The organism is Agromyces sp. CCNWLW203, from assembly GCF_036576125.1.
Classification (GTDB): Bacteria; Actinomycetota; Actinomycetes; order Actinomycetales; family Microbacteriaceae; genus Agromyces.
Genome location: NZ_JAZHYX010000008.1, coordinates 1 through 224,934 on the forward strand (window position 1 = coordinate 1; position 224,934 = coordinate 224,934).

A 224,934-nucleotide genomic window follows, 5' to 3' on the forward strand; every position below is an offset into this window, starting at 1 on the left:
CGGCGGCCGTCGGTGTCGCGGCCGTCGCGGCGTCGCACGTCATTCGTGCCGGGCAGACGTCGAGAGATAACCTTATTCCGCCGATCGCGCCCGATTCCGAACGGGTCGGCCCGCGGGCCAAGCTTCGAGAAGCGCCTTCCAACACAAGGAGAACCAGCATGGGCGAGTACGCCGCCATCATCGAGATCCCCAAGGGGAGCCGCAACAAGTACGAGGTCGACCACGAGACCGGCCGGGTCTTCCTCGACCGCGTGCTCTACACGACGTTCGTCTACCCGACCGACTACGGATTCTTCGAGAGCACCCTGGGCGACGACGGCGACCCGCTGGACGTGCTCGTGCTGCTCGACTTCCCGCTCTTCCCGGGCGTGGGCGTGAAGGTGCGCCCCGTGGGCGTCTTCCACATGACCGACGACGGCGGCGGCGACGCCAAGGTCATCGCGGTGCCGGCCGGCGACCCCCGCTGGAACCACATCCAGGACGTCGAGGACATCCCCGAGTTCACGCGCAAGGAGATCGAGCACTTCTTCGAGCACTACAAGGACCTCGAGCCCGGCAAATGGGTCAAGACCGAGGGCTGGGCGAACGCGGCCGAGGCCGAGTCGCTGATCCAGAAGGCGATCGAGGCGTTCCCCGGCCACTGAGCCGGGCATGAACGAAGCGGATGTCGCGAGCTCGCGACATCCGTACGCCGAAGGGGCGGGCCGAGTGGCCCGCCCCTTCGGTGCGTCTGGTGCCGATCAGCCTGCGGGGCGCGCCGCGGCCGAGGGGCTGCCCCAGATCGGCCACTCGCGCACGGGCTTGCCGTAGTCGGGGGCCTCGAGGATGCGTCCGCCGCCGAGGTAGATCGCGACGTGGTAGTAGTTGCCGGACGAACCCCAGAAGAGCAGGTCGCCGCGCTGCACGCTGCCGAGGGAGACGGCCTTCCCGCGCCCCGCGAGCGTGTGGTACTGGTTCGTCGCCGAGTGCGTGCCGATGCCGATGCCCGCCGCGGCGTAGGCCGCTCGGGTGAGGCCCGAGCAGTCCCAGACGTCGGGGCCGGCGCCGCCGAGCCCGTATCGCTCGCCGAGCTGCTGGCTCGCGAACCAGATCGCCGTCTCCACGGCGCTCGCGTTCGGTGGCGCCGGGTCGGGGTTCGGGGCGGGTGTGCCGCCGCCGCTGTTCCCGCCGCCGCCACCTCCGCCGCCGGCCGGCGGTGCCGGTGCCGGTGCGGCCGGCCGGCTCGCTTCGAGCGCGGCCTGGGCGGCCTCGCGTGCCTGCCCTTCGACCCGCTCGCGCTCGAGCTCGGCCGTCGTGTCCTTGAGCGTCGCGAGCTGCGCGTAGAGCTCGGCCGAGCGCTGCTCCTGCACGGTCACGGCCGCCATCGCGGACTCCGCGGCGGCGTGCGCCTCGTTGGCCTTCGCCTCGGCGAGCGCCGCGAGTCGGGTGCGTTCGGCTGCGGCCTCCGCGGCCTGCCCGCGCAGCGCGTCGGCCGTGTTGCGATCGGCGACCGCCTGCTCGTAGACGGCCTGCGACTGCTCGCCGAGCTTGGACGCCATGCCGAGCTGCTTCAGCAGTCCGTCGGTGTCCTCACCGCCGAAGACGAGTTCAGAGGTCAGGTCGTTGCCCGCGGTCTTGGCGAGGTGGGCGGCGAGCAGGCCGGCACGCATCTTCGAGATCTCCGCCACGGCATCGGCCTCATCGGCCTGCTGGGCGAGCGCGGTCTCCCGTTCGGCCGCTCGATCGCGCTGGTCGACGGCGATGCGATACGACTCGGCCGCCATCTGCGACGCCTGCACCGCAGCATCCGCCACCTGCTGCAGGCCCGCGAGCAGCTCGCCGACGCGCGCGATCTCGGCCTGCTTCGTGGCCTCGTTGCCCTTGGCCTGCTCGATCTCGCTCCACGATGGATAGTCGGGCTCGGCCATGGCCGGTGCGCCGCCCGCGACGACCGACGCGGTGACGGCGCCGACGGCGACCGCCGAGAAGACGGTCGCGGGCTTCACGCGCGACACGGGCCTGGTGCGATTCTCAGCCAAAGTAGATCCCCCGATCGGCCATGAACGGCTGCGGGTCGATGCGGCTGCCGCCGCTGTAGACCTCGAAATGCAGGTGACATCCGTCGGAGGCGCCGGTGGTGCCGCTCGATGCGATGTTCTGTCCGGCGTCGACCCACGCGCCTGCGCCGACGAAGCGGCCGCCGTCGCGGATGTGCGCGTAGCCGGTCGAGATTCCGCCGCCGTGGTCGATCTTGATGAAGTTGCCGTACGTGCCCGAATAGCCCGAGAAGGTCACCATGCCGCTGTTCGCCGCGTAGATGGGCGAAGAGCAACCGGTGCCGAGATCGACGGCGTAGTGGAAGGAGCCGGAGCACCCGCCGCCCGAGCAGATCGGCGATCGCGGGCCGAAGTCGCCAGTAATGCGGCCGTGGGCGGGCTTTGCCCATCCCGAGGTCGCCACGCCCCCCGGTGAACCGGAGCGCGCGGCCTCTTCGCGCCGCTTCCGTTCCTCTTCCTGGCGGATCCGCTCACCCTCCTGATAGGCGGCGGCCGTCTTCGCTTCGGTGTCCTTCAGGAACGCGAGCTGGGCGTCGAGCTCGATCTTCTTCGCCTGCGACTCGGCGAGCGCGGCCTCTGCTGCCGCCTGCGCCTCCTGCGCCGCGACGAGGGCTGCCTCTGCGGCGATGCGCAGCTTCTCGCGTTCGGCCTGCGCGACCTCGGCCTGGCCGCTCAGCGCCACGGCCGTGTTCTTCTTCTCCTGCGCACGGTCGTAGATGCTCGAGGTGCGCTCGACCATCTTCTCCATGTTGCCGAGCTTGGAGAGCAGGGCATCGGTCGCCCGCGCGTCACCGGCGTCGAGGAAGAGGTTCACGCCGACGTCGCTGCCGCCGGACCGGTAGAGCTGCGCCGCGACTTGCCCGGCATTCGTCTCGGCGGTCTGCGCCTCGGCTGCCGACGCATCGGCCTGCGCCTGGATCTGGTCGGCCCTGATGACGGCCTCGTCGTACTTCTGCTGGGCGACGAAGAGTTCGTCGGTGCGCTTCTCGGCCTCGGCCCGGGTGAACTCGACGTTCGCCTCGAGTTCCACGATGAGCGCCGTGACCTGCTCGACCGCCGCGGCACCGGCTGCGGTGTTGGCCTTCGCGGCCTGCAGTTCGTCCCAGGTCGGGTACGTCGCGGCGAACGCGGTCTGCGGCGGAGCGACGATCGGCACCACGAGCGCCGCGGCGAGGATCGCGACGACGGCGATCAGACGCCGCATCGTTCGCGGTCGGCCGACGCCCCGGGCTCCCCCGGCAGCCGGGCTCGTTCGAGCGTGGCCTTCGGGCGTTCGGTCTGTGGTGCGGTACATCTTTCCCCGTCCACGCGGGCTCGGGTCCCCGCGCTCCTCAACTCTCGGTTCGGGCACTGGCAGCCCCACGATATGCGGGAGGCCGGCGCATTCCGGGCATTTGGAGCGCATGTCTACGGATGCCGCGTGGCGGGCGCCGAGGCATCCGCGACCCTCGTTTTGCCATCTGCGCCGAGTGCACGTATGCTTGGCTGTCGGCGGGCGTGACCCAGGTAACGCCCTCCGGCCCCATCGTTTAGTGGCCTAGGACACCGCCCTTTCACGGCGGCAGCACGGGTTCGAATCCCGTTGGGGTCACTGCACGACCAGCACGTACAATTGAATAGCTCGGTGCCGAAAGGCATCACGAGGCCCTGTAGCGCAGTTGGTTAGCGTGCCGCCCTGTCACGGCGGAGGTCGCGGGTTCAAGTCCCGTCAGGGTCGCTCAGGCGACAAGCCCTTTCCCTTACGAGAGAAGGGGCTTTCTCCTTATTCGGGGTGATGCGTCACTTCGAGGCTCTGTAGCTCAGTTGGTAGAGCGCACGACTGAAAATCGTGAGGTCACGGGATCGACGCCCGTCGGAGCCACCATCACAACAACAGGAAAGCCCCCGGTTCGCCGAGGGCTTTCCTGTTTCCCTTGGATCTCGGCGTCAGTCTGCCGAGCCGCCTCGCCGGCGGCCACGGGCCAGCATCATGAGCACCAGGCCGCCGAGCACGATCGCACCGGCAGCGATCGGCAGGATGCCGGCGTCCCAGCCTGTTCGGGCGATGCCGGTGCTCACGGGCGGAGCCGCGACCGGCGGAGCCGCGACGGCCAGCACACCGCCGAAGTAGTGCGACCAGTCGTCGTCGTCGACCGTCACCCCCTCGACGGTCTCGCCGTCGACGTCGGTCGTCTCGGGGCCGGTGGCCACGACCGTGCCGAGGTTCGCGTACTGGCCCGCGGTCGCGGTGCCCGTGGCGATGCAGGTGAAGCTCGCACCCGGCGCGAGAGGCCCGGCGATGACATTGGCGCCGGAAGCGTCGCAGTCGATGCCGGCCGCAGCCACCTGGTCGTCGGTCACCGTGACGTTCGTCAACGGCACGTTGCCGGTGTTCGTGACGACGTAGGCCCACTCCACCGCACCACCCACAGTGACGTTCGGGCCGGGCGCCTCATCGGCGTCCTCACCGTTGGTGGCCTTCTCGATGTCGACCGAGGACTGCACACCGAAGTAGTGCGACGGATCCGCATCGGTCACCGTCGCCCCCGTGACGGCATCGCCGTCGACGTCGGTGGTCTCCGGACCGGTGCCGCTGACGGTGCCGAGGTTCGCGTACTGCCCCTCGACCGCGGTGCCGGTGGCGACGCATGTGAAGCTCGCGCCCGGCGCAAGGGGCCCGGCGATGACGTTGCCGCCGGTGGTGGCGCAGTCGATGTCGGCCGCAGCGACCACGTCGTCGGTCACGGTCACGTCGGTCAACGGTGCGTCGCCGGTGTTCGTCACCACGTACGTCCAGCGCACCTCACCGCCTGCAGCCACGCTCGGCCCGGGCGCCTCATCGGCGTCCTGACCGTTGGTGGCCTTCTCGATGTCGACGGCCGGTTGGATGCCGAGGTAGTGCGACAGATCCACATCGGTCACCGTCGCCCCCGCGACGGGGTTGCCGTCGACGTCGGTCGTCGCCGGACCAATGCCGGTGACGGTGCCGGTGTTCTCGTACTGCCCCGCGGTTGCGGTGCCGGTCGCGACACAGGTGAACGAGTCATCCGGTGCCAACGGGCCCGCGATGACATTGCCGCCGGTGCCGTCGCAGTCGATGTCGGCGGCGGCCACGAGGTCGTCGGTGACGGTCACGTTCGCCAGCGGTGCGTTGCCCGTGTTCGTCACGACATAGGTCCAGCGCACCGCGCCTCCGACCGTGACGTTCGGGCCGGTCGGCTCATCGGCGTCCTGACCGTTGGTCGCCTTCTCGATGTCGATCGTCGGCGTCACCCCGAAGTAGTGCGACGGATCGTCATCGGAGACCTCGACCTGCGTCGGGTCGAGGCCGGTGACCGTGCCGAGGTTCTCGTACTGCCCCGCGGTCGCCGTGCCGGTCGCCACACAGGTGAACGAGGCATCCGGAGCCAACGGCCCGGCGACGACGTTGCCGCCGGTGCCGTCGCAGTCGATGTCGGCCGCCGCGACCAGGTCGTCGGTGACCGTCACGTTCGTGAGGTCCACGCCGCCGGTATTCGTGACCACGTAGGTCCAGCGCACCGCGCCGCCGACCGTGACGTTCGGGCCGGCCGAGATGTCGGCGTCCTGACCGTTGGTCGCCTTCTCGATGTCGACCGCGGGTGCCGGCATGACGGCGAGGTCGACCGTGAAGGTGGTGAACGAGTCGGGGATGATCTCGCCGGCGAGCCCGGCCACGTCGTCACCCGCGGGGCCGTTGCCGCCGACCAGGTTGTCACCGTCGTAGGTGTATTCCATGGTGACCGGCGTGCTCGTCAAGCCGGTCACGGCCGGATCGGCGGACGCGGTGTTGTTGTTGTCGGCGCTTTCGTTCGATGCCGGAGCGCTGCCCGAGCCGACCGTCCGCACCACGTAGTCCGCCAGCGGGCCCCCCGCGGCGAACATCGCCGCGGGGAGGTGCACGGTGTACGTGCCCGCGGGCAGCGGGGCTGCCGACCAGCGGCCGGCCGCATCGGTGACGACGGTCGCGACGACATCGCCGTCCGCATCCTTCACCTGCACCGTCACACCGGGTACACCGTGCTCGGTGGCATCCAGCTTGCCGTTGCCATTGAGGTCGGCCCACACCAGATCTCCCAGGGTGAATCCGGGCATCAGCACATACGGCTCGGTGGAGAGGAGCGGCTGGTCGGGGAAGGTGGCGGAGAAGATCATGGCCTTGTTCACGTACACGTTGTCGAGGGCGTTGCTGGTCGACACCATGGGAATCACCGAGCGCACGCGCGACGCCTGCGGGAGGGGCGCGGTGGACACGAACCGCACCGCGGTCACGTCGTCGAAGTCGGCGATCTCGGCCGCCGTCTGCCAGAGTCCACCGGGCGCCACCGGGTCGGCATTGGTGGCGTGCCGCGCATCGTGGTTCAGCGTCGACGGATCCGCCGTCGAGTAGTACCAGGTTCCCGCCACGTCATTGCCGACTCCGGTGCCTCCACGCACATAGATGGGTGCCTCGAGCGGGCCGTTCAGCTGCACCAGTCCGGTGTAGTCGGACTCGTATTGCGTTCGTGCCGATCCGGATGCCGCGTCGCCGTCGCCATTCCAGGGAAGCACGTCGATGATGTCCGGTGCCTGGAACGCGATCTCCGTCGAGGTGTTCCCCCAGTCGACCGTCCAGGTGTACGTCTCGCCCGAGGCCACGAACGGCTTGTCGACGCTCTTGGTGATACCGAGCTGCCCTGATCCGACGATGGTGATGGTCGCCTGCGCCGTCGGCTGATTCTCGGCGTTGTCGGCCATGGCCTGCACCGTGTTGACGTAGGGCTCGCCGGGCTGTGCCAGCGTGTCCACGGTCGTGCAGATCTTCAGCAGGCCGACGTTGTGCTGCGGTGCCGTCGTGATGGGCACGTCACCGACGGTGAAGGTCGCTTTCCGCGTCTGCGAGTCGTAGTTCACCGTCACCCCGGCGGGCAACAGGTTCTGCGTGCACGCCAGATCGAAATTCAGCCCGACGGGCACGGTGTCGACCACTCGCAGATTGCGCAGAGTCGCGCCCATGGTTGTGCGGCTGATCAAGGTGTTCAGATCCCACACCACCGAGGCACCCGGAAGGTACGTCGCCTGCGGCACCGTCTTCTCCACGCCGAGCAGCATGCCCGCGAAGATCATCTCGCGCGCCACCGTGCCCCAGTCGGCACCGGTCGCACCCGTCGGCCAGCCGCCGACGTTCGTCAGGCGAACACCCGAGGGGATCGCCTCTCCCGCGTTCGGGCCGCCGTTGTAGAAGGTGCGGGTCTGCAGGTTGAAGACCAGGTGAGCCGCGAACGGTCCGGTCTCCACGTGAGCAGGGTCGGTCGGGCGGACCCGCACCATGTTGACGCTGTCCTTCCAGTCCGCGCCGAAGTCGGCCGCCGGATCGGTCGACCACGGGCCCGCGTCGTCACGACAGTCCGCAGCCGCGGTTCTGATCGACGACGAGTCGATGGGGTAGAGCCCGTTCACGCGCGGACCGGTCTGCGTGTTCACTTGATTGGGACCGACCGCGTACTCGATCACGTAATCCGCGGGGTTGACGTTGACGCCCGACGGGTAGGTTCCCATCGTCGGAGTGGTCGCAATCTGGAACACCGAAACGTCGAACACGTCGCACATCCGCAGATCGTCGACCTTCACCCGGTTGTTGTTCGCGCTCAGCGAGACGAACGACAGCACGGTGTCGCCGCCGAAGCTCGCCTGCCCACCGACATCGTGCCCGTTCTCGACGAACTGCTTGTTGCCGGCGAGCGAGCCGCACTGGCCGGCGGCCGGCCGCACGCTGCGAACGTCGACGTTGTTCCCGGTCGCTGTCGTGCCGTTCCAACCGGGCTCGTAGCCGGGCTGTGCGCCATTCAGTCCGGTGGGGTTGTTGGGCTGCCCGGCGACCGTCCAGTCCTGCGAACCGACCGCCTCGTTGCGAAGGTCGATCGTGACATTGCTCGTGCACGGGTCGCCCGGCATCTCGGCGAGCGGAATGAAGATCCGTGCGATGAAGTCCATCCGCCGGCCCTCGAAGCCTCGCCGATTCGGCGTCGCCGAAATCGTCCAGCCGTCGGCCGGCTGAACCTGGTTCGTCGGGCAGACCACGCTGGCGACGTTGGCGTCGGGCTGCAGGTCACGGCAACTCAGAAGCATCGCGCCGGGGTGGCTGACGAGTCGGTCCTTGAACGTGACGGGAAGGTCCAGCCAAGGAGCCACGTTCTCAGGGCCGGCGAGGTCGGTGACTCTGAACATGTAGTCCATGAAGTAGCCGTCGGTCGGCACGCCTGCGACCGTCTCCGTGCTGAACACGAGGTTGCCACCGAAGTACTTGAGCAGGTCCCACTGCGCTGGCGCCGCCGTGGACTGGCGAACGGCGAGGTTGTTGCCGGTGCCGTCCCAGCCCGGCTCGTGGCCGTCGCCGTAGTTCAGCTCACCGCCGTTGAGGTGCCAGGTATCGGTGTCCTGCGCCCGGTTGTCGAAGTCGAAGCTCCCGGCAGGGGTCGGCTGGCCCGGCTGCCAGGTCGGGTCGATCGCCCGGTTCATGTCGTCCAGGGGGATGAACACGTCCATCACCATGTTCCCCACGCCGCTGTCGGCAGCGGCAGCGGTGTTCGGCTTGATGCTGAGGTTCCATCCATCAGCGCCCTGCACCTCCGTCACCGGGGGGCACGTGAGCGTCCACGCCGACGTTCCGCCTACCGGGTCCCACGGGGCGAACGTCGGGCGGCACGCGTCGATCCGCGCATTCGGGAATTCCGGCATCACGTCGGTGAACGACGCCGGCCACACCAGGTCGCTGCCGCCGGCTCCGGCCAGCAGATCGGTGACGGTGAACTGGTACCGCATGATGTAGCCCGAGACCTGCGCTCCGCCGATGGCGCGGGTGATGAAGGACGGGCCCGTGCTGAACGTGCCATTGCCGGTGTACACCGTCTTCTTCAGGTCCCACTGCGCCGTTCCGGTGACCTCGACCACCGGCCCCTGCACCAGGTTCGAAGCAGCTGCTTGCCCGCCGGCCGCGTACGCACGCGCCGAGATGCTCGCGTGCGACGGAATGGGTGTGTCGCCTGCGAACTGGTACGAGACCTGCAACGCCCCGACGTTGGACGACATCGTGCCGAAGTTGCAGCGCACGGTGATCGACCCGTCGGGGTTGAGTGTGCGCGACGAGGGGGGATTGGCTCCGTTCGAAGCGTCGAGGCATCCGGCGGGCATGCCGTCGACGCCCGGGCCCACCAACTTCAGCTTCGCGCCGTCTGGCGAGGCGATGGTGAACTCGATGATCACATTCGGCACCGATGCCCCGCTGGGCAGGCCGGTCAGCGACACCGCGTACTGCTGCATGACGGTGTTCTCGGTGCGCACGATGCAGTTGCTCGTGCCGGTGTCCTTGCCGGCCTCGTCGGTGGCATCGAACGGCGGGGTCCCGGTCAGCGCGAACGTGTCGCAGGCCTCGGCCAAGGGCAGCTTCTGCAGAACGAGATTCGCGATCGGCTGCAGGCCGGCATCCAGGCCGGTCACCTGGGTGGCACCCGCGATCGTGAACGGCGCGGAAACGCCCCGCTCGGGTTGGCCGGCCGCCGGCTGGCCGGCGCGGACGAAGTCGTTCGCCCCCGTCGCCGTCGCGGGGAAGACGAACGCTCCTGGCGCAGTGACCCGCGCGGTGTAGTCGCCGTCCGCGACGGCCGCGAAGGAATACGCGCCGGCCGCGCTCGTGGTCGTCGTGGCCACCACTGCCCCGCCAGGCGAGGTGACGAGCTCCACCGTGACCCCGGACTGGACCGGCTCGCCGGCATCCTTCACCCCGTCACGATTCGTGTCAGCCCAGGCCACGCCGGCCACCAGGCTTCCCGGGCCGGCGAACGCCGCCTGTGGCGCGAGCACGAGCACCGCGATCAGGCTGATCACCGTCGCGAACACGACGATGAGTGCCGAACGCGAAGAAAGCCATGACGTGTTCTGTTCCGCAGCGAATCGTGACATCGGTTCCCCTTCGACCTGGATGTCCTCGCCGCCCCCGCGACGAGTCTGACGAGGCATGCCCGCAGGCACCCACGTGCTCGTGCGCGCGGCGACGTTTCGTCCCCCGATCCATCCCGTTCGCTCCGGTCGGGTGTCGCACGAAATGTCGTCGCGCGCGATCTTCCGACTGTATGGCGTCCCCCGATTCGGCCTCTCACGCGATCTGGGTGAACTGCCGCGCCCGTCCATCGTCACGTTGACGTCCCTTCGGGCGACGAGCATGATCGACGCATGGGGAGGAAACCGACGCCCCGGCGCCCTCCGCGGCGACCGGAGTCGAGTCTGGCCGAGCGATGGACGACGGTCGACGGCATCGACCTGTTCTACCGCGAGTCACCGGTGCCACCGGATGCCCCGGCGATGATGCACCTGCACGGCTTCGGCCTCTCGGGTCGGTACCTGCTGCCGACCGCCGAGCGTCTCGCCGATCAGTTCCACACCCTGGTGCCCGACCTGCCCGGCTTCGGCCGCAGCGGCAAGGCGGGCGACGCGCTCGACGTGCCCGACCTCGCGCACGCGGCGGCGCGCTTCCTCGACGACCGCGGCATCGAGAAGGTCACCCTCGTCGGCAATTCGATGGGATGCCCCGTCATCCTCGAGTTCGCGCATCACTATCCCGAGCGACTCGAGCGCACGGTGCTCGTCTCACCAGCGGGCGGGCTCTACAACCAGCCGCTTCGCCGAGCGGTCGGCCAGCTCACCCGCGACGGCCGACGTGAGCCCGCGCGCATGATGAAGGTCGCCGTGCCCGACTACTTCCGGTTCGGGGTGCCCAGCACCTTCAAGATGTTCCGGGCGCTCACGCAGTACCCCACGCTCGAACGCCTGCTCGAACTCCATGTTCCGACGCTCGTCGTGATCGGCGAGCGCGATCCGCTGATGCCGGGTGCCAGCCGGGTGCAGGAGGTCGCTGCGGCGACCGACAACCATGTGCTGCTCGTCAAGATCGAGGGCGCGGCGCACGCCATCAACTTCAGCCACTCGGGCGAGCTCGCCCACCTGATCCGGCTGTTCATGGCCGACAAGCCGATCGTCGACGACCCCGGCTCGCCCGGCCACGCGCGCCTGTACGAGATCCACCGCGGCACGCATCATCCGCCACCGAAGCATCCGTAGCCGACCGGATGCCTCAGTGCCCGACCGGATGCCTCAGTCGCCGACCGGATCCAGCCGGAGCGTGGTCGCGACGACCTGCGGCCCGACGACGGTGCCGACGATCTGCGCTCCGTAGCGGTCGTACTTCGCGTGGTACGCCGCGTCGACGGCCTCGTGCACGTCGGCTGACGGCTCGCTGAAGGTGACGTCACGTTCGACCCCGCCGGCACGGATTCGACCGGAGCCGCTCAGCTGAGCCCGGCGGAACCACGGGTTTCCGGGGCCGTAGGCCGAGCGCACGAACACCTCGTCGCCGACCCGCACGACCCAGATGGTCACGTACGGCCGGAGCGATCCGTCGGCACGATGCGACGCGATCTGCAGTTCGTCGGCGTCGCCGACGCGCTCGATCTCTTCAGTCGTCCAGTTGCTCATTCCGTCCCCTCCGTAGCGCGACTTCGGTCATTCCGACATTCTGTCGCGGTTCGAGGGTGCCGGCGCCTCCGTTCACGCAGAGCGATCGCGGCTCCACTCGAGCAGCCGGTCGACGGGCCACGTCGTGACGATGCGCTCGGCGGGCACGCCGTTCGCCTCGGCGCGCGCTGCCCCGAGCTCGAGGAACGTCAGGTGCCCCGGGGCATGGGAGTCGCTGTCGATCGAGAACAGGCAGCCGGCCTCGAGGGCGATCGCGATGAGCTCGTCGGGCGGGTCCTGCCGCTCGGGCCGCGAGTTGATCTCGACGGCGACCCCGTGCTCGGCGCAGGCCTCGAAGACCGCGTGGGCGTCGAACGTCGACTGGGGCCGAGTGCCGCGCGAGCCTTCGACGAGCCGGCCGGTGCAGTGCCCGAGCACGTTCGTGTGCGGGTCGGCGATGGCGCGCAGCATCCGCTTCGTCATCTCGGGCGCCTCGGTGCGGAGCTTCGAGTGCACGCTCGCGACCACGACGTCGAGGCGGCCCAGCATCTCGGGCGTCTGGTCGAGAGCCCCGTCGAGCAGGATGTCGACCTCGATGCCGCGAAGCAGGCGGATGCCGCCGACCTCGGCCTGCACGTCGGTGATCGCCTGCTGCTGGGCGGTGAGCCGCTCGATGCTGAGGCCGTTGGCGATGCGGAGGCTCGGCGAGTGGTCGGTGACCGCGAGGTACTCGAGCCCGAGCGACTCGGCCGCGCGGGCCATGGTCTTGAGGCTCGTGGTGCCGTCGGACCAGTCGGTGTGGCTGTGCAGGTCGCCGCGGAGCCGGGCCCGGAGGCCCGTGTGCTCGCCCTCGGGTGAGAGCCCGGCGCGCGCTCGGAGATCCGCGAGGTAGTCGGGCACTGCGCCGCCCGCGGCCTGCGCGATGACGGTGAACGTCGTGTCGCCGATGCCCTTCGTGCGCTGCAGGCGGCCATCGGCGACGCGGGCCGCGATGTCGTCGGCACCGAGCGGCCGGATCACCCCGGCTGCGCGCCGGAACGCCTTCGACTTGAACGCCGACGCGCGATCGCGTTCGAGCAGGAACGCGATCTCCTCGAGCGCCGTCACCGGGTCCATCGCCCCATTGTGGCGCGTCGGGGGCGCCCCTGCCAGCGTCCGTGCGCCGGCACCGGGCGGTCAGCCGGGCCGTCACACGAGTGGGGCCCGCTTGACAAGGGCCGTTCCGAGTCGGTATATCTATACCCCCTAGGGGTATTTAGAAGGAGAGTCACATGTCAGCATCAACTCCGCCGACGAGACGTCGGTGGTTCGGCCTCGCACTCATCGCGGCGGCCCAGTTCGTCGTCATCATGGACACGTCGATCATCGGCGTCGCCCTGCCCGACATCCAGGCCGAACTCGGCTTCACGCCCGAGTCGCTGTCGTGGGTGTTCAACGCCTACGTCATCGCCTTCGGCGGCCTGCTGCTGCTCGGCGGCCGCCTCTCCGATGTGTTCGGCGCCCGCCGAGTGTTCATCGCCGGCTGGCTCACGCTCATCGTCGGCAGCGTGCTCGCCGGGGCCGCGAGCAACGTCGGCCTCGAGATCGCCGGCCGCGCCGTCCAGGGCGCGGGCGCCGCGCTCATCGCCCCGGCCGCGCTCACGCTGCTCATGACGCTGTTCGGCGGCACCGCCGACCTGCCGCGCGCCTTCGCGGTGTACGGCGCAGCAGCACCGATCGGCGGCACCGCAGGGGTCTTCCTCGGCGGCGTGCTCACGGAGTACGCGAGTTGGCCGTGGGTCTTCTACGTGACCGTGCCGATCGCCGTCGCCGTCATCGCCCTGACGCCGTTCGCCCTCCCCCGGGTCGCCGGCGGACGCGGACGTGTCGACCTCGGCGGCGCACTGACCGCGACCGCCGGGCTCGCGGCGATCGTCTACGGCGTCGTGCGTGCCCCAGAGGCCGGCTGGGCCTCGGCCGAGACGATCATCGCCCTCGGCGCCGGCGCGCTGCTGCTCATCGCGTTCTTCGCGATCCAGGCCCGCAGCCGCACGCCACTGCTGCGCCTCGGCATCTTCCGCGCCCCGCAGCTCGGCGCAGCGAACCTCGCCCAGCTCCTGCTCGGCGCCGCGTGGGTCTCGATGTGGTTCTTCCTGAACCTCTACCTGCAGCAGGTGCTCGGGGCCGGCGCGTTCGCCTCGGGTGCGGCGCTCCTGCCAATGACCGCGCTCATCGTCGTCGGGATGGTCGCGGTGGCTCCGCGACTGCAGGCCCGGTTCGGGGCGAAGCCGCTCATCGTCGGTGGGTTCGCCCTGCTCGCGATCGGCCTCGGCTGGCTCGCGCTCGTTCGCCCCGACGGCAGTTACGCGGTCGACGTGCTGCCCGCGTCGCTCGTCGCAGCCCTCGGCATGGCGCTCGCGTTCGTGCCGTCGCTCGGCACGGCGATCGGCGCGGCCCGCCCTGAGGAGACGGGCGTCGCCTCGGGACTCGTGAACACGAGCTACCAGATCGGCTCGGCGGTCGGCCTCGCCGCCCTGACGGCCGTCGGCGCGGCCGTCACCGCCGGTGCAGTGGCCGGTGGGGCAACGACCGGCGGGGCAGCGGATGCCGCGGCGCTCACGGCCGGCTACTCATCGGCGTTCCTCGGCGCCGCCGTGCTGGCCGTGGTCGGGCTCGTGGCATCCGCCCTGTTCCTGCGCCCGACGCCCCGCCCGGCGAGCGCGCCGGCGCCGGAGATGGTCGACGCGTGAACCGCGTGCTCGTGGGGGCCGGCATCGGCTCCCATGGGCACGGCGCCGTCGGCCGAGCTCGTCAGTACGTGGGATACATCTCCATCGACGTCTCGAAGACGCTCACCATCATCACGACGAACCAGACGATCACGCCGATCGTGAGCACGACGGTCAGCGCGATCGCCGCGGCCATCGGCAGGTACCCGCGGCCCGATTGACGGCGCACCACGACCGAGCGGCCGATGACGTAGACGAGCGACGAGAGGAACGCCCACGCCCAGTGGAACCGGCGCTCGTAGCCGAGCTTCGCGAGCGCGGCCCTGTCGAGGGCGGCGAACCAGACCGAGAGACCGTAGACGGCCCAGCCGCCGAAGGTCGCGGCGAGGTACCACGGGTCGGTGTACGGGCCGAGCGCGGAGAACATCGCACTCGTCGACGGCGACATCGTCTGCTCCAGGTACGACTCGAAGTCCCAGAAGAAGAGCGGCAGCACGGCGAGCACGGGCAGTGCCACGATCAGCCAGATCCAGATCGTGTCGACGGGGGTTCCCTCGGGCACGCGAGCCGTCGTCGCTGCGCCGCCGTACGGCGCCGGTACATAGGCGGGCGCATACGCCGGGGTGTACGCGGGTTCGGACGCAGGGGTCACAGGCGCGACGTACGCCGGTGCGGTGACCTGGGGCGCCACGACCGGCGGCACGACGGGAGCCGCGACCGGCGCCACCGGAGCCGCGGGCGCGACGTGCTCGGTCCACTGCACCCCGTTCCACCAGCGCTGCGCCGCGGCGTCGCTCGGGTCGGGGTACCAGCCGGCGGGTGTCGCACGACCATCGCTCATCGATTCCTCCTGGGGGTTCTCCGACAGACTACGGGCACGCCGCCGGCACGGTCACGAGCGAATCGAGCGGATGCCGCTACAGCTCGACGACCGTCATGCCCGAGCCCGCCCCGCCTGCGGTGCCCATCGCCGCGAGGGCAGCAGGCACCTCGTCGAGGGTGATGCGCCGGCCGACGAGCTCGATGGGGCGGAAGTCGCCCGAGGCGACGGCGCCGAGCATCGAGGGGTACTCGTGCGCGGCCATGCCGTGGCTGCCGAGGATCTCGAGTTCGCCCGCGATGACGGCGTCCATCGGCATCGCGGCGAGCGCGGAATCGCCGACCATGAGCCCGATCTGCACGTGACGGCCCCGCTTCTTCAGGCTCCGCACCGAGGCGAAGGAGGTCTCGGTCGATCCGAAGGCGTCGACCGAGACGTCCACTCCCCCGCCCGAGGCATCGAGGATCCGCTCGGCGGCCCCCTCCCCGCCCTGCACGGGCACGGCGCCGAGCCCCTCCGCCGCGGCGAGCGCGGCGTCCGAGACATCCACCCCGTAGACCTTCACGCCCGCCGCCACGGCGATCATGATCGCCGAGAGGCCGACCCCGCCGCATCCGTGCACCGCGATCTGCTCGCCGGGGGCGAGCCGCGAACGCGAGACGATGGCCCGGTACGCGGTCGCGAAACGGCAGCCGAGCGACGCGGCCTCGACGAAGCCGAGCGACTCGGGCAGGCGGATGAGGTTCAGCTCGGCCTCGTCGATCGCGACGAACTCGGCGAACGAGCCCCAGTGCGTGAACCCGGGCTGCGACTGGTGGTCGCAGACCTGCTCGTTGCCGGTGAGGCACTCGTGGCAGCGCCCGCACGCGCAGATGAAGGGGGCGGTGACCCGATCGCCGACCGCCCAGCCCGACTCGGGGTCGAGCTCGGAGCCGAGCACGGCGATCTCGCCGGCGAACTCGTGGCCCGGCACGTGCGGCAGTGAGACGGTGTCGTCGTGGCCCATCCAGGCGTGCCAGTCGCTGCGGCAGACACCGGTCGCGCGAACGCGGATGACGGCGCCGCGAGGCGGACACGCGGGCTCCGGCACGTCGACGAGTTCGGGGTTCTCACCGAAGGCGTTGAAGAGCACGGCGCGCACAGGCGTCCTTTCCGTTTCGGGTCGCCCTGCAGCGGGCACAGGGCTGGCGTCGGCGGCGCTCACGGCTTCGTCGCCGGATCGCGCGCGCGACATCCGCGAGCCTACCGGCCTGCGGGAGGGTGCTGGTACGGCCTTCGGAGGAGTTCGCGCGATCGGGAGGACGAGATGTACGTCGACGGTCTTCCCGATCTCGCGATCTCCTCCCGCCCAGTGTGGGAAGAATTGTGTAACAATGTGCCATGCGATTCGTGACCGCCGTGCTGCTCGCAGCCGTCTGCTTCGGCACGACGGGCACCGCGCAAGCGCTCGGGCCCGAGGCGAGCGCCGCCTCGGTCGGTGCGGCGCGAATCCTGATCGGCGGTGGCGCCCTCGGGCTCATCGCCCTGATCCCGATCTTCGCCGGTCGCCGGCGCGGTGCGGTCGGGACACCGCCCGTTCCGGCGGCCGGCGTCGGCACGCGGCATCCGCTGCCCTCATGGCTCGTCGTCGCGATCGGCGCGGCCGGAGTGCTCGCCTACCAGCCCGCGTTCTTCGCGGGCACGGCCGCGAACGGCGTCGCGGTCGGCACGGTCGTGGCACTCGGCTCGGCGCCGGTCATCACCGGCGGCCTCGACTGGGCACTGCGCCGCCGCTACCCCGGGCATCGCTGGGCCGTCGCGACCGCCATCGCAACGCTCGGCGTCGGCATCCTGGCGACGGCGACCGGTGGAGGCGGTGCCGCCGATGGAACCGTCGGAGCCGATCCGCTCGGCCTGATCGCCTCACTCGGCGCGGGTGCCTCGTACGCCGTCTACACGCTCGCCGCGAAGGCCCTGCTCGACCGCGGCTGGAGCGGATCGTCGAGCATGGGCGCGCTCTTCGGCACGGCAGCCGTCTTCAGCGTGCCGGTGCTGGCGACGACGGATGCCTCGTGGCTCGCGACCGGGCCCGGCCTCGCGATGGCCCTCTGGCTCGGCCTCGTCACGACGACCGTCGCCTACCTGCTCTTCGGATACGGGCTCGGCGGACTCACGCCCGCGACCGTCTCGACGCTGACCCTCGCCGAGCCGCTGACCGCCGGAATCCTCGGGGTCGCACTCCTCGGCGAGGCCCTCTCCGCCGGTGCGCTGATCGGGCTCCTCGTGCTCGCGGCCGGCATCGTCGTGCTCGCGACGGCGGGTGCCGGCCGGCGCCACCGGGTGGCCGGCGGCTGATCGCGCGTGTCGGCGGGCGGGCATAGCGTCACCCCATGGACGTCATCCTCATCCCGGGTTTCTGGCGAAGATCGCCGACGTGAGCTACCTCGACCTGCCCACGGGGCACTGGCCTCAGTTCACGAAGCCAGCCGCGCTCGGCCGGGCGATCGTCGAGGCACTCGAAGGCTGAGCTTCGGCCCCTCCGTCTCGGGCGTCGCGGTCCTACTGGTCCGCGCGCCGGGGCCGGCGGCACCGCTGCGCGGTGCCTCCCCCATCGGTTCTGCGTACCAGTGGTCGGCGCCTCGGTTGCAGGTGCACGAGAGCGCCACCGTCTCGTCGATCGTCACCGCACGGAAGAACTCGCGGTGGGGAGTCGGGGTCTCGCGTCGTCGGCCCATGGCTCGTGCTCCAATCTGCGCACGTCGCGGTGCGCTTAATGGAGAGACGGCAAGCCCGCCGGTTCATGACGCAGGTCGCGAGAATTCGTTCGCGAACTGCGTCGGTTCGGCGGTTCGTCAGAGGTCGGCGGGGCTGACGCTGAAGGTGTCGCAGGCCTGGGCGCCCTGCTCGTAGCCGATCGTGAACCAGTCGATCCGCTGCTCGCTCGTACCGTGCGTGAACGTGTGCGGGTTCACCTGGCCCTGCGTCGCCTGCTGGATGTGGTCGTCGCCGACCGACGCGGCGGCGTTCAGCGCGTCATTGCGCTGCGCCGCCGTGATCGGCTGCAGGAATGGCACGCCGCTGTCGTCGGGCACCGTCGAGGCGTTCGCCACCCAGGCGCCGGCGAAGCAGTCGGCCTGCAGCTCGACGCGCACGGCATTCGACGCCGGGCCGGTCTGCCCGTCTTGCGAGCGCTCGAGCACGCCCGCGAGGTTCTGCACGTGATGACCCCACTCGTGCGCGATGACGTACATCTCGGCGAGCGTGCCGCCGTTGGCGCCGAACCGGTTGCGCAGCTCGTCGTAGAAGGTCACGTCGATGTAGATCGTCTGGTCGGGCGGGCAGTAGAACGGCCCGGTCGCCGACGAGGCACTGCCGCACCCGGTCGTCGTCGCCTGGTCGAAGAGGATGAAGTCCTGCGGGGCGTTGTAGTTCACCCCGATGGCGGGTGCCTCCTCGACCCAGTACGTCTCGAGTGACGCCGAGGCGCCCTTCATGCGGCACTCGACGTTCTCGTTGGCGTCCTGCCCGGTGAGGCACTGGTCGAGCGAGGAGTCGCTCGCTTCGGGCTGGGCGCCGCCACCGACGATGCCCGAGAGATCGACACCGAGGAACTGCGAGATCAGGAAGATCGCGAGCACGCCGAGGCCTCCGCCGACGGCAATGCCGGTGTTGCGGCCGCGCTTGGAGGCCTTGCCCTTGCTGATGTCGGCGTCGGGATTGAACGTCATGATCAGACGCTACCGGCTGTCGGGGCGGTCGGCGCGGTCGCGGTGCCGGTCGTCTTCGTCGTCTTCATCGTCATCGGCCTCCTCGTCGTCATCGTCATCATCGTCGTCATCGTCGTCATCGTCGTCGTCATCGTCATCGTCGTCAGCATCATCGTCGTCATCGTCTGCGTCGTCGCGGTCATCGTCATCGGCTTCGTCGTCGTCGTCGACCTCCTCGTCGTCGTCTTCACCCTCATCGTCGTCGTGCTGCTCGTACACCACGGCGTCCCCGCCGTATCCGTCGCCGCCCGCGAAACGGTCGGTCGCGGTGATGAGCGCGTCGAGGATGCCCGGTTCGTCGAAGGCGTGCCCGGCGTCGTCGATGATCGTGAGCTCGGCCTCGGGCCACGCGCGGTGCAGGTCCCACGCGGTCATCGCGGGCGTGCACATGTCGTAGCGGCCCTGGATGATCACGGCCGGGATGTCACGGAGGCGCGAGGCATCCCGAATCAACTGCCCTTCGTCCCACCAGCCGCCGTGCCGGAAGTAGTGGTTCTCGATGCGCGCGAAGGCCGTGGCGTACTCGGGAGCCGTGTAGCGCGCGACGTTCGCGGCCTGCGGCAGCAGCGTGATCGTCGACGACTCCCACCGCGCCCACGCGACCGCGGCCGGCTCGTGCACCTCGGGGCTCGGGTCGGCGAGCAGCCGCGCGTAGGCCTCGATGAGGTGCGTGCGCTCGAGCACTGGGATCGGGGCGACGAAGTCCTCCCAGAGGTCGGGGAAGACCGCAGAGGCCCCGCCCTCGTAGAACCAGTCGAGTTCCTGCCGGCGCAGCGTGAAGATGCCGCGCAGCACGAGTTCGGTGACGCGCTCGGGATGGGTCTCTGCGTACGCGAGCGCGAGCGCGCTGCCCCACGAACCGCCGAAGACCTGCCAGGTGTCGATGCTGAGATGCCAGCGGAGCCGCTCCATGTCGGCGATCAGGTGCCACGTCGTGTTGGCGGCGAGGCTCGCCTCGGGCTCGCTCGCGTGCGGGATCGAGAGCCCGCAGCCGCGCTGGTCGAAGAGCACGATGCGGTACCGCTCGGGGTCGAAGAGGCGGCGGTGGTCGGGCGTCGTACCCGCACCCGGTCCCCCGTGCAGGAACACGACCGGCTTCCCCTGCCGATTGCCCGACACCTCCCAATAGATGTGCTGGCCGTCCCCCACGTCGAGCATGCCGGTCTCCAGCGGCTCGATCTCCGGATACATCTCTCTCATGGCGACACGGTACCGACCAGCGGATGCCGCGACCGGGTGCCGCGCCGGAACCCCATGGCGGCTCGCACCATGCCGACCAGCGGATGCCGCGACCGGGTGCCGCGCCGGAACCCCATGGCGGCTCGCGGTGAGCGGCCGTCGACCCGCCCGGCAGCCCGAGTACCTCTGACGGTTAGGCTCGAACCATGGCCACGAAGCAGCCGACCACCGTCACGCTCACGGGCGCGGGCGGTCAGATCGGGTACGCACTCCTGTTCCGCATCGCCTCGGGCGCCATGCTCGGCCCCGACACTCCGGTGCGGCTGAACCTGCTCGAGATCCCGCAGGGGGTTCGTGCCGCCGAGGGCGCCGCCCTCGAACTGCAGGACTCCGCCTTCCCGCTGCTCTCGCACGTCGAGGTCTACGACGACGCGCATGCGGCCTTCGCCGGTGCGAACGTCGCACTCCTCGTCGGTGCCCGCCCGCGCGCCGCGGGCATGGAGCGCGGCGACCTGCTCTCGGCGAACGGGGGCATCTTCGGCCCGCAGGGTGCCGCGATCAACGCCGGCGCCGCCGACGACATCCGCGTCGTGGTGGTCGGCAACCCCGCGAACACGAACGCGCTCATCGCGTCGGCCCACGCACCGGATGTCCCGGCCGATCGCTTCACCGCGCTCACGCGACTCGACCACAACCGGGCTCTCGGGCAGCTCGCGGCCACCGTCGACACGCCCGTCGGCGACATCCGCGGTGTGACCATCTGGGGCAATCACTCGGCGACGCAGTTCCCCGACGTGGCGCACGCCACGGCGGCCGGCGACTCCGTGCCCGCGCTCCTCGCCCATCGCCTCGGCGGCCCCGAGGGTGCTCGGCGGTGGCTCGTCGACGAGTTCATCCCGCGTGTGGCCAAGCGCGGCGCCGAGATCATCGAGGTGCGCGGCTCGTCGTCGGTCGGCTCGGCGGCGAGCGCGACGATCGATCACGTGCACGACTGGGTGCTCGGTGCCCGCGACGGCTGGACGAGCGCCGCCGTCGTCTCCGACGGCTCCTACGGCGTGCCCGAGGGGCTCGTCTCCTCGTTCCCGGTCGATTCCGTCGACGGCACTTGGCGCATCCGTCAGGGCCTCGAGGTCGACGATTTCGCGCGACGTCGCATCGAGGCATCCGTCGCCGAACTCGTCGAGGAGCGCGACGCGGTGCGCTCACTCGGACTGCTCTGACGGCGCTCGGCGCCGACGTAGGCTGAAGGAATGGCCGAGCAGACCCCCGCACGCAATGCCCGTCGCACCCAGCTGATCGTCGGCCTCATCGTGGGCATTCTCGTCGGCGTGGGCGTGAGCCTCTGGACGGGGTTCTGGTTGTGGCTGGCGGCCGGGGTCGTGGTCGGCATCGTCACGGGTCTGCTGATGAAGCCGCCCGCGGAGAAGAACTGACCAGCACTCAGGCGTGCCCCCCGGCTGACGCCGCCGTCGACGTGACATAGCGCTCGATGCCGTCGATCACGCGCGCGAGGCCGAAGGTGAACGCGCCGAGCGGATCGGCCGGGGCTTCGTAGGCCTCACCGGCCGCCTGGCCGACCCGACCCGAGATCGGGTAGCGCGACGGATCCATGATCTGCTCGAGCAGCGGGGCGTTCCGCTCCCACCATTCGACGTCGGACTCCGCACTCGATCGGTGCAGGCGCTCGGCGTCGAGGTAGGCCCGCGCCGGCCCGCCGACGAATCCGAGCAGCAGGGTGATGACGCGGTCCATGTCGACGTCGGAGAGCCCGAGTCCGTCGATCGCGCCGAGGCACCACTCCCAGCGGTCGGAGACGTGAGGGCCGAGCGGCGGGCGGCTCGTGTCGATCGAGAGCAACCACGGGTGCCGCAGGTACTCCTCCCACTGGAGGCGGGCGATCTCGGTGAGGCGATCGCGCAGGCTTCCGTCGAGCGCGGGAAGCACGACCTCACCGGCCACGTGGTCGACCATGAGGTCGATGAGCTCGGCTTTGCCGGGAACGTAGGTGTAGACCGACATCGGCTTCAGTCCGAGGCGATCGGCGATGCGTCGCATGGAGAGGGCGTCGATGCCCTCTTCGTCGGCGATCTGAATCGCCGCCTCGACGACCTCGTCGACGCTGGAACGCTGCTTCGGGCCCCGGGATCCGAGCGGCTCGCCGAGCCGCTCTCGCCAGAGCAGGCGGAGCGTTCGGTCGGGCTCGCCGCGCCCGGTGGATTCGGTCGACATGGCGCTAGCCTACATTCTTCGTATGGTGTACGGTTTGCAGGGAATAAATCCGTACAGCGTACGTTGAAGGATGCGATGATGCACATGAACCCACCCACGATCCCCGATTCCACCGCCCTCCGAGCGACCGGCCTCCGAAAGCGCTACGGCGGCGAGCACGCCCTCGACGGGTTCGACCTCGAGGTCGGCCGCGGGCACGTGCACGGCCTCCTCGGACCGAACGGCGCCGGCAAGACCACTGCCGTGCGCTGCCTCACAACGCTGACCGATCTCGACGAGGGCAGCGCAGAGATCGACGGCATCGACGTGCGACGCCACCCCTCCCGGGTGCGCGAGCGCATCGGGCTCGTCGGCCAGTTCCACGCCGTCGACGAGGCGTTGACGGCGCACCAGAACCTCGTGCTGTTCGCCCGGCTCAGCGGGGTGTCGAAGGCCCGCGCGAAGCGCCGCGCCGACGAACTGCTCGACTCCTTCGAACTGACGGATGCCGCGTCGCGTGCGGTCTCTGGATTCTCCGGCGGCATGCGGCGGCGCCTCGACATCGCGGCGAGCCTCGTGCTGACCCCGGCGATCCTCTTCCTCGACGAACCGACCACCGGGCTCGACCCTCGTGGGCGCGCCACCGTCTGGCAGGCCGTCCGCGAGATCGCGGCAGGCGGCACGACCGTGCTGTTGACCACGCAGTACCTCGACGAGGCCGACCAGCTCGCCGATCGCGTCTCGGTGATGGACCACGGGAAGGTCGTCGCCGAGGGAACGCCCGAGGAGCTGAAACGCCGGCTCGGCGGCGACCGGGTGGCAGTGGTGATCGCCGAGGCCGCACGGCTCGATGAGGCTGCAGAACTCATCGGGCGGTCGGTCGGCGCACCGGCGGCCGTCGACCCGGACACTCGCACCGTCACCGTCGAGGTGGTCGATGGGCAGAAGGCGCTCGCACCGGTCGTGCGTGCGCTCGACGCCGCCGCCCTCACCGTCGACGACCTCGCCCTTCGCCGGCCGACGCTCGACGAGGTGTTCCTGCACCTCACCGGGCCGGGCGCGACGACCACCGTGCCCGCCGCGGTGCCGGCCGCCACCGCACGCACCCACGACACCGAGGAGGCACGATGACCGCCACCACCCCGTCCATCGCCATCGGCGACGGATCCGCCGTTCGCGACCGCCGGTCGAACGCCGCCCGCGAGGGCTGGTTGATCGCCGGCCGCGACATGCTGCATTGGATCCGAGAGCCGTGGGGCATCGTCTTCGGGCTCGCCTTCAACATCATGCTGATCCTGATGTTCGGATTCCTCTTCGGCGGCGCGATCGAACTGCCCGGCGGCGGCGACTACATCGCGTTCCTGTTGCCGGGAATGTTCGCCCTCACGATGCTCTTCGGACTCGAGTCGACCATGACCGCGATGGCGGAAGACGCGAAGCGCGGCATCACCGACCGATTCCGATCACTGCCGATCACGAGCGCCTCGGTGGCGCTCGGCCGCGCGATCGCCGATCTGACGTCGTCGGCTCTGAGCCTTGCAGTGCTCATGCTCGGTGGTCTCCTCATCGGCTGGCGTCCGACCACGGGGCCCGCCGAGATCGCCCTCGGCATCGTGCTGCTGCTCTGGCTCCGCTTCGCACTGCTGTGGCTCGGCATCTTCCTCGGGCTGCGGTTCAGGAGCGCCGGTGCGACGACCGCGGTGCAGGTGCTGGTGTGGCCGATCGGATTCCTCTCGACCGTCTTCGTCTCGGCCGAGACGATGCCCGGCTGGCTCGGTACGATCGCCGAGTGGAACCCGGTCTCGGCGACCGCCACCGCGACCCGCGAGCTGTTCGGCAACCCGACCGGCACGACGAGCGGATGGCTCGCCGAGAACGCCGTGCTCGCGGCATCCGTCTGGCCGCTCGTGATCACCGCCGTGTTCCTTCCGCTCGCCGCGGTCGCCTACCGACGACTCAGGCGCTGACGGCGCGAAGGCCGGGCTCCCGTGGGAGCCCGGCCTTCACCGCGAATCGGCGCTACTTCTTCTTCGACTTCTCGGGCGCGGGCAGCGTGCCGGCGGCGCGCTGTGCGGCGTAGTACTCGCGCGCCTCGTCCTGCCGCTCCTGCTCGGCGCCCGACGCGATCTTCGCGCGCAGGTGCTCGGGGCCGTACCCGAATGCGTCCACCAGGTCTTGCGCATGCGGACGCAGACGCTCGAGGAGCCGGTCGATGTAGGCGGTGACGGCCTGTGCGCGCTTCGGCGAGAGCCGGCCGTTGATGAGGTACCAGGCGAGGTGCTTCTCGACGAGGCCCAGACCGAAGAGGTCGCGCACCCACGTGAGCACCTGCTTCGTGCCCGGGTCGGTCGTCTTCGCGAGCGCGCGGGTGAACGCCTCCCACTGCAGCAGCTCGCCGTGCGCCCGCGCCGCCTCGATGAGCTCGTTCTGGTTGCGGTTGAACGCCGCGGCCGCGTCGGCCTTCGGGAGCTTGCGTGCATCGCGGAGGCGGCCGGCGATCTCGGAAATCATGGCCTCGACCCGGTCGGTCAGAAGCTCGCGCTGCGTCTGCTCGTCGCGGAGCTCGGAGACCGAGCGCGCCGTCGAACCGAAGTCGGCGATGGTCTGCGCGAGGCTGCGGAGGCCAGTGCCGTGATAGGCGCGATCGGCGGTCTGCGCGACGACGTAACGCGCCATCGCACCGGCATCCGCCTTCGCGAACTGCTTCGAGAAGTCCGTGAGCAGGCGCTTGGCGACGAGCTGCAGGAGCACGTTGTTGTCGCCTTCGAACGTCACGTAGACGTCGAGGTCCTGACGGAGCCCCACCATGCGGTTCTCGGCGAGGAAGCCGGAGCCGCCGGCGGCCTCGCGGGCCTCCTGCAGCGTCTCGAGTGCGTGCCACGTCGACAGCGGCTTCAGCGCTGCGGCGATGGTCTCGAGGTCCTGGCGGTCGTCGTCGGTGTCGGCGGCGCCCGAGAACACGGCGTCGAACTTCACGAGGAACTCGTCGTGCGCGAAGATCTGCGCGTAGGTCGTCGCGAGCTTCGGCAGCAGGCGGCGCTGGTGACGCTGGTAGTCGAGCAGCACCTCTTCGTCGGTGTCGCTCGCCGCATTGAACTGGCGACGCTGGTTGCCGTAGGTGATCGCGATCGTCAGCGCCATGGCCGCGGCCGTCGTCGCCGCGCCGTCGAGCGAGACCCGACCCTGCACGAGCGTGCCGAGCATCGTGAAGAAGCGGCGACCGGGGCTCGCGATGGGGCTCGAGTACGTGCCGTCTTCGGCGACCGAGCCGTAGCGGTTCAGCAGGTTCTCGCGCGGCACGCGCACGTTCGTGAAGTGCAGGCGCCCGTTGTCGATGCCGTTGAGGCCGCCCTTGAGCCCGTCGTCCTCACCGCCGATGCCCTTGAGGAAGCCGCCCTTCGTGTTGCGGATCGGCACGTAGAAGGCGTGCACGCCGTGGTTGACGCCCTTCGTGATGAGCTGCGCGAAGACCACGGCGGCGGTGCCGTGCACGGCGGCGTTGCCGAGGTAGTCCTTCCACGCGCCGCGGAACGGCGTGTTGATCACGAACTGCTGGTTCGCCTCGTCGTACGTCGCGGTCGTGCCGATGGCCGCGACATCCGAGCCGTGACCGGTCTCGGTCATCGCGAACGCGCCGGGCACCTTCAGCGACATGATGTCGGGCAGGAACGTCTCGTGGTGGAACTCGGTGCCGAGGTGCAGCACGGCAGCGCCGAAGAGACCCCACTGCACGCCCGCCTTGATCTGCAGGCTGGGGTCGGCGATCACGAGTTCTTCGAACTGGGCGATGTTGCCGCCGTGGTCGTCGAACCCGCCGAGCGACGTCGGGAAGGCGCGGTGCACGGCCTTCTGGTCGACGAGGATCTTCAACTGCCCGAGCACGCGCTCGCGGTGCTCGGCCATCGGCTGGCCCTCGATGCGCTGCAGGTCGGGGTGCGCGGCTCGCTCACGGGCGTCGAGTCGCAGGTCGGCCCAGGTGCCGAGCAGCTGCCGGCCGAGGGTCGCCACATCGATCGAGGGCTGGGCGGGCGATGCGGGCTGCGGGGCGGATGCCGCGGTGCGCGCGGACTTCGGCGGAGCCGTGTCGGCCGGGCGCTCGGGGGCGGTCCGCTCGGGGGCGGTCTTCTGCTGCTTCGAAGCGGTGCGGGGTGCCGTGTCAACCATCGTCGGTGTCTCGTCCTTCGTGTGCGATCTGGGCTTGCCTCCACGGTAGGTCGAGGGTGGTCGACGGGGAAACCCTGCGTCCGTGCCCTACAAACGGGCGCTGCGGCGTGTCGAGCACCACTGTGAAGACCCTACAAACCCCGCCGTCGGCATCCATGGGATACCGACAATGGCCTCAGCTGCGGAAGGACCTCAGTTGCGGAAGAAGGCGTTCGCCCGACCCGACCAGAGGATCGCCAGCACGATCACGGAGATAACCACGCTGAAGTACTCGCCGATCGCTCCCGCCGGGTAGGCGATCGCGAGGAAGATCGAGCTCGCGATCGAGAGCACCTGCAGGATCGTGATGAACAGGCGGGCGCCGGAGCTGCCGCGCAGCAGGGCACCCGCCACTGCGATGACCACGACGCCGATGAGAATCGAGATGATGGCCGAGGCGATGAGCTGACTCGCGCCGCCGAACTGCTCGACGGTCGCCGCGACGCTCGTCTGGAAGAGCAGGATCGTGCCGCCGATGACGTCGAGCGCGCCCGAGATCCACGTGAGCACCGCGATGAACGTGACGCCGCCAGGGCGGCCGACCGGGTTCACTCAGGCCTCCGGCTGCCGGCTGCCGAAGAACACGCTCGACTTGTGCCCCCAGAGCAGGAACAGCACGACGAGCGAGACGGCGATGCCGAGCCACTCGCCCACGGCTCCGCCGAGGTAGGCGAACGCGAGGAACAGGGAGCCGATGATCGAGAACACCTCGACGACCGTGATGATCATGCGCGACACCCAGCTGCCGGTGAGGAGCCCCGCGGCCACCGCCACGACGATGAGGCCGAGCACGATCGAGCCGATCGCGGCGGCGTAGAGCGGGCCGGTGCCGCCGAGCCCGTCGACGACGGATTCGACGCCCGCCTGGAAGAGCAGGATGGTGCCCGACACGATGTCGAGCGCTCCCGCGATCCACGCGAGGATCGCGACGATGGTGACGCCCATCGGCCGAGCTGCCTGATCGGTCATGCCGAACCCCCTTTGCCCCGTGCACCGTCGACGCGGCGCCCCTGCGCTGATGCTAGTGCCGTCGGGGCACGCGTGTCTCGATTTCGACCGGGTCGGGCACAGAATCGCTCGATCGCCCGGCCATCCGGAACGCTCGGCGGTAGCGCGCCGGCACGGCCGCATCCCTCGATGCGGCCGTGCCGGCGGGTGCACCTCGGCGTGCGCGACGGCGTGGGCGCCGGCTACGCGCTCCGCTGATAGACGCGGAACGCGCGCGTCGCCGCCCAGGCGAGCACCGAGGTGAACACAGCGAGCAGACCGAGGTGGCCCCACACGCTCGCCCAGTCGGGGCTCGCGTCGAGCGCCTCACGGCCGGCCACGACGGCCCACTCGAACGGGTTGAACCGCGCGACGCCGGCGACCCAGTCGGCCGACAGGCTCGTGTCCATGAGGGCCGAGCTCAGGAACATGAGCGGAATCGTGATGAGCTGCGAAATGCCGATCAGCACGTTCTGGTTGCGCGCGAGCAGGGCCGCTGCGTTCGACAGTGCCGAGAACGACGCCGTCAGCAGCATCGCCGCGAGCAGCAGGATCAGGATGCCGCCGAGTCCACCGTCGAACCGTGCGCCTCCGAGCCAGGCGACACCGAGCACGATGAGCGACTGCACGAACGTCAGCAGCGCCTGGTAGACGAGCGTCGCCGTCATCATCGCGCCGCGACTCGTCGGCGAGGTGAGAAAGCGGTCCATGACGCCGCGGTCCATGTCCTGGATGTAGCTCGTGCCCGCCCAGGCGCTGCCGAACAGCGCCATCATCGTGACGATTCCCGGAGTGAGGAACTCGAGGTAGTTGTCGCCCCCGGTGAAGCCCGGGATCTCGACGACCGAGGTGAAGAGCTGGCCGAACAGCAGCAGCCAGATGAGCGGCTGCACGACGTTCATGACGATGAACGCCGGAATGCGCACCACCGCGCGCAACTGCCGGAGCGTCAGGTAGGCGGTGTGCCGGAAGAAGCTCGGCCGCATGTACTCGGTCCGCGTCGCGACGGGGACCTGGTTCGTGAGCGTGGTCATGATGCGACCTCCTCGAGATCGGCGCGGACATCGGCGGAGGAACCGGCGTGCACGGCGGCGAAGGAATGCCCGGTGTGGGCCAGGTAGACATCGTCGAGGCTCGGCCGCGACACCGTCGCCGATGCCACGGTGACGCCCTCGGCGTCGAGCGCCGTCAACACGAGCGGCAGCGCGGCGCCGCCGTCGTCGACGCGGGCGCGCACGGCACGCCCCTCGGCTGCGACCTCGCGGAAGCCGCCGAGACGGCTCAGCATTTCGAGCACCCGCGAGACGACGGATGCCTCGTGCAGCTCGATCACCACGGCATCGCCGCGCAGCTCGCTCTTCAACTGCTCAGGCGTGCCCTCGGTCACGACGCGGCCCGCATCGACGATCGCCAGCCGGCTCGCGAGCCGATCGGCCTCCTCGAGGTAGTGGGTGGTCAGCAGCACGGTCATGCGCTCTTCGCGAGACATCCGCTCGATCTCGGCCCACATCTCGGCTCGCGCCTCGGGGTCGAGCCCGGTCGTCGGCTCGTCGAGGAACAGCACCTGCGGGCGATGCATGAGGCCGATCGCGACGTCGAGCTTGCGTGCCATGCCGCCGGAGTAGGTCTTCACCTGGCGCCGGGCCGCGCCGGTGAGCGCGAACCGCTCGAGCAACTCGCCCGCTCGGCTTCGCGCGGCACGGGTCGACATGCCGTGCAGCTGGCCGGCAAGCACGAGATTCTCGACCCCCGTGTCCATGGGGTCGGAGACCTGCTTCTGTGCCACGAATCCGATCGCGCTTCGTGCGCGGCCGGGGTGGCGCGTCACGTCGATGCCGGCGACGGTCGCGATGCCGGAGTCGGCGCGAGAGAGGGTCGAGAGGATCTTGACGGTGGTCGACTTGCCGGCGCCGTTCGGCCCCAGCAGGCCGAAGACCGTGCCCTCCTCGGCCTGGAACGTGAGCCCGTCGAGGGCTCGGAGCGCGGGCTTGCCGCGCCCCTGCGAATAGGTCTTGACGAGATCGGCGGCCACGAGGGCCATCCCGTCGGGTGATGCAGCCATGAGGCTCTCCTTCGGTGGGGAGCCGTTCGGTCGTGAGGGCGCGCCGATAGAATGACGGTACGCACTGGGATGGATTCGATTCACGTTGAACGACTCGGTTGCGAGATGGCTCGGGTGTTGCCGCATCCGGGCCATCGATCTGTGTTCTGTTCTTGCTGCTGGTCAGTGCTGCTGCTGGTCTGCGGCTCCTTCCGCCAGGTAGTGCGCGAGCTTCGCCTCGAGCTCCTCGGCGCTCGCGCCGGACTCGATCAGCTCGTGCATGGCCCGCCACGCGTCGAGCCCGCCGAGCTCGCCCGCCTCGAGGCGCTCGAGCATGCCCGCGACGAACTCGCGCTCGGCACGGGTCATGGCGACGCGGTAGTGGAACTCGACGAGGAACAGCTCGGGCAGGCCGAGCTCGTCGGACTGCTCGGCGAGCTGCGCCCGCGAGGCGAGCTCGGCATCGAGCCGCTCGAGGCGCTCGCGCAGGAGCGCGATGGTCTCGTCGGGCGCGAGGAGCGCGATGAGCGAGAGGCCCGACTCGAAGGCCGGGTACTCCTTGACCGGCACCGCGATCAGCTCCCGCATCCAGTCGTGCGCCTCGGCTCGGCCTGCGTCGGTGATGGCGTACACGATGCGCTCGGGTCGATTGCCCTCGCGCTCGACGCGCGCCTCTTCGATGTGGCCGTGCTTCTCGAGCGACTTGATGATCGCGTAGAGCGAGCCGAAGTTCAGCTTGATGCTGTCTTCTTTACCGCGCTCGCGCAGGGTCGTGGTGATCTCGTAGGGGTACATCGGGCGCTCCCACAGGCTCGCCAGCACTGCGAGCGCGAGCGGGTTGGTCACCGGTCGACGCGACATACTCACCTCCAAATACTTTGTTCAGAGTATATCGCGAGTGAGGGTTCGTCAAGGGCTGCGGATGCCGCGGCACCACGCCTCCTCGTCGCGGAAGCGAGGAACGCCGGGGGGGTGCCGACAACCCGCGGGCACGTGGGCGCGGCGCGCGCGGGCACTCGGGCACGCGCCTCGTCGCAGAGGCGTGGGCCGGCTCGCCAGACCCGGGCGGGCGCCGGCTCAGGCCGAGGCCACGACCGAGAGCAGCGCCTCGCCGTAGGCCTCGCGCTTCTTGGCGCCGATGCCCGTGATGCCGTCGAGGTCGGCGAGGCTCGCGGGCTTCGCGACCGCGACGGCGCGCAGGGTCGCGTCGCCGAAGACGATGTACGCCGGCACGCCCTGCTCTTTCGCCTCGCCCGCGCGCCAGGCGCGGAGCTGCTCGAAGAGCTCGACCTGCGCCGGTTCGAGGTCGGCGGCTGCCGTCGCGGCCTTGGGGCCGCGCGAGCGCGTCGCCCGCTCGGGTTCGGTGCGGAGCTTCACGACCCGCTTGCCCGAGAGCACGTCGGCCGCGGCATCCGTCACCGTCAGGGTGCCGTACTCGCCGTGCGTCGCGAGCAGGCCCTGGGCGAGCAGTTGCCGCACGACCCCGCGCCACTGCTGGTCGCTGAGGTCTTGGCCGATGCTCCAGGTGGCGAGCGCGTCGTGTCCGTACTGGCGCACGCGCGGCGTCTCTTTGCCGCGCAGGATGTCGACGAGGTGACCAGCGCCGAACTTCTGCCGGCGCTCGCGCTGCAGGCGCACGATCGTCGACATGAGCTTCTGCGCGGGCACGGTGCCGTCCCACGAAGCGGGCGGCTCGAGGCAGGTGTCGCAGTTGCCGCACGGCTCGCTCGGCTGACCGAAGTAGCCGAGCAGGTTCTGGCGGCGACACTGCACGGTCTCGCAGAGGGCGAGCATCGCGTCGAGGTGCTGCGCGAGACGACGACGGTGGGCGAGGTCGCCCGGGCTCTCATCGATCATGCGGCGCTGCTGCACGACGTCTTGCAGTCCGTAGGCGAGCCACGCGGTGGCGGGGGCGCCGTCGCGGCCGGCACGACCCGTCTCCTGGTAGTAGCCCTCGACCGACTTCGGCAGGTCGACGTGGGCGACGAATCGCACGTCGGGCTTGTCGATGCCCATGCCGAACGCGATCGTCGCGACGACGACGACGCCCTCTTCGCGAAGGAAGCGCTCCTGCGTGCGACGCCGCACCGCAGCGTCGAGTCCGGCGTGGTACGGCATCGCGTTGACGCCGTGCTCGGCGAGGTAGGCGGCGATCTTCTCGGTGCTCGCCCGCGAGAGCGCGTAGACGATGCCTGCGACGGGGTTGCCGGCGGCGTCGCGCCCCTCGCTGCGGATGAACTCGAGCAGCTGCTTGCGCACCTCGAGCTTGGACTCGATGCGGTACTGGATGTTCGGCCGGTCGAAGCTCGAGACGAAGTGCTCGGCGCCCCCGAGGCTCAGCCGCTCGGTGATCTCGCGGTGGGTCGCCTCGGTCGCCGTCGCGGTGAGGGCGATGCGGGGCACGTCGGGCCAGCGGTCGGCGAGCTCGGAGAGGGCCAGGTAGTCGGGCCGGAAGTCGTGCCCCCACTGCGCGACACAGTGGGCCTCGTCGATCGCGAAGAGGGCGATCGACCCCTGCTCGAGGAAGCGCTTGGTCGCCTCGTTCCCGAGCCGCTCGGGAGCGACGTAGAGCAGGTCGAGCTCACCGGCGAGGTAGGCCCGCTCGACTTCGGCCCGCTCGTGCGACTGCTGGCTCGAGTTGAGGTAGGCGGCGCGCACGCCGTTGCGTACGAGCGCGTCGACCTGGTCGTGCATGAGCGCGATGAGCGGCGAGACCACGATGCCCGTACCCTCGCGGAGGAGCGACGGGATCTGGTAGCAGAGGCTCTTGCCGCCGCCGGTCGGCATGAGCACGACGGCGTCACCGCCGCCCGCGACCTGGGCGATGATCTCGGCCTGTTCGCCGCGGAAGCTGTCGTAGCCGAAGACGGTGTGGAGGGCCTCGGCGGCCGAGGCGAACCGTGCTGGCGCAGCAGCGCGATGACCCGCCGCGACGGTCGCCGCCGAGCGGCCCGTCACCGAGCCGGGCGCACCCGGCGAGCGCTGCTGGGCCGTCGTTCGCGAGCCGCCGAACGGGGCGTCGTCGACCGGCGGCACCCACTCGTCGTCGGGCGGCGGGGCGAGCTCGTCGGGGTCCCACGGGACCTCGTCGGTCCAGGCGGGTTCCGCGTTCCAGCTCATCCGTCGAGTCTAACGAGCGCCGCCGACGGCACCTGCCGCGGAGCCCGCAGGCGCCGTTGCGGGCTCGCGCCCCGACTGTCGAGGAGGAGTGGGCTCAGCTCAGTAACCGAGGCGCGAGCGAAGCACCGTGAGCGCGTGCGACGTCTCGACCGCGAGGTCGGGCGCGAGCGCCGAGACCGACTGCGCGAGCACGTCGGCGACGAGGATCGAGGTCAGCACCTCGGCGGTCAAGCCGGTCGGCGTGTGCGGTGCGGTGAGTGTGACCGCCACCCTCGGTGCGAGCCGCTCGCGGAGTTCGTCGGTGACGAGCACGGTGTGCGCGCCGACCTCGCGCGCCCGCCCCACGATCGCCTCGATCTCGGAGTTGACCCGCCCCGGCGCGAAGAGCACCACGACATCGCCACTCCGAAGCGGCAGCAGTGCATCTGCCAGCCGGAACCCGTCGGCGTCGAGGTGGCGGGCCGACCGGCCGGCTCGGCCGAGCCGAAGGCAGAGGTGAGCCGCCGCGACGGCCGAGGCGCCGACACCATAGGCGTACACCTGACCGGCTCGGGCGATGAGCGAGGCGGCGGCGGTGACGTCGTCGACCGAGAGCGCCTGCCGAGCGAGTTCGACCTGGTCGCGCGCCTCGTCCCAGACGCTCGCGGCGATGCGCCCGGTGTCCTCACCGGCATGGTCGAGCCGCTGCCGCACTCTTTCCTCGGGCGAGACCGACTCGGTGAACGGCGCGGCCACCTGGCGCTTGAGGTCGGCGAGTCCCGCGTACTCGAGCTTCTGCAGGGTGCGGATGACGGTGGCATTGCTCGTGCCCGTCTCGGCACCGAGCTCGGCGGCCGTGGCGAACAGCAGCCGCTCGGCCGGGCTGCCGGCGAGGAGCCCGCCGACGGCCTGCTCGGCTCTGGACAGCCCGCTCCACGCGCCGCGCACCCGCGTGCGCAGCTCGATCACACCGGGATTGCGCGTATCGGTTGTTACAGATTGCAGGTCGTGTGTATCATTCATTCCACGAGCATCCTATCTCGTAACGATCATTCCAACGAAGACGCCGGTGATCCACATGCTAACCGGCGCAGAGAGAACGTCGCCGGACATGAGCACCACCATCCGCACGATCGAGATCAGCGGCGCCCCGTTCGAGCGCGGCGTGCAGTACGGCGAGGCCGCCGCCGACCTGATCTCGTCGGCCATCGAGTACTACGAGGCGGCCTTCGGCCAGCAGGCCGGACTCACCTGGGCCGAGGTGCGCGACCAGGCCGCGAGCTGGCTCCCCGCCTGCCGCGATGCGGCACCCGACATCGTGCGCGAACTCGAGGGCGTCGCCGCCGGCAGCGGGCGCGACCTGCTCGATCTGATGGCACTGAACCTCCGCGGCGAGATCATCTACGACCAGGGCTCGAACCGGCCCCGGCAGCAGGTCGACCCCGAGGAGGAGCGTGACTCGAGCGACGGCTGCACGAGCTTCTCGCTCACCGGCACGGCGGCCGGCGACGGTCACACCTATGCCGGCCAGAACTGGGACTGGCGCGCCGGCACCCAACACACCGTCGTCGTCGTACGGATCGTGCAGGACCCGTTGCCGACGCTCATCATGCAGCTCGAAGCCGGCCAGATCGGCCGCCACGGCGTGAACTCCGCCGGTATCGCGCTGAACGCCAATGGACTCGGCGGCCGCTTCGGCGCTTCGGTCGGCCTCCCCCAGACCTTCATCCGGCGCATGACGCTGAACCAGAGCGAACTGCCCGACGCGATCAACACGCTCGTGCGCACGAACGCCCACATCTCGAGCAACGCGCTGCTCACCGACCGCTCGGGCTTCTCGATCGACCTCGAGATCACGCCCGACGGCATCGACTGGCTCTACCCCGACGATGGCCAGCTCGTGCACGGCAATCACTACCAGGCATCCGTGCCCCCGCAGCTCGCCGGCCACTACCGCCCGGTCTCGGCCGACTCGCTCTTCCGCGTGCCGCAGGCACGATCGGGCCTCGCGCGCGTGCGCAACACCGACGGCCGCGACGAGACCCTCGCCGGCATCCGCGCGGCGATGAGCGACCACCTCGGCTACCCCGAATCCGTCTGCACCCACCCCGACGAACGACGTCCGGCGGTGCGGCAGTGGTCGACGCTCCTCTCCAGTTGCGTGGACCTCACGACCGGCGACTACTTCGTCACGAACGGAACGCCGTGCGACCACCCCTATGAGATCCTGCCCTGGAACGCCTTCGACGGACCGGGCTCCCGCTTCACCACCCCCACCCTGCCAATGGAGGCACACCGATGAACATCAGCCACCGACCCAGACGAACCGCCTGGTTCGCGATCGCCGCGGGCGCGGCCATCGCCCTCACCGGATGCACCGCCGACGGCGGTGACGCGCCGACCGCCCCGGTCGCCGACATCCCGTTCGGGGCGACGACCCCCGCGGCATCCGGGCCCGTCGACTCGGTCACCTGGATGCTCCCGGCCGAGCCCGCGACCTTCGACTTCGACATCGACAGCGGCGCCGCCGAGAACACCGTGTTCGCGAACGTCTGCGAGCGACTGATGGCCGTGCAGCCCGACCTGACCACGGTGCCGCACCTCGCCGAAAGCGCCGAGTGGGTCGACGACACGCACGTCGTGTTCACGATCCGCCCCGATGCGACGTTCCACGACGGCAGCCCCGTCACCGCCGACGACGTGCTGTGGAGCATGCAGCGCCACGCGGCAGAGGGCGCCGACGAGTCCGACGAGTACGCGAACGTCACCGCGATGGAGAAGACCGGAGCGAACGAGATCACCGTCACGCTCGCGCAGCGCGACGCCATCTTCATCCAGGCCATGGCCGGCAACGGCGGCATGGTGCTGAACCCGCGCGTCGTCGAGGCGCAGGGTGAGAGCTTCGGCGCCCCGGGAACGCCCGACGCCTGCTCCGGGCCCTACACGCTCGGCGAGTGGAAGCCCGGCACGAGCCTCACGATCGAGAAGGCCGAGAACTACTGGGACGACTCGCGCGAGGTGCTCGCCTCCGAGGTCGTGTTCCGCTGGGCCGACCAGTCGGCCGTCGTGAACGCGCTGACGGCGGGCGAGGCCGACGGCTCGTACCTCGACTCCCCCGCCTCGGCGATCCCCCTGCAGTCCGTCGACTCCGTCGCGCTCGCTCAGGGACCGTCGACCAACGCGTGGGTGCTGCTCGCGACCGAGCGCGGCGCGCTCGCCGATGAGCGCATCCGCCAGGCCCTCTCGCTCGCCCTCGACCGCGCCGGCATTGCCAAGGCCGCGTTCGGCGACCTCGCCGAGCCGTCGAAGACGCCGATCGGCTCCGGCGCCTGGGGCTACGAGCACGACGCGTTCGAGGCGGCCTACGAGGCGCTCGAGGGCGCACCCGCGAGCCCGAGCGCGAGCGACCTCGAGGCGGCGAAGAAGCTCGTCGCCGAGGCCGGCGCACCCGACGAGCCCATCGTGATCGCGAGCGACGGCGGTTCCGTGCGCAACGTCGTCTCGAATGCGCTCGTCGCCGCGGCCAAGAGCATCGGCCTCGAGGCCGAGATCGCCACGATCCCGTCGGCCCAATACGGCGACTTCTACTCGGATGCCGATCTGCGCGGCCAGGCCGACCTGTTCTCCGACGAGTACTACATCTCGAAGAACGACCCCGTCGGCTTCTACAAGAACGGTGCATCCACCGCTTCGGTGAACTTCGTCGGCTTCGACGACCCCGAGTACGACGAGCTCGTCACCCAGGCCTTCGCGGCGACGGATGACGCGGAGCGCGCCGAGCTCGCGATCGAGCTGCAGCGCCGCTGGGTCGAGGCGACGCCGTGGGTGCCCGTCACGCAGAGCCCGTCGACGGTCGCCTACTCGTCGACCCTCACGGGTCTGCCGTCATCGGCCGCGTACCTCTACTACCCCTGGGCCGCCGACCTCGGCTCCGCGCAGGGCTGAACATGACGACGGCGCTCAGGCGGCTCGCGGGCATGGCCGTGACGTTGGTGGTGGCATCCTTCATCATCTTCGCGGCCATGTACGCGGCGCCCGGCGACCCGGTGACCTTCCTCATCGGCAATCCGGAGAACCTCACGCCCGAGCGCATCGCCGCCGTGCGGGCCGAGTACCACCTCGACGAACCCCTGTTCGTGCAGTACTGGCTCTGGCTGAGCGGCGCCGTCACGGGTGATCTCGGCACCTCGTTCCAGTACCACCAGCCCGTCGCGGCGATCATGTCGAGCCGGCTGCCCGCCACCCTGTCGCTCGTCGCCTACGCCGCCGTGCTGTTCACCGTCGCCGGTGTCGGCCTCGGCGTGTGGGCGGCGGTGCGACGGGGCCGGGTCGCCGACTCGGCGGTCGTCGGGGTGACGACCCTCGCGGCGTCCGTGCCCTCGTTCGTGGTGGGCATCGTGCTCGTCTCGTTCTTCTCGGTGCAGCTCGGCTGGTTCCCGGTGACGGGCGCCGGTGAGGGCTTCGCCGATCGGATGCATCACCTCACGCTGCCCGCGATCGCCCTCTCGGTCGGGGCGCTCGCGATCGTCAGCCGGGTGACCCGGCAGACGATGGTCGAGCAGTTCGACTCGGAGCACGTCGAGGCGGCGCGGAGCACGGGCCTCGCCGAGCGCCTCGTGGTGCTTCGCCACGTGCTGCGCAACGCGTGGGGGCCGATCATCACGATGATCGCCCTCGTCATCGCGAGCATGCTCGCGGGCACGGTCGTCGTCGAGAGCGTCTTCGGCATCAGCGGCATCGGCTCGCTGCTCGTCGACGCGATCAACACGCACGACTTCCCGATCGTGCAGGCGGTGCTGCTCTACATGGTCGTCGCCTACATGATCGTGACGACGCTCGTCGACCTCCTCCTGCCACTGCTCGACCCACGCATCGGAAGCCGGGTGAAGACCTCATGACCACGACCACGGCAGACGCCCTGCTGACCCGCACCGGCCTCGCCGGGCGACGGCGCGACCCGTTGTTCTGGATCTCGACCGGGTTCCTCGGCCTCGTGGTGCTCGTGGCCGCGTTCGCCCCGTTCATCGCGCCCTACGACCCCGAGGCCATCGACTTCGCGGCGATCTGGGCGCCGCCGAGCCTGGCGCATCCGCTCGGCACCGACCAACTCGGCCGCGACCTCCTGTCGCGACTGCTGCTCGGCACGCGTGAGAGCCTCATCGGCCCGTTCCTGCTGCTCGTCGGCGCCACGGTGCTCGGCGTCGCGATCGGCATCGTCGCCGCGTGGAACGGCGGCTGGATCGACGTGCTGCTCGCACGTATCACCGACGTCATGTTCGCCTTTCCCGGCCTGCTCTTCGTCGTGCTCGTCATCGCCGTCTTCGGCGAAGGACCGGCGACGGCGGTCGTGGCGCTCGCCCTGGCCTACGCCCCGGTGATCGCGAAGTTCACGCGGAGCATCGCGCTCTCCGAGCTCGCCCGGCCCTACGTCGACGCGTATCGCGTGCAAGGCGTCGGCGGCGGGGTGATCGCGGCACGGTACGTGGTGCCGAACATGGCTCCGGCCCTCCTCGGCTACCTCGTCGTGCTCTTCGGCGAAGGCCTCATGGGCCTCGCCACGCTCAGCTACCTCGGCTTCGGCGCCCAGCCGCCGAGCTCGGAATGGGGTCTGATGGTGCAGGAAGGACAGGACGGCATCGTGCTCGGCCACTTCGGCCCGACGCTCGTGCCCGGTCTCGCCATCTCGGCCGTGGTCGTCGCCGTCAACATCGTTGGCGTACGACTCTCGGAGCGGATGGGGGCTCGCGCATGACCGCGCCACTGCTCGACATCGTCGATCTCTCGCTCCACTACGGCGACACTCGAATCCTCGACCGGGTGAACCTGCGAGTCAGCGCCGGTGAGACCGTCGGCCTGGTCGGCGAGTCGGGCTCCGGCAAGTCAAGCACGGTTCGAGCGGCGTTGCGCCTGCTGCCGCCGAACGCACGGCTCGAGGGCACGGTGCGCATCGGTGGGCGCGAGGTGCTCGCAGCCGATGCCCGTGAGTTGCGCGGCATCCGCTCGACCGAGGTCGGATTCATCCAGCAGGACCCGCGGGGTGCTCTGAACCCGGTGCGACGCATCGGCGACTCGCTGACGGAACGGCTCGTGCTCGTGCACGGCGTCGGCCGGGCCGAGGCGAAGCGCCGGGGGCTCGAGCTGCTCGAGGCGGTCGGCATCTCGCGCCCCGAACTCCGGTTCCGCCAGTACCCGCACGAGCTGTCGGGCGGCATGCTGCAACGAGTGGTGATCGCGGCCGCGCTGACCACGGAGCCCAAGCTGCTGCTCGCCGACGAGGCGACGAGCGCGCTCGACGTCACGACGCAGGCAGAGGTGCTCGCGATCCTTCGCGACCTGCAACGCGAACGCGGTCTCGGGGTGCTCTTCATCACCCACGACCTGCACCTCGCGGCCGCCTACTGCGACCGTGTCTCGGTGATGCTCCGCGGCGAGATCGTGGAGGAGCTCGACGGCGCCGACCTGTTCACCGGGGCGACTGAGCCGTACACGAAGTCGCTGCTCGAAGCGGTGCCGACGATCAGGGAGGCTCGCGCATGAGCGACGTCAGGTCACCACTCGTCGTGGCACACGGGCTGCGGCGCACGTTCCAGCCCGGCGGGCGCCGCGATCCCGTCGTCGCGGTCGACGACGTGTCGTTCGAGATCGAGGCGGGCGGGTCGCTCGGTCTCGTCGGCGAGTCCGGGTCGGGCAAGTCGACGATCGCCCGCATCCTCGCGGGCCTCGAGCGGGCGGATGCCGGGAGCCTCACGCTGGGCGGCGCGGATCGACTCGTTCGCAGCCGCGGGCGGCAGGCACGTCTCGAGCGCGCACGTCAGGTGCAGATGGTCTTCCAGGACCCGTACGGGTCGCTCGACCGTCGTCTCACGGTGGAGCAGACGCTCATGCACGCGATGCGACTGCACGGCATGGCGACGCGTGCCGAGGCACCGGCACGCGTCGCCGAGCTGCTCGACCGGGTGCGGCTGGCCGCGAAGCACGGCACGCTGAAGCCGCACCAGTTGAGCGGCGGCCAGCGCCAGCGTGTCGCCATCGCGCGGGCGATCGCCGTGGCGCCTTCGGTGCTCGTGCTCGACGAGGCGGTCTCGGCGCTCGATGTGTCGGTACAGGCCCAGATCCTCGAGCTGCTCGGCGAGATCAGACGCGACTCGGGCATCGCGCTGCTCTTCGTCAGCCACGACCTCGCGGTCGTCGACGAGGTGACGGATCGAACCCTCGTGCTGTTCCATGGAGGCGTCGTGGAGGAGGGCACCACCCACGATGTGCTGCGGGCCCCTCAGCACGCGTACACCCGGCTGCTCGTCTCGTCGGTCGCCGGACCGGGGTGGGATCCGCACGAGGTGATCGGCCGGCGTTCGGCATTCGAACGCAGTCGCGAGACATTCCGACCTGACGAGGCGCGAGGCTGAGGCCTGGCGCCACGTACGAAACGGGGGCGAGCGGATGTCGCATCCGCTCGCCCCCGTCGTCGCGCCGGTCAGCCGACCGTCAGCACGAACGAGCTCGTGGTGCCGGTGCTCGGCACCCCGATGTCGAATCGCGTCGCGCCCGATGCCCCTGCCGGGATCGTGATGACGACCGTGGCCGTGCCGATCTCGTCGACCGTCGGGGTGAAAGCACGGTTGACGGCACCGGTGCCGAGTTCCACTCCGCCGTGCGAGATCGCGACGGTGCCGGCCGCCGGCTCGGTCGTGCTGAAGTCGAGCGACGACAGCTTCACCGTGACCTGGTCGCCGGCGTCGTAGCCGTCGGCGTCGGGTGCCGAGAGCGAGACACCCACCGCGCGCTGGGCGAAGTCGGCGATCGCCGTGCCGTGGGCGGTGAACCAGTCGACCATCGACTCGAGGTCGACCTTGCCGCTGTCGGCCTTCGCCGTGCCCGAATTCAGCGTCGTGAAGTTGTCGCCTCCGGTGGAGAGGAACGAGTTCACGCCGACCGAGTAGGTCGCCGCCGGATCGATCGGCACGCCGTTCAGCAGGATCTCGGTGATGTGCGAGCCCTTCGGCGCGGCCGGGTCGTAGGTGTACTCGAGCCCGGCGTTCACCCCGAGCTTCAGGAACGGGCGTGATGCACCGGCCGGCTGCCACTGCTCCTCGAGCACCGACTTCACCTGGGCGCCCGTGAGGTTCATCGTCACGAGCGTGTTGGCGAACGGCTGCACGGCGGCCGCCTCACGGTAGGTCACCGGCCCGCTCTCGATGTTGGCTCGCAGACCACCCGGGTTCATGAAGGCGATGTCGACCTCTCGCGTGCCGTCGGCGTTCAGCGACCAGAGCTGCACGTCGGCGACGAAGTTGCCGAGCGTCGACTCCCCACCGCGGTTCTCGGGGTAGGTGGTCGCCCCAGCGATCGGCGCGAACGCCGCGCGGTTGAAGTCGCCGGCCGCCTCACCGAGCACGACGTTGCCGAGCTCGTCGGCGACGACCTTCGCCGCGTCGACGATCGACTTGACGGCCGGGTCGTCGACGTAGTTCGGCGTGGTGCCGCTCATGAGGTCGTAGATCTCGTTCGTGATCTTCGAGATCGACTTCGACTTGCGGTCGTACTGGATCTCCATCTTCCCGAACTTCTCGCCGTACTGGCCGCTCGAGATGACGGGGCGTCCGTCGATCACGTGGTTGTACGCGAGGTGCGTGTGCCCGGAGACGATCGCGTCGACCTCGTCGCTCGTGCCGAGCACGATCTTGCCGAAGCGCGAGTTCGGGTCGGTCGCGGACTCGACCTTGTTCGTCGCCGCTCCTTCGTGCACGAGCAGCACGAGGATGTCGGCCTCGCCGTTCTGCTTCTTGCCGTCGCTGAGCTGCGCGGCGACCCGGTTGGCCGCTTCCGTCGGGTCTCCGACGGTGATGTCGGCGATGCCGCCGGGGCTGACGAGCGACGGCAGTTCATCGGTGACCGCACCGATGAAGCCGATGCTCACGCCGTCGAACTCCTGGATGAAGTACTCGGGCAGCGCGGGTTCACCGGTGACCTTGTCGTAGACGTTCGCCCCGAGGTAGTCCCAGAGTGCGAGCGGCATGACGCGATCGGTCAGGTCGGCGAAGCCCTGGTCGAACTCGTGGTTGCCCACCGAGCTCACGTCGAGTCCAGCGGCGTTCAGCGCGTCGATCGTCGGCTTGTCCTGCTGGATGAACGAGGTGAACGTCGAGGCGCCGATCATGTCGCCGGCTGCGGCGAACACGGTGTTCGGGTTCTCGGCGCGGATCTGCTTCACCGCGGTGGACAGGGCTGCGATGCCGCCTGACGGGGCCGACTGCTCGATGCGGCCGTGGAAGTCGTTGACCGTGACCACGTCGATCTCGACGGTGGCCGGCGCGGACTCCACGCCGACGCCCACGACGATCGGGTCGTGGTCGCTCGAGCGGAACGGGGTGCCCGCCTCGGCGGCGTTGCCCCAGTACTCCCGGCCCGACCATTCGGGCGAGTTGATCGACCAGACGCCGGCTGCGGTGACCTTGTCGGTCGCCGACTTGGAGGCGATCACGTGGTCGAGCGAGCCGAGCTCACCGTCGAAGGTGTAGGTGTACTGCCCCGCAGCCTTCTTGGGAACGATGTCGGTCCAGCCCGCGTCGGTGAAGACCTTGATCGGGTCCTCCTTGGCGTAGGCATTGAAGTCGCCGACGAGGTAGATGTCGGTCTTGCGTCCTTCGGAGAGGCCGTTGGCGAAGCTCAGCAGCGACTGCGCCTGCACGGTGCGCTCGTCGTTGAAGGCGTCTTGGCCGGGCTGCGGCGACGGGTCGGTGCCGCTCTTCGACTTGAAGTGGTTCGCGACGACCGTCACGAACTGCTTGTCGAACTTGAAGGTCTGCGCGATCGGCTCGCGGGCGATGTCCCAGACGGTCTCGTCGACGATGGTCTGCGCTTCGCCGACCGGCTTGACCGATGCGGTCTTGTAGATGATCGCGTTCGAGATGAAGTCGGTGATCGCCGCGTCGTGCAGGGCCTCAGGGGTGCGGACGTAGTTCCACACCTTCGATCCTGCGGCAGCGTTCAGCCCCGCGACGAGATCGGCGAGCGCCTCGTCGGGTGTCTCGCCGACCTTGACCGAGTTCTCGATCTCCTGGAGCGCCACGACGTCGGCGCCGAGGTCGTTGATCGCGGTGACGATCTTCGACTTCTGGATCGCGAACTCCTCGGCGTTCGCGGCTCCGCGAGCGTCGGGGTTGTCGTCGGAGAACGTCGTGAAGTAGTTCAGCACGTTGAACGCCGCGACCGTGATGTCGCCGCCGACCGCGGGGGCGGAGGCGGGGCGCGGGTTCGCGGTGGTGAACGTGGGCTTCAGCGTGGCCGCGCTCGCGTCGGTGATCGGCGTCGTCGGCTGCAGGCGCCATTCGTTGAAGCCGAACGCGAGCACGTAGCCCGAGGCCGGGAAGTTCACGACGTCGCCGTTGCGCACGACGGTGTCCTTCGTGAAGTACGGCTGGTCGCCCGGGTGGGCGGGGTTGTCGGTACCGTTCGAGTTCCGCACGGCGATGCTGTAACCGTCGTCGAGCAGGATGCGGCTCGCCTTGTTCGCCGCCGCGATGTCACTCGCCGCCTTGGTGCCGGGGAGCTGCGTCTCAGTCGACTTCACCGGCATCGCTGCTCCGGCGTTGAGCCACAGTTCGCCGAAGCGGTTGAGGTTGTGGCTCGAGATGACCTTGTAGGTGCCGTTCGGCGCGAGGAGCATGCCCTCGAGCGCTTCACGGGCCGCGTTGCCGACGGCGGCCGCGGGCAGCGGGGTCACCGCGGGCACGCCGACGCCGGCCTGCAGGAGCTCGACGTTCGAGGCTGTCTCGGGCTTGACCTGCGTCGTGCCGTTGAACTCCTCGACGGTGCCGGTGACGCGCACGAGGTCGCCGATCGCAACGGCGGGGTTCTCGCCGTGGAGGTACACGAAGACGCCGTCGGAGGCCTTGGGCGTGGCGTCCGTCGCACCCCCGGAACCTGCCGTCTGGATGTAGATGCCGTCGTAGCCACCGACGCGGTGGTCGGCGGTGACGATGCCCTCGGTGACGACGGCCTGGCCGACGAGCGGGCTCGCGGCGACGTCGGTGCCCTGGATCTGCGCGATCGTCTTGGCAACGGGCAGAACCGGTCCGCCGGGGCTGCCCGAGTTCTGCGGCGTGGGCGTCGACGCGAAGCTGAAGTCCTTCGAGTTGTCGTCGGTGTCCTTGAAGCCGGTGCGCACGATGCTGCCGGGCACGGCATTGTCACCGGGGTATGCGGCAGCCGCGGTCTCGAAGTTCGTCGAGGTGCCGTAGCCGACGTAGTCGGCCACCTGCGGGTTCCCGACGACCGATCCGTTGCCCGGGTTGATCGCATCGGGCACCTTGGCGAGGAACAGCGAGCCGTTCGTGCCGCTCGGCGCCACGGAGAAGGATGCGTCGGCGGTGGGCAGCGCCGCACCGTTGCCGCCGTTGCTGTTGAGGCCGATGAGGTAGTAACCGCCCGCCTTGATCGTGCCGCTCAACGCACCGACGCCGCTCGATGGGCTCGTGCTCGAGGCCGAACGGTACTGGATCGACCAGCCGGCGAGGGAGACGTCGGCGTTCGTCGGGTTGTAGAGCTCGACGAACTTGTTCTGGAACGGCTGGTTCGCGCTGCCTCCGCGCGCGTAGACCTCGTTGATCACGACACCCGAGCCGTCGACCGCGGCGACCGCGGGCGCGGCGCCGAGGAACCCGGCGACGAGCGTGCCCGCGGCGGCGAGCGCCACCCCGGACAGGCAGTTTCTGGTGCGACGTTGCATGACTCTCCTCATTCGAACGACCACACCCCACCTCGGATTCGACGCTGCTGCGAGCACGCCGGCGGCGGGACGATTGCTCCGAAGCATAGGCTCGCGCACTGCCGCTGCCAAGGGTTCGCGCCACCCGCTCGCCCCGATTTCACGCGGAATTCACGACTGCTGCTCAGATGAGCAGCCGAGCGGGCGGCGGTCGCACGAATGAGCAGATCGGCCGCCGGTGCGAGCCCGATACGCTGAGCTGCACCATGCTCACCGCCGTCCTCTCGCTCATCGGAGCGTTCGTGTTCGGGGCGGCTGACTTCCTCGGCGGGCTCGCCGCGAAGCGCATCGGCGCCGTGCTCGCCACCGCGGTCGCCGCGGTCACCGGCTTCATCGGCCTGGCCGTCGCGACAGCCCTGTCGAGTGGCGCGTGGACCGCCGCGGACCTCTGGTGGGGCGCTGCGGCGGGCGTGGCCGGGGCGGCCGCCATCGGCCTCCTCTACGCCTGCCTCGCGATCGGCCCGATGTCGATCCTCTCGCCGCTCACCGCCGTGGTCTCCGCGATCGTGCCGATGCTCTGGGGCCTCGCGACCGGCGCACGGCTCGGCCCGCTCGCGCCGTGGGCGCTCGGCCTCGCGCTCGTCGCGGTCGTGCTCGTCGGCTTCGTGCCCGAGCGCGGCGCCGTCAGGCCGAGCATCACCGGCATCGTCATGGGCGTCGGGTCGGGCACCGCGATCGGCGCGTTCTTCATCCTCATCGACCAGACCTCCGACGAGAGCGGCCTCGCGCCGCTCGCGGTCAACAGCGCGGTCACCGCGGTCGTCATGTTCGCCCTGGTCGGCGGGCTCGCGCTCCGTGCGAGGGGGCAGCGGTCACGGATGCCGCGAGCCGACGGATCGACCGACGCCGCCATCGTCGCTCGGGAGCGAGGACGAGGCATCCGTCTCGCCGCCGTCGGCGGGCTCGTCAACGCGGTCGCGAACGCCCTCATCCTCCTGGGCATCCGGGCCGGCGAGCTGGCGATCGCCGCCGTGCTCGGCGCGATGTACCCGGCCGGCACGATCCTGCTCGCGGCGATCGTGCTGAAGGAGCGCATCGCACCCGTGCAGTGGGCCGGCCTCGTGCTCGGCCTCGCTGCGGCGGGCATGCTCGCGGTGGCGTGACTCCGCTCAGAGCCGCACGACCTCCGTGACGCGCACGACCGCCGCGCCGTCCTCGGCGGAGGCGTCGAGATCGACCTCGGCGCGGATACGCCAGTCGTGGTCGCCGGCCGGGTCGTCGATCGTCTGTTCGACGCGCCACATGCCGCCCGCGGCATCCGATTCGTCGATCGTGACCAGCCGCGGCGACCGGGCCGCCGGGCCCGTGCCGATGTCGTCGTGCTCGGCGTAGTAGCGGTCGAGGGCGTCGGGCCAGCCGGCGTCGGGGTCGAGCTCGGCGAGCTCGTCGTCGCGCTCGAGCGCCGCGAGCTGCACGCGCCGGAACAGCTCGTTGCGCACGAGCACCGTGAAGGCGCGGCGATTGGTGACGACCGACGGCGGGGCGGGCGGCACGACCGCGGCCTCGTCCTCCGGCAAGTGGGCGGCGGGGTCGATGAGCTCGTTCCACTCGTCGACGAGGCTCGAGTCGACCTGGCGCACGAGCTCGCCGAGCCACTCGATGATGTCGAGCAGCTCCTCGTTCTTCGCCTCGGTCGGCACCGTCTGGCGGATCGCCCGGAACGCGTCGGAGAGGTAGCGCAGCACGAGGCCCTCGCTTCGGGCGAGCTGGTAGAAGCCGACGTATTCTCCGAACGACATGCTGCGTTCGAACATGTCGCGCACGACCGACTTCGGCGACAGCTCGAAGTCGCGCACCCACGGCTGGCTCGAGGCGAAGACCTCGAACGACTGCGCGAGCAGCTCGTCGAGCGGCTTCGGCCAGCTGACCAGCTCGACGAGCTCCATGCGCTCGTCGTACTCGATGCCGTCCTGCTTCATGCGGCCGATCGCCTCACCGCGCTCCTTGAACTGCTGCTGCGAGAGGATCGGGCGCGGGTCGTCGAGCGTCGACTCGATGACGCTCACGACGTCGAGGGCGTAGTGGCCGGTGCCGACGCCTCCTGAGCCTGTCGAAGGGCCGGCCGGTTCCTCGGGATCGAGCAGCTCGATCGCGGCGAGTGCGAACGGCGACAGCGGCTGGTTGAGCGCGAAGTTCGGCTGCAGGTCGACCGTGAGGCGCACGATCGGCAGTCCCTCGGCCGTCGCCGGCAGCAGTTCGGCGACGCCGGCGTCGCGCAGGGTGCGGAAGATCTCGAGCGCCCGACGGGCCAGCTCGAACTGCCGGGCGCGCGGCTCGTGGTTGTCGAAGACGAGCGAGCGGATGTCGCCGATCACGTCGCCCCCGCGGGCGATCACGTTGATGAGCATCGCCGCAGTGAGCTTCAGCTGCGGCACGAGCGGCTCCGGCTCAGCCGCGACGAGCCGCTCGTACGAGGCCTCGCCCCAGGTGATCTGGCCAGCGGGCGCCTTCTTGCGCACGATCTTCTTGAGCTTCTTCGGGTCGTCGCCCGCCTTGCGCACGGCGGCGTCGTTCTCGATCTCGTGCTCGGGCGCGAGCACGACGACCGTGCCGGCGGTGTCGTAGCCGGCCCGGCCGGCCCGCCCCGCGACCTGGTGGAACTCGCGGGCGGTGAGCTGCCGCATCCGCTGCCCGTCGAACTTCGCGAGCGCGGTGATGAGCACCGTGCGGATCGGCACGTTGATGCCGACGCCGAGCGTGTCGGTGCCGCAGATCACGCGCAGCAGCCCGCGCTGCGCGAGCGTCTCGACGAGCCGGCGGTAGCGCGGCAGCATGCCCGCGTGGTGCACGCCGATGCCCGCGCGCACGAGCCGCGAGAGAGTCTTGCCGAACGCGGTGTTGAAGCGGAAGCCGCCGATCGCCTCGGCGATCTCGTCGCGCTGCTCGCGAGTGACGACGCGGATCGACGACAGCGCCTGCGCCCGTTCCATCGCCGCGGCCTGCGAGAAGTGCACGATGTAGACGGGCGCCTGACGCGTCTCGATGAGCTCTTCGACCGTCTCCTGCACGGGCGTCTTCGCGTACGAGAAGTGCAGAGGCACCGGCCGGTCGACGCCCGTGACGAGCACGGTCTCGCGGCCCGTGCGGCGCTTCAGGTCGGCGGCGATGCCGGTGACGTCGCCGAGCGTCGCCGACATGAGCACGAACTGCGCGCGGTGCAGCGTCAGCAGCGGCACCTGCCAGGCCCAGCCGCGATCGGGATCGCCGTAATAGTGGAACTCGTCCATGACGACCTGGTCGACCTCGGCGTCGGGCCCGTGCCGCAGCGCGAGGTTCGCGAGGATCTCCGCGGTGCAGCAGATGATCGGGGCGTCGGGGTTCACCGAGCTGTCGCCGGTGACCATGCCGACGTTCATCGCGCCGAACACGTCGACGAGCTGGAAGAACTTCTCGGAGACGAGGGCCTTGATCGGCGCCGTGTAGTAGCTGCGACCGCCACGGGCGAGGGATGCCGCGTGGGCCGCGACCGCGACGAGCGACTTGCCGGTGCCCGTGGGAGTGGAGAGCACGACGTTCGCGCCCGAGACGATCTCGATGATCGCCTCGTCTTGCGCGGGGTAGAGCGCGAGGCCGCGGCCCTCGGCCCAGTCGACGAAGGCGTCGTACATCGCGTCGGCGTCGTACGGGCTCGGCGCGAGCTCAGGCAGGGTCGGGGTCACCCGTCGAGTCTGTCATGCGGGCGCGAGCCCGCTCCGCCATCAGATCTCGGGCGCGAAGTCGGAGCGGAGCCGGTCGAGCGTGTCTTCATCGACGGCGTCGAGTGCGCGGGCCTCGCCGGCCGAGCCGGCGGTGTCGATGAGCACCACGGGCCCGGTCGACGACGACCACTCCACCGTGCCGTGCTCGAAGACGCCGCGCAGCACCCCCGTCGACGGCACGAGATCGACGTCGCGCGTCGGCAGGCCGAGCGCCGACCGCTCCCACCCGAGCAGCGCCCAGATGTCGCGCACCATGCCGTAGACGATCGCGGGCCCGTGCGACGGCCCCCAGTAGATGGACCCGCCCTCGAAGTGGGCGAAACCTCCGGGCAGGCGTCCGCCGAGCTCCGAGGCCGCGAGCGGCTGCTCGTCGGTCGTCGGGAACCCCAGGAACGACGTCTCGCCGCCGACACCGTGCCAGTGCTCGGCGATGAGCCCGTGCACCTCGTGGGCGCCGGTGCGCGCCGACCAGTAGACCTCGCCGCGCTCGAACTCGCGCCGGTACATCTCGCCTTCGCCGAGGCGCGTGTGCGGTGCCGTCGCCTCGCCGAGCCAGGAGTGCTCGGCGCGCTTCGAACTGATCGCGGGCACGGCGAGCAGCAGCTGGTTGGCGGGGTCGTAGCGCACGGCGCTGCGGAAGTCGCTCCAGCTCAGCGCACGGTCGACGTGCGCGGAGCGCACCTCGCCTCGTGCGGGCGCCGTGCTTCGATACCGGCTGAGGTGCATCATCCGTTCGGTCATCGCCCTGCCCTTCTCTCTCGGCCGTGAAGGGGGAGCATGGCCGGAAACGGGGGAAGCCGGCCTGCACCGAGTGTTCGGGACTCTGTGCTGACCGGCTATCCGATCGCCCACTCCGCGATGACAGTTCCCCCTGCGGTTCGCGGAGCGGCGATCGCTACTCACAGTACGAGCGGCGACGGATGCCGCGAATCAGGGTTATCCCTGAACTTCGACCCGATCTCGGCGACCCGTGCCCTGCGCCGCCTCGGCGAGCAGTTCGACCGTCTGCACGATCGACGCGCGCCGCGCCGAGCGCCGGGCCGCCGGCGCCTCGTCGGCTCCGACGAGCAGTTCGTCGAGGTGACCGAGCACCGGCCAGGCGTTGACGAGCGTGACGATCGTGAGGAGGAGCTCGGCCGCCTGCGGCCGGTCGAGGCCGGGCAGGAGCCGCTGGAAGCCGTCGACCTTCGCACGGTGGTACTCGGCGCGCGCGGCATCGGCGGCCGCGCTCTCGCCGCGCTCGAGCCCTTCCCAGAAGACGAGGCGCGGGATCGTCGCCTCGGCGACGTGATGGTCGAAGAGCCTCCCGGCGTAGTCGCCGGCTGCGGCCGGGCCCTCGCCCTTCATGGGCACGGCGTCCATCGTGCTGCGCAGTTGCGCGGAGAGCACGACGGCGAAGAGCTCGTGCTTCTTGCCGAAGTACTGGTAGATGCGCTCTTTGTTGACGCCGGCGTTCGCCGCGATGCGATCGATGCGGGCACCGGCGAGGCCGTGCTCGCTGAACTCCGCCGTCGCCGCGTCGAGCAGGAGGCGCTTCGTGCGCTCGACGTCCCAAGCCATGTTGCCACTCTAGCAAGTTTCCAACTGAATAGTTGTGGATTCGCATGCGGTGTGGTTCAATTACAACCGTTCAGTTGGAAATACGGAGGAGAACCATGAGCAGTACCGTCGGCAGCACCGATTCCACCGCCGCCGCGATCCATTCGGTCGCCGTCGCTCCCCCCGCCCCGCCCTCGGTGCACGTGCGCGCCGTCATCACCTGGCTCGCGATCTTCCCCCTCGTCGCGATCGGCATGATCCTCATCGGGCCGGTCTCCGAGTCGTGGCATCCCGTGCTCCGCGCCTTCGCGCTGACGGTGGTCGTCGTGCCGCTCGCCGTGTACCTCGTCGTGCCGCGCCTCTTCGGCGCCTACGCTTCGCTGCGCCGGCGCAACGCCCGGGCTCGGACGCATCGAGCAGCTCAGGAGACTCAGGGCCCGCACTGACCCGCGTCTCCGCGACCGCACAGGCGACACGGGGCCGGTCGAGCCGCTAGCGTTCGCTGAGACGCACTCGCTCGAGGAGAATCCATGCGGATCGCACCCAGCCCCACGCCCGACGAGTCAGCAGCCACGCCGCCGGCGGACGCCGACGTCGACGCTGCCGACACCGGTGCTGACACCGGCGCCGATGGCGCTGACAGCACCGGCACGACGGGCACCTCCGACTCGACGGCCGGACGCCGTGCCGCGCCATCCGGAACCGGCGAATTCGATCGGGCGCTCGTCGTCGTGCACGGCATGGGCGACGCCTACCGCAGCCAGATCCTGCTGGAGTGGGCCGAGCCCCTCCTCGGCCGGATGGACTGGCTCACGCGCGACCGCGTGATCGGCGCCGACGAGCGCCACGGCGTCGAGATCCTCGAGTCCGACCTCTCGGGCGATCTGCCGATGATCACGGTGACCGTACGCTCCCCCGGGCCGCTCGCCCAGGCGGCGAAGGCGCCGGCCGACGAGACCGACGACATCGTGCAGAAGGTCGCGATCATCGAGGCGCGCTGGTCGGAGTCGTTCGTGCCGATGAACCGCGGCCAGATCTTCCAGTGGGCCGTCGTCTTCATGTGGCGCACGATCTGGCGCGTGCTCGACCTCTTCCTCGGCACCATGGTGCTCGTGCCCTGGTACACGCTCGTGCAGCATTGGACGAAGGCGCCGGGCATGCCCCGCATGCTCCCGCGGGGCGTCGACCTCGCCATCGACGCCGTGCGACTCGTCGTGTGCTCGATCGCCTTCGCCGTCACCTGGGTCTTCCTCGTGCTGCTCGCCGCGGTGCTGACGCCGATCCTGCCGCTCCTCAGCCCGCTCCTGCTGATCCCGTGGTTCAAGGACGTCGCCCAAGGCGTCATCGACGGCATCATCGAGTCCATCGGCGACGTCGCCGCCTGGAAGGAGCGCCCGGTGCGCGCCTCAGCCATGCGACTCGTGGTGCGCGACGCCCTCGCCAGGGCGAAGGAGCTCGTCGGCGACCGCGGCGACGTGCACCTCTTCGCCCACTCCCAGGGCGCCGCCGTCGCGACCTACGCCCTCTTCGAGGAGCTCAAGCCGAGCGAGTACAACGTGACCCGGCTCACGACGGTCGGCGCGGCGGTCGTGCTGCTCGGCCGTGATCGATGGCTCGGCCGGCCCGACGAATACCGTCCCGTGCAGAAGTGGATCGACCGCAACGCCGAACCCGGCGCGGGCGACGGCGTGAAGTGGACGAACCACTGGGCGATCTGGGACCCCTTCTCGGCCGGCCCCATCGCCGACACGGCGCCCGGCCGCCGCGAGCGCTGGCGCAGCGCCTACTTCCCGGGAGGCGCCGCTTCCACCACGGCCGGCCCCGAAGAGCACGCCGTGCACAACACGAGCCAGCCCTTCCTCGACCACTCGGTGTACTTCCAGAACACGATCCAGGTCGTCGAGCCCACGGCGCGGCAGCTGCTCGGGCCGGACTTCCCGACGGCCCCGGCCGCGGTCACCCTGGTCGAGAATCGCCTGTCGGTCATCGACAAGAAATCGCTCGGCGTGAACATGCTCGCGGCGGTCGTGATCGCCGCGATCCTGCCCGGGCTGCCGGGCGTCGGCGCCGCCTTCGCGACGTTCGCGAGCTGGGTGGCCGGTGCGATCGGCTTCCTCGTCGGCGTGTTCCCGGGCGGTCAGGAGCCCGCAGAGGCCGTGCCGGCCGCGATCGCCTCCGTCTCCTTCCTCACCGACCCGACGCAGTTCGGGCCGTGGAGCTGGCTCGTCGCCTCGGGCCTCACCCTCGCCGTGCTGGTCTGGCTGAACCAGCGCCTGTCGACAGTCACGCGCCGGTCGCGCGAGTGGGACCGGTGCCCGGTCGAACCCGTCCACTGGCTGATCCTCAGCTCGATCCCGCGGGCCGCGTACGTCGTGGGCGCCGTCGTCTGCGTGTGGTTCGCGATCTTCGCCTGGGCGAGCCCGCCGCTCGAGTGGCTGCTCGTGAGCGCGGTGCTGCTCGCGATCGTCGCCGTCTTCGTCTTCGTCGAGCCGCTCTATGCGCCGGTTCCGATCGTCGTGGCCGCGCGGACGAACAACCCGCGAGCGAATGCGGCGGCGGCCGCCGCGATCCCGGCGCCGATGACGCTCCGCACGGCGGTGAAGACCGACGAGTTCAAGAACGACCTCGACGCACGACGGAAGCTCCTTCGGCCGAAGGGCCGGCGCGCGGAGCTCTGGGCGCGGTGGTTCCACAAGTGGCCGCAGTCGGCAACGACCGAGTAACCGCCGGTCAGCGCCCGCGCACGGTCGGCCGGAACACGCCTGCGGGGTCGCCGCCGGTGACGAGCTCGACCACGGCCTCGACGAGCCGGAACGGCAGGGCCGCCGCGAGCTGCACGAGCACGAACGGCCCCAGCCACCCGATCGAGAACGCCAGCACGAGCTGCGGCGCGGCGAGCCGGCCCCACACGAGCGCGGCGACGGCGACGACGGCGAGCGCCGCGAGCCACAGCGGGTTCCAGAATGCTGCGACGGATGCCGCGGCCACGACGATGCCGCCGAGCACCGCCTGCGCGAAGAACACCGCGCCGGCTGCGCCGCCGAACTGCCGCTCGCGATCGGCCGAGACCCACGCCCACATCACCGTCGCCCGGAGCAGCGGCACCCCTTGTTCGCGGAGCGCGGTGCGGAACACCCGGTCGTCGACGCGGCGCTGGGCGAGGGCGGCCCGTCGATCGGCGAGCCTTGCGGCGAGCACCGAACGGTGGTCGTGCAGCAGCGCCGGCGCCGACTGACGGCCGTAGCTCGCGATGAGCCCCCAGAGGGCGCTCGGCACCGACGCGAGGTCGGAGTCGTCGCCCGAGGCATCCTGCACCGGCACCTCGTAGCGCAGCCCGCTCACCGGGTCGAGGTAGGCGAACGGCGCGCGCACCTGGAAGCGGTGGCCGCCTGCAGGGCGCTGCGCGACCAGCAGTTCGCCGAGCGGCCGATCGTCATCGGTGAGGAATGGCATCGCGGTCTCCTTCGCTCGAGCGGCCGGCCGAGGCGGCTTGCGGCGGCTCGCACCGGCCCGGCTCATGCCCATCCTGCTCCCGACCACCGTGATCGGGGCTCAGCCGAGCAGGAGCGCCACAGTGAGGAGCACCGGGACCGAGCCGATCGTCGTGAGGAACACCGTGTCGCGCGCGACGAGTTCAGCGGTCGTGTAGCGCTGGGCGTACACGAAGACGTTCTGCGCCGTCGGCAGCGCCGCGAGCACCGTCACGGCATAGAGCTCGAGGCCGTCGAGCCCGAAGACGAACGACCCGACCGCCCACGCCGTGAGCGGCATCGCGACGAGCTTCAGCGCCGTCGCGAGCACGACCTCGCGGCGGCCGCTGCCGGGTGCGAAGAGGCGCTGCCCGTGCAGCGACAGCCCGTACGCGATGAGCATGAGCGGCACCGCGGCGTGCCCGATGAGCTCGATCGGCTCCATCACGATGGGCGGCAGCTCGAGGCCCGACACCGCGACGAGCACTCCGGCGAGCGAGCCGACGATGATCGGGTTCGTGAGGGTCGTGCGCACGATCGCCGCCACCGAGGTGTGGCCGTGCACCCGCGCGCCGAGGATGGCGAGCGCCACCGGCGCGAACAGCAGCAGCTGCAGCAGCACGACGGGCGCCGAGAACGCCGCGTCGCCGAGCATGTACACCGCGATCGGGATGCCGAAGTTGTTGCCGTTCACGTAGCCCGACGCGAGCGAGCCGATGACCGTGTGCTCGAGGCTGCGTCGCCACAGCAGCATCGCCACGAGGCCGAACACGAGCATCATCGCGACCGCCGCGATCGCCGAGACCGGGAGCAGCACCGAGAAGAGCGCGCCGACGTCGGCCTGCGCGAGCACCGAGAACAGCAGGAACGGCGCGAGCACGCTGAAGTTCAGCCGGGCGAGGATGGGCCGCGCCTCGGGCCCGAGCACGCCGGTGCGCCCGGCGACCCAACCGACGAACACGGCGAGCGCGATCACGGCGAAGCCGGTGAAGATGTCGATCATGCACGGCCGCCGCGGACACCGGGGCAGATTGTGCAGCTCATCGCCTTCGACCCTATCGGTGGCGCCCGCGGGCATGACCGACCTAGGCTCGAAGGGCACTCGAGTCGACAGGGGAAGCCATGTCCGAGGCAGGCGAGCACGACGAGCACCGCGACCGCGACCGCGTACACGAACGCGAACGCGAACGCGACGAACGCGACGAACGCGAACAGCACGGGCGCGCGACATCCGTGCCCCTCGACCTCGTCGACGCCTGGTGGCGCGCGGCGAACTATCTCAGCGTCGGCCAGATCTACCTGATGGCGAACCCGCTGCTCGAGCGCCCGCTCGAGCCGGGCGACGTCAAGCCCCGACTGCTCGGCCACTGGGGCACCTCCCCCGGCCTGAACCTCGTCTACGCGCACCTGAACCGGGCGATCGTCGAGCGCGGCACCCCGACGATCTACGTCTGCGGCCCCGGTCACGGCGGGCCCGCGATGGTTGCGAACACCTGGCTCGACGGCACCTACTCCGAGCTGTTCCCGGGGGTGAGGGCCGACCGCGCGGGCATGCATCGGCTGTTCCGTCAGTTCTCGTTCCCCGGCGGCATCCCGTCGCATGCGGCGCCCGAGACACCCGGATCGATCAACGAGGGCGGTGAGCTCGGCTATTCGCTCATGCACGCGTTCGGCGCCGCCCTCGACAACCCCGGCCTCGTGGTCGCGTGCGTCATCGGCGACGGCGAGGCCGAGACCGGTCCGCTCGCGGCGAGCTGGCGCGGCCACTCGTTCCTGAACCCGGTGACGGATGGCGCGGTGCTGCCGATCCTGCACCTGAACGGGTTCAAGATCGCGAACCCGACGCTGCTCGCACGCATCCCCGAGGCCGAGCTCGTCGACTTCTTCCGCGGCAACGGCTACGAGCCGCTGCTCGTCACCGGCGGCTTCGAGGGCGAAGACCCCATGGCCGTGCATGTGCGCCTGGCCGACGCGATCGATGTCGCCTTCGAGCGCATCGCCTCGATCCGAGCGGATGCCGCGGCCGGCGCGTTCGCCGACACCGCCCCGCGCTGGCCGGCCATCGTGCTGCGCACCCCGAAGGGCTGGACCGGGCCCGGCGTCGTCGACGGCGTGCAGGTCGAGGGCACCTTCCACGCGCATCAGGTGCCGCTCGCCGGCGTGCGCGAGAACCCCGAGCACCTCGCGATGCTCGAGGCGTGGCTCCGGTCGTACCGCCCCGAGGAGCTCTTCGACGCTGACGGGCGACCGGCCGCCGCACTCGCGGCCCTCCGCCCCGAGGGCGACCTCCGCATGAGCGCGAACACGAGCGTCCACGTCAACAGCGGCATCGCCCGCCCGCTCGAGCTGCCGCCCCTCGCCCCGCACACCGTCGCGGTCGGCGGCGACGGCAGCGACGGCAGCGAGCGCGGCGGCTCAGGCGAGGCGACCCGCGTGCTCGGCGAGTGGCTCGCCGAGGTGATGCGCGTGAACCCCGACGACTTCCGACTCTTCGGCCCCGACGAAGTGCTGTCGAACCGGCTCGGCGCCGTCTTCGACGTCACCGCGCGAGCCTGGGCGGAGGCGATGCATCCGCTCGACGAACACCTCGCGCGACACGGCCGAGTCATCGAGGCGCTCAGCGAGCACCTCATGCAGGGCATGCTCGAGGGCTACCTGCTGACCGGCCGGCACGGGCTCATCACGAGCTACGAGGCGTTCATCCACATCGTCGACTCCATGTTCAACCAGCACGCGAAGTGGCTGGAGTCCGCAAAGCAGGTGCCCTGGCGCGGCGACGTCGCGAGCCTCACCTACCTGCTCTCCTCGCACGTCTGGCGGCAGGACCACAACGGCTTCTCCCACCAGGACCCGGGGTTCCTGAACGTCGTCGTCAACAAGCAGGCCGAGGTCGTGCGCGTGTACCTGCCGCCCGACGCGAACACGCTGCTCGAGGTCATGCGGCACGCCTTCGGCACCCGCAACCGGGTCAACGTGGTCGTCGCGGGCAAGCAGCCGCAACCGCAGTGGCTCGCCCCCGCCGACGCGGCGGCGCACGTCGACGCCGGCCTCGGGGTCTGGCAGTGGGCGGGCAACGAGCCGGGGTTCGATGAAGCGGATGCCGCGGCATCCGAGCCCGACGTCGTCATCGCGTGCGCGGGCGACGTGCCGACGACCGAGGCGATCGCGGCGGCGCAGCTCGTGCGCGAGCGACTGCCCGAGCTGCGCGTGCGCCTCGTGAACGTCGTCGACCTCATGCGGCTGCAGGACCCGCAGCACCACCCGCACGGCCTGCCCGGCCGCGCGTTCGACGCGATCTTCACCCGCTCGGCGCCCGTGATCTTCGCGTTCCACGGCTACCCGTCGCTCATCCACCAACTGACCTATCGGCGCACGAACCACGTGAACATCCACGTGCGCGGCTTCGTCGAGCGCGGCACGACGACGACGCCGTTCGACATGCTGCACCTGAACGACCTCGACCGGTACCGCCTCGCGCTCGACGTGCTGCACCGCGTGCCGGGGCTCGAGGGAGCCACGGGCATCGCGGAGATCGCCGACGAATGGCACGCGGCCCGCAGCGCTGCCCGCGAGTACGCGTACGAGCACGGCGAGGATCCCGACTGGATCACGGGCTGGCGCTTCGCCGCTGCTCGACGGGCGTAACGGGCGGCCCCTTCACGACGACGGGCGCCCGGTCTCCCGGGCGCCCGCCGCACTTCGAACTCCGATCAGGCGTCGCAGCCCCACACGTACGAGCCGTTGTAGTACACGGGAACCATCTCCTTGCCGGTGCACGGCCCGCAGTCCTCGTCGCGCGGTGCCGCCGGAAGGCCCGGGTAGTACTCCGAGGTGTACGGGTTCGCAGCCGGCGCGGCCGCAGCGGCTCCCCCGGTCGCCTCGCCCGAAGCGGATGCCGCGGCATCCGAGTCGCCCGACCAGTCGTCGCCGTCGCCCGCGACCTGTTGCGCCTCGGCCTCGGCCGCCGCCTGCGCAGCAGCTGCCTGCGCAGCAGCTTCGGCCGCTGCCGCCTCGGCGGCGAGCTGGGCTGCGACCCGCGCGGCCACCGCCTCGCCGTGGGCAGCGAGCGCGGCGCGCAGCGTCTCGGTCGCCGAGTACGCGGCCGAGATCTCCCGAAGGCCCGTGATGTCGACGCCGGCGGCGCCGATGCCGACCTGACCGCCGATCTCGGCGATCGCGAGCTGCTTCGACCTGGTGAGGTCGGCAGCCGCCTCGGCGCCCTGCGCCTGCCCGGCGATGCCGAGCGTGGCCACGATGAGACCGGTGAGCGCGAGGCCGAGCATGCGATTCATCCTGAACCTGCCTGCACCGCCGTCGAACTGCGCCGCGGCGACCCCGCCGCGCTCGAACGCCATGACTCGATTGGTGATCATTCGATTCCTTCCTCCGTACATCCCGAGTGTTCGGATCTGCCCGTCGGTTCGACGGGTCGAAGGAGGTTCGCGGCGACGCCGGCTTCGTTCGCAGCGCACGGCGACGAGTCGCCGCGCGATGCACCCGGAATCGTCACTGTCAGCCCCCCGCTAACACCACACGTGTGCAGCGTATCGACGTTGTGACCCGAAGTGGGGGTATTTCGGCCGATTTCCCGGTGCGGTGTCGCTGCGCGGGTGGCGGGCGACGCGGGCTGAGGCTGACGTCGGGACCATTCGTATCGCACGGGACCGGCGATATCCACGCTCCTGTGCGATACGAGTGGTCCCGAGCCCACGGCGAGGCGGGCGGGTCGGGCGAGGCGGGCGGGTCGGGCGGGGCGCGCGGGGCTCGCGGCGGCTACCAGCGCTCGTGTACCGCGGCCCGGATCTCGCGCTCGTAGAGCTCGCGCACCGCCCCGTCGAACGACGGCGGCAGCTGCAGCGAGCCGGCCTCGGCGTTCGCCCGGGCCTGCTGCGGCGAGCGCGCGCCCGGAATCACCGAGCTCACACCTGGTTGCGCCGCGATCCAGGCGAGGGCGACCTGGGCGGGCGTCGCGGTCGGTGCGGCCTCGCGGGCCAGTTCGGTGAACTCGGATGCCGCGCGCACGCCAGTCTCGTAGTCGACCCCCGAGAAGGTCTCGCCGACGTCGAACGCCTCGCCGTGCCGGTTGAAGCTGCGGTGGTCGTTCGCGGCGAAGATCGTGTCGCTCGTATAGCGACCCGAGAGCAGTCCGCTCGCGAGCGGCACCCGGGCGATGATGCCCACACCCGCGGCCACGGCGGCGGGCAGCACCTCGTCGAGCGGCTTCAGGCGGAACGCGTTCAGGATGATCTGCACGGTCGCGACGTTCGGCCGGGCGATGGCCGTGAGCGCTTCGTCGACGCGCTCGACGCTCACGCCGTAGGCCGCGATCGAGCCGTCGTCGACGAGCGCATCGAGAGCGTCGAAGACGCGGTCATCGCCGTAGACCGAGGTGGGCGGGCAGTGCAGCTGCACGAGGTCGAGCGTCTCGACGCCGAGGTTCGCGCGCGAGCGGTCGACCCAGGCGCGGAAGTGCTCGGCCGAGTAGTTGGCGTGCTCCTGCGGCATCCGCCGGCCCATCTTGGTGGCGACCGTGACCCCCGACCCGGGGTTCGCGCGGAGCCACGCGCCGATGAGCGATTCGCTGCGGCCGTCGCCGTAGACGTCGGCGGTGTCGAAGAACGTGACGCCCGCCCGGTGCGCCGTGTCGAGCACCGCGAGGGCATCGCCTTCGGCGACGTCACCCCAGTCGGCACCGAGCTGCCAGGTGCCGAGGCCGATGACCGAGACGGTTCGAGCGGTGCGGCCGAGGGTGCGAGTCTGCATGATGCTCCAGTGCTGAATCGGGGAACGGGTGTCGGGCGATCGACGCGGCGCGTTCTGCCGGGCGGCCCGCGTCCGATCGTGCCATGCCCGCGCAGCCACCGCACGCGCGGCGAGCGTCGCGGCACATGTCGGTGGGTCGCGCGAGGCTGTGCGCATGGCCGACAAGTACGACGTGAAGCGCGAACTCGCCTGCTACTCCGCTCCGCGCGGTCGCTTCGAGATCATCGAGGTGCCCGAGCTCGCCTATTGCATGGTCGACGGGCACGGCGACCCGAACAGCGCCCCCGAGTACGCGTCGGCGTTGGAGGCGCTGTACGCGGTGTCGTACTCCGCCAAGTTCCAGAGCAAGCGCGAGCTCGATCGCGACTACGTCGTCGGGCCGCTCGAGGGGCTCTGGAGCGCCGACGATCCCGCGAGCTTCGTCACGCGCGAGAAGTCGGCCTGGTCGTGGACGATGATGATCTGGCAGCCCGACTGGCTGCCGCCCGAGCTCGTCGCCGAGGCGATCGCCAAGGCCGAGGCGAAGGCTCCGGCTGCCGGCCTCGTGCGGCTCGAGCGCCTGGCCGAGGGGCGCTCGGTGCAGACGCTCCACGTGGGCTCGTACGACGACGAGGGCCCGACCCTCGCCCGCCTGCACGACGAGTTCATGCCCGGCGAGGGCCTGCGGTTCAACGGCCGGCATCACGAGGTGTACCTCGGCGACCCACGGCGCACCGCCCCCGAGAAGCTCCGAACGATCCTCAGACAGCCGGTTGCGCCGGCCTGACCCGCAGGACGCTGCGGGTCCCCTTCGCGAGTGCGCGAAGGCGTGCGGATGCCGCGGGGTGCCGCCCTCCGATGAGGGCCGCTCCGCGGCATCCGCTCGATCGCATCGCTCGCCCGGCGGGCCGATCGATACGCTCGCTCGCTCAGGCCTCCTGCTCGGCGCCGAAGCGCTGACGCGCCTCCACCGGGATGAGCGGCCGCTCGCCGCGGGCCTTGATCTGCTGCACCGCCCAGGTGTTGCCGTCTGGGTCGGCGAAGCCGAAGAAGGTGCCGCCGTCGCGCTCGTCGAAGACGGTGATCTCACTCGCCTCGACGCCGCGGCCCAGCAGCTCCTCACGGGCGGCGACCGCATCGGACACCACCAGTTGCAGGCCGTGCAGTGAGCCGGGTGCCATCTGGTTCTGCGAGGGCAGCGAGCCGATGACGATCGAGCAGCCCGAGCCGCGGGGTGTGAGCTGCGCGATGTGCAGGTCGGCGCTCCGCGTGTCGTGGTCGAGCTCGAATCCCACCCGGTCGCGGTAGAACGCGATCGAGCGGTCGAGGTCGCTCACCGGCACGATGACGACTTCCAGTGTCCAGTCCATGAGGTGCTCCGTCCGGTGGGGTGTGCGCAAGCCCGGTCAGGCGGCGAGCACGCCATCGAGTCGCGCGTAGCCCTCGGTGAGGCCCTGCTCCATGTTGCTCTGGATCATGCCGTCGCGAGCCTCGAGGCTCGGGTAGGTGGAGTGGATGCGGAGACGGGTGCGACCGTCGCCGAGGTCTTCGAACGACATCGCCTCGACGGCGACGACGTCGGGGAAGCCCTCGTACTCGAAGGTCTGCACCGCGAACTCGTTGTCGCGCACCGAGTGGAAGGTGCCGTTGAAGGCGTACTCCTCGCCCTCGGTGTCGACGTGCACGTAGCGGTACCCGCCCTGCGGCACGAAGTCCCACCGGTCGACGCGCATCTCGTAGCCGTTGGGCCCGAGCCAGCGCTTGACGAGCTCGGGGTCGCGGTGCGCGTTGAAGACGGCGGCGACGGGGGCGTCGAACTCTCGCTCGATCTCGATGAAGGGCAGGCCTTCGGGGGCGTTGATGGTGATGGGGTTCGTCATCTCAGTTCTCTTCTCTGGCGTGCCCGGCTGCGGCGCCGGGCTCAGCGGAGTCGCCGTCGTGCGCGTTCGGCGCATCGGGGGCGACGGGTGCCCCGGCGTCGGAGCCGGGGGCTTCTGCGAGCAGCGCATCCAGCGAACGGAACTGCTGCTCGTGGATCAGCCGGTATCGGTCGATCCACGCGGTGAGGGCTTCGAGCTGGGCCGCCGCGAGGTGCACGGGACGACGCTGGGCGTCACGTGTTCTCGTGACGAGCCCCGCGTGCTCGAGCACCTGGATGTGCTTCGAGACGGCCTGCTTGGTGATCGCGAACGGTTCGGCGAGCTCGTTGACCGTGGCCGGCCCTCGGCTCAGGCGGGCGATGATGCCCCGGCGCACCGGATCGGCCAGCGCCATGAAGGCACGGTCGAGCCGGTCGTCTGCACCCGGATCGAAGATCATCGCCTGTTCCCAACTCATTCATTGATCAACCATTTGATTGATTACAAAGTACGCCGAGCGGATGCCGCTGTCAAGACCCGATCTCGCAGCGGCGCGATCATCGCACCCTTGGCCGCAACGCCCACTACGGCGGGGCTTGCCGTGGGCCGCGCGAGCGACGAGTATCGGCTTCGACAGCCACGTCGAGATCGAAAGGCTCACACCATGGTCACGCTCAACCCGTACCTCAACTTCGCCGGCAACGCGAAGGACGCTCTGGACTTCTACCACTCGGTGTTCGGCGGCGAGCTCACGACGAGCACCTTCGCCGAGTTCGGCCAGGCCGACGACCCGGCCGATGCCGACAAGATCATGCACGGCCAGCTCGAGGGCGACACGGGCGTCGTGCTGATGGGCGCCGACACCCCGAGCTCGATGGGCGACCCCGGCACGGGCGGGCCGATCTCGATCTCGCTCTCGGGCGGACCCGACGACGACGCCGTGCTCCGCGGCTACTGGGAGAAGCTGCTCGCGAGCGGCACCCAGATCGTGCCCCTCGAGGTCGCGCCGTGGGGCGATGCGTTCGGCATGTGCACCGACGGCTACGACGTCACCTGGCTCGTGAACATCTCGGCGAACGCCGCCTGACCGCGCGCCGGTCGAGTCGGCGCGCCAGCGCCGCATCGAGAGCCGCCCGCCGGTCAGGCCGCAGTTGCAGGCAGCGCCACCCCGTGCAGCGCCTCGACGACGGGCGCGAGCTCGGGCTGCTCACCGGCCTCGGCGAGCACGCGCTCGAGCGTCGCGTCGTGGATCGGGCGCGCCCGCTCGTAGAGCGCACGGCCCGCGGCGGTGAGCTCGGTGTAGATGCCGCGCCGATCGTCGGCGCAGAGGATGCGCGTGAGCAGCGCGCGGTCTTCGAGGCGGTTCACGAGCCGCGTCGTCGCGCTCGGGCTGAGCGCCGCGGCGCGGGCCAGCTGCTGCATGCGCATGTGCCAGCCGTCTTGGCGGTTGAGCGCGTCGAGCACCGTGTACTCGACGACCGAGAGGTCGACGGATGCCGCGAGCGCACGCTCGAGCTCGGCCTCGATCAGTCCGTGCAGTGCGGCGAGCGTGCGCCAGCCCTGTGCGCGCACCTCGACCGCGTCGTCGGCGATGCCCATTTCTCCTCCTCGGATCAAGTAGTTGCTTGCGCCAGCTAATTGCGTGTGCAAGTATTGATGCCTGCCGTGCAATAGAGCGCGTCTGCAACTATTCGCACCAGTGTAACAGGAGACCACGCATGCCCCTCGGACTCATCGCCCTCGCGATCGGCGGCTTCGGCATCGGGCTCACCGAGTTCGTGATCATGGGCCTGCTGCCCGAGGTGGCTGCCGACTTCGGGGTCACCGAAGCGGCCGCCGGGTGGCTCATCTCGGGCTATGCCCTCGCCGTGGTGGTCGGAGCGCTCGGCCTGACGGCCGCGACCACCCGGCTCCCCCGCAAGCCCGTACTGACCGGTCTCCTCGTGCTCTTCATCGCCGGCAACGCGATCTCGGCGATGGCCCCGAGCTACGAACTCATGATGACCGGCCGCGTCGTCGCGGCGCTCTGCCACGGCGCCTTCTTCGGCATCGGCTCGGTCGTCGCCGCCGGGCTCGTCGCGCCCGAGAAGGCCGCGGGCGCCATCGCGATCATGTTCACGGGCCTCACCGCTGCGAACGTGCTCGGGGTGCCGTTCGGCACGTTCCTCGGCCAGGAGTTCGGCTGGCGTTCGACCTTCTGGGCGATCTCCGCGATCGGCGTGATCGCGCTCATCGGCATCGCGACGCTCGTGCCGAACCTCAGCACCGACGGACCCGCACCCAGCCTTCGCCGCGAGCTCACGGCATTCCGCTCCGGCCAGGTGTGGCTCTCGCTCGCCGTGACCGTGCTCGGCTTCGGCGGCATGTTCGGCGCCTTCACCTACATCGCCTACACGCTCACCGAGGTCAGCGGCTTCGCCTCGAGCGCCGTGCCGTGGCTGCTCGTGCTCTTCGGCGCCGGCCTCGTCGTCGGCAACTGGATCGGCGGCCGCCTCGCCGATCGCTCGATCGACGGCACCCTGCTGGGGTTCATCTCGGCGCTGCTCATCGTGCTCGTGCTCTTCGCCTGGCTCGCGCCGAGCCCCGTGGCCACGATCGTGCTCCTGACCGCGATGGGCGGCTTCGGGTTCGGCACCGTGCCCGCCCTGCAGAGCCGCGTGATGCGTTACGCCGAGGGTGCGCCGACCCTCGCGTCGGGCGCGAACATCGCCGCCTTCAACCTCGGCAACGCCCTCGGGGCCTGGGCCGGCGGCCTCACGATCGCGGCCGGCCTCGGCTACACCTCACCCATCTGGGTCGGAGCGATCATCACGGCGGCCGCCCTCGCCGTCATGACCATCGCCGCTGCGACCGCACGCCGACTCCCCCGAGCGGATGCCGGTGACCCCGTCCGCCTCGACACCGCCTCCTCCGCAGCCGCCTGAACCTCTCCGTCCAACCAGATCCAAGCAGCACACGAAAGGGAACCACGAATGAGCAACATCCTCATGATCGTCACCGGAGCGGACTCGCTCACGATGAACGACGGCTCGCAGCATCCGACCGGCTTCTGGGCCGAAGAGCTCGTGACCGCGCACCGCGACCTCGTGGCCGCCGGCCACACCGTCACGATCGCGACGCCGGGCGGCGTCACCCCGACGGTCGATGCGGGCAGCCTCGACCCGTCGCAGACCGGCGGCGAGGCACAGGCGCGGGGCCTCGCCGAGTACCTCGACGCGATCGCCGCAGACCTCGCGGCGGCCGTTCCCGTCGCCGACGTCGATGCGGCCGACTACGTTGCCATCGTGCTGCCGGGCGGTCACGGGCCGATGGCCGACCTCGCATTCGACGCGAACGTCGGGCGCGTGCTCGTCGCCGCGAACGATGCGGGCACCGTCATCGCGCCCTTCTGCCACGGCCCGGCCGCCCTCCTCTCGGCGAAGCTCGCCGACGGTTCGAACGCGTTCGCCGGCCGTCGCCTCACGGTCTTCACCGACGAGGAGGAGCGCACCGGCGGCACCGGCGAGAACACTCCGTGGTGGGTCGAGTCCGCCCTCCGCGATGTGGGGCTCGTGATCGACTCGGCCGCCCCGTGGAGCGACCACGTGGTCGTCGACGGCAACCTCGTCACCGGGCAGAACCCGCAGTCGAGCGCCTCGGTCGCGCGCCGGGTGATCGAGGCGATCGGCTGACCGACCGCACGACTGCACGACCGACGGCGGGGAGCTGGCGCGGGCCGGCTCCCCGCCGTCAGGCATGAGGGCGGCGCTGTCAATCCCCTCGTGCGCGGATTCGTCCGTGCGTACCGTGAACCCATGCGACCGACGTCGTGAGCACGGCGCCGGTCGGTCGCTCACCCGAAGGGCGGTCTCATGACGGGCTGGAACACGGACACACTTGCTCAGCCGGCGGGAGCCGGCGCCATCACGATCGTCGAGGGCTCGGCGTTCTGCGTCTCCCATGCGAACGGCGACATCGTTCCCGAACTCCCGCACGGGATGTTCTTCCGCGACACCCGGCTCGTGTCGCGCTCCACCCTGCTCGTCGACGGCGCGCCGGTCGAACCCCTGTCGGCGATGACGCCGGAGCCGTTCAGGGCGCTCGTCGTCGGGCGCGCCGGGCACGTACCGGGCCGAGCCGACACGCCGCTCACCGTCGAACGCGACCGGCGAGTGAACAGCGGGCTCCGCGAGAAGATCACGATCCACAACTATTCCCGCCTGCCGATGTCATGCCGGGTCGAACTCGCGCTCGAGGCCGACTTCGCCGACATCTTCGAGGTGAAGGAGGAGCGCGCCGGCGGCACCGCCCACCCGCTCGTCGCCGGCCCCGACGGACGGTTGCGCGCCGAGTCGACGAACGCCCCGGCCCGACTCGGCCTCGTCGTCACCGCAGCCGGTGCATCCCTCGACGGTGCGCGCCTCGTCTTCGAGGTACGCCTGCCGCCGCGAGGGAGTTGGACGCAGCGCATCGTCATCACCCCGACGCTCGACGGCGAGGAGGTGGCGCTCGACCCGGTCGGGGCACCCCTGCACGAGACGAGACCGGCCCGCCGGCTCACCGAATGGCAGTCCTCGATCTGGGTGCCGAGGATCGGCGACGACGACGTCGAACGCATCATCCTGCAGAGCCAGCGCGACCTCGGCTCCCTTCGCATCTTCGATCCACGGCATCCCGAGCGGGCAGTGGTCGCCGCCGGCGTGCCGTGGTTCATGGCGCTCTTCGGTCGCGACTCCCTGCTGGCCTCCTACATGACCCTCGGCCTCGATCCGACGCTCGCGATCGGCACGCTGCAGACCCTCGCCGAGCTCCAGGGCACGAAGAACGACCCGGCGTCGGAGGAACAGCCCGGCCGGATCCTGCACGAGGTTCGCCTGGGCGCCACCACGAACCTCGCACTCGGCGGCGAATCCGTCTACTACGGCTCGGTCGATGCCACACCGCTGTTCGTCTTCCTCCTCGGCGAGCTCGCCGCGTGGGGCGCCCTGCCCGATGACGCCGACGTCACCGACGACCTCGTCGCCGCGGCCGATCGCGCGCTTGCCTGGATCGAACGCGACGGCGATCGCGACGGCGACGGGTTCGTCGAGTACTCGCGGCTCAACGACTTCGGCCTGATCAACCAGGGCTGGAAGGACTCGTGGGACGGCATCAACTTCGCCGACGGCACCCTCGCCGAAGCGCCGATCGCACTCTGCGAGGTGCAGGGTTACGTCTATGCCGCCTACCGCGCCCGAGCGACGATCGCCGCATCACGCGGAGATGATGCCGGCGTCGACCGGTGGACTGCGAAGTCCGCCCAGCTGAAGGCGCGCTTCAACGAGCAGTTCTGGATCCCTGAACGCAAGTGCTTCGCCGTGGCACTCGACCGCGACAAGCGACAGGTCGACTCCTGCACCTCGAACATGGGCCACTGCCTGTGGAGCGGCATCGTCGACGACGACAAGGCGGCCGCGGTGGCCGAGTTGCTGCTGTCGGAGACGATGTTCACCGGCTGGGGCGTGCGCACCCTCGCCTCCGACATGGGCGCCTACAATCCCGCGAGCTACCACAACGGCTCGGTGTGGCCGCACGACAGCGCCATCGTCGCCGCCGGCCTCATGCGCTACGGCTTCGTCGAGCAGGCGCACCGCATCATCGTCGGGCTCCTCGATGCGGCGACCCACTTCGACGGCCGACTGCCCGAGCTCTTCTGCGGCTTCGATCGTGAGCAGTACGCGGAGCCTGTCGTCTACCCGGCCTCGTGCTCGCCGCAGGCCTGGGCCGCAGCCTCGCCATTCCTGCTGCTGCGCAGCATGCTGCGCATGGATCCCTCAGTCCCCACCGGCGAGCTCTGGCTCTCCCCGGCCATCCCGCACGAGTTCGGCGAGGTCCACCTCATGAACGTGCCGTTCGCCGGTGCACGTGTCTCCCTCGACGTCGGCGACGACGGCGACGGCACCTCGGTGACGGGGCTGCCCGACCACATCACCCTGCATACGGTCCCGCGCGGTGCCTCCCGCGCCTGAAGAGGAGGTGTCTCGTGCGAATCGGCATCATCGCCCCGCCCTGGATTCCCGTGCCACCGCCGGCCTACGGCGGCATCGAGTCGTTCATCGACACGCTGGGCCGGGCGATCGTTCGCGCCGGTCACGAGGTCGTGCTCGCGGCATCCGGTGACAGCACCTCGCCGGTGGAGCGCCTGCCCGGCTTCCCGCCCTCGGGCTCCGACACGATGGGACTCACGACGCACGAGCTGCGGCACCTCATTCGTGCGTACGCGCAGTTCGACGACGTCGACGTGATCGTCGACAACACGCTCGCGGGTCCGATCCTGGCCCGCACCGCCGCGATGGCGCCGGTCGTCACCATCGCACACGGACCATTCATCCCCCTCGTGCAGGAGCTCTACGGGGCCGCCTCGCCCGACATGCCCTTCGTCGCCATCTCCCATCACCACGCCTCGACGGCCGGGTCCGTGCGCATCGCTCGCATCATCCATCACGGTATCCGGGTGACCGAGGTGCCGACGGGCTCGGGCGGCGGCACTGCGTGCTTCGTCGGCAGGATGAACCCCACGAAGGGCGTCGTGGAGGCGATCCTCGTGGCGGAGCGTGCCGGAATTCCGCTGCGCATCGCGGCGAAGATGCGTGAGCCGGCCGAGCAGGCGTATTTCGACGAGGCCGTGCGCCCCCTGCTCGGGCGGAACGCGGAGTACATCGGCGAGCTGTCCACCGCCGAGGCATGCGCGCTCATGGGAGCGTCGTGCGCGCTCGTCAACCCGATCCAATGGGACGAGCCCTTCGGCCTCGTGATGATCGAATCCCTGGCCACCGGAACCCCGGTGATCGCGACACCGCGCGGCTCCGTTCCGGAACTCGTCGACGACGGCATCACTGGCTTCGTGCGAGCGGAGATCGACGAGCTCGCTGCCGCGCTCGTCGAGGCGGCCGCACTCGATCGCGCGGTCTGCCGTGCACGAGCGGAAGCCCGCTTCACCGATGACCGGATGGCGCGCGACTACCTCGAGCTCTTCACGGGGCTCGTCACCGATGACCGACCGATGCGTCGAACGGCGTGATGGCGCCGAGCCCGGACACGACGAGGGCCCGCCCCCCACGTGATGGCGAGCGGGCCTCCGGGTATCACCGTCGTTTTCCCGCGGTTCGGCGTCAGCTCGACGCGTTCGCCGTCACCTGGTGCTGTTCGGCGTTCGGCGAACTCATCACCTCGACCTTGCGGGGCTTCGCGCGCTCGCTCATCGGGATGATCACGCTCAGCACGCCGTTGTCGTAGTGGGCGCTGATGCCGGCGGTGTCGATGCCGTCGCCGAGGGTGATCTGGCGAAGGAACGAACCGCTCGGTCGCTCGTGCGCGAGCCACTTGACCTCGGCGTCGGCGCGCAGCGTGCGCTCGGCGCGGATCGTGAGCAGCTGACCGTCGACATCCACGTCGACCGAGCCGGGGTCGACGCCCGGCAGGTCGGCGGCGAGCACGTAGTGATCGCCATCGCGGTGCAGATCGATCGGCATCACCCGCGGCCCCTGTCGCGAGTCGAGCATGTCCGCAGCGAGGCGGTCGAGCTCACGGAACGGGTCCCACATCATGGCCATGACTTCTCCTCCCTGTCGCCGCCGAAGCGGCAGTTTCCGGAGTTGAGCCCTATCGACTCAACTACCATCAGATTAGCACTCTCCTATCGAGAGTGCCAAGATCGTCGACCGATCGGTCAACGGGGGGATTCCGCGCTATTCGGGCCCGTGCCCGGCATCGAAGCGCGCCCGATAACGCACCTCGGCCTCATCGAGCAGCGCGTTCGAGAGACGCGCGACCGGTTCGACGTCGGCGAGCAACGGCTCCGAATCCGGCCCCCTGGCCACCATGCGGCCGCGCAGCACCCAGGCGATGCGCTCGGGATTGCGCTCACGCAGGTGCTTGTACTGGCAGAGCTGCCTCGCGAGCCAGTCGGCACGCTCGCGCGTCCACCACGGCTGGGGGTCGAGTGGGTTCACCGAGAGCCCGGGCAGTTCCAGGCCGCTCTCGGTGTCGATGCTCGCCTCATCGCGATCGTGCTCGAACCCCTCGGAGTACCGCACGTGCAGGCCCGGCATCCGCCCGACGAGCGCATCGAGGTCTTCGAGCGAGTCGAGCTCGGCGAGTTCCGCATCGGCCGACGTCATGGCGCGATGATAACGCCCGCCAGCCGACTCCGGCAGCGGGTTGACGAGGCGGCCGACCGGATCAGTCGAAGAGCTCGGAGAGCCAGCTCTCCTTCTTCTTCTTGCGGTAGCCCTGGTCGCCGTACCCGCGGTTGTCGTACCCGCGGTTGTCGCCGCGGTTGTCATAACCGGACTGCTGGTACGAGGGCTGGCCGTAGGCCGGTGCCTGCGGCTGCGCGGGCGGGGCGGGCGCGGCCGGTGCCGACTGGGTGGGCGCCGAGAACTCGCGCGCCGCGCGCTCGACGATCTTGTCGAGCTCGCCACGGTCGAGCCAGACGCCACGGCACGTCGGGCAATAGTCGATCTCGATGCCGCTGCGCTCGCTCATCACGAGCACGGTTCCGTCGGTGGGGCACTGCATTGGGGGCTCCTTCTTCGGGGCCGACCGGAATCGATCGGGGGTGGTTCGACAAGATCGAGCCTAAGGAGCGAAGCTTTGAAGACGCCCAGTGTATGCACCGTGAAATGCACCGAGCGGATGCCGCGACGCCTGCCTCACGAAGAGGCGGCTGCCGCGACATCCGCTCGTGGATCGGGTGCCCGCGCGCTCAGCGCACCGGCACCCGATCGAAAGGGATGCGAGAACTTACGAAATGACCGTGATGTTCTCAGCCTGCAGGCCCTTGGGGCCGCGGGCGGTCTCGAATTCGACCTTCTGGTTCTCCTCGAGCGAGCGGTAGCCGCCCGATGCGATCGCGCTGAAGTGCGCGAAGACGTCGGCCGAGCCGTCGTCAGGAGCGATGAAGCCGAAGCCCTTGTCGGCGTTGAACCACTTGACGGTTCCGGTAGCCATATTCTTTTCCTTCTGTAAAGCCGAGCCGCCGAAGCGGCTGCGACGTGCACGGCCTCAGGCCGTGCAGGGTTCCGACGGCGACGTCCGCCGCCGGAAGTTGGTGGTGCGATCGAGTCGCATGGGGTTCGTGGCCGCGTACGAGACGAAACGGCCCGGCGTGCGAGACGCCGCGATCAGTGACCTGCGGGAGGAACCGGTGCGGGGCTTCGTCGCCGTCATCGCACCGAATGCTTCGGCGTGAGAGATGTTGCTTCGTCCCGACTGTCATCGGCTTCCCAGCCGTGTCCTGTGGGAGAGAACCCACTGCAGATACTTCAACCATAGTCCCTTCTCATGTGCAAGCGCTGGGAAATGATCGGATCCGTTCGAGGGCGGCTCGAATTCGCCCGATCCGGCCGCCTCAGAACGCCACGGATGCCGCGGTGCGGAGGTCTTCGACGAGCAGGCCGAACGCGGCCTCCCGGTCGGCCGAATCGTCGAGGCGGAGCAGCGCCGACGGATGCGTGGTGACGACGGTGGGAGCAGGAAGCGCCGATGCCGGCGCCGCCGGGTCGGGCGGCAGCACCCTCCCCCGCACCTGCCCGATGCGCACGGTTCGGCCGAGCACCGCTCGGGCCGCGGTCGCGCCGAGCGCCACGACGACCTCGGGGTCGACCGCCTCGAACTCGGCCTCGAGCCAGGGATGGCACGCGACGATGTGGGCGACGGCCGGCTTCTCGTGGATGCGCCGCTTGCCGCGGCGCTCGAACCTGAAGTGCTTGACGGCGTTCGTCACGTACACGCGGTCGCGCGGGATGCCGGCCGCATCGACCGCGTCGGCGAGCAGGCGCCCGGCCGGACCGACGAAGGGCACGCCCTCGAGGTCCTCCCGATCGCCAGGCTGCTCGCCGACGAGCATCATCGATGCGGTCTCCCGGCCGCGTGAGAAGACGACCTGGGTGGCGCCTCGCCAGAGCTCGCAGCCGCGACAGGACTCCGCGGCGAGCCGGAGCTCGTCGAGCGCCCCGCCCGTCGGCACCCACTCCTCGGCGCCCGGCCGTTCGATGCCGTCACCCATGCTCGTCACCCATACTCGTCACCCATGCTCGTCACCCATGCTCGTCACCCATGCTCGTCACCCATGCGGAGGACGCTACGCACGCTCAGCCGATGCGGCGAGGGGGTTGCGCGCGGCCGGTTCGCACGCGCGCACCCATGACACCGGGTCGCCCCGGGCATGACGAACGCCCCCGCAGCGTGCGCTGCGGGGGCGTTCGAGTGGTGCGCCTCGGCCTAGAGGCCGCGGATGTTCTCGGCCTGCAGACCCTTCGGGCCCTGTGCGACCTCGAATTCGACCTTCTGGCCCTCTTCGAGCGAACGGTAGCCGTTGCCCGAGATGGCGCTGAAGTGCGCGAAGACGTCGGCCGAGCCGTCGTCGGGAGCGATGAAGCCGAAGCCCTTTTCGGCGTTGAACCACTTGACGGTTCCGGTTGCCATACTGCTGTCCTTCTGTCCTATGGGCTGCTGGTGCGGCCCGATGCGATCGACGGTCGATCGCTGCCCCGCACGGCGGGTTGCCGACGGAGCGGGGGGCGAGGGGCGGGAGTGCGCTCAGGCATCCGCCGTCTCGTATCGGGTCATGCCACGCGGATCGGTCCGCCTCCGGGCAATCAGGTGGAGGCACGGGCAGGCGCCCGCTTGATGGAGGAATCAGTGAACATACCCTATCGGGTGACGTTCAGGTTCACAGGCTACGCGACCGAATCGTGACCTGGGAAGACCTTGTGCCGAATTCGCCGCCGATGGGAAACTCTGGCCGATGTCAGTGCGCTCGCAGCAAATGGGTGCAGAATCGTGGGATGAACCGCCGCCCCCTCGGTCTCGTCGCTGCTGCGTACGCAGCCGCCGTCCTGTGGGCGACCGTCGGCCCTGCACCGTGGCGCACGGTCGGGCATCAGCTCGACGGCGGCATCCTGAATCCCGACGCATGGACGGCTCCCGTCACGTGGACCACCGGCTACTTCTCCGAGATGGCCTTCAACGTGGCGATCTTCCTCCCCGTCGGCGTGCTGGCAGCGCTCCTCATCCCCCGCGGCCGCTGGCCCATGGCGATGCTCGCTGGCTTCGGCTTCACCGTGCTCATCGAGCTCGTGCAGGTGCCGGAGCCCACCCGCATCTCGGACCCGCGCGATCTCGTGATGAACACGACCGGCGCGGTGCTCGGCGTACTCATGGTCGTACTCGCCCGAGGCGTCCGCCGAGCGGGCCTCGTCGCTGCGGCGCTCGTCGAGCAGGTGCACGAGGAGCTGCCGGATGCCGCGACGCCCATCCTCGAGCCGGCGCTCTCACCCGCCGTCGAGCCAGACCTCGAACCGGCGCTCGAGCCGGCCCTCGCGGCGGTGCACGTCGACCGGGCCGCGTAGACCCGGCGCCGCTCCCCCTCTCCGCACCCCGCGCGCCAGTACAGTAGGCGGGTGACTTCAGCTGACTCGCGCTCCGCCGAGACCGACCGGCGCACCGGCTGGGTGGGCCTCGCCGTCATCGGCGCGGTCGGCGGGCTGCTCTCGGGAGCCTTCGGCGTCGGCGGCGGCATCCTCATGGTTCCGCTGTTCGTGATGTTCGCCGGCATGGACCAGCGCCGCGCCTCGGCCACCTCGCTCGCGGCGATCGTGCCGACGGCGATCGTGGGGGCCATCACCTATCTCGTCAACGGCGAGGTCGCCGTGATCCCCGCGCTGTTCGTCGCGGCAGGCGGCATCCTCGGCTCGTGGATCGGCGCGCGGCTGCTGCGCCGCCTTCCGCTCGGCTGGCTGCGCTGGATGTTCATCGCGCTCCTCGTCGCCGTCGCCGTGCGCATGCTGCTCTTCGTTCCCGAGCGCGCTGCGGTCGAACTCGAACTCGATGCGCTCACGATCATCGGCATGGTGGCGCTCGGACTCGTGATCGGCGTGGCATCCGGCCTCTTCGGCATCGGCGGCGGGCTCGTCATGGTGCCCGCGTTCATGCTCTTCTTCGGCATGAGCGACCTCGTCGCCAAGGGCACGTCGCTCGCCGTGATGATCCCCACCGCGATCAGCGGCACCATCACGAACGCCCGCGGCGGCATCGTCGACCTGCGGGCGGGCATCATCGCCGGCATCGCGGCGACCGCGGCGTCGTTCGGCGGCGTCGCACTCGCGCACCTGATGTCGCCCGAGGTGTCGACCTGGCTGTTCGCGGCCCTCGTCGTGATCGCCGCGGCGCAGCTCTCGGTGCGCGCCATTCGTCAGCAGAAGAAGGAGAGGAGCGAACGTGTCGCTTGAGGCCGGTTGGTACGACGACGAATCGGATGCCGCGCTGCTGCGCTACTGGGACGGCACCGCCTGGACTCCGCACACCGCCGCGAGGTCGGCGGATGCCGCACCGAACCCGTTGCGCGCGACCGCGTCCGACGCTCCACCGGCGCCCGTTGCAGGGCCCGTGACGCCGCCCGCGACTCCGACCGGGCCCGCGATCCCCGCCTTCGGCGCGGCCCCCGCGTTCGACGACATCGACGAGTCGACGACGGCCCGGCCGATGGGCTCTCGAGCGCCCCAGCCGCCCGCCGGCGCGACACCGCCGCTCGCCCCTCCGGCCCCGCCCACCGCCTCCCCCCTCGCCGCGCCGGGCGCCTTCCCGCCGCCCCCCGCGCCCGGGGAGTTCCCGTCGTACACGTTGCCCGCCCCTCCCGGGTACAGCATCCAGGAGCAGACGACCGCGCCGCTCCCTCCCGGGTACTCCGCAGCGCCGACGCCGCAGTTCTCCTACGAGCCGTACCGCACGACCGGCCGCACCTTCATCGCGACGTGGCTGTTCGCGATGCTGCTCGGCTTCTGGGGCGCCGACCGCTTCTACCTCGGCAAGTTCGGCACCGCGATCGCGAAGCTGCTGACGCTCGGCGGCCTCGGCGTATGGGTGCTCGTCGACCTGCTGCTCGTGCTCACGGGCTCGCAGCGCGACCGCGACGGTCGCGAGCTCGAGGGATACCAGGAGCACAAGCGCACGGCCTGGATCGTGACGGGCGCGCTCGTCGCCCTCTCCGTGCTCTCGAGCATCGTGTCGACCGTCGCGGGCCTGCTGACCCGCTGACCTGCGAACTCACGCCTGGCCCCGACCGGGCTCAGTTGCTGCACCATTCCGAGTGGCCGCCGACCGAACTGGCCACCGTGCGACCGGCGCGGATCTCGACCACGGTGGTCATCAGGTCGGTGAAGCCGGGATTCTCCCGGTACCCGTCGATCGTTCCCGGTTCGGGAGACTGCGTGACGGCGGCGTACTGTCCGTTCGGCGAGACGCAGTATTCGCGGATCAGGCTCGCCGAGTCGGCCGGCGCGAACACCTCCCGCATCTCACCGGTGTCATCGACCTCGGCGAGGATGGAGCTGCGCACATTCCGGTCGCCCTCCACCGTCGCCGCGACGAGTGAGATGAGGTACCGCGACTGCCCGTCGAGCACCGTGATCGGGCCGGGGTAGACGTGATCCGCGATGTCGGCGGAGGCCAGCTCGAGCGTCGTGGCGCTGCCGTCGGTCAGGTCGAAGCGCACGCCGCGATCGGGGTCGGCGACGATGAGCTGGGCGGTGCCCGGCACGAAGCCGCGCAGCTCGGTGTGCACGCCGAGCGGCGACGGCTGCTGCTTCCCGATGACGTCGACCACGAAGACCGACTGCTCGAAGTCCTGCACCACGACCGACGTCGTGCCGGGAACGAACATCCACGACGAGACGCGCGACTTCTCGCCGTTAAGGCCGAGCACCGGCACCAGCTCCATGCCGCCGTTCGTCGAGAGGTCGATCGCGATGAGTTCGTTGTCGAAGTCGCGCACGCCGTCGACCTCGGGGGAGCTGAGCACCAGCGCGGCGAGCGGGTTGGTGGTCGAGACTGCGAGATCGCGAATCGTCGCACCCCTCGGGATGCCGAACTGCTGCGGCTCGCCCTGACGCATGTCGCTGACGAAGAGCAGGTTCGATCCGTCCTCCTCGATGGTCACGGCGAGCAGCAGGTCGCCCGCGTGTGCGAACTCCTGGATGCGCGGCGCCTCGAACACGATTTCGGGATCGCCGCCGTCGAGCGGCCTGCGCTGCACCGCGTCGGGCTCACCCTGATCACTGCGCCGATTGAGCGTGTACAGCTCGGCGCCGGGCGTCGTGAACTCGTACTCGAGCGTCGCCGGCGTGGGCTGCACCGCACCGACGACCCCGGGAACACTCACGGTGTAGTCGGTCGAATGGTCGAGCGGCGCGTCGAAGGTGAGCGTGATCGCGCGATCGTCGATCTCGGCGGTCACCGCCGCCTCGGGCTCGACCACGATGCCGTCCTCGTCGATCGAGGCCACCGGCTGGTTGACCTCGAGGGTGAGCTTCTGCCCGGCGAGCACCGTCGTGCGTTTCGCGTCGAGTTGCGCGTCGTTCAGCCGCGGACCCTGTGCCACGTTTGCGAACGCGAACCCTCCGGCCGCCAGCGCGAGCACCGCGATGCTGCCGCCCAGGCGCCGCGCGAACGAACTCGCTCGCGAGGCACCGGGCTCGTCGGCCGGTCGCGCGTCAGTAGACATACGGGTCGCTCGGTTCGTCGATGCCGGCGAGCTGCTCGGGCACCAGCACGAGTGGATCGGTTCCCGACTGCGCCGGGTTCGCGCCGAGTGCTCCGGATGCCTCGACCCACTGATCTGCTTCGTACTCCTCCTGCCAGCCGGGCAGGTAGACCGGCACGCCGACCGGCTGGGCGTCGATGGCGCAGTGCGTCACGACGAACCGCGTGATGTAGAAGACGTTCTCGGAGTCCTCGGCCGAGGGGAGCACGAATCCGCTCGCATCGACGGCGGTGCCGGTGTAGGCGTCGATGTCGGGGTTCTGCCGAAGGAGCACCGCCCAGTCCTTCACGGTGAAGCTCGAGGTGTCGGCGCCGACGAGGGCGGTGCCGCCACCGTCGAGCGCCGAGGTGTCGCTGTTGATGCTGCGCTGGGCGGCGACCGCCGAGGTCAGCGTCGCGGGTGGCAGCACGAGGAGCGCCAGGGTCGCGCCGACGACGGTCATCGCGGTCAGCGCGGTACGGACCCGGCCCGGCGGTGTCGACGGTGCGTGGTCGTGGTCGTGGTCATGCTCGCGAGCGCGGTCGAGTTTCTTGCCGCGGAGCGCCGGCGAGGAGACATCCGCTTCGCTCTCATGCTCGTCTTCCAACGGAGGGACGGCGAACGCGGCGACCGCGAACAGGGCACCGATGCACGCCATGAGGATCGCGAACCACGAGGTGGCGGGGTTGATGTAGAGGCCGAGCTGGCCGGTCAGCGCGAGCCACAACGTGGCCACGATGCCGACCAGGGCGAGCACGATGCCCTGCCAGCGCGCGATGAGCCGTCTACGCAAGGGTGTTCACCGCCAATCCGAGTGCTGCACTCGCGAGCCCCACCACGACGGTGACCTGCACGAGGGTCTTGGCCGTGAACGTCGTGCGCATGAGCGCGAGCATCTTGACGTCGATCATCGGCCCGAACACGAGGAAGGCGACGATCGCACCGGGCATGAAGGTCGAGCCGAACGCGAGGATGAAGAACGCGTCGACGTTCGAGCAGATCGCGACGACGAAGGCGAGCGCCATGAGTGCGAACACCGAGAGGATCGGGTTCTGGCCGAGGGTCAGGAGCACGTCTCGGGAGACCGTGACCTGGATCAGGCCCGCGATCGCAGACCCGACGAAGAGGGCCGGCAGCATCGCTCCGGTCTCCTTCGCGAACATGTCGACGCTGCGCCGGGTGCGTGTGGCGGGCACCTCGTCGTGGGCGTGGGCGCAGCTCGCCTGGAACTTTGGCGTGAGGAGGCTCATCGGGCTCGGGTGCCGGCTGTAGATCCAGCCGATGAGGTTCGCGATGACGAAGCCGCCGAGGATGCGCGAGACGAGGATGCCGTCATCCCAGCCGAATGCTTGGTACGTCGTGATGATCGTGACCGGGTTCAGGATCGGGGCGGCGAGGAGGAACGTCATCGACTCCCCGACGGTCAGCCCGCGGAGGATCAGGCCGCGAGTGAGGGGCACGTTGCCGCACTCGCAGACGGGCAGCAGCACGCCGAGCAGTGAAAGCGTCACTCGCCGCACCACGGCGTTCTTCGGCAGATGGCGCAGCAGGAATCCGTCGGGGAGCCACACCTGCACGCCGATCGAGAGCAGGATGCCGAGGAAGACGAACGGCAGGCTCTCGATGATGACGCTGATCGAGAGGGTGAAGAAGTCCTGCACCGAGTTCGAGAGCAGGTCGCCCGTCGCCTCGGGGGCGAAGAACCGGATGCCGAAGAAGAGCAGCACGAGACCGAGGCCGAGCGCGAGACCGAGGCCTGCGCGGCCCCGCGGACGCTCCACGGCACCATGGTGGTGATGGTGGCCCGGCGCGTGAGGTCGCGAGGGCGAACGCGGCGCACTGCGCGGATCACGGAGTTGGGGGCGACTCATCGGCTCCAGCGTAGACGCTCGGCCTTCGCCGAGAGGTAGCGCTGCTCGGCGCGGTTGAGCGTGCGGCGGGCGGCTTCGGTGAACGCGAGCGACGCGGCATCCGTCGCCCCCGACCGTTCGAGCAGGTGCCCGCGCACCGCCCACGTGCGATGGTGCTCGGCGAGCGCGCCGCCCGCCTCCGACTCGGATGCCTCGAGCGCCGCGAGTCCCGCCTGCGGGCCCTCGACCATGGCGAGCGCGACGATGCGCCCGAGCGAGACCATCGGCCCCGGAGCGAGCCGTCCGAGCAGCTCGTAGAGGCCGAGGATCTCGATCCAGTCGGTCGCAGCCGTCGAGGGCGCCTCGTCGTGCACGGCGGCGATCGCGGCCTGCAACTGGTACGGCCCGATCGGCGCGCGGTCGAGCACCTCAGTGACGAGTGCGACCCCCTCGCCGATCATGGCCGCGTCCCAGCGGGAACGGTCCTGCTCGTCGAGCGGCACGAGGGCGCCTGCTGCATCGGACCGAGCGGCCCGCCGGGCGTCGGTGAGGAGCATGAGGGCGAGGAGACCGGTCGTCTCCCCCGAGGCATCGGCATCGGCCTCGCGCAACTGCCTGGCGAGCCGGATGGCCTCGGCGGAGAGGTCGACGCGCGCGAGCTCGTCGCCGGAGCTCGCCGTGTGCCCCTCGGTGAAGACGAGGTAGAGCACGTGGCGGAGCGCCGCGAGCCGGGGCTCGAGCTCGGCGGGGCGCGGCATCCGGAACCCCTCACCGCTCGCCCTAATGCGCGCCTTCGCGCGTGTGATGCGCTGTGCGACCGTCGGCTCGGGCAGCAGCAGCGCCCGGCTGATCTCGGCGGTCGTCAGCCCGCCGACGGCCCTGAGGGTGAGGGCGAGCTGCGCGGGCCGGCCGAGGGCGGGGTGGCAGCAGAGCAGAAAGAGCGTGAGGGTGTCGTCGACCGCCGGCACCGGTGCGGGCTCGGGTTCGAGCTCGACCGCTCGGTGCTCGCGGCGTCGGCGCGCGGCATCCGACCGCACCTCGTCGATGCGGCGCCGCGACGCGACGCGCACGAGCCAGGCGCGCGGACTGTCGGGCACGCCGCTCGTCGGCCACTGCTCGGTCGCGGCGATGAGGGCCTCCTGCATGGCGTCCTCGCAGGCGGCGAAGTCGCCGTAGCGCCGCACGAGCACCGCGAGCGCCGATGGTGCGGCGGCTCGCAGGGCCCGAACGGCGTCGGCTTCAGGCATCGGGGGCGACTCATCTCACACGTCGGGGCCCGAGGCCATCTCGAGCACCGGGCGCACCTCGACGAGACCGAACTGCGCCTCGGGGAATCGCCCGGCGATCGCCACCGCGCGCGACTCGTTCTCGCAATCGACGAGGTAGAAGCCGGCGAGCAGCTCCTTCGTCTCGGCGAAGGGTCCGTCGCTCGCGACCGTGCCGTCGTCGCCGCTCGTGACGCGCTTGGCGAGCGAGATGTCGGCGAGCGCCTCGCTCGCCACGAACTCGCCGCTCGCCTCGAGCTCCTCGCTGATTCGCTGGTAGAACCCGTAGCCTTCGGCCTGCTGCTCGGGCGTGAACCCGTTCCACACGGCCCGCGACTCGGGGTTGCTGTAGATCTGGATCAGGTATTTCATCGCAATCGCTCCTTCGATCCGGGAGGCCGAACCGCGCTCCCACCAGTATGTCGAGGCCGCCCTCGGGATTTCGACAACGGAGTCCCTTCGTGCGGTAGGGCTTGACAGGGCACGCGCGGCTGAGGAGAGTTCGATCGTCTGCATCGTGCTCGATGGTCGCGCTCGGTGGTCGCGCTCGGGAGGGGACTGCGATGGCGGTGGTATCGACCTTCGGCATCGAGGAGGAGTTCGTCTTCCTCGATCCTGAGACCCTCCGGCCGAGGGATGTCGCGGGCGGCGCCTTCGACCACCTCAGCGCGCGCCCGGAGTGGGCGCGCATCACGCACCGGGAGTTCCTCGCCTCCCAGGTCGAGCACGCCTCGGCGGTGTTCACCAGGCCCGACGAGGCGCTCGCCTCCCTCGTGGGTTTCCGCCGCGCGCTCGCCGAGGAGGCGAAGCGGGCCGGGGTCGTCGTCGCGAGCGTGGGATCCCCGCCCGACGCGAACGCCTTCCCCACCATCACCGACCTGCCGCGGTACCTCCGCATCGTCGACGACATGGGCGGGGTCATCGCCGACCACCAGATCCAGGGCCTTCACGTGCACGTCGGTGTCGCCGACCACGACGACGGGGTGCGCGCACTCAACGTCACCCGCACCTGGCTGCCGCTCTTCTCGGCGATGACCGGCAACTCGCCGATCTGGCGCGGGCACGACACCGGATTCGAGAGCTGGCGCAACGTCTCGCAGCGCCGGTGGACCACGACCGGGTGCCCGCCGGTGTTCCGCGACGGTGCCGACTACGACCGTCGCCTGCGACGGCTGATCGGGGTCGGCGGCATGAAGGACCAGGCGATCATCATGTGGAACGCCCGGCTCTCCTCGCACCTGCCGACGGTTGAGCTGCGGGTCGCCGACGCGCAGCTCGAGGCCTGGTCGTCGGTGCTCGTCGCCGTGCTCTTCCGCGCCCTCGTGGCGTGCGTCGTCGACGAATCGCTGGGACTGGCTGCGGCGGTGCAGCCGAGCGCCGAGGCGGCTCCCGGGCCCGAGCTCTTGAACGCGTCGCTCATGCACTCGGCGCACTCGGGCCTGAGCGGCACCGTGCTCGACCCCGTGCTGGCCGAGCTGCGCCCGGCCGAGGAGACGGTAGAGCGCTGCATCCGCGTGCTTCAGCCGGCGCTCGAGGCGGCCGGCGATCTCGAGCTCGTGCGCCTCGGGGTCGAGCGCCTGCTGGCCGACGGCACCGGGGCCGCTCGTCAGCGGGCCGCGTTCACGGCCGATGGCATGGCGGGCCTGCGGGAGTTGTACGGGTCGACGTTCGCGGCTGCGGGGTGATGCGGGCGCTGCGGCGCCGTGCCGCTCGGCGACGCGGCCCGGCGCGCTGGCCGGCGCCGCGGGCCCGGGCGTGCTGCTCGGCTTCGACATATTGCAGGTGAATATGCTTCATAGGCGCATATACAGGCCCATGACGCGGATTCGCCTGCAAAATGTGCTGCGCAGTACCGCCCTCGTCTTCGCGCCGGCTCAGCAGCCGGGGCCCGACGGATTCACGTTGCAGTCGCCGTTCGTGAGCACCGTGTCGAACTCGCCGACGAGCACGCGTCTCGGTTCGCCCGCGACGGCGAGCGTGCCGGCGATCGCGCGCCAGCCGGAACCGGCGAACCGGTATTCGGCGCGAAGCACGACCTCGATCGCGACGGTGTACTCGCCCGATTCGGCGTACACGTGGCTCGTGCTCGTCGGGGTGAACTCGCGTTGCCCGAGTGCTGTCCAGGTCGCGCCGGGCCCGTCGGTTGCGACCGCCTCGCCGTCGCTGTGCTGCCAGCGGTACCCGACGGGCGTGAAGCGCACGTCGGCGGGTTGGCCGAGCAGCGTGCCAGAGACCACCTGCACGGATGCCGCGGCCACGAAGTTCGCCGGAAGTCCCTCGACCGCCCAGCCACCGGGCTCCATGTCGTTGCCCGGCTTCGCGGGAACAAAGGACGCGATGTCGCGGAGCGTGACGACGACCGCCGGAGCTGGGGCCAGGGCCGGGGGGTCTTCGGGCGTGGTCGGCGGGATCGTGCAACTGTCTGGCGCTATCGGCCTGCAGTTGTCGAGCTCCACCCCGAGAGCAAAGTCGACCGAGTTCAGCGCATCTTCTCCGTCCATCGGTGGCTCAAGCGGAGCGCCAGGATCCGGCACCGCTGGACTAGCTGGAGTCTCGGTACGGTCTTCGATTTCGATGACAACACCCGAATCAGTCACATTGCCAACGATGTAGTCGATCGAGTTGATGTCCCCTTCAACGTCAGCTCCTGCAAGCAAGAACGCCACCGCCACAAGGGTGGCGTTCTTTAACAGAAGTCGTCGCCCGACCACGACTGCGCTCCTGCAACTAGAAGGTGAGCCGGATCTCCTGCCGATGCCGACACCAGCTCAACTTGAATTGGCGCGCGGTCCTTCCTGTCGGTTGGCGTCACATCCTTCCCTGAAGCATCAAGAACACGCACCTCTGAGACATCGAGGCAGAGGTAAACGTCAACGGTTGCCGCACCGTCCGAATCGAACTGTTCGATCAGGCCAGCGCTGTCGAAGCGAGTTGAGCCCTCTGTCCGCGCGCCGCTTTCCTGCAGGCGCTGCAACGACTCCTTGATATTGGCGGCGTACTCCGACGTCGCAACATCATCAAGACCTGCGACGTCTGCGCCTCCCGCCGCCGTCAATAGATCTACGAGCGCAAGGTGCTCTGAGTATCCGGCTTCCGCCGCCGCGAGCGCCTCCTCGTCCGAGGCGAAAATGGGCTCCGCGGCATCCGCCGAAGGGCTCGGCGACGGCGTCGGGGCGCCGCCCGCGCATCCGCTCAGCAGCGCCGCCAGCGCACCGGCTGCGGCGAGCGCGGCGAACGCACCCGGGCGTGATCGCCGCGTCGAACGGGACAAGGACATGGCGATCACCCTAAGCGAGCACCCGGTGCCCGACGACGGATTATCCACAGGGAACAGAGCGAAGCAGAAGCACGACTCACGCCCGCGCGAGGATCCCCGTGACATCCGCTCCGCGCGGCAACACCCCGTACTGGCGCCCGCCCTCGTCGCCGAGGCGGGTGCGCACGAACGCATCGGCCACGGCACCGGGCGAGTACCGCAGCACGAGCGAGCCCTGCAGCACGAGGGCCAGCCGCTCGGTGAGTTCCCGTGCGAGGAGCGCGGCGCTCGCGGCATCCGTCGCCGACAGCTCACGCACGAGCGATCGCGCCGAGCCGAGCGCAGCATCGAACACGGGCGACTCCCCCGCGGCCTCGCCGACCTCGGCGAAGAACGCCTCGAACGCCTCGGGTTCCCGCGAGAGCACGCGCAGCACGTCGAGCGCGATGACGTTGCCCGAGCCCTCCCAGATGGCGAGCAGCGGCTGCTCCCGATAGCGGCGGGCGAGCGGGAACGCCTCGGTGTACCCGTTGCCGCCGAGGCACTCGAGCGCCTCGGCGGCGTGACCCGCCCCGCGCTTGCAGACCCAGTACTTCGAGACCGCCGTCGCGAGTCGCCGGAACGCCTGCTCGGCGCCATCCGCATCGTCGTCGTACGACCGCGCGAGCCGCATCGATGTCAGCGTCGCCGCCTCCGACTCGAGCGCGAGGTCGGCGACCACGGCTGCCATCGCCGGCTGGTCGATGAGCAGCGCGCCGAACGCCCGGCGATGCCGCACGTGCCACGCCGCCTCGGCCACCGCCTGCCGCATGCCCGCCGCCGAGCCGATCACGCAGTCGAGCCGAGTTCGCGTCACCATCTGCACGATGGTCGCGACGCCGCGCCCCTCGTCGCCGATGAGCCAGCCCGTCGTGTCGTCGAGCTCGATCTCGCTCGACGCGTTCGACCGGTTGCCGAGCTTGTCCTTCAGCCGCTGGATGCGGATGTCATTGCGCGAACCGTCGGGCAGCACGCGCGGCACGAAGAAGCAACTGAGCCCGTGCTGCGCCTGCGCGAGCACGAGGAACGCGTCGCTCATGGGCGCGCTGCAGAACCACTTGTGCCCGGTCAGCCCGTACTCGGCACCCCACGATCCGGACCCACTGCGACGCTCGGCCCGCGTCGTGTTCGCCCGCACGTCGGAGCCGCCCTGCTTCTCGGTCATCGCCATGCCCACGAGCGCCGACCGCTTGATCACGCCGCCACCGCCGAGCCCGGGTTCGTAGTCGCGACTCAGCAGCCGCGGCATCCATTCGTCTCGCAATGCGGATGCCGCGAGCTCGAGCGTCGGCACCGCGGCGTGGGTCATCGACACCGGGCAGGCGTGCCCGGGCTCGACCTGCGCGAAGAGCATGAACGCTGCGGCTCGATCGACGTTCGCACCGGGGCCGGGCGCGGCAGCGGCACTCGTGTGCGCCCCGGCGGCGACGGCCGCGCCGATCACCCGGTGATAGGCGTCGTCGTACTCGACCTCGTCGATGCGACGCCCCCAGCGGTCGAAGGCGTGCAGCACCGGCGGGTGCGTGTTCGCGCGCTCGGCATCGCGCTGGAACGGCGCCGACCCCACGAGCTCGCCGACGTCGACGAGCTCCTGAGCGGATGCCTCGCCGCCGCCGCGACCCCATCGCGCGACCGCCTCGACGAGCGGCGCGTTCGACGTGTACTCGTCGACGCCCTCGCGCGCCGGCACTTGGTTCTCGACCTCGTGGGTGCTCATCATCACGACCTCCGCGCCCCATTCTCGCGCCTTCGCAATGTGCTGATGGCCCGTGATTTCGCTCTCGGTGAACGCGGGGGACGGATGACCCACTCCCGCTTGCATCGCCCTGCCCGCCGTGTGAGGCTGTATCGCTGCAATGTCGTACGGGGGTGCGATGCTGCAGGTCGAGCGAGGGGTGTGGCTGCCCTGGCCGGTGCTGTGCGCGCACGAACGCGCCTCGGCAGGCGGTGTCCGTTCGATTCATCACTCCTCACAATGGAGACGCCATGCTCGGAAAAATCCTTGTCCGCTACCTGAAGCCCTACAAGTGGCTGCTGCTCGGTGTGCTGATCTTCCAGTTCATCTCGGCACTCGCCACCTTCTACCTGCCCCGCCTCAACGCCGACATCATCGACAACGGCGTCAGCAAGGGCGACACCGCCTACATCTGGTCGACCGGCTCGTTGATGCTCCTGATCTCCCTCGGGCAGATCACGGCGTCGATCATCGCCACCTACTTCGCGGCTCGCGCTGCGATGAGCGCCGGCCGCGACATCCGCGACCACGTCTTCGAGCGCGTCTCGGGCTTCTCGGAGCGCGAGGTGTCGAGGTTCGGCCCCGGCTCGCTCATCACCCGCAACACGAACGACGTGCAGCAGGTGCAGATGCTCGCGATGATGGGCGCCACGATGCTCGTCACCGCACCGATCCTCGCGATCGGCGGCGTCATCTTCGCCCTGCAGCAAGACGTCGGCCTCAGCTGGATCATCGCGGTCGCGGTGCCGACGCTGCTCATCATCGCGACGATCGTCATCAGCCGCATGGTGCCGCTCTTCCGCAGCTACCAGCACAAGCTCGACAACGTGAACCGCATCATGCGCGAACAGCTCACCGGCGTTCGCGTCGTGCGCGCGTTCGTGCGCGAGCCCATCGAAGAGGAGCGCTTCCGCGGCGCGAACACCGACATCATGGTCGTCGGCCGCAAGGTCGGTTCGCTCTTCGTGCTGCTCTTCCCGCTGTTCATGCTCGTGCTGAACGTGACCGTGGTCGGCGTCGTCTGGTTCGGCGCGTTCGCCGTCGACGCCGGCGACGTGCAGATCGGCACGCTGTTCGCCTTCATGCAGTACGTGATGCTCATCCTCACGGGTGTGCTCATGGCGAGCTTCATGACGATCATGATCCCGCGCGCCGCGGTCTCGGCCGAGCGCATCGGTGAGGTGCTCGACTCGACGTCGACCCTCCCCCGTCCCGAGAACCCGGTGACGGTGTTCCCGACGCCGGGTTCGGTCGAGTTCACGGATGCCGCGTTCACCTACCCCGGCGCAGAGCACCCCGTGCTCTCGGGCATCACGTTCGGAGCCGCTCGCGGCGAGACGGTCGCGATCGTCGGGTCGACGGGGGCCGGCAAGACGACCCTCGTCTCGCTCATCCCGCGGCTCTTCGACGCGACGGGCGGCAGCGTGAAGGTCGGCGGCGTCGACGTGCGCGAGGCCGACCTCGACCACCTGTGGGCGTCGATCGGCCTCGTGCCGCAGCGCCCGTTCCTCTTCACCGGCACGATCGCCTCGAACCTCCGGTACGGGCGTGAAGAGGCCACCGACGAAGACCTGTGGCACGCGCTCGAGATCGCCCAGGGCCGCGACTTCGTCGAGGCGATGGACGGCAAGCTGAACGCGAAGATCTCCCAGGGCGGCACGAACGTCTCGGGCGGCCAGCGTCAGCGACTCGCGATCGCCCGTGCGATCGTGCACCGTCCCGACATCCTCGTGTTCGACGACTCGTTCTCGGCGCTCGACCTCACGACCGACGCGAGACTCAGGCAGGCGCTCTGGCGAGAACTGCCCGAGGTGACGAAGATCGTCGTCGCCCAGCGCGTCTCGACCATCACCGATGCCGACCGCATCGTGGTGCTCGACGACGGCGGCATGGTCGGACTCGGTACGCACGAACAACTGCTCGAGACCTCGCAGACCTACCGCGAGATCGTCGAATCCCAGCTCGGGGTGGAGGCCGCACGATGACCGCACAGACACCACTCTCCGCAGAGGAGCAGCTCGAGATCGAGCTCGGCGAGCAGGCGCGCATCAATGCCGACGACTGGAGCGGCGCCGTCGCACCGGGCAAGGCGAAGAACTTCGGGCAGAGCTTCGGCCGGCTGGTCGGGCTCCTGAAGCCGCACGCCTTCGCGTTCATCTTCGTGTCGATCCTCGGCGCCCTCGGCGTCGTGCTCACGGTGCTCGCACCGAAGGTGCTCGGCGAGGCGACGAACATCATCTTCGCCGGCGTCATCGGGCAGCAGCTGCCCCCGGGCACGACGACCGAGCAGGCCGTCGACGGCCTGCGCGCCGCTGGTCAGGACGACCTCGCCAACGTCGTCGCGACCGCGGGCGTCGTGCCCGGCGAGGGCGTCGACTTCGTGCGCCTCAGCCAGGTCATCATCCTCGTGCTCGCGCTGTACATGGCAGCGTCGGTGCTCACCTGGGTGCAGGGCTACGTGATCAACGTCATCATGGTGAAGACCATGTGGCGCCTGCGCGAATCGGTCGAGGCGAAGATCAACCGCCTGCCGCTGAGCTACTTCGACAAGGTGCAGCGCGGTGAGCTGATCTCGCGGGTCACCAACGACATCGACAACATCACGCAGGCGATGCAGCAGTCCCTCTCGACCGTGGTCACCTCGGTGCTCACCGTCGTGGGCGTGCTCATCATGATGTTCACGATCTCGTGGCAGCTCGCCCTCGTGGCACTCGTGTCGCTGCCGCTCATGGCGGTCATCTTCGGCATCATCGGCCCGAAGTCGCAGAAGGCCTTCGGCATCCAGTGGCGCAAGGTCGGCCGCCTCAACGCCCGCGTCGAGGAGTCCTTCTCGGGTCACGCCCTCGTCAAGGTCTTCGGCCGCGAAGAGGACTCGCGTGCGAAGTTCAAGGCCGAGAACCAGGAGCTGTACGAGGCATCGTTCAAGGCGCAGTTCCTGTCGGGCATCATCATGCCCGGCATGATGTTCATCGGAAACCTGACGTACGTCGGCATCGCGGTGCTCGGCGGGCTCATGGTCTCCACCGGGCAGCTGCGTCTCGGCGACGTGCAGGCGTTCATCCAGTACTCGCAGCAGTTCACCCAGCCCCTCTCGGAGCTGGGCGGCATGGCTGCCGTGGTGCAGTCGGGCACGGCCTCGGCCGAGCGCGTCTTCGAACTGCTCGATGCCGAAGAGCAAGAGCCCGATGCAGCGGATGCCCCGGCGCCCGCCGATGGCGACGGCACGATCGTGTTCGAGCACGTCGCGTTCTCGTACACGCCCGAGCGCCCGCTGATCACCGACCTGTCGTTCCAGGTGGAGCCCGGTCAGACGGTCGCGATCGTCGGCCCGACCGGCGCCGGCAAGACGACGCTCGTGAACCTCATCCTGCGGTTCTACGAGCTGGGCTCGGGCCGCATCCTCGTGAACGGTCAAGACATCGCCGAACTCACGCGGCACGACGTGCGTGCGCGCACGGGCATGGTGCTGCAGGACCCGTGGCTGTTCGCGGGCACCATCCGCGACAACATCCGTTACGGCCGCCAGTCGGCGACCGATGACGAGGTGCTGGCCGCGGCGCAGGCGACCTACGTCGACCGCTTCGTGCACTCGCTGCCCGACGGGTACGACACCGTGCTCGACGAAGACGCGTCGAACGTCTCGGCCGGTGAGAAGCAGCTCATCACGATCGCCCGCGCGTTCGTGGCGCAGCCGTCGGTGCTCATCCTCGATGAGGCGACCTCCTCGGTCGACACCCGCACCGAGCTGCTGCTGCAGCACGCGATGGCCGCGCTCCGCGAGGGGCGCACGTCGTTCGTGATCGCGCACCGTCTGTCGACGATCCGCGACGCCGACCTCATCCTCGTGATGGAGCACGGCGACATCGTCGAGAAGGGCAACCACGACGAGCTCATCGCTGCGAAGGGCGCGTACTACCGCCTCTACAACTCGCAGTTCGAGCAGGCGGCGACCGACATCGACGCGGAGCTCGAGGCGATGGACGGCACCGTCGTCACCTCCGACGACGTCGACGGCGAGACCGCAGGGCTCGAAGCGGGCGACGCCGCGCCCGGCACCGCGCCCGGCGCCGCGCCCGACACGGAGGTAGATCCCGCGAAGATCTGACCCACTCCACCGAACGACGGCTGCCCGTCGGATGCCTCAGCCCGAGGCGTCCGGCGGGCAGTCCGCGTTCGACGGCGGACCCCTTGACGGCCACCGATCCCGACCGGAAAGATGAGGAAGGTTCGAACTCGGGCCGATCCGCCCCCGCTCGAGCAATCGTGGACACACCGTTTCCGAAGCGCCATCGCGCACAAGGGGGTACGCCATGTTCCGAAAGGGCACAGCCCGTTTCAGCACTGACCGGGTCAGCATCATGCGGCAACTCGCCATCGGCACCGCAGCGGCTCTGATCCTCACGGTCGTGAGCGTCACGCCGAGCGTGGCGAAGCCGGCGCCGCCGCCAGGCAGCGATGATCGACTCGCGGTCTACACGGGCACGGTGGACGCCGAAGGCCTCGCCGCCATCGTCGATCTCGGCGTCGATCGCCACGACGTGGTCGCCACGCCCGCCGCCGAAGCCGGCACCGTCGATGTCGAGGTGATCCTCTCGGGCGAGCAGGCCGCCGAGCTCGCGGAGGGCGGCACCGAACTCGCACCCAAGGCCTCGGCGCAGCGCCGCGCCCTGGCAGCCGGCGACGGCGTGTTCCGCATGTACTCGGGCGCGGGCGGCATCCAGGAGGAACTCGAGGCCCAGGCGGCCGCGAACCCCACGATCGCCGAACTCGTCGTCATCGGCCAGACCGTGAACGGCCAGGACATCTCGGCGGTGCGGGTCACGAAGAACGCGCCGAAGGTGAAGGACGGCAAGCGCCCGGCCACGGTGTTCTCCGCAGCGCAGCACGCGCGCGAGTGGATCACGCCCGAGATGGTGCGACGCCTGCTCGACCATGTGCTGACCGGATACGGCAGCGACGAGCAGATCACCGATCTCGTCAACACGACCGAGATGTGGTTCATCCCGGTCGCGAACCCCGACGGCTACGACTTCACGTTCCAAGAGGACCGACGGCTCTGGCGCAAGAACCTGCGTGACAACAACGGCGACGGGGTCATCGCACCGGGTGACGGCGTCGACCTGAACCGCAACTTCCCGACCCGCTGGGGCTACGACAACGAGGGGTCATCGCCGAACCCCGCGAGCGAGACCTATCGCGGCCCGGGGCCGGCCTCCGAGCCCGAGACCCAGGCGCTCGACTCCCTCTTCGCGAACATCACCCCCGAGTTCCTCGTGAACTACCACTCGGCTGCCGAGCTGCTGCTGCACGGCATCGGCTGGCAGGTCTCGACCCCGTCGCCCGACGACGTGATCTACGAGGCGATGGTCGGCGACGACGCGAACCCCGCGGTGCCCGGCTACGACCCCGACATCTCGGCCGAGCTCTACACGACGAACGGCGACACCGACTCGCACATGCAGGAGGCGTACGGAACGCTCGGCTTCACCCCCGAGATGGCGACCTGCGAATCGGCATCCGACTCCATCCCCGACGACGAGTGGCTGGCCGAGGACTGCCAGAGCGGGTTCAACTTCCCCGATGACGAGGGGTTGATCCAGACCGAGTTCGAGAAGAACATCCCGTTCGCGCTCGCGGTCGCGGAGTCGGCGCTCGATCCGGATGACCCGGTGTCGGTCGTCGATCGCGACGCCGCCGACTTCGTGGTCGACAGCTTCGACGTGTCGTACGGCGACCCGCAGCCCGTCGCGGTCACCGCGAAGCGGAGCCTCAAGGCGAAGGCGATGCACTACTCGATCAACGGCGGCGCTTCCGTGAAGGCCGAGATCGACGAGTGGCACGGCGGCGAGCGCTACGGCGACGAGAACGACGACTACTACGCCGAATACCGGGGTCTCGTGCAGGGCGCGAGCCCGGGCGACAGCGTCGAGGTCTGGTTCTCGGGGCAGACGACGCCCGCCGACCTCGGCCCGGGTGAGAAGCCGGGCAAGGTCGAGAGCGAGCACTTCACCTACGAACTCGCGCAGGACTCCGGCAGCCCGGTGCTCGTGATCGCCAACGAGGACTACACGGGAGTGAACCCGACGTATCCCCCGGGCACGACCGAGCCCAAGTACCTCGACGAGCACGTCGCCGCCATCGAGGCGAACGGCGTGACGCCCGACACCTGGGATGTCGACGCGCAGGGCGTGCCGCACCCGCTCGGGGTGCTCGCGCACTTCCAGTCGGCGTTCTGGTACCTCGGCGACAACCGGCTGACGCAGGACCCGGAGGATGCCCTGACCGACACCTTCCAGTTCGGTCCGCTGCCCGACCTCTCAGTCGCCGAACGGCAGCAATACCTCACCCTTGCGGTGCGCGACTGGCTGAACGAGGGCGGCAAGCTCGCCGTCACCGGCGAGACGACCGGCTACTTCGGTCTGCTCGGCGGCTCCCTCGGCGGCATCTACTACGGCCTCGACGGGGCGCCGGAGGAGGACTGCGTGGTGACGCAGGACTTCTTCTCCGACTGCCTGCTGCTGGCGGACGACTTCCACCAGTACTGGCTGGGCGGCTACGACCGCACCGCGCTCGCGGCGGAAGGCGTGATCGGCACGGCCGAGCCGCTGACGGGCGTCGAGGCGCTCTTCGGCGGACCGGCGACGGTCGACAACCCGATCGACGAGGTCGGCGCGTTCACCCCGACGAGCGAGGTGCTGCCGGTCGACGAGTTCCCGCAATTCGAGAGCTGGGCCGTCGCCGACTACCTCGAGGCCGAAGGCCGGGTGGTTCCGGTCGAGGGCGAGTGGGCGGTCGCGGCCACGCACATCGACGACGGCTACCAGCGGCTGGCGCGCAGGTTCGACCTCACCGGCGTGCCGGCGGCGAACGCACCGACGTTCGAGGCGCAGATGGCCTTCGAGACGGAGATCGGCTACGACCACGTGATCGTCGAGGCGCACGTCGTCGGCAGCGACACGTGGACGACCCTCCCCGACCAGAACGGCGGCACCTCGACCGCGGTACCCACCGAGTGCGAGGCCGGGTTCCTCCTGGCTGAGCACTCGAACCTCGAGCTGTACCTGACGGGCGGCAACCCCTGCCTGCCGACGGGCTCGAGCGGTTCGTGGAACTCGTTCACCGGGTCCTCCGGTGGCTGGGTGCCCGTCGCGTTCGACCTCAGCGCGTATGCGGGCAGTCAGGTCGAGGTCGTCGTGAGCTACGTGACCGACCCGTCATCGGGCGAGATGGGGCTCATCCTCGACGACACGAAGCTCGTCGTCGCCGGCGCCGACACCGAGGCCGAGGGCTTCGAGACCGGCCTCGGCGCGTGGGCGGTGCTCGATGCGCCAGAAGGCAGCCCGGGCAACAGCTCGAACTTCGAGCGCACCGAGGGACTCGGCGCCATCATCGCCGGCACGGCGACACCCGACAGCCTGCTTCTCGGCTTCGGCCTCGAGCAGCTCTCGTCGAACGACGAACGGGAGGCGATGGTCGAGCGCATGCTCGCCTACCTGCTCGGGTAGCGATTGCAGCGGTTCAGCGGATGCCTCGTCGCGACACGTTCGCGGCGGGGCATCCGCTCGTCGTCTACCTGCCGGCGATGGACGTCGCCGCCGCGCTCGCGCCGAGCGCCGCGTAGACCGCGCGCGTGTAGGCGTCGCTGCGCGCTGAACCGATGATGCCGGGCGACATCCGGTTCATGACGTAGGCGAAGGTGACGCCGCGGTCGACGTCGTCGATGACGATCGAGCCGCCCCAGCCGCCCCAGAACGCGACTCGGCCCTCGGGGATGTACGGCGTGCTCGCGGGGTTCGAGACCGCGAATCCCAGACCGAAGCGCAGCGGCAGCCCGAGCACGAGGTCGACGTTGTCGGTGTGCTCGGCGAAGATGCGGTCGATCGTCGCCGGGGAGAGCAGGCGCACGCCGTCGAGTTCGCCGCCGTTCGTGACGAGTGCGTTCAGGCGGGCGACCGATCGGGCGTTGCCCTGGCCGCCGGCACCGCCGATGCCGGCGGCCCGCCATTCGCGGGTCCAGGTGGACTCCGCATCGAGCGGCGGGCCGGTGTACGTCTTGAAGGCGGGCGACTCGGGCGGCATGGCCGAGAAGTCGAGCCGGATCGGGGGCGGCGGCACGACGTTGCTCACCCGGTGGTCCTCGGACTGGGGCAGGCCCAGCCAGAAGTCCGCGCCGAGCGGGCCGGCGATCTCGGCCGCGACGAACGCGCCGAGCGAGCCGCCGGTGATGCGGCGCACGAGTTCGCCCACGAGGTGGCCGTAGTCGAGCAGGTGGTAGCCGGATGCCGCGCCCGCCGGCCACCACGCCGGCTGCGCCGCGAGACGTGCGGCCGCGGCATCCGCGTCGAGGATCTCGGCGCTCGTGATCGGCGCCGCCCAACCCGAGACACCCGAGGTGTGCATCAGCACGTGCTTGACGAGCACGCCCTGCTTGCCGGCCGCGGCGAACTCGGGCCAGTAGTGGGCGACCGGGAGCTCGGGGTCGAGCGCGCCGCGGTCGATGAGCACGAGCGCGGCGATCGACGTGACGGTCTTGGAGATCGACCAGACGTTCGTGATGGTGTCGTGCTGCCACTCGGCGGTGCGGTCGGGGCTCGACCAGCCGCCCCAGAGGTCGACGACGGGTTCGCCGTCGACGATCACGGCGAGCGAGGCGCCGAGTTCTGCGCCAGAGGCGAGTTGCGCCTCGAACTCGTCGCGGAGGCCCGCGAAGTCGTCGTGCACGTGTCCGTGGACGGGCGCCGGCCCGTCGGCGGAAAGGGGAAGGCTCATCGTCGAGGCTCCTCTGGTCGGATGCGGAGTGGTGCCGTGGCTTCGATTCGCGAGCATACCGCGCGGTCGGTATGCTTGTCACGCGCGGTGTCGTTCGACCCGCCCGGGCACGTCGAGGAGGACGCGCATGCAGATCACGGGAGCGGTGCTCGAGACGTCGGGCGCCGAGGCGCCCTTCGCGCAGTCGCGTCCGTTCACGATCGGGCCGCTCGAGCTCGACCCGCCCGGCCCGGGCGAAGTGCTCGTGCGCATCGAGGCCGCGGGCATCTGCCACTCCGACCTCAGCGTCGTCGACGGCAACCGGCGCCGGCCGACCCCGATGCTCCTCGGCCACGAGGCATCCGGCATCGTCGAACGACTCGGCGACGGCGTGACCGACCTCGCCGTCGGCACGCGCGTGGTCATGACCTTCCTCCCCCGCTGCGGCGAGTGCAGCGAGTGCGCGAGCGACGGCCGGCTGCCGTGCCGCACGGGCAGCGCCGCGAACGCCGCCGGAACGCTCGTCGGCGGCGGCATACGCCTCCGCCGGGGCGGCGAGACCGTGCACCACCACCTCGGCGTCTCGGCGTTCGCGAGCCACGCGGTCGTCAGCCGCACCTCGATCGTGCCCGTCGACGACGACGTGCCGGCCGAGATCGCGGCACTGCTCGGCTGCGCCGTGCTCACCGGCGGCGGCGCCGTCATCAATGCCGGCCGCCCGGCGCCCGGCACCCGGGTCACCGTCGTCGGCCTCGGCGGCGTGGGCATGGCGGCGCTGCTCGTCGCGGTCGCGCTCGGCCACGAGGTGATCGGCGTCGACGCGGTTGCCGCCAAGCTCGAGACGGCGCTGCGCCTCGGCGCGAGCGCGGCGTACTCCCCCGACGACGCGATGCACGCGGCATCCGGCAGCGGCGGCGACGGTTCCCGTGACGGCGCAGCGGATGCCGCGGCGCGCGCGCCCCTCGTGATCGAGGCCGCCGGCTCGGCGAGGGCGTTCGAGACCGCGTTCGCGCTCACCTCCCCCGGCGGCACCACCGTGACCGTCGGGCTGCCGGCGCCCGCCGCTCGCGCGAGCCTGTCACCGCTGACCTTCACCGCCGAGGCCCGCACCGTCATCGGCAGCTACCTGGGTTCAGCGGTGCCGGCGCGCGACATCCCGCGCTACGTCGAGCTCTGGCGGGCCGGGCGCCTGCCCCTCGAGCTTCTCGTGTCCTCGCGCATCCGTCTCGACGAGCTCGACACCGCCATGGATCGCCTCGCCGACGGCGGAGAGCTCCGGCAACTGATCACCTTCGACTGACCCGCTCCACGAAGACCGACCCCGCTTCACGAAAGGACCACGCATGACCCGCACCGCCATCGTCACCGGAGCCGCACGCGGCATCGGAGCCGCCACCGCCATCCGCCTCGCCGCCGACGGAAACGCCGTCGCCGTGCTCGACCTCGACGCGGCATCCTGCGCCGACACCGTCGCCGCCATCGAAGCGGCGGGCGGGCGCGCGATCGCCGTCGGCGCGAACGTCGCCGACTCGGCGGCGGTCGCCGACGCCGTCGCCCGGGTCGCCGACGAGCTCGGCGCGCCGACGATCCTCGTGAACAACGCCGGCATCCTCCGCGACAACCTGCTGTTCAAGATGACCGACGACGACTGGGACGCCGTGCTCGCCGTGCACCTCCGCGGCGCGTTCCTCATGGCCCGGGCCGTGCAGGCGCACCAGGTCGAGGCGAAGTGGGGCCGCATCGTGAACCTCTCGAGCACCTCGGCGCTCGGCAACCGGGGCCAGGCGAACTACGCGGCGGCCAAGGCGGGCATGCAGGGCCTCACGAAGACGCTCGCGATCGAGCTCGGCCGCTACAACGTGACCGCGAACTCGGTCGCGCCCGGCTTCATCGCCACCGACATGCTGCGCCAGACCGCCGAGCGCATGGGCATCACGAACGAGCAGCTGCTCGAGGGCGCGGCCAAGGAGATCCCGGTGGGCCGGGTCGGCCAGCCCGAGGACGTCGCGGCCGCGGTGTCGTTCTTCTGCTCGGAGGCGGCCTCGTTCGTCTCCGGTCAGGTGCTCTACGTCGCGGGAGGGCCGAAGGCATGACCACCACGACCGGCACTCCGCTCACGCTGCCCTCCCCCGCGGCACTGCTCGACGCGGTCGGCGCCTCCCTCGGGCCCGGCGCCTGGTTCGAGATCGACCAGGCGCGCATCGAGCGGTTCGCAGATGCGACCGACGACCACCAGTGGATCCACGTCGACGTCGAACGCGCCGTCGCCGGCCCGTTCGGGGCGCCGATCGCGCACGGGTTCCTCACGCTCTCGCTGCTCACGGCGCTCGCGACGCCGCTCCTCGAGGTCGGAGGCGTCGCGATGGGCGTCAACTACGGGTTCGAGAAGGTCCGGTTCCTGCAGCCGGTGACGGCGGGCTCCCGCGTTCGCGCCGTCGGCACGCTCGCCTCGGCCGAGCCGTCGGGCAGCGGCATCCGCGTGGTGCAGGACCTCACGGTCGAGATCGAGGGCTCGGAGCGCCCGGCACTCGTCGCCCAGTGGGTGACGCTCATCGTTCCAGGCTGACGCGTGCACAGAAACAGGAAGACACGTCGACCGAGTCGGCGTGTCTTCCTGTTTGTGGGGCACCCCGGTCTGAGGCACCTGTTCTCGGCGCGACCTGGGCGGCTACACGCGCTCGAGCACGAGGGCCATGCCCTGCCCGCCGCCGACGCACATCGTCTCGAGGCCGTAGCGTCCGCCGGTCGCGGCGAGGCCGTTGATGAGCGTCGAGGTGATGCGAGCCCCGGTCATGCCGAACGGGTGCCCGACCGCGATCGCCCCGCCGTGCACGTTCAGGCGCTCGGGGTCGACGCCGAGCTCGCGCGCCGACGGGATCACCTGGGCGGCGAACGCCTCATTGAGCTCGACGAGGTCGATGTCGTCGATCGAGAGGCCGGCGCGGGCGAGCGCCCGGCGCGAGGCCTCGACCGGGCCGAGGCCCATGATCTCGGGCGAGAGGCCGCTGACCCCGGTCGAGACGATGCGCGCGAGCGGGGTGAGCCCGAGCTCGTCGACGATGCGGTCGGAGACGACGACCACGGCCGCGGCACCGTCGTTCAGCGGGCAGCAGTTGCCCGCCGTGACGGTGCCGTCGGGGCGGAACACCGGGTCGAGCCCGGCGAGCGCCTCGACCGTGACGCCCGCACGCGGGCCGTCGTCGGCCGACACGACGGTGCCGTCGTCGAGGGTCACGGGCGTGATGTCGTTCGCCCAGAAGCCCGAGGCGATCGCCGCCTCGGCGCGCTGCTGGCTGCGGGCCGCGAAGGCGTCCTGCTCGTCGCGCGTGACACCCCGGAGCTCCGCGACGTTCTCGGCCGTCTGCCCCATGGCGATGTACGCGTCGGGCAGCAGCCCGTCGGCACGGGGGTCGTGCCAGGGGCGCAGGCCCGCGGCATCCGCCCCGCCGACGGCGCGCGCCTCGGTGCGCGCCATCGCCTCGTCGAAGCGCGCGTTGGTGAGCTTCTCGCCCGGGATGTAATCGCTCGAGCCGCGCATCGCATTGCTCACCGACTCCACGCCGGCGGAGACGAACACGTCGCCCTCGCCCGCCTTGATCGCGTGGAAGGCCATGCGCGTGGTCTGCAGGCTCGACGAGCAGTAGCGATTCACGGTCGTGCCCGGCACGCCGTCGAGCCCGAGCAGCACCGAGACGATGCGCGCCATGTTCATGCCCTGCTCGCCGCCTGGCATGCCGCAGCCGAGCATGAGGTCTTCGACGCGCGCCGGGTCGAGCGCGGGCACCCTGGCGAGCGCCGCCTCGACCATGCGGGCGGTGAGGTCGTCGCCGCGGATGCCGGCGAGCGACCCCTTGCGGGCGCGGCCGATGGGCGAGCGGGCGGTGGCGACGATGTAGGCCTCGGTCATGGGGCGATCCTCTCGAGTGGTGCGGTTCGGGTCAAGGGCGGTGCGGATGCCGCGCGGCGGACGACGCTCAGACGAAGGCGGCGATGCCCGTGATGGCGCGGCCGACGATGAGCGTGTTCATGTCATACGTGCCCTCGAAGGTGTAGACGGCCTCGGCGTCGGCGAAGAACCGCGCGGCGCCGTGATCGAGCTGGATGCCGTTGCCGCCCATGAGCTCGCGGCAGCGGGCGACGACGTCGCGCATGCGCTTGGTCGCGAAGGCCTTGGCCATGGCCGAGTGGTGGTCCTTCTGGGCGTCTTCGTCGAGCATCTCGCTGACCCGCACGCAGAGCGCGATCGAGGCCGTGATGTCGGCGAGGGAGTCGGCGAGCTTCTGCTGCACGAGCTGGAACGAGGCGATCGGCTTGCCGAACTGCACGCGCGTCTTCGCGTACGCGAGGGCGGCTTCGTAGGCGCCGACGGCGACGCCGATCGCCTGCCACGCGACATCCGCTCGGGTGAGGCGCAGCACGATCGCGACATCGCGGAAGCCGTGGATCTCCTGGAGCCGGTCTGACTCGGGCACGACGACGTTCTCGAGCACGATGTCGGCGTTCTCGACGGCGCGGAGCGACTGCTTGCGCTCGATCTTCGTCGCGGTGAAGCCCGCGGCGGGCTGGCGTACGAGGAAGCCCTTGACCTGGTCGTCGGCCGTGTCGCGCGCCCAGATGACGACGACGTCGGCGAAGGTGGCGTTGCCGATCCAGCGCTTGGCGCCGTTCAGCACCCACTCGTCGCTGCCGTCGGTGCCTGCGCGACGGATCGCCGTGGTCTCCAGGCCCTTGGCCGTGTCGGAGCCGTGCAGCGGTTCGGTGAGCCCGAAGGCGCCGATGAGCTCGCCGCGCGCCAGCGGCGCGAGCCACTCGGCCTGCTGCTCGGGCGAGCCGCCGACGGCGATGGCGTTCATCGCGAGCCCGGAGTGCACGCCGATGAAGGTCGCGGTCGACGGGTCGACGCGCGCAATCTCGAGGGCGATCCAGCCGCGGTAGACGGCCGAGTTCTCGAACTGCGCGACCTCGGGGATGCCCGAGCCGAAGAGGCCGAGCCGGGCGAAGCCGGGGATGAGGTGGCGCGGGCTCGTCGTCGCCTCCCAGCGGTCGTCGGCGCCCGGGCGCACCTCGCGCTCGAGGTAGTCGCGAATCTCGGCCACCGAGGCCTGCTCCTCGGGGGTGAGTCGGTGCATGAACCCGTAGAAGTCCGCGTCGAGCGCGGGGGCGGGGGCCGTCGAGGCCGGGGACTGCTGGTCGAGTGTGAGGGTCATCGCTGCTCCGTTCGTCGGTGAACACGTCCACTATGCATCATTTTTCAGAATGTTGCATGAGAATCCGTTCGGGCGGGTAGAGTTCCGGCATGCCGACGACCACGGGAACCACCCACGAGATCGCCGAGGTGGGCCTGCGCGCCGCACCCTCGTGGCTCTCCGAGCGCCTCGCCGACGGCGCCCACGCCGACGCGGTGCGGGCGTTCGAGCTCGCCCGCGAGACGTTCATCGAGGGTCGGCGCATCGATATGGGCGCGCTCGCGACGAAGCTCGGCGTCGACCGCACCTCGCTCTTCCGCTGGGTCGGCAACCGCGACGCCCTGCTCAGCGAGGTGCTGTGGTCGCTCGCCGTGCCGACGCTCGTCATCTCGGAGCATGCCACCGAGTCGCTGCACGGCGCCGAGCGCGTCGCCGAGCAGCTGTCGAGCTTCGCCGGCGCGCTGATCAGCGCGCAGTACTTCCGCGACTTCCTCCGCCGCGAGCCGGCACGCGCGCTCCGCCTCCTCACGACGACCGAGTCGGAGATCCAGCGGCGCTACGTCGCCACGGCGCGCTGGCTCGTCGAACGCGAGCTCGGCGATCGGCCGCTCGGCGGTGCCATCACCCCCGACGAGCTCGCCTATCTGCTCGTGCGCGTCTCGGAGTCCTTCACCTACGCCGACCTCATCGCGGGCGACACCCCGAGCGAGGCCCGCGCCCGCCGTGCGTTCCGCATCCTGCTGCGGGCCGACTGACGCCGCGTCGACCGAGGAGAGCACCGCCGTGACCCACCGCCCCGAACGCCGCCCGTTCACGACGCGCTGGAACGACAACGACCAGTACGGGCACGTCAACAACACGGTCTACTACGAGGCGATGGACACCGCCGTGAACACGTGGATGATCGAGCACGCCGGTCTCGACCCGCACGGCGACGAGCCCATCGCGCTCGTCGTCTCGTCGAGCTGCGAATTCCGCGCGCCGGCGTCCTTCCCCGAGCCGCTCGAGGTGGCGATCGGCGTCGAGCGCCTGGGCTCCTCGAGCGTCACGTGGTCTCTCGGCATCCACCGCGCAGGCGGCGAGGGCGCCGGCGCCGACGGCGCCATCGCCGAGGGCCGCTTCGTGCACGTGTTCGTGGATGCGGCGAGCCGACGACCGGTGCCGATCCCGGCCGGCATCCGCTCGGCGATCGAGCGACGACTGCTCGGCTGACACCGTCGCCGAGCGGATGCCGCGCACTCGCGTTTCCTGAACATACCGACCGCGCGGTATGCTTTCGTGACGAGCCGCCCACGGCGCTCGTGAACGCACCACGGCGGTGCAGGCACCACGGCGGTGCCGGAAGGGCGATCTCGATGACCGACACCCCAGGGCTGAACCTCGCGGGCTTCTCAGCGTGGCTCTCCGAGGCGCACCCCGACCTCGCCGGCACCGGCACCGGCACCGGCCCGACGCTGCGCGCGACGCTCATCGCCGGCGGGCGCAGCAACCTCACCTACCGCATCGACGGCCCGCGCGTGCCGCTCATCGTGCGCCGGCCGCCCCTCGGCCACGTGCTCGCGAGCGCCCACGACATGGGCCGCGAGCACCGGGTGATCAGCGCCCTCGCGGGCTCCGGCGTGCCGGTGCCGCCCGCCGTCGACCTCGTCGACGACACGTCAGCCGCTCGCGTGACCGGCACCCCCTTCTTCGTGATGCACGTCGTCGACGGCGTCGTGCTCGCCGGCCCCCGCCAGAACGCCGACTACACGGCCTCCGGGCTGCACGGACTCGGACTCGAGTTCGCCGCGACGCTCGCGCGGCTGCACACGCTCGACGCGACATCCGTCGGCCTCGCCGACTTCGGTCGCCCCGACGGCTACCTCGACCGGCAACTGCGCACGTGGCGGCGGCAGCTCGAGGCCTCGCGCAGCCGTGAGCTGCCCGAGCTCGAGCGCCTGCAACAACACCTCGAAGAGCGGATGCCGCCGGCCGGCGACCTCCGCAGCGGCATCGTGCACGGCGACTACCGCCTCGACAACGCGATCATCGCGGGCACGGCCGATGCGCCGCGCATCGCCGCGATCCTCGACTGGGAGATGGCGACGCTCGGCGACCCGCTCGTCGACCTCGGCATGCTCGGCATGTACTGGAACATCGCCTCGCTCGCGCCTGACGCGGTCGGCCTCACCCGCAGCGCGGTCGACCCGGCCGCGGGGTATCCCGAGTTCGACGAGCTCGTCGACCACTACGCCGAGGCGGCCGGCATCGCGGCTCCCGACCTCACGTGGTACCGCGCGTTCGCGGCGTACAAGCTCGCCGTGATCCTCGAGGGCATCCACTACCGCTATCGCCAGGGCCAGACCCTCGGCGACGGCTTCGACCGCATCGGCCAGCTGGTCGAACCGCTCGCGAGCACGGGCCTCGCCCACGCCACCGGCTCGACCGCCACGAACTCGACCACGGGAGTCTGACGCATGGAATTCAGCCACGACCAGCGCGCGCTCGACCTCATCGACCGCGTCGAGGCGTTCGTGCACGAGCGCGCGATCCCGGCCGAGCCGGTGCTCGACGAGCAGCTCGCCGCGACACCCGACGAGTGGCGGTTCCGGCCCGTCGTCGACGAGCTGCGCGCGGCCGCGCGAGCCGAGGGCCTCTGGAACCTGTTCCTGCCCGGCGAACGCGGCGCCGGGCTCACGAACGTGCAGTATGCGCCGCTCGCCGAGCGCACGGGCTGGTCGCCGCGCCTCGCGCCGGTCGCGTTCAACTGCGCCGCCCCCGACACCGGCAACATGGAGGTGCTCGCCGACTTCGGCACCCCCGACCAGCAGGCCGAGTGGCTCGAGCCACTGCTCGCGGGCGACATCCGCTCGTCGTTCTGCATGACCGAACCCGACGTCGCGTCGTCGGACGCCACGAACATCGCGACCCGCATCCGCCGCGACGGCGACCACTACGTCATCACCGGTCGCAAGTGGTGGTCGACTGGCGCGATGAACCCCGATGCCGCGATCTTCATCGTCATGGGCCAGACCGACCCCGAGGCCGACCGCCACCGGCAGCAGTCGATGATCCTCGTGCCGCGCGACACCCCCGGGGTGCGCGTCATCCGCCCGCTGACCGTGTTCGGATACGACGACCGCGACCACGGCGGCCACGCCGAGATCGCCTTCGACGACGTGCGCGTGCCGGCCGCGAACCTCATCGCGGGCGAGGGCGAGGGTTTCGCCATCGCGCAGGCCCGGCTCGGGCCCGGCCGCATCCACCACTGCATGCGCGCCATCGGCATGGCCGAGCGCGCCCTCGCCCTCGTGCAGCAACGCGCGAACGCCCGCGTCGCGTTCGGCCGGCCGCTCGCCGAGCAGGGCGTCGTTCGCGAGTGGGTCGCCGAGTCCCGCATCCAGGTCGAGTCGCTGCGCCTGCTCGTGCTGAAGACCGCGTGGCTCATGGACACCGTCGGCAACCGCAGGGCCATGACCGAGATCCAGTCCATCAAGATCGCCGTGCCCCGCGCCGTGCAGCAGATCCTCGACCGGGCCATCCAGCTCTTCGGCGCCGCCGGCGTCTCGGGCGACCAGCCGCTCGCCGAGATGTTCGCGGGCGCCCGCTCGCTGCGCCTGGCCGACGGACCCGACGAGGTGCACCTGAACGCACTCGGCCGCGCCGAGCTGAAGGCGCCGCGGCGCTGAAGCTGCGCTGAGCCCGCACTCACCCTGCTCCATCAACGACGATGAAAGGAACCACAGCATGACCCCCACCCACCCAGCAGACCCGGCCGTCGACGGCGACGGCTTCGGCACCCTCTCGGTCGCGAGCATGCTCGCCGAGTCCGCCGCCCGCATGCCGGCCAGGCCCGCCCTGCACTTCATGGGCCGGACGATCGACTACGGCACGCTCTGGGACGAGAGCCGCGCCTACGCCGGCGCACTCCGCGATCGCGGCATCGGCCGAGGCGACCGCGTCGCGATGCTCGTGCCGAACGTGCCCGACTTCGCCCGCGTCTACTACGCCGCCCTCGCGCTCGGCGCGATCGTCGTGCCGGTGCACCTGCTCTTCAAGGCGGAGGAGATCGAGTACGTGCTCCGCGACTCCGGCGCCGACGTGCTCGTCGCCGCCGGGCCGATGCTCGCCGAGGCCGTGCCCGCCGCGACTGCCGCCGGCGTGCCCCTCGTGACCGTGCTGACCCCGCCCGTCGAGTCGGGCGGGCCCGACCTGCCGCGCCTCGAGGCTGAGGCCGCGGCATCCGAGCCCATCGAACGGCACGTGTCGGTTCGCCCGACGGATGCCGCGACCATCCTCTACACGAGCGGCACGACGGGCACGCCGAAGGGCGCCGTCGGCTCGCACCTCGCGATCGTCGAGCAAGTGCACTGCGCCCTCATCGACGCGTTCGACATGCGGGCCGACGACGTCGTGTTCGGCGGGCTGCCGCTGTTCCACACCTTCGGCCAGACCGCGGTGATGAACATCGCGTTCCGCAAGGGTGCGTCGGTCATCCTGCTGCCGAAGTTCGACCCCGACGAGGCGCTCGCACTCATGCACGCCCACGGCGCGACGGTGTTCACGGCGGTGCCGACGATGTTCGTCGGCATGGTCGAGGCCGCGGCGCGCGCCGAGGCGCGGCCGCCGCTGCGCTACGCCGTCTCGGGCGGCGCTGCGCTGCCCGTCGCGCTGCTCGAGGCGTTCGAGCGCGCGTACGGCGCCGAGGTGCACGAGGGCTACGGCCTCACCGAGACCTCGCCCACGGTGTCGTTCAACATGGTCGGCGAGCCGATCCGGCCCGGCACCGTCGGGCGCACCTACTGGGGCATCGACGCGGCCATCGCCGACTCCGAGGTCGAGGGCCGCATCGCGCTGCTCGACGAGCCGGGCGCCCTCGGCGAGATCGTCGTGCGCGGCCACAACCTCTTCAAGGGCTACCTCGGGCGAGCGGATGCCTCGGCCGAGGCCGTCGTCGACGGCTGGTTCCGCACGGGTGACCTCGGCACGATCGTCGACGGCATCATCACGATCGTCGACCGCAAGAAGGACATGATCGTGCGCAACGGCTACAACGTGTACCCCACCGAGGTCGAGGCCGTCATGATGCGGCATCCGGATGTCGCGCTCGCCGCGGTCTTCGGCATCGCCGACGACACGCACGGGCAAGAGGTGCACGCCGCGGTCGTCGCGCTCGACGGGCACGAGGTCGACCCCGAGGCGCTCGTCGCGTTCACGAAGGAGCGCATCGCGGCCTACAAGTACCCGCGCGTCGTGCACGTCGCCGACTCGTTGCCGCTCGGCGGCAGCGGCAAGGTGCTGAAGCGCCAGTTGGTCGAGCAGTATTCGCCGGTGCGCCAGACGCCCTGAGTACCGCGTGAACGGCGGATGCCCCGGACCTCGTGGGTCCGGGGCATCCGCCGTTCCGGCGCTCGGACTACGACGTGGGGAGGCCGTCATTCTCGAGCGCCACGGCCTCGCCGTCGAAGGATTCGACGCCGCCGGATCCGTCACTGACGTAGGTCACGCCGATGAAGTCCTGCACGCCGTCGACGACCGTGGTGATCGAGACGCCCTTGTAGGCGGCGTGGCTGTCGCCGCTGAACGAGAGCGGCACGAGGCCGTTGCCGACGAGGTCGCCCGACTGGATCGCGTCGACGATGCCCTGACGCGTCGGTTCGTCGCCCGCCTTCGCGAGCGCCTCGGCGAAGAGGTAGCCGACCGACATGCCGAACACGGTGTTGCCGTCGAACGGGGCGCCGTCGTTGTACTCGTCGTTGATCTGGCGGAACAGGTCGTCCCACTCGTTGCCGGGCGCATAGGGCAGGTAGTTCGTCGTCACGAAGCCCTCGAGCAGCATCGGCGCCGCGTCGCCGAGGAAGCCGGCGAGGGTCACGGCGTCGCCGCCCGATGAGGAGGACATCCACTGCGCCCGGTAGCCGAGCTTCGCGGCCGTGCCGATGGCGAGCGCCGTGAAGCCGTTGACGGTGGCGAGCATGTTGACCTCGCAGCCGGCGGCCTGCATCGCGCCGATCTGGGCGACGACGTCTTGATTCGAGACCGAATAGCGCTGCACGCTCGCGAGCGACCCCTCGCCGAGTACGTTCTCGAGACCCTCGATGAACTCGTCTCCGAAGTCGTCGTCCTGGCCGAGCACGCAGACCGACTTGCCCGCGAACTCGTCGTCGGCGTACTGCGCGAGCGCCTCGGCCTCGGTGACGTAGTCGGCGTTGAAACCGAAGGTCCACGGGTACTTCTCGGGCTGGTTCCAGCTCGTCGAGCCAGAGGCCACGAACAGGTCGGGCACCTCGTTCTGGTTCAGGTAGTCGAGCACCGAGGTGTGCGTCGGCGTGCCGAGCCCGTTCAGGATCGCGAACACCTCGTCGTCCTGCACGAGCTCGCGCACCACGGTCTGCGTGGTCGCCGGGTTGTAGCCGTCGTCCTTCACGAGGTACTCGATCTCGCGGCCGTTCACGCCGCCGTTCTCGTTGACGTACGCGAAGTACGCGGTGGTCGCCGCGGAGATCGACGAGTAGCCGGCAGCGGCCGGGCCGGTCAGCGGCTGGTGGGTGCCGATCGTCACGGTGTCGTCGGTGACGCCGGGTGCGGCCTCGGCCGGGTCGTTGACGGCGCCCGGCGTGCTGCACGCGCTCATCGCGACGAGCAGGGCGGATGCGGCCGCGATCGCGGCAACGGTGCGCGTCGGTGCGGTGCGCTTGGGTGCGCTGCGCGTCGCGGCGACGCTGCGCTGCGGTTCATGGGACATGGTGGTCACCTCTCTGTTGTGGTGGGGATGGGTGCTGCTGCGGAGCTGGTGCGAGGTTCTGGGGCGGGGCGCGGCATCCGCTTCGGAAGCGCGCCGCGGATGCCGCCCGGCCACGCCGCGGTCACGACGATGAGCAGCACGCCGAAGACGAGCACGGGCAGGTTGCCCGTGAGGCGCTGCGCGGCATCCGCCGAGAGGTCGAGCGCGCCCGTCGCGGTCTGGATGAGCCACGGCAGCATCACGATGACGATCGAGCCGAGGAACGCGCCGGCGAGGCTCCCGAGCCCGCCGATGACGACCGCGACCACGAGGAGCAGCGAGAACGCGAGCGTGTAGGCGCCGGGGCTCACCGACTGGGTGACGAAGCAGAGCACTGCGCCGCCCGCGCCGGCCGTGATCGAGCTGACGGTGAAGGCGAGCACCTTGACGCGCCCGGCTCGCACGCCCTGCAGGCGCGCGGCCGTCTCGTCGTCGCGCACGGCACGCATGCGCAGCCCTGCCGTGCCGTTCCGGAGTGCCGCGAGCCACGTCACGGCGACCGCGGCCACCATGATGGCCACCCACGCCTGCCACTGCTCGACGGCGATGAGCGTGCGCAGCGCCTCGGGCACGCCGTCGTACGCGATCTGCACGCCCTGGTCGCCGCGGAAGACGCCCGAGAACACGGCGGTGAACGCCGGCAGCGCGATCACGAGCACGAGCGTCACTCCCGAGAGGTACGGCCCCCTCAGCCGGGCCGCGGCGAGCCCCAGCAGCAGTCCGAGCAGACCGGATGCCGCGACTGCCGCCGCGAGCGAGAGCACGAAGCGGGGCACACCGTCGATGCCCGCCTCGGTCAGCGCGTTGGCGGCGAGGGCGTAGCCGTAGCCCCCCGCCGCCATGAGGGCGGCGTGCCCGAGCGAGAGCTGTCCGGTGAGTCCGATGAGGAGCGTGAGGCCTGCGGTGGCGCAGAACGTCGCCGCGATGAGGGCGAACTGGTAGTTGCGGTACGGGTCGAGGAGGAAGGTCGCGCCGATCGCGACGACCGTGAGCACGAGCGCGGTGACGAGCAGCCGGCCGAGCGGCCGCTTGCCTCCACGAGTGACGCGGATGCCGGTGGTGAGCGTCGTGGGGGCGTTCATGCGGTCCTCGCCTCGGTCGCGGAGAAGAGGCCGCCGGGGCGCACGAGCAGCACGGCGACGAGGAGCACCAGCACGGCGATCGGGGCGACGGTCGCGCCGAGGTAGCCGGTCACGAGGCTGATGAGCACGCCCACGCCGAGCCCGCCGACGAGGGCACCGGGCGGTGAGTCGAGGCCGCCGACCACGGCGACGGTGAACGCCGAGACGAAGAGCATGTCGGCCGAGTGGGGGTTCAGGCCGAGCTCGGTGGGCACGAGCAGCAGCGCTGCGAGCGCCCCCACCGCCGACGCCAGCACCCAGCCGGCGGTGACCATGCGCGCCACGCGCACACCGAGGAGCCGAGACACCTCGGGTGCGAACGCCGAGGCGCGCAGCTGCAGGCCGAGCGGCGTGCGGGTGAAGAGCACGGCGAGCAGCGCCATGACGCCTACGGCCACGATGAGCACGAAGAGGTCGTACGGCGAGAGCACGGGCACGCCGCCGATCACGATCGGCGTCTCGGGGAACGGCGCCTCCATGGGCCTCGCGTTCGGCCCGAAGGCGATGCCGAGCAGCGACTGCAGCACCATCACCACGCCGATCGCGATGATGACGCCCGAGAGCGGCGACGCGTGGCCGGCGAAGCGCATGACGCCGCGTTCGACGATGAGGCCCATGAGTCCGCCCGCGACGAGTGCGCTCGCGAGGCCGATCCAGTACGACCCGGTGAGCCCCGTGACCGCGAACGCGACGTAGGTCGCGACCACGGCCATCGCGCCCTGCGCGAAGTTGACGACGCGTGCGGCACGCCAGATGAGCACGAGGGCGAGGGCGAACAGCGCGAAGACGGCGCCGCGCGCGAGGCCGGTGGCGAGGAGGAAGAGGAGGCGGTCCATCAGAATCCCAGGTAGGCGTGGCGGAGGGCGGAGTCGGTGCGGAGGTCTTCGGCGGGCCGGTCGGCGACGACCTCGCCGAGGTTCAGCACGACCCCGTGGTCGGCGATGGCGAGGGCGCTCGTGACGTTCTGCTCGGCGAGCAGCACGGTCAGCCCCCGCTCGTCGCGGAGCGAACGCAAGACGCCCATGATCTGGGCGACGATGCGCGGCGCGAGTCCGAGCGAGGGCTCGTCGAGGAGGAGCACTCGGGGTTCGGTGATGATCGCCCGCGCGAGGGCGAGCATCTGCCGTTCACCGCCCGAGAGCTGGTGGCCCGCGGCCCGGCGACGACGTGCCAGCGGCTCGAACAGCTCGTACATGCCCTCGACGGCCGCGGTGAGCCGGCGCCCGCGGAAGCGCTGCAGCCCGCCGAGCCGGAGGTTCTCGTCGACGGTCAGCTCAGCGACCACGCTGCGCCCCTCCGGCACTTGCGCGAGGCCCGCTCGCGCGCGGTCTTCAACCGGCATGGCAGCGAGGTCGACCCCGTCGAACACGATGCGACCGGAGGCCACGGGCGCGAGCCCCGAGACGGTGCGGAGCAGCGTGGTCTTGCCTGCACCGTTGGCCCCGAGCAGTGCGACGATGGAGCCCGCGGACACCCGCAGGTCGACACCGCGAAGCACCGGCTCGCCGCCGTAGCCGACAGTGAGGGCCTCGAGCTCGAGCGTGCCGCCCGCGCTCATGCTGCGGGCTCGATTCCGAGGTAGGCCTCTTCGACCCGCGGGTCGGCCCGCACCTCGTCGGGCGTGCCGCACGCGATGACCCGGCCGAAGTCGAGCACAACGATGCGGTCGGCCACGCCCATGACGAAGTCGACGTGGTGCTCGACGAGGAGCACCGAGCATCCGGATGCCGCGACCTCGCGCACCACGGCGGCGAGCGCGTCGATGTCCTCCTCGCCGAGTCCGCCCGCGGGCTCGTCGAGCAGCAGCAGCTCGGGATCGGTCACGAGGGCCCGCGCGAGCGCCACGCGCTTGCGTTCGGGGTAGGGCAGCGCGGCGACCGGCCGCGAGGCCGAGCCCGCAATGCCGAGGCGCGCGAGACATCCGCTCGCCGTCTCGACGGCCTCGCTCGAACGGATGCCCCGTCGCGCCTGCAGCGGCACCAGCACGTTCTCGAGCACGGTCATCGAGTCGAACAGCCCGAGGCCCTGCAAGGTGCGGGCGACCCGGCGGCCGGTGAGCCCGGTCGGGCGGGTGGGAGCCGGTGCACCGTCGATGCGGACGTCGCCGGCAGCCGGTCGCACGAGGCCGCAGACGGCGTTGAACACCGTGGTCTTGCCGGCGCCGTTGGGACCGATGAGGGCCACGACCTCGCCAGGGCCCACCTCGAACGAGACCTCATCGAGCGCGATGAGCCCGCCGAATCGCACGGTCAGCTGGTCGACCCGCAGTCGCGGTTCGGGAACGGGTGCGGCGGCGGAGATCTGCTCCGCTCCGCTCTGCGTGTGGTTCATCGGCACCTCTTCGTGTCGGATTCAAGGTCACTGTACAACAGATACCGACCAGACGGTATGCTCGAGATCGAAGCGTGATCCGAAGCAGGCGCGCCCGTGCATCGGCGCGCTCAGTGGTGCGGGATGCCGGCGATCATGCCGCCGTCGACGACGAACTCCGCGCCGCTCGTGAACGACGAGGCGTCGCTCGCGAGGAACACGATCGTGCCGGCGACCTCGTCGGGCACGGCCGGCCGGCCGAGCGGGATGTCGAGCTTCGCGGGGTCGATCCTGGTGGTCATCTCGGTAAGCACGAGCCCCGGATGCACCGAGTTCACGCGGATGCCGAACGCGCCGAGCTCGACCGCGAGCGACTGGCTGAGCCCGCGCACGCCGAACTTCGACGCCGTGTACCCGTGCAGGCCCGCCGAGCCGCGCATGCCCTCGACCGACGAGATGTTGATGATCGAGCCGGCACCCTGCGCCTTCATCGCGGGCACGACCGCACGGCAGCCGAGGAAGACGCCCGTGAGGTTCACGGCGATCACGGCGTTCCACTTCGCGAGCGAGAGGTGCTCGATCGGCGCGGCGTTCGCGATGCCGGCATTGTTCACGAGCACGTCCACCGAGCCGAAGGTCGCGAGCGTCGCGTCGACGGCGCTCGCCCAGGATGCCTCGTCGGTCACGTCGAGCTGGATGAAGCGCGCCCCATCGCCGAGGTCGACGGCGAGGGCCTCGCCCTCTTCCCGGAGGAGGTCGGCGATCACGACGCGGGCGCCCGCGGCGTGGAGCCCTCGGGCGTAGGAGGCGCCGAGCCCCCGAGCGCCGCCGGTGACGAGGGCGACCCGCCCGCCGAGGTCGATACTCGCGGTGCGCTCAGTCACCCGCCGTTCCTTCCGCCACTCGCGCGCCCACGCGTACGACGAGCCGGCCCACGGTCGCGCCGCCGGCCAGTTCCTGGATCGCTGCAGGAGCGCCTCCGAAGTCGACGACGCCGCCCACGACGGGTGCGATGGCCCCGGAATCGGCGAGCCGCACGAGCTCCTCATGCGCCTCGCGCACGAGGTCGGGGCGCCGCTGCTGGTAGAGCGCCCAGTGCAGGCCGAGCACCGAGTAGTTCTTGACGAGGGCGTGGTTCGCGCGCACGGGCGGGATCTCGCCGCTCGCGAACCCCACCACGATGATGCGGCCCTCGAACGCGATGCACTTCGTGCTGCGGGTGAAGGCGTCACCGCCCACGGGGTCGAACACGACGTCGGCGCCGCGCCCGCCCGTCAGCTCGGTGACGACGGCCGCGAAGTCCTCGGTCTCGGCGCGCACGATGACGCTCTCGGCGCCGGCGGCACGGGCGGTCTCGGCCTTCGCCTCCGACCCGACGACCGCGATCACCCTGGCACCCGCGGCGACGCCGAGCTGCACGGCGGCGGTGCCCACGCCGCCGGCCGCAGCGTGCACGAGCAGCGTTTCGCCAGCCTGCAGCCTCGCCCGCCGATGCAGGCCGAACCACGCCGTCTGGTACGCGATCACGAGCCCCGCCGCCTGCACGTCGTCGAGCGAGGCGGGCGCGAGATGCGCGGCCTCCGCCGTGACGAGCGCGTACTCCGAGAGCACGCCGATGCGCGACGCGACCACGCAGTCGCCCGGCTCGAACGCGCGGATGCCCGCAGCGTCAGCCTCGGCCGCCACACCCTCGCCCACCGCGACGACCTCGCCGACGAGCTCGATGCCCGGCACGAACGGCAGCTCGGGGCGCACCTGGTACTCGCCGCGGCTGAGCAGCACGTCGGGGAAGTTCACCGCGACCGCGCCCGTGCGAAGCAGCAGCTCGCCGGGCCCCGGAGCCGGCACGGGCACCTCGTGCAGTTCGAGCACGTCGACCGGCTCGCCGTGGCGCGCCACCCGCCAGGCCCGCATAGTCTCGGGAAGGCGCTCGACGGTCGCCGCGGCGCGCGGCTGCGGCATCCGCTCGCTCATGAGGCCGCGCCCTTCGCCGCACTCGCATCGATGCCCGTGAGGAACAGGTCGGTCAGCTGCTCGGCGAGCAGCGTCTTGCCCTCGGGCCCCTCTGGTGAGTACCAGTGCGAGAGGTAGTGCACGTCCGCGAAGAAGTTGGCGATGAGCACTGCCCGAGGGATGTCGGTGCGATACAGGCCCTCGGCCTGGCCCTGTTCGATGAGCGACGCGAAGATGTCGTTGTAGTCGCGCCGGCGTCTCGTGACCTCGGACTGCCGCGGCGCGGTCAGCATGTGCATGCTGCGGAAGAACACGGTGCCCTCGGGCAGGAAGTCGATCGAGGTCTCGATCACGTCGATGCAGACGGCCCGCACGACGTCGCCGACCGGCCCGCCCTGCGCGACGATCGCATCGAGGTGCTCCTTCTGCAGCGACAGCATGCGGTCGTAGATGCCGAAGAGCAGGTCGTCCTTCGACTGGAAGTAGTGGTACATCGCGCCCTTGGTGACGCCGGCCGCCTCGACGACCTGCTGCACGCTCGTGTTCGCGTATCCGTTCGCCGCGAACAGCTCGACGGCCGCTCGCATCACGTCGTCGACGACGCTGGTCTCCTTCATATGGTTCTCGTCTCTCTCAGGGTGTCAGTGGTGGGTTCAGCCGATCGGCCGCAGGCTCGCGCCGCCGTCGATGAGGATCGTCTGGCCGGTGATCCACGCGGAATCCTCGGAGAGCAGGAATGCGACCGGGCCCGCGACGTCGCTCGGGACCCCGAGCCGCTGCAACGGGTACTCGGCGGCGACCTGTGCTTCACGGCCCTCGTACAGCGCCCGGGCGAAGGCGGTCTTCACGACCGCCGGTGCGACGGCATTGACGCGGATCGCGGGGGCGAGTTCGTGGGCGAGTTGGATCGTGAGGTTCATGAGCGCGGCCTTGGAGACCCCGTAGAACGCGATGCCGGGTGCGGCCGAGACGGCCGAGATCGAGGAGAGGTTGACGATCGACCGGGTGAGGCCGCCGGCCACGGCCGCACGCGTCCACTCGAGTGCGGCGACCACGTTCACCTCGAGGATCTTGCGGATCGCGCCGGCCTCGATCTCGAGCGCCGGCCCGTAGGCCGGGTTGATGCCGGCGTTGTTGACGAGGTGGTCGAGCCGGCCGTGGTGCTCGGCGATGCGCGCGAAGACGGCGGCTCGGTGCTCGGCGTCGTCGGCCTTGCCCGCGATGCCGGTCGCTCGCGGGCGGCCGGTCGACTCGTCGACGCCGAGCTCCGCGACGGCGGCGTCGAGCGACTCCTGCGAGCGCCCGGTGATGACGACCTCGCCGCCCTCGTCGACGAGCCGCTTCGCGATCGCGAGGCCGATGCCCCTGCTGCCGCCCGTGATGAGCGTTACGCTCGAGTGGAACCTCTGCACGCGTCTCTCCTTCGAGTTCGTGTGGCTGCATACCGACTAGACGGTATGCCCAGCGTAACGCATGCGGCGCCGAAGCGCGGCACGCCGCCCGCGAGCCGCCATGCAGGCAGCCTCGCAGGCCGCCGAGGTACGATCGACACGACGGCGACCTCGATCTCCGCCGTCGTCTCGCGACGTGACGAAGGCCCAGTGAAACTCTTCCCCGATCAGGTGCGCCCATGGCGCCTCTGGCTCGTGTGGGGTGTCGGCGTCGCCGCGTACATGCTCTCGGTCACGAACCGCACGTCGCTTTCGGCAGTGGGCGTCGATGCGGCCGTGAGATTCGAAGCGGATGCCTCGACGCTGTCGATGTTCGCCGTGATCCAGCTCTTCGTCTACGGCGCGATGCAGATTCCCGTGGGCGTGCTGCTCGACCGGTTCGGCGCGCGCCCGATCATCACGATCGGCATGTTCCTCATGGCGACGGGCCAGCTCGTGATGGCCTTCGCCCCCGACGTCGGCACCGCGATCGTCGCGCGCATCCTGCTCGGCGCGGGCGACGCCGCGATCTTCCCGAGCGTGCTGCGCGTCGTCGCCGTCTGGTTCCCCGCGCGGCAGGCGCCGTTCATGGTGCAGCTCACGGGCATCGTCGGGCAGTCGGGCCAGTTGCTCGCGATCCTGCCGATGGCGGCCCTCCTGCACGCGACGAGCTGGAGCGTCGCCTTCGGTACCCTCGCCGGGCTCGGCGTGCTCTTCACCGTGCTGACGTTCGCCGTGATCCGCAACCGGCCGCCAGGGCGCGACGCCGACGTGAGCGTCGACACGAAGACCGGCGCCATGCAGGTCGTGACCTCGTCGGTCGACCTGCGCCAGGGCTTCACGGAGTCGTGGGCGCACCCCGCGACGCGCCTCGCATTCTGGTCGCACTTCACGACGCCGTTCTCGGGCACCGCGTTCGTGCTGCTCTGGGGCTTCCCGTTCCTCACGGTCGGCGAGGGGCTCACGCCCGCCATGGCGTCGCTCGTCTTCAGCGTCTACGTCGTCGCCGGCATGGTGATCGGGCCGGTCATCGGGGCGCTCTCGAGCCGGCACCCGATGCGGCGTTCGCGCATGCTCGTGCTGCCGATCATCGCGATCCAGGTCGTGGCGTGGCTCGCCGTCATCCTCTGGCCCGGCCAGGCGCCGCTCTGGCTCCTCTTCGCGCTCGCCCTCGCGCTCAGCACGGGCGGCCCGGCGTCGATGATCGGCTTCGACCACGCCCGCACCTACAACCCGAGCCACCGGCTCAGCACGGCGACCGGCATCGTGAACGTCGGCGGGTTCCTCGCGGCCCTGCTCGCGATCCTGTTCATCGGCATCGCGATGGACGCCCTCGGCGCCGGCACCCCCGACACCTACAGCCTCGAGGCGTTCCGCCTCGCGTTCCTCACCCAGCTGCCGCTCTGGGCGCTCGGTGCGGGCTTCATCGTCTTCGAGCGCAAGCGCACGCGCGTGCACCTCGGGCTCGACGAGCCGCGGCGCAGCCGCACACGTCGCCGCCGCGGCATCGCCGCGGTCGGCGACACGCCGGGCGACGACCTCCCCCTCGACTGAGGTCGGGAGGAGAACGGCCGATCGGGAGGAGCCGGTCCGCGGACAGGCTCCTCCCGATCGTGCGATCTCCTCAGCGGGTCAGGGCCGCGGGCCGCCGCCCTTCTTCGCCGGCGCGACCTCGAAGGCGCGCTCGATCTCCTGGCTGAAGGTCGAGCCCGCGGCGTCCGTCGCCGTCACTCGCACGTCGACCCAGCCGCCGGCATCGGGCACGGCGAGCTTCGCGGCGTACGCCGTGACGACATCGCGACCCTCGGAGAACATCGGCGGGCCGTCCTCCGACGGCGCGTCGACCGTGTCGTCGGCCGAGGTGACCTCGAGCGCGATCGGCTGCCACTCGCCGCCGCCGACCCGCACCTCGAGCGTCGCGCCGGAGATAGCCGCGATGCCGGATGCCTCGGCGATGTGCCCGAGCTCGAGCTCGAGCTGCACCGGCGCACCGCGCTTGCGGCCGGCGCCGGCCAGGCCCGATTCGTCGAGGTCGACGTCGTAGTACGCCTGCAGCATCGGCAGCAGCTGGCGAGCGGAGTCGTCGGCGGTGCCGGTCGAGGTGAACGTCCACTCGGTCCTGGTCGACGTCGACGACTCGAGGGTCGTGCCGTCGTGCGTCGCCGTGTCGACGATGCGCCACTCCGACTCGCCATCGGGGATGTCCCAGACGGTCGCCCCCTGGTACGCCGACGACTCGGCGAGCTCGCCATCGAGGTAGACCTCGATGAGCTGCGACCGGTCGTCGGTTCCCGAGTAGGTGTCGAAGGCGCCGGTGCGGTCGGCGTTCGCACCGTCGGCCCACGACGGCAGGTTGACCTGCGCGTAGTCGCCGCTGCGATTGGGCGCCCAGTAGCCGGGCCCGACGTAGGGCCGCACGACCGCGCCGAAGTAGCTCGTCTCGACCTCTTGGCCCGGTTCGTATGCGCGCCGGATGTCGCGCACCTGCCAGGCGGCGCCCACGACCGTCGCGTCCTGGTACCACTCGACCTGGTCGGTGTTCACCCATTCGGTGCGCTCGAGGCCGCGCGTGGTGCGCATCGGGTAGCCCGATCCGTGTTCGACGCCGGGCACGAAGTCCCACCGGTACTCGCCGACGAGCTCGGGCTCGCCGTAGTAGGTCGTGTCGATGCGAGCGAGCTCGCCGGGCCGGTAGTCGAGGTCGTCGGGCACGGCACCCTCGCTGTAGCGGGCGATGTCCCAGATCTCGTCGGCGTCGACGATGCCCTCACCGGTGACGGTGAGCCGCTTCCGGGCCATCGCCTCGAGCACGCGCGCACCCTGCACGCCGCTGATCGCGGCGACCGGGATGGTCGTGTTCGCGGTGAAGTCCGGTGAGCCGGTCCACTCGCTGAGCTCGCCGTCGGCGTCGTTGACCGTGAGCAGCAGCAGCGCGCCCGCCGCGACGGCGTTCGCCGAGCGTTCCGGTGCCGTGACGACGTCGGAGCGGGTCACGACCGCGACCTTGCCCTGCACGTCGACGGCGGCGAACTCCTCGGCGCTGCCGAGACCCACGTCGACCGCACTCGCCTTGATCTCCCCGTCGAGCAGGGTCGATCCGGCCTGCGGAATGAGGTCGAGGCGCTCCTTGCCGGCCTGCAGCGACAGCGTCGGCTCCTGCAGCCGCCAGCGCGTCGTGAAGTCGAAGCTCTCGGCTTCGGGCGCGTCCATCGGCTGCGCGTAGAGCTCGTCGATCCAGACCGGCGCCAAGGCGCTGCCCGAGAAGCCGTCGACCGTGAAGTCCATGCGGCGCACGGTCGCCTCGAGCCCCTCTTCACCGACGTCGACGGTCACGGGCTTCGTGGCGCGCGCGTCGAACGCGACCGTCGCACCGCCGTCGAGCACGACATCCGGGTCGCCGACGAGCGCGATCGCCCGGGTGTCGGCGTCGCGCGCGACGTCCATGAACGACATCACGGAGTAGAGGCCGGCGGGCAGGCGCAGGGTGGTCTCGCCGGCGACCCCGAAGGAGGTGTACCAGCCGGTCTCCGCGTTCCAGATCCATCCGTAGGTCTCGAGCGGTTCGCCGTCGAAGCCGGTCGCCGTGACGGTGAGGTCGTAGCGCTCGGCCTCGGCGATGATGCCGAGGGCGGTCCGCGTGACCGCGCCGCCGTCGACGGTCGCGACGAGCGCGCCCGAGAGCTGGGCTCCGGCAGGCACCTTCGCCGGGTCGGCGGAGAGGGTGACGGAGCGGGTCTCACCGGCGGGGATCGTGAGCGAGGCGGCATCCATGGTCAGCACCTCGGATGCCTCGACGGCCGCGCTCGCGGCCCGCCCGGGTTCGATGCCGCCGCCGCCGGGCGTCGTGTCGACGAGCGTCGCGGTCAGGTCGATCGTGGCTTCGGCGTCGCCTCGGTTGGCGTACTCGATCGTGCGGGTGACGGGCGTCGCGTCCTCACCCCACGACAGCATGCCGAAGTCGCCGGAACCTGCGGCCACGATGTCGGCCTCGATCGCCTGGGCGACGTCGACCACTCCGGCGCCGACCTGGTAGGGCGTGAGCCCGACATCCGTCGCCGTGCTCGTGAGCGCGGCCCGCAGTTGAGCGGCCGTGTATTCGGGGTGCTGCTGCTTCACGATCGCGGCCGCGCCGGCGACGTGCGGGGTCGCCATCGAGGTGCCGCTCATGCCGATGTAGGCGCCGTCGCCGGGGCTGTCGGCCGAGCGGGCGGCGGTCACGTCGTTGCCGGGGCCGGCGAGGTCGGGCTTCAGCGCGCCCGAACGCACGAGCGGGCCCTGGCTCGAGAACCACGAGAGCGCCCCGGTCGGGTCGTCGACCGAGCCGATCGTGAGGGCGCTCGCGGCGGAGCCGGGCGAGCCGACGGTCTCGGGCGCCGTCGAGTTGCCCGCGGCGACGATGAAGAGCGCGTCGGTCTCGGCCGAGATCTCGTTCAGCGCGACCGCCATGAGGTCGGTGCCGTCGTCGCCGTACCGGGTGCCGAGGCTCATCGAGACGATGTCGGCGCGCTCGGCGGCCCACTCCATGGCGGAGATGATCCACGAGTCCTGGCCTTCGCCGGCGGCGCTCAGCACCTTGCCGACGAGCAGGTCCGCTCCGTCGGCGACGCCGCGATGGGTGCCGCCGCTCGCGGCACCGGTGCCGGCGATCGTCGAGGCGACGTGGGTGCCGTGGCCGTTCGGGTCGTCGGCGACCGACTCGTCGGGCACGAAGCTCGTCGAGTCGGCGAGCACCCGCCCTGCGAGGTCGGGGTGGGTGTCGTCGTAGCCGGTGTCGAGCACCGCGACGGTGACGCCGTCGCCCGTGTACCCGGCTGCCCAGGCCTCCGGCGTGCCGATGTAGGGAACGCTCGAGTCGAGGGTCGCCTGCACCTTGCCGTCGAGGTGGATCGCGGCGACGCCGCCGCCGAGGCTGACGGCGCCGGGCTCGCCGGCGTCGAAGCTTCGAGCATCGGATGCCGCGGCATCCGTCAATGCCGACCAGGTCGCTTCGGCGCTCGCGTGATCGGCCGAGGCCGCGGCCCCGCCGATGCTCGCGAGGGGCGTGCCGACTGCGACCCCCGGCACGGCCTCGGGCGCCGAGCGACGGGATGCCGCGGCGTCGTCGAGCTCGAGGATGATGGGCGTCGCGTCGACGGACGCGTCGTCGTACCCGTACTCGATGAGGCGACTGACGTTGAAGAGGTCGCGGTCGATGACGCCGGCCGCGAGGTAGGGCATCACGCCGCGGGGCAGCACGTGCAGCTCGCCGTCGACGTCGAGGGTCTGGAACCCCTCACCGGGATCGACGGGGTCGATCGCGACCGCGTGCTTGCCGCCGGCGACGTCGGTCACGGTGACCCGGTCGCCGGTGATGAGGGTGACGGTGTGCGAGCCGCCGGCGGGGGCGGGCGCCCCCGCCGAGGCGGCGGGCGGTGGAGCTCCGCCGCCCGCTGGGTCGGCGGCGGCCGGAAGTACGGCGGCGCCGACTCCGGCGACACCGATCGCGAGGCCGCTGATGGCGGCGGCGATCGATCGGCGGCGATGTGCGGATGGTCTGATGCTTCGTGGCACTAGGGATACCTCTCACGCGTTCGGACTGGCTTGCCATGCAACCTCTCACGGCACGGTGGCTAGGGTGGTGGCGGAGAGATGCCATGGCTTCGATCCGCCACGCGGATGGCGGTCGAACGGCCAGCGGCCGGTGAGGAATGGAAGGCGCTCGTGCTCGAGGCGATCGGACTGGACGACGAGCACACCTCGCTCTACCGGATCATCCTGCAGTTCCCGTCTGCGAGCGTCGACGAGCTCGCGGCATCCGCTGCTCGCACACCCGCCGAGGTGCGCACGATCATCGCCGAACTCGAGCGTCTCGGGCTGCTCGCCCGCCAGGCCTCTGCACCCGACCGGGTCGTCGCCTCGCCGCCCTCGCTCGCGCTGCAGCCGATGCTGCTCGATCGCGAACGGCGCCTCACGCAGGCGCACGAGGCGCTCGTCGAGCTCAGCGAGATCTATCGCCGCGGTGCGGCGCAGCGGGAGACGCCCGACGTCGTCGACGTCGTGCTCGGGGCGGATGCCGTGCGCCAGCGTTTCGCGCAGCTGCAGGCCTCGGCCCGAACGCAGGTGCGGGTGTTCATGCTGAGCGACGTCGCCTTCCTCGACGCCGAGCAGAACACCGCCGAAGACGACGCCCTCGGGCGCGGCGTGCACTACCGGGTCATCGTCGAGAAGGCGGTGCTCGAGTGGCCGGGCTTCATCGACGCCGCCCGCGAGTCGGCACCGTTCGGCGAGGAGATCCGGGTGCTGCCCACGCTGCCGACCCGGCTCATCATCGCCGACGACGATATGGCGCTGCTGCCCATGCGCTCGCGCGGCGAGGATCGCTCCTCGGGCGCGTTGCTGGTGCATCCGAGCGGCCTGCTCGACCTCGTCATCGCCATCTTCGAGGAGTACTGGTCGACCTCGACCGGTTTCATCTCGACCGGCGAGCTGCCCGGGTCGCACGACGCGATCGACCGCGACCTGCTGAAGCTCCTGCTGCTCGGGCTCACCGATGCCGCGGCCGGCGCGCAGCTCGGCATCTCGGTGCGCACCGTGCAGCGTCGCGTGGCCGAGCTCATGGAGACGGCGGCTGTCAGCACCCGGATCCAGCTCGGCGCCGAGGCCGTGCGCCGGTCGTGGGTCTGACCCACGCGGGCTGCGGCCTCGGCGTTCGCTTCACTCCCCCGTCGGGTAGCTGTAGAAGCCCTCGCCGGTCGCGACGCCGAGCTTGCCCTGGTCGATGTAGCGCTCCTTGATCAGCGCGGCGAACGCCTGCTGCTTCGCACCGCCCATCATCGAGATGTTGTAGGCGGTCGTGAGGCCGACGATGTCGTAGATCTGGAACGGACCCATGGGGGCCCCGGTGCCGATGCGCCAGGTCGTGTCGATCGCTTCGGGCTCGGCGATGCCGTCGACGAGCAGCTCGCCGGCGGCCTGCAGGAACGGCACGAGCAGGGAGTTCAGCAGGTAGCCCGCCTTCTCCTTCTTGATCTCGATCGGCACCATCCCGATCTCGGCGGCGAACTCGGCGACAGCCCGGAAGACCTCGGGGTTCGTGGCCTCGGTGCCCATGACCTCAGCGGTGTTGTGCACCCAGACGCGGTTCGCGAAGTGCAGCGCGAGGAAGCGGTCGGCACGGCCGGTGAACGGCGCGAGGTCGCTCGGCAGCAGCGTCGAGGAGTTGGTGGCGAAGATCGTGTGCTCTGGCGCGATCGCGGCGAGCCGCTCGTAGGTGGCGCGCTTGATCTCGAGGTTCTCGGGGATCGCCTCGATCACGAGGTCGGCCTTCGCGACGGCGTCGGCGAGGTCGGACGAGCGGGTGATGCGCTCGAGCGCCTCCTGGGCCGTGCCGTCGGCGGCGCCCTCGACAGTCTCCGCGACGTAGGTCTCGGCGAGTGCGGCGAAGCGCTGCTTCGCGGCCTCGAGTGCGGCGTCGTCGATGTCGTACGCGACGACGTCGAAGCCGCGGTAGGCGGTCTGGTACGCGATCTGCGAGCCGAGCACTCCGGTGCCGAGCACGGTGATGTTGCGCAGTGCGGTCATTGCTGTTCCTTCTTTCCTTCCGTCCCTTGTGGGGCACGGCGCCTCATGGGGCGCTGTCGAGAGGCACGGGCGGTGCCTCGAGCGGATGCCGCGGGCGGGTCTCGCCCGAGACACCGGTGTTGAATCGCTGCAGGTCGTGCGCGAAGCGGGTGACCTCGGCGTCGGTCCAGCCGTCGAGGTGCTCGTCGACGACGCCCTGCAGAATGGCGATGGCCTCGTTGTAGGCGGCCCAGCCCGAATCGGTGAGTTCGAGCGGGCGGCCGCGGCCCGAGGCATCCGTCTTCTCGCAGACGACGCCGAGTTCGATGAGGCCGGCGAGCTGCCGCGAGACGGTCGAGCGATTGAGGCGGAACGCCTGCGCGATGTCGGTGGAGCGGGAGCCGGGGTGGTCGACGATGTAGCCGAGGATGGACTGGTCGGTCATGCTCAGGCTGAGGTCGGCGACGCGGGCGTCGGCGACGCCGCGGCGACTGATGACGATCAGGGCGCGCAGGATGTCGGCGCCGGCGCTCCGGCGCGTTGTCGCCGTGTCGCGGTTCGTTTGGCCGGCCATCTGTCCTCCTGTTGCTTATTGCAACAATAGGCTCTTCTGTTGCATTCCGCAACAGTGGGTCGGGCGAGCCGGCCCGGTCGACGGACGGACGGATGGACGAGGTTCGCTAGCATGCTCGAATGCGCGTCACCCGTCTCCGGATCCATCCCGTCAAGTCGTTCGCCGGCATCGATGTCGACTCCGCCGAGGTGCTGCCGTGGGGGCTCGCGGGTGATCGCCGCTGGGGTGTGGTCGATGCATCCGGTGCGGCCGTGACGGCCCGTGAGAAGAACCACATGCTCGCGCTGACGGCCGAGCTGCTCGCCGACGGCGGCCTGCTGCTCGGCGAGCGCAGCGGGGCCGGCGACCCGCTCCGGGTCGATCGCCCGACGGATGCCGCGCCGATCCCGGTCGGCCACAGCCGTCAGGGCACGGCGTTGCCCGCCGGCGACGAGGCCGACGCGTGGCTGAGCGCCCGACTCGGCATCGATGCCCGGCTCGTCTGGCAGCCCGACCCCCGCGAGCGCACGGTGAATCCGAAGAACGGCGGCCTGCCCGACGACCGGCTCTCGCTCGCCGATGCGGGACCGCTGCTGCTCGCGAGCGAGGCATCCCTCGCCCAGCTGAACGACTGGACCGACGCCGAGACGCCGCACCTCGACATGCTGCGGTTCCGGCCGAACGTCGTGATCGACGGCGACGAGCCGTTCGCCGAAGACGGCTGGCCGTTCGTCGACCTCGGCGACGTGCGGTTCCGCATCTCGAAGGTCTGCGATCGCTGCGTGATGACGACGATCGACCCCGAGACGATCACGCGTGGCAAGGAGCCGATCCGCACGCTCGCGAAGCACCGTCGGTGGGACGGCCAGACCTGGTTCGGCGTGCTCTTGGTGCCGCTGGCGCCCGGCTCGATCGCGGTCGGCGACGAGGTGCGACCGGTCGCCACCGGTTCGATCTAGAAGAGCCGCGCCTGCGCGACCACCGGTGCGCCCTCGAGTTCGAGCAGATGGCGCTTGCGCTCGAGTCCGCCGGCGTAGCCCGTGAGGGATCCGTCGGCGCCGACCACCCGGTGGCACGGCACGATGATGCTGATCGGGTTGCGCCCGACCGCGTTGCCGACGCGGCGGGCGAGGTTGCGATCGCCGAGCCGGGTGGCGAGTTCGCCGTAACTCGTCGTCGTGCCGCTCGGGATGTCGCGGAGCATCGCCCACACCGCGTGCTGGAACTCGTCACCGACGGGCGCCATCGGCAGGTCGAACGCGACCCGCTCCCCCGCGAGGTACTCGGCGAGTTCTGCGCCGAGTCGCGTGAAGAGGGCGTCGGTGCTGGCCTCCACCGAGACACCGATCGAGTCGGATGCCGGTGGGTGCCAGTGACCCGGAAAGTAGATGCCGGTGAGCGCCTCGCCGTCGGCGACGACGAGCAGCTCGCCGAGCGCCGTCGTCAGCGTGGCATGGCGTCGGGTCATGACTCCATCATGGCTCGCTTGCGGCGGCTGGCGGCCCGAATCCGTCGCGGAAATCGGACCTCGACGCCCGCACTCGATGGGCGACGCCCGCGCTCAGTGGGCGACGGGCAGGCCGTGGATGCGCTGCCGCGACCGGCCCTGGCGCCACTCGGCGAATCGACCGGTGAGACCGGTGCGGCCGTGCCGGCGCTCGGCGTGCTCGCCGGCCAGTGCACGGCGGTCGGCGGCGTTGCGACGCCGCTCGTTGAGACGGCCCGCGTCGAGCTCGTCGTGCATCTGCAGCGTCTGTGCGACGTAGCCGTATGCGAGGTTCATGATTCCTGTCCCTTCGAAGCCTGCTGGGCCGGACTGCGGCCACTGAGACCAGATTCCTCGCTGAGGTGGGGGTCGCGTATCGGGCGTGTGCCTCATCTTGTGCGTGCCGGGTACCTCAGATGGCGGCGCGCACCTCAGGCGAGACCGCCCTACCTTAGACGCGACCCTTCCCGGCGTCGCGGCCGTGCGTCACCGGCCGCGGGTACGATCGCGACATGCGCATCCGCTTCTCCGCCGGCATCTACGAGTGGACGGCACGACGCAATTGGTTCTTCGTCGACGTGCCACCCGAGCAAGCCGCCGATATCGCCGATCGGCCGCGCATGCCTCGCGGCTTCGGCTCGGTTCGCGTGGTGGCGACGGTCGGCGGAACGACCTGGAGCACCTCGATCTTCCCCCTCGGCGAGACCTACGTGCTGCCGCTCAAGAAGGCGGTGCTGAAGGCCGAGGGCATCGGCGAGGGCGACGAGATCGAGGTCGATCTCGACGTGCTCGACGGCTGATGCGGCAACGCCGAGCTGGGAGTGACTCGCCTCAGATCCAGCCCTGCTGCCATGCCTTCTCGGCGGCCTCGTGGCGGGATGAGGCGTCGAGCTTCGTCATCGCCGACGACAGGTAGTTGCGCACGGTGCCCGGCGCGAGGTGCAGGCGCTCGGCGATCTGCTGCACGCTCGTCGTCGACCGGCTGAAGCGCAGTGCGTCGAGTTCGCGGTCGGTGAGCGGGCAGCGTTCGGCGGTGAGCGCGGTGGCGGCGATCTCGGGGTCGATGTATCGGCGCCCCGCGGCGACGTCGCGGATCACGTGGGCGAGGTCTTCGGCCGGCGTCGACTTCGGCACGAAGCCCGAGACCTTCGAGGCGAGCGCCCGCCGCAGCACGCCGGGTCGCGCGTGCCGGGTCACGATCACGACGCGGGTCGGCACCGCCGCGAGGATGCGCGCGGCGGCCTCGAGCCCGTCGGCCTGCGGCATCTCGAGGTCGAGGAGGCACACGTCGGGCACGGTCGCGATCGCCTGTTCGACCGCGGTCACGCCGTTGTCGGCGCTCGCGACGACCTCGATGTCGGGCTCGAGGTTGAGCAGCGCCACGAGGGCGCCGCGAATGAGATGCTCGTCGTCGGCGATCAGCAGACGGATGCCGCCGCTCACGCCGTCACCCGCACGCCGACGGGCACCGTGGCTCGAAGTTCGAAGCGGGTGCCCGAGTCATCCGTCGACGTCTCGAGCGTGCCGCCCACGGCGGCGAGTCGCTCTCGCAGGCCCGCGAGCCCCGAGCCGTGCGCACGCGGGGTGGTGTCGGTGTCGGTGGCCGTGCCGGCACCTGCGGTGCCGGGCGATGCCGCCGTCACGCCGTCGTTGACGATCGTGAGCTCGACGCGGTCGCTCGTGGTCGTCAGTTCGATCGTCACGCTGGTTGCCTCGCTGTGCCGCAGGATGTTCGTCGTCGCCTCGCGCACGACCGAGGCGAGCGCGCTCTGCGCCGCGGCATCCGACGGCAGCGGGCCCAGGCGCAGCGCGCACTCGGCGCCCGATGCAGCGAGCACCTCGCGGGCGTTCTCGAGCTCGTCGTCGAAGGCGACGTGCCGGTAGCCGGCGACGAGCGAGCGCGTCTCTTCGAGCGCCTGCTTCGCGATGAGGCGGGTTTCGTGCACGAGCTCGCGCGCGGCGGCCGGGTCGATCTCGAGCATGCGCTCGGCGAGCTCCGACTTCAGCGAGATGACCTGCAGGTGGTGGCCCTGGATGTCGTGCAGGTCGGAGGCGAAGCGCAACCGCTCCTGCGTCACCGCGAGCTCGGCGGCGGTGCGACGGTGCCGGTCGAGCTGCACGACCACCTCCCACCACCACATGCTCGTGAGCAGCATGATCGGCAACATCGCCGAGAAGATGGCAATCATCCACGAGTCCGAGGTGCGGCCGAAGTCGAACGACTCGCCCGTCAGGGCGGTGGCGAGCATCGGGTGCGCGATGAGCGTGACGAGCCCGGCGACCAGCACGAGCCGGCGCTGCGGCTTCGGCAGCAGGCAGGCGACGAGCGACGCCGCAGCCCAGAGCGGCACCGCGGCCACGAGCGCATCCGCCTGCGAGAAGAGCCCGACCACCCAGACGATCACGGCCGGGGCGAGGAGTGCCGCCGTCCACCACGGGTTCGGCAGGCCGCCGCTTCGACCGACGCGCAGGAACCAGCAGTAGCGCAGCTGCGTCGCCGACGCGATGAGCAGCAGGACGACGAGCACGGCCGTCACCGTGTCATCCGTGCGCATGAACGCCTCGAGCATCGACAACGTGACGATCAGGTCGAGGAACCCGAAGAAGAAGACGATCGACCCGAGCGTGTACAGCCAGGTGGTCTGCACACTGCGGGCGGGTTCGGCAGGCATGGATTCGAGCCTAGGCCAGTGACATTTGTCATGCCCCGGCGTGCGGAATCCCACGGGTTCACCTGACACCGCGGCACTGCCGCCATCGGGCCCGGCGGCGAAGGATTGAACCAACAGCTCCTCCGCTCTCCCTACGAAAGGACTCGTCGTGATCGACGCCCTGCAGGACTTCACCACTTCCCTCCCCTCGTTCCTCCAATGGTTCGGGGTGATGCTGATCTCGGCGATCCCGTTCGTGGAGTCGTACTTCGGCTCGGTCGTCGGAGTGCTGATCGGGCTGCCGACCCCGGTCGCGATCGGCGTCGCCGTGATCGGCAACGTCATCTCGATGCTCATCTTCGTGATGACGGCGCACGGGGTGCGCGGCAAGGTCGTCTCCGGCAAGACGGCGCGCGGCACGGCGGCGCGGAGCGAGCCGGTCGCCGTCGGGGCTGCGGCCGGAACCGGCGGGACCGGATCCGGAGCGGCCGTCGGCGCTGCGCCCGCCCGGCCTGCCCGGCCTGCCGAGCCCGCCGAGTTCGCCGAGCCCGCCGAGTCGCCGCGCCGCGAGAGGCTGCGTCGTATGTTCGACAAGTACGGCGTCGCGGGTGTCAGCATCATCGGCCAGACCTTCCTGCCGAGCCAGATCACCTCGGCCGCGATGGTCTCGTTCGGTGCGAATCGCAACGCCGTCATCTTCTGGCAGATCATCTCGATCGTGCTCTGGGGCGTCGTGTTCGGCGTGCTCGCCAGCCTCGGCGTCTCGCTCTCGCGCTGAGCGGTGCGGGCTGCTCGAGGTCGACGTCATCCCGCCGTCGGCCTCGACGCCGATGCCCGGCCACGGCACGGCCGCGCTCGGCGCGTAGCTCGCGCTCGAGCTCGGGCTCGGGCTCGGGCTCGGGCTGCTCGCCAACTCCCCAAGGCGCTCACGCCAACGCACTCACGCCGCAGGCGCGGCGCTCGCAGCGGGGATGCTCACCCTTCGCCCTGCACGGCGGGCGCGACGGCCCGCCGCCAGATGTTCGCGCGCCAGGTGCTCGGGCGCCGTGTTGCCCGCCCGGGGAACCTGATGGGGGTCCGGATGCACGGGTGGGATGAACCAGCTGCGATCGTCTCTGATTTCGATCTTCCACCCGTCGTCATGCACCCGATGATGATGGTGGGCGCACAGCATGATGCCGTTCTCGAGGTCGGTCGGGCCCTCATCTCGCTTCCACCAGCGGATGTGGTGCGCTTGCGTGTGCGAGGGAGGCCGCTGGCACCCGGGCCAGGCGCAGCCACCGTCGCGAGCGACGAGCACCGCCTTCTGAGCAGAGCTGAAGAGTCGACGCGATCGCCCGAGCTGCACTCGCTCGGAGCCTTCGGCGAGGTAGAGCGGCGAGATTCCAGCGGACATCGCCCACTCGCGCACCGTCTCGGTGGAGACCGGGTGCTCGACGCCGTCGATCGTCGCGTGCCCCGTGCCGGACGCGAGGTCGTCACCGTCGACGCGCGCGATGACCGTCACCGCTCTCAGCGCCGGAGGGGCGTCAGCGCTCGACAGCGACAGCCACGCGATGTCGGCGAGCGCATCGGCATTCATCTGCGCGATCGAGCGGTCTTCGGCGAGCACGCCGTCGCCTCGGGATGCGTCGGCCGACCCAGCACCATCCGGCCCAGCGCCGACCGACCCTGCATCAGCTGCCTGACCGGTCGTCGCGTCCGCGGCGGCTGCATCGGAGCCGGCGGCGCCGGAAGCCTTCGCGCCGAACCCGGAGCGAGCGTCGCGCGCGGCGTGCAGCTCGGCGCCGACGAGCGTCTCGATCGCCAGCTTGATCGGAGCACCGCTCGCCGGGTCGAATGCGCCGCGGAGGTTGATCATGCCGGCAGCGTCTTGCCAGATCTTCAGCGACCGGGCGCTGCGCAGTTCGTCTTCGCGCGGCTTCACCCCGTCGGGATCGAGATGCGCCTCGAGCTGCCGGATGAGACGCTGCGTGCCTTCGACGCCGACGACGGGCGCCCGCTCGACGAGGAGTACCTCTGCATCACCGAGGTCGTCGCGATCGGCACGAATGGCGACGCGGTCGAGGAATCGACGGATCAGATCGGCGGCATCGATGCTCACCGCGCCCGACTCGAACGCCGTCGCCAGATGAGGATGGCGGGCCGGTAGCACCTCGCCCGTGAACGATCGCCGCCCGGAGGTGGCCTCGCCGATGGAGACGAGCCGCGCGGCATCCGCATACCGACCGCCGGTCGCCTGGACGATCAGCCGCTCGGCCGTGGCGAACCCGTGCTTCTTCGCCACGTCGGACTCGTCGCCCGTTCGCGACCGCCCTGCCAGTTCGGCGGCGCATCGTGCCTGCAGCACCTGCACACTGCGCTGCAGCCGCGCGAGCGCCTCGGTCGCGCGCACCAGACCGTCGTCGCTCATGACCCGGACATCGGAGCCGACCTCGCGCGATTCGGCCATGAGGGCGCCCGACCACGCCTCCGTCAGATTCGCATACAGACCCTCCAGCGACTGGAGTGCTCTGGGCGAATCGTTCATGCTTCATTCTCCCATGTGGAGGACGGCAAGGGAAGAGAAAGATTCGATTGTGGAGAAGCCGATAACACCATAGATTCGAACAAAGATACGATCTACACGATGGCATCTCGAGTGGGCTCATCACACGGACATCAGGGAGGGCACGGCCGAGACTCTGCACATGAATCCGCCAACGTTCACGGCGGCAGAACCACCCCACCCCTAGGCTGACCCCATGGCCGCGGAACTCCGGGATCCCGTTCGACGCATGCTCGAATCCGTGCTCCATGACGTGCGCCCACGCGACGACGGCGAGGTCGCGAGCTACATTCCCGAGCTCGCGACCGTCGACCCCGACCAGCTCGGCGCCGCACTCGCGAGCACCCACGGCGTCGTGCACGAGGCGGGCGACTGCGACGCCGAGTTCACGATCCAGTCGGTGTCCAAGCCCTTCGTCTTCGCGCTCGCGGTCGATGCCCTCGGCCTCGTCGAGGTGACCCGCCATGTCGGCCTCGAACCGAGCGGCGAGCCGTTCAACGCGATCAGTCTGGAGGCGGCATCCGGTCGCCCGCTGAACCCGATGATCAATGCGGGCGCCATCGTGACGACCTCGCTCATGCCGGGCGACACGGCCGACGAGAAGTTCGCCCTCGTGCAGGCCGGCCTCGGCAAGTTCGCGGGCCGCGACCTCGCGGTCGACGACGACGTGTTCTCGTCCGAGGCATCCACCGGCGATCGCAATCGCGCGCTCGCCTACCTGACCCGCTCGGCCGGCACGCTCGCTTCGACGGCGGATGTCGCGACGACCGCGTACTTCCGCCAGTGCTCGCTGACCGTCAACGCGCGCGACCTCGCGATCATGGCGGCGACGCTTGCGACGGGCGGCGTGAACCCCGTGACCGACGACCGCGTCATCAGTGAAGACGCCGCACGCTGGACCATGGCCGTCATGACGAGCTGCGGCATGTACGACGCGTCGGGCGACTGGCTCGTGCGCGTCGGCCTGCCGGCGAAGAGTGGCGTCGGCGGCGGCATCGCGGCGGTGCAGCCCGGCCAGTTCGGCATCGGCACCTTCAGCCCGCGCCTCGACGCGCGCGGCAACAGCACCCGCGGGGTGGCCACCCTCGAGCTGCTCTCGGAGCGGCACGGCCTGCACATGCTGCAGCACCACGGGGCGCCGCTGTCGCCGATCGCCTCGCTCGAACGCGAGGGCGACGACACCGTCGCGAGGCTGCGGGGCGAGATCTTCTTCGCCGGCGCCGAGGAGGTGCTCACGCGTCTCTCCCCCTTCGTCGGCGGTGACGGATGCCTCGTGCTCGACTTCTCCGAGGTGACCCGAGTCGGCGAGGGCTCGAAGCGCGTGTTCGCCGCGGCGCCCGCGCTCGTGGGAGCCGGGCCCGACGGGCGCGCCCGCGTCGTCGTGCGCGATCCGGAGGGCGTGCTGCGGCTGCACGACGAGTGAGCGGTCGAACAACCGAGCGGATGCCGCGCGGCGGCTGCACCACGAGTGAGCAAGCGGATGCTGCATGGCGGCCGCATGCCGCCCGGGCTGAACACGGGCACGCACCGGCGGTACCCGATCGACGCCGCACGTCGGGTGTCAACCCCTTCCGCGCCCGCGGCCGATCGCGAGAGGCTGGCATGGCCGAGCGACCCGACGAGACCTCGCCGGCACTGATGCGCGAAGGAGCGAGCGATGACCGACTCGACCGTTTCCGGCCAGCCCTACGAGCCGACGAAGGCGACCGGCCCCCGACGACCCGACGATGAGCTCCGCGCCGACGAGACCGGCGCGGAGGAGCCGCGCAAGGACGACGGCGAGACGAAGGATCCGACGCAGACGCCCGACGGCGAGGCGGCGCCGCTCAGCGAGTCCACCGACGGCGGTCTCGACGGCGGCGACCCGGGCGTCGAGGAGTAGTCCGGACTGCGCCCTATCGCTCGCCGAGCAGCAGCCCGCGCCGCGTCGTCTCGGAGCGCATCGCGTTGATGAAGTCGGCGTACGCGTTCTTGCTCTTCGCGTAGCCGATCGCACCGCCCTTGACGGCGCCGAGGGCGCCATCCTGGTCGAAGCGGAGCCACGTGTTGCCGTGCTGGTCGACGCCGATGTCGAACGTGAACGAGATGTGAAAGTTCTTGCCCGCCATCGCTCCGAGCAGCAGGGTCTTCGACAGGTTGCCGCGCTCGAGCTTGATGCTGCCCTGCGACGGCTGGGTGGCCTCGTAGCCGAGGCCCTGCGCGATCGAGATCACGACGGGCACGGTCTGCTGTTCGTTGCCGGCGAGGATGAGTTCGGGCATGGCGTCGGGCTCCTTCTGATGGCGGTCAGGCCTGGCGGCCGGCCAGACGACGATATCGCGACCACGAGCGGATGCCGCGTGGCGTCAGCCGAGGTTCCGGACACGCCCCGCGGCGTGCACCCGATGCGGTGCATGGCCGTCTCGAATCTCGCTGGCGGCCACGAGACCCGAGGAGTACCTTGACGGCATGACCGTGGCGGTCGATGCAGCCGCGTTCAGCGAACTGGAGTCCGGGTTCGCTGGCGAGCTCGTGCGGCCCGAAGACGCCGGCTTCGACGAGCACCGCAAGGTCTGGAACGGCTCGATCGATCGTCGCCCCGCCGTGATCGCGCGCTGCGCCGGCGCCGACGACATCGGTGCGGCGCTCCTCTTCGCTCGCCGCACCGGCCTTCCCGTCGCCGTTCGCGGCGGCGGTCACAGCTTTCCGGGCCTCTCGGTGTGCGACGACGGCATCGTGATCGACCTCGCGCCGATGAGGGGGGTGACCGTCGACCCCGAGTCGCGCACGGTGCACGTGCAGGCGGGCGCACTGCTCGGCGACCTCGACCGGGCGACGCAGCCCTCGGGGCTCGCGGTGCCGAGCGGCATCGTCACGCACACCGGCGTGGCCGGCCTGACGCTCGGCGGCGGCATCGGGTGGATCATGCGCAAGCACGGCCTCAGCATCGACCAGCTGGCGTCGGTCGAGCTGACCACCGCCGAGGGCGAGCACGTCATCGCGAGCGAGACCGAGAACGCCGAGCTCTTCTGGGGCGTGCGCGGCGGCGGCGGCAATTTCGGCATCGTCACCGCGTTCGACTTCAGACTGTGCGAGGTCGGTCCGACGGTCGTCGCGGGCCCCATCTTCTGGCCGATCGAGCAGTCGCCGCAGGTGCTGCGCTTCTACCGCGACTGGATCGCCGACGCGCCCGACGAGCTCATGACGATCGTGCTGCACCGCAAGGCGCCGCCGCTCCCCTTCGTTCCGCCCGAGCTGCACGGCAAGCTCATCGTGGGCGTGGTCTGCTGCTACACCGGGCCGGTCGACGAGGGCGAACGCGTCGTGCGCCCGATGAAGCGGTTCGGTTCGCCGGTGCTCGACCTGTGCGTACCGAAGCCGTTCCTCGAGCATCAGGCGATGTTCGACCCCTCCTTCCCGCCCGGGCGCTGGTACTACTTCCGCTCGTGCGATGTCGCCGAACTGAGCGACGAGGTCATCGACATCACGGTCGAGCACACGCGGCGCATCCGGTCGCCGTTCACGAGCTTTCCCATCTGGCAGCTCGGCGGCGCTGTGGCGACGGTCGGCGAGAACGAGACGGCGTTCAACGGGCGGAGCGTCGGACACACGTTCAACATCAACGCGGCGACCGAGACATCCGCCGGCTTCGATGCCGAACGCGACTGGGTGCGCGACTTCTGGACGGCGCTGAAGCCGTTCCACACGAGCGTCTACGTGAACTTCCTCATGGACGAGGGTGAGGCGCGGATTCGCCAGGCCTACGGGCCGGAGAAGTACGGCCGGTTGAAGGCGCTCAAGCGCGAGTACGACCCCACGAACCTGTTCCGCTTGAATCAGAACATCCCGCCGGGCTGAGGCTGCCGGCCGAGGACTCGACGGCCACCCCTCGCCGCGCAACGTGTGCGCGTCACGGTCGTGCTCGCACGCGCACGCGCGATGCCTCGCGCCTGTGGAGGGGAGGTCGTGTCGATTTCCCCTCGCGGGCATCGACTCATTGGAGAACGATGGAACGAGCCATCCGCTCACGAAGGGAACCGACATGCGCAGGATCACCGTGACCAACAACATCTCGCTCGACGGCGTGATGCAGGCGCCGATGTCGCCGGAGGAGGACACCCGCGGCGGGTTCACGCTCGGCGGCTGGGCGCTCGGCGCGAACGCCGACCCCGAGCTCGGCGCCGAGATGGCGAAGGGCATGGCGAACACCGGCGCGATGCTCTTCGGCCACCGCACCTACGACCACATGGCCGCCTACTGGCCGCACCAGACCGACGGCAACCCGTTCACCGAGCACCTGAACCGCACCGAGAAGTACGTCGTGACGCGCGATCCCTCACTCGAACTCGACTGGCAGCACTCCACCGTCGTCGCGGGCGACGCCGTGCAGACGGTCGCCGAGCTGAAGGCGACGGATGACGGTGATCTCTCGATCCTCGGCAGCGGCGAGCTCGTGCGCGCGCTCGCGAACGCCGGGCTCATCGACGAGTACGTGCTGATCGTGCATCCCCTGGTGCTCGGCTCCGGGCAGCGCCTGTTCGACGGCGTGCATCAGGAGCTGACCCTCGTCAGCAGCATGACGACGGGCACGGGCATCACGCTGGCGCGGTATGCGCCCCGCGAGACCGGGCGCACTGCCGACTGACGCGCTTGCCGCCGCGCCGGGTCCGTCGGATGCCAGCAGTCGCTCAGCGCCCGAGCCAGCCCCCGTCGACCGGCAGCACGACACCGTGGATGTACGCGGCGTCGTCCGACGCGAGGAAGACCGCGGCACCCGCGATGTCGTCGGGTGTCGCCCAGCGACCCGCCGGGATGCGCTCGGAGATCTGGCGGTGCCGCACGGGGTCCCTCTGGATGGCCACGTTCATGTCGGTCGCGACGTAGCCGGGTGCGACGGCGTTGACGTTCACGCCGTGGGCCGCCCATTCATTCGCGAGAGCCTTCGTGAGCTGCGCGATGCCGCCCTTGCTCGCCGCGTATCCGGGCACGGTGAGCCCGCCCTGGAAGCTCAGGAGCGACGCGATGAACACGATCTTGCCGCTGCCGCGTTCGACCATGCCGCGCCCGAGTTCTCGCGCGAGGATGAACGGCGATCGCAGGTTGACACCGAGGACATCGTCCCAGTCGGCGGTCGGATGCTCCGCTGCGGGCGCGCGGCGATTGATGCCGGCGGCCTGCACGAGCACATCGGGTGTGCCGTGCGCCTCGCCGATGCGCCCGGCGAGCTCGAGCGCCGCATCGGGGTCGGCGAGGTCGGCGACGAGCGGCTCGAACGCCCGCCCGAGCCCGCGGATCTCGGCCGCGACATCCGCGAGGCCGTCGATCGAGGAGCCGACGCCGATGATGTCGGCGCCGCCTCGGGCGAGCCGTAGGGCGATCGCACGCCCGATGCCGCGGCTCGCGCCCGTCACGACGGCGATGCGGCCGGGTGCTGCGCTCACGAGCCGCTCCGCGACGCCCCCATGGAGGCCGAGATCTCGGCCGCGGTCCCGACGATGCGCGAGCCGAGCTCCTCGGCTGATTCAGGGGTGACGCGCGTCGCAGGGCCGGCGATGCTGACCGCCGCGATGGCCCGGCCCTGGAAGTCGAACACCGGGGCGGCGAAGCCGCGGATGCCCTCGCGGTTCTCCTGGTCGTCGATCGCGAATCCGCGGTCGCGGGTCGCCGCGAGGTCGTCGGCGAGGTCCGCCGCCGTTCGCAGTGTGTGCGACGTGCGGGGCGCGAGCGAGGGCGGAATGCTCACGGCGCGCATCTCTTCGGGAGTCCAGGCGAGGATCGCCTTGCCGATCGCCGTGGCATACGCGGGCACCGCCGCCCCCACGCGGCTGAACACGCGCACCGGCTGGGGGCTGTCGACGAGCTCGATATAGACGACGTCGGTGCCGCTCAGCACGCCGAGGTGGGCGGTCTCACGCGTCTCGTCGACGAGCGAGCGCATCGACGGCAGTGCGGCGCGGCGGAGGTCGAGCCGGTTCAGGTACTCCGACCCGAGCTGCACGGTGGCCACACCGAGGGTGTAGACGCCGAGCTCCTCGTCGAAGCGCAGGAACTGCCGCGCCTCGAGCGTGCGCAGGATGCGCAGCGTCGTGGGCTTGGAGTACCCGAGGATCGAGCTGCACGCCGCGAGCGTGAGCCCCGGCGGGGGGCTCTCGGCGATCTGGAGCAGCACCTGCAGCGCGCGGTCCACGCTCTGCGTGCCGGTCGTGCCTCCGGCGTCGCGCTGCTTCTCCGACGTATCGGCCATCGGGCGTCCCTTTCGTGAGGATTCGGTGGTGCGGAACGAGCGCGAGTCGCAGGGGGTGTCCCTACGCTAGCGGCAGCCCCGGTCAGGCGAGGGCGGTGACGGCGATCTGATCCATGTCGGTGAAGGCCTGGTTCTCACCGGCCATCACCCACACGAACGCGTAGTTCGTCGTGCCGGATCCGAAGTGCACCGACCAGCTCGGCGAGATCACCGCGTCGCGGTCGGACAGCACGAGCGTGCGGGTGTCGTCGGGTTCGCCCATCACATGCTGGATGCGGTGCCCCTCGGGCAGGCCGAAGTACAGGTAGATCTCGGTGCGGCGATCGTGGGTGTGGGGCGGCATGCTGTTCCAGACGCTGCCCGGTTCGAGCGCCGTGATGCCGAGCACGAGCTGGTCGCTCTGCGCACCGTCGGCGTGGATGTGCTTGTAGACGGTGCGGCGGTTCGCCGTCGACGCGTCACCGGTCTGCGTGGTGTTCGCATCCTGCAGGCGGACGAGCCTCGTGGGGTGGCCGCTGAACGAGAGCGCCGAGGCGAGGTAGAACGCGGCTTCCTCGTCGCCGTTCGCGGCGAACACGACGCTCAGCGTGCCCTGGCCGATGTACAGCACGTCCTTGTGCGCGAGCGTGTACTCGACGCCGTCGACCGTGACGGTGCCGGCCTGCCCGAGCTGCACGACCGCGAGTTCGCGTCGATCGCAGAAGCGCTCGCTGCGCAGCTCGGCGGGGCTCTCGAGCTCGATGGGCGAACCCGCGAGCGGCACGACGCCGCCGATGACCATGCGGTCCTCGTGCGTGTAGACGAGCACCTGTTCGCCCGGCACGAAGAGCGCGTCGGCGACGAAGCGGTCGCGCAGCGCGGCCTTGGGCAGCCCGCTGACGTCGGCGGGGTGGGAGGCGTGTCGGATCTGCATGGGTGTGGTGCTCCGTTTCAGTGGATGACGTTGGTCGGTCGGCCCGACGCGAACGCCAGGATGTTCTCGCCGGCGAGCCGGAACACGTCGTCGGCCTCGTCGGTGTGGAATCCGATGTGCGGCGTGAGCACGGCGTTGCTCCCGATCGAGGGCAGCGTCTCGGTATTCGGCGGCTCCTCGGCGAACACGTCGATGCCGGCGCCGAAGATGCGTCCGGCGGCGAGCAGCTCGTCGAGCGCTTCGGTGTCGACGACCTCGGCGCGCGCGGTGTTGACGAAGATCGCGTCGGGTCGCAGGCGTTCGAGCAGTTGCCGATTCACGAGCCGGTCGGTCTCGGGCGAGTGCGTCACGTGAACGGAGACGACGCGCGAGGTCGCGACGAGTTCGTCGAGGCTCACGTACTGGGCGCCGAGCGCGGCGGTGCGCTCGGGGTCTTCGGTGCGGCTCCAGTACACGGGCTCCATGCCGAGTCCCTTCGCGAGACGGATGACTCGTGAGCCGATCGCGCCCGCACCGATCACGCCGATGCGCTCACCGGCGAGCTTGACGCCCTGGTGCTTGGCCCAGGCGCCGGAGCGGACGATGCCGTCGCCCTCGACCACTCGACGCGCGACGGCGAACATCAGCGCGATCGCATGCTCGGCGACGCTCTGGCTGGCGAAGTCGGGCACGTTGGTCACGGTGACGCCTGCGCGTTCCGCTTCGGCCATGTCGACGAAGCGGCGAGCACCGGTGCCGACGAAGCTCACGAGCTTCAGGGTCGGTGTCTGTTCGAGCAGCCCGGCGGGCAAGGGCCCCTGGTCGCCGATCACGTAGAGCGCGTCGAAGCCCGCGGCGCTCGCGATGGCATCCCCGGGCTGGTCGAACCGCCCACCGTCGACCCATGCGAACTCGTGGCCCTGCGCCCGCAGGGGCGCCGCGACGTCACGTTCGACGATCTCGCGGTACTGGTCTTCAGTGTCGATGCAGACGATGCGCATCCGTTGGCTCCTTCGTTCCGGGCGGTGGTTCTGGTCGTGTGCGCGGTGCCTGCCGCCGGTCGTGCCCGGCGGCAGGCCCCGCAGCGGCTACGGCTACTCGCCGAGCCAGCGGTTGAACTGGTCGAGCACGGCGTCGATGTTGTCGGAGTAGTAGCCGACATCCTGCTTGATCGAGTCGGTGACGTTCTCGCCGATCGGGAGGAACTGCTGCACCCCGGCCGGGAACGACGAGGGCTCGAGGCCGATGACCGACGCCGGGATGGGCGTGGGCACCTTGCTGCCGAAGGCGATCTGGCCCTCGGTGTTCTCGATCACGTGCGCGAGGAGCTCCTGCGCCGCTGCAGCGTTCGGGGCATCGGCCGGGATCGACCACACCGAGTTGGAGTAGCCGGCCTCGTTCCAGGTGATCGAGGCCGGGAAGCCGTTCTCGGAGCTCGCGACGAATGCGCGGTTCGCCCAGAGGATGCCGATGTCGCACGAGCCGTTCTCGAAGGACTCGATCGACTGCGCACCGCTCGTCCACCACGTGATGTCGCTCTTGATCTCGTCGAGCTTGGCGAGGGCGCGGTCGACGTCGAGCGGGTAGAGCTCGTCAGGTGCCACGCCGTCGGCGAGCAGCGCCGCCTCGAGGGTCCAGCCGTACTGCGGGTTGTTGAAGAAGCAGCGCTTGCCCGGGAAGGTCTCGAGATCCCAGAGGTCGGCCATCTCGGTGGGCTTCACGTCGGGGTAGGCCTCGTCGTCCCACGTGAGCACCATGCCGAACGTGCCGACCTCGATGCCGTACTCGTCGTAGGTGCCCTCGACGAGCTTGTCGACGGGAACGATCGAGGTGTCGATCTTCTCGAGGAACCCGTCGTCGGCCGCCTTCGCTGCGTCGTTGACGGTCGGCAGGAAGACGAGACTCCAGGGCACCTGTCCGGCATCGGCCGCGGCGAAGAACTTCGTCGCGGCTTCGTTGTAGTCGTCGGTCACGGTGACGCCCGTGTCGTCGGTGAAGTCGCCGAAGAGCGTCGCGTCGAGTCCTTCCCAGACGGTACCGCCGCTCGTGTCGTAGAAGAGGATGTCGCCGCTGATGGCGCCGTCCTCCGCTGGAGCGGCGTCGCCTGCGGATGAACACGAGGTGAGGGCGACCGCCGCGGCGATCGTCGCGGCTCCTGCGAGCAGGAGGCGGTGACGGGTGATACTCATTGCTGCTCCTAGATTTCTCGTGACTGCTGGATGGTGCTCTGGCTGGTGATGCGATTCGGGTTTCGGTGCAGGGTCGTACGAGCGCGCCTCAGTCGCGCGCGGGTTCGGCCGCGACGAGTGCGATCTCGCCGGGCCGCACGAGGAGCGACACGCGGTCGCCCACGACGGGCACGGATGCCGCGGGGTCGAGGTCGGCCGTGCAGGCCACGCCCTCGGCGTCGAGGTGGATGCTCCGGCGCTGGCCGAGGAACCGCACCTCGGTGATGACGGCCTCGCTGATGCGCTGGAGTCCGGCGGGCACTTCCGGCCCGCCGAGGATCAGCTGCTCGGGCCGCACCGAGCACACGACGTCATCGCCGACGATCGCCGGGTTGGCGCGGGCGGTGAGTTCGTGGGCGCCGACCTGCACGGTCGCGCGCGCCCCGTCGAGACCCGTGATGCGCCCCGGGAACAGGTTCGTCTTGCCGAGGAACTTCGCGACGAAGAGGTCTTTCGGTTCGCGGTAGAGCTGCTCTGGAGTGCCGAGCTGGCAGATGCGGCCGTCGCGCATGACGCCCATGCGGTCCGAGAGGATGAACGCCTCCTCCTGGTCGTGCGTGACGTACACGGCGGTGGTGTTCGACTCCTGCTGGATGCGTCGCACCTCGGCGCCGAGCTCTTCGCGGAGCCCTCGGTCGAGGGCGCCGAGCGGCTCGTCGAGCAGCAGCACCCGCGGGTTCTGCGCGAGGGCGCGGCCGAGGGCGACGCGCTGCTGCTGGCCGCCACTGAGCTGCGAGGGGTAGCGGTCGGCGAATCCGCCGAGCGCCACGAGCTCCACCATCTCCGCGACGCGCGCGGCACGCTTGGCCCCGGGGATCTTCCGCACCTTGAGTCCGTACTCGATGTTCTCGGCAACGGTCAGGTGCGGGAACAGGGCGTAGTTCTGGAAGACGAACCCGATGTCGCGCTTCTGGGTGGGCGTTCGCGTGACATCCGTGCCGTCGATGTGAAGGGCGCCGCGCGCAGGGTCGAGGAGACCGGCGATGATGCGGAGCAGCGTGGTCTTTCCCGATCCGCTCGGGCCGAGCAGCGTGAAGAATTCGCCGGCATGCACGTGCAGGTCGGTGTCGGCCAGCGCCGGTACCCCGTTGTAGTCGAGGCCGATGCTCGAGACCAGGACTTCGCCGCGGCGAGCGCCCGTCGTCGTGTCGTCGCCGGGGGTGCGGCGGGCGGTCGAGAGGGTCATGACTTCTCCTGTCGGGCCGAGGTGCGGCGGTTGGTCGCGCGGGTCGTGACGCTTCGTACGACGACGATCACGACGACGACGAGCACGAGCAGCGAGGCCACGGCGGGAACCGTGGGAACGATGCCGCTCTCGAGGTACTTGTAGATGGTCACGGGCAGGGTCTTCGTCGGCCCGGTCTGGATGAAGAGGGCGAGCACGACCTCGTCCCACGAGGTCACGAAGGCGATCGCGAATGCACCGACGACGCTCGGCATGATGCCGCGCACGACGATGGTCCAGAAGGCTCGTGGGCGTGAAGCGCCGAGGGTCCACGCGGCGGCCTCGATGCCGCGGTCGGCCGCGCTCATGGCCGAGGCGATGAGCGCATAGCTGAGCGGTGCTGCGATGATCGTGTGGGCGAAGATGAGCCCGATGGTGGTGCCGGTGAGTCCGAGCTTCAGTTCGACGTCGTAGATGCCGATCGCGAGGAGGATCGCGGGCGTCACGATCGGCGCGAACGCGAGCCCGCCGACGACGGCCTTGCCGAGCGTCGAGGTCATGCGGCTCGTGACCCGGGCGAGGATCAGCGCCATGCCGACCGAGAGCACCGCGGTGCCGATCGCGACGACGATGCTCTGCATGATCGGCCCGAGCCAGGTCTGGCTGGTGAACACCTCGCCGAACCAGCGCAGCGTGAAGCCGCGCGGCGGGAAGACGACGGTGCCGGTCTCGCCGACCGCGAGCGGGAAGACGAAGAGCACGGGCACCACGAGGAACGTGATCGTGATGAAGGTCACGACGGCCGAGACCGCCATCCACGGCGACCAGCGGAACGGAAGCGAGGTGCTGACGCCCTTGGCCTGCGCCTGCCCGACGCCGCCGGGCTGGAAGCTGCCGGCCACCTTCACGACGCCGACGTAGCAGATGATCGTCGCGATGAGCAGGAGGATGCCCATGGCGCTCGCGATGCCCCACTGGTAGACGTCGATCTGCTGCTGGATGTAGACCGAGATGGTCTGCTCCTGCGGGCCGCCGAGGATGGCGGGCACGAGGAAGAAGCTGAGGCCGAGGATGAACACGAGCAGTGCACCGCTCACGATCGACCCGCGCACCATGGGCAGGTAGACCGTGAAGAACGTGCGCACCGACGAGGCGCCGAGCGTGCGGGCGGCGAGCACGAGGTTGTCATCGACCGAGGTCATTCCGGCGTAGAGCACGAGCACCATGTAGGGCAGCAGGTACATGACCGTGCCGACGAGGGTGCCGGCCTGGGTGTAGAGCAACGAGGTCTCGCCGAACCCGAGCGCGAGACTCAACTGGTTGACGATGCCATTGGGGCTGAGGATCGAGGTGACGGCGAAGAGCCGCACGACGATCGAGACCCAGAACGGCACGAGGATGAGGAGGAGCAGGAGGCCCGCGGTGCGCTTGGAGAGCCGCGAGATGAAGTACGCGGTCGGGAAGGCGAGCAGCACGGTGAGCAGCGTCGAGTTGACCGCAAGCAGCACCGTGCGCCATTCGATGCGCAGCAGGAAGTCGTCGACGAAGAGCTGCTGGTAGTTCGCGAAGTCGAGCACGGGGGCGGCTGCGTCGAACCGACCCTCGGGGCTGAGCGAACGCAGCAGCACGCTGAAGACGGGCCAGACGAAGAAGATCACGTAGATCGCCACGACCGGGGCGAGCAGGGCCACGCGGGCGACCACGACGCCGATGCGCCGTCTGATGACAGGGTCGGCGGTGATCGACAGCGGCGTCGTCGCATCCGTCACGGTCATGTAGTCTCCTCTCGTTCGTTGATTTTGGAACACCGTACCGATTTCTGATTTCGATCAGATGTCGGCGGCGTTCCGCCGCGTTTCGGGGGCATCGAAGATCGTGTAGACCTTGCGCACGGTCGCTGAGACACGCCAGGTGCCGGTCCAGCCGGGCTCGAGCACGAGCACCGTTCCGGGCGCGATCCGGGTGACCGAACCGTCGGCGTGCGTGATCGTGCCCTCGCCCGAGAGGAACTGCATGACCTCGCCGGCCTCGGGCTTGGCCGAGGCGAACTCCCCCGGCGTCACCTCCCAGACGCCGACCTCGAGGCCGGCCTGCGCCACGAGCACGTGTTCTGCGGTACGCGGGTCGCCGGCGAGCACGCGAGCAGGCGCTCCGGTCGGCTCGAGCGCAAGATCGCGCAGAGCGGCGGGCGAGAAGTCGGCGGCGAGGTTCACGAGTGTTCCAGGGCGGTGACGGGGGCGGATGCCGCAGCACGATCGAGCGCGGCGCGATTGACGATCGACGGCACTTCGCGTGCGCGCAGCACGGCGGCGCAGCGCTCGGCGAGGCGGGCGCGCAAGCGCTGCTCCGAGGCATCCGAATACCAGGCGAGGTGATTGGTGATGATCGCGTTCGGCGCGGCGAGCATCGGGTCGTCGGCGGCGGGCGGCTCGGTCTCGAGCACGTCGAGCGCGGCCATCGCGAGTCGGCCGTCGTGCAGGGCGGCGGCGAGCGCAGCTCCGTCGACGAGGCCGCCGCGCGAGACGTTCACGAGCGTCGCGGTCGCCTTCATGCGGGTGATCGCCTCGGCGTCGACGAGGTGGTGGGTGTCAGCGGTGAGCGGCAGGTGCAGGCTCACGATGTCGCCGTCGGCGAGCGCGGTGTCGAGATCGACGAGCTCGACGCCGTCGAGGTCGCCCGCGAAGGGGTCGTGCGCGATGATGCGCGAGACGAAGGGGCGCATGAGGCGGATGACCTCTCGGCCGATGCGGCCGACGCCGATGAGCGAGAGCGTGGCCGCCGAGAGCGGGGCGATGGGTCGCAGCTGCGCCCAGTCGGCCCACTCGCCGCGGCGCACGAGCGCGTCGGCGGCGGTGATGCGACGGTTCGCGTCGAGCATGAGGGCGACGGCGTGCGTCGCGACCTCCTCCTCGCAGTAGTCGGGCACGTTGACCACGGGTATCGAGCGAGCGGATGCCGCGGCCAGGTCGATCGTGTCGACGCCCACTCCGTAGCGGCCGATGACCTTCCAGCCCGGGTTGGCGTCCATGACCTCGGCGGTGATGGTCGCGTACTGCACGAGGACGCCATCGGCGAGGGTGCCGCCGTTGAGGCTCCCATGCTCGGCCCGGGCGTCACGCACCTCGACCGCAGCCGGCGCTGCGGCCGCCGACTCGACCTCGACATCGCCATACGACGAATCGAGCACCTCGAGCAGCGGCTTCGCGCCCCGTGATTCCCATGTCTCGGTCACTCGACCACATCTCCGTTGCTGTGTCTTGGGCAAAGCTGTCTGAATTACTGCGGGTCCCGTCAGGGTCGGCCCGACCCGAGGCCGTGGCCGACCTGCCTCAGGAGGCCGCGTCGGGAAGGTCGATCATCATCGCCCGAGCGCGCTCAGCTCCGCGGTTGCGACCACGATGCGGACGGTTGCCCGGGATGAGGTACCCCTCCCACGCGCTCGCCGAGATCTCGCCGCCGTCCTCGAATTCGAACGTGAGCTCTCCCTCGAGCACGACCCCGTAGTGGGATCGCGAGCACCAGGCGGTGCGGCTGGCACCGGCGTCGTACTCGACCGCATTCCACACGGTGCCGTCGTGCGCCGGCACCGCCCTCAGTCGGCAGCCGGCCGGGCCGGACGTGTCCCATTCGACGCCCGTGAACTCGATCTTCTCCTGCTGCTCGACCACCATCATTGGCTCCCGTTCGATCTGTTCGAGGCGTGTCCTCCTGCTCATATTGATACGGCGTATCAGATTTGTCAACAGTTCTTGGAACGGTGTTTCATTTTTGTTGACTCCTCGAAGAGCCGCCTTCCTTGATGCCGCCGCGCCGCCGCAGCGCTACACTCCGCGATCATGGACATGCTGATGGGCGACCAGATCGCCGCGGCCAACCTGACCGACTGGCGCAAGCTCGCCCAAGGGCTGCATGCTCGGTACCTGATCGACGACTTCGGCTCCGGCGCACGATTCGTCGTCGCCGTGGGTGAGGCGGGCGACGCGCTCGGCCATCACCCGCGCGTCACAATCGGCACCGGGTACGTCGACCTCGAGCTGGTCAGCGACGACGCCATTTACCGTGACGACGAGGGCACCGAACACGTCGTCGAATGGGTGACCCAGCACGACGTCGACCTCGCGCGACGCATCACGTCGATCGCTGCCGATCACGGGCTCGCCGCTGACCCGGCCTCGGTCAGCGAGATCGAGCTCGGCCTCGACGCTGCCGACTCGGCGACCATCGCCCCGGTGTGGGCCGCCCTCCTGACCGGGAGTGCCGACTCCCAGGGCCGCGGCTCCCCCGGCGACGAGATCCGGGACGCCACCGTGCGGGTGCCGAACCTGTGGTTCGAGGAGGTCGAGGACCTCGCCGATCTCGCCCATCTCGCCGCCGAGCGCGAGGCCCCGCGTCAGCGATTCCACCTCGAGGTCTACGTCGCGCCCGAGGCGGTCGAGCAACGGGTCGCCGCCGCCCTCGCCGCGGGCGGAACCATCGTCGACGACAGCGAGGCGCCGGCGCTCACGGTGATCGCTGACCAGGACGGCAACAGAGGGGTCATCGCGACGAAGGGCTGAAGCGCCGACTCAGCTGGCATTCGGCTCAGGTGCCGTTCGACTCAGGTGCCCCCGCCACCGTCGCCACCACCGCCGAAACCTCCGCCGTCGAACCCACCACCACCGAAACTGCCATCGCCGTCGAAGCCGCCACCGGCGCCGCCGTAGCCGCCGCCTCCCCCGTCGCCGAACGTGCCGTTGCCGCCGCCCGCGAGGTACCCGCCGCCCCACCCCTTAGTGTCGGCGAGCATCGGCACTCCGAACCGCGAGTGCTCGCCGCGCTGCAGTACCCCGCCACCGACACCGATGGGCTGTACGAGTTCGGCGGCGATGATCGCCAGGCACGACGCGAGGCGGTCGGCCGTGAGCGGCGCCGTCGAGCGATACCAGCTCGGCGCGATGCCCGACCTCGCCGCGACCTCCGCGAAGCTTCGAACGACGGATGTCTCGCCGAACAGCACCGCCCACGGCAGGAGCTTCTCGCCCGCGGCGACAGTCGGGACATCCGCCCCTTCGATCGCCGCCTGCAATTCGTTCGCTCGCGCTCGCAACTGCATGCCGGCGGCGTTCAGCGGAATCGCCCGCGGCAGGAACACGCGTACCGCGACCGCCGCCGCCCCGATCACGATCGCGCTCCAGGCGAGCGACTTCGACTGGTCGTCGGGCAGGGTGAGGCTGACGAACCCGAGCACCACGCCCGCGAGGCCCGCGAACGTCGTCACCCCGAACCGCAGGCTCGGGCGATTCTCGCGATACCAGGCGGCCGCGTCGCGGAATCCGTCGCGCGTGACTGCGAGCAACTGCCCGTTGTTCTTCACGACCCGATCGACGTCGACGCTCGCGCCGCGCGCGAGCGTGCGCGACCCGCCGACGAGCCCGGGCGCGAGCATGGCGATCACCGTGCCGTCGGCGCCCTCGTTCTCGACGTCGGTGCGAGCCGCCAGCGGAGCGTCGCCGTCGAACACCAGGTGAATGTCCTTCGCACGCGCCGGCTCGCCCCGCTCGCCGTCTGGCAGGTCGGCAGCTTCACGGATGTCGCGGCGATCCTCGATCGCGATGACCCCGCTGACGGCGAGCAGCACCACCGTCGCGGGCAGCCACCGCGTCGATGCCTCTCCCGAGACGAACCCGACAGGCAGCACGCCAGCGACCTCGGGATCGACGATCGCGAGCGAGGTGCCGGGCTCGGGCTTGCGCAGCCACGAAACGACGAGCGTGCCGACGCAGACCGCGGCGGTCAGCGATGCGGCGAGCGCGATGAGCGGCAATATGGCCGTGCTGAGCCCGGTGCTCCCGGGTGCCGCGAGCGACCCGATGCCGGCGCCGGCATCGGCCAGGTCGGCGATGACCTGGTGCAGTGCCGCGGCCGGGAAGCGCTTCATGAGCGGAGATTACTCCTGCTGGTGCCCAGCGGGCGAGCGGCGCAGACTATTGATTTCGAGCCCGTGTCGATCTGAGCCGCGCTCGTTCGACGCATGAGTAGAGGGGCCGCCAACGGCACCCGACGACGAAAGGAACGATCATGACGCAGTACTTCCTCACCGTGCCCCACGACTCCGCCGATGAGCCGACGATGGAGTCGATGCAGGAGTTCGACCCCGCCGATTTCGCAGCGGTCATCGCCGCGGTCGACGCGTTCAACGCAGAACTGAAGGAGTCGGGCGCGTTCGTGTTCGCCGGCGGCCTGAACCCGCCCTCGACCGCGAAGACCGTCGACGCCTCGTCGGGCGAGCCCCGGGTGCTCGACGAACCGTTCGTCGAAGCGCCGTCGTACGTCGGCGGGTTCTGGGTGATCGAGGCGGCCGACGACGCCGCAGCTCTCGAATGGACCACCAAGGCAGCGCAGGCGCTGCAGGGCCGCATCGAGGTGCGTGCGCTGCAGGAGGCGCCGCCCGAGGCGTAGAGATCCCGGGGCCGCGTGATGCCGCGCGGCCCCCAGCGCCGCCTCGTGTGGCCGGCGCATCCGTACTTTCGGTCCGCGTCGGCACACGTGTCTCACGTGTGACCTACGCTGGCGCTACCGCACCAACCGCTCCGGCCGGAAGGACACGAGCTCATGAGCTCTCCGCTCCCCGAGCAACCACCCGCCGATGTCGCGCCGACGCTCGTCGACCGACCACCAGGCGCCGGAGTGATCGCGAAGTGCCTCGCCCTGAATACCGCCGCTCCGCCGCGTGGGCGGTTGGCTCGGGCTTTTGGACGTTCACCCTTGTCAGCCGACTCGATGAGTTGGGACGGCGGTGCCCTCGGCGAGCTCGCCGTGGGCGCCCGCCTTCAGGGACTGAACGGCGAGTGGACCGTGCTTCACTCCGTACCGATCGACAAGTACGACACCGACATCGACCATGTCATCGTCGGCCCGACCGGAGTCTTCACGATCAACACGAAGCGGCACCCGGGCGCACGCATCTGGCTGGGCGCCCACATGATCATGATCAACGGACAGAAGACCGACTATCTCCGGAAGGCACGAGCAGAGGCGCTGCAAGCGTCCCGTCGGCTCACCGCTGCAAGCGGAGCGCCGGTCACCGCCACCCCCATCATCGTGCTGGTCGGCATCAAGGCGATCACGGTGAAGCAACGCCCATCAGACGTCATCGTCCTTCGTGATGGAGAACTCCTGCGCTGGCTTCAGGCCAAGCGACGCGGAGCGCGAGTCGCACCCGAACCCTCACTCCTGTCGGTCGTCGGGATGCCACGAACCTGGCACGCCAATGGCGCTGCCGCGATCGAGACGTTCGACGCTTCCCACGGTGCCGCGTTCGCATCGCTCCGCCGCTCAGTGGGCCGAGCCGCCGGCGTTCGAGCGATCTGGATGTTCGGTGTCGTCATCGCGGCGCTGCTCACGTCCGCCGGCGTGCTGACGGGAGCCTTCGGCAACTAGACCGCCGTCTGTCGCAGTCCTGAGCCACGCGGAGCTCCCGCCATAGGATGTCGAGACCAGTGTCGTTGACCTCGAGCTCGGGAGTGACCTGTGGAACGAACCGTGATCTTCACTCCCGATGCGCCGTGGTCGCCCGGGGGCGCCAGCCAAGCGATCTCGCACAACGGGCTGCTCCATGTGTCGGGCCAGCTCCCGATCGATCCGGAGACTCGGCACATGCTGCCGCGGCCGCTGAACGCGTTGATGGGCGGCGGTGACCAAGCGGTGAACGCTCAGATGAGACAGTGCCTGACGAACCTGAACACCATCTGCCTCGCCGCAGGCACCGAGCTGTCGAACGCGATCAAGCTCACCATCTACACGCCCGTGCTGATCGAGTTCGGCTCGATCATCGATCAGGTGTTCCGTGAGTTCTTCCCCGTCGCTGCGCCCGCACGCTCGATGATCGGTGTCAATGTGCTGCAGGGCAACGCCCTGGTGCAGATCGACGCGGTCGTGTCGCTCGGCTGAGCTATTCTCCGGTCATGGCCGACCGCGCGAGCAAGCCCGAACTGCACGTCGACGCGGTCGCCGAATGGGAAGCGTGGTTGAACGCGAACCCCGATCCGAACGGGGTCCGGCTGCGACTGCGCAAGAAGGCGTCGACCCGACCCGGCATCACGTACGCCGAGGCGCTCGACGTCGCGCTGTGCTTCGGGTGGATCGATGGACAGACGTCATCCCTTGACGCCGACTACTACCTGCACACCTTCACACCACGACGACCTCGAAGCACGTGGTCGAAGGTCAACATCGGTCACGTGACTCGGCTCACCGAAGAAGGCCGCATGCGCCCGCAAGGCCAGCACGAGATCGACCGTGCGAAGGCCGACGGCCGGTGGGACAGCGCGTACCGGCAGAGCGACGGCGATGTGCCCGTCGAGCTTCAGGAGGCTCTCGACGCAGACCCGGAGGTCGCTGAGGCCTTCGCGGCGCAGTCGGCGCAGAACCGGTTCTCGATGGCCTTCCGCGTGGCCAACCTCAAGCGGCCGGCGTCTCGAGCCGCTCGCGTGGCCGAGTTCGTCGAAATGCTCAAACGAGGCGAAACGCTTCACTGACCGTCGTCGAGCGTGCCCGGATACAGCTCGTCGAGCAGCCCGAGAGCCAGCTCACGAAGAAGCCCCTCGAGCGAGTGCTGCACCGCTTCCCCGCCATCGCCCCGCCGCCCCCAGATCACAGCAAGACGCTCCTGCGAGGCCACCACCGCATCGACGACCATCGGCCGCCAGTGCGACGGATACTCCCCCTCGCGCCAAGCCCCGCGCCCGCGCCCGTAGTGCGCGACCGCCAGGTAGCGCAGCAGCGCCGACGTCACGAGCCCGTCGAGGAACGCCTCCTCCCACCGCAGGCTCGACTCGGTGCGACCTCGCACCACGTTGACGCCCTGCGCGATGCCCGCGCCGCCGAGCGCCCCGATGATCGCACCCGCGACCATGCCGGCGCCGAAGGTGAGGCCACCAGCCATGAGGTCGGCGCCGAGCCCGGTGAGCGCCCCTGAGACGACGCCGCCGAGCGCTGCGGTGCGGGTGCCGTCGAGCGGCGCGTCGAGGTGCACGCCGTCTGCCACTCGCTCGAGCACCTCGTCGGCCGCGCGCCCCTCGAGCCGGTGGATCGCAATGAGCCGCTCCATGCCCGCGCGCAGCTCGGCCTGCAGACGAGCGGCCATCTCGCCGGTGGCATCCGACTGCGCCTTCGCCCGCGCCGCGTTCGGCAGGCCGAGCGAGCCGGTGACGCGGTTCGTGATCGGCTCGGCCGGTAGCGTCACGCGATCGGCGGCCGCCCGTGCGATCGGCCCGGCGAGCGCGGCCATCGACGCGTCGAACTCGCCCATGCGCAGTTCGCGCCACGCGGCCGACAACCGGGCGAAGGCCGGCGCAGAGGCATCCGGAACCAGCGGTTCGATCGCTGCGAACAGCGTGAACTCCTGCACCCAGCAGCGCGCGAACGCGTCGAAGGCGAGCACGTCGCGCACGTTGGTCGAGGGGCCGAGCGCGGCACGCCAGCGCGCGGCATCCGCTTCTTCTGCGGACCGCTCGCGCGGCGGGCCGGTCTGGTTGAGCAGCACGAGCACAGGCTTGCCGACGTACTCGAGCACCTCGAGCTCGGGGGTGAGGTAACCGGCGTCGGCGGGCGCCTCGGCCGCGTTCACGAGGTAGAGCACCACGTCGGCCTGCTCGGCGACGTTGCGCACGGCGAGCTGGCTGAGCCACAGCGCGCGGTCCTGATAGCGATCCCACACCTGCGACGTGAACCAGCCGATGGGGTTGCGGTTCTGCCGCAGCCGGCGCGCGAGCCGCACGCTGTCACCGAAGCCGGGCGTGTCCCACAGCGTGAGCAGGTCGCCCTCGGAGGTCTGCACGAGCGGAAACGGCGTGGCCTCGGCGGTGACATGCGGCGCGTCGCGCACCTCGCCGACGTCGCGCCCGAGCAGCGTGCGCGCAAGCGTCGTCTTGCCCGCGTTCGTGTGCGAGATGAGCGACAGCGACACGGCCCCGGCATCGAGCCCGGGTACCTCTGTTGGTTGAGGAGGCGCGCCAGCGCCGTCTCGAAACCCGCCCACCGCAGAACGAACCCGGTCGGATGCCGCATCGCCGCTCATGCGCGCCCCCTCCCCTCGTTCGCGACCCCGTCATCATGAGCGGATGCCGCGGCAGCAAGCTCCGCCTCAGCCACCGCCAGATCGGGGTCGACGAGGTCGACGAAAACCGCAACGCTCCCGTGCGCCTCGAGCAGCTCGCGCCACGCAGCGCGCCGTTCATCGCGCCGCTGGGCGTCGTCGCCCCACCGCCCGAGGAACGCCGACTCGTCGACGAGCGCGACGTTGGTTCCGGATGCCGCGGCACCCCCGGCCCCGCCACCACCTCCGCCTCGCCCGAGCGCCGCGAGGAACGCCCCATGCGCGTCCTCCTCGGGCGTGGCCGTGAGGCTGAACAGCGGCAGGCGAATCTCGCCGGCGTCGGCGAAACCCCTGCCCGCGGCATCCGTCGCTTGGCTCTGCTCGACGTCATCGCCCCACGCGACGGGCGCATCGATCGTCGGCGCCGCGTTGCCGAACGCTCGCGCGAGCACGGCCTCGAGCCCGGCGCGTGCCTCAGGCTCGAGGGTGTAGCTGTACGGGATGACGCGCACCCGCGCCGGCTCGCCCACCCACGCGGCGACGAGGCGGCGGTAGTACGGCTCGTCGAGCGGCAGCGTCACGCGCTTCGCCCGGCGCCGTTCGACGAGCCCCGCGACGAGGGCGAACACGAGCCGCGGCACGATGACGACGAGCGCGACGGTGGCGGCCATGAGGTGCATCCACATCGCGGCGTTCTCACTCGCGGGCGCGCGGATCGCCTCGATCGCGGCCACGTCGGGCACCGCGATGCCGGTGATCCAGGACCCGGGAGCGAACGTCACGGCGAGGAGCGCCTGCACCTGTTCGGGGCCGAGGAACGTGCTCTCCCACGACGCGCGGTACTCGAACGCGAGGCCGCGCAGGTAGAGGCCGGCGATCACGCCGAGCGCGGTCGCCGCGGCGGCGAGGTGCAGCACTCGCGCGGCGCGCGCCGTGTAGAGCGGCGCGGCGACGCGAGCCCAGTCGCGGGGCAGCGCGGCGAGCGCTGTGCGTCGGGCGGCGGTCGAGGCATCCGCTCGGCTGCTGTCGCCGGATGCCCGCACCGACGCGACCCGGATGAGCAGCCCCCGCACCGGCCCGGCCGCCCCGCGCCCCAGCGCTAGCGGGCGCACGAGCAGCCAGACGTAGACGAGCAGGTTCCACACGACGAGCGCGAACACCGGCGGGGCGAGCAGGTTGATGCTCGACCCGCCGCCGATGCGGTCGATGAGCAGCCCGAACAAGAACGCGGCGACCACCGTCACGACGCCTACCCACGGCCGCCACCGGATGCCGCGCACCGTGCGCGTCACCGCCGGCTGGCGTGTGCCGATGCGTTCGAGCACGAGCTGCGCGCGGCGGCTCAGGAACTCGTCGGCGCTCGCCCGCTCCCCCACGATGGCCGCGGCTGCCCGGCTGGCCCACTCGCGGTCGGCATCGGACCACAGCACGCGATCGCGGTCAGCCGTCTCGACGGCGCGGGCCTCGGTCGTCTCGAGGGCGGCGGACTCGTCCATGTTGCGGAGTCTATGGTGCGCCGTGAAAGGCACACTGATGGACCGCCGCATCCGCACTTCAGCATGCGTGGGTTTCTCGGTGCAAGTAGTACTTCGATGCCAAGGCAACTTGCTCTAAAGCTGATGGGATGACCCACCCTAAGCAGGAGCAGGGATTCAACAATTTGAAACTGAGCAACACGCGGTAGCCACGCGCTCTTACGCGGCGCCTATTACGGTTGGGGCATGGACCTCACAGAATCATGGCGCACGGAACTGCCGTTCTCGATTATCGAGCGCTACGACATCATCGAGACTCGCAATGCCGCCGCTATGTTCAAGGCTTCGAACCCGGAACTCCTAGCTGAGATGGTCACTGTTCTGGACGGCTTTTACTTCGATGTGGAGCGGATCGTTCGAGGTGGTGGAAGCAAGCACTTCATTTCGGCCGAACTCGACGAAGCGTTTCGCGTGGCAAACTGGCGTGAGGCGAAGTTCAAGCAGAAACTCATCACTGAGTTGGTGTTGAACCCCTACAAGCCAGCAGGCGAAAAGTCCAAGACAACTCGCAGCAGTGCGAGCGAGTACGAGGGCCATCAGATCGACAATGTGAAAGGCCGAGTCGGCCTCGATGTCGAGTGGAACCCAAAGGACGGGAATCTCGACCGAGACTTCTCAAATTTTCGTAGTCTGTACGACGCAGGGGTTCTCGATCTTGGCATTCTCATCGTTCGCCGCGAGAGGGATATGCGTTCGCTCTGGAGCGACACAATTGCTAGGGCCAAGGAGCTCAACAATGCCAATTTTGTCTCTGCCAAATGGTCTGAGCGGTTAGAGAAGACGCCCGTCGATCCCCTCGGAACCAGCACAACATCCAATTTCGAGAAACTCGAAACACGAGTGAAGCGCGGCGATGGTGGCGGTTGCCCGATCCTTGCCATCGCAATCACTACGCGATGCTACAAGCCGCCCGTTGATTTGGATGTTGAGATTCAGCGTATTGCGTCGAACCATACAACCGGCCGGCCAGTAGAGAGGCTCGCCGAACGCCTGTTCCCAAATGCCACCATCGGCGATCTGGAAGAAGCGATCAGCGAGCCCGACGACGACTAGTTCAGGCGCTCACCAGTTGCGCAGAACGCTTAGGCCGTCCGCGACCGCGGAACTCAGCGCCTCCCTTGACGAGAAGCGCGCGCACGCGGGTGATGGAGTAGCCCGAGGAGTCGGCAAGTTGCTGAACTGAAGCGCCCGTCTCGTATTCCTCGACCAAGATACGAGCGACACGGTCAGAGAGCCAACCACTCATACGCTCGTTCGGCTCTAAGGTCGGGAAGTCCTCGATCTTGCCGCCACCGTAGCCGCGCTGCGCCTTACCTTTCGGCTCGACGGCATCGTCAGACTCATTACCCCAGGCGCTCCACCCTGGCCGCGCATACCGCGCGAACATCTCAAGGTACGGCCCTGGGGAACACGATTCTATGAGGTCATACTGCTCATCGGGCTTCCGGCTGTGCTCACGCTTCCGTGTCTCAATCATATTGACGGTCGAGCGAGCAGGTGCGAGTGTTCGCATGGAGCCCTTAACACCGAAGAGGATGGGCTCGGTCACATTTCTGAAGTAGAACCCGACGCCGCGCCCATCGGGGCCGCCGTCCTTGCGGCGCTTCGCCCAAATCACATTGCTCACATAGCGGAAACCCCAGGCCTGAAGCACTTCAATGCCCTCTAAGAGCAGGGCGTTGGGAACCCAGAGATAGAGGTGGGCATCTTTCGCCGTCGCGTCACCAACAGGCAACGCCTTGATCTCGTCGAGATCCATCGTGCCGTACCGGTCGAGCCGACGGTGCTCGGGCGCCACTTTCCCGGTCCGGTTCGCGAACCGCCACGGCGGATCAGCAAGCACAGTTTTGAATCCGCCGTCGATGGATGGAAGTGGCGGAATCTCGGAAGTCACGGGCGGTGCGTCGATGGTGGCAGGCATATCTTCATCATAGCCGAAAAGATCTAATACATCATTGGATCTTTTCTCTTGGGTCGTCGCTTGGCCGCTCATGTCATCGCTTCCTGGTCGTATGGCTGGTTGGATCTACCTTGCCTGGGACCACCCACGCGGAGGAGAGTTATCCACAACCGGGGGCGCACCCCCTGTACTGGGACGCGCGCAACGGTTCTCGCCGGAATAGCGTCACGGGAGACCCGTACCGAAGGAGTACCTCGTGCCCACCGCTGACCCAGGCTGGTTCGATGACGGGTCGGGTCAACAGCGTTGGTGGGATGGCGCGAATTGGACGAGCCTCTACGTCGACGAAAGCACTGGCGCGGTGATCGACCGCGGAGCTTCGCCCACGGGACCAGTTGCCACCGTGACGACGCAATCTGGAATGAACCTCAAGGCCGCGATCATCACGTTCTCCATCATCGTTGTGGTGATCCTGCTCTTCTGGGGCCCGGCTGCGCTACTTCTCGTCGCAGGAATCATCACTGGTGCCGTCGGACTGTACGCGGTGTTGAAGGGATCGTTCGGTCGGCTGCGTATCCGCACGCGCCCGGTTGCCGTGGCCGTTCTCGTCGCAGGTGTCTTCGCTTCGAGCATCGGTGGCGCTGCTCTGGCGGCTACGCAGCAGCCGTCAGACCAGGTGGCTTCGTTTGTCGATATGGGTTCAGCCTCTCCGCGCGCGACGATTCCCACGCCAACGCCGACCCCGACGCCGGTGCGGAAAGAGTCCGTTCTCGAGGAGCCCGCGACGATTGCCTACACATCATCGAGCGTCGACGACCCGAATCTCGACTTGGGGCTGACGGCGGTCGCGACGCCGGGCGCGAACGGGCAGAAGGTCACCCGCATCCGAGTGGTCACGGTCGACGGAGTCGAGATCTCGCGCGAAGTCATTGAAGAAGTCGTGACAGTGCAGCCGGTGAACGAGGTTATCGCCGTCGGATCACGGCAACCTCCACCTCCGCCGCCTCCAGCGCCGGCCGACAACGGATGCGACTCGAACTACGAGGGCGCGTGCGTGCCGGTGTCTTCGGATGTCGACTGCGCCGGTGGCAGTGGAAATGGGCCGGCGTATGTCGAAGGTCCTGTTTGGATCGTCGGGTCCGACATCTACGACCTCGATCGCGACGGCGATGGCATCGCCTGCGACGTGTAGCTCAAGATCCAAGACGCGCAAGGGGTCCGACATCCATCAGGCTCGGATCGCCGGGTAGAGCGCGCAGCCGACGACCACGACGGCCATCTCGACGACTGCCAGCAGGCCCCAGTCGAGCCAATCAGTCGACGAGGGATCGTTCGTCGGTGAGCGATTCGGCCCGGCCACGCGACCCGAGCGGTCGTCCGGAACGCCGCGACGCTTCGATGTCGTGCCGGGCTCGGCGCAGGGACTCGCTCGCGAGCGACGCGACCCGCCCGGCCATCGCGATCACCTGCTCTCGGTGATCCCTGCCCGTGGTGGTGATGACCGCCTCCGAGCCGCCGAGGAAATGGCCGAGATCGCTCCGGGCGTGCTCGGACTCGGCCAGCCTCGTGAGCGCCTCGGCGCTGATCCCGCCCTGGTGGGCGGCGATGGCATCCCGGGCGACTTCGAGCCGCCGGTCTGCGTCCCTGATCGCATGGTGCACGTGGTCCACGAGCAGAATCAGATCCGTCGCGCGCTCGCGGGCCGCTGCGATGGCAGCCGCCAATGTCGTGCGCGCCTCGCGCAGTCGGCTCAGGTGGGCGAACGGGTCGGTGTTCACCCCAGCCTGCGGGATGGCCGTGAGGGCTGCCTGCAGCTCGCCGACCACATCCGCGACGCGGCGAGAGCGCGGCTCTTCGAGTACGGCCGCGAGGTCCCGACGGCACTCCTCGACGAGCGCCACCAGCATCGACTCCGCTCGCAACGCCTCGACCTCGAAGGTCTCGACGGCGTCGAGCAGGCTCGCTGCTCGCTGCACGGATGCGGTGGATGCCTCGAGCGCGACGCTCGCCTGCTCGCGGTGACCGGCCGCATGTCGCACCTCGGCCACAGCCACGCTGTGCTCGGCGAACCCGATCAGTCGATCGGCCTCCGCAGGGTTGCCGTCTACCCGAGCGAGCGCCTCGCGGGCATACCTGACGGCGAGCCGATCGATGCTGTCGCGGGCGTTCGGAATGCGAGCGCGCAGGTGCTCGAGGTCGGCTCGCACGGCGGCGGCGACCTCAGGCGCACGCCGCACCCGCCCGGCCCGGTCGGCGAGGGCAGTGGTCTGCCGCTCGAGCTCGTCGTCGGCCCACTCGCAGAGCTGCACGATGCGCAGGTTGCGGGCACGCACCTCATCGGTGCTGCCGGGCATCGGGTCGTGATTGAGCCGGTACAGCCGGAATGCATCGTTCAGGTGCGTGCGCACCTCGACGAGCGTCTCGCGCAGTTGTGTCGTGGCGTCGTGCCCCAGCTCCGCCTCGGCGTACCCCAGATCGTCGACCGCGACGCGGACGCGTTCGTCGGCGGCGACCAGGGCCAACGCGGCCTGCTTCGCCAGGTCGGCGTCGCGAACCGCGAGTTCAGACGCACCGTGTGTGCGCCCGACCCGGAGACGTCTGACCCGGAAACCGGCCATGGTCAATCCTACGATCGCGCCTGCAGCCTGCCTAGAGCGTCGAGATGCCGCTCGGCCGTCGGATCCTTAGCTGCTCGATCGGGAGATCTCGACAGGCTCGATCGGCAGAGATCGTCAATCGAAGATGCCGTCGAGGATGCTTCCGATGACGAGGCCGCCGAGGATGCCGCCCATCATGTCGCCGCCGCCGCTGCGTCGACCGCCGCCGCCCCAGCCGTCGCCGCCCCACTGACCAGGATCCTGCGGGCGTGACGAGTCGATGTCGCGCTGTGCGAGCTGCAGCGCCTCGGCTGCGAGGTGCGCGACGCGGCGCGCCATGAGCATCGCCTGCTCGCGGTGGTCTTCGCCGATGACGCTGACGGTCGCCGCGGGCGTGCCGAGGAAGCGGTCGAGGTCGACTCGCACACGCTCGGACTCGGCGAGGCGGGTGCGGGCGTCGGCGCCGATCCAGCCGCGGTGGCCGGCGATGACGTCGCGAGCGACTGCGAGCTGCCGATCGGCGTCGTCGATGGCGTGGTGCACGTGCTCGAGCGGCGGGATCGGGCGCGCAGCGCGCTCGCGGGCCGCGGCGATCGCGGCATCCAGCGCGGAGTTCGCATCGCGGAGGCTGCTGAGCTGCGCGAACGGGTCGGTGTTGACGCCGGCCGCGGGAAGGGCCGCGAGGGCACCCTGCAGCGTGTTGATCGCGGCAGTGACCGCGGGCGTCTGGGGTTCCTTCTGGGCGACGGCGAGGTCGCCCCGGGAATCCTCGATGATCGCCGACAGGGTCGACTCGGCGCGCAGCGCCTCGACCTCGAAGGTCTCGACGGCGTCGAGCAGGGTCGCCGCACGGCGGACCGACTCGGTGGATGCCTCGAGGGCGAGGTTGGCCTGCTCGCGCTGCCCGGCCTCGCGGCGACGCTCGGCCACGCCGGCGCTGTGCTCGGCGAACCCGAGCAGCTGCTCGGCTTGGGCGGGGTTGGCCTCCACCTGGGCGAGCGCTTCGGGCGCGTAGCGGGCGGCGAGCCGGTCGATGGTCTCGCGGGCGTGGGGAATGCGGGTGCGGAGGCGCGCGGCATCCGCTCGCACGCCGGCGATGATCTCGGGAGCCCGACGCGCCCGTGCGATCTTGTCGGCGAGGGTCGACATGTGCTCGTCGAGCACGTCTTCGGCCCAGTCGCAGAGCTGCACGATGCGGGCGTTGCGCTGCCGCAGCTCTTCGGCCGTGTCGGGAATCTCGTCGTGGTTCAGCTGGTTCAGCCGGAAGGCCTCGCCGAGGTGCTCCTTCACCGCGGCGAGCGCGGTGCTCAGCTCGGCGGTGGCCTCGTGACCGAGCTCGGCGTCGGCGAAAGCGAGCTCGTCGGCGGTCACGCGCACGCGCTCATCGGCGGCGACGAGGGCGGTTCCGGCCCGCTGCGCCAGCACGGCATCTTGAGCGCTGAGTTCTTGCTCTTCACGCTTACGCTTGCCCCAGAATCCGGCCATGCATTGATCCTATGGGGGTGGCTGGGAGGCGGCTGAGGTGGCGGAGCGCGGTGACCACGCCGCTCGCGCGGAGTTGTCCCTCACAGGTGGTCTTCGCGATGCGTCCTCCACATGGGGCAGACGCCGGCGGTACTCGGCACCGATCGACTCCTATCTTCGACGCATGATCATCGATTCCGGCTGGGACTTCGTTCAACTCTGTTCGACCCGCATGTCGTGGAGCGATCCGCTGGATCGTCGCCTCTTCGTCGTCGCGATGGATCGCGACCTCTGTTGCTCCTTCACGAAGGTGGTCGAAGAGGGGTTCGACGGCGATCTCTCGGGCATCGCCGGCCGCGTTGTCGACGCGGTCGACGCCGATTTCATCCGCTACTTCGCGACCGTCGAGCAGGTGGATCGGCTGAGCGACGATCCGTTCTGGGGCTCGCAGGGTCATGCGAATCTGATCACTGCGGAGATCGAGCGAGAATGCGAATCGCGTGGCATCCATCTCATCGGGCATTACCAGCTGAGCCCGACGGAATGGCGTGGCACGGGACCACTGCACTCGTTTCGCGACTACCCACTGCTCACAGTTCCCCGCTATGAGGTGACGCGACCAGCGCAATACGACGGATGGCGTCGCTCCACGGCGCCGCTCGACCGGTTCGGCTTCCGCGACGAGTACGAAGTAGTCGACGCGTGAGGGCAGCACGTCAGCCCCTGGACCCTGAATGCATGCATAATGCATGCATCCGCGATAGAGTGGGGGCGTGGCAGTGAACATCACCATTCGCGCAGTACCCGACGAGGTCCGCGACGAGCTCGCCTCACGTGCGAAGCGCTCCGGGCGATCGCTTCAGGAGTACCTGACCGTGACCCTTACTCGAATTGCGAGCTCCCCGTCGCCCGATGACGTGCTCGCTCGCATCCGCGAGCATTCGCGAAGCTATCCCCCTGTCGCGACGTCCGAGATCCTCGACGCACGCGCCTCGGATCGACGCTGACGAGGTGGTCGTCCCCACTCAGGAGCGGATCGTCATCGATGCATCCTCGATGACGGCGTTGCTGCTCGACGCACACGCACACGAACACGCGCGAGTCGGTGGCACGCATCTGCTCGCGCCGAGTGTGCTTCCGTACGAAGTGGCGAACGTGCTGCGACGACTCTCCGAAGCCCGACGGATCGCAGAGCCTCACGCTGATCAGGCGTTCGATGACTTCACCGACCTCGCCGTCGAACTCTGGGACTGGTCGATCTTCGCCGCACGCGCCTGGAGCCTCAAAGCGAACCTCTCGAGCTACGATGCCTCGTACGTCGCGCTGGCCGAGCTCACCGAGGCGACGCTCATCACGCGCGATGCGCGACTCGCGCGTGCGCCCGGCACGCGTTGCCGAATCGAAGTGTTCGCCTGACCGACGAGGGCGCGGCGCGGTTCGGCGGGCGCGGTTTCGGCGGGCTCAGCCGACAAGTGCCGGGGTTTCGACAGGCGCAACCAGCAGGGGTTCGACAGGCTCAACCGGCAGAGCATCAAGCGGATGCGCGATCTCGTCGCGCGTCATCCGCGCCGCCAAGATCGCCACCACGCCGATCACGAGCGGGGCGACCCCCGCGATGAGGAACACCACAGGCAGCCCGACCGTCACCCCCGCCGGGCCGGCGATGGCCATCGAAACGGGCATGAACGCGAGCGAGACGAAGAAGTCGAGGCTCGAGACCCGCCCGAGCATGGCCGGCGGCACCCGCCGCTGCAGCAGCGTGCCCCAGATCACGACACCGCCGTTGAATGCCGCACCCACGGCGAACGCCGCGATCGCCATGAGCCAGATCTGGTCGGTCAGTCCGAAGACGGCGAGCGGGAGGCATCCGAATGCCCACAGCAGGTTCATCACCGTCAGGTAGCGACGCGGCAGCCTGAGCGAGGCGACGACCATCGAGCCGACGGCGCCGCCGATGCCGAACGCCGCGAGGATCAGCGCGTGCTCCCGCGGGCCGCCGCCGGCGGAATCCTTGATCACGAACGGCACGAGCACCTCGAACGGCCCCATGATCAAGAGGATCAGGAGCGACGCGAACCCGAGCGTGCCGAGCAGCCAGGGCGTGCGGGCCATGTAGACGAAGCCCTCGCGCACGTCGACGAGCAATGCGACAGCCGGATGCCGCGTGCCGCCGCTGCTCGTGTCGGCCTGCTCACCGTTGTCAACGTGCTCGCCGGCCGCCCCGCCCCGCAGCGGCAGATCGGGCACTTTCACGAGGCATCCGACCGCCGCAGCCCCCGTCAGCGCGGCGACGGCGAGTGCCGCACCCGGCGACGAGACGGCGATGAGCGCGCTCGCGAGCGCCGGCCCCGCAGCCTGCATGAGCACGGGCCGGGCCATGCCCTCGAATCCGTTGGCAGCGAGCAGCTGGTCTTCGGGCACGACGCTCGGCAGCAGCGCCGAGTAGGCCGGGTAGTACAGCCCGGCCATGATGCCGCCGACGAGCGCCACCGCCGCGAGCTGCCAGACCGCGAGAGCGCCCGCGAGCGACAGCAGCGCGACGATGCCGACGCTCGCGGTGCGCACGACCTCGACGACGAGCAGGATCTTCCGCTGCGGGATGCGGTCGGCGAGCGCACCGCCGAGCAGCGTGGTCAGCAGCATGCCGACCGCTGACGCGCCCGCGACGAGCGAGAGTTCGGCCGCACCGCCGCCGATCGCCACGATCTGCCAGACGAGCGCGACCAGCCAGATGCCGGAACCGACGAGGGATGACACGAGGGCCGCCGCGAGCCAGCGATAGGCGGGGTTGCGCAGCGGCCGAAGAGCCCGGGGAGTCGACACGATCTTCTCCTATGACATGAGAGCGAATACCTCAGAAGCGGATGCCTCTACTCATGCGTCGATCCGCAGCGGGCGAGATCGACATCTCTCGCATTCATTCTGACCCACCACCAGAATTCTGTTCGTTCGCGTAGAATTCTGGTGGATCGCGGAGTATTCTGTTGATCTGCAGGGGGGCATCATGCTGTTGCAGCATCCGTTCGAAGCGCTGACGACATCGGTCGACGGCGAATGCCTCGCCGTACTGGCGAAGGCAGAACACGAGTTCACGGCCTCACGTCTCGTGCCACTCCTGAAGAAGAAGCGCTCGCTCAGCGGAGTACGCAACGCACTCGATCGGCTTGCTGATCAGGGCGTGGTGGAGATGCGTCACGTTGGCAACGTGAAGAGTTACACGCTCAATCGATCCCATTTACTCGCGCCGGCGATCATCGCGATCGCCACCGTTCGAGATCGGTTCCTCGAGCAGGCGACCGACGAACTGCTGCACTGGCGGCCGACTCCGATCTATGCCGCATTGTTCGGATCAGCAGCGCGAGGTGAGATGCGCGCAGACAGCGACATCGACCTTCTTCTCGTACGCCCTGATGATGCCGACATCGCGCTGTGGGCGGACCAGATGGCCCACCTGCAACGCCTCGTCACGTCTTGGACCGGCAACGACACTCGCGTACTAGATTTCTCCGAACAGGAGGTACGCGACCACGCCATGACCGACCCCGTCCTCCGCGAGATCGCGCGCGAGGGCATCGGCCTGATCGGGCCCACGAGCTGGCTTCGACGGTTGACGACGAAGCAGGCATCGTGAGCCCGTCGGCGAGCTCATCCGCTCGTGCAGGGCGCCTCAAGAAGGCGATCGAGTTCCGCGACTCGGCTGAGCTCATCGAGGAGTTCATGAGCGACGCTGATCGTCGCGATGCCTACGTGACCCTGTGCGTGCATGCCGGCATCGCAGCTGCCGACGTCATCTGCATGGACGCCCTCGGTGAGTACTATTCGGGCCCGAGTCATGACACCGCGGCCAAGCTGCTCGCAAAGGTCGATACTGCGAGCGCGAAGCAACTCGCCACCCTTCTCGGCATGAAGACGAAGGCCGGGTACAGCGACGTTCCCGTTTCGAATGAGCAGCTCGCTCGCGCCAAGCGCGCGATGGAAGGGCTCGTCGACCGAGCCACGAAGTGACCTGATCGCACGCCGCATCGCAGCGACCAGGATCGGCATACGACTCATCCCACCGGAACGCTGACCCGCCCCTCGGTCTCGTCGAGCACGAAGACGTCGGTCGCGCGCGCCACGAACAGCCGATGCGGGGCGTCGCCAGTGACGGCCGATGCATCCCATGCCGGGAGTCCTCGCTCGATCGATCGCCCGTTGAAGACTTCGAGCGCGGCAGTCAGATCGGCGTCGTCGACCTGCCCGGCGACCGCATCGACGTACACGGCCTCGGCCCGGCCGACGGGCGCCGCCGAGTCGAAGACGACGAGCGCCACCTCGGGTCGCGCCTCGAGGTTGCGCGAATGGCGTCGCACGACTCGCGACACCCAGTAGAACTCCGAGAGGCCGCGCGCCGCGAACCAGACCGGGCTCGCCCACGGGCGCCCTTCGGTGTCGGCGGTGGCGAGGGTGAGGTAGGTGTTCTGTTCGATCAGGCGGCGGGCACTCTCCGACGGCGTCTCAGGTGGCATGGGCGACACGGTAGTCGAGTACGGCGGCGGGCACGAGGCATCCGCTGGTGTGCTGTTTCGACAGGCTCAACCAGCGAGACGTTTCGACAGGCTCAACCAGCGGAGGCTTCAGTACTCCGTGTGGCCGAGGTCGAGGCCGTCGGTGAAGACGGCCGGATGATTCGGCACCCCGTGCAGCTCGAGGAAGACGATCTCGTTCTCGCCGGCGTTCAACACGGGCGCCGGCACGTAGAGCGACCGCTGCGGGCCGGCCGACCAGTAGCGTCCGAGGGCGAAGCCGTTGATCCAGACCACGCCCTTGCCCCAGCCCGAGGTGTCGAGGAAGAGATCCCTCGGCTCGTCGAGGTCGAAGGTGCCGGCGCGGTACGACGGGCCGGCGACGGGCGCCGCCGGCCGCAGCGCCTGCCGCACGACGTCGAGGCGGCCGACGTCGAGCCCGGCGGCCAGCCATCGGCCGAGCGGTTCGCCGCAGAGGCGCACCTGACCGATGAGCCCCTTCGGCTCGCCGATGCGGGTGCCGTAGTTCACCCGGCCCTGATCCTCGACGAGCAGGTCGAGGGTGCCGCGGGCATCGTTCGGCAGCGAGAGCGAGTGGCCGCGGTGCGTGCGCGACAGCACGCCCACGCTGTCGCCGGCGACGAACACCTGCGCACGGTCGCGCACCTCGTCGACGTCGAGCACCGCGGGGCCGACGCAGTCGATCTCGGCGCGGTACAGCGTGAAGCCCTCGTACCGGCCGAGGTCGTCCATCGTCGGCGGCTGGTCGTGCGCAGTGAAGGTACCGAGCTCGTCGACGACGTCGAACAGCGCGGCGACGCGATCGAGCTCCACCTCGAAGCGCGGCGCCGGCGACGCGGCGCCCGGCCGTTCCGCGGGCACGGGTGCGTACTTGGCGATGACGTCCCGCATCGCCCAGTACTTCGCGGTCGGGTCGCCCGCCTCGTCGAGCGGCGCGTCGTAGTCGTAGCTCGTGACGAGCGGCTGATAGACGCCCTTGTCGTTGGCGCCGTTCGTGAACCCGAAGTTCGTGCCGCCGTGGAACATGTACAGGTTGACGGATGCCCCGGCCGCGAGCAGCTCGTCGAGATCACGTGCCGCCTGTGCGACATCCGTCGTGTGATGGTGCGCACCCCAGTGGTCGAACCAGCCGTCCCAGAACTCCGAGCACATGAGCGGCCCGACGGGCTGGTGGGTGCGCAGCGTCGCGAGCCGCTCGAGCGAGCGCGACCCGAACGACGCGGTCTTGTGCAGGCCCGGGATGCTGCCGGCCTCGAGCATCTCGGCCGTCGGCTGATCGACCGTGGTGAACGGCACCGTGAGGCCGATGCCGCGGTTCAGCTCGACGAGGCGCTCGAGGTAGCGGGCGTCGTCGCCGTAGGCGCCGTACTCGTTCTCGATCTGCACGAGCACGATCGGCCCGCCGCGATCGATCTGGCGCGGCACGAGGATCGGCGCGAGGGCCTGCAGGTACTCCTCGATCGCCGCAAGGTACTGCGGCTCGAACGAGCGCACGCCGACCGACGCATCCTGGAAGAGCCAGGCCGGTAGGCCGCCGTTGTGCCACTCGGCGCAGATGTACGGGCCGGGGCGCACGATCGCGTGCATGCCCTCGGCTGCGATGAGGTCGAGGAACCGGCCGAGGTCGAGGCCTCCGGTCGTGTCGAAGACGCCGCGCTCGGGCGCGTGCGCATTCCACGCCACGTAGGTCTCGATGGTGTTCAGCCCCATGAGCCGGGCCTTGCGGATGCGATCGGCCCACTGGTCGGGGTGCACGCGGAAGTAGTGCAGGGCACCCGACAGGATCCGGTGCGGCTTCCCGTCGAGCAGGAAGTCCTCGTCTCCGATGGCGAATGAGCGCGAGCCGACCGGCGACGGCGACTCGATGGCCGAGCCTCGTCGATCGTCGAGCTCGTGGAGAGTGGGTGATGACACGTGGTTCCCTCGGAAGTACTGGTGAAGTGGTGCGCCCGCCGGCCGGGGGGTATGAGCCAGCGGGCGCACCTGGGCGGCGAGTGACTACTCGCCGTTGACGGTGAAGCCCTGCTCGACGCCGTACTTGACGGTCGCCTCCTGCCATGCGGCGAGACCCTCGTTGAGGTCGGACTTGTCGGCGTACGACTGGCCGACCGTGTCACCGAAGATGCTGTTCGCGTAGGTCTGGAACGGCAGGTAGCTCCAGCCGGGCACGACGTCCTTCGAGGCCTGCACGAGCACCTCGTTGATCTTCTGACCGCCGAAGTACTCGCTCTCGTGGTTCAGGAACTCGTCGGACTCGAGGTCGGCGACGGTCGACGGGAAGCCGCCGTTCGCCGCGTGGATGGCCGCACCCTCTTCGCCGTTCAGGAACTCGAGGAACCCGTAGGCGACGAGCTTGTTCTCGCTCTGCTCGAGCACGGCGTCGCCGCCGCCGCCGTTCTCGGCTGCCGCCGCGACGCCCTCCTCGTAGGTCGGCATCGGCGCGACGCGCCACTTGCCCGAGGCATCCGGAACACCGGACTCGAGGTTGCCGGGCATCCAGGCGCCGATGACGAGCGTCGCGATGCTGCCGTCGGTCAGGCCCTGGTACCACTCGTCACTCCACGACGAGATCGGTGCGACCAGGTCGTTCTGCACGAGCTGGTTCCAGGTGTCGGCCCACTTCGTGCTGCCCTCGTCGGCGAAGTCGACGGTGACGTCGGTCGTGCCGTCGACGACGTACGGGTTGCCGCCGGCCTGCCAGATCATGCTCGTCGTGAAGCCGGCGTCGCCGACGTCGTTCGTGATGTAGGCGTCGGGGTTCGCCGCGTGGATCGCCTCGCCCGCCGCGATGTACTCGTCCCACGTGGTCGGGATCTCGAGGCCGAGTTTCGTGAAGACGTCTTCACGGTAGAACATCGCCATGGGGCCCGAGTCCTGGGGCAGCGCGTAGATGCCGTCGTTCAGCGACACCGAGCCCCAGGTCGAGGCGGTGTACTCGTCTTCGAGGTCGGCTGCGCCGAAGTTCGTCAGGTCGACGAAGGCGCCCGAGAGGGCGAACTGGGGCAGTGCGTAGTACTCGACCTGCGCGACATCCGGTGCCCCGGTGCCCGCCTTGATGGCGTTCTGCAGCTTCGTGTAGTGGTCGTTGCCGGTGCCGACGTTCTCGAGCTTGACGTCGATCTTCGGGTACTTCTCCTCGAAGGCCTCGACGATGGGCTCGAGCTGGGGCGCCCAGCCCCAGACCGTGATGCTCGACTCCTCCTGGAGCGCGGCGGCGATCTCCTCGGCGGATGCCCCGGTCACGTCCTCCGCGTTGCCGCTGGGCGCGCAGGCGGCGAGCGAGGCGGCCAGTGCCGCGGCCGTCGCGACCCCCGTCCACCGGATGATGCTGTGCTTCCTCATGGTGTTCCTTTCACTGCGATGTGTGGATCGAGCAGGACTGCTCGGAGGGTGGTGTTGCTCGAACAAGCGGCGACCGCGGTCACTGCTTGACGCTTCCGGCCGCGAGCCCCGACTGCCAGTACCGCTGCAGGAAGAGGAACGCGACGATGATCGGCACGATCGTGAGGAGCGAGCCCGTGATGACGAGGTTGTAGATCGCCTCGCCGCCCGCGGTCGTGGCCTGCGCGTTCCACGCGTTCAGGCCGACCGTCAGCGGGTACCAGGTGGATTCGCTCAGCATGATGAGGGGCAGGAAGTAGTTGTTCCAGGTCGCGACGATGGTGAAGAGCAGCACCGTCACGAAGCCCGGGGCGAGAAGTCTCGCCGAGATCGTGAAGAAGGTGCGGAACTCGCCAGCGCCGTCGATGCGCGCCGCCTCGAGGATCTCGGTCGGCACGGCGTCGACCGCGAACGCCCAGACCAGGAACAGGCCGAAGGGGCTGATCAGCGAGGGCAGGATGATCGCCCACGGCGTGTTCGTCAGCCCCATCTGGCTGAACATGAGGAACGTCGGCACGGCGAGCGCCGCACCCGGCACGGCCACCGCGCCGAGCACGACGGCGAACACGGCGCGCTTGCCCGGGAAGTCGAACTTCGCGAGCGCGTACCCGCCGAGCGTCGCGAGGAAGGTGGCGCCGCCGGCGCCGACGACGACGTAGAGCAGGGTGTTGCCGAACCAGCGGAGGAAGACGCCGTCGTCGTAGGTGAGCGTCTGGACGATGTTGTCCCAGAGCGCGAAGTCGCCCGAGAACCAGAGGCCGAAGCTCGAGAACAGGTCGCGCTGGGTCTTGGTCGAGTTGACCACGAGCCAGAACAGCGGCAGCAGCGCGTAGCCCGCGAGGATCGCCATGAGGATCGTGAGCCACACCGACTTGCGAGTGGTCGGACCACTGCTGGCGGCGGAGAGACGGCCACCCCGCGGCATCCGCTCGGTGCGGTCGGTGCGTGCGGTGCGCCCGGCTCGACCGGCTCGCCCGGTCTGCTCGGTCGTGATCGCCTTCGTCGCGGTCATGCTCGGCCAGCCTTTCGGGATCCGGAGAGCTGAACCACGTACGCGATGACGACGGTGATGAGGCCCATGATGATGGCGATCGCCGCCGAGTAGTTGAACTGCTGGCCCGAGAACGAGAGGTTGTAGGCGTACATGTTCGGGGTGAAGTACGTGCTGATCGAGTTCGGGGCGAGCGTCTTCAGAATGTTCGGCTCGTTGAAGAGCTGGAAGCTGCCGATGACCGAGAAGATCGCGGCGATGACGATCGCACCGCGGATCGCCGGGATCTTGATGTTCCAGACCGTGCGGAACGCACCGGCACCGTCGAGCGACGCCGCCTCGTACAGCTCGGTCGGGATGACGCGGAGGGCCGCGTAGAAGATGAGCATGTTGTAGCCCACGAACTCCCACGTCACGATGTTGCCGATCGAGGCGAGCACCCAGTTCGACGAGAGCGGCGCCGGGAGGTCGAGGCCGAACGCGTCGGTGATGTTGCCGAACAGGCCGAAGCGGGTGCCGTACATGAAGCCCCACATGAGCGTCGCGACGACGGCCGGCACGGCGTACGGGAGGAAGATCGCGATGCGGAAGAAGGAGGCGACGTGGAGCCTCGCGCTGTCGATCGCGAGCGACGCGGCGAGCGCGATGACGAGCATGATCGGCACCTGCACGAACAGGAAGATCACGACCCGGCCGAGCGAGTCCCAGAACTTCGGGTCGCCGAGCGCCATGGCGTAGTTCTCGAGGCCGACGAAGCTGTTGCCGCCGATCATCTGCTCGCGGAAGAGGCTGAGGTAGATCGAGTAGACGACCGGCGCGACGAGCACCAGCACGAAGACGATCATGAACGGGGCGAGGAACAGCCACCCCGTCCATCGGCCTGCGCCGCGGCGCGCGAACGGGCCGCGGCGGGCTGTCACTATCGACGTCGTTGTCATGCCGGAGGGTTCCTTCGATCCATTGCGAGATGTTCACGTAAACAATTACCACAGTCCGTCTACGATGTCTACGTGAACATTCCTGAGCGCGTGCGACCACGTGCTCCACGTGGAGGTATCTGCAGATGACCGGACACCCTCGCCCCGAGACTCGACGCGGCGCTTCGATGGCGGATGTCGCGAAGGTCGCCGGAGTGTCGTCGCAGACGGTCTCACGCGTGGCGAACGACAAGGCGAACGTCGACCACGCGACCAGGGAACGCGTGCTCGAGGCGATGCGAGAGGTCGGCTACCAGCCCAATCACGCCGCCAGGGCGCTGCGCACCGGGCGGTTCAAGTCGATCGGCGTGATCGTCTTCACCCTCTCGACCTTCGGCAACATGCGCACGCTCGACGCCATCACCGCCGCCGCGGCCGAGGTCGACCACACCGTGACGGTCATCCGTATCCCCGACCCGACCCGTGGCACCGTCTCGGGAGCGTACCGACGGCTGAGCGAGCAGGCCGTCGACGGCGTCGTCATCATCTTCGAGGCCCACCTGCTCGACCGCGCCGAGATCACCCTCCCGAACGACCAGCCCGTCGTCGTCGTCGACTCGAACGCCGGCGACGGCTTCACCGTCGTCGACACCGACCAGGCGACGGGCGCACGAGAGGCGACTGCGCACCTGCTCGACCTCGGGCACGAGACGGTGTGGCACATCTCGGGGCCCGAGGCATCCTTCTCGGCGCTTCACCGGGCCGAGTCCTGGGCGGCGACCCTCCGAGAGCGCGGCATCACTCCGCCGCCGATCCTCGTCGGCGACTGGACGACGGACTCGGGCTACCGCATCGGCCGCGAGATCGTCGCGCGCGGCGACGTCACCGCGGTCTTCGCCGCCAACGACCAGATGGCCCTCGGGGCCATGACCGCGTTCCACGAGGCCGGGCTGCAGGTGCCCGGCGACATCAGCGTCGTCGGGTTCGACGACATGGACGAGTCGAAGGCATTCTGGCCGCCGCTGACGACCGTGCACCAGGACTTCGCCGAGGTCGGCCGGCTCTGCATCCAGAGCCTCATGCGCGAGATCGAGACCAAGACCCACACCCCCGGCCGCACGCTCGTGCCGACCCGGCTCGTCGTGCGCGACAGCACGGCGGCGCCGAAGGGCTGAACCGCGGGCCTGGTTTCGACGAGTTCGATCAGCAGAGGTTTCGACAGGCTCGGTTTCGGCAGACTCAACCAGCAGCGAATGATGCGCGGGGAGAGAGACCCGAAACCCTCTCCCCGCGCGATCACCATCCCACCCCGGTACAGCCGGACCGTCCCCCGAAGGCCGATCGCCTGGAGCGATCAGGTGGTGATGGAGACACGCGCCCTCTGTCGCGTGTTCGTCACGCTATGGGCAACGGTCGCGCCCGCGCAAGGCCGAGATTTCAGATGATGAACAGCGGATGCCGCAGCCGCGGGCCGCGGCATCCAAGCCGTCCTTCAGGCCCCCGAACTGCCGAGCCGATCTGCGCCGATCTGCAGCGCGAGGCGCGACGCCGCGTCTTGCAGGCGGTGCACGAGGGCGGGGTCGGCGTGCGCGGCGACCTCCGTCGGCAGCGAGACGGCGAGCGATGCGGTGATGCCCGCCGCGCTCAGCGGCACGGCGACGCACGTGTAGCCGATCGCGTACTCCTCACGATCGACGGCCTGCTCGCGCGAGCGCTCGAGCTGGTCGAGCAGCACCCGCCGGTCGCTGATGGTGTGCTGCGTGAGTTCGGCGAGCGGATGCCGCGACACGTAGTCGAGCCGCTCCTCCTCGGGCAGCACGGCGAGGATCTGCTTGCCGAGCGCCGTCGCGTGCGCGCTGCTGTGCAGCCCGACCCAGAGTTCGACCCGCGGGTTGTGCACCGCATCGACGATGTCGACGAGGTGCACCTCTCCGTCTTCGAACCGCGAGAGGTACGCGGTCGCGCCGAGCTCGTCGGTCACGCCGCGGAGCGCGGTGCGCACCCGCGAGAGGAACACGCCGTGGGCGGCGTCGGCCGTGACGAACGCCGGGAAGCGTGTGCCGAGCAGCAGGCCGTCGGGTTCGCGGGCGAGGTAGCCCTCGTGCACGAGGGTGCGCACGAGATTGTAGGTCGTGCCCGGGGTGAGGCCGCTCGCCGCGACGAGCGCCTTGACGGGCATGGGCCGCGGTTCGTTCGCGACGATGTCGACCAGCCGAAGGGCGCGCTGCACCGAGCCGATCAGAGTCGGATCCGAGTCGCGGGCGTCGGGTGACGGCATCGGTTTCCCCCCTCGGCAATGGTAGCCCCGCGAAGCGGCATCGAGTTAGATGGACGATGACCCTGCGGCGCTGCTTGCTTGCTCGCAGCGCCGAATGAATGCCCTTCGACGAAGACGAGGTATGCGGATGACGGTTGCGGAACGTTCCGGCCCGGCAGCCTGCCTGGCCCTCGTGCTCGTGTTCGGACTGGCCGCCTGCACCGCCGACACCGACGGGGCCCCGCCGACGAGCCCCGTCGTGCAGCTCGGCGCCCCCGGCGAGGAGAACCACACCCTCGCCCCCGGCGAAACGCTGAACCTCGAATCCCCGAAGCACACCGAGGCCGACGAGCAGTTCATGCTCGACATGATCGTGCACCACGACCAGGCCATCACGATGACCGGGTTCGTCGACGAGCGTACGGACGACCGCGACATCCGCTTGCTCGCCGAACGCATGCGCGTCAGCCAGGAGGACGAGCTCGACCTCATCACCGAGTGGCTGCAAGACCGGGTCGTGCCGCTGAACGACGCGCGCGCCGGCGGCGGCCACGGCGGGCACGACGGCGACGCGATGCCCGGCATGCTCACCAAAGCGCAGCTCGCCGAGCTCGAGGCGGCCGACGGGGCGGAGTTCGAGCGGCTGTTCCTCGAGTACATGATCATGCACCACCAGGGCGCCGTGCAGATGGTGGCCGAGCTCTACGCCGCCGGCGGCGGGCACGAGTCGGAGATCGATCAGTTCGCCCGCCACGTCGAGTCCGACCAGGGCGTCGAGATCGCGAAGCTGCAGCAGTTGCTCGCCGCTCGTTCATCCTGAGCTGCCGCACCGCACGCTGCACGCGAAAGTGCCCAGCGGCGCGTGGCCGCTGGGCACTTCGGGCGGGAGGCCGACGAGCGGCCTCCCGCATGGATCATCCGAAGGTCGCCGCCAGCGCGTTCAGCGCCTGCACCAACGCGGAGTCGGCCGCAGCGCCCGACTTCTCAGCCGCATTGCCGAGCTGGTCGACGATGGCGTCGTCACCGGCAGACCCGGCCGCGAGCTTCTCGGCCTGGTCGATCGACTTGTTCACCTGCTTCAGCGCGTTGCCGCTGAGGCTGCCGTCGCGCTCGGCCTGGTCGACGTACGAACGCGCGACCGCGAAGCTCGGCGCGTGCACCAGCTTCGACTGCAGCTGCGCGTTGAACTCGGCGAGCTCGATCTCGCCGGCTGCGGCGATCTCGTTCTCGGAGAGCTGATCGCTCGCCGTGAGCGCGAGGCTCTCGAAGCCGCGCGCGATCTCGCTGCCGAGCACGTTGCCGTTGTACCAGTAGGTCGACCAGTACCCGGCGAGGTTCAGCCCGGCGGGGTTCGGCGTGTTCACCGGGCCGCGGTCGAGGTAGGCGATCTCGGTCGGGTTCGCCGTGTCGGTGAAGTCGATGATCGAGAGGCCGCCCTGGTACCAGGCCTGCACCATGATGTCGCGACCGGGCACCGGCACGATCGAACCGTTGTGGGCCACGCAGTTCTCCTGCGCGGTCTGCGGCACCGGCAGCTTGTAGTAGCTCTTGAACTCGAGCTTGCCGTCGACGATGTCGAAGAGCGCGTTCGCGCCCCACTCGGGCTGGTCGGTCACGCGGCAGCGAGCGGCGGTGCCGCCGCCCCACTCATCGGTGAAGACGACCTTGGTGCCGTCGTTGTTGAACGTCGCCGAGTGCCAGTACGAGTAGTTCACGTCGGAGACGGCGTCGAGCCGCACCGGGTTCGCCGGGTCGGAGATGTCGAGCAGGATTCCGTTGCCCTGGCACGCACCCGCAGCGAGCCCGATCTCGGGGAACGCCGTGATGTCGTGGCACGTGTTGGTGTTCGGGTTTGGCGAGTACGGCGTGCCCGACGGGTGCAGCGGCTGCGTCGGGCCGTTCTGCAGTCCGTTGAACGCTCCGGTCTCAGGGTCGCTGAAGATGCGCGGCTGGCTCACGATGGCGGCCGAGGCCGGGTCGGCGAGCGGCACCTTGATGACGTCGATGCGCCACTGCGTCGGGTTGCCCTCGGTCACCGGGTCCTGGGTCGCCGGGTGGTTCTCGCAGCCCGCGAGCTCGAGCGGCGAGCGCACGCCCGACGTGCCCGAGTTGTAGATGTAGACGTTCTCGCTGTCGTCGGGGTCGCTCACGAGCGTGTGCGTGTGCGAGCCGCGACAGGTCTGCACGCCCGGTAGCTGCACGGGGTTGTCGATGTCGCTGATGTCGAAGATGCGCACGCCGCGGAACCGCTCGGCGTTCACCGCGCCCGGAGCACCCTGCGTGCCGCAGTCGATGCGGCCACGCGACTCCTCGACCGACATGAAGAGCAGGTCGCCGTAGACCGAGACGTCACCCTGACCGCCGGGGCACACGAACGAGCCGCGCAGCGTGGGCGCCGCGGCATCCGACACGTCGTAGACCTGGAAGCCGTTGAAGTTGCCGACGATGGCGTTGTCGCCCGAGAACGCCAGGTCGGAGTTGACGAACCCGAAGTTGCCGGGCGCGGCGTCGAACGGCGCGACGCGAGGCAGGCTCGCGAGCAGCTCGATGTTGCTCGTCGCCGTCTGGGCGTCGAGGTAGCCCGGCGGCAGGTCGATGCGCGGATCGTCCTCTGCCGTGGCTGCCGTGGCCGTCACCAGGGACGAGCCGAGCAGCAGGGCCCCGGCCAGGGCCAGCGCGCGACGGCGCCATCGGATGTTGCGGGGTGCGGTTCTCATCGGTAGTTCCCCTCTCTCGCTTCACTGCGATCGATGCCCTCCGACGGGCGGGCCGGCACGTCGTCGTGCCCGGCACGCGGCCCCAGAAGGCCGATCTCTGGGTCAAACGTAGCGGGGCGGAGGGGTTCGCCGCAGCAACGAATTTTCGAATTCGGCGCGTTTCGCTGCGAGATGTCAACGCCCCATCCTGGGGGTGCGGGGTCAGCTCGCGCTGAGCGCCTCGCGCGCGTGGCGGTACTTCTCGGCGAGGCGCACCTGCGCGTCGAACTCGAGACGGCGCACGCGCCACGGCGCCGTGTTGTCGTCGAGATCGGCGAGCTTCACGCGGCGGGCCACCGGGTGACGGCGGATGCGCGCGTAGTACTCGTCGTCCGCGACATCCGGAGTGCGGGTCAGGAGCTGCACGACCTCGACGACCTCGCGCTGCACGCCGGCCTCGAGCAGGTTCTGGGCGGTGACCGACGTGTCTTCGAGCACGTCGTGCAGCCAGGCCGCCGCAACGAGCACGGGCTCGGTGAGCGGGTCGAAGCGCTCGGCCATGCGGCCGGGGTGGTCGATGTACTCGGCGCCGATGCGGTCGAGCTGGCCGCGGTGGGCGGCGAACGCGATGCCCTTGGCGAGCGCGACCTGGGCTGCCGCGTCGACGGCGGGCGCGGGCTGGGCTGCCGGTGCTGCGGGCGCGAGCGGCGCGATGGGGCCGGTCACCGAGATCGGCATCTGCGTCACATTGGCGGGCATCGCGGATGCCGCGGGCTCGACCTGCTCGAACCTGTTTGAACCGATCACTGGGTGGTACTCCTCGATCATCTGGTCGTCGATCATCTGGTCGTCGTCGTCATGGTCGTGTGGGCCGGCGGCGTGCACCGGGTACGGGAGATCGATGACCTCGGTCGGCTCGCTCTCGTCGGCTGCGACGTCGTCGAGCTGCTCGAGATCCGCCGGCTCCGCGAGATCGACCGGCTCCGCGACATCCGTCACCGCCGCCGCTGCGGCCGCCTCGGCGAGCGGATCGCGCCCGAGCACGGGGCGCACGAAGTCGAGCTCGGCCTGCAGCTCGGCCATCTCGCGCGCGTCGAGCTCGAGGAGCGACCGGGCGTTGCCCTCGCGACGGCGCACGAAGTAGTCCTCGTCGACCTCGGTCAGCTCATCGCCGTCGCTCGTCGTGAAGTAGCGGATGCGGCCGGCATCGGTCACCGGAATGATGACCTCGACGAACTCGCCGCTCGGCTCCTCGCTGCAGAGGTAGTAGCGCTGCACGTCGCGCGGCGACGGATGCCGCCCCCACTCCGGCGCCGGAAGGCGTCGCGGGCGCAGGGTTCCGCCGGCATCGGCGCTGCGGCGACCCTGCCGTGGCGCGAGCTCGCCGTCGGACGCGCCGAGCCCGAACACGGGCTGGTCGTCGGGGTGGGTCGTCACTCGGGCTCCTGGGCTGGCGCACCGACGAGCGGGGGGTCGACGCGGGGGCGACGTCGGGTGGGGGTGCCGGTGCGCTCCTCCGATGGTAGGGCGGTTCGGCGCGGAGCGCACGCAACCGGCCGGGCTTCGCCGTATCGACGAGACGGCCGCGCGCGCCGGCAGACCGGAAGCATCAGTTGGAAGGCTGCCATCCGCCCTGAGAGCGAACGGCACCCGTGATGCGCCGGCTGATGATCCTCAGCTGCTGTGCTTGCGCGCGGGTGAGCGAGTCGAACACGACCTCCCGCACGAGCTGGACATGACCGGGCGTCGATGCGCGAACGAAGTCGCGGCCCTCGCTCGTCAGCGTCGCGAGGGTGATGCGACCGTCGGCCGGATCGGGTGCGCGGCGAACCCATCCTTCGCGCTCATGCCGGTCCACCGCACGCGAGAGACGTGACAACGTGCTGTTGGCGAAGCCGGCGAGGTCGCTCATGCGGAGGGTGCCGTCCTCGGCGCGCGAGAGGGCGAAGAGGATCCCGAAGTCGAAATGGCTGATCCCCGAATCTCGCTTCAACTGCGCGTCGAGCGTCGCCGGCATCCACTCGAGGAGCGTCGCAAGGGCCGACCAGGTCTCGAGTTCTTCGCGGTCGAACTCGTCGGTGGATTCCATTGCCGTCACGCGTTCACCCTACTCGATGACTTGCTCAGGAAAGTGAAACCTTGATACGTTCACTTTCTCAGGAAAGTAATTACCGCTGCGAACGCAGCCGGGAAGGATGCACAGCACATGGACCTCGAACTCGCCGACAAGAAGGTGTTCGTCAGCGGATCCACCCAGGGAATCGGGTACGCCGTGGCCGAAGCGCTCCTGGCCGAAGGAGCATCCGTCGTCATCAACGGGCGCAGTGAACACCGAGTCGCCGATGCGGTCGAGCGGCTCCGCGCGGCCGCTCCCGGCGGCGATGTCGCAGGTATCGTGGCCGACCTCGCTCACGCCCAGCAGTCGCGCACCCTCCTCGACTCGCTCGGCGAGGTGGACGTGCTGATCAACAACGTGGGACTCTTCGACGTCGCGCGCTTCGCCGACATCGACGACGACGACTGGTTGCGATACTTCGAGACCAACGTGATGAGCAGCGTCCGCCTGTCGCGCCGGCTCCTCGACCCCATGCTCGAGAAGGGGTGGGGGCGGATCATCTTCATCGGCACCGAGTCGGCGGTCGACGTGCCGGGCGACATGATCCACTACGGGGCCACGAAGGCGGCTGCGCTCGCGCTGGGCAACGGGCTCGCGAAACTCACCCGGGGCACCGGGGTCACGGTGAACACCGTGCTCGGCGGACCGACCTACTCCGACGGCGTCGCTGCAACCGTCGAGCAGATCGCCGCGGCGCACGCCATGTCACCCGACGCACTGAAGTCGAGCCTCGTGCGCAGCTCGTCGCTCATCCAGCGGTTCACCGAGCCCGCCGAGATCGCGAACCTCGTGGCATTCCTGGCCAGCCCACGCTCCTCGGCGACGAACGGCGCGGCGCTCCGAGCAGATGGTGGAGTGCTCCCCACCATCATCTGAGCAGGCAGCAGGCAGCAGGCAGCAGGGCGGCGGCGCGGCGAAGCCGCCGCGTCAGGCTTCCTGCACGATGCCGTCGGCGCGCACCGCGACCCACTGCACGAGCGGCAGCATGTGCTCCATGAGCTCCCGGCCGAGGTCGGTCAACGCGTACTCGACGCGCGGTGGCACCTCGGGGTACGACGTGCGCGCGACGATGCCGTCGGCCTCGAGGGTGCGCAGCGTCGAGGCGAGCATCTTCTCGCTGATGCCCTGCACCTCGCGGCGCAGCTCGCCCCATCGATGCGTGCCGTCGGTGAGGGCGAGCAGCACGAGCACGCCCCACTTGCTCATGATGTGATCGAGCACCACTCGGGTCGGACATCCCTCGGTGAAGACTTCACCCGAGGCTGCCCGGATCTCCGCAAGACTTACCGTCATGTGGGTACCTTACTTCAAAGTGGGTACCACCGACAGGGAAGGTTGGTGCGCGGCATCCGGTTGCTGACAGTGACCGCAACCGGAAGGACCACCCAACCATGACCATCCTCGTCACCGCAGCCTCTGGCCAGCTCGGCCGCCTCGTCGTCGACGCACTGCTCGCCCGCGGCGCCGCCCCCGCCGACATCGTTGCGACCGCCCGCGACACGTCGAAGCTCGAGCACCTCGCCGCCCGCGGCATCCGCACCGCCGAGCTCGACTACGCACGGCCCGAGACCATCGCACCGGCGCTCGACGGCGTCGACACCGTGCTGCTGGTCTCGGCCTCCGAGCCCGGCAACCGCGTCGCACTGCACCGGAACGTGATCGACGCCGCGAAGGCCGCCGGGGTCTCGAAGCTCGTCTACACGAGCGCACCGCAGGCCACCACCGCCGACTTCGTGCTCGCGCCCGACCACAAGGCCACCGAGGAGGCCATCGCGGCATCGGGAATCCCCGCCGTGATCGTGCGCAACAACTGGTACACCGAGAACTACGCAGCGGATGTCGCGCGCGCCGCGTCGACCGGCGTGATCGCGGCGTCCGTCGCCGACGGGCGCGTCGCAAGCGCCACCCGCGTCGACTTCGCCGAGGGCGCCGCCGTGGTGCTGCTCGAGGACGGCCACCTCGGCGAGGTCTACGAGTTCGGCGGCGACGTCGCGTGGAGCTACGACGAGCTCGCAGCGGCCGCCGCCGAGGTCGTCGGCCGCGACGTGACGTACACGCCGCTCACGACCGACGAGCACGTCGCCGCCCTCGAGTCGTTCGGCCTCGACGCCGGCACGGCCGGCTTCGTCGCCGGCATCGACACGGGCATCCGGGGCGGCGTGCTCGCCGAGACGGATGGCACGCTCTCGCGCCTCATCGGCCGGCCGACGACGCCGCTCATCGACGGGCTGCGCTCGGTCGCCGAGGCATCCGCTGTCGCCTCGGTGTAGCGCCTAGACCCAGCGGGGCAGTCGGCCCACGCGAATTCCCCTACCGGGGTACTACGCGGATGCGACGACGGGGGGACGCGATGGCGACAACCCCGTTCGTAGCGTCGGAGGCATGGAGTTCCTGACCGACATCGTGCTCTCACTCGTGCAGTCGCCGTGGGTCTTCGTGGTGATCCTCGTCGTGTGCGTCATCGACGGATTCTTCCCGCCCGTGCCGAGCGAGACGGTCGTCATCGCAGCGGCAGCCGCCGGTGCGGCGACCGGCGACTGGGCGATGCTCGCCGGTGCCGTGATCGCCGCATCGGTGGGTGCGTTCGTCGGCGACAACATCGCGTACACGATCGGGCGCACCGTGGGAGTCGACCGCTGGAAGTGGATGCGGCGCGATTCCGTGCGGCGTGCGATCGCCTGGGCGCGCGACGGCCTCGACCGTCGCGCGACGGTGCTCATCCTCACCGCCCGCTACATCCCCGTCGGGAGGGTCGCCGTCAACGTCACCGCGGGAGCCGCCGGCCTGTCACGCCGGCGGTTCCTGCCGCTCTCCGCCCTCGCCGCACTCAGCTGGGCCGTGTACTCCGTCGCGATCGGACTGTTCGCGGGCCAGTGGCTCTCGGGCAACCCGCTGCTCGCGGCGCTCCTCGGCATCGCCATCGCGCTGGTCATCGGCTTCGCCATCGATCGCGTCAGCTCGGCGCTCGCCGCGCGGCGATCCGCCGGCGTTGTCGACCTCCGACAACCCGTTCGCGACATCCGGCCGCTCGCGCAAGACTCGTCGGCATGCACGTGACACCCCGCCGCCTCGCGATCGGCATGAGCCTCTGGATCCCCAACCTGTTCAGCGGCATCCGCGTGAAGCGCTTCGCCCCCGACTGGACGAGCGCGACCGTCGAGCTGCACGTCAACGTCTTCACGCGTAATTACGTGAAGACCGCGTTCGGCGGATCGATGTCGGCGATGACCGACCCCTACTTCTTCATGCTCGTGATGCACCAGATCGGGCGCGACTACGTCGTGTGGGACACCCGCGGCGAGATCGAGTTCGTGAAGCCGGGACGCGGTGTGCTGACCGCGCACTTCGCGGTATCGCCCGAGAAGACGGCCGAACTGCGCGAGCGCGCCCGCGGCGGCGCGAAGGTGCTCGAATGGTTCGAGACCGAGATCATCGATCGTGACGGCGACGTCGTCGCCCGGGTGCGCCGCGAGGTCTACGTGCGCGAGAAACGGCGACTCAGCGCTTGACGTCGAAGACCTGCTTGACGATGCCGTTGGAGTAGGCCTCGCACTCGACGAGGTCGAGGTGCGTGTACGGGTCGCCGCCGCCGAAGAGTCGCTTGCCGTCGCCGAGCAGCACCGGGAAGACGAGCAGGTGGTAGCGGTCGACGAGACCGGCTGCGGCGAGACCCTGCGCGAGGGTGGCGCTGGCGTGCACGATGATGGGCGCGCCGTCGCCCTCCTTGAGCTTCGCAACGTCGTCGAGCGAGCGCAGCACGTGCGTGTTGTTCCACTCGGGGTCGGTCAGGGTGCTCGAGACGACGTACTTCGGCATGGCGTTGTACTCGGCGAACTCGTCGTCCATCGTCGGCCAGACGGGAGCGAACTCGTCGTAGCTGACGCGGCCGAGGAGCATGGCGCCGGCCTCGACCTGCTCGCGCCCCTTGATCTCGTAGGCCTCCTCGACGAAGGGGATGTCCGTGAAGGTCCAGCCCGCCCGCGGGTGCGAACCGCCGCCGGGCGAGTCGATGACGCCGTCGAGGCTGATGAACTCGGTGACGATGAGGGTGCGCATGATCGTTTCCTTCCGAGGCGGTGTCTCCGCTCTCATTGTGGCGTCGAACGGGAATCGCCGAGATCGACATCCGGCGCGAACTCGATGTGCGCGCCCGCGCCCGCGCCCGAACGCACGACTCCCCGGCCATGCAGGCATGACCGGGGAGCGAGCGGTGGGTGAAGCGACTACTGGCGCTGAGCGCGACGACGCGCGATCGTGAACGCTGAAGCGGCGGCACCGGCGAGCAGCATCAGCGCCGCGATCAGGCCGGCTTCCAGCGGGGCCGCACCCGTTTCGGCGAGCCCGGCCTGCGCGGCAGGCGCGGCCGCTGATGCCGCGACCTCGACGGTGACCGACGCGGTCACTCCGGCGAGCGTCGCGGTGATCGTGTGCGGGCTCGCCGTCGGGAAGGTGACGGTCTGGCCGTCGACGATGTCGGTGCCGACCGAGCTCGTGAGCACCGCGTCGCTGCCGTCGATCGGCGTGCCCCACTTGTCGGTGCCCGTGACCGTGAACGCGAGCGAGCCGCCCTTCGCGACGCTCGTCGCGCTCGGCGTGATCTGAAGCGCGACCGGGTCGCCCACGACGGTGAGCGACGTCGTGCCGTACTGGCTGCCCGATCGGACGAAGACGGAACGGGGTCCGGAGGACGTTGCAGTCACGGTGAGCCCCTCGACGATGTCGCCGCCGGCGTCCGTACCGAGGTGGTACTCGAGCTCCGGCTGCGGGTCGAGCGGAGCGCCGCCTTCGCTAGCCAGCACGGTCACCTCGAACGTGACCGGTACGCCGGGCTTCGTAACGGACTTGCTCGGCGAGAGCACGAGTGTCTTGGTCTCCGTGACCGGCGGCGTCGTCGGCGGGCCCGACGGGAAACCGGGGATTCCGGAGGACGGCGGGAAGCCGGGCATCGTGGACTGCGAGGGGTCGCCGGGAACCAGGTCGTCGGCGAAGGCGACCGAATTGGCCAGCCCGAGGCTGACGATGGCGGCGAGGCCGAGGGCAAGAGTGGGCGCGACGATGCGACGAATAGGCACGGGTGGGTGGGTCCTCTCGGATTCGGGTGACCTGAAGCTATCCGATCGGAAGCGCTCGAACGATCTCGGGAACGTAACGATGTCGCGCGCGAGTGCTGACGGCCTGGCGCAGACGAACGGATGCCGCGACCCGCGCGCAGTGAGCGCGAGTCGCGGCATCCGCCCTTTCCCCTTGCATCGACGGACCGATCGGAGTCGGGCCGGCCCGTCGACGTTCTCGTCGCCCTCCTCGACGAGAGTTGCGGCGCCGCCCGTCAGGCGATGCGTTCGGTGACGCGGCTCGAACCGAGCGACAGCCAGATGCACGCGATGGCGAGCCAGAGGCCGCTCGCGGGCCCGGCGAGCCCGGGAACCCCCATTACGACGAAGCCGCCGACGACGAGCAGTCCGTAGATGACGCTCACCGTGCCGAGCACGCGCGAGATCGTGCGCTCGCGCCACGCCATCCACCCCAGCGCGAACGCCATGATGAGCACGCCGAGCCACGGGATGTACGGGCCGAAGTCGGTGAGCATGAAGTAGACGAACAGTCCGTCGTCCTCGTAGAGGCCGGCCTCCGGGCCGTCGTAGCCGTAGTTCGCGAGCGCGCCCTTCCAACCGTAGGCGAGGGTCAGTCCGGCGGCGGTGACGAGCAGGCCGCCGCTCACGACGCGGGCGGCGATCGACCGGGTGAACCGGGTCTCGACCCGTGCCTTCCAGGCCGCGGCGAACACGATGAGCGCCGCGACCGCGGCGAAGCCCACGAGGAAGCCGAGGTAGTTGGGCATGCGCGTGAGCTCGTCCATGAGGCTCGGGTCGACGATGACGGACTCGCCGCGGTCGGCGGCCTCCATCTCGCTCGTCGGCCGGGCGTCGAAGACGACGGTCGCGGCGAAGCCGAGGAGGCCGGCTGCCGCGCCCCACAACGGCCAGGCGCGGTCACGCGGCGCGCGCGCCGCTGTCGCCGTCGTCGTGCGCGCTGGGGTGGTGAGGGCGAGGTCGGGATCGATGGTGCTCATGAAGGTGGTTCCTTTCAAGGGTTGGGTTCGAGAGGTTCGTGTTCGAGAGGTTGACGGTTCGACTACTCGGCGAGCAGGTCGATCGAGAATCGGCCGTCGCCGGTGCCGATCTCGAAGACGACATCACCGGCGGTGCCGGTCAGCACCTCGTCGCCGAAGGCGCCTTCGGTTCGCACCGCCGCGTACTCCGCGGGAAGCGCCTGCTCGAAGTGCGCGAGCACCGCGGCGGCGTCGGCATCGGTCGCGTACTCGGCGCTCTCGCGCGAGCCGCCGACCGTCTCGCTCGTCACGCAGAGCGTCGAGCCGGTCACGGGCTCCGGCCAGTCCGGGGGCAGCAGGGCGAGGTCGTCGAGCGACGCGGCGGCCAACGCGGTCGCGAAGGTGTCGAGGCAGACCTCGGGCACGCCGGCCGGGGCATTCGGGTCGGTGGCCGCACCGGCGGCTGCATCGACGGCCCCACCAGTGACCGCCATGTCGGGCGCGCAGCCCGCGAGGGCGACGACGAGGAGGGCGGCACTCGCGGCCGCCGGGATCATGGGATGGATTCGCACCATTCGAGCGTCGTCGGCCCGGCGTCCCGGAAACCAGTGCCCGATGTCCTCGATCAGGGTCGGGGACAGCCCGGATGCATCAGGGCGCCGGCTGCTCCGCGGCGCCGCCGTACCCGGCCTCGCGGGCGAGCACGATGAGCTTGCCCCGGTCGGCCGCGCCGAGCTTCGTCGCGACGGCCGACACGTAGTTGCGCACGGTCTTGCTCGTGAGCACGAGCACCCTCGCGATCGCGGGGTTGTCGCGCCCCTGGGCGACGAGCTCGAGCACCTCGCGCTCACGTTCGGTGAGTTCGGGGAACGGCGAGCCGCCGGCCCGCTTCGCACCGCTGAGGAACGACACCGCGCGACGCGCGACCTCCCCGCCGAGCAGCAGCTCGCCCGCCGCGACGGCGTGGATCGCCCGCTCGACCTCCTGCGGTGACGCGGTCTTCAACAGGTAGCCGCGGGCGCCGGTGCGCACCGATGCGAAGAGCGACTCGTCGTCGCCGAGCATCGTGAGCACGAGCACGCCGGTCCCGGGCCGCTCGCGGAGGATCCGGCGGGTCGCGTCGACGCCCGAGCCGTCGCCGAGGTCGAGGTCCATGAGCACGACGTCGGGGGCGGTGGCGAGCACGAGTTCGACCGCCGCGTCTTCACTCGCGGCCGAGCCGACGACGCTGACGCCGTCGAGCGTCTCGAGCAGCGCCGCGATGCCGATGCGGAAGACCGGGTGGTCGTCGACCACGACGACGCGAATGGCGGCGGCGCGGTCGCCGGCCACGGCGGAGCCTGTCGGTCGGATGCGATCGGCGTTCACGCGGGAACCTCCTCTGGCTTGGAGTATGGCTCACGAACGAGCGGGAACGCGACCCGCACCGAGCTGCCCTCAGGACCCGAACGCACCTCGAGCACTGCGCCCGCCTCGCCCGCACGCTCGCGCATCGACGCGAGACCGACGCCGCCCTCGGTGGCGCCGCCGGCACCGAGACCGGCACCGGCCCCGGAGACGCTGGCTCCGTCTCGCGGTTCGTGCCCGAACCCGATGCCGTCGTCGTCGACGGTGAGCACCACTTCGCCGTCGCCCACGACGACGCGCAGTGCGATGACGGATGCCGCGGCGTGACGCACGGCGTTGTGCACCGCCTCGGCGGCGATGAGGTAGACCGCGTCCCGCCACTCGGAGGGCACGGCGCCCGCGCCGGCGACCTCGAGCACGATCGACGGCCCGGCGGCCGAGAAGTCCTCGGCCAGGCCGGCGAGCTCGGCGGCGAGGTCGTGACGAACCCGCTCCGGGCGGAGTTCGCGGGCGAGGTCCTGCACGTCGACGAGGCGGGCCCGGAGATCATCGCCGAGGCGAGCGGCGAGGGCGCGCGCGGCATCCGGGTCGTCGCCCGCGAGGTTCTCGACGGCCGCGAGCCCGAAGCCGATGCCGGCCAGGGCCGGACCGATGCCGTCGTGCAGTTCGCGGCGCAGCGATCGACGCTCGGCCTGCCGGGCAGCCACCACGTGGTCGCGAGCGTGCTCGAGCGCATCGCCCGCCTGCACGAGGAGGAGCGCGGTCGCGATGGGGCCGACGAGCTCCTCCAGTTCGTCGTGCACGCGCCGCGGCATCCGCTCGCCCTGGCGCGGGCCGACGGCGAGCACGCCGATCTCCAAACCGGCGGAGCGAAGACGGAGCTCGAGGGTCGGCGATCCTCCTCCCGACCGCGCGCTCGGCCCGGCAGCGCCGGCCGAATCGATCTCCACGACCCCGAGCCGGAACACCTCGCGGAGTCCGTCGACGAGGGAGGCGAGGCCGTCGCGCCCCGACTCGATCGCCCCGAGTCGCTCGCCGAGCCGTCGCATGAGGTCGGCGGGCCGTCGCCCGTCGGGGTAGACGAGCCGGTCGACCCGTTCCTGCAGCCAGCGCCGGCCGGGCTGGAGGGCGAGCACGACGACCGCGGCCGCGACGATGCCGATCGCCTCGATCGGCCAGTCGACGACCGAGCCGAGCACGGTGCTCAGCACGAGGTACCCGCCAGCGGCCGCGACCGCGAGGATCAGCCCCGAGAGCACGCGCGCCACCGCCGTGTCGATGCCGCGCAGTCGCGGCCCGAGCACCATCACGAGCACCGCCGCCGGGTAGAAGATCTGGCCGATCACGGGTGCCACCATGCCGAAGTCCCACACCAAGCGGGGCAGGTCGAGGTCGCCGGGAACGATGAGCGAGCCGTACGAGAGGGTGAGGAAGAGCTGACCCACCGTCAACCAGGCGAGACGCGATCGGCGCCCCGGCACGGCCTGCGCCCAGCGCGCGAGGAGGATGCCGACGACGACGGCCGAGACCGCGACGGCGGCGGCGGAGACGGCGGCATAGGCACTCGGCAGGGCGGCCTGGTACGCCGGGTTCTGCACGGCGAGCGGATTCGGCGGCAGCGCCGGCGACTGGTTCGTGATCGCGATGACGAAGGCGACCACGGCGAGCGCGAGGCCGAGCACCACCAGCGCACGCTGCCATGGCGGCAGCGGCCGCGGCAGGAGGAGCAGCGGCACGACGGTGGTCGCGAAGGTTCCGAGCACGAATCCCCACCCGCCGGCGTGCCCGAGTGGGCCCCACAGCGGCAGCCCCGGTACCTGCTCGCCGAGCAGCCCCCACTGCACGCCGAATGCGGCGAGGCCCGAGCCGATCGCGTGCACCGCGAGGATGATCGCGACCGGGTGCGGCCGTCGGGCGATGAGCACGGCGCTGAGCGCACCGTAGATGATGGCGACCGTCACCCCGATGTCGTCGAACCGACTCGAGACGGCCGGCGACGCCTGCGAGAGGAAGGTGCGCGGCAGCGGCACCTCCGGAAGCCCTGCAGCCCAGGCGATCGCGACCGAGGCGATGGCCGGCGCCCAGGCGGCCACCAGCACGCCGATCGCGATGAGCGGATGCCCCGTGCGCCTCATCGCGGCACCTCCACCCGGATCTCGTGGCCGGCGGCCCCCGAGGTGGCGTCGACGTCGCCGCCCAGTTCCCGCGCTCGCTCCTCGATCGAGTCGAGGGCCGCCTGCATCTCGTCGGCCGCGATCGGCGCATCGATGCCGATGACGACGACCGCGCTCCGCGCATCCACGTTCACGCGCATCGAGACCGTGCTCGGGTCGGTGACCGACACCGCGCACCGCCGGGCGAGCAGCGCCGCCTCCGCGAGGATGTGGTGGATCGCGGCCTGCCGCGCCGGGTCGAGCAGATCGGCCCCGCCGGACTCGACGCTGATCAGCAGCCCGTCGCTCGAGAAGCGCTCGGCGAGGTCGCGGAGCGCCGTGTCGAGGTCTCCCGCGTCGAGCGCGCCCGGCAGCAGCGTGCGGGCCAGGTCGCGCACCTCCTCGGTGCGCGCGGCGAGCTCGGCGCGGATCGCGGCGAGTTCGCGGTGGGCGGCGGCATCGTCGACCCCGAGCGCGCCGCGCGCGAGGTCGAGTCGCGTCGACGCCCCGGCGAGCACGGGCGCGAGCCCGACATGCAGTTCGCGCCGCACCATCCGCCGCTCCTCCCGCCCGACCACGAGGGCACGGTCGCGTGTCTCCTCGAGTTCTCGGTTGAGGGCGGCGAGCTGCACGGCGAGTGCCAGCACGCCGCCGATCTGGTCGAGTACGCGGATGACGCGGCGATCGAGTCCGTGCGAACCCGCCGCCGTCACGATCATGCGTCCGACGACCTCGTCGGCGCTGCGAAGCGGCAGCTCGATCGTGAGCCCCTCTCCCGAACCGGCCGCGGCACCGACCTCCTCGTGCTCGTCGGAGCGGATCTCGAGACGCCCGAGCCGAAGGGTGTCGAGCAGTCCCGCGACGAGCGCGTCGAGTTCGGCTCCGTCGCCGAGCCGGCCGCCGAGACGTCGCAGCAGCTCCGCCGGATCCGCGGCATCCCCGTAGACGGCGGCATCGACACTGCGCTCGATGCGGCGCTGCACCGGCGCGAAGCCGATCGCGAGCACGACGACCACCACGACGCCGGCGATCGTGGGCGGCACCGGCAGCACCGCGGCGAGCGCGACGGCGAGGAAGACGTAGGCGGCCACGAGGGTGACGACGACGAGCCCCGAGACGACCCTTCGGTTGAATTCCGCCTCGGGGGCGAGCAGCTCCTGGCCGAGTGCCCCGACCACGACCGCGGCCGGCATGAACGCGATTGCGAACGCCGGCGCCAGCACGAGGGCATCGCCGAGGAATCCGGCGACGGCGGGCACCGCGACGAGCAGCGTCGGCCCGACGAAGCAGACCATGAGCCACTGCCCGGCCACGAGCCAGACGAGACCCCGACGATCGCTCCGCGACCACGTCGCGAGCCGCCCTGCGAGGATCCCTCCCGTCACGACGGCCAGGCCGACCACCACCGTCTGCGCGATCGACGTCGCGGTCACGAGGCCCCCGGCAGCGTTCGGCACGACGGAACCGATGAACACGGTGAGGCTCGCCGCGACTCCCGCGCCGACGAGGGCGCGGTCGGCGATCGAAGCCGGTCGCGCGCTGATGCGCAGTGCCGCGACCGAGAACGCGATGAGCGTGCCGGGGATCCAGAGCGCCTCGGCGACACCCTCCACCACTCCCGCGTCGCCGTGGTCGCCTGCGGCTCGAGCGAACTGGAGCGCGAGCGCCGAGACTCCCGACCCGAGCGCCGCCGCGCAGATCACGAGGCTCACGAAGCCGACGCGGCGGGCGAGGAGCAACGGCCCGACGACCCCCCACGCGAGGGCGTTCAACAGCACGAGGAGCAGCAGGTCGCCCTGCATCACGAGCGGATGCCCCCGGGCGAGACCGACCGCGACCGTGCACGTCACGAGCGCCCACGACGCAGCGAACACGCCGACGGCCGCGAGTCTGCGCCCGCGGGCGCGATCCATCGCGCGGCGTGGGGCCCGGCCGGCGCTGACGGTCATCGCACCTCCTGGCCCCCAGCATGACGCCTGCGGTGTCCCGAGAACCAGAGGCGGGCGTCCCGAGACGGGCCGGGCACCGAGCGGATGCCGCGGCATCCGCTCTACGATCGCAGCATGAGCGACGCACGCGAGCCCGACGGATCCGAGGAGTCGGACCGCCCGGACGGACCGTGGTGGACGGGCGAGGACGAGGTCGGCGGCATCGGCTTCGCACGGTTCTTCGCCTACACGGGCCTCGCCATGTCGATCGCCTCGCTCGTCATCGCCGTCGCGGCGCCGCTCGAGGGCGACGCGCTGCGCACGGTGTGGATCACGGGCTTCGCCGCGACCTCGATGTGGATCGCGTTCATGGCTGCGCCGCGCTATCGCCGCGAGGGCGTGCCGGTCTCACGCGCGGTGCCGATCACGATGGCGCTCGGGGCGCTCACCATCGCGATCATGATCTACGCGTTCGCCGTGATCGCGCTCGCGTCGACGGGCGTCGAGCTGCCGGCGCCGGCGCACTGGTTCGGCGGTCCGACCGCGCCCAGCGGCGTGAACGTCTGACCCGGCCCCGCCCGACCTCGTCCGTCGCAGAACGTCATACGGGCGCCGCGGGCCGGCGTCATCCGGCGTCGCCGAGCGCCACCCGACGACATCGAGCGACGCCGAATCAGCGCTCTGGCCGACGTATGCCGTCATAGGCATTCACAGTGCGACACCGGTGGAGCGGAGGCATCCGCTGGTCAATACGGTCGTGCCCATGCACCGAATCCGTACCGCCGCCGCGCCGCTCGGAGGCCGCCTTGGCTGACCTCGACTGGCTCTCGCTCGCCGCCCTCGCCCTCGTCGCCGTGCTCTTCACCGGCCTGTTCCTGCTGCGCCGCGCGGGCGCGAAATTCACCCTGCTCACGGTCGTGGCCCTCGTCGTCGGCATCGGCGTCGGCCTCCTGTTCCAGGGCCACCTCGACTACGTCGACGTCATCGGCACGATCTACGTCAACGTCATCACGGCCGTCGTCGCGCCGCTCATCATCGTCTCGGTGCTCTCGAGCGTCACCTCGCTCGGCAGCCTCGCGAAGCTGCGCACGATCGGGCTGAGCTCAGTCTTCTGGCTCCTCACGACGAACCTCATCGCGATCCTGCTGACCCTCGGGCTCGCGCTCGCGACAGGCGTCGGCAAAGGGGCGGACCTCGAGCTCGCCGGCGTCGACGGGTCGGCCCTGACCGGGCTGCTCGCCCCGCTCGACGAGGTCATCGTCGGGCTCTTCCCGCACAACGTCGTCGGCGACATCTCGTCGAACAACATCATCGCGATCATCCTGTTCACGCTGCTGATCGCGGTCTCTTACCTGATCGTCGCCGACAAGAACGCCGAGAAGGTGCGGCCGTTCAAGGAGTTCGTGGATGCCACCCGCCGGGTGCTCTTCAAGGCCGTCGGCTTCATCATCGCCCTGACCCCGTACGCGGTGCTCGCCCTCGTGGCCGTCACGACCTCGACGGCGGTGGCCCGCATCGAGACGGCGCTCGCCCTCGTCGGCGTGCTCGTCATCGCCCTGGTCGCGTGCTTCGTCGACGCCTATCTCGTCGACGGCGTGCTGCTGCGCGTGTTCGCCGACCTGAACCCGTTGCGGTTCTTCCGCCTGCTGACGCCGGCGCAGTACACGGCCTTCACGACGCAGTCGAGCATCGGCACGCTGCCGCTCACGATCTCGACGTTGACCCGCAGGATCGGCGTCTCCGACGAGGTGGCGGGATTCACCGCACCGATCGGCACGACGATCGGCATGCCCGGATGCGCCGGCATCTGGCCCACCCTCGTCGCCGTCTTCACGGTGAACGCCCTCGGCATCGAGTACACGCCGCTCGACTACGTCGTGCTCGTCGTGCTCGGCCTCCTCGTCTCGCTCGGCACCGCCGGAGTGCCCGGCACCGCGATCGTGACGGCGACGGCCGTGCTGACCGCCGTGGGCCTGCCCATCGAGGTGCTCGTGCTGCTCATTCCGATCAGCGCCATCGCCGGCACCGCGAGCACGATGGCGAACGTCACCGCCGCGGCCACGAGCGCCGCGATCGTCGCCCGTCGCGCCGGTGCGCTCGACGACGAGATCTTCGCGGGCCGCGCCGTGCACCGCGACGACCTCGACGACGCCGGCCTCCCCGAGGCGGCCGAGCACGTCAGCGAAGCGGATGCCGCTGCGGTCACCTCCCCCTCCCCCGAACTCACCGCCCGCTGCTGAAGCGGCCGACCAGAAGGAAGACGCTCATGACCTCCCGACCCCGCCCCATTCGCCGCGCTCGCGGCCTCCGCGGCTTCGCGGCGACCCTCGTGCTCGCCATCGGCGTGCCGGCGCTCGTGCTCATCGGCAGCAGCCCCGCATCGGCCGCCGGCGACGTCTGCGACCTCTGCTCGATCAACTTCGACCTCGGGGCGTGCGAGAACGCCGGCGGCTACCCGTACGACAGCACGCAGGAGGATCCGCCGCCCGTGTTCGGCGGCGGCAGCGCCCCGGCCCCCGCACCGGCACCGGCTCCCGCGCCCGCTCCGGCCCCCGCGCCCGCTCCGGCACCCGCTCCGGCACCGAACCCCGGCACCTCCGGAAGCACATCGGGAAGCGCATCGGACAGCGACTCGGGCGATTCGGATGACGCGTCGGCCGCTCCCGCCGCGGGAGCCGCCGCGCCGGCCGCCGTCGCCGCGACCGCTCCGCCCGCCTCGGCCGCCCCGCGCCCGACCGCGAAGCCCACCGCCACGGCGAAGCCCACCGCGGAGGCCGTCGAGAACACCGCAGCCGCGACCGGCGCCACGCCCGAGTGGCTCGCCGGTGCCGGCATCCTCGTCGCCCTCGTGGCCGTGGGCGCACTCGCGCTGCTCGGCCAGCGACTGTTCGCCCGACGCCGCGCGAACGCGGTGGTCGGCGGCGACCGGCCCGACGAGACATCCGTGCCCGAATGACCGGCCCGGCCCACCACCCGCAGCACCACCCCCGACCGAGAGGAAGCACCGTGCCCGACCATCAGCCCACCCAGAGGCGGGCGGCGATGCTGACCGCGCTCGCCGTCGCCGGCACCGTCGTGCTCGGCGGCGTCGCGGCCGCCCCGGCGGCCGCCGCTGCCGAGAGCCCGACCGACACCGTCGACTGGTTCGATGACGCCTACGAGGGCCTCGGCCCCGACAGCGTCTTCGAGACGGTCACCTTCGAGCGATTCGAGTACCTGCTCGGCCAGGAGGGGCGCTTCGCGTTCCTCATCGGCGGACCGGAGGATGCGCAGACGGCAGCGACCGTCGGCCCGATCGACGAGGTCGCGAAGGCCGCGGGCGTCGAGCGCATCTACAACTTCGATCCGCGCCTCGACGGCGACCGTCTCGACATCCGCACGACGATGAACGCCGATGTCGCCCCGCTCTGGGCGCGGCTCGTGACGAACGCGCTCGGCAAGGACACGCAGACACCGTTCGACGGCGGCGACGATCCGACGCTCTTCGTCTACGACTCGGCGCACCTCGAGGGCGGCGCCGAGGATCGCATCGTCTCGGCGATCACGGCACCGGTGACCGCGGGGCAGCTCGCCGATCCGGCCGCGCTCGCGGCATACAAGGCGGAGGTCGCCGCCGTGCTCGGCTCGGCAGCCGACCTCGACACGAGCGACCAGTTCGCGTTCACCTCGGACGTCGTGAACGCCAAGCACGCCTCGGCCTACGGCGGCCGCGACGTCTACGGAGGGGCGACGGTGCTGGGCGAGGCCGACGCCGACTGGCGCGTGCAGACGGTCACCTACCCCGAGCTCGTGAACCTGCTCGAGAGCGACGGCGACTACGTGCTCCTCTTCGGCGGAACGTGGTGCCACAACACCCGCGCCGTGTTGAAGGAGGTCAACCGGCAGGCGGTCGCGAACGACGTCGCCAAGGTCTACTTCTTCGACCTGCGCCTCGACGGCAACTCGGGCGGCGACCTGCACATCCGCGACACGGGCTCGGAGTTCGCGGACTTCTACGGCGACCTCGTCACGAAGTACCTGCCGAACCTCGTGACGCAGTACGTGCCCGGAGTGTCGGGCCAGGTCGACTACTTCCCGGGCGGCGACACCTCGACGGCGCTCGCCACGGCGAAGAAGCTGCAGGTGCCGTACCTGCTCGAGTACGACCGCTCGCGCACCGTCGGCGGCCAGCCCGCACCGATCGCGCAGCAGTGGATCCACTCCAACGGCGACGGCACGTACAAGGAGTACATGACCGAGTGGTGGTACGTGAACGACCTGCCCGGGCGATACGCCGACCGGCCCGACCCCGCCGCGCTCGCCGCGCAGCTCGCGTTCGCCGATGAGGCGATCGCGGCGCTCGGCACCTTCTTCGAGGCGCTGCCATACGACCCCGAGGTCGTCGCGACGGCACCGGCCACGCCCGACGCGCCGATCGCGACGGTCACTGGCAACGACCTGACCGTGTCGTGGACCGCACCCGCCGACGGCGGCTCGCCGATCACGGAGTACCTCGTCTCCCTGAACGGCGGCGGCCCGGTCTCGGTGCCCGGCGGCACCACGACGCGAACCTTCACCGGCCTCGCGGGTGGCGACTACACGGCGACCGTCGCCGCACGGAACGCCGTCGGCACCTCCGCGGCATCCGCTGCATCGACCGCCGTGACCGTGGTGGCGCCGCCGGCCGTGGACCCGACGACCGTGAAGGGGTCGGTGGCGGTGACCGGCGACCTCGTGCCCGGTGGCCGCATCACGGTCGTCGGCAACGACCTCGCCCCCGGAGTGGACGACTTCGCGGTCGAGCTCCACTCGACGCCGCAGACGCTCGGCACGGTGACGACGAACGGCGACGGCGGATTCACGTTCACGGGGAGCATCCCCGCCGCAACGCCCGCCGGCGCGCACTCGATCGTCGTCACGATCGACGGCGTCGAGGTCGCGAGGTCGTCGATCGCGGTCGCCGCGGCCGGCTCAGGCGCTGCCGCGGCGAGCGCGGGCCTGGCCTCCACCGGAGTCCAGTTCGTCGACCTGCTCGGCTGGCTGGCCCTCGCACTGCTCGTCGCGGGCGGGGCGGCATTCGCGGTCGTGCGCGTACGGGCACGTCGCGTGAGCTGACTCGACGCGCACCGATCGGGGGCGGATGCCACGCGGCATCCGCCCCCGTTCTCGTTGCCGAGCGCCCCGTCGGGTGGCGTAACCGGAATTACACGCGTGTTCGGCGCCGCATCCGGCGGGCCGAGAGCGCAATCCCGCCGAGCGCCAGCACGACGCCCGCGAGCAGTGCCGTCAGCGGTGCATCGGTGCCGGGTCGCCGCGAGGGCGGGCCTTGCGGGGTGACTACCGCCGGTGCCGGCTCAACGAACTCGACGGTCGACTCGCTCGGGAATCGCGAAGCTGCGTCCGACGCCCCACGCCTCGCTGGGTTCCTACTTGAGCGTGAAGCCGGGGAAGCCGCAGGCGAACCAGGCCTGCGCCGCGTAGGTCTGCCTCAGCACGCCCTGCTTGAGGATCGCGGAGCCGTTGCCGTCGGCCGCGACGCGGTACATGAGCGCGTACAGGGTCCCGTTCGACGAAGTGGGCTGGAGGTCATCGAAGTGCCGGTTCTCACCGGCGTCGAGGATGAAGTACTCGTCGATCGGCTGAACGCCGCCGGGCTTCCAATCGGTCGCGATCGAGACGCCGACGCGGTGGTCGCAGTTGTTGAAGAACGTGATCGACGCTCCGAGATCGATCGTGGGCACCTGTGCCTGCGCGGGCTGGGCGGCGATGAGGCCTACGGCGAGCAAGGCCGCCGCGGCCGCACCTGCGAGCGTGCTTCGTGTCTTCATCCTCCGAACGTACGGGGCGGCCCTGCTCCTCGTCCATGGGCACTCCTCCCCATCCGCTGCCGCCGCGGCCACTAGGCTTCTTCGCAGTGACACGGGGTGCCGTGCGCCGCTTCACCCGAAGCGGGCATGGCTGAGAACACACCCGTCGAACCTGATCTAGTTCGAACTAGCGAAGGGATGTCGCATTGAGCGATCGTCTGTCCATCGACCCTGCCCACTCGAGCGCACAACTGCTCGACCGATTGCGCGAGGCCACGCCGCTCGTGCAGTGCATCACGAACACCGTGGTCTCGGGATTCACCGCGAACGCCCTGCTCGCGATCGGCGCCGCCCCCGCGATGGTCGACATCGTCGGGGAGGCTGCCGAATTCGCGCGGATCGCGAACGGCCTGCTCGTGAACCTCGGCACGCCGGCTCCCGAACAGCGCGCCGCGGCTCGCGAAGCCGTCGCCGCCGCGCATGACTCGGGCACGCCGTGGGTGCTCGACCCGGTCGCCATCGGCGCGCTGCCGATCCGCACGGCGCTCGCGCACGAGCTCGTCGAGTCGCGGCCGGCCGTAATCCGCGGCAATGCGAGCGAGATCCTCGCCCTCGCGGGGGTCGGAGCCGGCGGCCGCGGTGTCGACGCCGCCGACTCGACCGACGCAGCGGCCGAGGCCGCGGCACTCCTCGCCGGTCGGTTCGGATCGGTCGTCGCCGTGTCTGGCCCCGTCGACCTCATCACCGACGGGCGCTCCACCGTGCGCATCGCGAACGGCGACGCGCTGCTCACTCGTGTCACGGGCGGCGGCTGCGCCCTCGGTGCGATCACGGCCGCGTTCGTCGCGATCGCCGACGATGCATTCTCCGGTGCCGTGGCGGCGACCCTCGTCTACACGGTGGCCGCGGAGCTCGCCGCCGCCGGCGCAGCTGGGCCGGGCACGTTCGCGCCGAGATTCCTCGATGCGCTCGCCGCGGTCGGGCCGGACGATGTGCTGGAGCGGGCTCGCGTCTCGGGCGCGCTCGCCGACACGGCGTGTCTTGCCGAAACGCTCGACGACGCGACGCTCGCCGCCGCTCGCGGAGGCATCGCATGATCGCGCGCACCGTGCTCGACCTCTCGATCTACCTCGTCACCGACTCGGCCCTCTGCGGCGAGCGCGGCGTCGTGCCCGTCGTCGCCGAGGCCGTCGCGGGCGGCGTGCGCGTGGTGCAGGTGCGCGACAAGGGTGCGGAGGCATCCGCTCTGCTCGCCCAGCTCGAAGCGCTCGCCGAGGTCATCGACGGCCGGGCGGCCCTGCTCGTGAACGACCGTCTCGATGTCGCGCTCGCCGCTCGCGCGAGCGGCATCGCGGTCGACGGCGTGCACCTCGGCCAGGGCGACGCCGCGGTGGTCGTCGCGCGCGACCGGCTCGGCCCCGACGCCGTCGTCGGCCTCACCGCCAACACGGCGGCCCACCTCGAGGCGGTGCGACGGATGCCGCGTGGCACGGTCGACTACCTGGGTGTCGGCGTGATCCGGCCGACGACGACGAAGCCCGATCATCCGCCGGCCCTCGGCATCGACGGCTTCGGCCGCTTCGCCGCGGAGTCGGAGCTGCCGTGCGTCGCGATCGGCGGCATCGCGCTCGCCGACGTCGCACCGCTCCGCGAGGCCGGTGCCGCGGGCGTCGCCCTCGTCTCGGCGATCTGCGCGGCCGACGACCCGCGGGCCGTCTCCCGAGATCTCGCGAACCGATGGGAGGCGGCGCGATGACGGCACGAGTGCTGAGCATCGCCGGCAGCGACCCCTCGGGCGGCGCCGGCATCCAGGCCGACCTGAAGTCGATCTCGGCCGTCGGCGGCTACGGCATGGCCGCGATCACCGCCCTCACGGCGCAGAACACGCGCGGGGTGCGCGAAGTGCACGTGCCGCCGGCGAGCTTCCTCGCCGCACAGCTCGACGCGATCTCCGACGACATCACGATCGACGCCGTGAAGCTCGGCATGCTCGCGAACGCCGAGGTCATCCGCACCGTCGCCGAGTGGCTCGCACGCACCCGCCCGCCGATCGTCGTGCTCGACCCGGTGATGATCGCCACGAGCGGCGACCGCCTGCTCGACACCGAGGCCGAATCCGCGCTGCGCGAGCTGCTGCCGCTCGCCGACCTCGTCACGCCGAACCTCGGCGAACTCGCGGTGCTCGCGGCGTTCCCGGAGGCCGGCGATGCGCAGCCGGGCGCGCCGGTCGCGCCGAGCGCGCCGCCGGTCGCGGCTCTGCCGGTCGCGACGACGTGGGCCGAGGCGATCGCCCAGGCCGAGAGCGTCTCGGCGCGATACGGGGTGCGGGTGCTCGCGAAGGGCGGACACCTCGGCGGCGACACTGCCCCCGACGCACTCGTCGACGCCGCCACCGCGACGATCATCGACTTCGGCGGCGACCGCATCGCCACCACGGCGACGCACGGCACCGGATGCTCGCTCTCCTCGGCGATCGCGACCCTCGCGGCCGAACTCGGCGACTGGTCGGCGGCGATCGCCGAGGCGCGCCGCTGGCTCCGCGAGTCGCTGCGCCACGGCGAGGCGCTCGCCGTCGGCAGCGGGCACGGCCCCATCGACCACTTCGCCGGCCTCCGGGCGCGCGGTGGCACTCGCACCGCGCCCACTCCGGCCGAGGTCGAGGCCGAGTGGTGGGCGGGCATCGCGGGCGTCAGGCACGCGATCGACGAGTTGCCCTTCATCCGCGGCCTCGCCGACGGCTCGCTCGCACGCGAGCCGTTCCTCGGCTACCTCGCCCAGGATGCGCTCTACCTCCGCGACTACGCCCGCGTGCTCGCGGAGGCCGCGAAGCTCGCGCCGGATGCTCCGGCGCAGGCGTTCTGGGCGAACTCCGCGCACGGCTCGATCGTCGGCGAGCTCGAGCTGCACGAGAGCTGGATCGGCCCGGCGGCCGGACGCAGCGAGCGCGACGGGTCGGGCGAGAGCGCGGTCGCGGTCACCGACCCCGACGGTGCGACGACGGCCTACCTCGACCACCTGCTCGCCACCGCGGCGCGCGGCGACTACGCCGTGCTGACGGCCGCGCTGCTGCCGTGCTTCTGGATCTACACCGACCTCGGCGAGCGCCTCGCCGCCGGCGAGTTCGGGGCGCAGGCGCTCGACCCGATGCATCCGTATGCCTCATGGCTCGCGACCTATGCCGACCCGGCGTTCGCGATCGCGACCCGGGAGGCGATCGCGATCACGACCGCGGCCGCCTCGCGGGCGACGCCGGCAGTACGCGAGCGGATGCAGCGGGCATTCCGTATCTCGGCCGAACACGAACTGGCGTTCTTCGCGGTGCCGCTCGCGACCGTGTCGGCGACCGAGCAGACGGCGGCGGTGACCGCGTGAGCGCCACGACGACCGAGACGGCGCCCGCCGAGGGCGTCGCATCCTCCGACCCGACGCGGAGCCGCCGTGCCGTCACCGCGGCGGCCTTCGGCACCGTGCTCGAGTGGTACGACTTCTTCCTCTACGGAACGGCAGCGGCGCTCGTCTTCCCGACGCTGTTCTTCCCCGCCGACGACGAGCTCACGAGTTTGCTGCTCTCGTTCGCCGTGTTCGCGACGGGCTTCATCGCGCGCCCGCTCGGCGGCCTCGTCTCGGGCTACCTCGGCGACCGCTTCGGCCGGCGGCGGGTGCTCGTGGCGACGCTGCTCACGATGGGCGTCGCCACCGCCCTCATCGGCCTGCTGCCGACCCATGCGCAGGTCGGAGCGCTCGCGCCCGTGCTGCTCGTGGTGCTGCGGCTCGTGCAGGGCCTCGCGACGGGCGGCGAATGGAGCGGCGCCGTGCTGCTCGCACTCGAGCAGTCGCCACTGCGACGGGGGTTCCGCGGGGCGTTCATCTCGAGCGCAGTGTACCTGGGGCTCATCCTCGGCAACCTCGCCTTCGTCGTGATCGTCGCCCTGCTCGACGAGCAGGCACTCTACGACTGGGGCTGGCGGGTGCCGTTCGTCGCGAGCCTCGTGCTCGTCGCGATCGGCTGGCGGCTGCGCCGCCGGGTCGACGAGTCGCCCGAGTTCGTGGCGATGATCGAGGCCCGGCGAGAGGCGTGTCGGCCCATCGCCGAGGTGCTGCGCCGGCCCCGCGGGGTGCTCGCCGTCTTCCTCGTGCGCGTCGGGGTCAACACGACCTTCTACGTCGTCTCGGTGTTCGGCCTGAGCTTCGCGTCGACGGTCGTCGGCATGCCCCGCGAGGTCACCCTGACGGCGCTGCTCGTCGGAGCGGCGGTCGCCGCGGTGCTCTGCCCGTTCTGGGGCGCGCTCGGCGACCGCATCGGCGCGCGCCGCCTCGTGGTGTCGAGCCTCGTCGCCTTCGCCCTGCTGGCGGCGCCGCTCTTCCTCGTGCTCGACACGGGGTCGGTCGCGCTCATCATCGGCGTCGTGGTCGCCGCGATCGGCATCGTGAACTCGGCCTCCGACGGCGTGCAGCCCGCCTACTTCACCGCGATGTTCGACACGCGCGTGCGGTACTCGGGCATCTCGATCGGTCGCGAGGCCGGCGCGATCGTCGGCGGCGGTCTCGCCCCGCTCGCGGCGACCGCGCTGCTCGCCCAGGCCGGGCACTGGTGGCCGATCGCCGTCATGATGGCCGTCGCGGCGATCGTCGGCCTCGTGGGCACGGCGATCGCGCCGCGCGAGGCCGCGCCGGCCGAGGCCGCGCCGGCCGAGGCGGCGCCGCGCGAGGCCCGCGCCGGCTGAGTCCCCGAGACCCGCCGACGCGAACGGGCCCGCCTCCATCGGAGGCGGGCCCGTTCGGGTGTGGCGGCGAGGCCTACGCGCCGAGCAGCGTCAGCGAGTCGATGACGCGGTTCGAGAAGCCCCACTCGTTGTCGTACCAAGCGACGACCTTGATGTGGCGGCCGTCGACGCGGGTGAGGTCGGCGTCGAAGATCGACGAGTGCGGGTTGCCGACGATGTCGGTCGAGACGAGCGCCTCGTCGGAGTACTCGAGCACGCCCTTCAGCGGGCCTTCGGCCGCGGCCTTGTAGGCGGCGAGCACCTCGTCGAGCGTGACGTCCTTCGAGACGGTCGTGTTGAGCTCGACGATCGAGCCGACCGGCACGGGCACGCGCATCGAGTCGCCGTTGAGCTTGCCCTCGAGCTTCGGCAGCACGAGGCCGATGGCCTTCGCCGCACCGGTCGACGACGGCACGATGTTGACGGCCGCGGCGCGGGCACGACGTGCGTCGGAGTGGGGTGCGTCCTGCAGGTTCTGGTCCTGCGTGTAGGCGTGGATCGTCGTCATGAAGCCGTGCTCGATGCCGGCGAGGTCGTCGAGCACCTTCGCGAGCGGGGCGAGCGCGTTCGTGGTGCACGAGGCGTTCGAGACGATGACGTGCGTGGCGGCGTCGTAGGCCTCGGTGTTCACGCCGTAGGCGAGCGTGACGTCGGCGCCCTTCGAGGGAGCCGAGACGAGCACCTTCTTGGCGCCCGCAGCGAGGTGGGCCTTGGCGGCCTCGGCGTCGGTGAAGCGGCCGGTCGACTCGAGCACGACGTCGATGTTCAGCTCGCCCCAGGGCAGCTTCGCAGGGTCGCGCTCGGCGAGCACCTTGACGCGGCGGCCGTCGATGACGAGCACGTCGCCGTCGACCTCGACGGAGGAACCGAAGCGGCCCGCGGTGCTGTCGTACTTCAGGAGGCGCGCGAGGCCGGCGGGGTCGGTGAGGTCGTTGACGGCGACGAGCTCGAGGTCGGCGCCGCGCTCGACGAGTGCGCGCACGACGTTGCGGCCGATGCGGCCGAAGCCATTGATGGCGATGCGGGTGGTCATGGCGGAGGGGATTCCTTTCGATCCGGACCCTTCAACCCTCCTCCTGCGGGCGCGTTCGCGCGAGTGGCGTGTAGGTCAGTATCCGCAAGGATCTCGCCAACCCGATGCGGATCGGCCCCCTGTCACTCCCCCGCCGCGAACGTGTGCCGGTAGTCGCTCGGCGACACCCCGAGGATGCGCTGGAAGTGCAGGCGCAGGTTCGCGCCGGTGCCGAGCCCGGCGCGAGCGGCGATCTGCTCGACCCCGAGGTCGCTGCGCTCGAGCAGCTCACGAGCCATGTCGACCCGGGCGCGCAGCACCCACTGCATCGGCGTGTACCCGGTGTCCTCCACGAAGCGGCGCGAGAAGGTGCGCGGCGAGACGTTGGCGTTGCGGGCGAGCGCGTCGAGCGTGAGCGGTTCGTCGAGCTGCCGCAGCGCCCACTCCCGCGTCGCCGCGAACACGGGGCCGAGCTCCGGCGGCAGGCTCCGCGGCACGTACTGCGCCTGACCGCCACTGCGGTACGGGGCGGCGACGAGTCGCCGAGCCGCGTGGTTCGCGACCGCGACCCCGTGATCGCGGCGCACGAGGTGGAGGCACAGGTCGATGCCCGATGCCGCGCCGGCCGAGGTCAGCACCGCCCCTTCGTCGACGAACAGCACGTTCGTGTCGACGTTCACGAGCGGATGCCGCGTGGCGAGCGCCCGCGTGTAGTGCCAGTGCGTCGTGGCCCGGCGTCCGTCGAGGAGGCCCGTCGCCGCGAGCGCGAACGCCCCCGTCGAGATCGCCGCGAGTCGCGCGCCGCGCGCGTGCGCCGCCCGGAGCGCATCGACGACCGCGGCGGGCGGCTCCTCGCGGTCGGGATGCCGGTACCCGGGGATGAACACCGTCTCGGCCCACTCGAGCGCGTCGAGCCCGTCGGCCACATGGTATGAGAGACCGTCGCCGCCCGTGACGAGGCCGGGCGCCGCACCGCACACGCGCACCTCGTACGGCATGCTCGCGCGGGTCGAGAACACCTGGGCCGGAATGCCGACATCGAGCGGCTTCGCCCCGGGCAGCACGAGCACGGCGATGCGATGGTTGCGGCGGGTCATCCGGCCAGAATGCCATGTGCCGAAAGGATTCGGCCAGCGCGTCGCTCACGCGAGTCGCGGCTCGGCCGTCGCCGCGTGTCCGCCCGGCCACCCGGCCTCCGAAAACTCAGGCCGGGAGCTCGAGCACCCCGTCGACCCGCCGCGGAACGCCGGTGAAGTCGTCGCGCAGCTCGGTCGGCAGCACGCCCTCTGGAGCGTCCTGGAAGGCGACGGGCCGCAGGAACCGTCGCATGGCCGTCACGCCCACCGAGGTGTGCTGGCTGTTCGTCGCCGGCCATCCGCCGCCGTGGTGCTGCGCCCACGACACGCGCACGCCGGTCGGATAGCCGTTGTAGACGATGCGGCCGGCGAGCGGCAGGAGGCTCCGCGTGAGCGAGGCGACGAGCTCGGTCTCGTCGGGCTCGCCGTGCACGGTCGCGGTCAGCGAGTCGGGCACGGCGGCGAGCGCGGCGACGACCTCGTCGATCGAGTCGTAGCGCGCCACGACGATGAGCGGGCCGAACGCTTCCTCGGCGAGGGCTGGCGTGAACGCCGAGGCGTCGATCGTCAGCACCGTCGGCGCCGCCTCGAAGCCCGTCGCGTCGTCGGCGACGACCCCGGCCGCGGCCTCGGCTCCGCCCGCGCCGACGAGTCGGTCGCGGATCTCGCCGAACGAGGTCGCGATGCGCGAGTTCAGCAGTACCTGACCGGATGCCGCGGCGGCACGCTGCGCGAGGCCGTCGACGATCGCGTCGCCCGCTCCTCGCGGCACGAAGGCGATGCCGGGCTTCGTGCAGAACTGGCCGGCGCCGAGCGTGAAGGAGCCGAAGAGCCCGTCGGCGATCGCCTCGGCGCGCGCCTCGGCGGCGCCCGGCGTGATGACGAGCGGGTTGACGCTCGACAGCTCACCGTAGAACGGGATCGGCTGCTCGCGCTGGTTGATGAGGTCGACGAGCGCCTGCCCGGCGCCGAGCGATCCGGTGAATCCGACCGCGGTGATGCGCGGGTCCGACACGAGGTCGCGGCCCGACTGCGTGCCGTAGACGATGCCGAGGAGCCCGGCGGGCGCGCCGGCGGCGAGTGCGGCACGCTCGAGCGCCGCGAACGAGCGCTGCGAGGTGAGCGGGTGCGAGCTGTGGGCCTTCAGCACGACCGCGTTGCCGCCGGCCAGCGCCGAGGCGGTGTCGCCGCCGGCGACCGAGAACGCGAACGGGAAGTTGCTCGAGCCGAACACGGCGATCGGGCCGATCGGCACGAGCATGCGGCGGAGCTCGGGTCCGGGGCCGATCGGCGTCTCGCCCGCGTGGTCGATCGCGGCCTCGAGATACCCGCCCTCGCGCACGGCGTCGGCGAACAAGCGGAACTGGAACTGCGAGCGGGAGAGCTCGCCGTTCAGACGGCCCTCACCGAGACCGGTCTCGCGGTCGGCGATCTCGACGAGTGCCGCACGATCGGCCTCGAGCCCGTCGGCGAGCGCGTCGAGCAGCGCGGCGCGGGCCTCGCGGCTCGACCAGCGCTGCGTGTCGAACGCGGCGGTCGCTGCGTCGACGACGCGCGCGACCTCGGCGGGCGTCGTCGGCTCGATGCCGGTCTCGGAGACCGAGGCGGTACGGGGGTCGGTGGTGGTCAGCATGGTTCCTCCGCTGGTGGATGAGATCGGGTGGCGACCGGGTCGTGGATCGAGCGGGTCAGAGCAGGCCGCGACGGACGAGCCCGCGGTAGAGCTCGTCGATGCCGAAGGTCCACGGGGCGACGGTCTCGCTCGGGCGCACCCGGTTGATCAGCGCCCCGAGCTTCGGCTCGCGGATCGCGACCACGTCGTCGTCATGGTGCGTGAAGCCGTGGCCGACCTCGTCGCGGTCTTGAATGGGCGCGAACAGCGTGCCGAGGTAGAGCACGAAGCCGTCGGGGTACTGGTGGTGCGTGCCGACGGTCTGCGCCACGAGGTCGACGGGGTCGCGGCTGATGCGCTCGAGCGGGCTCGACGCCTCGAGGCGGAACCCGTCGGCGCCGTCGACGGTGAGCGTGACGACCGCGCGGCGCACGTCGTCGATCGAGTAGCCGACGTCGAAGAGGCGGATGAACGGGCCGACGGCGGCCGAGGCGTTGTTGTCCTTCGCCTTGCCGAGCAGCAGCGCCGAGCGGCCCTCGATGTCGCGCAGGTTCACATCGTTGCCGAGGGTCGCGCCGACGATCCGGCCGTCGGAGGCGACGACGAGCACGAGTTCGGGCTCGGGGTTGTTCCAGGCGGACTTCGAGAGCACGCCGACATCCGACCCCGATCCGACGGTCGCGAGCACGGGCGCCTTCGTGAAGACCTCGGCGTCGGGGCCGATGCCGACCTCGAGGTACTGGCTCCACATGCCCTTCTCGATGAGGAGTTCCTTCAGGGCGGCCGCCTCGGGCGACCCGGGCACGAGGTCGTCGAGCGATCCGCCGAGCAGGGCGAGCACCTCACCGCGCACGTCAGGGGCCGAGTCGGCGGCCCCGCGGGCCCGCTCCTCGATCATGCGCTCGATCATCGACACGGGGAAGGTGACCCCCGCGGCCTTCACGACGTGCAGGTCGATGGGCGACAGGAGCCATGGCCGGGAGGTGTCGCGCGAGGCATCCGGAGTGTTGGCGACGATCTCGTCGAGCGAGCCGAGCACCGGCCCCGACACCGCGGCGAGGGCGGCGGCCGGGTCGGCCTGCTCGGTGAGCGCCCGCATCGTCGCGAAGTGCGCGCTCACGTCGACGACGCCCTCGCTGCGGATCGCCACGACGCTCGGGCCGCCGGCGACCGGGTCGAACACCCGGCCGGCGAGGGCGCCGTCGGTTCCGTCGACCGGCAGCATCGCGGCGGCGTCGGCAGTTGCGGTGGAGGTCTGGGTCACGGTGCGCTCTCCTCGAGATCGGTCGGTCGGATGATTCGGGGCCGCCTCAGCGGCGGTGGAACTCGCCCCGGCGCTTCTCGGCGAAGGCCGCGCGGCCCTCGTCGGCGTCGGCGGTGGCGAACGTGATCGTCTGCAGGTCGCGCTCGTAGCGGATCGCCGCGTCCTGCGGCATGTTGTACGCCGCGCGGAGGTTCGCCTTCGCCGTCTCGGCAGCGATCGGCGGGCGCTCGGCGATCGTCGCGGCGAGCTCGACGGCACGCTCGACGAGCCGCTCGGGTGCCACGAGTTCCGACACGAGTCCCCAGCGCAGCGCGGTCTCGGCGTCGATCGGGTCGCCGGTCATGAGCATGACGGCCGCGTTCGACGGCCCGACGGAGGCGGCGAGGAACGCCGACATGCCGCCGCCGCCGATCCAGCCGAGCTTGATCTCGGGCGCGGCGAAGCTCGCGCTCGTCGAGGCCAGGCGGATGTCGCAGATGAGCGCCGTCTCGAGGCCGCCGCCGAACGCGTAGCCGTTGACGGCCGCGATGACGGGCTTCCGGCACTCGCGGAGCGCATCGCAGTAGTCGATGCGGTTCCGGAACTCCCACGGCGTCGCGTACTTGTCGAGCGTGCGGATGTCGCTGCCGGCACTGAACGCGCGCTGGCCTGCACCGGTGAGCACGACGGCCCGCACCGCGTCGTCGTCGTTGACCCGGTGGATCACCCGCACGAGCTCGTCGCTCATCTCCTGCGTCACGGCGTTCAGCTTCGCAGGGCGATCGATCGTGACGAGCGCGACGGGGCCGCGCAGTTCGAGCCGGATGTCTCCGGCGGACGGGTTCTCGGTCATGAGAGTGCTCCTTCTCGGGCGAGGGCGTCGAATCGGTCGTCGAGCTCGCGAGCCGCCGACGATGCGGCCGACCCCGCGAGGATCGCGGATCGGAGGATCTCGGAGGCCGCCGATTGGAAGGCGGTGAACCCGGCGATCCTCGGCCGGACCCAGGCGTGCTCGATCGTCTCGAGCGTGCCGCGGTAGAACCCGTGCGAATCGTGGTTCACCCGGTCGTCGAGCCACGCGGCCCGGGAGCTCGGCTGCCCGTCGTGCTCGGGGATGAACGTCGCCTGGGTGAGCGGGTCGAGGTGCCAGCGCAGGTAGGCGAGCAGCGCGTCGTCGACCGCGGCCCGGCGCGAGACGGCGAGGCCGGTGCCGCCGATCGTCGACCCGCGCCGGCCGCCGGGCACCGCCGACGGCGCCTCCGCGAAGCGGAGGCCCTCATCGCCGGCGGCGTAGTTGACGTAGCCGTAGACGAGCGGGACGTAGGCGATGTCGCGCTCGGCGCGCATGCGCTCGAGGATCCCGATGGGGTTGAGCTCGCTCGTGCCGGCCGGAGCGCGCCCCGCGATCTCGCGCAAGAGCGAGACGGCGTGCTCGGCGGTCGCCGAGGAGACGTAGCCGGCACCGGGCGTCACGCGCGGCTCCTCGCCGAGGGCGACGCAGAGCGAGGAGAAGCCGAGGAAGGCGTGGGGCCCCGCGAGACTCAGCGCGACCGGTTCGGTGCGGGAGAGCTCGAGCACCTCCGCCCAGGTCTGCGGCGCAGCCGGCACGCGATCGGGCAGCAGCGCGGCGACCTGGGTCGCCGCGTCGAGCGGCAGCGCCCACAGCTCTCCGCCGAGCCGGTAGCTCGCGAGGCTCGGGCCGACGCTCGCGGCGCCGAGCGAGTCGAGCCAGCTCGCCTCGAACAGCTCGCCGAGCGGGCGGAGGCTGTCGGTCGCGAGGGCGTCGCCGAGGTGGGGGTGGTCGAGCACGATCACGTCGTAGCGTGCCGCGAGCTCGTCGATCGGTGCCGACTCGAAGCCCTCGAGCGAGTGCACGTCCCACTCGATGAGGCCCGCCGAGGCCTCGGCTGAGCGCTCGAGCGCGGCTCGGCCGCGCGGGTGGTCCCACGTGAGGCCGCGGAAGCGCGGCGTGCCGGCGGGCAGGGTCATCGGCGCAGCATCCGATCGCTCGCTGCCCCGCGCTCGAGGAGGTCGGCGACCTGCTCGGCGGAGTAGCCGAGTTCGCCGAGCAGTTCGCGGGTGTGCTCGCCCGTGAGCGGCGCCCCGCGATCGATGCGGGGCGGCGTCGCCGAGAAGGCGTACGGGAAGCCCGGGGTCTTCACCCGGCCCTCGGTCGGGTGGTCGTACTCGACGAAGGTGCCGTTGTGGGCGATCTGCGGGTCGTCGACGAGGTCTTGGTACGAGTAGACCGGGCCGATCCAGATGCCCGCGCCGCCGAGCAGATCGAGCCAGTGCGCGGTCGGCTCGAGCGCGAGCCGTGCGGCGATGCGCTCGTGCAGCTCGTCGCGGTGGGTCCAGCCGTGCTCCTCGGCCTTCCAGCCCGCGAACGAGGGCTCGCCGATGAGCTCGCCGAGCAGGTCGGGCTCGGCGAAGGCGAGCGCGACATAGCCGTCGGCGGTCTTGAACACGCCATACGGCGCGCGGATGTAGACGTGGGCGAGCGCCTCTCGGCTGCGCTGCTGGGGCTTGCGCCCGACGGTGAAGACGCTGAGCTCCTGCATCTGCAGGGTGGTCACGGCGTCGAGCATGTTGACCGTGACGAGCTGGCCCTCACCGGTGCGCTCACGATGCAGCAGCGCCGCGAGCACGCCCTCGAAGGCGGTCGACGCCGTGACGGCGTCGGCGAGGTACTGGCCGGCAGGACTCGGCTCGTCGCCCTCGCGACCGGCGGAGAGCATCGCCCCCGACATGGCCTGCACGAGGAGGTCCTGACCGGGCCGATCGCGGTACGGGCCGTCTTCGCCGTAGCCCGAGATCGAGACGTAGACGATCGACGGGTTCACGGCCTTCAGCGACTCGTAGTCCACGCCGAGGCGCGCCGCGACGCCCGGCCGGTAGTTCTGCAGGAACACGTCAGCGGTGCGCACGAGCTCGTACAGCGCCGCCTTGCCTTCCTGCTGCTTCAGGTCGAGCGCGAGGGAGCGCTTGTTGCGGTTCAGCGAGAGGAACGAGACGTTGATCTCGTTGCCGGTCGCGCCGCCGGCCGATGCGTGACGCTGCCACTCCCCCGTCGTCGGCTCGACCTTGACGACGTCGGCGCCGAGGTCGCCGAGACGCTGCGCCGCGAACGGGCCGGCCATGGCGATCGAGCAGTCGACGACGCGATAGCCGGCGAGCACGGAACTGGTGGTCATCTGGGACTCCGGGAGGTCGGGGAGGTGGAACGGGCGGACATGGTTCGTCGGTCGACGTTCAGTCGTGCACCGCGACGACGGCGCCGTCGGCGGCGGATGAACGGAGCATCGCGTCGATGAGCTCGACCGAACGCGCGGCCACGCGGGCGTCGGAGTTGTTCTCGCGGCTCGTGCCGGCGACGAGGTCGATGAAGCGGTTCGGCGGGGTCAGGCACTCGTAGGCGCCGGCGCCGGACTCGATCTCGAGGTCCCACTTGCGACCGTCGTAGCGGTGCAGGCTCACGCGCTCGCGCTCGGTGTCGAGGAGCAGCATGCCCTCGGTGCCGAAGATGCGGATGTCGATCTGGTACGGGTCGCCGTCGGGCACCGTCGCTGCGCCCGAGAGCGAGCCGATGGCGTCGTCGTCGAACGTGATCACGGCGGCGTTGAAGAGGTCGACGGCCGCTCCGGCCCGGCTCACCCGCGCCGCGACGGTCGACGCCCGCAGCGCGGTGAGCCAGAACAGCAGCGCGCTCGAGTGCGTGACCTGGCCGTGCGCGTAGCCGCCGCCCCGGTTCGGCGACTGCCATGTCGACGGGTCGGGTCCGCTGTCGGTGGCCGAGTCCCAGAGTTGGCGGATGTCGTTCGGGTCGCCGGCGAAGAGACCGCGGGTCGGCGAGGCCATGTTGCACACGACGTGCTGGATCTCGCCCAGGTGGCCGGCTTCGACGAGCCGCTTCGCCTCGACCGTGAACGACTTGTAGTTCCATCCGTAGGGCACGAGGAAGTGCACGCCGGCACGCTCGACCCGGTCGACGAGGTCCCACGCCGAGGCGGCGTCGAGCGTCGTCGGCTTCTCGACCTGCACGTGCAGGCCGCGGTCGATCGCGGCGACGGCCTGCTCGTAATGCAGGTCGTGCGGGGTCGTGATGACGACCGCGTCGAGCTCCTGGTCGAGGAGCTCTTCGTAGTTCTCGGTCGCCATGCCGAAGCCGAATTCCTCGCGCACGGCGCCGAGCTGCGGCCCGATGCCGCAGACGCCGACGAGCTCGACGTCGTCGCGAGCCGCGTAGATCGGGAAGTGGTTGCTCGTCGCCCACCAGCCGGCGCCGACGGCGCCGATGCGCACCGGCCGGTTCACTCGGCCCACCGCCACGTGCGCATGCCGTCGCCCCGTCGCGACTCGACGACGAGTCCTCGGTCGCGGAGCCGCTCGAGGTTGCCCGTCGCCGGGAAGATCGCGTAGTCGAGCGCCTCGGGCGGCCAGGGTCCGAGCCGCGCCCCGGCGGTGCGCACGAGTTCGAGGGTCGTCTGCGCCTCGGCCGCTGCGCGGAGGACGTCGGCGAGCACGGCGTCGACCTCGGCGACGTAGTCGGCCGACCCGTCGAGGAAGCGCGCCGCGCCCGCGCCCTCGTAGACCGGATAGTGCGCGGTGAGCACGAGCTCCGGCTCGAGCGCCCGCACGGCCTCGATGCTCGCCGCGTACGGCGCGGTGTCGCGGTACGTCGGCGGGAACGCCGGGGAGCCGTCGGCGTACGGCACCGTGGCACCGAGCACCGCGTCGCCGATCATCACGGCGCGGTTCGCGGGGTCGTGCACCGCGAGGTGGCCCGGGCTGTGGCCGGGCACATGCAGCATGGTCGCGGTTCGGCCGCCGAGGTCGAAGGTCTCGCCGCCCGCGAGCGTGCGGTCGAGCGGCACGAGGTCGCTCACGCCGCGAAGGTACGCCGTCGTCTCGGGCGGGTCGTCGAACCCGTCGGTCTCGCGGAACTCGCCGTAGCGCTCGTCGATGAGTCGCTGCACGTCTTCGGTGAGCTCGGCGTCGAGCCGGTGCGCGAGCAGCTCGACGTGCGGCAGCGCCGCCCGCAGCGCCCCGTTGCCGCCCGTGTGGTCGTAGTCGCAGTGCGTGTTGATCGCCCAGCGCAGCTTCGCCCGGTCGATGCCCGCCGAGTCGAGATAGGGCAGGAGGGTCTCGGTGATCGACTCGCGCACACCCGTGTCGACGAGGAGCGCGGCGTCGTCGCCGACCAGCAGGTACATCGCGATGAAGCGCTCGCCGAGCGGGGCGACGATGCGGTGCAGGCCCGGGCGGATCTCGCCGACGGAGCCGCCGGTGCGGCCGACCACGTCGCCGGTCATCGTTCGATCCCGTCGAGGAGGAGGCGCAGGCCCGCGCGGTCGGGGCGCATGTGCGGCCCGGCCGTGGACTCCCAGCCCTCGCCCGCCGAGGCGGCGACGATCGCCGCCTCGTCGACCGCGATGCCGGCACCCGGCTCGTCGCCGAGCACGATGCCGCCGTCGATGAACTCCTGATCGACGATGAGTCCCGGCGCGAAGCGCACGTCCTGCACCTCGGTCGTCAGGTGGTTCGGCACGGCGGCCGCGGCAGCCGCGACGGCGGGGTTCGCGTTGTACCCGACGACGCTGACCGGGAGATCGCGGGCCGCGGCGGCGAAGGAGAGCCGCACGAAGTGGCTGACGCCCCAGATGGCGCCCGCCTGCACGATGTCGGGGGCCCCGGCGTCGAAGAGGCCGCGGAACTGGTCGACCCCGGTGAGGTTCTCGCCGGTCGCGATGGCGCTGCGCACGGCGTTGCTGAGCCTCGCGTGCCCCGCGGCATCCCATCGGCGCAGCGGCTCCTCGACCCAGAGCAGGTCGACGTGCTCTTCGAGGGCGGCGACGTAGCGCACCGCCTGCTTGACCTGCCACGACTCGTTCGCGTCGATCATGAGGCCGGGGGTCGAGGTGTTGCCGCGGAACGCGTCGGCGAGGATGCCGAGCCGGCGGAGGTCGGCCTCGAAGTCGAGCCCGCCCTTCAGCTTGCCGGCGACGTAGCCGCGCTCGGCGAACGTCGCGTAGAAGGCGGCGAGCTCGTCGTCGTCGAGGGCGATGTCGAGCCCCGATGCATAGCCGGGCACGAACCGGTCGCGCGCCCCGAGCAGGCGCCACAGCGGCTCGCCGGCGGCCTTCGCCTTGATGTCCCACAGGGCGGCGTCGAGCGTCGCGAGGCCGCCGTAGGTGGCACCGGCGTGGCCGGACTTGAAGACCTGGGCCGTCATGCGGTCGAAGAGCGCGGTGACGGCACGCGGGTCTTCGCCGAGGAGCGCCGGGAAGAGCCGGTCGAGGTCGGCGTGCGAGCCGATGCCGACACCCTCGATGCCGGCGTCGGTCTCGACGATGACGATGGGGATCTCGGTGACGGCGTGACGGATGTGCCCATTGACGTCGCCGATGGAACGGTTCCACGCGTGACGGGTGGAGAGGGTGCGGTACCCGGTGATCTTCATATCGTCCTCGATGCGCTCACGGTAGATAGAGAATACATCATACGACATACCTGTTTCAACCCGTCGAGTCGGCGGCATCATACGTCGCATGTCTTCTAAGATCAGGGCCATGACCTCGCTGAACACGTCCGCCCTCGCCGACCCGAGGCTCGGCGCGCGCCGTGGCCCGGCCGAACGCCTCGGCGTCGGAGTGGTGCACGACCTCGTCACCGCGATCGTGACCGGCTCGGTGCAGCCCGGCGAGCTGCTGCCCAAGGAATCCGAGCTCTGCGACCACTTCGGCGTCAGCCGCACCGTCATCCGCGAGTCGATGAAGCGCCTTGAAGAGAAGGGGCTCGTGCAGGTCGTGCAGGGCCGCGGCACCGAGGTCACCGACCCCTCGGAGTGGAACGTGCTCGACCGCGTCGTGCTCTCCTCGATGATCGAGAACGACGACGAGCTCGGCATCCTCGACGAACTCGCCGTCGTGCGCGCCCAGCTCGAGTCCGTCATGGCGGCCGGCGTCGCCCGTGAGCACGACGACGACGACCTCGCCGCGCTCGTCGAGGCGCACGACGCACTCGTCGCGGTGCGCGACCAGCCCGAGGCCTTCGCGGCCGCCGACGTCGAGTTCCACGCCCGGCTCATGGCCATCTCGGGCAACCAGCTCGCGAGGGGCATCGCCCGCACGCTCACGCAGCGTGCTCGCGACTACTCGCGCTTCTACGGCGCGCCGGGCCCCGAGGCCCACACGCTCACGATCGACGAGCACCGCGGCGTCCTCGACGCGATCGCCGCCGGCGACGCCGAGACCGCCTCCCGCGAGATGAGCGAGCACATCACGCGCGCCTGGGAGCGACGCCGCATCCCCGCACGCGCCGCCGACTGAACGGAGCGCGCCGGCGTGCGCGACGGGCGTCTGCGAAACCGGTCAGGCCTGGACCGCACGCACCCGGAGTCCGCCGAACCCGCCGTCCACCGCGATCACCGACCCGGTCGTCGACGCCGAACGCGGACTCGCGAGATACAGCACCGCCTCGGCGACCTCGCCGGCGGTGACGAGCCGCCCGATCGGCTGACGAGCGTTCATCGCCGCCAGCTCGGCCTCGGGATCGGCGACGTTCGCGATCATGCGCGCCACCCAGGGCGTATCGGCCGTCCCCGGTGAGACCGCATTCACCCGGATGCCCTCATGCACGTGATCTGCCGCCATCGAGAGGGTCAGCGCATGCACGGCGCCCTTCGACGCCGAGTACAGGGCGCGCTGCTGGATGCCGGTGGTCGCGGCGATCGACGAGAGGTTGACGACCGAGGCGTGCTCCGACCGGCGGAGCAGCGGCAGGGTCGCCGCGACGACCCGCGCCATGCCCGTGACGTTGATGCTCAGCACCCGCGCCCACTCGGCCTCGTCGAGGCCCTCGACCGTGCCGAAGGCGCCGATGCCCGCGTTGTTCACGACGATGTCGATCCCGCCGAAGCGCGCCTCGACGGCGGCGACCGCGCGTGCCACCGAGTCGCCGTCGGCGACATCGGCGGCGAAGCCCGCGAGCGGCTCGGCGAGGCCCTCGACTCGGAGGTCGAGCACGGCCACTCGGGCACCGCGTTCCGCGAACGCCTCGGCGACCGCCCGGCCGATGCCCGAGGCGCCGCCCGTGACGAGGGCGGTCAGCCCGTCGAACTCGCCGAGGCTCATGCCTGACTCCGGAACGTCTGCCGCGCAGTGCCGAGCCCGTCGATCGAGAGCTCGACGACGTCGCCGTCGCGGAGGTAGGGCTGGCCGGGCAGCCCGAGTGCGACGCCCGCGGGCGTCCCGGTGTTGATGAGGTCGCCCGGGCGCAGCACCATGAACTGGCTGAGGTACCAGACGACGTGGTGCACGCCGAAGACCTGGTTCGCGCTCGTGCCGTCCTGCCGCGTCACGCCGTTGACCGACAGCCGCATGCCGAGCGCCTGGGGATCGGGCACTTCGTCGGCGGTCGCCAGCCATGGGCCGAGCGGGTTGAAGGTCTCGCAGCTCTTGCCCTTGTCCCACTGACCGCCGCGCTCGAGCTGGAAGTGCCGCTCGGAGACGTCGTGCGAGAGCACGTAGCCGCCGATCACCGCCGCGGCGTCCGCCGGAGAGTCGAGGTAGCGGGCCTCGCGTGCGATGACGATGCCGAGTTCGACCTCCCAGTCGGTCTTCTCGGAACCCCGCGGGATCAGCACGTCGTCGAACGGGCCGACGATGGTCGACGGATCCTTCATGAACACGACCGGCTCGGCGGGGATCTCGGCGCCGGTCTCCGCAGCGTGATCGCTGAAGTTCAGGCCGATGCACACGATCTTCGTCGGCTGGGCGATGGGTGCCGCGAGCTCGAGGCTCTCGAGCGGAGTCCCGGCGCCCGCGGCGTCGGCGACGACCTCATCGACGATGCGGGCGAGGTCGTCGCGGGCGAGGAAGTCGCCGTCGATGGCGGCGGTCGCTCGGGACAGCTCGTACACGAGTCCGTCGACGAGAGCACCGGGTACGACGCGTCCGGCGTCGCGGTATTGCACGAATCTCACGGGTGGGTCCTTTCGAATGGGGCGCGAGGCTCGATCGCGCGCGCGATCGAGCGGGGGTCGACGAGGCCGGCGTCGGCGAGCGCGCCCCACACCTCGTCGGGGATGACGGCGGCGAGGCGTGCGACGTTATCGTCGACCTGGGCGGCGGTGCGCATGCCGAGCGCGACGCCGGCGACGGCCGGATGACGCAGCGGGAACGCGAGCGCCGCCTCGGGGAGACTCACGCCGAACGACTCGCACACGTCCGCGAGTCGGTTCGCACGAGCGAGCAGCTCGGGCGGAGCCGGCAGGTAGTCGTAGCTCGCGTCAGCGGGCGGCCGGGCCGCCGAGAGCAGCCCCGAGTTGTAGACGCCGACGGCGATGACCGAGGCTCCCGCCTCGCGCGCCGGTTCGAGCACGGTGTCGAGACCGCCCTGCTCGAGCAGGGTGTACCGCCCTGCGAGCATGACGACGTCGATGATCCCGTCGGCGATGAGCCCGGCGAGGCCCTCGCTCGAGTTCGTGCCCACGCCGACGGCGGCGACGACGCCCTGCTCGCGCAAGTCGACGAGGGTCTCGAGCGCCTGCCGGGCGGCGTCATCGCGATAGGCGTCGGGGTCGTGGGCGAACACCACGTCGACCCGGTCGACGCCGAGGCGTTCGAGACTCGAGTCGAGTGAGCGCAGGATGCCCTCGCGGGTGAAGTCCCACTGGCGCATGAGGTCGTCGGGCACTGCGAAGCCCTCGTCGCGACCGGTCGGTGCCGGGTTCGGAACGAGGAGGCGCCCGACCTTCGTCGAGAGGCTGAATTCCTCGCGCGGGCGCCCGGCCAGCGCCGCGCCGAGTCGGCTCTCCGAGAGCCCGAGTCCGTAGTGCGGGGCGGTGTCGAACGAGCGGATGCCTCGCCGCCACGCCGTGTCGACGGCGCCGCGGGCCTCGTCGTCACTCGTCTCGCGGAAGAGGTTGCCGAGGGAGGCGGCGCCGAAGCCGAGCTCGGAGACCCAGGCGGTGGTCGAGCCGAGCCGTCGGCGCGGCAGCGGGGCGCTCAACGTTCGATCCCGTAGACCGAGCGGGCGGTGCCGGCGTCGATGGCGTCGCGTTCGGCGGCGGCGAGCGGCGCGGTCAGCCTGAGGTACTCGGCGAGCCACCCCGCGTAGCCGCCCGCCGACAGCCGAACGAGGGGCCAATCGGAGCCGAACATGAGCCGCTCGGGGCCGAAGTCGGAGAGCGCCGCGTCGAAGGCGCGATCGAGCCCGTCGGGCGTCGCGGCAGCATCAGCGCCGCTCGCAAGCCCTGACACCTTCGCGCTGACGTTCTCGCACTCGGCGAGAGCCGCGAGGCCCGACCGCCAGCTCTCCGCGTCGGCGGCTTCGAGCGGCGGGTTGCCGAGGTGGTCGAGCACGAGTCGGGTGCCGGGCGCGCGCCGCGCGAGCGCGGTCGCCTGCCCGAGCTGCCACGGCCGGACGACGAGGTCGAAGGCGAGCCCGCGACGCCCGAGTTCGGTGACGCCGGCGGCGACGTCGTCGCGCGTCAACCAGCCGGGGTCGGCGTCGACGTGCGCGAGGTGCCGGAGACCCCGAAGGAGCGCAGCAGCCGGGTGCCCGGCGAACTCGTCGAGCTGCGCCGTGACGTCGCCGGTGAGGTCGACCCAGCCGACGACCCCGAGCACCGCCGATGAGGCGGCGGCCTGGTCGAGCAGCCACGTCGTCTCGTCGAGCGAGTGGTCGGCCTGCACGACGACCGCGCCGGTCACGACGACCGTCGGCGCCGCCGCCTCGTGCGCGCGCGCGTCGCCTGCCGAGGCATCCGCTTCGTTCTCACCCTCGACCTCGCCGAGCTGTGCGGCGAGGTCGCGACCCGTGAAGTCGCGATCGATCGCCGACATGGCGACGGCGATCCAGGGATGCGGAGTGAGCGACAGGTCCCACAGATGCACGTGCGCGTCGACGAGCTCGCGGCTCAGTCCATGTGCCATGCGAGCTCCATCTCGCGCCACAGCGGGCCGTCTTCGCCGCCGCCGAAGCGGAGTTGCAGCGGGTGGGTGAGTTCGGCCCACCGCCGGCTCGTCGGGTCGGAGTCGATGCGCGCCATGGCCGCCTCGTAGTCGTCGCCGACGAACTCGTAGTAGCCGAACAGCGTGTGTTCGATGACGAAGATCGAGAAGTTGCGGATGCCGTGCTCGCGGAGCGCTGCCTCGACCCCCGGCCACACCTCGCGGTGAAGCCGCAGGTACTCTTCGCGCCCGTCGGGGCGAACCTCGTAGGCGAACCCGAACCGGCGAACCTGCTGCACGGTCATCCCTTCGTACCGCCCGCGGTCATGCCCTCGACGAGGAACCGCTGGGAGAACAGGAAGATGATGAGCACCGGCAGCACCGACAACAGGGTCGCGAGCGCGAGCGTCGGCAGCTCGATCACCGTGCTCGCCGCGGTGGTGGGGTTGAACTGGGGCACGTTCGAGAGCATGTTCGCGAGACCGACCTGCACCGGCACCTTCTGGCCGCCGACCATCAGGAACGGCAGGAAGTAGTTGTTCCAGTTGCCCACGAAGTTGAAGAAGCCGACGAGCGCGATCACCGGCGTGGCGAGCGGCATCGCGACCTGCGCGAACACCCGCAGCTCACCCGCACCGTCCATGCGGGCCGCGTTCAGCAGGTCCTTCGAGACGGCCGTCGAGAAGTAGATGTAGGTGAGGTACACGCCGAACGGGAAGAACGCGAACGGCAGGATCACCGAGAGCGGGGTGCCGATCAGCCGGAGCGCCGAGAGCTCGAGGAAGATCGGCAGCACGAGCGCGGTGTTCGGGATCAGCATGACGATGAGGGTCGTCATGAGCAGGAGCTTGCGCCCCCGGAAGTCGCCGAGGGCGAGCGCGTAGCCGGCCGGGATGCTCACGATGAGGGTCAGCACGAGCGCCCCGAAGGAGTAGAGCGTCGAGTTGCCGAGCCAGGTCAGGAAGACCCCGTCCTGGAAGGCGAAGAGCGCCTGCCAGTTCGCGGCGAACTGGTCGAGCGAGCCGAAGGCGAACGGCGCCTCGAACATGAGCTCGCGGCCGCCCTTCGTCGGGGCGATGAGGAGCCAGACGATCGGCAGCACGAAGAACACCGCGAAGCCTGCGAGCAGGGCGAAGATGAGGATCTTCGTCACCCACTGGCGCGGAGTCGTCGCCGATCGGCGGCGGGCCTGCGAGCGGTCAGTCACTTTCGAACAGCCTTCCCCGGAAGATGAACACGGTCGAGAGGAGGAGGGCGACGGCGAGCAGCACGATCGAGATCGCGGCCGATCCCGAGAAGTCGCCCTGCCGGAATGCGTAGAGGTAGGCCAGCTGGTTCAGGGAGTAGTCCTCGGGCACGACGCCGCGGGTCGCCTGCGACAGCACGCGTGGTTCGACGAAGAGCTGGGTGCCTGCGGCGAGCGACATGATGCCCATGTACGAGATCCACTTGGTCATCATGGGGAGCTGGATGTACCAGGCCGTCTTCACGGCGCCGGCGCCGTCGATGCGGGCGGCTTCCATGATCTCGGTGTCGATGTTGTTGAGCGCGCCGTACTGGATGACGATCCAGCCGCCCGCACCCGTCCAGAACGCGATGATCGTGAAGACGATCGGGAGGTTGTCGATCGAGACGACCCGCACGAGCGACTCGTAGCCCATCGCGTGCAGCAGCCCGGAGACGGGACTGACGGTCGGGTCGAGCACGAAGAGCCAGAGCATGACGCTGGAGGCGCCGGCGATGGCGCCGGGGATGTAGAAGAGGAAGCGCGAGAGCGACGACGCCCAGCGCGCGCGGAGGGCGTGCACCACGAGGGCGAGCAGCACGACCACGACCGTGAGGCTGATGAGCCAGTACACGATGTAGAGCGCGACGTGCAGCACCGCCGGCAGGAACCGGTAGTCGGCGAAGACGCGCAGGAAGTTGTCGACGCCCACGAAGGCCCCGTTGCGTGTGAACGCCAGGAAGAGCGCGTAGAGCGTCGGCAGCAGGCCGAAGGCGATCAGCAGCAGCGTGTACCCGCTGATGAAGATGTAGTTGAACCGCGACTGACGCTTCGAGGTGGTGGAGTGCCGGAGGCCGGCCGACGGCCGGCGCGCACCGCGAGGGGCTGCGCCGGCCGTCGTCATGGAGCGTGTCTCGGACACGCTACTTCACCGTGTATCCGTTGACGGTCGCCTCGTTGTCGAGCTCTTCCTTCCACACCGGGAGGAGGGACTCGATCGTCTCGCCTTCGGCGATGCCGGGGATCACGACCGTGGCCCACGCGGACTCGGGGCTCCACTTGGTGACGCTCCATCCGTCCCAGATCTGCCCGGCCGCGTCGGCCATGACCTGCTCGAAGTCCTCGTTGACGAAGTAGCCGGTCTCGGCCAGCTTCGCGAGCCAGCCCTTCGCCGCCTCGGTGTTGGCGGGGTAGCCCGAGGAGGCCTCGACCTGGAATTCGGGAGCGCTCGTCGCGAACTCGAGGAACTGCTCGACGGCGTCGAGGTTCTTCGTGTGGCTCGACGCGTACCAGATGCCGCCGCCGACGTTCCCGGTCTCGATCTCGCCGCCCTCCCAGTGAAGGGGTGCCGAGACGCCGATCTCACCGGCGGGCACGCCGAGCGCACCCTGGAAGATCGCACCGGTGTACCAGACCGGGCCGGGCACTGCGACGAGCTTGTCGGCGTACTTCTCGGCGAACTCGGCGCCGAAGAAGCTGTCCTGCACGAGCGTGCCGTTCTCGAGCATGCCGTCGAGGATCTCGGTGATCGCGACCGTGTTGGGGTCTTCGACGTCGCTCGAGAACTCGGTGCCGTCGGCCTGGAAGACCGGCGACTCCGAGCCGCCGTAGTAGACGTAGGTCATGAACGAGTCGCCGAGGCTGCCGAGGATGTATCCGGGGTGCTCGGCGGCGAGCTTGTCTCCGAGCTCGCCGTACTCCTCCCACGTGGTGGGCACTTCGTAGCCGAACTCGTCGAGCAGTCGCTGGTTGTAGTAGGTCACGTTCTGCGCGAGGTCGTTGCGCAGGCCGTAGACCGTGCCGTCGATCGTCGAGTAGTCGAGCGAGCCCGCGGCGAAGCCGTCGAGGAACTCCTCGTCCATGAAGCCCTTGTTGAGCGGGGCGGCGAACGCCTGGAGGCCGTTCGTCTCCTGAGACGCCCAGATCGCGTCGTTCTGCTGCGTCGAGAAGACGACGTCGGGCCAGCCCTCGCCGGCCTGGTCCATGAGCGAGATCTTGGTCTGGAAGGTGCCCGATCCACCGGCGTTGCCGTCGTAGACCTCGTATTCGAGCGGCACGTCGGGGTATGCCTCGGTGAATGCCTTCACGGCGGGCTCGCGCGAGGAGTCGACCCAGACGGTGATGGGGCTGTCGGCCACCTGCTCTGCGGTGGCGAACCCGTAGTCGCTGTTCATCTCAGCCGAGGGGCCGCCGGTGCATCCGCTGAGGAGCAGGAGTCCGGTCGCCGCCGAAGCGGCCCCAGCCAGAAGTCGAGCGCCTCGACGGGCCGATGACGGTTGCTGTGACATTTCGCGTCCTTTTCTTGGTCGGCGTCGCTGACGACAATGCTGCCCGAAGGCAAGAGCTATTACATCATACGTGTGACGTAAGGGCAAACCATGCCCTCACGAACGGCAACGGTCCCGGCAGCGTGCGCTGCCGGGACCGTCGTCACCCGCGAAGTCTCAGCGCCGAGCGCCCGCCTCCGCCATGACCTGCTTGGCGGCGTCGGGCCACTCCTCGCGGGGCACGCCGTTCAGCTCGACCTCGTCGGTGAAGGTCGTGCGGTACTCGGGGAACCGCGCGTAGCGCTCGGGGCCGCCGGTCCACCAGTTGCTCGTGAACTGCAGGTCGAGCGTGTTGAAGGCCGCCGGGTCCTCGACGTCGGCGTTCACGTAGATGTACCGGCTCGAGTCGAGGATGACGTTCTCACGAACCTCGATGTAACGCGACCCCTGGTCGATCAGCATGCCGAAGGTCTCACGGCTGTCGTAGATGTAGTTGCGCTCGATCACGGTGCCCGGAGCCGAGGACAACGTGTAGATGCTGCCGCCGTCGTGCATCTCGTTCTTCGTGTCGTAGATCAGGTTGTACGCGACGTGGTTGTCGCGGAACGTGGTCGGCGTCTCGTACCGCGGCTGGATCTCGCCGTAGCGCCCCGCCTCGGTGTAGTAGCCGTTGCCGCCCGGGTCGTTGATGCCCCAGCCCCAGCCGATGTCGATGCCGTCGTAGGGCAGGTTCGTCAGCGTGTTGTGCGAGATCTCGGCACGGGTGACGTAGGTCGAGAGGATGCCGGCGCTGTCGCGGTAGCTCTGGCCGACCTTCGTGATGGTGTTGTCGACGATCGTGATGTCGCGCACGGTCATGCGCTCGTCGCTCGGGTGATGAGCGTCGGGCTGCACACCGCCGACGACGATGCCCGAGCCGCCGAGGTCAGTGAAGGTGTTGCCGAGCACCTCGATCTCCGATGCGCCGTAGCCGACGCCGGTCTCGTGCGCGTTCGGGTCCATGCCGATGCCGAGGCCGACCGAGCCGAGCTGGTCGAAGCGGTTGCCGTCGAAGGTCACGTCGTTCGCCGCCGAGACCTGCACGGCCGCGGGCACCTGCCACCACTCGTCACGGGTCTCCTCGAACTCGGGGCAGCCGTCCTGGCAGGTGGTCAGGTAGTCGGCCGGCGGGTCGTACTTGCCGACGGCGTGCGCACCCGACTGCTGGTCGGCGTAGCCCTGCTCGGAGCTCGGCCGCAGCCACGTGGTGTGGGCGAACTCGAGGTTCTCGAACGCGAGCCCGGTGACGGGAGCGTCATAGGTGCCGCCGATCTCGACGAGCGTCTCGAGTTCGGGCAGTCGCACGTCGACGCCGTCCATCGTGGCGCCCGGCTCCGCCTGGTAGTAGACCTTGCCGTTCGGCGAGTCGAGGTACCACTCGTCGGGGTTCTCGAAGAACTCGTACGCGTTCACGAGATAGAGCGCGCCGCGGTTGTAGGGCGACTTCAGCGTGTCGTAGCCGAAGTTGTTGTTCTCCCACGCGGGCTGGACCATGTTGAGGTCGTTGCCGACGATCGACTCGACCGGCGAGATGCGGTCGGTGAAGGAGCCCATGCTCACGATCTCGAGGTCGGACTGGTTGCCGAGCGCCGACAGGTCGCCGAAGCGGTCGTCGTTCAGGGTGAGGCCCTGCTCGGTCCACGTCAGGTGGCCGCGGGTCTTCTTGTCGACGGCGAGCAGCAGCTTCGTCTTCTCGGCGGGCTGGCCGTCGACGTAGAGCTGGCGCGATTCGGTGCCGGGCGCGACGTCGGCGACCCAGATGTTCTGCTCGGCGTCGTGGAGGCTCCAGCCGGTCACCTCGTGGCCACCCGAGAGCACGGCCTGCTCGCCCTCGGCGCTCGCCCACGTGACGGTGTGGCCGTTCTCGCCGGCGTCCTTCGGGCCGAAGCGCAGCGGCTCGTCGAGCTCGTAGGTGCCGCCGTCGAGCACGACGCGCACGTCCTGCTTCTTGCCCTTGTTCTGGACGACCTTCTGGGCCGCGTGGATGGACGTGACGACGATGTCGCCGGCCGGGGCCGAGTCCTTGCCGTTCGGCGCGACCACGACGGTGAGCTCGCCCTTCGGCGCGGCTGCCGCCGGCGCGGCTGTTGCGACGACGCCCGTCGCGACGATCGCGACGACGCCGGCGATGCCGGCGGCGCGACGCGGGATGGATATCTTCATTGATGACTCCCATAGGTATGTTGAATGACCTAATACGTATCCAACGTATGGGAGAAGTTCGGGCGGGGTCAAGGGCAGGTCGAGCGAGCGCGCGGCGCGCCGAACTCCGTGCAGCGGGCGCCGAACTCCGTGCGACGGGCACCGACGACGACGTGCTGCCGCGGCATCCGCTCGGCCCTTGCTATGCGAGCCGTTGCTCCGCCGAAGCCGCCTCGGGCCCCTCTGCCGCGACCGGCGCGCGCCGACGACGCGTCACGAGATACGAGCCGGCGAGCACGAGGGCGAAGCCGACGATCGTCCATATGGTGACCCGCTCGCCGAGCACGAGCACCCCGGCGAGGATCGCGACGGCGGGGTTCACGTAGGTGATCGCGGTCGCCTTCACCGGGCCGATCTCGGCGACCAGCCCCACCATCAGCAGGAACGCGAGCGCGCTGCAGATCACCGCGAGTACGACGATCGACACGATGACCGCCTGCGACGGCCATACCGCGGGCCAGCCGCCCGTGGCGAGCACGAACGGCACGTACACGACGGCCGTCGCCGCGAGCGAGACGGCGACGACACCGACGCCCGGCAGGTCCGACATCCAGCGCGAGAGAATCGCCGGGCCGAGCGCGTAGCCCACGACGACGACCGCCATCTGCGCGACCGCGATCAGGTCGGAGCCGGCGATGTCGAGGCCGACGAGCGCCGCGACGCCGAGCATGCCGAGCGCGAGGCCGAGCCAGTTCAGGCGCGAGAGCCGCTCGGGGCGGCCCATCGCGAACGCGATCGCGACGCCCGCGAGCGGCACGGTGGCGAGCAGGAGTCCGGCGGTCGAACTCGGCAGGTGCTGCTCCGCCGAACTCAGGAAGTACCACGGCAGGATGATCTCGACGATCGTGTAGGCGAGCATCGGCTTCCAGCGGCGCACGACCACCGCCACCTCGCGGCGGAAGAACGCCAGCGGCAGCAGCAGGACCGCAGCCAGCGCCGATCGCCCGAGCACGACCATCGCGGGGTCCAGCTCGCTCACCGCCACCTTGATGAACAGGTACGGGATGCCCCATGCGATGCCGAGTGCGGCGAACAGGATCAGCCCTCGACGAGTCACCCGATCATTCTGATCGCCGCAGCCGGAGGCCACGACGGGTCCGCTGCCGAATCGCCGCGACTTTCCGCCAACGACCGAAGGATCGTCGGGCACACCTCCCCGGAGGCGGGCCCGTCGTGTGCGCACGGGGCGGCACTTCGGCACTTCGGCACTTCGGTACTTCGGCACCGGCCGCGCGACGGATCTACCCGACCGGCGACAGCGCGTCGAGCGCCGCGAGCACGCGCGGCACCGATCCCCCGAGGTTCCACTCGGCGCCGAGCTTCTCGAGCGCTTCGCGGCGCTCGCCGGTGACAGGTCGCAGCCTCGAGTCGATCTCGCCGAGCTCGAGATCGCGCACGACCGAGACGACGGTCGACGCGACGTCGAGGTAGTCGGCGGCCGCCGCGAACTTCGCGCGCACGCTCGCCGACATCGGCACCGAGGCATCCGCTGCCGCCGCCCTGATGCCCTCGAGGTCGACGAACTCGCGCAGGAGCGACGCCGCGGTCTTCTCGCCGACGCCCGCAACGCCCGGCAGACCGTCGGAGGTGTCGCCGCGCATCACCGAGAAGTCGACGTACTGCTGCGGCAGCACGGCGTACTTGCCGACGACCGAGGCGTCGGTCAGCACCTCGAGCCTGCTCATGCCCCGCGCCGTGTAGATCACGCGAACGGATGCCTCGTCGTCGACGAGCTGGAAGAGGTCGCGGTCGCCCGTGACGACGTCGACGGGCTGCTCGGCACCGGTGGCGAGTGCGCCGATGACGTCGTCGGCCTCATGCTCGGGTGCTCCGACGACGGCGATGCCGAGGAGGCCGAGCACCTCGCGGATGCGCGGGATCTGCGCGACGAGTCCGGGCGGAGTCTCCTCGACGTCGACGCCGCCGGGCACGGCCCGCTCGACACGGTGCGCCTTGTAGCTCGGGATGAGCTCGACCCGCCAGCCCGGTCGCCAGTCGTCGTCCCAGCAGGCGACGAGGTGCGTCGCCTCGAAGTCGGGGACGAGGCGCGCGATCATGTCGAGCAGGCCCCGCACGGCGTTCACGGGCGTGCCGTCGGGCGCCGTGATTGAGTCGGGCACGCCGTAGAACGCGCGGAAGTAGAGCGAAGCGGTGTCGAGGAGCATCAGTCGGTCGGCCACAGGCCGATCATGGCACGGCGCCGCCCCGGGCACCTACCGCCTACCCCGGAAAGGTGTCGACCCAGTCGCCCGCGGCATCGAGCACGTCGACGTCGGCGCGGTCGCCGAGCAGCTCCCAGCGCTGCAGCGACACCGGCACGTTGCCGTTCAGCCAGAGGGAATCGTTGAACTCGCGGAGCGAGAAATCGTCGCCGCGTGCGACCACGGCATCGGCGAGCAGTCGCTTCACCTCGAGCTTGCCGACGAGGTACGACATCGCGAGGCCCGGCGTCGCCACGTAGTAGGAGGTCTCTTCGGTGGCCGTCGCGGCATCCATCGGCACGAGACGCACGAACGCGTCGATCGCCTCGTCGAGGCTGAAGGCGCCCGTCGCGAGATTCACGTCGACGACGACCCGCAGCGCGCGCAAGCGCATGAAGTTGTGCACCGTCGTCTGCGAGTGGGGCGCGTCGTCGAAGAGGCCGGCGTCGAGCATGAGCTCTTCGTTGTAGTGGGCGATGCCCTCGTTGGCGACCGAATCGACATAGTGCCGGCGCATCGCTCGCGGGTGCCCCCACGAGAGTGCGAGCTGCTGGCTGTGCGCCCCCTCGTGGATGATGCCGAGCCGCGGATCCCGGGCGTTCGCCGCGTCGAAGTACGGCAGGTCGGCCGCGGGAGCGGGCACGTACGAGACCGCATCGCGGTCGCGCGACCGTTCGTTCGTGAGGTCGTCGGTCACACCGAGGAAGGCGATGGGCTCGAGGTAGGCCGGATACGCCGCGAACCGGTAGCGGCGAAGCGACGCGGGCTGGCTCAGCAGCCCCTCGCGCTCGTACATGCCCCGAACCTCGACCTCCGCCTCGGCCTCGGCGGCGATCTCCGCGGACAGGTCGCGCGCGAGCGGCGCCTCGGGAGTCTCGCGGTGCCGACCCCGCGAGATCGTCTCGGCCGTGATCGCACGACGGTACTCCTGCAGGGCGCCGCGCACGAGCTCTTCGGGCTCGGCCGCAACGAGCGCGACGTGCCGCAGGTACCAGACGAAGGCGTCGCGGCCCACGACGACCTCGGGGCCGAGACGGTCGGCGGATGCCTCGAGCCACTGCGCGTACCGGTCGAGCGCCGCACTCGCGGCGGGCTGCGCCTCGGCGAGCGCCCTCGCCGTCGCACGGTCGACCTCGGGAGTGAGGGCGGAGACGGACTCGGCCAGCCTGGGCCCGATGCCGTCGAGTTCGGCCACGGCGACCCTCGCGAGCGCGGCGACCCCGGCGCGCTCGAGGTTCGCGATCGCCTGGTCGACGGCGCCCGGCACCGCCTCGAGCACGGCGACGAGACCGACCTGCCGCACCGCTCCAAACGGTGCGGGCTCGAGCAGCAGGTCGAACCACGGGCCGAGGATCTGGCTCGTGAGGAAGACGGCGTCGCGCTCCCAGTTGCGGAGCACGTCGAGCTCCCAGCGCACCCGCGCGAGCGCCGACCCGAGGAGACGGTGATCGACCTGGTCGGGGATCGGCAGCCTCGCGGCATCCGTCGCCCGCCATCGTTCGACGAAGTCGGCGAGCTCGCGCCGCTGCTCGTCGACGGACGCCGGGTCGAAGCGCGGCAGCCAGCGGACGGGCCGTTCGAGCCGCGGGATGTCGTCGGAGGTGCGGAACGAGTTGGCGGCGCGCCACTCCCAGAACTCCGCACCAAGCCGAGCGAGGTCTGCGTCGAAGTCAGCCATGGGTGCCACGTTAGCCCGGCGCGGCGCGGGGGCGGTGCGGCCACGCGCGCGCCTCGCTAGCGTGGGCGTATGAGCGGTGCGCCGAACGAGCCGACCGAGCACTCCGATCCGGGCGATCCCCCGGCACGGGCCACTGGCAGTGTGGGGAGAACGGATGCCGCGGGCTCGGCTCCGCACCGTTCGCTGCCGCCCGTGCAGCGCTGGGTGTTCTGGCCGGCCGCGGTCGTCGTCGCCCTCTTCGTCGCGTTCGCGCTCATCGCCCCGAAGGTGGCCGAGGCCATGTTCGGCGCGATCCAGTCGAGCATCGTCAACACCTTCAACTGGTACTACGTGCTCATCGCCGCCTTCTTCGTGGCGTTCTGCCTCTTCGTCGGCTTCAGCCGGTTCGGCGACATCAAGCTCGGCCGCGACGACGACGAGCCCGAGTTCTCGCTGCTCTCGTGGTTCTCCCTGCTCTTCGCCGCCGGCATGGGCATCGGGCTCGTCTTCTACGGAGTGAGCGAGCCGCTCAGCCATTTCGTCTCGCCGCGGCCCGGCGTGGCCGGCCCGCCCGAGGCCCTCGCGCAGCAGGCGCTCAGCCAGACGTACCTGCACTGGGGCGTGCAGGCGTGGTCGATCTACGTCGTCGTCGGGCTCGGCCTCGCCTACGCGATTCATCGTCGGCGCCGGCCGATCTCCATCAGGTGGACCCTCGAGCCGCTGCTCGGCAAGCGCGTCGAGGGCGGCTGGGGCCACACGATCGACGTCATCGCGCTCGTCGGCACCCTTTTCGGCGTCGCGACCTCGCTCGGCCTCGGCGTGCTGCAGATCAGCGCCGGCCTCGACTACCTGGGCGTCCTCGAGCCGAGCGCGCTCAGCGAGGTGATCATCATCCTCGTCATCTCCGTCTTCGTGCTGTGGTCGGTGCTGTCGGGCGTCACGAAGGGCATGAAGTGGCTCTCGACCGCGAACCTCGTGCTCGCCGCCGTGCTCGTCGTCTACGTGCTCGCGACCGGCCCGACCGAGTTCCTGCTGCGCGAGTTCGTGCAGTCGATCGGCAACTACATCCAGAACTTCATCGGCCTCTCGTTCAACGTGAGCGCCTTCCAGGGCACCGAGGGCGAGGAGTGGCAGGCCTCGTGGACCTCGTTCTACTGGGGCTGGTGGATCTCGTGGGCGCCGTTCGTCGGCATCTTCATCGCCCGCGTCTCGAAGGGGCGGACCGTCCGCCAGTTCGTCGCGGGCGTCATCCTCGTGCCGACGCTCATCGGCATCCTCTGGTTCGCCGTGCTCGGCGGTTCGGCACTCGCGATCGAGCTCGCCGACCCCGGGGCGCTGACCCAGCCCGACGGCAGCGTCAACGTCGAGGCCGCGCTCTTCGAGCTGCTCACCTACATTCCCGGCACCCCGGTGCTGACCGTCGGCGTCATCCTGCTCATCACGATCTTCTTCGTCACCTCCGCCGACTCGGGTGCGCTCGTGATGGGCATGATCGCCACCGGCGGTCAGCTGAACCCGAAGCGCTGGATCCGCATCTTCTTCACGCTGATCACCGCACTGCTCGCGATCGCGCTGCTGCTGACGGGCGGCCTCACGGCGCTGCAGACCGCGGCCATCATCATCGCGCTGCCGTTCAGCATCGTCATGCTGCTCATCTGCTGGTCGACGATCATCGCCTTCACGAGGGAGCGCCGCGCCTACGCGAAGGCCGAGCGCGCCCAGTTCATCGACCACATCGGCGAGCACTACGGGCTCGAGGTCGAGGAGCCGCTCGAGCGCGGCCTCATCGCCGGGCAGCCGAACTGGGTGCGCGGGCTGCGCCGGCGATTGCGGCTCGGCACGGATGTCGCGGGCCCGCGCCGCGCCTCCCCCGCGACCCTCGCGGAGGAGAACGCACTGCCCGACTCGGTGCCGACCGCCGACGTCGACGAGATCGTCGACCACGACCCGCTGGCCGATCACGACGACCCCGACATCCCCGAGCACGGGGAGGACGAGCCCCGCGGCATCCCGCAGTAGCGTGAGTCGCATGGGCATCACCGGCACGTTCCGCGCGACGAAGCGCGTGCCGATCCTGCAGGTCGCGAAGGCGTCGGCCGCGACGATCGCGGCCTGGCTCATCGCCGGCTGGCTGATCCCGGGGCCTCTGCCCGTCTTCGCCGCGATCGCCGCCCTGCTCGTCGTGCAGCCGAGCGTGAACCAGTCGTTCGGCAAGGCGATCGAACGGTCGATCGGCGTGATCCTCGGGGTGCTCGTCGCCACCGCCGCGTCGCTCGTCTTCGGGGCCGACGGCTGGATCATCCTCGTCACGATCGTGATCGCCATGCTCGTCGCGTGGGCGCTGAAGATGACACCCGGTACCTCGAACCAGGTCGCGATCAGCGCGATGCTCGTGCTGGCCCTCGGCTCCTCGTCGCCCCAGTACGCCGTCGACCGCATCCTCGAGACGCTCATCGGCGCGGCGATCGGCATCGTCGTGAACGCACTCATCGTGCCGCCGGTCGTCGTCTCGCCGGCGCGGCGCGACCTGTCACTCCTGGGCGGCGAACTCGCAGGCTCCCTCGACCGGCTCGCGAGCGCGCTCGAGAGCCCGCAGACGCCCGCCGACCTGCAGCGCCTCATGGTCGAGGCCCGGCTCATGCGTCCGATGCGTGATGCAGCGGATGCCTCGATCGCCACGGGTGAGGAATCGCTGACGCTGAACCCCCGACGCTCCGCGCACCGCAGCGAGCTCATCGAGATGCGCACGCTGCTCGACCGGCTGAGCCCGATCGTCACCCAGGTGATCGGCATGACCCGGGCGTTCTTCGACCACTACGACGCGGCACTCGCCGACGAGCCGACCGTGCAGGCGATCGCGGAGCAGTTGCGCCGGGCGGCCCACGACGTGCGGCTCGCCGTGCACCTCGCCGACGTCGACCCCGAGCCACTCACCTCGGCGATCCCGGCGCTCACGTCACCACTCGTGATCACCCCACCGAAGTCGGGTCACTGGATCCTGATCGGCTCGCTCATGGAGGATCTGCGGCGCATCCGCGACGAGCTCGTGGAGGAGTAACCGTCAGTCCGGCCCTCGTCAGCTCAGGCGGTCGCGCACCGCCGCGCCCCACTGGAACCCGCACTCGCGGCAGTCGAAGATCGGCTCCTCGTCGTGCGCGAGCGCGCCCGCGGCGTCGCCGGCCTCGACCTCGAAGTCGAGCGGACCGTAGACGATGGCGCGCACCGCGAGCGAGTCGCAGCGAGGACACGGCTCATCGATCACCAGGTGGGGTGCTGAGTGCTGCATCTGCTTCGTCATGGCAGTCACGGTACGCCGGGCCTCCGACATCCGCGGCAGCGTGGGCGCGCGTCGCGACGGCCGGCCACTCGCCGACCGCACGCGCGCCTGCCGACGACCGCGCGTTCCCGCCCTCCCGCGCCGGAACCGGCGGAATCCCTAGACTGGGCGCGTGCTGACCGCCGTGCTCGTCTTCGCGATCCTGCCCGCGTTCCTCATCCTGGGGCTCGGGCTGGTCGCGCGCGCGGTCGCCGCTCAGCGCCTGAAGCCGCGCGTCGTGCAGTACGCGCCCGAGCGGGATTCGACGGTGCTCCGCGACGCGTTGCTCGTCGATGCCGACCGACGCGCGGCATCCGCTGCCCTCATCGACCTCGCCGTGAAGCGCAAGATCCGCCTCATCGCCGGCGAGGGCAAGCGCGAGCCGATCGGGGTCGAACTCGTGTCGGGAGCGGTGCTCACCGCCGAGGAGGCGGCGCTGCTCGAGGCGCTCTTCGGCCCCGAGCACACGAGCACGCGCGTGCGCCGCTTCTCGGCCGACCGGCGCGCCCTCGCGGGGCGCCTGAAGAGCCTGCTGCTGAACACCGAGCACGCCCTCGCCCGCGACGGGTTCGTGGCCGAGCGCCGCGTGACCTGGCCCGGCGTCACCCTGACCGTCTTCGCCTACCTCGGCATGCTCGTCGAGGCGCTGTTCCTCGTCTTCACGATCGTGAGCGGCGAGTGGGGCGCGCTCATCGCGACGGTCGTCGCGATCGCGGCGACGATCGCGACGATCTTCGTGACGCCGTCGTCGTGGCGCAGGTTCCTGCCGCCCGCCGACTCCCGTCGCGAGCACCTCGCCGGCCTGAAGCAGTACCTCGAGCTCGCCGAGGCCGACCGGCTGCGCGCGCTGCAGTCGCCGAGCGGAGCCGAGCTGCGAACGGGCCCCGAGCTGCGAACGACGGATGCCGCGGCGCAGGCGCCGGCCGGAACGCCCCCGCCAGCCGCGGCGCCCGAGCAGGCCGACCCGGTCACTCGCTTCCACCTGCACGAGCGGCTGCTGCCCTACGCCGTGATCTTCGGCCTCGAACGCGAGTGGATCGCGAAGCTCAAGCTCGAGCACACCGAGCTCGGCCGGATGAACCTCGACACCCTCGGCGACCTCGTCGACGTCACGGCCGAGATCGCCATCGCCATCGAGGCGGCCGGTAGCGTCGTCGAGCTGACCTCGGCCGTCGGCGACCTCGCCGACGGCGCGGGCAACGTCATCGGCGGCGTCTTCGAACTGTTCAACCTGTAGCGCCATGACGACCGACGAGCAGTCCATCACCATCGACGTCGACGGGGCGCCCGTCTCGGCCGTGTACGCCCGCCCGCCGGCCGCGACGGCCACGATCGTCGTCGCCCATGGCGCGGGCACCGGCATGGAGCATCCGTTCATGTCGGGCTTCACGCGAGCGCTGAACGACGACGGATTCGCGACGCTGCGCTTCAATTTCCCGTATCGCGAGGCCGGTCGCAAGTTTCCCGACCGCCCGCCGGTCGCAATCGCGACCTGGCGCGCCGTGATGGATGCCGCGGCCGCACGTGCCGCCGACGCCGGCCGCCCCGACGAGCCGATCTGGGCGTCGGGCAAGTCATTCGGCGGGCGCATGGCCTCCATGGCCGTCGCCGAGGGCATGCCGGCGGCGGGCCTCGTGTTCCTCGGCTACCCGCTGCACGCGCCGGGCAAGCCCGAGAAGCCGCGTGACGAGCACCTGCCGGGCATCACGGTGCCGATGCTCTTCCTGCAGGGTCGGAACGATCCGTTCGCCAAGCCCAACGAGCAGCTCGACGAGGTCGCCGCCAGAATCGGGCCGAACGCCGTGCTGGACTGGATCGCCGATGCGAACCACACCTTCGAGGTGAAGAGGGCCAAGCGCCCCGCCGCCGAGATCGGGGCGGGGCTCGCCGCACCCGTCGCGGCTTTCGTGCGCGGGCGCGCTCGGGCGGAGTAGCGAGGTCGTCGTCAGGTCGTGGTCGTCGTCAGGTCGTGGTCGTCGTCGTCGGAGATCGTGACCGGCGCGGGTCAGAAGGCGGCCGACGCCGACCAGACGATGATGAACAGGCCCATGGCGACGAAGCCCAGCCCCACGATCAGGAAGACCTTGGAGCTCGGGCCGCGAGCTCCCGCGCGCGCCACGGTCGACTGACGCTCCGCCGTGATCGTCTCGGAGAGCCAGCGGCGCTTGGCGATGAGCGCGGAGCCCGCGCCGAGCGCGAGCACGGCCCATGCGAGGGCGAAGGCCAGACCGAGTTCCACCCCGCCAGCCTATCCGCGGCGAACGAGGCGGAGGAACGGAGCGGGCCGGAGCATACCGGAGGGTGCCCGACGGGGCTGAACGCCGGATCCGAACTGATGCGACTTGCAACGAATGCTTTGATCTGAGGGTGCGCGTTCTGCTAGGAAAGGGGGGTCCTCACACCCCCCTAACGAACGGACGCCCGAATGAACTCCCTCGATCTGCAGACCCAACCCGAAGCCCAGAGCGACTACGCCGCCGTCGGCGGCGCCCCGGCCGTCACCGCCGTCGTCAACCGGTTCTACGAGCTCGTGCTCGCCGACGACCGACTGCTGAAGCACTTCGAGGGCATCGAGATGGTCCGCCTCAAGCGGCACCAGGTCGCGCTCGTCTCCCAGGTCATGGGCGGCCCGGTCGCCTACGAGGGCCGCGACCTGCGTGCGGCTCACGCGAACATGGGCATCACGGCGGAGGAGTTCGGCGCCGTCGCCGAACACCTGATCGCCGCGCTGACCGAGGCCGGTGTTCCGGCCGAGATCGTCGACCGTACCGTGACCGCCGTCGCCGCGACCCAACCCGACATCGTCGAGGTCAGCGCGACGCAAGACTGACGGCGTGGACACCGCTGCGCTGAAGCACACCTGGTCGCTGGCCGAGACGCTCGGCGACGAGGTGCCGCTCTTCTTCTACTCGCACCTCTTCTACACCCACCCCGAACTGCGGGCGATGTTCCCGGTCTCGATGGCCACCCAGCGCGACCGACTCGTCGGCGCGCTCGGGCGCATCGTGTCCAACGTCGACCAGCTCGACGAGGTGAGCGCGTTCATCGGGCAACTCGGTCGTGACCACCGCAGGTTCGAGGTCATCGCCGAGCACTACGACGCGGTCGGCCTCTCCCTGCTCACCACCCTGCAGCACTTCCTCGGCGACCTCTGGACCCCGGAGCTCGCCGAGGACTGGGCCGGTGCGTACGGCATCATCGCGACCGCGATGGTGCAGGCCGCCGAGGAGTCGGAGCTCAGCAGTCCGGCCTCCTGGGAGGGTCACGTCACCGCGGTCGAGCGCCGCAGCATGGACATCGCGATCGTGCACGTGCGCCCCGAACCCGGCCTCCCGTTCGAGCCCGGGCAGTCGTTCGCCGTCGAGACGCCGTACACCCCGCGGTTGTGGCGCTACCTCAGCGCCGCCAATGCGCCGCGGGCGGACGGCACGATCGAGTTCCACGTGCAGCTCGTGGCCGGCGGACAGGTCTCGGGCGCCGTCGTGCGGCGCCTCAAGGCCGGTGACGTGCTGCGCCTCGGCTCGGCCGTCGGGCAGGAGCTCACGCTCTCCGAGGACGACCGCGGTCGAGACCTCGTCATGGT

The 224,934-nt window shown here is 70.4% G+C and carries 204 protein-coding genes, 3 tRNA genes, 1 pseudogene and 1 riboswitch (1 of these 209 only partly in view); of the genes and pseudogenes, 84 read left to right on the forward strand and 124 right to left on the reverse strand.

Annotated elements, in window-relative coordinates; genetic code table 11:
• Positions 1–158 precede the first annotated feature (158 nt).
• Complete coding sequence (gene ppa / locus VPH61_RS16620) at positions 159–644, forward strand: inorganic diphosphatase (RefSeq protein ID WP_332064627.1); 486 nt, start codon at positions 159–161, stop codon at positions 642–644.
• A gap of 96 nt (positions 645–740) precedes the next feature.
• Here the strand turns inward: ppa and VPH61_RS16625 are convergent, their stop codons facing one another.
• On the reverse strand, positions 741–1,994 hold the full coding sequence (locus VPH61_RS16625; RefSeq protein WP_332064628.1) for a C40 family peptidase: 1,254 nt from the start codon (positions 1,992–1,994) through the stop codon (positions 741–743).
• Between the two features lie 16 nt (positions 1,995–2,010).
• Positions 2,011–3,240 carry a M23 family metallopeptidase gene (locus VPH61_RS16630; protein ID WP_332064629.1) on the reverse strand — a complete coding sequence of 410 codons (1,230 nt, stop codon included), beginning with the start codon at positions 3,238–3,240 and terminating at the stop codon, positions 2,011–2,013.
• A 314-nt stretch (positions 3,241–3,554) separates the two neighbouring features.
• Here VPH61_RS16630 and VPH61_RS16635 point away from each other — a divergent pair.
• From VPH61_RS16635 to VPH61_RS16645, 3 genes are all read left to right on the forward strand, one after another.
• Positions 3,555–3,627, forward strand: a tRNA-Glu gene (locus VPH61_RS16635).
• 52 nt (positions 3,628–3,679) lie between these two features.
• Positions 3,680–3,753: transfer RNA gene (locus VPH61_RS16640), tRNA-Asp, on the forward strand.
• Between the two features lie 71 nt (positions 3,754–3,824).
• Positions 3,825–3,900 (forward strand) — tRNA-Phe (locus VPH61_RS16645).
• Between the two features lie 62 nt (positions 3,901–3,962).
• On the opposite strand, the gene VPH61_RS16650 is transcribed toward VPH61_RS16645, so the two are convergent.
• The gene (locus tag VPH61_RS16650) at positions 3,963–9,971 is read right to left on the reverse strand and encodes a DUF7507 domain-containing protein (protein ID WP_332064630.1); all 6,009 of its coding nucleotides are present in this window, start codon (positions 9,969–9,971) and stop codon (positions 3,963–3,965) included.
• A gap of 270 nt (positions 9,972–10,241) precedes the next feature.
• Here VPH61_RS16650 and VPH61_RS16655 point away from each other — a divergent pair, with 270 nt between their 5' ends.
• Positions 10,242–11,126 carry an alpha/beta fold hydrolase gene (locus tag VPH61_RS16655; protein ID WP_332064631.1) on the forward strand — a complete coding sequence of 295 codons (885 nt, stop codon included), beginning with the start codon at positions 10,242–10,244 and terminating at the stop codon, positions 11,124–11,126.
• A 33-nt stretch (positions 11,127–11,159) separates the two neighbouring features.
• On the opposite strand, the gene VPH61_RS16660 is transcribed toward VPH61_RS16655, so the two are convergent.
• A complete protein-coding gene (locus VPH61_RS16660; RefSeq protein ID WP_332064632.1) occupies positions 11,160–11,540 on the reverse strand; it encodes a DUF2255 family protein in 381 nt (126 codons plus the stop codon).
• A 72-nt stretch (positions 11,541–11,612) separates the two neighbouring features.
• Complete coding sequence (locus VPH61_RS16665; RefSeq protein ID WP_332064633.1) at positions 11,613–12,635, reverse strand: PHP domain-containing protein; 1,023 nt, start codon at positions 12,633–12,635, stop codon at positions 11,613–11,615.
• A 155-nt stretch (positions 12,636–12,790) separates the two neighbouring features.
• Between VPH61_RS16665 and VPH61_RS16670 the strand changes: the two genes are divergently transcribed.
• Positions 12,791–14,248, forward strand: coding sequence for an MFS transporter (locus VPH61_RS16670; RefSeq protein ID WP_332064634.1), 1,458 nt, complete (start codon positions 12,791–12,793; stop codon positions 14,246–14,248).
• A gap of 61 nt (positions 14,249–14,309) precedes the next feature.
• Here the strand turns inward: VPH61_RS16670 and VPH61_RS16675 are convergent, their stop codons facing one another.
• Together VPH61_RS16675 and VPH61_RS16680 are read right to left on the reverse strand one after the other, a co-directional pair.
• A complete protein-coding gene (locus tag VPH61_RS16675; protein WP_332064635.1) occupies positions 14,310–15,068 on the reverse strand; it encodes a DUF2510 domain-containing protein in 759 nt (252 codons plus the stop codon).
• Between the two features lie 76 nt (positions 15,069–15,144).
• Positions 15,145–16,281 carry an alcohol dehydrogenase catalytic domain-containing protein gene (locus VPH61_RS16680; RefSeq protein WP_332064636.1) on the reverse strand — a complete coding sequence of 379 codons (1,137 nt, stop codon included), beginning with the start codon at positions 16,279–16,281 and terminating at the stop codon, positions 15,145–15,147.
• A gap of 146 nt (positions 16,282–16,427) precedes the next feature.
• Here VPH61_RS16680 and VPH61_RS16685 point away from each other — a divergent pair, with 146 nt between their 5' ends.
• Positions 16,428–17,381: an EamA family transporter gene (locus VPH61_RS16685; protein WP_332064637.1), complete on the forward strand. Its 954-nt coding sequence runs from the start codon at positions 16,428–16,430 to the stop codon at positions 17,379–17,381.
• A 497-nt stretch (positions 17,382–17,878) separates the two neighbouring features.
• Here VPH61_RS16685 and ypfJ read toward each other — a convergent pair whose 3' ends face one another.
• Together ypfJ and pip are read right to left on the reverse strand one after the other, a co-directional pair.
• Entirely contained in the window at positions 17,879–18,754 is an 876-nt protein-coding gene (gene ypfJ, locus VPH61_RS16690) for a KPN_02809 family neutral zinc metallopeptidase (protein WP_332064638.1), read from the reverse strand.
• A gap of 288 nt (positions 18,755–19,042) precedes the next feature.
• A pseudogene (gene pip / locus VPH61_RS16695) lies at positions 19,043–19,993 on the reverse strand (prolyl aminopeptidase); the annotation flags it as partial.
• 185 nt (positions 19,994–20,178) lie between these two features.
• On the opposite strand from pip, the gene VPH61_RS16700 reads away from it, so the two are divergent.
• Positions 20,179–21,192: a malate dehydrogenase gene (locus tag VPH61_RS16700; protein WP_332064639.1), complete on the forward strand. Its 1,014-nt coding sequence runs from the start codon at positions 20,179–20,181 to the stop codon at positions 21,190–21,192.
• Between the two features lie 30 nt (positions 21,193–21,222).
• Entirely contained in the window at positions 21,223–21,405 is a 183-nt protein-coding gene (locus VPH61_RS16705; protein ID WP_332064640.1) for an HPP family protein, read from the forward strand.
• Between the two features lie 7 nt (positions 21,406–21,412).
• Here VPH61_RS16705 and VPH61_RS16710 read toward each other — a convergent pair whose 3' ends face one another.
• Complete coding sequence (locus VPH61_RS16710; RefSeq protein ID WP_332064641.1) at positions 21,413–22,201, reverse strand: TetR/AcrR family transcriptional regulator; 789 nt, start codon at positions 22,199–22,201, stop codon at positions 21,413–21,415.
• A 78-nt stretch (positions 22,202–22,279) separates the two neighbouring features.
• Here VPH61_RS16710 and VPH61_RS16715 point away from each other — a divergent pair, with 78 nt between their 5' ends.
• Positions 22,280–23,311 (forward strand): ATP-binding cassette domain-containing protein, encoded by a 1,032-nt coding sequence (locus VPH61_RS16715; protein WP_332064642.1) that lies wholly within the window; start codon positions 22,280–22,282, stop codon positions 23,309–23,311.
• Positions 23,308–24,147, forward strand: a complete 840-nt coding sequence (locus VPH61_RS16720) for an ABC transporter permease (protein WP_332064643.1) — start codon at positions 23,308–23,310, stop codon at positions 24,145–24,147. Before VPH61_RS16715 ends, VPH61_RS16720 begins: the two co-directional genes overlap by 4 nt.
• Positions 24,148–24,199: 52 nt before the next feature.
• On the opposite strand, the gene VPH61_RS16725 is transcribed toward VPH61_RS16720, so the two are convergent.
• The 8 genes from VPH61_RS16725 to VPH61_RS16760 form a co-directional block, all read right to left on the reverse strand.
• On the reverse strand, positions 24,200–26,344 hold the full coding sequence (locus tag VPH61_RS16725; RefSeq protein WP_332064644.1) for an acyl-CoA dehydrogenase family protein: 2,145 nt from the start codon (positions 26,342–26,344) through the stop codon (positions 24,200–24,202).
• A gap of 192 nt (positions 26,345–26,536) precedes the next feature.
• Positions 26,537–26,935 carry a DUF7144 family membrane protein gene (locus VPH61_RS16730; RefSeq protein WP_332064645.1) on the reverse strand — a complete coding sequence of 133 codons (399 nt, stop codon included), beginning with the start codon at positions 26,933–26,935 and terminating at the stop codon, positions 26,537–26,539.
• Positions 26,936–27,352, reverse strand: coding sequence for a hypothetical protein (locus tag VPH61_RS16735; RefSeq protein WP_332064646.1), 417 nt, complete (start codon positions 27,350–27,352; stop codon positions 26,936–26,938).
• Between the two features lie 221 nt (positions 27,353–27,573).
• On the reverse strand, positions 27,574–28,404 hold the full coding sequence (locus VPH61_RS16740) for an ABC transporter permease (protein ID WP_332064647.1): 831 nt from the start codon (positions 28,402–28,404) through the stop codon (positions 27,574–27,576).
• A complete protein-coding gene (locus VPH61_RS16745) occupies positions 28,401–29,432 on the reverse strand; it encodes an ATP-binding cassette domain-containing protein (protein WP_332064648.1) in 1,032 nt (343 codons plus the stop codon). The genes VPH61_RS16740 and VPH61_RS16745 overlap by 4 nt, the downstream gene beginning before the upstream one ends.
• A gap of 162 nt (positions 29,433–29,594) precedes the next feature.
• Positions 29,595–30,257 carry a helix-turn-helix transcriptional regulator gene (locus tag VPH61_RS16750; RefSeq protein ID WP_332064649.1) on the reverse strand — a complete coding sequence of 221 codons (663 nt, stop codon included), beginning with the start codon at positions 30,255–30,257 and terminating at the stop codon, positions 29,595–29,597.
• A 231-nt stretch (positions 30,258–30,488) separates the two neighbouring features.
• Positions 30,489–32,531, reverse strand: coding sequence for a DNA helicase RecQ (recQ, locus tag VPH61_RS16755; RefSeq protein ID WP_332064650.1), 2,043 nt, complete (start codon positions 32,529–32,531; stop codon positions 30,489–30,491).
• Positions 32,532–32,630: 99 nt separating this feature from the next.
• Positions 32,631–33,533, reverse strand: coding sequence for a MurR/RpiR family transcriptional regulator (locus VPH61_RS16760; protein WP_332064651.1), 903 nt, complete (start codon positions 33,531–33,533; stop codon positions 32,631–32,633).
• 88 nt (positions 33,534–33,621) lie between these two features.
• On the opposite strand from VPH61_RS16760, the gene VPH61_RS16765 reads away from it, so the two are divergent.
• The 6 genes from VPH61_RS16765 to VPH61_RS16790 are packed head-to-tail and all read left to right on the forward strand — an operon-like array spanning position 33,622 to position 39,916.
• On the forward strand, positions 33,622–34,812 hold the full coding sequence (locus VPH61_RS16765; protein ID WP_332064652.1) for a C45 family peptidase: 1,191 nt from the start codon (positions 33,622–33,624) through the stop codon (positions 34,810–34,812).
• Positions 34,809–36,455: an ABC transporter substrate-binding protein gene (locus VPH61_RS16770; protein WP_332064653.1), complete on the forward strand. Its 1,647-nt coding sequence runs from the start codon at positions 34,809–34,811 to the stop codon at positions 36,453–36,455. The genes VPH61_RS16765 and VPH61_RS16770 overlap by 4 nt, the downstream gene beginning before the upstream one ends.
• A 2-nt stretch (positions 36,456–36,457) precedes the next feature.
• Positions 36,458–37,408: an ABC transporter permease gene (locus tag VPH61_RS16775; protein ID WP_332064654.1), complete on the forward strand. Its 951-nt coding sequence runs from the start codon at positions 36,458–36,460 to the stop codon at positions 37,406–37,408.
• Complete coding sequence (locus VPH61_RS16780; RefSeq protein ID WP_332064655.1) at positions 37,405–38,262, forward strand: ABC transporter permease; 858 nt, start codon at positions 37,405–37,407, stop codon at positions 38,260–38,262. Before VPH61_RS16775 ends, VPH61_RS16780 begins: the two co-directional genes overlap by 4 nt.
• On the forward strand, positions 38,259–39,047 hold the full coding sequence (locus VPH61_RS16785; protein ID WP_332064656.1) for an ABC transporter ATP-binding protein: 789 nt from the start codon (positions 38,259–38,261) through the stop codon (positions 39,045–39,047). The genes VPH61_RS16780 and VPH61_RS16785 overlap by 4 nt, the downstream gene beginning before the upstream one ends.
• A complete protein-coding gene (locus tag VPH61_RS16790; RefSeq protein ID WP_332064657.1) occupies positions 39,044–39,916 on the forward strand; it encodes an ABC transporter ATP-binding protein in 873 nt (290 codons plus the stop codon). The genes VPH61_RS16785 and VPH61_RS16790 overlap by 4 nt, the downstream gene beginning before the upstream one ends.
• A gap of 68 nt (positions 39,917–39,984) precedes the next feature.
• Here the strand turns inward: VPH61_RS16790 and VPH61_RS16795 are convergent, their stop codons facing one another.
• Positions 39,985–44,238 carry an ExeM/NucH family extracellular endonuclease gene (locus VPH61_RS16795; RefSeq protein WP_332064658.1) on the reverse strand — a complete coding sequence of 1,418 codons (4,254 nt, stop codon included), beginning with the start codon at positions 44,236–44,238 and terminating at the stop codon, positions 39,985–39,987.
• 245 nt (positions 44,239–44,483) lie between these two features.
• Between VPH61_RS16795 and VPH61_RS16800 the strand changes: the two genes are divergently transcribed.
• Positions 44,484–45,380, forward strand: coding sequence for an EamA family transporter (locus VPH61_RS16800; protein WP_332064659.1), 897 nt, complete (start codon positions 44,484–44,486; stop codon positions 45,378–45,380).
• Between the two features lie 6 nt (positions 45,381–45,386).
• On the opposite strand, the gene VPH61_RS16805 is transcribed toward VPH61_RS16800, so the two are convergent.
• The 3 genes from VPH61_RS16805 to VPH61_RS16815 all read right to left on the reverse strand — a co-directional run bounded on the left by VPH61_RS16805 (position 45,387) and on the right by VPH61_RS16815 (position 49,535).
• Positions 45,387–47,885, reverse strand: a complete 2,499-nt coding sequence (locus tag VPH61_RS16805) for a DEAD/DEAH box helicase (RefSeq protein WP_332064835.1) — start codon at positions 47,883–47,885, stop codon at positions 45,387–45,389.
• A 90-nt stretch (positions 47,886–47,975) separates the two neighbouring features.
• Entirely contained in the window at positions 47,976–48,716 is a 741-nt protein-coding gene (locus tag VPH61_RS16810; protein ID WP_332064660.1) for an LGFP repeat-containing protein, read from the reverse strand.
• A gap of 195 nt (positions 48,717–48,911) precedes the next feature.
• Complete coding sequence (locus tag VPH61_RS16815; RefSeq protein WP_332064661.1) at positions 48,912–49,535, reverse strand: TetR/AcrR family transcriptional regulator; 624 nt, start codon at positions 49,533–49,535, stop codon at positions 48,912–48,914.
• Between the two features lie 95 nt (positions 49,536–49,630).
• Between VPH61_RS16815 and VPH61_RS16820 the strand changes: the two genes are divergently transcribed.
• Both VPH61_RS16820 and VPH61_RS16825 read left to right on the forward strand, forming a co-directional pair.
• Positions 49,631–49,960, forward strand: a complete 330-nt coding sequence (locus tag VPH61_RS16820; RefSeq protein ID WP_332064662.1) for a hypothetical protein — start codon at positions 49,631–49,633, stop codon at positions 49,958–49,960.
• Positions 49,961–50,044: 84 nt separating this feature from the next.
• Positions 50,045–52,237, forward strand: coding sequence for a hypothetical protein (locus VPH61_RS16825; RefSeq protein WP_332064663.1), 2,193 nt, complete (start codon positions 50,045–50,047; stop codon positions 52,235–52,237).
• A gap of 7 nt (positions 52,238–52,244) precedes the next feature.
• Here the strand turns inward: VPH61_RS16825 and VPH61_RS16830 are convergent, their stop codons facing one another.
• Together VPH61_RS16830 and VPH61_RS16835 are read right to left on the reverse strand one after the other, a co-directional pair.
• Complete coding sequence (locus tag VPH61_RS16830) at positions 52,245–52,967, reverse strand: DUF1353 domain-containing protein (RefSeq protein ID WP_332064664.1); 723 nt, start codon at positions 52,965–52,967, stop codon at positions 52,245–52,247.
• A gap of 99 nt (positions 52,968–53,066) precedes the next feature.
• Positions 53,067–53,987 (reverse strand): AEC family transporter, encoded by a 921-nt coding sequence (locus VPH61_RS16835; protein ID WP_332064665.1) that lies wholly within the window; start codon positions 53,985–53,987, stop codon positions 53,067–53,069.
• Between the two features lie 119 nt (positions 53,988–54,106).
• Between VPH61_RS16835 and VPH61_RS16840 the strand changes: the two genes are divergently transcribed.
• Positions 54,107–56,629 (forward strand): phosphoketolase family protein, encoded by a 2,523-nt coding sequence (locus VPH61_RS16840; protein WP_332064666.1) that lies wholly within the window; start codon positions 54,107–54,109, stop codon positions 56,627–56,629.
• A gap of 65 nt (positions 56,630–56,694) precedes the next feature.
• Here VPH61_RS16840 and VPH61_RS16845 read toward each other — a convergent pair whose 3' ends face one another.
• Both VPH61_RS16845 and VPH61_RS16850 read right to left on the reverse strand, forming a co-directional pair.
• Entirely contained in the window at positions 56,695–57,357 is a 663-nt protein-coding gene (locus VPH61_RS16845; RefSeq protein WP_332064667.1) for a hypothetical protein, read from the reverse strand.
• A 400-nt stretch (positions 57,358–57,757) separates the two neighbouring features.
• Positions 57,758–58,747, reverse strand: coding sequence for an aldo/keto reductase (locus tag VPH61_RS16850; protein WP_332064668.1), 990 nt, complete (start codon positions 58,745–58,747; stop codon positions 57,758–57,760).
• Between the two features lie 154 nt (positions 58,748–58,901).
• On the opposite strand from VPH61_RS16850, the gene VPH61_RS16855 reads away from it, so the two are divergent.
• Positions 58,902–59,513 carry a GyrI-like domain-containing protein gene (locus VPH61_RS16855; protein ID WP_332064669.1) on the forward strand — a complete coding sequence of 204 codons (612 nt, stop codon included), beginning with the start codon at positions 58,902–58,904 and terminating at the stop codon, positions 59,511–59,513.
• A 142-nt stretch (positions 59,514–59,655) separates the two neighbouring features.
• Here VPH61_RS16855 and VPH61_RS16860 read toward each other — a convergent pair whose 3' ends face one another.
• From VPH61_RS16860 to VPH61_RS16870, 3 genes are read right to left on the reverse strand one after another with little or no spacing between them, the layout of a single operon-like run.
• Entirely contained in the window at positions 59,656–60,096 is a 441-nt protein-coding gene (locus tag VPH61_RS16860; RefSeq protein ID WP_332064670.1) for a VOC family protein, read from the reverse strand.
• A gap of 36 nt (positions 60,097–60,132) precedes the next feature.
• Positions 60,133–60,606: an SRPBCC family protein gene (locus VPH61_RS16865; RefSeq protein ID WP_332064671.1), complete on the reverse strand. Its 474-nt coding sequence runs from the start codon at positions 60,604–60,606 to the stop codon at positions 60,133–60,135.
• 1 nt (position 60,607) lies between these two features.
• Positions 60,608–61,045: an ArsR/SmtB family transcription factor gene (locus VPH61_RS16870; RefSeq protein ID WP_332064836.1), complete on the reverse strand. Its 438-nt coding sequence runs from the start codon at positions 61,043–61,045 to the stop codon at positions 60,608–60,610.
• Positions 61,046–61,249: 204 nt separating this feature from the next.
• Here VPH61_RS16870 and VPH61_RS16875 point away from each other — a divergent pair, with 204 nt between their 5' ends.
• The gene (locus VPH61_RS16875; protein WP_332064672.1) at positions 61,250–61,672 is read left to right on the forward strand and encodes a VOC family protein; all 423 of its coding nucleotides are present in this window, start codon (positions 61,250–61,252) and stop codon (positions 61,670–61,672) included.
• A gap of 53 nt (positions 61,673–61,725) precedes the next feature.
• Here VPH61_RS16875 and VPH61_RS16880 read toward each other — a convergent pair whose 3' ends face one another.
• The gene (locus VPH61_RS16880) at positions 61,726–62,184 is read right to left on the reverse strand and encodes a MarR family winged helix-turn-helix transcriptional regulator (RefSeq protein ID WP_332064673.1); all 459 of its coding nucleotides are present in this window, start codon (positions 62,182–62,184) and stop codon (positions 61,726–61,728) included.
• 119 nt (positions 62,185–62,303) lie between these two features.
• Here VPH61_RS16880 and VPH61_RS16885 point away from each other — a divergent pair, with 119 nt between their 5' ends.
• The 4 genes from VPH61_RS16885 (at position 62,304) to VPH61_RS16900 (ending at position 67,624) form a co-directional block, all read left to right on the forward strand.
• Positions 62,304–63,509, forward strand: coding sequence for an MFS transporter (locus VPH61_RS16885; protein WP_332064674.1), 1,206 nt, complete (start codon positions 62,304–62,306; stop codon positions 63,507–63,509).
• A 48-nt stretch (positions 63,510–63,557) separates the two neighbouring features.
• Positions 63,558–64,256: a type 1 glutamine amidotransferase domain-containing protein gene (locus tag VPH61_RS16890; protein ID WP_332064675.1), complete on the forward strand. Its 699-nt coding sequence runs from the start codon at positions 63,558–63,560 to the stop codon at positions 64,254–64,256.
• A 180-nt stretch (positions 64,257–64,436) separates the two neighbouring features.
• Positions 64,437–66,572, forward strand: a complete 2,136-nt coding sequence (locus VPH61_RS16895) for an amylo-alpha-1,6-glucosidase (RefSeq protein ID WP_332064676.1) — start codon at positions 64,437–64,439, stop codon at positions 66,570–66,572.
• A gap of 14 nt (positions 66,573–66,586) precedes the next feature.
• A complete protein-coding gene (locus tag VPH61_RS16900) occupies positions 66,587–67,624 on the forward strand; it encodes a glycosyltransferase (protein ID WP_332064677.1) in 1,038 nt (345 codons plus the stop codon).
• 91 nt (positions 67,625–67,715) lie between these two features.
• Here the strand turns inward: VPH61_RS16900 and VPH61_RS16905 are convergent, their stop codons facing one another.
• The 6 genes from VPH61_RS16905 to VPH61_RS16930 form a co-directional block, all read right to left on the reverse strand.
• Positions 67,716–68,156 carry an Hsp20/alpha crystallin family protein gene (locus tag VPH61_RS16905; RefSeq protein WP_332064678.1) on the reverse strand — a complete coding sequence of 147 codons (441 nt, stop codon included), beginning with the start codon at positions 68,154–68,156 and terminating at the stop codon, positions 67,716–67,718.
• A 135-nt stretch (positions 68,157–68,291) separates the two neighbouring features.
• A complete protein-coding gene (locus VPH61_RS16910) occupies positions 68,292–68,723 on the reverse strand; it encodes a DUF6098 family protein (RefSeq protein ID WP_332064679.1) in 432 nt (143 codons plus the stop codon).
• A 61-nt stretch (positions 68,724–68,784) separates the two neighbouring features.
• Positions 68,785–69,123: a TFIIB-type zinc ribbon-containing protein gene (locus VPH61_RS16915; protein WP_332064680.1), complete on the reverse strand. Its 339-nt coding sequence runs from the start codon at positions 69,121–69,123 to the stop codon at positions 68,785–68,787.
• Between the two features lie 225 nt (positions 69,124–69,348).
• Positions 69,349–69,555, reverse strand: coding sequence for a cold-shock protein (locus VPH61_RS16920; RefSeq protein WP_022893778.1), 207 nt, complete (start codon positions 69,553–69,555; stop codon positions 69,349–69,351).
• A 400-nt stretch (positions 69,556–69,955) separates the two neighbouring features.
• Positions 69,956–70,612 (reverse strand): UdgX family uracil-DNA binding protein, encoded by a 657-nt coding sequence (locus tag VPH61_RS16925; RefSeq protein ID WP_332064681.1) that lies wholly within the window; start codon positions 70,610–70,612, stop codon positions 69,956–69,958.
• Positions 70,613–70,827: 215 nt separating this feature from the next.
• A complete protein-coding gene (locus VPH61_RS16930; RefSeq protein ID WP_022893782.1) occupies positions 70,828–71,031 on the reverse strand; it encodes a cold-shock protein in 204 nt (67 codons plus the stop codon).
• Positions 71,032–71,393: 362 nt separating this feature from the next.
• Between VPH61_RS16930 and VPH61_RS16935 the strand changes: the two genes are divergently transcribed.
• From VPH61_RS16935 to VPH61_RS16945, 3 genes are read left to right on the forward strand one after another with little or no spacing between them, the layout of a single operon-like run.
• Positions 71,394–71,957, forward strand: a complete 564-nt coding sequence (locus VPH61_RS16935; RefSeq protein WP_332064682.1) for a VanZ family protein — start codon at positions 71,394–71,396, stop codon at positions 71,955–71,957.
• A gap of 51 nt (positions 71,958–72,008) precedes the next feature.
• Positions 72,009–72,836 (forward strand): sulfite exporter TauE/SafE family protein, encoded by an 828-nt coding sequence (locus tag VPH61_RS16940; RefSeq protein WP_332064683.1) that lies wholly within the window; start codon positions 72,009–72,011, stop codon positions 72,834–72,836.
• Positions 72,826–73,641 carry an NINE protein gene (locus VPH61_RS16945; RefSeq protein WP_332064684.1) on the forward strand — a complete coding sequence of 272 codons (816 nt, stop codon included), beginning with the start codon at positions 72,826–72,828 and terminating at the stop codon, positions 73,639–73,641. Before VPH61_RS16940 ends, VPH61_RS16945 begins: the two co-directional genes overlap by 11 nt.
• Before the next feature lie 31 nt (positions 73,642–73,672).
• Here VPH61_RS16945 and VPH61_RS16950 read toward each other — a convergent pair whose 3' ends face one another.
• The 5 genes from VPH61_RS16950 to VPH61_RS16970 form a co-directional block, all read right to left on the reverse strand.
• Complete coding sequence (locus VPH61_RS16950) at positions 73,673–75,106, reverse strand: Ig-like domain-containing protein (RefSeq protein ID WP_332064685.1); 1,434 nt, start codon at positions 75,104–75,106, stop codon at positions 73,673–73,675.
• Positions 75,096–75,917, reverse strand: a complete 822-nt coding sequence (locus tag VPH61_RS16955; protein ID WP_332064686.1) for a TIGR03943 family putative permease subunit — start codon at positions 75,915–75,917, stop codon at positions 75,096–75,098. Before VPH61_RS16955 ends, VPH61_RS16950 begins: the two co-directional genes overlap by 11 nt.
• Positions 75,910–76,905: a permease gene (locus VPH61_RS16960; protein WP_332064687.1), complete on the reverse strand. Its 996-nt coding sequence runs from the start codon at positions 76,903–76,905 to the stop codon at positions 75,910–75,912. The genes VPH61_RS16955 and VPH61_RS16960 overlap by 8 nt, the downstream gene beginning before the upstream one ends.
• Before the next feature lie 86 nt (positions 76,906–76,991).
• Positions 76,992–78,221 (reverse strand): RNA polymerase sigma factor, encoded by a 1,230-nt coding sequence (locus VPH61_RS16965; protein ID WP_332064688.1) that lies wholly within the window; start codon positions 78,219–78,221, stop codon positions 76,992–76,994.
• A gap of 15 nt (positions 78,222–78,236) precedes the next feature.
• The gene (locus tag VPH61_RS16970) at positions 78,237–78,611 is read right to left on the reverse strand and encodes a YciI family protein (protein WP_332064689.1); all 375 of its coding nucleotides are present in this window, start codon (positions 78,609–78,611) and stop codon (positions 78,237–78,239) included.
• Positions 78,612–78,802: 191 nt separating this feature from the next.
• Here VPH61_RS16970 and VPH61_RS16975 point away from each other — a divergent pair, with 191 nt between their 5' ends.
• Positions 78,803–79,924, forward strand: coding sequence for a carboxylate-amine ligase (locus VPH61_RS16975; RefSeq protein ID WP_332064690.1), 1,122 nt, complete (start codon positions 78,803–78,805; stop codon positions 79,922–79,924).
• Positions 79,925–80,113: 189 nt separating this feature from the next.
• Here VPH61_RS16975 and VPH61_RS16980 read toward each other — a convergent pair whose 3' ends face one another.
• The 3 genes from VPH61_RS16980 to VPH61_RS16990 form a co-directional block, all read right to left on the reverse strand.
• On the reverse strand, positions 80,114–80,740 hold the full coding sequence (locus VPH61_RS16980; RefSeq protein WP_332064691.1) for a hypothetical protein: 627 nt from the start codon (positions 80,738–80,740) through the stop codon (positions 80,114–80,116).
• Positions 80,741–80,925: 185 nt separating this feature from the next.
• Positions 80,926–81,516 carry a hypothetical protein gene (locus tag VPH61_RS16985; RefSeq protein ID WP_332064692.1) on the reverse strand — a complete coding sequence of 197 codons (591 nt, stop codon included), beginning with the start codon at positions 81,514–81,516 and terminating at the stop codon, positions 80,926–80,928.
• Positions 81,517–81,592: 76 nt separating this feature from the next.
• Complete coding sequence (locus VPH61_RS16990; RefSeq protein ID WP_332064693.1) at positions 81,593–83,254, reverse strand: acyl-CoA dehydrogenase family protein; 1,662 nt, start codon at positions 83,252–83,254, stop codon at positions 81,593–81,595.
• Positions 83,255–83,520: 266 nt separating this feature from the next.
• Between VPH61_RS16990 and VPH61_RS16995 the strand changes: the two genes are divergently transcribed.
• The 3 genes from VPH61_RS16995 (at position 83,521) to VPH61_RS17005 (ending at position 90,774) form a co-directional block, all read left to right on the forward strand.
• A complete protein-coding gene (locus tag VPH61_RS16995) occupies positions 83,521–85,254 on the forward strand; it encodes an ABC transporter ATP-binding protein (RefSeq protein WP_332064694.1) in 1,734 nt (577 codons plus the stop codon).
• Entirely contained in the window at positions 85,251–87,374 is a 2,124-nt protein-coding gene (locus VPH61_RS17000) for an ABC transporter ATP-binding protein (RefSeq protein ID WP_332064695.1), read from the forward strand. Before VPH61_RS16995 ends, VPH61_RS17000 begins: the two co-directional genes overlap by 4 nt.
• 253 nt (positions 87,375–87,627) lie before the next feature.
• On the forward strand, positions 87,628–90,774 hold the full coding sequence (locus VPH61_RS17005; protein WP_332064696.1) for a M14 family metallopeptidase: 3,147 nt from the start codon (positions 87,628–87,630) through the stop codon (positions 90,772–90,774).
• A 64-nt stretch (positions 90,775–90,838) separates the two neighbouring features.
• On the opposite strand, the gene VPH61_RS17010 is transcribed toward VPH61_RS17005, so the two are convergent.
• On the reverse strand, positions 90,839–92,038 hold the full coding sequence (locus VPH61_RS17010; RefSeq protein WP_332064697.1) for a serine hydrolase domain-containing protein: 1,200 nt from the start codon (positions 92,036–92,038) through the stop codon (positions 90,839–90,841).
• Between the two features lie 127 nt (positions 92,039–92,165).
• Here VPH61_RS17010 and VPH61_RS17015 point away from each other — a divergent pair, with 127 nt between their 5' ends.
• From VPH61_RS17015 to VPH61_RS17025, 3 genes are read left to right on the forward strand one after another with little or no spacing between them, the layout of a single operon-like run.
• On the forward strand, positions 92,166–93,317 hold the full coding sequence (locus VPH61_RS17015) for an alcohol dehydrogenase catalytic domain-containing protein (protein ID WP_332064698.1): 1,152 nt from the start codon (positions 92,166–92,168) through the stop codon (positions 93,315–93,317).
• A gap of 43 nt (positions 93,318–93,360) precedes the next feature.
• Positions 93,361–94,110, forward strand: coding sequence for an SDR family oxidoreductase (locus VPH61_RS17020; RefSeq protein ID WP_332064699.1), 750 nt, complete (start codon positions 93,361–93,363; stop codon positions 94,108–94,110).
• Positions 94,107–94,583 (forward strand): MaoC family dehydratase, encoded by a 477-nt coding sequence (locus VPH61_RS17025; protein ID WP_332064700.1) that lies wholly within the window; start codon positions 94,107–94,109, stop codon positions 94,581–94,583. The genes VPH61_RS17020 and VPH61_RS17025 overlap by 4 nt, the downstream gene beginning before the upstream one ends.
• Positions 94,584–94,685: 102 nt before the next feature.
• Here the strand turns inward: VPH61_RS17025 and VPH61_RS17030 are convergent, their stop codons facing one another.
• Both VPH61_RS17030 and VPH61_RS17035 read right to left on the reverse strand, forming a co-directional pair.
• Positions 94,686–95,924, reverse strand: a complete 1,239-nt coding sequence (locus VPH61_RS17030; protein WP_332064701.1) for an acetyl-CoA C-acetyltransferase — start codon at positions 95,922–95,924, stop codon at positions 94,686–94,688.
• A gap of 67 nt (positions 95,925–95,991) precedes the next feature.
• Positions 95,992–97,224 (reverse strand): acyl-CoA dehydrogenase family protein, encoded by a 1,233-nt coding sequence (locus tag VPH61_RS17035; protein WP_442879125.1) that lies wholly within the window; start codon positions 97,222–97,224, stop codon positions 95,992–95,994.
• Between the two features lie 89 nt (positions 97,225–97,313).
• Here VPH61_RS17035 and VPH61_RS17040 point away from each other — a divergent pair, with 89 nt between their 5' ends.
• From VPH61_RS17040 to VPH61_RS17060, 5 genes are all read left to right on the forward strand, one after another.
• Positions 97,314–97,958, forward strand: coding sequence for a QsdR family transcriptional regulator (locus VPH61_RS17040; protein ID WP_332064702.1), 645 nt, complete (start codon positions 97,314–97,316; stop codon positions 97,956–97,958).
• Between the two features lie 28 nt (positions 97,959–97,986).
• The gene (locus VPH61_RS17045; protein WP_332064703.1) at positions 97,987–98,415 is read left to right on the forward strand and encodes an acyl-CoA thioesterase; all 429 of its coding nucleotides are present in this window, start codon (positions 97,987–97,989) and stop codon (positions 98,413–98,415) included.
• A gap of 143 nt (positions 98,416–98,558) precedes the next feature.
• Positions 98,559–99,656: a phosphotransferase family protein gene (locus tag VPH61_RS17050; RefSeq protein WP_332064704.1), complete on the forward strand. Its 1,098-nt coding sequence runs from the start codon at positions 98,559–98,561 to the stop codon at positions 99,654–99,656.
• Positions 99,657–99,659: 3 nt separating this feature from the next.
• Positions 99,660–100,871, forward strand: coding sequence for an acyl-CoA dehydrogenase family protein (locus VPH61_RS17055; protein ID WP_332064705.1), 1,212 nt, complete (start codon positions 99,660–99,662; stop codon positions 100,869–100,871).
• A 58-nt stretch (positions 100,872–100,929) separates the two neighbouring features.
• Positions 100,930–102,531, forward strand: a complete 1,602-nt coding sequence (locus tag VPH61_RS17060) for an AMP-binding protein (RefSeq protein WP_332064706.1) — start codon at positions 100,930–100,932, stop codon at positions 102,529–102,531.
• Between the two features lie 67 nt (positions 102,532–102,598).
• Here the strand turns inward: VPH61_RS17060 and VPH61_RS17065 are convergent, their stop codons facing one another.
• The 9 genes from VPH61_RS17065 to VPH61_RS17105 form a co-directional block, all read right to left on the reverse strand.
• Positions 102,599–103,927, reverse strand: a complete 1,329-nt coding sequence (locus VPH61_RS17065; protein ID WP_332064707.1) for an ABC transporter substrate-binding protein — start codon at positions 103,925–103,927, stop codon at positions 102,599–102,601.
• 5 nt (positions 103,928–103,932) lie between these two features.
• Positions 103,933–105,048: a branched-chain amino acid ABC transporter permease gene (locus tag VPH61_RS17070; protein ID WP_332064708.1), complete on the reverse strand. Its 1,116-nt coding sequence runs from the start codon at positions 105,046–105,048 to the stop codon at positions 103,933–103,935.
• On the reverse strand, positions 105,045–105,923 hold the full coding sequence (locus VPH61_RS17075) for a branched-chain amino acid ABC transporter permease (RefSeq protein ID WP_332064709.1): 879 nt from the start codon (positions 105,921–105,923) through the stop codon (positions 105,045–105,047). The genes VPH61_RS17070 and VPH61_RS17075 overlap by 4 nt, the downstream gene beginning before the upstream one ends.
• Positions 105,923–106,645 (reverse strand): ABC transporter ATP-binding protein, encoded by a 723-nt coding sequence (locus VPH61_RS17080; RefSeq protein ID WP_332064710.1) that lies wholly within the window; start codon positions 106,643–106,645, stop codon positions 105,923–105,925. The genes VPH61_RS17075 and VPH61_RS17080 overlap by 1 nt, the downstream gene beginning before the upstream one ends.
• Positions 106,642–107,418, reverse strand: coding sequence for an ABC transporter ATP-binding protein (locus VPH61_RS17085; protein WP_332064711.1), 777 nt, complete (start codon positions 107,416–107,418; stop codon positions 106,642–106,644). The genes VPH61_RS17080 and VPH61_RS17085 overlap by 4 nt, the downstream gene beginning before the upstream one ends.
• A gap of 110 nt (positions 107,419–107,528) precedes the next feature.
• Positions 107,529–108,281 (reverse strand): glucose 1-dehydrogenase, encoded by a 753-nt coding sequence (locus VPH61_RS17090; RefSeq protein ID WP_332064712.1) that lies wholly within the window; start codon positions 108,279–108,281, stop codon positions 107,529–107,531.
• Positions 108,274–109,371, reverse strand: coding sequence for an NADPH:quinone oxidoreductase family protein (locus tag VPH61_RS17095; protein ID WP_332064713.1), 1,098 nt, complete (start codon positions 109,369–109,371; stop codon positions 108,274–108,276). The genes VPH61_RS17090 and VPH61_RS17095 overlap by 8 nt, the downstream gene beginning before the upstream one ends.
• Positions 109,368–109,967: a TetR/AcrR family transcriptional regulator gene (locus VPH61_RS17100; RefSeq protein ID WP_332064714.1), complete on the reverse strand. Its 600-nt coding sequence runs from the start codon at positions 109,965–109,967 to the stop codon at positions 109,368–109,370. The genes VPH61_RS17095 and VPH61_RS17100 overlap by 4 nt, the downstream gene beginning before the upstream one ends.
• 36 nt (positions 109,968–110,003) lie before the next feature.
• On the reverse strand, positions 110,004–110,762 hold the full coding sequence (locus VPH61_RS17105) for an SDR family oxidoreductase (RefSeq protein ID WP_332064715.1): 759 nt from the start codon (positions 110,760–110,762) through the stop codon (positions 110,004–110,006).
• Positions 110,763–111,023: 261 nt separating this feature from the next.
• On the opposite strand from VPH61_RS17105, the gene VPH61_RS17110 reads away from it, so the two are divergent.
• Positions 111,024–112,334, forward strand: coding sequence for an MFS transporter (locus VPH61_RS17110; protein WP_332064838.1), 1,311 nt, complete (start codon positions 111,024–111,026; stop codon positions 112,332–112,334).
• A gap of 78 nt (positions 112,335–112,412) precedes the next feature.
• Here the strand turns inward: VPH61_RS17110 and VPH61_RS17115 are convergent, their stop codons facing one another.
• Complete coding sequence (locus VPH61_RS17115; protein WP_332064716.1) at positions 112,413–116,330, reverse strand: S8 family peptidase; 3,918 nt, start codon at positions 116,328–116,330, stop codon at positions 112,413–112,415.
• 105 nt (positions 116,331–116,435) lie between these two features.
• Here VPH61_RS17115 and VPH61_RS17120 point away from each other — a divergent pair, with 105 nt between their 5' ends.
• On the forward strand, positions 116,436–117,443 hold the full coding sequence (locus VPH61_RS17120; RefSeq protein WP_332064717.1) for a transcriptional regulator TrmB: 1,008 nt from the start codon (positions 116,436–116,438) through the stop codon (positions 117,441–117,443).
• A 30-nt stretch (positions 117,444–117,473) separates the two neighbouring features.
• On the opposite strand, the gene VPH61_RS17125 is transcribed toward VPH61_RS17120, so the two are convergent.
• Positions 117,474–118,340, reverse strand: a complete 867-nt coding sequence (locus VPH61_RS17125) for a 3-hydroxyacyl-CoA dehydrogenase (RefSeq protein ID WP_332064718.1) — start codon at positions 118,338–118,340, stop codon at positions 117,474–117,476.
• 43 nt (positions 118,341–118,383) lie between these two features.
• Positions 118,384–118,893, reverse strand: coding sequence for a MarR family winged helix-turn-helix transcriptional regulator (locus VPH61_RS17130; protein ID WP_332064719.1), 510 nt, complete (start codon positions 118,891–118,893; stop codon positions 118,384–118,386).
• A 119-nt stretch (positions 118,894–119,012) separates the two neighbouring features.
• On the opposite strand from VPH61_RS17130, the gene VPH61_RS17135 reads away from it, so the two are divergent.
• Positions 119,013–119,831: an MOSC domain-containing protein gene (locus tag VPH61_RS17135; protein ID WP_332064720.1), complete on the forward strand. Its 819-nt coding sequence runs from the start codon at positions 119,013–119,015 to the stop codon at positions 119,829–119,831.
• Here VPH61_RS17135 and VPH61_RS17140 read toward each other — a convergent pair.
• A complete protein-coding gene (locus VPH61_RS17140) occupies positions 119,828–120,340 on the reverse strand; it encodes a methylated-DNA--[protein]-cysteine S-methyltransferase (protein WP_332064721.1) in 513 nt (170 codons plus the stop codon). The two genes, VPH61_RS17135 and VPH61_RS17140, sit on opposite strands and share 4 nt — an antisense overlap.
• A 93-nt stretch (positions 120,341–120,433) precedes the next feature.
• On the reverse strand, positions 120,434–120,655 hold the full coding sequence (locus VPH61_RS17145) for a hypothetical protein (protein ID WP_332064722.1): 222 nt from the start codon (positions 120,653–120,655) through the stop codon (positions 120,434–120,436).
• Between the two features lie 215 nt (positions 120,656–120,870).
• On the opposite strand from VPH61_RS17145, the gene VPH61_RS17150 reads away from it, so the two are divergent.
• On the forward strand, positions 120,871–121,158 hold the full coding sequence (locus tag VPH61_RS17150; RefSeq protein WP_332064723.1) for a DUF1905 domain-containing protein: 288 nt from the start codon (positions 120,871–120,873) through the stop codon (positions 121,156–121,158).
• A 31-nt stretch (positions 121,159–121,189) separates the two neighbouring features.
• On the opposite strand, the gene VPH61_RS17155 is transcribed toward VPH61_RS17150, so the two are convergent.
• Both VPH61_RS17155 and VPH61_RS17160 read right to left on the reverse strand, forming a co-directional pair.
• Positions 121,190–121,801 (reverse strand): response regulator transcription factor, encoded by a 612-nt coding sequence (locus VPH61_RS17155; protein WP_332064724.1) that lies wholly within the window; start codon positions 121,799–121,801, stop codon positions 121,190–121,192.
• Positions 121,798–123,030 carry a sensor histidine kinase gene (locus tag VPH61_RS17160; protein WP_332064725.1) on the reverse strand — a complete coding sequence of 411 codons (1,233 nt, stop codon included), beginning with the start codon at positions 123,028–123,030 and terminating at the stop codon, positions 121,798–121,800. The genes VPH61_RS17155 and VPH61_RS17160 overlap by 4 nt, the downstream gene beginning before the upstream one ends.
• Positions 123,031–123,178: 148 nt before the next feature.
• Between VPH61_RS17160 and VPH61_RS17165 the strand changes: the two genes are divergently transcribed.
• Positions 123,179–123,787, forward strand: a complete 609-nt coding sequence (locus tag VPH61_RS17165) for a hypothetical protein (protein WP_332064726.1) — start codon at positions 123,179–123,181, stop codon at positions 123,785–123,787.
• A gap of 162 nt (positions 123,788–123,949) precedes the next feature.
• Here VPH61_RS17165 and VPH61_RS17170 read toward each other — a convergent pair whose 3' ends face one another.
• On the reverse strand, positions 123,950–125,539 hold the full coding sequence (locus VPH61_RS17170) for an HNH endonuclease signature motif containing protein (protein ID WP_332064727.1): 1,590 nt from the start codon (positions 125,537–125,539) through the stop codon (positions 123,950–123,952).
• 214 nt (positions 125,540–125,753) lie between these two features.
• On the opposite strand from VPH61_RS17170, the gene glsA reads away from it, so the two are divergent.
• Both glsA and VPH61_RS17180 read left to right on the forward strand, forming a co-directional pair.
• Positions 125,754–126,980, forward strand: a complete 1,227-nt coding sequence (gene glsA, locus VPH61_RS17175) for a glutaminase A (protein ID WP_332064728.1) — start codon at positions 125,754–125,756, stop codon at positions 126,978–126,980.
• A 234-nt stretch (positions 126,981–127,214) separates the two neighbouring features.
• Positions 127,215–127,439 (forward strand): hypothetical protein, encoded by a 225-nt coding sequence (locus VPH61_RS17180; RefSeq protein WP_332064729.1) that lies wholly within the window; start codon positions 127,215–127,217, stop codon positions 127,437–127,439.
• Positions 127,440–127,452: 13 nt separating this feature from the next.
• Here VPH61_RS17180 and VPH61_RS17185 read toward each other — a convergent pair whose 3' ends face one another.
• Positions 127,453–127,818 (reverse strand): hypothetical protein, encoded by a 366-nt coding sequence (locus VPH61_RS17185; RefSeq protein WP_332064730.1) that lies wholly within the window; start codon positions 127,816–127,818, stop codon positions 127,453–127,455.
• A gap of 187 nt (positions 127,819–128,005) precedes the next feature.
• On the opposite strand from VPH61_RS17185, the gene VPH61_RS17190 reads away from it, so the two are divergent.
• Complete coding sequence (locus VPH61_RS17190) at positions 128,006–129,394, forward strand: FAD-binding oxidoreductase (protein WP_332064731.1); 1,389 nt, start codon at positions 128,006–128,008, stop codon at positions 129,392–129,394.
• A 184-nt stretch (positions 129,395–129,578) separates the two neighbouring features.
• Positions 129,579–130,181: a dihydrofolate reductase family protein gene (locus VPH61_RS17195; protein ID WP_332064732.1), complete on the forward strand. Its 603-nt coding sequence runs from the start codon at positions 129,579–129,581 to the stop codon at positions 130,179–130,181.
• Between the two features lie 43 nt (positions 130,182–130,224).
• Here VPH61_RS17195 and VPH61_RS17200 read toward each other — a convergent pair whose 3' ends face one another.
• The 10 genes from VPH61_RS17200 to VPH61_RS17245 all read right to left on the reverse strand — a co-directional run bounded on the left by VPH61_RS17200 (position 130,225) and on the right by VPH61_RS17245 (position 139,739).
• Positions 130,225–130,977, reverse strand: a complete 753-nt coding sequence (locus VPH61_RS17200; RefSeq protein ID WP_332064733.1) for an SDR family oxidoreductase — start codon at positions 130,975–130,977, stop codon at positions 130,225–130,227.
• The gene (locus VPH61_RS17205; protein ID WP_332064734.1) at positions 130,974–131,780 is read right to left on the reverse strand and encodes an IclR family transcriptional regulator; all 807 of its coding nucleotides are present in this window, start codon (positions 131,778–131,780) and stop codon (positions 130,974–130,976) included. The genes VPH61_RS17200 and VPH61_RS17205 overlap by 4 nt, the downstream gene beginning before the upstream one ends.
• Before the next feature lie 82 nt (positions 131,781–131,862).
• A complete protein-coding gene (gene kduI, locus VPH61_RS17210; RefSeq protein WP_332064735.1) occupies positions 131,863–132,693 on the reverse strand; it encodes a 5-dehydro-4-deoxy-D-glucuronate isomerase in 831 nt (276 codons plus the stop codon).
• 17 nt (positions 132,694–132,710) lie between these two features.
• Positions 132,711–133,673 carry a 2-hydroxyacid dehydrogenase gene (locus tag VPH61_RS17215; protein ID WP_332064736.1) on the reverse strand — a complete coding sequence of 321 codons (963 nt, stop codon included), beginning with the start codon at positions 133,671–133,673 and terminating at the stop codon, positions 132,711–132,713.
• A gap of 93 nt (positions 133,674–133,766) precedes the next feature.
• Positions 133,767–134,861, reverse strand: coding sequence for an extracellular solute-binding protein (locus VPH61_RS17220; RefSeq protein ID WP_332064737.1), 1,095 nt, complete (start codon positions 134,859–134,861; stop codon positions 133,767–133,769).
• Between the two features lie 88 nt (positions 134,862–134,949).
• The gene (locus tag VPH61_RS17225) at positions 134,950–136,086 is read right to left on the reverse strand and encodes an ABC transporter ATP-binding protein (RefSeq protein ID WP_332064738.1); all 1,137 of its coding nucleotides are present in this window, start codon (positions 136,084–136,086) and stop codon (positions 134,950–134,952) included.
• Positions 136,083–137,840 carry an ABC transporter permease subunit gene (locus tag VPH61_RS17230; RefSeq protein WP_332064739.1) on the reverse strand — a complete coding sequence of 586 codons (1,758 nt, stop codon included), beginning with the start codon at positions 137,838–137,840 and terminating at the stop codon, positions 136,083–136,085. Before VPH61_RS17230 ends, VPH61_RS17225 begins: the two co-directional genes overlap by 4 nt.
• Positions 137,841–137,894: 54 nt before the next feature.
• Positions 137,895–138,278: a cupin domain-containing protein gene (locus VPH61_RS17235; RefSeq protein WP_332064740.1), complete on the reverse strand. Its 384-nt coding sequence runs from the start codon at positions 138,276–138,278 to the stop codon at positions 137,895–137,897.
• A complete protein-coding gene (locus VPH61_RS17240; RefSeq protein WP_332064741.1) occupies positions 138,275–139,297 on the reverse strand; it encodes a C-terminal binding protein in 1,023 nt (340 codons plus the stop codon). Before VPH61_RS17240 ends, VPH61_RS17235 begins: the two co-directional genes overlap by 4 nt.
• Positions 139,298–139,394: 97 nt before the next feature.
• Positions 139,395–139,739, reverse strand: a complete 345-nt coding sequence (locus VPH61_RS17245; RefSeq protein ID WP_332064742.1) for a cupin domain-containing protein — start codon at positions 139,737–139,739, stop codon at positions 139,395–139,397.
• A gap of 162 nt (positions 139,740–139,901) precedes the next feature.
• Between VPH61_RS17245 and VPH61_RS17250 the strand changes: the two genes are divergently transcribed.
• Positions 139,902–140,621 carry a VOC family protein gene (locus tag VPH61_RS17250; RefSeq protein WP_332064743.1) on the forward strand — a complete coding sequence of 240 codons (720 nt, stop codon included), beginning with the start codon at positions 139,902–139,904 and terminating at the stop codon, positions 140,619–140,621.
• Between the two features lie 41 nt (positions 140,622–140,662).
• On the opposite strand, the gene VPH61_RS17255 is transcribed toward VPH61_RS17250, so the two are convergent.
• Positions 140,663–141,982: a hypothetical protein gene (locus VPH61_RS17255; RefSeq protein WP_332064744.1), complete on the reverse strand. Its 1,320-nt coding sequence runs from the start codon at positions 141,980–141,982 to the stop codon at positions 140,663–140,665.
• A 140-nt stretch (positions 141,983–142,122) separates the two neighbouring features.
• Between VPH61_RS17255 and VPH61_RS17260 the strand changes: the two genes are divergently transcribed.
• The 4 genes from VPH61_RS17260 (at position 142,123) to VPH61_RS17275 (ending at position 144,581) form a co-directional block, all read left to right on the forward strand.
• Positions 142,123–142,503 (forward strand): YciI family protein, encoded by a 381-nt coding sequence (locus VPH61_RS17260; protein WP_332064745.1) that lies wholly within the window; start codon positions 142,123–142,125, stop codon positions 142,501–142,503.
• 321 nt (positions 142,504–142,824) lie between these two features.
• Positions 142,825–143,484, forward strand: a complete 660-nt coding sequence (locus tag VPH61_RS17265) for a nuclease-related domain-containing protein (protein WP_332064746.1) — start codon at positions 142,825–142,827, stop codon at positions 143,482–143,484.
• Positions 143,485–143,574: 90 nt separating this feature from the next.
• Positions 143,575–143,994: a RidA family protein gene (locus tag VPH61_RS17270; protein ID WP_332064747.1), complete on the forward strand. Its 420-nt coding sequence runs from the start codon at positions 143,575–143,577 to the stop codon at positions 143,992–143,994.
• Positions 143,995–144,008: 14 nt separating this feature from the next.
• Positions 144,009–144,581 (forward strand): YdeI/OmpD-associated family protein, encoded by a 573-nt coding sequence (locus VPH61_RS17275; protein WP_332064748.1) that lies wholly within the window; start codon positions 144,009–144,011, stop codon positions 144,579–144,581.
• Here the strand turns inward: VPH61_RS17275 and VPH61_RS17280 are convergent.
• Positions 144,575–146,122, reverse strand: coding sequence for a DUF3482 domain-containing protein (locus VPH61_RS17280; protein WP_332064749.1), 1,548 nt, complete (start codon positions 146,120–146,122; stop codon positions 144,575–144,577). The two genes, VPH61_RS17275 and VPH61_RS17280, sit on opposite strands and share 7 nt — an antisense overlap.
• A complete protein-coding gene (locus tag VPH61_RS17285) occupies positions 146,119–147,636 on the reverse strand; it encodes a DUF2868 domain-containing protein (protein ID WP_332064750.1) in 1,518 nt (505 codons plus the stop codon). The genes VPH61_RS17280 and VPH61_RS17285 overlap by 4 nt, the downstream gene beginning before the upstream one ends.
• 225 nt (positions 147,637–147,861) lie before the next feature.
• On the opposite strand from VPH61_RS17285, the gene VPH61_RS17290 reads away from it, so the two are divergent.
• Complete coding sequence (locus tag VPH61_RS17290; protein ID WP_332064751.1) at positions 147,862–148,728, forward strand: BglII/BstYI family type II restriction endonuclease; 867 nt, start codon at positions 147,862–147,864, stop codon at positions 148,726–148,728.
• Position 148,729: 1 nt separating this feature from the next.
• Here the strand turns inward: VPH61_RS17290 and VPH61_RS17295 are convergent, their stop codons facing one another.
• A complete protein-coding gene (locus VPH61_RS17295) occupies positions 148,730–149,668 on the reverse strand; it encodes an MT-A70 family methyltransferase (protein WP_332064752.1) in 939 nt (312 codons plus the stop codon).
• Positions 149,669–149,831: 163 nt separating this feature from the next.
• Here VPH61_RS17295 and VPH61_RS17300 point away from each other — a divergent pair, with 163 nt between their 5' ends.
• Positions 149,832–150,767 (forward strand): G5 domain-containing protein, encoded by a 936-nt coding sequence (locus VPH61_RS17300; protein WP_332064753.1) that lies wholly within the window; start codon positions 149,832–149,834, stop codon positions 150,765–150,767.
• Positions 150,768–150,888: 121 nt separating this feature from the next.
• Here the strand turns inward: VPH61_RS17300 and VPH61_RS17305 are convergent, their stop codons facing one another.
• Together VPH61_RS17305 and VPH61_RS17310 are read right to left on the reverse strand one after the other, a co-directional pair.
• Complete coding sequence (locus VPH61_RS17305) at positions 150,889–152,193, reverse strand: hypothetical protein (protein ID WP_332064754.1); 1,305 nt, start codon at positions 152,191–152,193, stop codon at positions 150,889–150,891.
• A gap of 114 nt (positions 152,194–152,307) precedes the next feature.
• Positions 152,308–153,657 (reverse strand): hypothetical protein, encoded by a 1,350-nt coding sequence (locus tag VPH61_RS17310; RefSeq protein ID WP_332064755.1) that lies wholly within the window; start codon positions 153,655–153,657, stop codon positions 152,308–152,310.
• A 163-nt stretch (positions 153,658–153,820) separates the two neighbouring features.
• Between VPH61_RS17310 and VPH61_RS17315 the strand changes: the two genes are divergently transcribed.
• From VPH61_RS17315 to VPH61_RS17325, 3 genes are all read left to right on the forward strand, one after another.
• The gene (locus VPH61_RS17315; protein WP_332064756.1) at positions 153,821–154,342 is read left to right on the forward strand and encodes a hypothetical protein; all 522 of its coding nucleotides are present in this window, start codon (positions 153,821–153,823) and stop codon (positions 154,340–154,342) included.
• A gap of 67 nt (positions 154,343–154,409) precedes the next feature.
• Entirely contained in the window at positions 154,410–154,643 is a 234-nt protein-coding gene (locus VPH61_RS17320; protein WP_332064757.1) for a FitA-like ribbon-helix-helix domain-containing protein, read from the forward strand.
• A 4-nt stretch (positions 154,644–154,647) separates the two neighbouring features.
• Entirely contained in the window at positions 154,648–155,052 is a 405-nt protein-coding gene (locus VPH61_RS17325; protein WP_332064758.1) for a type II toxin-antitoxin system VapC family toxin, read from the forward strand.
• 45 nt (positions 155,053–155,097) lie between these two features.
• Here the strand turns inward: VPH61_RS17325 and VPH61_RS17330 are convergent, their stop codons facing one another.
• Positions 155,098–156,459, reverse strand: coding sequence for an MFS transporter (locus VPH61_RS17330; protein ID WP_332064759.1), 1,362 nt, complete (start codon positions 156,457–156,459; stop codon positions 155,098–155,100).
• Positions 156,460–156,640: 181 nt separating this feature from the next.
• Here VPH61_RS17330 and VPH61_RS17335 point away from each other — a divergent pair, with 181 nt between their 5' ends.
• The gene (locus tag VPH61_RS17335) at positions 156,641–157,267 is read left to right on the forward strand and encodes a nucleotidyltransferase domain-containing protein (RefSeq protein WP_332064760.1); all 627 of its coding nucleotides are present in this window, start codon (positions 156,641–156,643) and stop codon (positions 157,265–157,267) included.
• On the forward strand, positions 157,264–157,641 hold the full coding sequence (locus VPH61_RS17340) for a hypothetical protein (RefSeq protein WP_332064761.1): 378 nt from the start codon (positions 157,264–157,266) through the stop codon (positions 157,639–157,641). Before VPH61_RS17335 ends, VPH61_RS17340 begins: the two co-directional genes overlap by 4 nt.
• A 44-nt stretch (positions 157,642–157,685) precedes the next feature.
• On the opposite strand, the gene VPH61_RS17345 is transcribed toward VPH61_RS17340, so the two are convergent.
• The 5 genes from VPH61_RS17345 to VPH61_RS17365 all read right to left on the reverse strand — a co-directional run bounded on the left by VPH61_RS17345 (position 157,686) and on the right by VPH61_RS17365 (position 163,472).
• Positions 157,686–158,144 carry a pyridoxamine 5'-phosphate oxidase family protein gene (locus VPH61_RS17345; protein ID WP_332064762.1) on the reverse strand — a complete coding sequence of 153 codons (459 nt, stop codon included), beginning with the start codon at positions 158,142–158,144 and terminating at the stop codon, positions 157,686–157,688.
• 108 nt (positions 158,145–158,252) lie between these two features.
• Complete coding sequence (locus VPH61_RS17350) at positions 158,253–160,028, reverse strand: glycoside hydrolase family 35 protein (protein ID WP_332064839.1); 1,776 nt, start codon at positions 160,026–160,028, stop codon at positions 158,253–158,255.
• 132 nt (positions 160,029–160,160) lie between these two features.
• Positions 160,161–161,504 carry an ABC transporter substrate-binding protein gene (locus VPH61_RS17355; protein ID WP_332064763.1) on the reverse strand — a complete coding sequence of 448 codons (1,344 nt, stop codon included), beginning with the start codon at positions 161,502–161,504 and terminating at the stop codon, positions 160,161–160,163.
• Between the two features lie 79 nt (positions 161,505–161,583).
• The gene (locus VPH61_RS17360; protein ID WP_332064840.1) at positions 161,584–162,468 is read right to left on the reverse strand and encodes a carbohydrate ABC transporter permease; all 885 of its coding nucleotides are present in this window, start codon (positions 162,466–162,468) and stop codon (positions 161,584–161,586) included.
• 83 nt (positions 162,469–162,551) lie between these two features.
• Positions 162,552–163,472, reverse strand: a complete 921-nt coding sequence (locus VPH61_RS17365) for a carbohydrate ABC transporter permease (RefSeq protein ID WP_332064764.1) — start codon at positions 163,470–163,472, stop codon at positions 162,552–162,554.
• Between the two features lie 125 nt (positions 163,473–163,597).
• Here VPH61_RS17365 and VPH61_RS17370 point away from each other — a divergent pair, with 125 nt between their 5' ends.
• On the forward strand, positions 163,598–164,626 hold the full coding sequence (locus VPH61_RS17370) for a LacI family DNA-binding transcriptional regulator (protein ID WP_332064765.1): 1,029 nt from the start codon (positions 163,598–163,600) through the stop codon (positions 164,624–164,626).
• Between the two features lie 317 nt (positions 164,627–164,943).
• Here the strand turns inward: VPH61_RS17370 and VPH61_RS17375 are convergent, their stop codons facing one another.
• Positions 164,944–165,729, reverse strand: coding sequence for an IclR family transcriptional regulator (locus VPH61_RS17375; protein ID WP_332064766.1), 786 nt, complete (start codon positions 165,727–165,729; stop codon positions 164,944–164,946).
• Between the two features lie 127 nt (positions 165,730–165,856).
• On the opposite strand from VPH61_RS17375, the gene VPH61_RS17380 reads away from it, so the two are divergent.
• Positions 165,857–166,528, forward strand: a complete 672-nt coding sequence (locus VPH61_RS17380) for a DUF305 domain-containing protein (protein ID WP_332064767.1) — start codon at positions 165,857–165,859, stop codon at positions 166,526–166,528.
• 94 nt (positions 166,529–166,622) lie between these two features.
• Here the strand turns inward: VPH61_RS17380 and VPH61_RS17385 are convergent, their stop codons facing one another.
• From VPH61_RS17385 to VPH61_RS17395, 3 genes are all read right to left on the reverse strand, one after another.
• Positions 166,623–168,425: an LVIVD repeat-containing protein gene (locus VPH61_RS17385; protein ID WP_332064768.1), complete on the reverse strand. Its 1,803-nt coding sequence runs from the start codon at positions 168,423–168,425 to the stop codon at positions 166,623–166,625.
• Between the two features lie 201 nt (positions 168,426–168,626).
• Positions 168,627–169,841: a hypothetical protein gene (locus VPH61_RS17390; RefSeq protein ID WP_332064769.1), complete on the reverse strand. Its 1,215-nt coding sequence runs from the start codon at positions 169,839–169,841 to the stop codon at positions 168,627–168,629.
• A 172-nt stretch (positions 169,842–170,013) separates the two neighbouring features.
• Complete coding sequence (locus tag VPH61_RS17395; RefSeq protein WP_332064841.1) at positions 170,014–170,493, reverse strand: MarR family winged helix-turn-helix transcriptional regulator; 480 nt, start codon at positions 170,491–170,493, stop codon at positions 170,014–170,016.
• A 117-nt stretch (positions 170,494–170,610) separates the two neighbouring features.
• Between VPH61_RS17395 and VPH61_RS17400 the strand changes: the two genes are divergently transcribed.
• Entirely contained in the window at positions 170,611–171,396 is a 786-nt protein-coding gene (locus tag VPH61_RS17400) for an SDR family NAD(P)-dependent oxidoreductase (RefSeq protein WP_332064770.1), read from the forward strand.
• A 51-nt stretch (positions 171,397–171,447) separates the two neighbouring features.
• On the opposite strand, the gene VPH61_RS17405 is transcribed toward VPH61_RS17400, so the two are convergent.
• Positions 171,448–171,813: a winged helix-turn-helix transcriptional regulator gene (locus VPH61_RS17405; protein ID WP_332064771.1), complete on the reverse strand. Its 366-nt coding sequence runs from the start codon at positions 171,811–171,813 to the stop codon at positions 171,448–171,450.
• Between the two features lie 98 nt (positions 171,814–171,911).
• Between VPH61_RS17405 and VPH61_RS17410 the strand changes: the two genes are divergently transcribed.
• The 3 genes from VPH61_RS17410 to VPH61_RS17420 all read left to right on the forward strand — a co-directional run bounded on the left by VPH61_RS17410 (position 171,912) and on the right by VPH61_RS17420 (position 174,029).
• Positions 171,912–172,790 (forward strand): SDR family oxidoreductase, encoded by an 879-nt coding sequence (locus tag VPH61_RS17410; RefSeq protein WP_332064772.1) that lies wholly within the window; start codon positions 171,912–171,914, stop codon positions 172,788–172,790.
• Between the two features lie 112 nt (positions 172,791–172,902).
• Positions 172,903–173,577: a DedA family protein gene (locus VPH61_RS17415; RefSeq protein ID WP_332064773.1), complete on the forward strand. Its 675-nt coding sequence runs from the start codon at positions 172,903–172,905 to the stop codon at positions 173,575–173,577.
• A complete protein-coding gene (locus tag VPH61_RS17420; RefSeq protein ID WP_332064774.1) occupies positions 173,568–174,029 on the forward strand; it encodes a DUF4442 domain-containing protein in 462 nt (153 codons plus the stop codon). Before VPH61_RS17415 ends, VPH61_RS17420 begins: the two co-directional genes overlap by 10 nt.
• Here VPH61_RS17420 and VPH61_RS17425 read toward each other — a convergent pair.
• From VPH61_RS17425 to VPH61_RS17455, 7 genes are all read right to left on the reverse strand, one after another.
• Positions 174,019–174,576, reverse strand: a complete 558-nt coding sequence (locus VPH61_RS17425; protein ID WP_332064775.1) for a dihydrofolate reductase family protein — start codon at positions 174,574–174,576, stop codon at positions 174,019–174,021. The genes VPH61_RS17420 and VPH61_RS17425 overlap by 11 nt on opposite strands.
• A 167-nt stretch (positions 174,577–174,743) precedes the next feature.
• On the reverse strand, positions 174,744–175,592 hold the full coding sequence (locus VPH61_RS17430; protein WP_332064776.1) for a hypothetical protein: 849 nt from the start codon (positions 175,590–175,592) through the stop codon (positions 174,744–174,746).
• Between the two features lie 254 nt (positions 175,593–175,846).
• On the reverse strand, positions 175,847–176,590 hold the full coding sequence (locus VPH61_RS17435; protein ID WP_332064777.1) for a hypothetical protein: 744 nt from the start codon (positions 176,588–176,590) through the stop codon (positions 175,847–175,849).
• A 62-nt stretch (positions 176,591–176,652) separates the two neighbouring features.
• Positions 176,653–177,126: a hypothetical protein gene (locus VPH61_RS17440; RefSeq protein WP_332064778.1), complete on the reverse strand. Its 474-nt coding sequence runs from the start codon at positions 177,124–177,126 to the stop codon at positions 176,653–176,655.
• 94 nt (positions 177,127–177,220) lie between these two features.
• Positions 177,221–177,937: a response regulator transcription factor gene (locus VPH61_RS17445; RefSeq protein ID WP_332064779.1), complete on the reverse strand. Its 717-nt coding sequence runs from the start codon at positions 177,935–177,937 to the stop codon at positions 177,221–177,223.
• Positions 177,934–180,051: a sensor histidine kinase gene (locus tag VPH61_RS17450; RefSeq protein ID WP_332064780.1), complete on the reverse strand. Its 2,118-nt coding sequence runs from the start codon at positions 180,049–180,051 to the stop codon at positions 177,934–177,936. Before VPH61_RS17450 ends, VPH61_RS17445 begins: the two co-directional genes overlap by 4 nt.
• Positions 180,048–182,018, reverse strand: coding sequence for a hypothetical protein (locus tag VPH61_RS17455; protein ID WP_332064781.1), 1,971 nt, complete (start codon positions 182,016–182,018; stop codon positions 180,048–180,050). Before VPH61_RS17455 ends, VPH61_RS17450 begins: the two co-directional genes overlap by 4 nt.
• Positions 182,019–182,132: 114 nt before the next feature.
• Between VPH61_RS17455 and VPH61_RS17460 the strand changes: the two genes are divergently transcribed.
• The 4 genes from VPH61_RS17460 (at position 182,133) to VPH61_RS17475 (ending at position 187,091) form a co-directional block, all read left to right on the forward strand.
• Entirely contained in the window at positions 182,133–182,564 is a 432-nt protein-coding gene (locus tag VPH61_RS17460; RefSeq protein ID WP_332064782.1) for a hypothetical protein, read from the forward strand.
• Positions 182,565–182,803: 239 nt separating this feature from the next.
• Complete coding sequence (locus VPH61_RS17465) at positions 182,804–184,237, forward strand: dicarboxylate/amino acid:cation symporter (protein ID WP_332064783.1); 1,434 nt, start codon at positions 182,804–182,806, stop codon at positions 184,235–184,237.
• Positions 184,238–184,263: 26 nt separating this feature from the next.
• The gene (locus VPH61_RS17470) at positions 184,264–184,953 is read left to right on the forward strand and encodes a hypothetical protein (protein WP_332064784.1); all 690 of its coding nucleotides are present in this window, start codon (positions 184,264–184,266) and stop codon (positions 184,951–184,953) included.
• A 50-nt stretch (positions 184,954–185,003) separates the two neighbouring features.
• Entirely contained in the window at positions 185,004–187,091 is a 2,088-nt protein-coding gene (locus VPH61_RS17475) for a fibronectin type III domain-containing protein (RefSeq protein ID WP_332064785.1), read from the forward strand.
• A 311-nt stretch (positions 187,092–187,402) separates the two neighbouring features.
• Here VPH61_RS17475 and VPH61_RS17480 read toward each other — a convergent pair whose 3' ends face one another.
• Complete coding sequence (locus VPH61_RS17480; RefSeq protein ID WP_332064786.1) at positions 187,403–187,804, reverse strand: hypothetical protein; 402 nt, start codon at positions 187,802–187,804, stop codon at positions 187,403–187,405.
• Positions 187,805–187,886: 82 nt separating this feature from the next.
• Positions 187,887–187,999: riboswitch (TPP riboswitch) on the forward strand.
• Between VPH61_RS17480 and thiM the strand changes: the two genes are divergently transcribed.
• From thiM to VPH61_RS17500, 4 genes are all read left to right on the forward strand, one after another.
• The gene (thiM, locus tag VPH61_RS17485) at positions 187,990–188,880 is read left to right on the forward strand and encodes a hydroxyethylthiazole kinase (RefSeq protein ID WP_332064787.1); all 891 of its coding nucleotides are present in this window, start codon (positions 187,990–187,992) and stop codon (positions 188,878–188,880) included. (Overlaps the previous riboswitch by 10 nt.)
• On the forward strand, positions 188,877–189,539 hold the full coding sequence (gene thiE / locus VPH61_RS17490; protein ID WP_332064788.1) for a thiamine phosphate synthase: 663 nt from the start codon (positions 188,877–188,879) through the stop codon (positions 189,537–189,539). The genes thiM and thiE overlap by 4 nt, the downstream gene beginning before the upstream one ends.
• A complete protein-coding gene (locus tag VPH61_RS17495; RefSeq protein ID WP_332064789.1) occupies positions 189,536–191,155 on the forward strand; it encodes a bifunctional hydroxymethylpyrimidine kinase/phosphomethylpyrimidine kinase in 1,620 nt (539 codons plus the stop codon). Before thiE ends, VPH61_RS17495 begins: the two co-directional genes overlap by 4 nt.
• Positions 191,152–192,507 (forward strand): MFS transporter, encoded by a 1,356-nt coding sequence (locus tag VPH61_RS17500; protein WP_332064790.1) that lies wholly within the window; start codon positions 191,152–191,154, stop codon positions 192,505–192,507. The genes VPH61_RS17495 and VPH61_RS17500 overlap by 4 nt, the downstream gene beginning before the upstream one ends.
• A gap of 73 nt (positions 192,508–192,580) precedes the next feature.
• Here the strand turns inward: VPH61_RS17500 and gap are convergent, their stop codons facing one another.
• The 10 genes from gap to VPH61_RS17550 all read right to left on the reverse strand — a co-directional run bounded on the left by gap (position 192,581) and on the right by VPH61_RS17550 (position 203,949).
• On the reverse strand, positions 192,581–193,579 hold the full coding sequence (gene gap, locus VPH61_RS17505) for a type I glyceraldehyde-3-phosphate dehydrogenase (protein WP_332064791.1): 999 nt from the start codon (positions 193,577–193,579) through the stop codon (positions 192,581–192,583).
• Positions 193,580–193,701: 122 nt separating this feature from the next.
• A complete protein-coding gene (locus tag VPH61_RS17510; RefSeq protein ID WP_332064792.1) occupies positions 193,702–194,655 on the reverse strand; it encodes a GlxA family transcriptional regulator in 954 nt (317 codons plus the stop codon).
• Between the two features lie 106 nt (positions 194,656–194,761).
• Positions 194,762–196,267, reverse strand: a complete 1,506-nt coding sequence (locus VPH61_RS17515) for an aldehyde dehydrogenase family protein (protein ID WP_332064793.1) — start codon at positions 196,265–196,267, stop codon at positions 194,762–194,764.
• 55 nt (positions 196,268–196,322) lie between these two features.
• On the reverse strand, positions 196,323–197,510 hold the full coding sequence (locus VPH61_RS17520) for a fumarylacetoacetate hydrolase family protein (RefSeq protein WP_332064794.1): 1,188 nt from the start codon (positions 197,508–197,510) through the stop codon (positions 196,323–196,325).
• Positions 197,511–197,556: 46 nt separating this feature from the next.
• On the reverse strand, positions 197,557–198,342 hold the full coding sequence (locus VPH61_RS17525) for an enoyl-CoA hydratase/isomerase family protein (RefSeq protein WP_332064795.1): 786 nt from the start codon (positions 198,340–198,342) through the stop codon (positions 197,557–197,559).
• Positions 198,339–199,478: a hypothetical protein gene (locus VPH61_RS17530; RefSeq protein WP_332064796.1), complete on the reverse strand. Its 1,140-nt coding sequence runs from the start codon at positions 199,476–199,478 to the stop codon at positions 198,339–198,341. Before VPH61_RS17530 ends, VPH61_RS17525 begins: the two co-directional genes overlap by 4 nt.
• Positions 199,475–200,683: a CaiB/BaiF CoA transferase family protein gene (locus VPH61_RS17535; protein ID WP_332064797.1), complete on the reverse strand. Its 1,209-nt coding sequence runs from the start codon at positions 200,681–200,683 to the stop codon at positions 199,475–199,477. The genes VPH61_RS17530 and VPH61_RS17535 overlap by 4 nt, the downstream gene beginning before the upstream one ends.
• A 58-nt stretch (positions 200,684–200,741) precedes the next feature.
• Positions 200,742–201,818, reverse strand: a complete 1,077-nt coding sequence (locus VPH61_RS17540) for a Gfo/Idh/MocA family protein (protein WP_332064798.1) — start codon at positions 201,816–201,818, stop codon at positions 200,742–200,744.
• Entirely contained in the window at positions 201,800–202,801 is a 1,002-nt protein-coding gene (locus tag VPH61_RS17545; RefSeq protein ID WP_332064799.1) for an MBL fold metallo-hydrolase, read from the reverse strand. The genes VPH61_RS17540 and VPH61_RS17545 overlap by 19 nt, the downstream gene beginning before the upstream one ends.
• A complete protein-coding gene (locus VPH61_RS17550) occupies positions 202,798–203,949 on the reverse strand; it encodes a mandelate racemase/muconate lactonizing enzyme family protein (RefSeq protein ID WP_332064800.1) in 1,152 nt (383 codons plus the stop codon). The genes VPH61_RS17545 and VPH61_RS17550 overlap by 4 nt, the downstream gene beginning before the upstream one ends.
• Positions 203,950–204,058: 109 nt before the next feature.
• On the opposite strand from VPH61_RS17550, the gene VPH61_RS17555 reads away from it, so the two are divergent.
• Positions 204,059–204,817, forward strand: a complete 759-nt coding sequence (locus tag VPH61_RS17555; protein WP_332064801.1) for a FadR/GntR family transcriptional regulator — start codon at positions 204,059–204,061, stop codon at positions 204,815–204,817.
• 42 nt (positions 204,818–204,859) lie between these two features.
• On the opposite strand, the gene VPH61_RS17560 is transcribed toward VPH61_RS17555, so the two are convergent.
• From VPH61_RS17560 to VPH61_RS17615, 12 genes are all read right to left on the reverse strand, one after another.
• Positions 204,860–205,621: an SDR family NAD(P)-dependent oxidoreductase gene (locus VPH61_RS17560; RefSeq protein WP_332064802.1), complete on the reverse strand. Its 762-nt coding sequence runs from the start codon at positions 205,619–205,621 to the stop codon at positions 204,860–204,862.
• Positions 205,618–206,472 carry a fumarylacetoacetate hydrolase family protein gene (locus VPH61_RS17565; RefSeq protein WP_332064803.1) on the reverse strand — a complete coding sequence of 285 codons (855 nt, stop codon included), beginning with the start codon at positions 206,470–206,472 and terminating at the stop codon, positions 205,618–205,620. The genes VPH61_RS17560 and VPH61_RS17565 overlap by 4 nt, the downstream gene beginning before the upstream one ends.
• Positions 206,469–207,500, reverse strand: coding sequence for an aldo/keto reductase (locus VPH61_RS17570; RefSeq protein WP_332064804.1), 1,032 nt, complete (start codon positions 207,498–207,500; stop codon positions 206,469–206,471). Before VPH61_RS17570 ends, VPH61_RS17565 begins: the two co-directional genes overlap by 4 nt.
• Positions 207,497–208,426, reverse strand: a complete 930-nt coding sequence (locus VPH61_RS17575) for an amidohydrolase family protein (RefSeq protein WP_332064805.1) — start codon at positions 208,424–208,426, stop codon at positions 207,497–207,499. The genes VPH61_RS17570 and VPH61_RS17575 overlap by 4 nt, the downstream gene beginning before the upstream one ends.
• On the reverse strand, positions 208,411–208,749 hold the full coding sequence (locus VPH61_RS17580; RefSeq protein ID WP_332064806.1) for an L-rhamnose mutarotase: 339 nt from the start codon (positions 208,747–208,749) through the stop codon (positions 208,411–208,413). The genes VPH61_RS17575 and VPH61_RS17580 overlap by 16 nt, the downstream gene beginning before the upstream one ends.
• Complete coding sequence (locus VPH61_RS17585; RefSeq protein ID WP_332064807.1) at positions 208,746–209,651, reverse strand: carbohydrate ABC transporter permease; 906 nt, start codon at positions 209,649–209,651, stop codon at positions 208,746–208,748. The genes VPH61_RS17580 and VPH61_RS17585 overlap by 4 nt, the downstream gene beginning before the upstream one ends.
• On the reverse strand, positions 209,644–210,573 hold the full coding sequence (locus VPH61_RS17590) for a carbohydrate ABC transporter permease (protein WP_332064808.1): 930 nt from the start codon (positions 210,571–210,573) through the stop codon (positions 209,644–209,646). Before VPH61_RS17590 ends, VPH61_RS17585 begins: the two co-directional genes overlap by 8 nt.
• A 19-nt stretch (positions 210,574–210,592) precedes the next feature.
• A complete protein-coding gene (locus VPH61_RS17595) occupies positions 210,593–211,957 on the reverse strand; it encodes an ABC transporter substrate-binding protein (RefSeq protein ID WP_332064809.1) in 1,365 nt (454 codons plus the stop codon).
• A 156-nt stretch (positions 211,958–212,113) separates the two neighbouring features.
• Positions 212,114–214,138, reverse strand: coding sequence for a right-handed parallel beta-helix repeat-containing protein (locus VPH61_RS17600; protein ID WP_332064810.1), 2,025 nt, complete (start codon positions 214,136–214,138; stop codon positions 212,114–212,116).
• Between the two features lie 181 nt (positions 214,139–214,319).
• The gene (locus VPH61_RS17605; RefSeq protein WP_332064811.1) at positions 214,320–215,234 is read right to left on the reverse strand and encodes a DMT family transporter; all 915 of its coding nucleotides are present in this window, start codon (positions 215,232–215,234) and stop codon (positions 214,320–214,322) included.
• A 184-nt stretch (positions 215,235–215,418) separates the two neighbouring features.
• Positions 215,419–216,357: a 5'-3' exonuclease gene (locus tag VPH61_RS17610; protein ID WP_332064812.1), complete on the reverse strand. Its 939-nt coding sequence runs from the start codon at positions 216,355–216,357 to the stop codon at positions 215,419–215,421.
• A gap of 40 nt (positions 216,358–216,397) precedes the next feature.
• Positions 216,398–218,056, reverse strand: a complete 1,659-nt coding sequence (locus VPH61_RS17615; RefSeq protein ID WP_332064813.1) for a DUF885 family protein — start codon at positions 218,054–218,056, stop codon at positions 216,398–216,400.
• 69 nt (positions 218,057–218,125) lie between these two features.
• Between VPH61_RS17615 and VPH61_RS17620 the strand changes: the two genes are divergently transcribed.
• Positions 218,126–220,054 carry a BCCT family transporter gene (locus VPH61_RS17620; protein ID WP_332064814.1) on the forward strand — a complete coding sequence of 643 codons (1,929 nt, stop codon included), beginning with the start codon at positions 218,126–218,128 and terminating at the stop codon, positions 220,052–220,054.
• 10 nt (positions 220,055–220,064) lie between these two features.
• Positions 220,065–221,093, forward strand: coding sequence for an FUSC family protein (locus VPH61_RS17625; protein WP_332064815.1), 1,029 nt, complete (start codon positions 220,065–220,067; stop codon positions 221,091–221,093).
• 18 nt (positions 221,094–221,111) lie between these two features.
• On the opposite strand, the gene VPH61_RS17630 is transcribed toward VPH61_RS17625, so the two are convergent.
• On the reverse strand, positions 221,112–221,333 hold the full coding sequence (locus VPH61_RS17630; protein ID WP_056011644.1) for a hypothetical protein: 222 nt from the start codon (positions 221,331–221,333) through the stop codon (positions 221,112–221,114).
• A 151-nt stretch (positions 221,334–221,484) separates the two neighbouring features.
• On the opposite strand from VPH61_RS17630, the gene VPH61_RS17635 reads away from it, so the two are divergent.
• Together VPH61_RS17635 and VPH61_RS17640 are read left to right on the forward strand one after the other, a co-directional pair.
• A complete protein-coding gene (locus VPH61_RS17635) occupies positions 221,485–222,588 on the forward strand; it encodes a DUF2207 family protein (RefSeq protein ID WP_332064816.1) in 1,104 nt (367 codons plus the stop codon).
• Positions 222,589–222,592: 4 nt separating this feature from the next.
• Positions 222,593–223,285, forward strand: a complete 693-nt coding sequence (locus VPH61_RS17640) for an alpha/beta hydrolase family protein (RefSeq protein WP_332064817.1) — start codon at positions 222,593–222,595, stop codon at positions 223,283–223,285.
• Positions 223,286–223,356: 71 nt separating this feature from the next.
• Here the strand turns inward: VPH61_RS17640 and VPH61_RS17645 are convergent, their stop codons facing one another.
• Positions 223,357–223,590, reverse strand: a complete 234-nt coding sequence (locus tag VPH61_RS17645) for a hypothetical protein (protein WP_332064818.1) — start codon at positions 223,588–223,590, stop codon at positions 223,357–223,359.
• A gap of 186 nt (positions 223,591–223,776) precedes the next feature.
• Here VPH61_RS17645 and VPH61_RS17650 point away from each other — a divergent pair, with 186 nt between their 5' ends.
• Both VPH61_RS17650 and VPH61_RS17655 read left to right on the forward strand, forming a co-directional pair.
• Entirely contained in the window at positions 223,777–224,181 is a 405-nt protein-coding gene (locus VPH61_RS17650) for a group I truncated hemoglobin (RefSeq protein WP_332064819.1), read from the forward strand.
• Between the two features lie 4 nt (positions 224,182–224,185).
• A protein-coding gene (locus VPH61_RS17655) for a globin domain-containing protein (RefSeq protein WP_332064820.1) crosses the window boundary here: on the forward strand, positions 224,186–224,934 show its 5' portion. 442 nt of this gene lie beyond the right edge of the window; 749 of the gene's 1,191 nt are visible here — the first part of the coding sequence; it begins with the start codon at positions 224,186–224,188; its stop codon lies off the right edge, out of view.

Excerpts from the sequence above, each read along its gene's own strand:
- ppa (WP_332064627.1), top strand. The coding sequence starts at position 159 with ATGGGCGAGTACGCCGCCATCATCGAGATCCCCAAGGGGAGCCGCAAC.
- VPH61_RS16630 (WP_332064629.1), bottom strand. The coding sequence starts at position 3,240 with ATGCGGCGTCTGATCGCCGTCGTCGCGATCCTCGCCGCGGCGCTCGTG.
- VPH61_RS16650 (WP_332064630.1), bottom strand. The coding sequence starts at position 9,971 with ATGTCACGATTCGCTGCGGAACAGAACACGTCATGGCTTTCTTCGCGT.
- VPH61_RS16655 (WP_332064631.1), top strand. The coding sequence starts at position 10,242 with ATGGGGAGGAAACCGACGCCCCGGCGCCCTCCGCGGCGACCGGAGTCG.
- VPH61_RS16660 (WP_332064632.1), bottom strand. The coding sequence starts at position 11,540 with ATGAGCAACTGGACGACTGAAGAGATCGAGCGCGTCGGCGACGCCGAC.
- VPH61_RS16665 (WP_332064633.1), bottom strand. The coding sequence starts at position 12,635 with ATGGACCCGGTGACGGCGCTCGAGGAGATCGCGTTCCTGCTCGAACGC.
- VPH61_RS16670 (WP_332064634.1), top strand. The coding sequence starts at position 12,791 with ATGTCAGCATCAACTCCGCCGACGAGACGTCGGTGGTTCGGCCTCGCA.
- VPH61_RS16675 (WP_332064635.1), bottom strand. The coding sequence starts at position 15,068 with ATGAGCGATGGTCGTGCGACACCCGCCGGCTGGTACCCCGACCCGAGC.
- VPH61_RS16680 (WP_332064636.1), bottom strand. The coding sequence starts at position 16,281 with ATGTCGCGCGCGCGATCCGGCGACGAAGCCGTGAGCGCCGCCGACGCC.
- VPH61_RS16685 (WP_332064637.1), top strand. The coding sequence starts at position 16,428 with ATGCGATTCGTGACCGCCGTGCTGCTCGCAGCCGTCTGCTTCGGCACG.
- ypfJ (WP_332064638.1), bottom strand. The coding sequence starts at position 18,754 with ATGACGTTCAATCCCGACGCCGACATCAGCAAGGGCAAGGCCTCCAAG.
- VPH61_RS16700 (WP_332064639.1), top strand. The coding sequence starts at position 20,179 with ATGGCCACGAAGCAGCCGACCACCGTCACGCTCACGGGCGCGGGCGGT.
- VPH61_RS16705 (WP_332064640.1), top strand. The coding sequence starts at position 21,223 with ATGGCCGAGCAGACCCCCGCACGCAATGCCCGTCGCACCCAGCTGATC.
- VPH61_RS16710 (WP_332064641.1), bottom strand. The coding sequence starts at position 22,201 with ATGTCGACCGAATCCACCGGGCGCGGCGAGCCCGACCGAACGCTCCGC.
- VPH61_RS16715 (WP_332064642.1), top strand. The coding sequence starts at position 22,280 with ATGCACATGAACCCACCCACGATCCCCGATTCCACCGCCCTCCGAGCG.
- VPH61_RS16720 (WP_332064643.1), top strand. The coding sequence starts at position 23,308 with ATGACCGCCACCACCCCGTCCATCGCCATCGGCGACGGATCCGCCGTT.
- VPH61_RS16725 (WP_332064644.1), bottom strand. The coding sequence starts at position 26,344 with ATGGTTGACACGGCACCCCGCACCGCTTCGAAGCAGCAGAAGACCGCC.
- VPH61_RS16735 (WP_332064646.1), bottom strand. The coding sequence starts at position 27,352 with ATGACCGATCAGGCAGCTCGGCCGATGGGCGTCACCATCGTCGCGATC.
- VPH61_RS16740 (WP_332064647.1), bottom strand. The coding sequence starts at position 28,404 with ATGACCACGCTCACGAACCAGGTCCCCGTCGCGACGCGGACCGAGTAC.
- VPH61_RS16745 (WP_332064648.1), bottom strand. The coding sequence starts at position 29,432 with ATGGCTGCATCACCCGACGGGATGGCCCTCGTGGCCGCCGATCTCGTC.
- recQ (WP_332064650.1), bottom strand. The coding sequence starts at position 32,531 with ATGAGCTGGAACGCGGAACCCGCCTGGACCGACGAGGTCCCGTGGGAC.
- VPH61_RS16760 (WP_332064651.1), bottom strand. The coding sequence starts at position 33,533 with ATGAATGATACACACGACCTGCAATCTGTAACAACCGATACGCGCAAT.
- VPH61_RS16765 (WP_332064652.1), top strand. The coding sequence starts at position 33,622 with ATGAGCACCACCATCCGCACGATCGAGATCAGCGGCGCCCCGTTCGAG.
- VPH61_RS16770 (WP_332064653.1), top strand. The coding sequence starts at position 34,809 with ATGAACATCAGCCACCGACCCAGACGAACCGCCTGGTTCGCGATCGCC.
- VPH61_RS16775 (WP_332064654.1), top strand. The coding sequence starts at position 36,458 with ATGACGACGGCGCTCAGGCGGCTCGCGGGCATGGCCGTGACGTTGGTG.
- VPH61_RS16780 (WP_332064655.1), top strand. The coding sequence starts at position 37,405 with ATGACCACGACCACGGCAGACGCCCTGCTGACCCGCACCGGCCTCGCC.
- VPH61_RS16785 (WP_332064656.1), top strand. The coding sequence starts at position 38,259 with ATGACCGCGCCACTGCTCGACATCGTCGATCTCTCGCTCCACTACGGC.
- VPH61_RS16790 (WP_332064657.1), top strand. The coding sequence starts at position 39,044 with ATGAGCGACGTCAGGTCACCACTCGTCGTGGCACACGGGCTGCGGCGC.
- VPH61_RS16795 (WP_332064658.1), bottom strand. The coding sequence starts at position 44,238 with ATGCAACGTCGCACCAGAAACTGCCTGTCCGGGGTGGCGCTCGCCGCC.
- VPH61_RS16800 (WP_332064659.1), top strand. The coding sequence starts at position 44,484 with ATGCTCACCGCCGTCCTCTCGCTCATCGGAGCGTTCGTGTTCGGGGCG.
- VPH61_RS16805 (WP_332064835.1), bottom strand. The coding sequence starts at position 47,885 with ATGTACGACGCCTTCGTCGACTGGGCCGAGGGCCGCGGCCTCGCGCTC.
- VPH61_RS16810 (WP_332064660.1), bottom strand. The coding sequence starts at position 48,716 with ATGACCGAACGGATGATGCACCTCAGCCGGTATCGAAGCACGGCGCCC.
- VPH61_RS16815 (WP_332064661.1), bottom strand. The coding sequence starts at position 49,535 with ATGGCTTGGGACGTCGAGCGCACGAAGCGCCTCCTGCTCGACGCGGCG.
- VPH61_RS16820 (WP_332064662.1), top strand. The coding sequence starts at position 49,631 with ATGAGCAGTACCGTCGGCAGCACCGATTCCACCGCCGCCGCGATCCAT.
- VPH61_RS16825 (WP_332064663.1), top strand. The coding sequence starts at position 50,045 with ATGCGGATCGCACCCAGCCCCACGCCCGACGAGTCAGCAGCCACGCCG.
- VPH61_RS16830 (WP_332064664.1), bottom strand. The coding sequence starts at position 52,967 with ATGCCATTCCTCACCGATGACGATCGGCCGCTCGGCGAACTGCTGGTC.
- VPH61_RS16835 (WP_332064665.1), bottom strand. The coding sequence starts at position 53,987 with ATGATCGACATCTTCACCGGCTTCGCCGTGATCGCGCTCGCCGTGTTC.
- VPH61_RS16840 (WP_332064666.1), top strand. The coding sequence starts at position 54,107 with ATGTCCGAGGCAGGCGAGCACGACGAGCACCGCGACCGCGACCGCGTA.
- VPH61_RS16845 (WP_332064667.1), bottom strand. The coding sequence starts at position 57,357 with ATGATCACCAATCGAGTCATGGCGTTCGAGCGCGGCGGGGTCGCCGCG.
- VPH61_RS16850 (WP_332064668.1), bottom strand. The coding sequence starts at position 58,747 with ATGCAGACTCGCACCCTCGGCCGCACCGCTCGAACCGTCTCGGTCATC.
- VPH61_RS16855 (WP_332064669.1), top strand. The coding sequence starts at position 58,902 with ATGGCCGACAAGTACGACGTGAAGCGCGAACTCGCCTGCTACTCCGCT.
- VPH61_RS16860 (WP_332064670.1), bottom strand. The coding sequence starts at position 60,096 with ATGGACTGGACACTGGAAGTCGTCATCGTGCCGGTGAGCGACCTCGAC.
- VPH61_RS16865 (WP_332064671.1), bottom strand. The coding sequence starts at position 60,606 with ATGACGAACCCCATCACCATCAACGCCCCCGAAGGCCTGCCCTTCATC.
- VPH61_RS16870 (WP_332064836.1), bottom strand. The coding sequence starts at position 61,045 with ATGATCTTCGATCCGGGTGCAGACGACCGGCTCGACCGTGCCTTCATG.
- VPH61_RS16875 (WP_332064672.1), top strand. The coding sequence starts at position 61,250 with ATGGTCACGCTCAACCCGTACCTCAACTTCGCCGGCAACGCGAAGGAC.
- VPH61_RS16880 (WP_332064673.1), bottom strand. The coding sequence starts at position 62,184 with ATGGGCATCGCCGACGACGCGGTCGAGGTGCGCGCACAGGGCTGGCGC.
- VPH61_RS16885 (WP_332064674.1), top strand. The coding sequence starts at position 62,304 with ATGCCCCTCGGACTCATCGCCCTCGCGATCGGCGGCTTCGGCATCGGG.
- VPH61_RS16890 (WP_332064675.1), top strand. The coding sequence starts at position 63,558 with ATGAGCAACATCCTCATGATCGTCACCGGAGCGGACTCGCTCACGATG.
- VPH61_RS16895 (WP_332064676.1), top strand. The coding sequence starts at position 64,437 with ATGACGGGCTGGAACACGGACACACTTGCTCAGCCGGCGGGAGCCGGC.
- VPH61_RS16905 (WP_332064678.1), bottom strand. The coding sequence starts at position 68,156 with ATGGCCATGATGTGGGACCCGTTCCGTGAGCTCGACCGCCTCGCTGCG.
- VPH61_RS16910 (WP_332064679.1), bottom strand. The coding sequence starts at position 68,723 with ATGACGTCGGCCGATGCGGAACTCGCCGAGCTCGACTCGCTCGAAGAC.
- VPH61_RS16915 (WP_332064680.1), bottom strand. The coding sequence starts at position 69,123 with ATGCAGTGCCCCACCGACGGAACCGTGCTCGTGATGAGCGAGCGCAGC.
- VPH61_RS16920 (WP_022893778.1), bottom strand. The coding sequence starts at position 69,555 with ATGGCTACCGGAACCGTCAAGTGGTTCAACGCCGACAAGGGCTTCGGC.
- VPH61_RS16925 (WP_332064681.1), bottom strand. The coding sequence starts at position 70,612 with ATGGGTGACGGCATCGAACGGCCGGGCGCCGAGGAGTGGGTGCCGACG.
- VPH61_RS16930 (WP_022893782.1), bottom strand. The coding sequence starts at position 71,031 with ATGGCAACCGGAACCGTCAAGTGGTTCAACGCCGAAAAGGGCTTCGGC.
- VPH61_RS16935 (WP_332064682.1), top strand. The coding sequence starts at position 71,394 with ATGAACCGCCGCCCCCTCGGTCTCGTCGCTGCTGCGTACGCAGCCGCC.
- VPH61_RS16950 (WP_332064685.1), bottom strand. The coding sequence starts at position 75,106 with ATGTCTACTGACGCGCGACCGGCCGACGAGCCCGGTGCCTCGCGAGCG.
- VPH61_RS16965 (WP_332064688.1), bottom strand. The coding sequence starts at position 78,221 with ATGCCTGAAGCCGACGCCGTTCGGGCCCTGCGAGCCGCCGCACCATCG.
- VPH61_RS16970 (WP_332064689.1), bottom strand. The coding sequence starts at position 78,611 with ATGAAATACCTGATCCAGATCTACAGCAACCCCGAGTCGCGGGCCGTG.
- VPH61_RS16975 (WP_332064690.1), top strand. The coding sequence starts at position 78,803 with ATGGCGGTGGTATCGACCTTCGGCATCGAGGAGGAGTTCGTCTTCCTC.
- VPH61_RS16980 (WP_332064691.1), bottom strand. The coding sequence starts at position 80,740 with ATGGACGGAGAAGATGCGCTGAACTCGGTCGACTTTGCTCTCGGGGTG.
- VPH61_RS16985 (WP_332064692.1), bottom strand. The coding sequence starts at position 81,516 with ATGTCCTTGTCCCGTTCGACGCGGCGATCACGCCCGGGTGCGTTCGCC.
- VPH61_RS16990 (WP_332064693.1), bottom strand. The coding sequence starts at position 83,254 with ATGATGAGCACCCACGAGGTCGAGAACCAAGTGCCGGCGCGCGAGGGC.
- VPH61_RS16995 (WP_332064694.1), top strand. The coding sequence starts at position 83,521 with ATGCTCGGAAAAATCCTTGTCCGCTACCTGAAGCCCTACAAGTGGCTG.
- VPH61_RS17000 (WP_332064695.1), top strand. The coding sequence starts at position 85,251 with ATGACCGCACAGACACCACTCTCCGCAGAGGAGCAGCTCGAGATCGAG.
- VPH61_RS17005 (WP_332064696.1), top strand. The coding sequence starts at position 87,628 with ATGCGGCAACTCGCCATCGGCACCGCAGCGGCTCTGATCCTCACGGTC.
- VPH61_RS17010 (WP_332064697.1), bottom strand. The coding sequence starts at position 92,038 with ATGAGCCTTCCCCTTTCCGCCGACGGGCCGGCGCCCGTCCACGGACAC.
- VPH61_RS17015 (WP_332064698.1), top strand. The coding sequence starts at position 92,166 with ATGCAGATCACGGGAGCGGTGCTCGAGACGTCGGGCGCCGAGGCGCCC.
- VPH61_RS17020 (WP_332064699.1), top strand. The coding sequence starts at position 93,361 with ATGACCCGCACCGCCATCGTCACCGGAGCCGCACGCGGCATCGGAGCC.
- VPH61_RS17025 (WP_332064700.1), top strand. The coding sequence starts at position 94,107 with ATGACCACCACGACCGGCACTCCGCTCACGCTGCCCTCCCCCGCGGCA.
- VPH61_RS17030 (WP_332064701.1), bottom strand. The coding sequence starts at position 95,924 with ATGACCGAGGCCTACATCGTCGCCACCGCCCGCTCGCCCATCGGCCGC.
- VPH61_RS17035 (WP_442879125.1), bottom strand. The coding sequence starts at position 97,224 with ATGACCCTCACACTCGACCAGCAGTCCCCGGCCTCGACGGCCCCCGCC.
- VPH61_RS17040 (WP_332064702.1), top strand. The coding sequence starts at position 97,314 with ATGCCGACGACCACGGGAACCACCCACGAGATCGCCGAGGTGGGCCTG.
- VPH61_RS17050 (WP_332064704.1), top strand. The coding sequence starts at position 98,559 with ATGACCGACACCCCAGGGCTGAACCTCGCGGGCTTCTCAGCGTGGCTC.
- VPH61_RS17055 (WP_332064705.1), top strand. The coding sequence starts at position 99,660 with ATGGAATTCAGCCACGACCAGCGCGCGCTCGACCTCATCGACCGCGTC.
- VPH61_RS17060 (WP_332064706.1), top strand. The coding sequence starts at position 100,930 with ATGACCCCCACCCACCCAGCAGACCCGGCCGTCGACGGCGACGGCTTC.
- VPH61_RS17065 (WP_332064707.1), bottom strand. The coding sequence starts at position 103,927 with ATGTCCCATGAACCGCAGCGCAGCGTCGCCGCGACGCGCAGCGCACCC.
- VPH61_RS17070 (WP_332064708.1), bottom strand. The coding sequence starts at position 105,048 with ATGAACGCCCCCACGACGCTCACCACCGGCATCCGCGTCACTCGTGGA.
- VPH61_RS17075 (WP_332064709.1), bottom strand. The coding sequence starts at position 105,923 with ATGGACCGCCTCCTCTTCCTCCTCGCCACCGGCCTCGCGCGCGGCGCC.
- VPH61_RS17080 (WP_332064710.1), bottom strand. The coding sequence starts at position 106,645 with ATGAGCGCGGGCGGCACGCTCGAGCTCGAGGCCCTCACTGTCGGCTAC.
- VPH61_RS17085 (WP_332064711.1), bottom strand. The coding sequence starts at position 107,418 with ATGAACCACACGCAGAGCGGAGCGGAGCAGATCTCCGCCGCCGCACCC.
- VPH61_RS17095 (WP_332064713.1), bottom strand. The coding sequence starts at position 109,371 with ATGAGCGAGCGGATGCCGCAGCCGCGCGCCGCGGCGACCGTCGAGCGC.
- VPH61_RS17100 (WP_332064714.1), bottom strand. The coding sequence starts at position 109,967 with ATGAAGGAGACCAGCGTCGTCGACGACGTGATGCGAGCGGCCGTCGAG.
- VPH61_RS17110 (WP_332064838.1), top strand. The coding sequence starts at position 111,024 with ATGCTCTCGGTCACGAACCGCACGTCGCTTTCGGCAGTGGGCGTCGAT.
- VPH61_RS17120 (WP_332064717.1), top strand. The coding sequence starts at position 116,436 with ATGGCGGTCGAACGGCCAGCGGCCGGTGAGGAATGGAAGGCGCTCGTG.
- VPH61_RS17125 (WP_332064718.1), bottom strand. The coding sequence starts at position 118,340 with ATGACCGCACTGCGCAACATCACCGTGCTCGGCACCGGAGTGCTCGGC.
- VPH61_RS17130 (WP_332064719.1), bottom strand. The coding sequence starts at position 118,893 with ATGGCCGGCCAAACGAACCGCGACACGGCGACAACGCGCCGGAGCGCC.
- VPH61_RS17135 (WP_332064720.1), top strand. The coding sequence starts at position 119,013 with ATGCGCGTCACCCGTCTCCGGATCCATCCCGTCAAGTCGTTCGCCGGC.
- VPH61_RS17140 (WP_332064721.1), bottom strand. The coding sequence starts at position 120,340 with ATGACCCGACGCCATGCCACGCTGACGACGGCGCTCGGCGAGCTGCTC.
- VPH61_RS17145 (WP_332064722.1), bottom strand. The coding sequence starts at position 120,655 with ATGAACCTCGCATACGGCTACGTCGCACAGACGCTGCAGATGCACGAC.
- VPH61_RS17150 (WP_332064723.1), top strand. The coding sequence starts at position 120,871 with ATGCGCATCCGCTTCTCCGCCGGCATCTACGAGTGGACGGCACGACGC.
- VPH61_RS17160 (WP_332064725.1), bottom strand. The coding sequence starts at position 123,030 with ATGCCTGCCGAACCCGCCCGCAGTGTGCAGACCACCTGGCTGTACACG.
- VPH61_RS17170 (WP_332064727.1), bottom strand. The coding sequence starts at position 125,539 with ATGAACGATTCGCCCAGAGCACTCCAGTCGCTGGAGGGTCTGTATGCG.
- glsA (WP_332064728.1), top strand. The coding sequence starts at position 125,754 with ATGGCCGCGGAACTCCGGGATCCCGTTCGACGCATGCTCGAATCCGTG.
- VPH61_RS17180 (WP_332064729.1), top strand. The coding sequence starts at position 127,215 with ATGACCGACTCGACCGTTTCCGGCCAGCCCTACGAGCCGACGAAGGCG.
- VPH61_RS17185 (WP_332064730.1), bottom strand. The coding sequence starts at position 127,818 with ATGCCCGAACTCATCCTCGCCGGCAACGAACAGCAGACCGTGCCCGTC.
- VPH61_RS17190 (WP_332064731.1), top strand. The coding sequence starts at position 128,006 with ATGACCGTGGCGGTCGATGCAGCCGCGTTCAGCGAACTGGAGTCCGGG.
- VPH61_RS17195 (WP_332064732.1), top strand. The coding sequence starts at position 129,579 with ATGCGCAGGATCACCGTGACCAACAACATCTCGCTCGACGGCGTGATG.
- VPH61_RS17205 (WP_332064734.1), bottom strand. The coding sequence starts at position 131,780 with ATGGCCGATACGTCGGAGAAGCAGCGCGACGCCGGAGGCACGACCGGC.
- kduI (WP_332064735.1), bottom strand. The coding sequence starts at position 132,693 with ATGCAGATCCGACACGCCTCCCACCCCGCCGACGTCAGCGGGCTGCCC.
- VPH61_RS17215 (WP_332064736.1), bottom strand. The coding sequence starts at position 133,673 with ATGCGCATCGTCTGCATCGACACTGAAGACCAGTACCGCGAGATCGTC.
- VPH61_RS17220 (WP_332064737.1), bottom strand. The coding sequence starts at position 134,861 with ATGAGTATCACCCGTCACCGCCTCCTGCTCGCAGGAGCCGCGACGATC.
- VPH61_RS17225 (WP_332064738.1), bottom strand. The coding sequence starts at position 136,086 with ATGACCCTCTCGACCGCCCGCCGCACCCCCGGCGACGACACGACGACG.
- VPH61_RS17230 (WP_332064739.1), bottom strand. The coding sequence starts at position 137,840 with ATGACCGTGACGGATGCGACGACGCCGCTGTCGATCACCGCCGACCCT.
- VPH61_RS17245 (WP_332064742.1), bottom strand. The coding sequence starts at position 139,739 with ATGATGGTGGTCGAGCAGCAGGAGAAGATCGAGTTCACGGGCGTCGAA.
- VPH61_RS17250 (WP_332064743.1), top strand. The coding sequence starts at position 139,902 with ATGGACATGCTGATGGGCGACCAGATCGCCGCGGCCAACCTGACCGAC.
- VPH61_RS17255 (WP_332064744.1), bottom strand. The coding sequence starts at position 141,982 with ATGAAGCGCTTCCCGGCCGCGGCACTGCACCAGGTCATCGCCGACCTG.
- VPH61_RS17260 (WP_332064745.1), top strand. The coding sequence starts at position 142,123 with ATGACGCAGTACTTCCTCACCGTGCCCCACGACTCCGCCGATGAGCCG.
- VPH61_RS17265 (WP_332064746.1), top strand. The coding sequence starts at position 142,825 with ATGAGTTGGGACGGCGGTGCCCTCGGCGAGCTCGCCGTGGGCGCCCGC.
- VPH61_RS17275 (WP_332064748.1), top strand. The coding sequence starts at position 144,009 with ATGGCCGACCGCGCGAGCAAGCCCGAACTGCACGTCGACGCGGTCGCC.
- VPH61_RS17280 (WP_332064749.1), bottom strand. The coding sequence starts at position 146,122 with ATGAGCGGCGATGCGGCATCCGACCGGGTTCGTTCTGCGGTGGGCGGG.
- VPH61_RS17285 (WP_332064750.1), bottom strand. The coding sequence starts at position 147,636 with ATGGACGAGTCCGCCGCCCTCGAGACGACCGAGGCCCGCGCCGTCGAG.
- VPH61_RS17290 (WP_332064751.1), top strand. The coding sequence starts at position 147,862 with ATGGACCTCACAGAATCATGGCGCACGGAACTGCCGTTCTCGATTATC.
- VPH61_RS17295 (WP_332064752.1), bottom strand. The coding sequence starts at position 149,668 with ATGAGCGGCCAAGCGACGACCCAAGAGAAAAGATCCAATGATGTATTA.
- VPH61_RS17305 (WP_332064754.1), bottom strand. The coding sequence starts at position 152,193 with ATGGCCGGTTTCCGGGTCAGACGTCTCCGGGTCGGGCGCACACACGGT.
- VPH61_RS17310 (WP_332064755.1), bottom strand. The coding sequence starts at position 153,657 with ATGGCCGGATTCTGGGGCAAGCGTAAGCGTGAAGAGCAAGAACTCAGC.
- VPH61_RS17315 (WP_332064756.1), top strand. The coding sequence starts at position 153,821 with ATGATCATCGATTCCGGCTGGGACTTCGTTCAACTCTGTTCGACCCGC.
- VPH61_RS17335 (WP_332064760.1), top strand. The coding sequence starts at position 156,641 with ATGCTGTTGCAGCATCCGTTCGAAGCGCTGACGACATCGGTCGACGGC.
- VPH61_RS17345 (WP_332064762.1), bottom strand. The coding sequence starts at position 158,144 with ATGCCACCTGAGACGCCGTCGGAGAGTGCCCGCCGCCTGATCGAACAG.
- VPH61_RS17355 (WP_332064763.1), bottom strand. The coding sequence starts at position 161,504 with ATGAGGAAGCACAGCATCATCCGGTGGACGGGGGTCGCGACGGCCGCG.
- VPH61_RS17360 (WP_332064840.1), bottom strand. The coding sequence starts at position 162,468 with ATGCCGCGGGGTGGCCGTCTCTCCGCCGCCAGCAGTGGTCCGACCACT.
- VPH61_RS17365 (WP_332064764.1), bottom strand. The coding sequence starts at position 163,472 with ATGACAACGACGTCGATAGTGACAGCCCGCCGCGGCCCGTTCGCGCGC.
- VPH61_RS17370 (WP_332064765.1), top strand. The coding sequence starts at position 163,598 with ATGACCGGACACCCTCGCCCCGAGACTCGACGCGGCGCTTCGATGGCG.
- VPH61_RS17375 (WP_332064766.1), bottom strand. The coding sequence starts at position 165,729 with ATGCCGTCACCCGACGCCCGCGACTCGGATCCGACTCTGATCGGCTCG.
- VPH61_RS17380 (WP_332064767.1), top strand. The coding sequence starts at position 165,857 with ATGACGGTTGCGGAACGTTCCGGCCCGGCAGCCTGCCTGGCCCTCGTG.
- VPH61_RS17385 (WP_332064768.1), bottom strand. The coding sequence starts at position 168,425 with ATGAGAACCGCACCCCGCAACATCCGATGGCGCCGTCGCGCGCTGGCC.
- VPH61_RS17395 (WP_332064841.1), bottom strand. The coding sequence starts at position 170,493 with ATGGAATCCACCGACGAGTTCGACCGCGAAGAACTCGAGACCTGGTCG.
- VPH61_RS17400 (WP_332064770.1), top strand. The coding sequence starts at position 170,611 with ATGGACCTCGAACTCGCCGACAAGAAGGTGTTCGTCAGCGGATCCACC.
- VPH61_RS17405 (WP_332064771.1), bottom strand. The coding sequence starts at position 171,813 with ATGACGGTAAGTCTTGCGGAGATCCGGGCAGCCTCGGGTGAAGTCTTC.
- VPH61_RS17410 (WP_332064772.1), top strand. The coding sequence starts at position 171,912 with ATGACCATCCTCGTCACCGCAGCCTCTGGCCAGCTCGGCCGCCTCGTC.
- VPH61_RS17415 (WP_332064773.1), top strand. The coding sequence starts at position 172,903 with ATGGAGTTCCTGACCGACATCGTGCTCTCACTCGTGCAGTCGCCGTGG.
- VPH61_RS17420 (WP_332064774.1), top strand. The coding sequence starts at position 173,568 with ATGCACGTGACACCCCGCCGCCTCGCGATCGGCATGAGCCTCTGGATC.
- VPH61_RS17425 (WP_332064775.1), bottom strand. The coding sequence starts at position 174,576 with ATGCGCACCCTCATCGTCACCGAGTTCATCAGCCTCGACGGCGTCATC.
- VPH61_RS17435 (WP_332064777.1), bottom strand. The coding sequence starts at position 176,590 with ATGAGCACCATCGATCCCGACCTCGCCCTCACCACCCCAGCGCGCACG.
- VPH61_RS17440 (WP_332064778.1), bottom strand. The coding sequence starts at position 177,126 with ATGATCCCGGCGGCCGCGAGTGCCGCCCTCCTCGTCGTCGCCCTCGCG.
- VPH61_RS17450 (WP_332064780.1), bottom strand. The coding sequence starts at position 180,051 with ATGAGGCGCACGGGGCATCCGCTCATCGCGATCGGCGTGCTGGTGGCC.
- VPH61_RS17455 (WP_332064781.1), bottom strand. The coding sequence starts at position 182,018 with ATGACCGTCAGCGCCGGCCGGGCCCCACGCCGCGCGATGGATCGCGCC.
- VPH61_RS17460 (WP_332064782.1), top strand. The coding sequence starts at position 182,133 with ATGAGCGACGCACGCGAGCCCGACGGATCCGAGGAGTCGGACCGCCCG.
- VPH61_RS17470 (WP_332064784.1), top strand. The coding sequence starts at position 184,264 with ATGACCTCCCGACCCCGCCCCATTCGCCGCGCTCGCGGCCTCCGCGGC.
- VPH61_RS17480 (WP_332064786.1), bottom strand. The coding sequence starts at position 187,804 with ATGAAGACACGAAGCACGCTCGCAGGTGCGGCCGCGGCGGCCTTGCTC.
- thiE (WP_332064788.1), top strand. The coding sequence starts at position 188,877 with ATGATCGCGCGCACCGTGCTCGACCTCTCGATCTACCTCGTCACCGAC.
- VPH61_RS17495 (WP_332064789.1), top strand. The coding sequence starts at position 189,536 with ATGACGGCACGAGTGCTGAGCATCGCCGGCAGCGACCCCTCGGGCGGC.
- gap (WP_332064791.1), bottom strand. The coding sequence starts at position 193,579 with ATGACCACCCGCATCGCCATCAATGGCTTCGGCCGCATCGGCCGCAAC.
- VPH61_RS17510 (WP_332064792.1), bottom strand. The coding sequence starts at position 194,655 with ATGACCCGCCGCAACCATCGCATCGCCGTGCTCGTGCTGCCCGGGGCG.
- VPH61_RS17515 (WP_332064793.1), bottom strand. The coding sequence starts at position 196,267 with ATGCTGACCACCACCGACCCCCGTACCGCCTCGGTCTCCGAGACCGGC.
- VPH61_RS17525 (WP_332064795.1), bottom strand. The coding sequence starts at position 198,342 with ATGACCGAGAACCCGTCCGCCGGAGACATCCGGCTCGAACTGCGCGGC.
- VPH61_RS17530 (WP_332064796.1), bottom strand. The coding sequence starts at position 199,478 with ATGACCCTGCCCGCCGGCACGCCGCGCTTCCGCGGCCTCACGTGGGAC.
- VPH61_RS17535 (WP_332064797.1), bottom strand. The coding sequence starts at position 200,683 with ATGACCACCAGTTCCGTGCTCGCCGGCTATCGCGTCGTCGACTGCTCG.
- VPH61_RS17545 (WP_332064799.1), bottom strand. The coding sequence starts at position 202,801 with ATGACCGGCGACGTGGTCGGCCGCACCGGCGGCTCCGTCGGCGAGATC.
- VPH61_RS17550 (WP_332064800.1), bottom strand. The coding sequence starts at position 203,949 with ATGAAGATCACCGGGTACCGCACCCTCTCCACCCGTCACGCGTGGAAC.
- VPH61_RS17555 (WP_332064801.1), top strand. The coding sequence starts at position 204,059 with ATGACCTCGCTGAACACGTCCGCCCTCGCCGACCCGAGGCTCGGCGCG.
- VPH61_RS17560 (WP_332064802.1), bottom strand. The coding sequence starts at position 205,621 with ATGAGCCTCGGCGAGTTCGACGGGCTGACCGCCCTCGTCACGGGCGGC.
- VPH61_RS17575 (WP_332064805.1), bottom strand. The coding sequence starts at position 208,426 with ATGGCACATGGACTGAGCCGCGAGCTCGTCGACGCGCACGTGCATCTG.
- VPH61_RS17580 (WP_332064806.1), bottom strand. The coding sequence starts at position 208,749 with ATGACCGTGCAGCAGGTTCGCCGGTTCGGGTTCGCCTACGAGGTTCGC.
- VPH61_RS17590 (WP_332064808.1), bottom strand. The coding sequence starts at position 210,573 with ATGACGACGGCCGGCGCAGCCCCTCGCGGTGCGCGCCGGCCGTCGGCC.
- VPH61_RS17595 (WP_332064809.1), bottom strand. The coding sequence starts at position 211,957 with ATGTCACAGCAACCGTCATCGGCCCGTCGAGGCGCTCGACTTCTGGCT.
- VPH61_RS17600 (WP_332064810.1), bottom strand. The coding sequence starts at position 214,138 with ATGAAGATATCCATCCCGCGTCGCGCCGCCGGCATCGCCGGCGTCGTC.
- VPH61_RS17615 (WP_332064813.1), bottom strand. The coding sequence starts at position 218,056 with ATGGCTGACTTCGACGCAGACCTCGCTCGGCTTGGTGCGGAGTTCTGG.
- VPH61_RS17620 (WP_332064814.1), top strand. The coding sequence starts at position 218,126 with ATGAGCGGTGCGCCGAACGAGCCGACCGAGCACTCCGATCCGGGCGAT.
- VPH61_RS17625 (WP_332064815.1), top strand. The coding sequence starts at position 220,065 with ATGGGCATCACCGGCACGTTCCGCGCGACGAAGCGCGTGCCGATCCTG.
- VPH61_RS17630 (WP_056011644.1), bottom strand. The coding sequence starts at position 221,333 with ATGACGAAGCAGATGCAGCACTCAGCACCCCACCTGGTGATCGATGAG.
- VPH61_RS17640 (WP_332064817.1), top strand. The coding sequence starts at position 222,593 with ATGACGACCGACGAGCAGTCCATCACCATCGACGTCGACGGGGCGCCC.
- VPH61_RS17650 (WP_332064819.1), top strand. The coding sequence starts at position 223,777 with ATGAACTCCCTCGATCTGCAGACCCAACCCGAAGCCCAGAGCGACTAC.